Origin of the sequence: Leclercia sp. G3L (genome assembly GCF_021117075.1) — a bacterium.
Lineage (GTDB): Bacteria > Pseudomonadota > Gammaproteobacteria > Enterobacterales > Enterobacteriaceae > Enterobacter > Enterobacter adecarboxylatus_C.
In genome coordinates, this window is the sequence record NZ_CP088265.1 from 4,529,286 (window position 1) to 4,758,344 (window position 229,059).

213 protein-coding genes, 12 tRNA genes, 1 pseudogene and 1 riboswitch (1 of these 227 cut by a window edge) are annotated in these 229,059 nt (G+C 57.6%); of the genes and pseudogenes, 115 read left to right on the forward strand and 111 right to left on the reverse strand.

The window, feature by feature from the left end; translation table 11 throughout:
* A protein-coding gene (gene gsiA, locus LRS40_RS23205) for a glutathione ABC transporter ATP-binding protein GsiA (RefSeq protein WP_231312807.1) crosses the window boundary here: on the reverse strand, positions 1–872 show its beginning. It extends 1,000 nt beyond the left edge of the window; only the first 872 of its 1,872 coding nucleotides appear in the window; it begins with the start codon at positions 870–872; the stop codon falls past the left edge of the window.
* Positions 873–883: 11 nt separating this feature from the next.
* Entirely contained in the window at positions 884–1,822 is a 939-nt protein-coding gene (gene iaaA / locus LRS40_RS23210; RefSeq protein ID WP_231312808.1) for a beta-aspartyl-peptidase, read from the reverse strand.
* A gap of 189 nt (positions 1,823–2,011) precedes the next feature.
* Here iaaA and moeA point away from each other — a divergent pair, with 189 nt between their 5' ends.
* The gene (gene moeA, locus LRS40_RS23215) at positions 2,012–3,244 is read left to right on the forward strand and encodes a molybdopterin molybdotransferase MoeA (protein WP_231312809.1); all 1,233 of its coding nucleotides are present in this window, start codon (positions 2,012–2,014) and stop codon (positions 3,242–3,244) included.
* A 2-nt stretch (positions 3,245–3,246) separates the two neighbouring features.
* Positions 3,247–3,999 (forward strand): molybdopterin-synthase adenylyltransferase MoeB, encoded by a 753-nt coding sequence (gene moeB / locus LRS40_RS23220; protein ID WP_231312810.1) that lies wholly within the window; start codon positions 3,247–3,249, stop codon positions 3,997–3,999.
* Positions 4,000–4,073: 74 nt separating this feature from the next.
* Here the strand turns inward: moeB and fsa are convergent, their stop codons facing one another.
* Positions 4,074–4,736 carry a fructose-6-phosphate aldolase gene (gene fsa, locus LRS40_RS23225; RefSeq protein ID WP_156263261.1) on the reverse strand — a complete coding sequence of 221 codons (663 nt, stop codon included), beginning with the start codon at positions 4,734–4,736 and terminating at the stop codon, positions 4,074–4,076.
* 126 nt (positions 4,737–4,862) lie between these two features.
* Here fsa and LRS40_RS23230 point away from each other — a divergent pair, with 126 nt between their 5' ends.
* The 4 genes from LRS40_RS23230 to LRS40_RS23245 all read left to right on the forward strand — a co-directional run bounded on the left by LRS40_RS23230 (position 4,863) and on the right by LRS40_RS23245 (position 10,651).
* On the forward strand, positions 4,863–5,762 hold the full coding sequence (locus tag LRS40_RS23230; protein WP_231312811.1) for a glycyl-radical enzyme activating protein: 900 nt from the start codon (positions 4,863–4,865) through the stop codon (positions 5,760–5,762).
* A gap of 4 nt (positions 5,763–5,766) precedes the next feature.
* Positions 5,767–8,199, forward strand: coding sequence for a formate C-acetyltransferase/glycerol dehydratase family glycyl radical enzyme (locus tag LRS40_RS23235; protein WP_231312812.1), 2,433 nt, complete (start codon positions 5,767–5,769; stop codon positions 8,197–8,199).
* 223 nt (positions 8,200–8,422) lie between these two features.
* Entirely contained in the window at positions 8,423–9,238 is an 816-nt protein-coding gene (locus LRS40_RS23240; RefSeq protein ID WP_156263260.1) for a Cof-type HAD-IIB family hydrolase, read from the forward strand.
* 150 nt (positions 9,239–9,388) lie between these two features.
* Positions 9,389–10,651, forward strand: a complete 1,263-nt coding sequence (locus LRS40_RS23245; protein WP_231312813.1) for a DUF1479 domain-containing protein — start codon at positions 9,389–9,391, stop codon at positions 10,649–10,651.
* A 155-nt stretch (positions 10,652–10,806) separates the two neighbouring features.
* On the opposite strand, the gene LRS40_RS23250 is transcribed toward LRS40_RS23245, so the two are convergent.
* Positions 10,807–12,402 (reverse strand): ABC-F family ATPase, encoded by a 1,596-nt coding sequence (locus LRS40_RS23250; protein WP_142488798.1) that lies wholly within the window; start codon positions 12,400–12,402, stop codon positions 10,807–10,809.
* A gap of 219 nt (positions 12,403–12,621) precedes the next feature.
* On the opposite strand from LRS40_RS23250, the gene ldtB reads away from it, so the two are divergent.
* On the forward strand, positions 12,622–13,542 hold the full coding sequence (gene ldtB / locus LRS40_RS23255) for a L,D-transpeptidase (protein ID WP_142488797.1): 921 nt from the start codon (positions 12,622–12,624) through the stop codon (positions 13,540–13,542).
* A gap of 170 nt (positions 13,543–13,712) precedes the next feature.
* Here ldtB and LRS40_RS23260 read toward each other — a convergent pair whose 3' ends face one another.
* The 6 genes from LRS40_RS23260 to mntR form a co-directional block, all read right to left on the reverse strand.
* Positions 13,713–14,753, reverse strand: coding sequence for an aldo/keto reductase (locus tag LRS40_RS23260; RefSeq protein WP_231312814.1), 1,041 nt, complete (start codon positions 14,751–14,753; stop codon positions 13,713–13,715).
* Between the two features lie 98 nt (positions 14,754–14,851).
* A complete protein-coding gene (locus LRS40_RS23265; protein ID WP_231312815.1) occupies positions 14,852–16,375 on the reverse strand; it encodes an efflux transporter outer membrane subunit in 1,524 nt (507 codons plus the stop codon).
* On the reverse strand, positions 16,375–17,946 hold the full coding sequence (locus LRS40_RS23270) for a DHA2 family efflux MFS transporter permease subunit (RefSeq protein ID WP_231312816.1): 1,572 nt from the start codon (positions 17,944–17,946) through the stop codon (positions 16,375–16,377). Before LRS40_RS23270 ends, LRS40_RS23265 begins: the two co-directional genes overlap by 1 nt.
* A complete protein-coding gene (locus LRS40_RS23275; protein WP_142488793.1) occupies positions 17,943–19,034 on the reverse strand; it encodes an HlyD family secretion protein in 1,092 nt (363 codons plus the stop codon). Before LRS40_RS23275 ends, LRS40_RS23270 begins: the two co-directional genes overlap by 4 nt.
* A gap of 103 nt (positions 19,035–19,137) precedes the next feature.
* Complete coding sequence (locus LRS40_RS23280) at positions 19,138–20,247, reverse strand: anion transporter (RefSeq protein ID WP_231312817.1); 1,110 nt, start codon at positions 20,245–20,247, stop codon at positions 19,138–19,140.
* A complete protein-coding gene (mntR, locus tag LRS40_RS23285) occupies positions 20,244–20,717 on the reverse strand; it encodes a manganese-binding transcriptional regulator MntR (RefSeq protein WP_156263255.1) in 474 nt (157 codons plus the stop codon). Before mntR ends, LRS40_RS23280 begins: the two co-directional genes overlap by 4 nt.
* A 184-nt stretch (positions 20,718–20,901) precedes the next feature.
* Here mntR and mntS point away from each other — a divergent pair, with 184 nt between their 5' ends.
* Together mntS and LRS40_RS23295 are read left to right on the forward strand one after the other, a co-directional pair.
* On the forward strand, positions 20,902–21,027 hold the full coding sequence (gene mntS, locus LRS40_RS23290; RefSeq protein WP_231312818.1) for a manganase accumulation protein MntS: 126 nt from the start codon (positions 20,902–20,904) through the stop codon (positions 21,025–21,027).
* Between the two features lie 279 nt (positions 21,028–21,306).
* Positions 21,307–22,890, forward strand: coding sequence for a phosphoethanolamine transferase (locus LRS40_RS23295; RefSeq protein ID WP_142488791.1), 1,584 nt, complete (start codon positions 21,307–21,309; stop codon positions 22,888–22,890).
* An 89-nt stretch (positions 22,891–22,979) separates the two neighbouring features.
* Here LRS40_RS23295 and ompX read toward each other — a convergent pair whose 3' ends face one another.
* Positions 22,980–23,498, reverse strand: coding sequence for an outer membrane protein OmpX (gene ompX / locus LRS40_RS23300; RefSeq protein ID WP_142488790.1), 519 nt, complete (start codon positions 23,496–23,498; stop codon positions 22,980–22,982).
* Positions 23,499–23,853: 355 nt separating this feature from the next.
* Between ompX and rhtA the strand changes: the two genes are divergently transcribed.
* The 6 genes from rhtA to ybiO all read left to right on the forward strand — a co-directional run bounded on the left by rhtA (position 23,854) and on the right by ybiO (position 30,465).
* Entirely contained in the window at positions 23,854–24,741 is an 888-nt protein-coding gene (rhtA, locus tag LRS40_RS23305; protein WP_231312819.1) for a threonine/homoserine exporter RhtA, read from the forward strand.
* Between the two features lie 280 nt (positions 24,742–25,021).
* Positions 25,022–25,525 carry a DNA starvation/stationary phase protection protein Dps gene (gene dps, locus LRS40_RS23310; protein ID WP_142488788.1) on the forward strand — a complete coding sequence of 168 codons (504 nt, stop codon included), beginning with the start codon at positions 25,022–25,024 and terminating at the stop codon, positions 25,523–25,525.
* Between the two features lie 361 nt (positions 25,526–25,886).
* Entirely contained in the window at positions 25,887–26,633 is a 747-nt protein-coding gene (glnH, locus tag LRS40_RS23315) for a glutamine ABC transporter substrate-binding protein GlnH (RefSeq protein WP_142488786.1), read from the forward strand.
* A 117-nt stretch (positions 26,634–26,750) separates the two neighbouring features.
* Entirely contained in the window at positions 26,751–27,410 is a 660-nt protein-coding gene (glnP, locus tag LRS40_RS23320) for a glutamine ABC transporter permease GlnP (RefSeq protein ID WP_039029408.1), read from the forward strand.
* Positions 27,407–28,129, forward strand: a complete 723-nt coding sequence (gene glnQ, locus LRS40_RS23325; RefSeq protein WP_142488785.1) for a glutamine ABC transporter ATP-binding protein GlnQ — start codon at positions 27,407–27,409, stop codon at positions 28,127–28,129. Before glnP ends, glnQ begins: the two co-directional genes overlap by 4 nt.
* A gap of 125 nt (positions 28,130–28,254) precedes the next feature.
* Positions 28,255–30,465: a mechanosensitive channel protein gene (gene ybiO, locus LRS40_RS23330; protein ID WP_231312820.1), complete on the forward strand. Its 2,211-nt coding sequence runs from the start codon at positions 28,255–28,257 to the stop codon at positions 30,463–30,465.
* 36 nt (positions 30,466–30,501) lie between these two features.
* Here the strand turns inward: ybiO and rlmF are convergent, their stop codons facing one another.
* Complete coding sequence (rlmF, locus tag LRS40_RS23335; protein WP_231312821.1) at positions 30,502–31,416, reverse strand: 23S rRNA (adenine(1618)-N(6))-methyltransferase RlmF; 915 nt, start codon at positions 31,414–31,416, stop codon at positions 30,502–30,504.
* 241 nt (positions 31,417–31,657) lie between these two features.
* On the opposite strand from rlmF, the gene mcbA reads away from it, so the two are divergent.
* The 5 genes from mcbA (at position 31,658) to ybiJ (ending at position 36,082) form a co-directional block, all read left to right on the forward strand.
* Positions 31,658–31,918 (forward strand): DUF1471 family periplasmic protein McbA, encoded by a 261-nt coding sequence (gene mcbA / locus LRS40_RS23340; RefSeq protein WP_142488782.1) that lies wholly within the window; start codon positions 31,658–31,660, stop codon positions 31,916–31,918.
* Between the two features lie 273 nt (positions 31,919–32,191).
* The gene (locus LRS40_RS23345) at positions 32,192–34,477 is read left to right on the forward strand and encodes a catecholate siderophore receptor Fiu (protein WP_231312822.1); all 2,286 of its coding nucleotides are present in this window, start codon (positions 32,192–32,194) and stop codon (positions 34,475–34,477) included.
* 41 nt (positions 34,478–34,518) lie between these two features.
* Positions 34,519–35,196, forward strand: coding sequence for a PKHD-type hydroxylase YbiX (gene ybiX / locus LRS40_RS23350; RefSeq protein WP_231312823.1), 678 nt, complete (start codon positions 34,519–34,521; stop codon positions 35,194–35,196).
* A 73-nt stretch (positions 35,197–35,269) separates the two neighbouring features.
* Positions 35,270–35,536 carry a DksA/TraR family C4-type zinc finger protein gene (locus LRS40_RS23355; RefSeq protein ID WP_032617164.1) on the forward strand — a complete coding sequence of 89 codons (267 nt, stop codon included), beginning with the start codon at positions 35,270–35,272 and terminating at the stop codon, positions 35,534–35,536.
* Between the two features lie 285 nt (positions 35,537–35,821).
* Positions 35,822–36,082 (forward strand): DUF1471 family protein YbiJ, encoded by a 261-nt coding sequence (ybiJ, locus tag LRS40_RS23360; RefSeq protein ID WP_142488779.1) that lies wholly within the window; start codon positions 35,822–35,824, stop codon positions 36,080–36,082.
* Between the two features lie 112 nt (positions 36,083–36,194).
* On the opposite strand, the gene ybiB is transcribed toward ybiJ, so the two are convergent.
* Complete coding sequence (gene ybiB / locus LRS40_RS23365) at positions 36,195–37,160, reverse strand: DNA-binding protein YbiB (RefSeq protein WP_142488778.1); 966 nt, start codon at positions 37,158–37,160, stop codon at positions 36,195–36,197.
* A 296-nt stretch (positions 37,161–37,456) separates the two neighbouring features.
* On the opposite strand from ybiB, the gene LRS40_RS23370 reads away from it, so the two are divergent.
* Genes LRS40_RS23370 through LRS40_RS23390 form a run of 5 tightly spaced genes read left to right on the forward strand, consistent with a single transcriptional unit; the run spans position 37,457 to position 42,788 of the window.
* Positions 37,457–37,993, forward strand: coding sequence for a fimbrial protein (locus LRS40_RS23370; RefSeq protein WP_142488777.1), 537 nt, complete (start codon positions 37,457–37,459; stop codon positions 37,991–37,993).
* A 57-nt stretch (positions 37,994–38,050) separates the two neighbouring features.
* Positions 38,051–38,725, forward strand: a complete 675-nt coding sequence (locus tag LRS40_RS23375) for a molecular chaperone (protein WP_231312824.1) — start codon at positions 38,051–38,053, stop codon at positions 38,723–38,725.
* A gap of 13 nt (positions 38,726–38,738) precedes the next feature.
* Positions 38,739–41,279: a fimbria/pilus outer membrane usher protein gene (locus tag LRS40_RS23380; RefSeq protein ID WP_231312825.1), complete on the forward strand. Its 2,541-nt coding sequence runs from the start codon at positions 38,739–38,741 to the stop codon at positions 41,277–41,279.
* Positions 41,280–41,295: 16 nt separating this feature from the next.
* Positions 41,296–42,279, forward strand: a complete 984-nt coding sequence (locus LRS40_RS23385) for a fimbrial protein (protein WP_231312826.1) — start codon at positions 41,296–41,298, stop codon at positions 42,277–42,279.
* An 8-nt stretch (positions 42,280–42,287) separates the two neighbouring features.
* On the forward strand, positions 42,288–42,788 hold the full coding sequence (locus tag LRS40_RS23390) for a fimbrial protein (RefSeq protein WP_231312827.1): 501 nt from the start codon (positions 42,288–42,290) through the stop codon (positions 42,786–42,788).
* On the opposite strand, the gene dinG is transcribed toward LRS40_RS23390, so the two are convergent.
* Positions 42,775–44,952 carry an ATP-dependent DNA helicase DinG gene (gene dinG / locus LRS40_RS23395; protein ID WP_231312828.1) on the reverse strand — a complete coding sequence of 726 codons (2,178 nt, stop codon included), beginning with the start codon at positions 44,950–44,952 and terminating at the stop codon, positions 42,775–42,777. The two genes, LRS40_RS23390 and dinG, sit on opposite strands and share 14 nt — an antisense overlap.
* A 95-nt stretch (positions 44,953–45,047) precedes the next feature.
* A complete protein-coding gene (gene rhlE / locus LRS40_RS23400) occupies positions 45,048–46,391 on the reverse strand; it encodes an ATP-dependent RNA helicase RhlE (RefSeq protein WP_231312829.1) in 1,344 nt (447 codons plus the stop codon).
* A 270-nt stretch (positions 46,392–46,661) separates the two neighbouring features.
* Here rhlE and cecR point away from each other — a divergent pair, with 270 nt between their 5' ends.
* The 5 genes from cecR to LRS40_RS23425 all read left to right on the forward strand — a co-directional run bounded on the left by cecR (position 46,662) and on the right by LRS40_RS23425 (position 52,389).
* Entirely contained in the window at positions 46,662–47,339 is a 678-nt protein-coding gene (cecR, locus tag LRS40_RS23405; RefSeq protein ID WP_156263248.1) for a transcriptional regulator CecR, read from the forward strand.
* Positions 47,336–48,331: a secretion protein HlyD gene (gene hlyD / locus LRS40_RS23410; RefSeq protein ID WP_231312830.1), complete on the forward strand. Its 996-nt coding sequence runs from the start codon at positions 47,336–47,338 to the stop codon at positions 48,329–48,331. Before cecR ends, hlyD begins: the two co-directional genes overlap by 4 nt.
* On the forward strand, positions 48,324–50,060 hold the full coding sequence (locus tag LRS40_RS23415) for an ATP-binding cassette domain-containing protein (RefSeq protein WP_231312831.1): 1,737 nt from the start codon (positions 48,324–48,326) through the stop codon (positions 50,058–50,060). The genes hlyD and LRS40_RS23415 overlap by 8 nt, the downstream gene beginning before the upstream one ends.
* Positions 50,053–51,186: an ABC transporter permease gene (locus tag LRS40_RS23420; RefSeq protein WP_142488767.1), complete on the forward strand. Its 1,134-nt coding sequence runs from the start codon at positions 50,053–50,055 to the stop codon at positions 51,184–51,186. The genes LRS40_RS23415 and LRS40_RS23420 overlap by 8 nt, the downstream gene beginning before the upstream one ends.
* Before the next feature lie 96 nt (positions 51,187–51,282).
* Complete coding sequence (locus LRS40_RS23425; RefSeq protein ID WP_142488766.1) at positions 51,283–52,389, forward strand: ABC transporter permease; 1,107 nt, start codon at positions 51,283–51,285, stop codon at positions 52,387–52,389.
* Here the strand turns inward: LRS40_RS23425 and LRS40_RS23430 are convergent.
* Positions 52,351–52,761, reverse strand: a complete 411-nt coding sequence (locus tag LRS40_RS23430) for a YbhQ family protein (protein ID WP_231312832.1) — start codon at positions 52,759–52,761, stop codon at positions 52,351–52,353. The two genes, LRS40_RS23425 and LRS40_RS23430, sit on opposite strands and share 39 nt — an antisense overlap.
* Before the next feature lie 132 nt (positions 52,762–52,893).
* On the opposite strand from LRS40_RS23430, the gene LRS40_RS23435 reads away from it, so the two are divergent.
* Genes LRS40_RS23435 through LRS40_RS23445 form a run of 3 tightly spaced genes read left to right on the forward strand, consistent with a single transcriptional unit; the run spans position 52,894 to position 55,855 of the window.
* Positions 52,894–53,655: an endonuclease/exonuclease/phosphatase family protein gene (locus LRS40_RS23435; protein ID WP_231312833.1), complete on the forward strand. Its 762-nt coding sequence runs from the start codon at positions 52,894–52,896 to the stop codon at positions 53,653–53,655.
* The gene (gene clsB / locus LRS40_RS23440; protein ID WP_142488763.1) at positions 53,652–54,893 is read left to right on the forward strand and encodes a cardiolipin synthase ClsB; all 1,242 of its coding nucleotides are present in this window, start codon (positions 53,652–53,654) and stop codon (positions 54,891–54,893) included. Before LRS40_RS23435 ends, clsB begins: the two co-directional genes overlap by 4 nt.
* Entirely contained in the window at positions 54,893–55,855 is a 963-nt protein-coding gene (locus tag LRS40_RS23445) for a YbhN family protein (protein WP_142488762.1), read from the forward strand. The genes clsB and LRS40_RS23445 overlap by 1 nt, the downstream gene beginning before the upstream one ends.
* Before the next feature lie 122 nt (positions 55,856–55,977).
* Here LRS40_RS23445 and LRS40_RS23450 read toward each other — a convergent pair whose 3' ends face one another.
* The 6 genes from LRS40_RS23450 to moaA form a co-directional block, all read right to left on the reverse strand.
* Positions 55,978–56,682: a Bax inhibitor-1/YccA family protein gene (locus LRS40_RS23450; RefSeq protein ID WP_156263245.1), complete on the reverse strand. Its 705-nt coding sequence runs from the start codon at positions 56,680–56,682 to the stop codon at positions 55,978–55,980.
* 58 nt (positions 56,683–56,740) lie between these two features.
* Positions 56,741–57,193: a molybdopterin synthase catalytic subunit MoaE gene (gene moaE / locus LRS40_RS23455; protein WP_231312834.1), complete on the reverse strand. Its 453-nt coding sequence runs from the start codon at positions 57,191–57,193 to the stop codon at positions 56,741–56,743.
* Between the two features lies 1 nt (position 57,194).
* A complete protein-coding gene (gene moaD, locus LRS40_RS23460; RefSeq protein ID WP_142488756.1) occupies positions 57,195–57,440 on the reverse strand; it encodes a molybdopterin synthase sulfur carrier subunit in 246 nt (81 codons plus the stop codon).
* Positions 57,433–57,918 (reverse strand): cyclic pyranopterin monophosphate synthase MoaC, encoded by a 486-nt coding sequence (gene moaC / locus LRS40_RS23465; RefSeq protein WP_142488755.1) that lies wholly within the window; start codon positions 57,916–57,918, stop codon positions 57,433–57,435. The genes moaD and moaC overlap by 8 nt, the downstream gene beginning before the upstream one ends.
* A gap of 3 nt (positions 57,919–57,921) precedes the next feature.
* On the reverse strand, positions 57,922–58,434 hold the full coding sequence (gene moaB / locus LRS40_RS23470; protein WP_156263243.1) for a molybdenum cofactor biosynthesis protein B: 513 nt from the start codon (positions 58,432–58,434) through the stop codon (positions 57,922–57,924).
* Positions 58,435–58,453: 19 nt separating this feature from the next.
* Positions 58,454–59,443 carry a GTP 3',8-cyclase MoaA gene (gene moaA / locus LRS40_RS23475; RefSeq protein ID WP_156263242.1) on the reverse strand — a complete coding sequence of 330 codons (990 nt, stop codon included), beginning with the start codon at positions 59,441–59,443 and terminating at the stop codon, positions 58,454–58,456.
* A riboswitch (molybdenum cofactor riboswitch) is annotated at positions 59,431–59,565 on the reverse strand. (Overlaps the previous gene by 13 nt.)
* A 225-nt stretch (positions 59,566–59,790) precedes the next feature.
* On the opposite strand from moaA, the gene yvcK reads away from it, so the two are divergent.
* Positions 59,791–60,699, forward strand: a complete 909-nt coding sequence (gene yvcK, locus LRS40_RS23480; protein WP_231312835.1) for a uridine diphosphate-N-acetylglucosamine-binding protein YvcK — start codon at positions 59,791–59,793, stop codon at positions 60,697–60,699.
* A gap of 99 nt (positions 60,700–60,798) precedes the next feature.
* Here yvcK and uvrB read toward each other — a convergent pair whose 3' ends face one another.
* Entirely contained in the window at positions 60,799–62,814 is a 2,016-nt protein-coding gene (uvrB, locus tag LRS40_RS23485) for an excinuclease ABC subunit UvrB (protein WP_142488751.1), read from the reverse strand.
* Positions 62,815–63,560: 746 nt separating this feature from the next.
* Between uvrB and LRS40_RS23490 the strand changes: the two genes are divergently transcribed.
* Positions 63,561–64,256, forward strand: a complete 696-nt coding sequence (locus tag LRS40_RS23490; protein WP_231312836.1) for an ABC transporter ATP-binding protein — start codon at positions 63,561–63,563, stop codon at positions 64,254–64,256.
* On the opposite strand, the gene bioD is transcribed toward LRS40_RS23490, so the two are convergent.
* The 4 genes from bioD to bioB are packed head-to-tail and all read right to left on the reverse strand — an operon-like array spanning position 64,195 to position 67,846.
* On the reverse strand, positions 64,195–64,920 hold the full coding sequence (gene bioD / locus LRS40_RS23495; protein ID WP_231312837.1) for a dethiobiotin synthase: 726 nt from the start codon (positions 64,918–64,920) through the stop codon (positions 64,195–64,197). The genes LRS40_RS23490 and bioD overlap by 62 nt on opposite strands.
* Positions 64,913–65,668, reverse strand: a complete 756-nt coding sequence (bioC, locus tag LRS40_RS23500; protein ID WP_231312838.1) for a malonyl-ACP O-methyltransferase BioC — start codon at positions 65,666–65,668, stop codon at positions 64,913–64,915. The genes bioD and bioC overlap by 8 nt, the downstream gene beginning before the upstream one ends.
* On the reverse strand, positions 65,652–66,809 hold the full coding sequence (gene bioF / locus LRS40_RS23505) for an 8-amino-7-oxononanoate synthase (RefSeq protein WP_231312839.1): 1,158 nt from the start codon (positions 66,807–66,809) through the stop codon (positions 65,652–65,654). Before bioF ends, bioC begins: the two co-directional genes overlap by 17 nt.
* Positions 66,806–67,846 carry a biotin synthase BioB gene (gene bioB / locus LRS40_RS23510; RefSeq protein WP_142488746.1) on the reverse strand — a complete coding sequence of 347 codons (1,041 nt, stop codon included), beginning with the start codon at positions 67,844–67,846 and terminating at the stop codon, positions 66,806–66,808. The genes bioF and bioB overlap by 4 nt, the downstream gene beginning before the upstream one ends.
* Before the next feature lie 69 nt (positions 67,847–67,915).
* On the opposite strand from bioB, the gene bioA reads away from it, so the two are divergent.
* Together bioA and LRS40_RS23520 are read left to right on the forward strand one after the other, a co-directional pair.
* Entirely contained in the window at positions 67,916–69,223 is a 1,308-nt protein-coding gene (bioA, locus tag LRS40_RS23515; protein ID WP_231313931.1) for an adenosylmethionine--8-amino-7-oxononanoate transaminase, read from the forward strand.
* A gap of 44 nt (positions 69,224–69,267) precedes the next feature.
* Positions 69,268–69,744, forward strand: coding sequence for a kinase inhibitor (locus LRS40_RS23520; RefSeq protein ID WP_142488745.1), 477 nt, complete (start codon positions 69,268–69,270; stop codon positions 69,742–69,744).
* Between the two features lie 66 nt (positions 69,745–69,810).
* Here the strand turns inward: LRS40_RS23520 and hutH are convergent, their stop codons facing one another.
* From hutH to hutI, 5 genes are all read right to left on the reverse strand, one after another.
* On the reverse strand, positions 69,811–71,331 hold the full coding sequence (gene hutH / locus LRS40_RS23525) for a histidine ammonia-lyase (protein WP_231312840.1): 1,521 nt from the start codon (positions 71,329–71,331) through the stop codon (positions 69,811–69,813).
* A complete protein-coding gene (hutU, locus tag LRS40_RS23530) occupies positions 71,331–73,016 on the reverse strand; it encodes a urocanate hydratase (RefSeq protein WP_156263237.1) in 1,686 nt (561 codons plus the stop codon). Before hutU ends, hutH begins: the two co-directional genes overlap by 1 nt.
* 125 nt (positions 73,017–73,141) lie before the next feature.
* Positions 73,142–73,876, reverse strand: a complete 735-nt coding sequence (locus LRS40_RS23535; RefSeq protein ID WP_142488742.1) for a histidine utilization repressor — start codon at positions 73,874–73,876, stop codon at positions 73,142–73,144.
* A 44-nt stretch (positions 73,877–73,920) separates the two neighbouring features.
* Positions 73,921–74,859, reverse strand: coding sequence for a formimidoylglutamase (gene hutG / locus LRS40_RS23540; protein ID WP_231312841.1), 939 nt, complete (start codon positions 74,857–74,859; stop codon positions 73,921–73,923).
* Positions 74,856–76,079 (reverse strand): imidazolonepropionase, encoded by a 1,224-nt coding sequence (gene hutI / locus LRS40_RS23545; protein WP_231312842.1) that lies wholly within the window; start codon positions 76,077–76,079, stop codon positions 74,856–74,858. Before hutI ends, hutG begins: the two co-directional genes overlap by 4 nt.
* Positions 76,080–76,282: 203 nt before the next feature.
* On the opposite strand from hutI, the gene LRS40_RS23550 reads away from it, so the two are divergent.
* Positions 76,283–77,587: a putative acyl-CoA thioester hydrolase gene (locus LRS40_RS23550; RefSeq protein ID WP_370649937.1), complete on the forward strand. Its 1,305-nt coding sequence runs from the start codon at positions 76,283–76,285 to the stop codon at positions 77,585–77,587.
* A 53-nt stretch (positions 77,588–77,640) separates the two neighbouring features.
* On the opposite strand, the gene tisB is transcribed toward LRS40_RS23550, so the two are convergent.
* Together tisB and pgl are read right to left on the reverse strand one after the other, a co-directional pair.
* Positions 77,641–77,730 (reverse strand): type I toxin-antitoxin system toxin TisB, encoded by a 90-nt coding sequence (tisB, locus tag LRS40_RS23555; RefSeq protein WP_142488739.1) that lies wholly within the window; start codon positions 77,728–77,730, stop codon positions 77,641–77,643.
* A 432-nt stretch (positions 77,731–78,162) separates the two neighbouring features.
* Positions 78,163–79,158 (reverse strand): 6-phosphogluconolactonase, encoded by a 996-nt coding sequence (gene pgl, locus LRS40_RS23560; RefSeq protein WP_142488738.1) that lies wholly within the window; start codon positions 79,156–79,158, stop codon positions 78,163–78,165.
* 153 nt (positions 79,159–79,311) lie between these two features.
* Between pgl and LRS40_RS23565 the strand changes: the two genes are divergently transcribed.
* A complete protein-coding gene (locus LRS40_RS23565) occupies positions 79,312–80,130 on the forward strand; it encodes a pyridoxal phosphatase (protein ID WP_156263233.1) in 819 nt (272 codons plus the stop codon).
* On the opposite strand, the gene modC is transcribed toward LRS40_RS23565, so the two are convergent.
* From modC to LRS40_RS23585, 4 genes are all read right to left on the reverse strand, one after another.
* A complete protein-coding gene (modC, locus tag LRS40_RS23570; protein ID WP_231312843.1) occupies positions 80,131–81,189 on the reverse strand; it encodes a molybdenum ABC transporter ATP-binding protein ModC in 1,059 nt (352 codons plus the stop codon).
* 2 nt (positions 81,190–81,191) lie between these two features.
* A complete protein-coding gene (gene modB, locus LRS40_RS23575; RefSeq protein WP_231312844.1) occupies positions 81,192–81,881 on the reverse strand; it encodes a molybdate ABC transporter permease subunit in 690 nt (229 codons plus the stop codon).
* Positions 81,878–82,654 carry a molybdate ABC transporter substrate-binding protein gene (modA, locus tag LRS40_RS23580; RefSeq protein WP_156263231.1) on the reverse strand — a complete coding sequence of 259 codons (777 nt, stop codon included), beginning with the start codon at positions 82,652–82,654 and terminating at the stop codon, positions 81,878–81,880. The genes modB and modA overlap by 4 nt, the downstream gene beginning before the upstream one ends.
* Positions 82,655–82,833: 179 nt before the next feature.
* The gene (locus LRS40_RS23585) at positions 82,834–82,983 is read right to left on the reverse strand and encodes an AcrZ family multidrug efflux pump-associated protein (protein WP_039029358.1); all 150 of its coding nucleotides are present in this window, start codon (positions 82,981–82,983) and stop codon (positions 82,834–82,836) included.
* A gap of 127 nt (positions 82,984–83,110) precedes the next feature.
* Between LRS40_RS23585 and modE the strand changes: the two genes are divergently transcribed.
* The 7 genes from modE (at position 83,111) to gpmA (ending at position 90,864) form a co-directional block, all read left to right on the forward strand.
* Complete coding sequence (gene modE / locus LRS40_RS23590) at positions 83,111–83,899, forward strand: molybdenum-dependent transcriptional regulator (protein ID WP_142488733.1); 789 nt, start codon at positions 83,111–83,113, stop codon at positions 83,897–83,899.
* 67 nt (positions 83,900–83,966) lie between these two features.
* Positions 83,967–85,436: a molybdate ABC transporter ATP-binding protein ModF gene (gene modF / locus LRS40_RS23595; RefSeq protein ID WP_231312845.1), complete on the forward strand. Its 1,470-nt coding sequence runs from the start codon at positions 83,967–83,969 to the stop codon at positions 85,434–85,436.
* A gap of 205 nt (positions 85,437–85,641) precedes the next feature.
* Complete coding sequence (gene galE / locus LRS40_RS23600) at positions 85,642–86,658, forward strand: UDP-glucose 4-epimerase GalE (protein ID WP_142488731.1); 1,017 nt, start codon at positions 85,642–85,644, stop codon at positions 86,656–86,658.
* A gap of 9 nt (positions 86,659–86,667) precedes the next feature.
* Entirely contained in the window at positions 86,668–87,714 is a 1,047-nt protein-coding gene (gene galT, locus LRS40_RS23605) for a galactose-1-phosphate uridylyltransferase (protein WP_142488730.1), read from the forward strand.
* Positions 87,715–87,716: 2 nt separating this feature from the next.
* Entirely contained in the window at positions 87,717–88,865 is a 1,149-nt protein-coding gene (galK, locus tag LRS40_RS23610; protein WP_231312846.1) for a galactokinase, read from the forward strand.
* Entirely contained in the window at positions 88,859–89,899 is a 1,041-nt protein-coding gene (galM, locus tag LRS40_RS23615; RefSeq protein ID WP_231312847.1) for a galactose-1-epimerase, read from the forward strand. Before galK ends, galM begins: the two co-directional genes overlap by 7 nt.
* A gap of 212 nt (positions 89,900–90,111) precedes the next feature.
* Positions 90,112–90,864 carry a 2,3-diphosphoglycerate-dependent phosphoglycerate mutase gene (gene gpmA / locus LRS40_RS23620; RefSeq protein WP_032617105.1) on the forward strand — a complete coding sequence of 251 codons (753 nt, stop codon included), beginning with the start codon at positions 90,112–90,114 and terminating at the stop codon, positions 90,862–90,864.
* A gap of 67 nt (positions 90,865–90,931) precedes the next feature.
* Here gpmA and aroG read toward each other — a convergent pair whose 3' ends face one another.
* A complete protein-coding gene (gene aroG, locus LRS40_RS23625; RefSeq protein WP_142488727.1) occupies positions 90,932–91,984 on the reverse strand; it encodes a 3-deoxy-7-phosphoheptulonate synthase AroG in 1,053 nt (350 codons plus the stop codon).
* A gap of 321 nt (positions 91,985–92,305) precedes the next feature.
* Between aroG and LRS40_RS23630 the strand changes: the two genes are divergently transcribed.
* A complete protein-coding gene (locus tag LRS40_RS23630; RefSeq protein WP_142490076.1) occupies positions 92,306–92,800 on the forward strand; it encodes a protein YbgS in 495 nt (164 codons plus the stop codon).
* Positions 92,801–92,908: 108 nt separating this feature from the next.
* On the forward strand, positions 92,909–93,847 hold the full coding sequence (zitB, locus tag LRS40_RS23635) for a CDF family zinc transporter ZitB (RefSeq protein ID WP_231312848.1): 939 nt from the start codon (positions 92,909–92,911) through the stop codon (positions 93,845–93,847).
* Here the strand turns inward: zitB and pnuC are convergent.
* From pnuC to sdhC, 26 genes are all read right to left on the reverse strand, one after another.
* Positions 93,844–94,563: a nicotinamide riboside transporter PnuC gene (gene pnuC / locus LRS40_RS23640; RefSeq protein ID WP_231312849.1), complete on the reverse strand. Its 720-nt coding sequence runs from the start codon at positions 94,561–94,563 to the stop codon at positions 93,844–93,846. The two genes, zitB and pnuC, sit on opposite strands and share 4 nt — an antisense overlap.
* A 29-nt stretch (positions 94,564–94,592) precedes the next feature.
* Positions 94,593–95,636: a quinolinate synthase NadA gene (gene nadA / locus LRS40_RS23645; RefSeq protein ID WP_142488724.1), complete on the reverse strand. Its 1,044-nt coding sequence runs from the start codon at positions 95,634–95,636 to the stop codon at positions 94,593–94,595.
* Positions 95,637–95,977: 341 nt separating this feature from the next.
* Positions 95,978–96,053: transfer RNA gene (locus tag LRS40_RS23650), tRNA-Lys, on the reverse strand.
* Between the two features lie 31 nt (positions 96,054–96,084).
* Positions 96,085–96,160 (reverse strand) — tRNA-Lys (locus LRS40_RS23655).
* Between the two features lie 45 nt (positions 96,161–96,205).
* Positions 96,206–96,281, reverse strand: a tRNA-Lys gene (locus LRS40_RS23660).
* 3 nt (positions 96,282–96,284) lie between these two features.
* Positions 96,285–96,360 (reverse strand) — tRNA-Val (locus LRS40_RS23665).
* A 26-nt stretch (positions 96,361–96,386) separates the two neighbouring features.
* Positions 96,387–96,462 (reverse strand) — tRNA-Lys (locus tag LRS40_RS23670).
* A 162-nt stretch (positions 96,463–96,624) separates the two neighbouring features.
* Positions 96,625–97,419, reverse strand: coding sequence for a cell division protein CpoB (gene cpoB, locus LRS40_RS23675; RefSeq protein WP_231312850.1), 795 nt, complete (start codon positions 97,417–97,419; stop codon positions 96,625–96,627).
* A 9-nt stretch (positions 97,420–97,428) separates the two neighbouring features.
* Positions 97,429–97,950 (reverse strand): peptidoglycan-associated lipoprotein Pal, encoded by a 522-nt coding sequence (pal, locus tag LRS40_RS23680; RefSeq protein ID WP_032617096.1) that lies wholly within the window; start codon positions 97,948–97,950, stop codon positions 97,429–97,431.
* A 34-nt stretch (positions 97,951–97,984) separates the two neighbouring features.
* Positions 97,985–99,277 (reverse strand): Tol-Pal system beta propeller repeat protein TolB, encoded by a 1,293-nt coding sequence (gene tolB, locus LRS40_RS23685; protein ID WP_106992811.1) that lies wholly within the window; start codon positions 99,275–99,277, stop codon positions 97,985–97,987.
* Between the two features lie 128 nt (positions 99,278–99,405).
* The gene (gene tolA, locus LRS40_RS23690) at positions 99,406–100,785 is read right to left on the reverse strand and encodes a cell envelope integrity protein TolA (RefSeq protein ID WP_231312851.1); all 1,380 of its coding nucleotides are present in this window, start codon (positions 100,783–100,785) and stop codon (positions 99,406–99,408) included.
* Positions 100,786–100,822: 37 nt separating this feature from the next.
* A complete protein-coding gene (gene tolR, locus LRS40_RS23695; protein WP_032617094.1) occupies positions 100,823–101,251 on the reverse strand; it encodes a colicin uptake protein TolR in 429 nt (142 codons plus the stop codon).
* Between the two features lie 3 nt (positions 101,252–101,254).
* Entirely contained in the window at positions 101,255–101,947 is a 693-nt protein-coding gene (gene tolQ, locus LRS40_RS23700; protein ID WP_072036639.1) for a Tol-Pal system protein TolQ, read from the reverse strand.
* Positions 101,944–102,348: a tol-pal system-associated acyl-CoA thioesterase gene (ybgC, locus tag LRS40_RS23705; protein WP_006819080.1), complete on the reverse strand. Its 405-nt coding sequence runs from the start codon at positions 102,346–102,348 to the stop codon at positions 101,944–101,946. The genes tolQ and ybgC overlap by 4 nt, the downstream gene beginning before the upstream one ends.
* 148 nt (positions 102,349–102,496) lie before the next feature.
* The gene (gene ybgE / locus LRS40_RS23710) at positions 102,497–102,781 is read right to left on the reverse strand and encodes a cyd operon protein YbgE (protein ID WP_231312852.1); all 285 of its coding nucleotides are present in this window, start codon (positions 102,779–102,781) and stop codon (positions 102,497–102,499) included.
* Positions 102,781–102,894 carry a cytochrome bd-I oxidase subunit CydX gene (gene cydX, locus LRS40_RS23715; RefSeq protein ID WP_006177208.1) on the reverse strand — a complete coding sequence of 38 codons (114 nt, stop codon included), beginning with the start codon at positions 102,892–102,894 and terminating at the stop codon, positions 102,781–102,783. The genes ybgE and cydX overlap by 1 nt, the downstream gene beginning before the upstream one ends.
* Before the next feature lie 14 nt (positions 102,895–102,908).
* Positions 102,909–104,048 carry a cytochrome d ubiquinol oxidase subunit II gene (gene cydB, locus LRS40_RS23720; protein ID WP_142488720.1) on the reverse strand — a complete coding sequence of 380 codons (1,140 nt, stop codon included), beginning with the start codon at positions 104,046–104,048 and terminating at the stop codon, positions 102,909–102,911.
* 15 nt (positions 104,049–104,063) lie between these two features.
* Positions 104,064–105,665 carry a cytochrome ubiquinol oxidase subunit I gene (gene cydA, locus LRS40_RS23725; RefSeq protein WP_231312853.1) on the reverse strand — a complete coding sequence of 534 codons (1,602 nt, stop codon included), beginning with the start codon at positions 105,663–105,665 and terminating at the stop codon, positions 104,064–104,066.
* Between the two features lie 815 nt (positions 105,666–106,480).
* Entirely contained in the window at positions 106,481–107,350 is an 870-nt protein-coding gene (gene sucD, locus LRS40_RS23730; RefSeq protein WP_032617085.1) for a succinate--CoA ligase subunit alpha, read from the reverse strand.
* Positions 107,350–108,516, reverse strand: a complete 1,167-nt coding sequence (sucC, locus tag LRS40_RS23735; protein WP_142488718.1) for an ADP-forming succinate--CoA ligase subunit beta — start codon at positions 108,514–108,516, stop codon at positions 107,350–107,352. Before sucC ends, sucD begins: the two co-directional genes overlap by 1 nt.
* 87 nt (positions 108,517–108,603) lie before the next feature.
* Entirely contained in the window at positions 108,604–109,824 is a 1,221-nt protein-coding gene (odhB, locus tag LRS40_RS23740; protein ID WP_142488717.1) for a 2-oxoglutarate dehydrogenase complex dihydrolipoyllysine-residue succinyltransferase, read from the reverse strand.
* A 14-nt stretch (positions 109,825–109,838) separates the two neighbouring features.
* The gene (sucA, locus tag LRS40_RS23745) at positions 109,839–112,646 is read right to left on the reverse strand and encodes a 2-oxoglutarate dehydrogenase E1 component (protein ID WP_142488716.1); all 2,808 of its coding nucleotides are present in this window, start codon (positions 112,644–112,646) and stop codon (positions 109,839–109,841) included.
* Between the two features lie 238 nt (positions 112,647–112,884).
* Positions 112,885–113,601, reverse strand: coding sequence for a succinate dehydrogenase iron-sulfur subunit SdhB (sdhB, locus tag LRS40_RS23750; protein WP_103178719.1), 717 nt, complete (start codon positions 113,599–113,601; stop codon positions 112,885–112,887).
* A 15-nt stretch (positions 113,602–113,616) separates the two neighbouring features.
* Positions 113,617–115,383: a succinate dehydrogenase flavoprotein subunit gene (gene sdhA / locus LRS40_RS23755; protein WP_142488715.1), complete on the reverse strand. Its 1,767-nt coding sequence runs from the start codon at positions 115,381–115,383 to the stop codon at positions 113,617–113,619.
* Positions 115,383–115,730 (reverse strand): succinate dehydrogenase membrane anchor subunit, encoded by a 348-nt coding sequence (gene sdhD / locus LRS40_RS23760; protein WP_142488714.1) that lies wholly within the window; start codon positions 115,728–115,730, stop codon positions 115,383–115,385. Before sdhD ends, sdhA begins: the two co-directional genes overlap by 1 nt.
* Positions 115,724–116,128 carry a succinate dehydrogenase cytochrome b556 subunit gene (sdhC, locus tag LRS40_RS23765; protein ID WP_231313932.1) on the reverse strand — a complete coding sequence of 135 codons (405 nt, stop codon included), beginning with the start codon at positions 116,126–116,128 and terminating at the stop codon, positions 115,724–115,726. The genes sdhD and sdhC overlap by 7 nt, the downstream gene beginning before the upstream one ends.
* Before the next feature lie 640 nt (positions 116,129–116,768).
* On the opposite strand from sdhC, the gene LRS40_RS23770 reads away from it, so the two are divergent.
* Complete coding sequence (locus LRS40_RS23770; RefSeq protein ID WP_142488713.1) at positions 116,769–118,055, forward strand: citrate synthase; 1,287 nt, start codon at positions 116,769–116,771, stop codon at positions 118,053–118,055.
* An 82-nt stretch (positions 118,056–118,137) separates the two neighbouring features.
* On the opposite strand, the gene nei is transcribed toward LRS40_RS23770, so the two are convergent.
* From nei to LRS40_RS23820, 10 genes are all read right to left on the reverse strand, one after another.
* Positions 118,138–118,929: an endonuclease VIII gene (gene nei / locus LRS40_RS23775; protein ID WP_231312854.1), complete on the reverse strand. Its 792-nt coding sequence runs from the start codon at positions 118,927–118,929 to the stop codon at positions 118,138–118,140.
* Between the two features lie 13 nt (positions 118,930–118,942).
* A complete protein-coding gene (gene pcp, locus LRS40_RS23780) occupies positions 118,943–119,587 on the reverse strand; it encodes a pyroglutamyl-peptidase I (protein WP_231312855.1) in 645 nt (214 codons plus the stop codon).
* A gap of 9 nt (positions 119,588–119,596) precedes the next feature.
* A complete protein-coding gene (locus LRS40_RS23785; RefSeq protein WP_231312856.1) occupies positions 119,597–120,592 on the reverse strand; it encodes a DUF979 domain-containing protein in 996 nt (331 codons plus the stop codon).
* On the reverse strand, positions 120,589–121,299 hold the full coding sequence (locus LRS40_RS23790) for a DUF969 domain-containing protein (RefSeq protein WP_156263220.1): 711 nt from the start codon (positions 121,297–121,299) through the stop codon (positions 120,589–120,591). The genes LRS40_RS23785 and LRS40_RS23790 overlap by 4 nt, the downstream gene beginning before the upstream one ends.
* Before the next feature lie 40 nt (positions 121,300–121,339).
* Positions 121,340–122,074: a 5-oxoprolinase subunit PxpA gene (pxpA, locus tag LRS40_RS23795; RefSeq protein ID WP_231313933.1), complete on the reverse strand. Its 735-nt coding sequence runs from the start codon at positions 122,072–122,074 to the stop codon at positions 121,340–121,342.
* On the reverse strand, positions 122,064–122,996 hold the full coding sequence (gene pxpC / locus LRS40_RS23800) for a 5-oxoprolinase subunit PxpC (RefSeq protein WP_142488708.1): 933 nt from the start codon (positions 122,994–122,996) through the stop codon (positions 122,064–122,066). Before pxpC ends, pxpA begins: the two co-directional genes overlap by 11 nt.
* Positions 122,990–123,646 carry a 5-oxoprolinase subunit PxpB gene (gene pxpB, locus LRS40_RS23805; RefSeq protein WP_142488707.1) on the reverse strand — a complete coding sequence of 219 codons (657 nt, stop codon included), beginning with the start codon at positions 123,644–123,646 and terminating at the stop codon, positions 122,990–122,992. Before pxpB ends, pxpC begins: the two co-directional genes overlap by 7 nt.
* A gap of 14 nt (positions 123,647–123,660) precedes the next feature.
* Complete coding sequence (locus LRS40_RS23810) at positions 123,661–124,404, reverse strand: type 2 GTP cyclohydrolase I (protein ID WP_142488706.1); 744 nt, start codon at positions 124,402–124,404, stop codon at positions 123,661–123,663.
* A 10-nt stretch (positions 124,405–124,414) separates the two neighbouring features.
* A complete protein-coding gene (gene phrB / locus LRS40_RS23815) occupies positions 124,415–125,827 on the reverse strand; it encodes a deoxyribodipyrimidine photo-lyase (RefSeq protein ID WP_231312857.1) in 1,413 nt (470 codons plus the stop codon).
* A 592-nt stretch (positions 125,828–126,419) separates the two neighbouring features.
* The gene (locus LRS40_RS23820) at positions 126,420–126,626 is read right to left on the reverse strand and encodes a YbfA family protein (RefSeq protein WP_142490073.1); all 207 of its coding nucleotides are present in this window, start codon (positions 126,624–126,626) and stop codon (positions 126,420–126,422) included.
* 308 nt (positions 126,627–126,934) lie between these two features.
* On the opposite strand from LRS40_RS23820, the gene kdpF reads away from it, so the two are divergent.
* Genes kdpF through kdpE form a run of 6 tightly spaced genes read left to right on the forward strand, consistent with a single transcriptional unit; the run spans position 126,935 to position 134,707 of the window.
* Positions 126,935–127,024 carry a K(+)-transporting ATPase subunit F gene (gene kdpF, locus LRS40_RS23825; protein WP_071886481.1) on the forward strand — a complete coding sequence of 30 codons (90 nt, stop codon included), beginning with the start codon at positions 126,935–126,937 and terminating at the stop codon, positions 127,022–127,024.
* The gene (gene kdpA / locus LRS40_RS23830) at positions 127,024–128,703 is read left to right on the forward strand and encodes a potassium-transporting ATPase subunit KdpA (RefSeq protein ID WP_231312858.1); all 1,680 of its coding nucleotides are present in this window, start codon (positions 127,024–127,026) and stop codon (positions 128,701–128,703) included. Before kdpF ends, kdpA begins: the two co-directional genes overlap by 1 nt.
* A gap of 17 nt (positions 128,704–128,720) precedes the next feature.
* Positions 128,721–130,769, forward strand: coding sequence for a potassium-transporting ATPase subunit KdpB (gene kdpB, locus LRS40_RS23835; protein ID WP_231312859.1), 2,049 nt, complete (start codon positions 128,721–128,723; stop codon positions 130,767–130,769).
* 12 nt (positions 130,770–130,781) lie between these two features.
* Positions 130,782–131,357: a potassium-transporting ATPase subunit KdpC gene (gene kdpC, locus LRS40_RS23840; protein ID WP_231312860.1), complete on the forward strand. Its 576-nt coding sequence runs from the start codon at positions 130,782–130,784 to the stop codon at positions 131,355–131,357.
* A complete protein-coding gene (kdpD, locus tag LRS40_RS23845; protein WP_231312861.1) occupies positions 131,358–134,033 on the forward strand; it encodes a two-component system sensor histidine kinase KdpD in 2,676 nt (891 codons plus the stop codon). It begins immediately after the preceding gene.
* Positions 134,030–134,707, forward strand: coding sequence for a two-component system response regulator KdpE (kdpE, locus tag LRS40_RS23850; protein ID WP_231312862.1), 678 nt, complete (start codon positions 134,030–134,032; stop codon positions 134,705–134,707). The genes kdpD and kdpE overlap by 4 nt, the downstream gene beginning before the upstream one ends.
* An 81-nt stretch (positions 134,708–134,788) precedes the next feature.
* Here the strand turns inward: kdpE and pgm are convergent, their stop codons facing one another.
* Both pgm and seqA read right to left on the reverse strand, forming a co-directional pair.
* Positions 134,789–136,429: a phosphoglucomutase (alpha-D-glucose-1,6-bisphosphate-dependent) gene (pgm, locus tag LRS40_RS23855; protein ID WP_106992357.1), complete on the reverse strand. Its 1,641-nt coding sequence runs from the start codon at positions 136,427–136,429 to the stop codon at positions 134,789–134,791.
* A 24-nt stretch (positions 136,430–136,453) separates the two neighbouring features.
* Entirely contained in the window at positions 136,454–136,996 is a 543-nt protein-coding gene (seqA, locus tag LRS40_RS23860) for a replication initiation negative regulator SeqA (RefSeq protein ID WP_142488699.1), read from the reverse strand.
* A 183-nt stretch (positions 136,997–137,179) separates the two neighbouring features.
* Between seqA and ybfF the strand changes: the two genes are divergently transcribed.
* The 4 genes from ybfF to fur all read left to right on the forward strand — a co-directional run bounded on the left by ybfF (position 137,180) and on the right by fur (position 139,793).
* A complete protein-coding gene (gene ybfF, locus LRS40_RS23865; RefSeq protein WP_156263212.1) occupies positions 137,180–137,953 on the forward strand; it encodes an esterase in 774 nt (257 codons plus the stop codon).
* Positions 137,954–138,081: 128 nt separating this feature from the next.
* Positions 138,082–138,369 (forward strand): LexA regulated protein, encoded by a 288-nt coding sequence (gene ybfE / locus LRS40_RS23870; RefSeq protein WP_231312863.1) that lies wholly within the window; start codon positions 138,082–138,084, stop codon positions 138,367–138,369.
* Positions 138,370–138,524: 155 nt separating this feature from the next.
* On the forward strand, positions 138,525–139,055 hold the full coding sequence (gene fldA, locus LRS40_RS23875) for a flavodoxin FldA (RefSeq protein WP_032617056.1): 531 nt from the start codon (positions 138,525–138,527) through the stop codon (positions 139,053–139,055).
* Between the two features lie 291 nt (positions 139,056–139,346).
* Positions 139,347–139,793 (forward strand): ferric iron uptake transcriptional regulator, encoded by a 447-nt coding sequence (gene fur, locus LRS40_RS23880; protein WP_142488696.1) that lies wholly within the window; start codon positions 139,347–139,349, stop codon positions 139,791–139,793.
* A gap of 156 nt (positions 139,794–139,949) precedes the next feature.
* Here the strand turns inward: fur and chiQ are convergent, their stop codons facing one another.
* From chiQ to nagE, 4 genes are all read right to left on the reverse strand, one after another.
* Positions 139,950–140,282 (reverse strand): ChiQ/YbfN family lipoprotein, encoded by a 333-nt coding sequence (gene chiQ / locus LRS40_RS23885; RefSeq protein ID WP_185902341.1) that lies wholly within the window; start codon positions 140,280–140,282, stop codon positions 139,950–139,952.
* Between the two features lie 44 nt (positions 140,283–140,326).
* Positions 140,327–141,733: a chitoporin gene (chiP, locus tag LRS40_RS23890; protein ID WP_231312864.1), complete on the reverse strand. Its 1,407-nt coding sequence runs from the start codon at positions 141,731–141,733 to the stop codon at positions 140,327–140,329.
* Positions 141,734–142,168: 435 nt separating this feature from the next.
* The gene (gene glnS, locus LRS40_RS23895) at positions 142,169–143,836 is read right to left on the reverse strand and encodes a glutamine--tRNA ligase (protein WP_142488694.1); all 1,668 of its coding nucleotides are present in this window, start codon (positions 143,834–143,836) and stop codon (positions 142,169–142,171) included.
* A gap of 179 nt (positions 143,837–144,015) precedes the next feature.
* Positions 144,016–146,037, reverse strand: coding sequence for an N-acetylglucosamine-specific PTS transporter subunit IIBC (gene nagE, locus LRS40_RS23900; protein WP_231312865.1), 2,022 nt, complete (start codon positions 146,035–146,037; stop codon positions 144,016–144,018).
* 324 nt (positions 146,038–146,361) lie between these two features.
* On the opposite strand from nagE, the gene nagB reads away from it, so the two are divergent.
* From nagB to LRS40_RS23960, 12 genes are all read left to right on the forward strand, one after another.
* Positions 146,362–147,162 carry a glucosamine-6-phosphate deaminase gene (nagB, locus tag LRS40_RS23905; RefSeq protein WP_142488692.1) on the forward strand — a complete coding sequence of 267 codons (801 nt, stop codon included), beginning with the start codon at positions 146,362–146,364 and terminating at the stop codon, positions 147,160–147,162.
* A 56-nt stretch (positions 147,163–147,218) separates the two neighbouring features.
* A complete protein-coding gene (gene nagA / locus LRS40_RS23910) occupies positions 147,219–148,367 on the forward strand; it encodes an N-acetylglucosamine-6-phosphate deacetylase (RefSeq protein ID WP_156263208.1) in 1,149 nt (382 codons plus the stop codon).
* 8 nt (positions 148,368–148,375) lie between these two features.
* Positions 148,376–149,596, forward strand: coding sequence for an N-acetylglucosamine repressor (locus LRS40_RS23915; RefSeq protein WP_142488690.1), 1,221 nt, complete (start codon positions 148,376–148,378; stop codon positions 149,594–149,596).
* A 45-nt stretch (positions 149,597–149,641) separates the two neighbouring features.
* On the forward strand, positions 149,642–150,394 hold the full coding sequence (nagD, locus tag LRS40_RS23920) for a ribonucleotide monophosphatase NagD (protein WP_142488689.1): 753 nt from the start codon (positions 149,642–149,644) through the stop codon (positions 150,392–150,394).
* Positions 150,395–150,644: 250 nt separating this feature from the next.
* On the forward strand, positions 150,645–152,309 hold the full coding sequence (gene asnB / locus LRS40_RS23925) for an asparagine synthase B (RefSeq protein ID WP_032617046.1): 1,665 nt from the start codon (positions 150,645–150,647) through the stop codon (positions 152,307–152,309).
* 225 nt (positions 152,310–152,534) lie between these two features.
* Positions 152,535–152,611: transfer RNA gene (locus LRS40_RS23930), tRNA-Met, on the forward strand.
* An 8-nt stretch (positions 152,612–152,619) separates the two neighbouring features.
* Positions 152,620–152,704, forward strand: a tRNA-Leu gene (locus LRS40_RS23935).
* Between the two features lie 23 nt (positions 152,705–152,727).
* Positions 152,728–152,802 (forward strand) — tRNA-Gln (locus LRS40_RS23940).
* A gap of 33 nt (positions 152,803–152,835) precedes the next feature.
* A tRNA-Gln gene (locus LRS40_RS23945) sits at positions 152,836–152,910 on the forward strand.
* Between the two features lie 17 nt (positions 152,911–152,927).
* A tRNA-Met gene (locus LRS40_RS23950) sits at positions 152,928–153,004 on the forward strand.
* A 44-nt stretch (positions 153,005–153,048) separates the two neighbouring features.
* A tRNA-Gln gene (locus tag LRS40_RS23955) sits at positions 153,049–153,123 on the forward strand.
* A 38-nt stretch (positions 153,124–153,161) separates the two neighbouring features.
* Positions 153,162–153,236 (forward strand) — tRNA-Gln (locus LRS40_RS23960).
* A 95-nt stretch (positions 153,237–153,331) separates the two neighbouring features.
* Here the strand turns inward: LRS40_RS23960 and ubiF are convergent.
* Positions 153,332–154,507 (reverse strand): 3-demethoxyubiquinol 3-hydroxylase, encoded by a 1,176-nt coding sequence (gene ubiF / locus LRS40_RS23965; protein WP_231312866.1) that lies wholly within the window; start codon positions 154,505–154,507, stop codon positions 153,332–153,334.
* A 135-nt stretch (positions 154,508–154,642) separates the two neighbouring features.
* On the opposite strand from ubiF, the gene miaB reads away from it, so the two are divergent.
* The 12 genes and pseudogenes from miaB to LRS40_RS24025 all read left to right on the forward strand — a co-directional run bounded on the left by miaB (position 154,643) and on the right by LRS40_RS24025 (position 168,787).
* Complete coding sequence (gene miaB, locus LRS40_RS23970; protein ID WP_231312867.1) at positions 154,643–156,073, forward strand: tRNA (N6-isopentenyl adenosine(37)-C2)-methylthiotransferase MiaB; 1,431 nt, start codon at positions 154,643–154,645, stop codon at positions 156,071–156,073.
* A gap of 151 nt (positions 156,074–156,224) precedes the next feature.
* Complete coding sequence (locus LRS40_RS23975; protein WP_142488685.1) at positions 156,225–157,271, forward strand: PhoH family protein; 1,047 nt, start codon at positions 156,225–156,227, stop codon at positions 157,269–157,271.
* Positions 157,268–157,735, forward strand: coding sequence for an rRNA maturation RNase YbeY (gene ybeY, locus LRS40_RS23980; protein ID WP_142488684.1), 468 nt, complete (start codon positions 157,268–157,270; stop codon positions 157,733–157,735). The genes LRS40_RS23975 and ybeY overlap by 4 nt, the downstream gene beginning before the upstream one ends.
* A gap of 103 nt (positions 157,736–157,838) precedes the next feature.
* Complete coding sequence (gene corC, locus LRS40_RS23985; RefSeq protein WP_032617040.1) at positions 157,839–158,717, forward strand: CNNM family magnesium/cobalt transport protein CorC; 879 nt, start codon at positions 157,839–157,841, stop codon at positions 158,715–158,717.
* A 5-nt stretch (positions 158,718–158,722) separates the two neighbouring features.
* Positions 158,723–160,261 (forward strand): apolipoprotein N-acyltransferase, encoded by a 1,539-nt coding sequence (lnt, locus tag LRS40_RS23990; RefSeq protein WP_231312868.1) that lies wholly within the window; start codon positions 158,723–158,725, stop codon positions 160,259–160,261.
* Between the two features lie 393 nt (positions 160,262–160,654).
* Complete coding sequence (locus LRS40_RS23995) at positions 160,655–161,563, forward strand: amino acid ABC transporter substrate-binding protein (RefSeq protein ID WP_185902340.1); 909 nt, start codon at positions 160,655–160,657, stop codon at positions 161,561–161,563.
* A 158-nt stretch (positions 161,564–161,721) separates the two neighbouring features.
* Positions 161,722–162,462: a glutamate/aspartate ABC transporter permease GltJ gene (gene gltJ, locus LRS40_RS24000; protein WP_142488680.1), complete on the forward strand. Its 741-nt coding sequence runs from the start codon at positions 161,722–161,724 to the stop codon at positions 162,460–162,462.
* Positions 162,462–163,136 (forward strand): glutamate/aspartate ABC transporter permease GltK, encoded by a 675-nt coding sequence (gene gltK / locus LRS40_RS24005; RefSeq protein WP_142488679.1) that lies wholly within the window; start codon positions 162,462–162,464, stop codon positions 163,134–163,136. Before gltJ ends, gltK begins: the two co-directional genes overlap by 1 nt.
* Positions 163,136–163,861, forward strand: a complete 726-nt coding sequence (locus LRS40_RS24010; protein ID WP_103823591.1) for an amino acid ABC transporter ATP-binding protein — start codon at positions 163,136–163,138, stop codon at positions 163,859–163,861. The genes gltK and LRS40_RS24010 overlap by 1 nt, the downstream gene beginning before the upstream one ends.
* A 119-nt stretch (positions 163,862–163,980) precedes the next feature.
* Positions 163,981–164,916 carry a pyrimidine-specific ribonucleoside hydrolase RihA gene (gene rihA / locus LRS40_RS24015; protein ID WP_142488678.1) on the forward strand — a complete coding sequence of 312 codons (936 nt, stop codon included), beginning with the start codon at positions 163,981–163,983 and terminating at the stop codon, positions 164,914–164,916.
* A 340-nt stretch (positions 164,917–165,256) separates the two neighbouring features.
* Positions 165,257–166,932 (forward strand): annotated as a pseudogene (locus tag LRS40_RS24020) (ShlB/FhaC/HecB family hemolysin secretion/activation protein).
* Between the two features lie 67 nt (positions 166,933–166,999).
* Positions 167,000–168,787: a filamentous hemagglutinin N-terminal domain-containing protein gene (locus tag LRS40_RS24025; protein WP_231312869.1), complete on the forward strand. Its 1,788-nt coding sequence runs from the start codon at positions 167,000–167,002 to the stop codon at positions 168,785–168,787.
* Between the two features lie 76 nt (positions 168,788–168,863).
* Here LRS40_RS24025 and LRS40_RS24030 read toward each other — a convergent pair whose 3' ends face one another.
* Positions 168,864–169,346, reverse strand: coding sequence for a zinc ribbon-containing protein (locus LRS40_RS24030; protein ID WP_142488675.1), 483 nt, complete (start codon positions 169,344–169,346; stop codon positions 168,864–168,866).
* A gap of 213 nt (positions 169,347–169,559) precedes the next feature.
* Between LRS40_RS24030 and leuS the strand changes: the two genes are divergently transcribed.
* The 14 genes from leuS to lipA all read left to right on the forward strand — a co-directional run bounded on the left by leuS (position 169,560) and on the right by lipA (position 184,546).
* On the forward strand, positions 169,560–172,142 hold the full coding sequence (gene leuS, locus LRS40_RS24035) for a leucine--tRNA ligase (RefSeq protein WP_231312870.1): 2,583 nt from the start codon (positions 169,560–169,562) through the stop codon (positions 172,140–172,142).
* Between the two features lie 14 nt (positions 172,143–172,156).
* On the forward strand, positions 172,157–172,735 hold the full coding sequence (gene lptE / locus LRS40_RS24040; protein ID WP_156263201.1) for an LPS assembly lipoprotein LptE: 579 nt from the start codon (positions 172,157–172,159) through the stop codon (positions 172,733–172,735).
* Positions 172,735–173,766 carry a DNA polymerase III subunit delta gene (gene holA, locus LRS40_RS24045; RefSeq protein WP_156263200.1) on the forward strand — a complete coding sequence of 344 codons (1,032 nt, stop codon included), beginning with the start codon at positions 172,735–172,737 and terminating at the stop codon, positions 173,764–173,766. Before lptE ends, holA begins: the two co-directional genes overlap by 1 nt.
* A 3-nt stretch (positions 173,767–173,769) precedes the next feature.
* Entirely contained in the window at positions 173,770–174,423 is a 654-nt protein-coding gene (gene nadD / locus LRS40_RS24050; protein ID WP_231312871.1) for a nicotinate-nucleotide adenylyltransferase, read from the forward strand.
* Positions 174,424–174,693: 270 nt separating this feature from the next.
* Entirely contained in the window at positions 174,694–175,011 is a 318-nt protein-coding gene (gene rsfS, locus LRS40_RS24055) for a ribosome silencing factor (RefSeq protein ID WP_032617029.1), read from the forward strand.
* A 3-nt stretch (positions 175,012–175,014) separates the two neighbouring features.
* Positions 175,015–175,482, forward strand: coding sequence for a 23S rRNA (pseudouridine(1915)-N(3))-methyltransferase RlmH (gene rlmH / locus LRS40_RS24060; RefSeq protein ID WP_003858701.1), 468 nt, complete (start codon positions 175,015–175,017; stop codon positions 175,480–175,482).
* A gap of 30 nt (positions 175,483–175,512) precedes the next feature.
* Positions 175,513–177,414, forward strand: coding sequence for a peptidoglycan DD-transpeptidase MrdA (gene mrdA / locus LRS40_RS24065; protein WP_231312872.1), 1,902 nt, complete (start codon positions 175,513–175,515; stop codon positions 177,412–177,414).
* 2 nt (positions 177,415–177,416) lie between these two features.
* Positions 177,417–178,529, forward strand: a complete 1,113-nt coding sequence (mrdB, locus tag LRS40_RS24070; RefSeq protein ID WP_032617027.1) for a peptidoglycan glycosyltransferase MrdB — start codon at positions 177,417–177,419, stop codon at positions 178,527–178,529.
* A gap of 10 nt (positions 178,530–178,539) precedes the next feature.
* Positions 178,540–179,661, forward strand: coding sequence for an endolytic peptidoglycan transglycosylase RlpA (gene rlpA / locus LRS40_RS24075; protein WP_231312873.1), 1,122 nt, complete (start codon positions 178,540–178,542; stop codon positions 179,659–179,661).
* A 139-nt stretch (positions 179,662–179,800) separates the two neighbouring features.
* Positions 179,801–181,012 carry a D-alanyl-D-alanine carboxypeptidase DacA gene (gene dacA / locus LRS40_RS24080; RefSeq protein WP_231312874.1) on the forward strand — a complete coding sequence of 404 codons (1,212 nt, stop codon included), beginning with the start codon at positions 179,801–179,803 and terminating at the stop codon, positions 181,010–181,012.
* A gap of 107 nt (positions 181,013–181,119) precedes the next feature.
* Positions 181,120–181,383, forward strand: coding sequence for a DUF493 family protein YbeD (gene ybeD / locus LRS40_RS24085; RefSeq protein WP_003022706.1), 264 nt, complete (start codon positions 181,120–181,122; stop codon positions 181,381–181,383).
* Between the two features lie 92 nt (positions 181,384–181,475).
* The gene (gene lipB, locus LRS40_RS24090) at positions 181,476–182,117 is read left to right on the forward strand and encodes a lipoyl(octanoyl) transferase LipB (protein WP_142488667.1); all 642 of its coding nucleotides are present in this window, start codon (positions 181,476–181,478) and stop codon (positions 182,115–182,117) included.
* 302 nt (positions 182,118–182,419) lie between these two features.
* Positions 182,420–183,373: a YbeF family transcriptional regulator gene (locus tag LRS40_RS24095; protein ID WP_231312875.1), complete on the forward strand. Its 954-nt coding sequence runs from the start codon at positions 182,420–182,422 to the stop codon at positions 183,371–183,373.
* Positions 183,374–183,580: 207 nt separating this feature from the next.
* Positions 183,581–184,546 carry a lipoyl synthase gene (gene lipA / locus LRS40_RS24100; protein ID WP_156263194.1) on the forward strand — a complete coding sequence of 322 codons (966 nt, stop codon included), beginning with the start codon at positions 183,581–183,583 and terminating at the stop codon, positions 184,544–184,546.
* A gap of 85 nt (positions 184,547–184,631) precedes the next feature.
* On the opposite strand, the gene tatE is transcribed toward lipA, so the two are convergent.
* Positions 184,632–184,832: a twin-arginine translocase subunit TatE gene (tatE, locus tag LRS40_RS24105; RefSeq protein ID WP_142488664.1), complete on the reverse strand. Its 201-nt coding sequence runs from the start codon at positions 184,830–184,832 to the stop codon at positions 184,632–184,634.
* A gap of 126 nt (positions 184,833–184,958) precedes the next feature.
* Entirely contained in the window at positions 184,959–185,747 is a 789-nt protein-coding gene (locus tag LRS40_RS24110; RefSeq protein WP_142488663.1) for a deaminated glutathione amidase, read from the reverse strand.
* A gap of 66 nt (positions 185,748–185,813) precedes the next feature.
* Here LRS40_RS24110 and crcB point away from each other — a divergent pair, with 66 nt between their 5' ends.
* The gene (gene crcB / locus LRS40_RS24115) at positions 185,814–186,197 is read left to right on the forward strand and encodes a fluoride efflux transporter CrcB (protein WP_039031372.1); all 384 of its coding nucleotides are present in this window, start codon (positions 185,814–185,816) and stop codon (positions 186,195–186,197) included.
* Between the two features lie 220 nt (positions 186,198–186,417).
* Here the strand turns inward: crcB and cspE are convergent, their stop codons facing one another.
* From cspE to LRS40_RS24150, 7 genes are all read right to left on the reverse strand, one after another.
* On the reverse strand, positions 186,418–186,627 hold the full coding sequence (gene cspE, locus LRS40_RS24120; RefSeq protein ID WP_002439184.1) for a transcription antiterminator/RNA stability regulator CspE: 210 nt from the start codon (positions 186,625–186,627) through the stop codon (positions 186,418–186,420).
* Positions 186,628–186,817: 190 nt separating this feature from the next.
* On the reverse strand, positions 186,818–187,393 hold the full coding sequence (gene pagP / locus LRS40_RS24125; RefSeq protein WP_231312876.1) for a lipid IV(A) palmitoyltransferase PagP: 576 nt from the start codon (positions 187,391–187,393) through the stop codon (positions 186,818–186,820).
* A gap of 162 nt (positions 187,394–187,555) precedes the next feature.
* A complete protein-coding gene (locus LRS40_RS24130; RefSeq protein WP_231312877.1) occupies positions 187,556–190,672 on the reverse strand; it encodes an efflux RND transporter permease subunit in 3,117 nt (1,038 codons plus the stop codon).
* Entirely contained in the window at positions 190,669–191,868 is a 1,200-nt protein-coding gene (locus tag LRS40_RS24135; protein WP_231312878.1) for an efflux RND transporter periplasmic adaptor subunit, read from the reverse strand. Before LRS40_RS24135 ends, LRS40_RS24130 begins: the two co-directional genes overlap by 4 nt.
* Positions 191,865–193,121, reverse strand: a complete 1,257-nt coding sequence (locus tag LRS40_RS24140) for a TolC family protein (RefSeq protein WP_231312879.1) — start codon at positions 193,119–193,121, stop codon at positions 191,865–191,867. The genes LRS40_RS24135 and LRS40_RS24140 overlap by 4 nt, the downstream gene beginning before the upstream one ends.
* Positions 193,122–193,132: 11 nt before the next feature.
* Entirely contained in the window at positions 193,133–193,447 is a 315-nt protein-coding gene (locus tag LRS40_RS24145; protein ID WP_142488658.1) for a copper-binding protein, read from the reverse strand.
* 55 nt (positions 193,448–193,502) lie between these two features.
* Complete coding sequence (locus tag LRS40_RS24150) at positions 193,503–193,904, reverse strand: hypothetical protein (protein WP_231312880.1); 402 nt, start codon at positions 193,902–193,904, stop codon at positions 193,503–193,505.
* A 296-nt stretch (positions 193,905–194,200) separates the two neighbouring features.
* On the opposite strand from LRS40_RS24150, the gene dcuC reads away from it, so the two are divergent.
* Together dcuC and rna are read left to right on the forward strand one after the other, a co-directional pair.
* Positions 194,201–195,574 carry an anaerobic C4-dicarboxylate transporter DcuC gene (gene dcuC, locus LRS40_RS24155; protein ID WP_142488656.1) on the forward strand — a complete coding sequence of 458 codons (1,374 nt, stop codon included), beginning with the start codon at positions 194,201–194,203 and terminating at the stop codon, positions 195,572–195,574.
* 88 nt (positions 195,575–195,662) lie between these two features.
* Positions 195,663–196,472, forward strand: coding sequence for a ribonuclease I (gene rna / locus LRS40_RS24160; protein WP_231312881.1), 810 nt, complete (start codon positions 195,663–195,665; stop codon positions 196,470–196,472).
* A gap of 7 nt (positions 196,473–196,479) precedes the next feature.
* Here the strand turns inward: rna and LRS40_RS24165 are convergent, their stop codons facing one another.
* The gene (locus tag LRS40_RS24165; RefSeq protein WP_142488654.1) at positions 196,480–197,100 is read right to left on the reverse strand and encodes a flavin reductase family protein; all 621 of its coding nucleotides are present in this window, start codon (positions 197,098–197,100) and stop codon (positions 196,480–196,482) included.
* 410 nt (positions 197,101–197,510) lie between these two features.
* Here LRS40_RS24165 and rnk point away from each other — a divergent pair, with 410 nt between their 5' ends.
* Positions 197,511–197,921 carry a nucleoside diphosphate kinase regulator gene (gene rnk, locus LRS40_RS24170; protein ID WP_142488653.1) on the forward strand — a complete coding sequence of 137 codons (411 nt, stop codon included), beginning with the start codon at positions 197,511–197,513 and terminating at the stop codon, positions 197,919–197,921.
* Between the two features lie 70 nt (positions 197,922–197,991).
* On the opposite strand, the gene LRS40_RS24175 is transcribed toward rnk, so the two are convergent.
* On the reverse strand, positions 197,992–199,230 hold the full coding sequence (locus LRS40_RS24175; protein ID WP_156263186.1) for a zinc-dependent alcohol dehydrogenase: 1,239 nt from the start codon (positions 199,228–199,230) through the stop codon (positions 197,992–197,994).
* 225 nt (positions 199,231–199,455) lie between these two features.
* On the opposite strand from LRS40_RS24175, the gene uspG reads away from it, so the two are divergent.
* Positions 199,456–199,884: a universal stress protein UspG gene (uspG, locus tag LRS40_RS24180; RefSeq protein ID WP_231312882.1), complete on the forward strand. Its 429-nt coding sequence runs from the start codon at positions 199,456–199,458 to the stop codon at positions 199,882–199,884.
* 56 nt (positions 199,885–199,940) lie between these two features.
* Here uspG and ahpF read toward each other — a convergent pair whose 3' ends face one another.
* Positions 199,941–201,506: an alkyl hydroperoxide reductase subunit F gene (gene ahpF / locus LRS40_RS24185; RefSeq protein WP_231312883.1), complete on the reverse strand. Its 1,566-nt coding sequence runs from the start codon at positions 201,504–201,506 to the stop codon at positions 199,941–199,943.
* Positions 201,507–201,695: 189 nt separating this feature from the next.
* Positions 201,696–202,259: an alkyl hydroperoxide reductase subunit C gene (gene ahpC, locus LRS40_RS24190; RefSeq protein ID WP_106992308.1), complete on the reverse strand. Its 564-nt coding sequence runs from the start codon at positions 202,257–202,259 to the stop codon at positions 201,696–201,698.
* Positions 202,260–202,615: 356 nt separating this feature from the next.
* Here ahpC and dsbG point away from each other — a divergent pair, with 356 nt between their 5' ends.
* Both dsbG and LRS40_RS24200 read left to right on the forward strand, forming a co-directional pair.
* The gene (dsbG, locus tag LRS40_RS24195; protein WP_231312884.1) at positions 202,616–203,362 is read left to right on the forward strand and encodes a thiol:disulfide interchange protein DsbG; all 747 of its coding nucleotides are present in this window, start codon (positions 202,616–202,618) and stop codon (positions 203,360–203,362) included.
* 225 nt (positions 203,363–203,587) lie between these two features.
* Positions 203,588–204,502 carry a LysR family transcriptional regulator gene (locus tag LRS40_RS24200; protein ID WP_231312885.1) on the forward strand — a complete coding sequence of 305 codons (915 nt, stop codon included), beginning with the start codon at positions 203,588–203,590 and terminating at the stop codon, positions 204,500–204,502.
* A 110-nt stretch (positions 204,503–204,612) separates the two neighbouring features.
* On the opposite strand, the gene LRS40_RS24205 is transcribed toward LRS40_RS24200, so the two are convergent.
* Positions 204,613–205,773, reverse strand: a complete 1,161-nt coding sequence (locus LRS40_RS24205; RefSeq protein WP_231312886.1) for a pyridoxal phosphate-dependent aminotransferase — start codon at positions 205,771–205,773, stop codon at positions 204,613–204,615.
* Positions 205,774–205,893: 120 nt separating this feature from the next.
* Between LRS40_RS24205 and LRS40_RS24210 the strand changes: the two genes are divergently transcribed.
* Genes LRS40_RS24210 through LRS40_RS24220 form a run of 3 tightly spaced genes read left to right on the forward strand, consistent with a single transcriptional unit; the run spans position 205,894 to position 207,733 of the window.
* Entirely contained in the window at positions 205,894–206,508 is a 615-nt protein-coding gene (locus tag LRS40_RS24210) for a methylthioribulose 1-phosphate dehydratase (RefSeq protein WP_231312887.1), read from the forward strand.
* Positions 206,505–207,194, forward strand: a complete 690-nt coding sequence (gene mtnC, locus LRS40_RS24215) for an acireductone synthase (protein ID WP_231312888.1) — start codon at positions 206,505–206,507, stop codon at positions 207,192–207,194. Before LRS40_RS24210 ends, mtnC begins: the two co-directional genes overlap by 4 nt.
* Complete coding sequence (locus LRS40_RS24220; protein WP_231312889.1) at positions 207,191–207,733, forward strand: acireductone dioxygenase; 543 nt, start codon at positions 207,191–207,193, stop codon at positions 207,731–207,733. Before mtnC ends, LRS40_RS24220 begins: the two co-directional genes overlap by 4 nt.
* A 92-nt stretch (positions 207,734–207,825) precedes the next feature.
* Here the strand turns inward: LRS40_RS24220 and mtnA are convergent, their stop codons facing one another.
* Positions 207,826–208,854: an S-methyl-5-thioribose-1-phosphate isomerase gene (gene mtnA, locus LRS40_RS24225; RefSeq protein WP_231312890.1), complete on the reverse strand. Its 1,029-nt coding sequence runs from the start codon at positions 208,852–208,854 to the stop codon at positions 207,826–207,828.
* A 105-nt stretch (positions 208,855–208,959) separates the two neighbouring features.
* On the opposite strand from mtnA, the gene mtnK reads away from it, so the two are divergent.
* Entirely contained in the window at positions 208,960–210,159 is a 1,200-nt protein-coding gene (mtnK, locus tag LRS40_RS24230) for an S-methyl-5-thioribose kinase (RefSeq protein ID WP_231312891.1), read from the forward strand.
* 63 nt (positions 210,160–210,222) lie between these two features.
* On the opposite strand, the gene LRS40_RS24235 is transcribed toward mtnK, so the two are convergent.
* The 4 genes from LRS40_RS24235 to LRS40_RS24250 form a co-directional block, all read right to left on the reverse strand.
* The gene (locus LRS40_RS24235) at positions 210,223–211,467 is read right to left on the reverse strand and encodes an LVIVD repeat-containing protein (protein ID WP_231312892.1); all 1,245 of its coding nucleotides are present in this window, start codon (positions 211,465–211,467) and stop codon (positions 210,223–210,225) included.
* Positions 211,468–211,548: 81 nt separating this feature from the next.
* Positions 211,549–212,613 (reverse strand): sugar ABC transporter substrate-binding protein, encoded by a 1,065-nt coding sequence (locus LRS40_RS24240; protein WP_231312893.1) that lies wholly within the window; start codon positions 212,611–212,613, stop codon positions 211,549–211,551.
* 19 nt (positions 212,614–212,632) lie between these two features.
* Entirely contained in the window at positions 212,633–213,628 is a 996-nt protein-coding gene (locus LRS40_RS24245) for an ABC transporter permease (protein ID WP_032616998.1), read from the reverse strand.
* Positions 213,625–215,127 (reverse strand): sugar ABC transporter ATP-binding protein, encoded by a 1,503-nt coding sequence (locus LRS40_RS24250; protein ID WP_156263177.1) that lies wholly within the window; start codon positions 215,125–215,127, stop codon positions 213,625–213,627. The genes LRS40_RS24245 and LRS40_RS24250 overlap by 4 nt, the downstream gene beginning before the upstream one ends.
* 161 nt (positions 215,128–215,288) lie before the next feature.
* On the opposite strand from LRS40_RS24250, the gene LRS40_RS24255 reads away from it, so the two are divergent.
* The 4 genes from LRS40_RS24255 (at position 215,289) to LRS40_RS24270 (ending at position 218,063) form a co-directional block, all read left to right on the forward strand.
* Positions 215,289–216,386 (forward strand): oxidoreductase, encoded by a 1,098-nt coding sequence (locus tag LRS40_RS24255; RefSeq protein WP_142488628.1) that lies wholly within the window; start codon positions 215,289–215,291, stop codon positions 216,384–216,386.
* A 61-nt stretch (positions 216,387–216,447) separates the two neighbouring features.
* Positions 216,448–217,191, forward strand: coding sequence for an SDR family NAD(P)-dependent oxidoreductase (locus tag LRS40_RS24260; RefSeq protein WP_231312894.1), 744 nt, complete (start codon positions 216,448–216,450; stop codon positions 217,189–217,191).
* Between the two features lie 190 nt (positions 217,192–217,381).
* On the forward strand, positions 217,382–217,681 hold the full coding sequence (locus LRS40_RS24265) for a type II toxin-antitoxin system RelE/ParE family toxin (protein WP_142488624.1): 300 nt from the start codon (positions 217,382–217,384) through the stop codon (positions 217,679–217,681).
* Positions 217,659–218,063 (forward strand): helix-turn-helix domain-containing protein, encoded by a 405-nt coding sequence (locus LRS40_RS24270; RefSeq protein ID WP_142488622.1) that lies wholly within the window; start codon positions 217,659–217,661, stop codon positions 218,061–218,063. The genes LRS40_RS24265 and LRS40_RS24270 overlap by 23 nt, the downstream gene beginning before the upstream one ends.
* On the opposite strand, the gene LRS40_RS24275 is transcribed toward LRS40_RS24270, so the two are convergent.
* Positions 218,060–218,257 (reverse strand): YbdD/YjiX family protein, encoded by a 198-nt coding sequence (locus LRS40_RS24275; RefSeq protein WP_142488620.1) that lies wholly within the window; start codon positions 218,255–218,257, stop codon positions 218,060–218,062. The two genes, LRS40_RS24270 and LRS40_RS24275, sit on opposite strands and share 4 nt — an antisense overlap.
* A gap of 59 nt (positions 218,258–218,316) precedes the next feature.
* The gene (gene cstA, locus LRS40_RS24280; protein ID WP_156263174.1) at positions 218,317–220,422 is read right to left on the reverse strand and encodes a pyruvate/proton symporter CstA; all 2,106 of its coding nucleotides are present in this window, start codon (positions 220,420–220,422) and stop codon (positions 218,317–218,319) included.
* A 281-nt stretch (positions 220,423–220,703) separates the two neighbouring features.
* Between cstA and LRS40_RS24285 the strand changes: the two genes are divergently transcribed.
* The 3 genes from LRS40_RS24285 to LRS40_RS24295 are packed head-to-tail and all read left to right on the forward strand — an operon-like array spanning position 220,704 to position 223,010.
* Positions 220,704–221,420: a nucleoside recognition domain-containing protein gene (locus LRS40_RS24285; RefSeq protein WP_142488616.1), complete on the forward strand. Its 717-nt coding sequence runs from the start codon at positions 220,704–220,706 to the stop codon at positions 221,418–221,420.
* A complete protein-coding gene (locus LRS40_RS24290; protein WP_142488614.1) occupies positions 221,420–221,884 on the forward strand; it encodes a YjiG family protein in 465 nt (154 codons plus the stop codon). Before LRS40_RS24285 ends, LRS40_RS24290 begins: the two co-directional genes overlap by 1 nt.
* Positions 221,885–221,897: 13 nt before the next feature.
* Positions 221,898–223,010 carry a M20 family metallopeptidase gene (locus LRS40_RS24295; protein WP_231312895.1) on the forward strand — a complete coding sequence of 371 codons (1,113 nt, stop codon included), beginning with the start codon at positions 221,898–221,900 and terminating at the stop codon, positions 223,008–223,010.
* A gap of 97 nt (positions 223,011–223,107) precedes the next feature.
* On the opposite strand, the gene bamE is transcribed toward LRS40_RS24295, so the two are convergent.
* The 7 genes from bamE to entC all read right to left on the reverse strand — a co-directional run bounded on the left by bamE (position 223,108) and on the right by entC (position 228,955).
* The gene (gene bamE / locus LRS40_RS24300; RefSeq protein WP_231312896.1) at positions 223,108–223,488 is read right to left on the reverse strand and encodes an outer membrane protein assembly factor BamE; all 381 of its coding nucleotides are present in this window, start codon (positions 223,486–223,488) and stop codon (positions 223,108–223,110) included.
* Positions 223,466–223,996: a hypothetical protein gene (locus LRS40_RS24305; RefSeq protein WP_231312897.1), complete on the reverse strand. Its 531-nt coding sequence runs from the start codon at positions 223,994–223,996 to the stop codon at positions 223,466–223,468. The genes bamE and LRS40_RS24305 overlap by 23 nt, the downstream gene beginning before the upstream one ends.
* A 147-nt stretch (positions 223,997–224,143) precedes the next feature.
* Complete coding sequence (gene entH, locus LRS40_RS24310; RefSeq protein WP_231312898.1) at positions 224,144–224,557, reverse strand: proofreading thioesterase EntH; 414 nt, start codon at positions 224,555–224,557, stop codon at positions 224,144–224,146.
* Positions 224,558–225,304: a 2,3-dihydro-2,3-dihydroxybenzoate dehydrogenase EntA gene (gene entA / locus LRS40_RS24315; protein ID WP_231313934.1), complete on the reverse strand. Its 747-nt coding sequence runs from the start codon at positions 225,302–225,304 to the stop codon at positions 224,558–224,560. It lies immediately after the preceding gene.
* Positions 225,305–225,306: 2 nt separating this feature from the next.
* Positions 225,307–226,161, reverse strand: a complete 855-nt coding sequence (locus tag LRS40_RS24320; RefSeq protein WP_231312899.1) for an isochorismatase — start codon at positions 226,159–226,161, stop codon at positions 225,307–225,309.
* A 10-nt stretch (positions 226,162–226,171) separates the two neighbouring features.
* Complete coding sequence (gene entE / locus LRS40_RS24325) at positions 226,172–227,770, reverse strand: (2,3-dihydroxybenzoyl)adenylate synthase EntE (protein ID WP_231312900.1); 1,599 nt, start codon at positions 227,768–227,770, stop codon at positions 226,172–226,174.
* A gap of 9 nt (positions 227,771–227,779) precedes the next feature.
* Positions 227,780–228,955 (reverse strand): isochorismate synthase EntC, encoded by a 1,176-nt coding sequence (gene entC, locus LRS40_RS24330; RefSeq protein WP_231312901.1) that lies wholly within the window; start codon positions 228,953–228,955, stop codon positions 227,780–227,782.
* Between the last annotated feature and the right edge of the window lie 104 nt (positions 228,956–229,059).

A 229,059-nucleotide genomic window follows, 5' to 3' on the forward strand; every position in this document is an offset into this window, starting at 1 on the left:
GAGATCAGAGGAAAACGGCGCGGCAGGTCGCGGCCGTTCATCGCCCCCAGTCGCGGCACCGCAGCCAGCAGCGCCCGGGTATAAGGGTGCTCAGGGGCATGGAAAATCTGCTCCACCGGGCCGGTTTCAACCGCCTCGCCCTGGTACATCACCAGCACCCGGTCAGCGATATCCGCCACCACGCCCATATCGTGAGTGATAAAGATCACCCCCATCTCCATCTCCTCCTGCAGCACTTTAATCAGCTGCAGGATCTGCGCCTGGATGGTGACGTCCAGCGCGGTGGTCGGTTCATCGGCAATCAGCACCGCCGGACGGCAGGAGAGCGCCATGGCGATCATCACCCGCTGGCGCATCCCGCCGGAGAGCTGATGCGGATAGCGTCCCAGAATGGCGTCCGCCTCCGGGATCCGCACCTGCTCGAGCATGCGTTTAGCTTCGGCCAGCGCCTCTTCGCCGCTCAGCCCCTGGTGCAGACGGATCGACTCGGCGATCTGCTCCCCCACCGGGAAGACCGGGTTGAGGGAGGTCATCGGCTCCTGAAAAATCATGGCAATATCGGCGCCGCGCACGCTGCGCATCTGCGACGGATTGAGCCCGGTGAGATCGCTTACCTGGCCGTTGCGACGGCGCAGCAGCAGGCTGTCGCACGCCACCTGCCCGCCGGACTGTTCAATCAGGCGCATCAGCGACAGGGCGGTAACCGATTTACCGGAACCAGATTCCCCGACGATCGCCAGCGTTTCGCCACGTTTTAGCGAAAAAGAGAGGTTTTTTACTGCCGGGATCGTCTGGCGTTCGTCGGAAAAGGCGACGTTCAGGTTATGCACCGCCAGCACCTGCTGGCTGTCGAGTTCATCGCTGTGCGGCATCCCTTTCTCCCTTATTCACGGTAAATTCCGGTGCTCGGCGTGTCGCCGGCATAGCCCCAGGCGCGGTACATGCCTTCGCTGTTAAACGGTAGTGCCACGTTGCCTTCGCGATCGACGGCAATCAGCCCGCCGCTGCCTTCCAGCGCCGGGAGTTTTTCCATCACCACCCGCTCGCAGGCTTCGGCCAGGCTTAAGCCGCCGTAGTCCATCAGCGCGGCGATGTCATACGCCGCGAGAGTGCGAATAAACACCTCGCCGGTGCCGGTACAGGAGACCGCCACGCTGGCGTTATTGGCATAGCAGCCCGCGCCGGGTAAGGGGCTGTCGCCCACCCGGCCGGGCAGTTTATTAGTCATCCCGCCGGTAGAAGTCGCGGCGGCCAGGTTACCGGCCTTATCCAGCGCCACCGCGCCGACGGTACCCGTTTTCGTGGATTCATACAGCGGTGCGGAATGGTCGAGCCGGGTTTCACCCGCATCACGCGCCGCCAGCAGCTGTTGATAGCGTTCCGGGGTGGAGAAAATATCTGGCGAAACCGCCTCCATGCCGTGCGCGAAGGCAAATTTCTCGGCCCCCTCGCCCACCAGCAATACGTGCGGGCTCTGCTCCATCACCAGACGGGCAGCCAGCACCGGGTTGCGCAGATGGCTGACCCCGGCCACGGCACCCGCTTTCAGGGTGATGCCGTCCATCACGCAGGCGTCCAGCTCATGGGTTTCGTCACGGGTAAACACCGCGCCAATCCCGGCGTTAAACAGCGGGCACTCCTCCAGCAGGCGGACCGCTTCGGTGACCACATCCAACGCACTTTCTCCCGCCTCCAGCATCCGCTGGCCGGTTTCGACTATCGATGAAAGCGCCTCAATGTAGCGCCTCTCCTGTTCCTGACTGAGCTGCGCACGGGTAATTGCCCCTGCGCCGCCGTGGATCGCGATGACTGCATTCCCCATTTACTTCACCTTACCGGGCATATTTGCCGCTTTTTCTATAAATATCATTATCGTTGCCGGAACTTCAGATGATTTTTGAATATAGAAAGACCCAACTGTGATGTAAAGGCTAAGCCCATGGTGTCATACAGTTAAGGGCACTTTTCTGCCATAATGGCCGCCTTCGTTATTCTCTCGCTGGAGTGACCCATGGATTTTACCGCCGGACTGATGCCGCTTGAGACGGCACTCGCGCAGATGCTCGATCGACTTTCACCCCTGTCAGACCAGGAGACGCTGCCGCTGCTGCGTTGTTTTGGCCGCGTGACCGCCGCCGACATCGTTTCGCCCCTCAACGTACCGGGCTTTGATAACTCGGCGATGGACGGCTATGCCGTACGGCTGGCGGATCTGGCGGCGGGTGCCGCGCTGTCGGTGGCCGGTAAAGCCTTTGCCGGGCAGCCGTTCCAGGGTGAATGGCCTCAAGGCAGCTGTATCCGCATTATGACCGGTGCCCCGGTGCCAACGGGCTGCGACGCCGTGGTGATGCAGGAAGAGACCGAGCAGACCGACGACGGCGTGCGCTTTATCGCCAGCGTTAAGCCGGGTCAGAACATCCGTCGCAGCGGGGAAGACATTGCCCTGGGCGCAACCGTCTTCCCGGCGGGCACCCGGCTGACCGCGGCCGAACTGCCGGTGCTGGCCTCGCTGGGGATCCCGGAGATTGCCGTGGTGCGCAAGGTGCGGGTGGCGCTGTTCTCCACTGGCGACGAACTTCAGCTCCCGGGTCAGCCGCTGTCCGAGGGGCAGATCTACGACACCAACCGTCTGGCGGTGCACCTGATGCTGGAGCAGCTGGGCTGCGAGGTGATCAACCTTGGGATTATCCCGGACGATCCGGACAAGCTGCGCGAAGCCTTTATCGAAGCGGATCGCGTGGCCGACGTGGTGCTCAGCTCCGGCGGCGTGTCGGTGGGCGAAGCGGATTACACCAAAACCATTCTTGATGAGCTGGGCGAGATCGGCTTCTGGAAGCTGGCCATCAAGCCGGGCAAACCGTTCGCTTTCGGCAAGCTGCCGAATAGCTGGTTCTGCGGCCTGCCGGGGAACCCGGTCTCTGCGGCGCTGACGTTCTATCAGCTGGTGCAGCCGCTACTGGCGAAGCTCTCCGGCAACCGGGGGCACAGCCTGCCCGCCCGCCAGCGCGTGCGCGCCGCCACCCGCCTGAAAAAATCACCGGGTCGTCTCGACTTCCAGCGCGGCATTCTGGCGCGTAACGCCGACGGCGAGCTGGAGGTGAGCACCACCGGCCACCAGGGCTCGCATATTTTTAGCTCCTTCAGCCAGGGCAACTGCTTTATCGTGCTCGAGCGCGAGCGCGGCAACGTGGAAGCGGGTGAATGGGTTGAGGTTGAGCCGTTTAACGCGCTGTTTGGGGGCTAACCATGACGGTGGAACTGAGCGACCAGGAGATGCTGCGCTACAATCGCCAGATTGTGCTGCGCGGCTTTGATTTCGACGGGCAGGAAGCGTTGAAAGCGGCGAACGTGCTGGTGGTCGGCCTCGGCGGGCTGGGCTGCGCCGCGGCCCAGTATCTGGCCGCCGCCGGCGTGGGGCGCATGACGCTGCTCGATTTCGACACCGTGTCGCTCTCCAACCTGCAACGCCAGACCCTGCACAGCGATGCGACCCTCGGCGAGCCAAAAGTGGTGTCGGCCCATGCGTCGCTGACGCGCATCAACCCCAACGTACAGTTCACCCTGCTCAATGTCCTGCTGGATGACGCCTCGCTGTCGGCCCGGATTGCCCACCACGATCTGGTCCTCGACTGCACCGACAACGTCGCCATTCGCAATCAGCTCAATGCGGGCTGTTTTGCCCATAAGACACCGCTGGTCTCCGGTGCGGCGATCCGCATGGAGGGGCAGGTGAGCGTCTTTACTTACGCGGAGGGCGAGCCCTGCTACCGCTGCCTGAGCCGCCTGTTTGGCGAAAACGCCCTGACCTGTGTGGAGGCCGGCGTGATGGCCCCGCTGGTGGGGGTGATCGGTTCGATGCAGGCGATGGAGGCGATAAAAGTGCTGACCCGTTACGGCACGCCCGCGGCGGGGAAAATCGTGATGTACGACGCGATGACCTGCCAGTTCCGCGAGATGAAGCTGATGCGTAATCCGGGGTGCGAAGTGTGCGGGGAGTGAAACCGTTGCCGGGCGGCGCTGCGCTTGCCCGGCCTACAAAAGCACGAACCGTAGGCCGCCACCCGGCAATACCCTTAGATCGACGTCCGTCCAAAGGCGTTCTGCCAGTCCTGCTCGAACTTCGCAATCGCCGCGTCCACCGCCGGAGAGGTGATCAGCTGCTGGGCCACATCCAGCGGCAGGGTAATGGATTCACAGCCTGCCAGCAGGCAATCCAGCGCCTGACGCGGGGTTTTAAAGCTTGCCGCCAGCACCTTTGACTGCGGCACGTGCAGGGTCAGCAGCTGTTGCAGCTCGGCCACCGTCTGGATCCCGTCCCCGCCCTGCGCATCCACGCGGTTCACGTACGGCGCGACATACTCCGCGCCCGCCAGCGCCGCCATCATCCCCTGCGCCGCGCTGTAGACCGCCGTCCCCAGGGTCGGCACCCCTTGCGCTTTCAGCATCTTGATCGCCGCCAGCCCTTCCGCCGTAACCGGCACTTTAACCACCAGATCGGCGACGATACCCCGCAGCTTCAGCGCGTCTTCCACCATTCCTTCTGCGGTAGTCGCCATCACCTGAGCAAACAGACGGCCCTGACCGCCCATCGCCTCCTGCAGTTGAGGCAGTAAAACCTCGAGCGGCGTTTTGCCTGCGGCCACAATGCTTGGGTTTGTGGTTACGCCGGCCAGCGGAAATACGCGGGCCAGTTTTTTAACAGCGATAACGTCGGATGTGTCGAGATACAGTTCCATGATCGGGTCCTCAAAAATGACTATGCCGTAACCCTACACGGCAAAACCTGCGCCGGAGTTGATTTGCGTCAAGATAACTTTCATTCGAAAGTAATTTAATCTTCATACGCAACAAGAGGCGACATTATGATCTTCAACATTCAGCGTTACTCGACACACGACGGCCCCGGTATTCGTACCGTGGTCTTTATGAAAGGCTGCTCGCTGGGCTGCCGCTGGTGTCAGAACCCGGAGAGCCGCGCGCGGTCGCGGGACCTGCTGTTCGATGCCCGCCTGTGCCTGGAGGGGTGCAACCTCTGCCAGCAGGTGGCGCCCGCGGTCATCGACCGGACGCTGAATAGCCTGGTGATCCACCGCGAGAAACTCGACGATACGCATCTGGATGCCCTCACCCACTGCTGTCCGACCCAGGCCCTCACCGTCTGCGGCGAAGAGCAGCAGGTGGAGGAGATCATGACCACCGTCCTGCGCGATAAGCCTTTCTACGATCGCAGCGGCGGCGGGATCACCCTCTCCGGCGGCGAGCCCTTTATGAACCCGGACCTGGCGCGCCAGCTGTTCCAGGCCAGCCATGAGCAGGGCATTCATACCGCGGTCGAAACCTGCCTGCATGTGCCCTGGCACTATATCGAACCATCGTTACCCTGGATCGATCTGTTTCTCGCCGACCTGAAGCACGTCGACGGTGCGGTGTTTAAGCAGTGGACTGACGGCTCCGCCAGACGGGTGCTGGATAACCTTAAGCGCCTGGCCGCAGCCGGAAAACAGCTCACCATCCGCGTGCCGCTGATCCAGGGCTTTAACGCCTATGAGGCCTCCATTACCGCCATTACCAACTTTGCCGCCGACGAACTGAACGTCCACGACATCCATTTTCTGCCGTACCACACGCTGGGCATGAACAAATACACCCTGCTCGGCCAACCCTACTCTGCCCCAGATAAACCGCTCGATAACCCTGCTTTACTGGACTTTGCCCGGCAGTATGCCGCCCGGAAAGGGTTAACCGCGACCTTACGAGGATAATGTTATGACACAGCTGAATCTTTCTACCCTGAGCGATCGCATTAAGGCGCATAAAACTGCCCTGGTCCACATTGTTAAGCCCCCGGTCTGTACCGAGCGTGCGCAGCACTACACCGAAATGTACCAGCAGCATATGGATAAGCCGATCCCGGTACGTCGCGCGCTGGCGCTGGCGCACCACCTGGCGCAGCGCACCATCTGGATCAAACATGACGAGCTGATTATCGGCAACCAGGCAAGCGAAGTCCGCGCCGCGCCGATCTTCCCGGAATACACCGTCTCGTGGATTGAGAAAGAGATCGACGATCTCGCCGACCGCCCGGGCGCGGGCTTTGCGGTAAGCGAAGAGAACAAACGCGTCCTGCACGCGCTGTGCCCGTGGTGGCGCGGCCAGACGGTGCAGGATCGCTGCTACGGCATGTTCACCGATGAGCAGAAAGGCCTGCTGGAAACCGGCATTATCAAAGCCGAAGGCAACATGACCTCCGGCGATGCACACCTGGCGGTGAACTTCCCGCTGGTGCTGGAGAAAGGGCTCGACGGGATGCGTCATAAAGTGGACGAGCGCCGCTCCCGCATTAACCTCACCTGCCTGGAAGATCTGCACGGCGACCAGTTCCTGAAAGCGATTGATATCGTGCTGGAAGCAGTGAGCCTGCATATCGAACGCTTTGCCGATCTGGCCCGTGAGATGGCCGCCAGCGAAACCCGCGAAACCCGCCGGGACGAGCTGCTGGCGATGGCGGAGAACTGCGATGTGATCGCCCACGAACCGCCGAAAACCTTCTGGCAGGCGCTGCAGCTGTGCTACTTCATCCAGCTGATCCTGCAGATTGAATCCAACGGCCACTCGGTGTCGTTTGCCCGTATGGACCAGTATCTCTACCCCTACTACCGCCGCGACGTGGAGCTGAACCAGTCTCTGGATCGTGAGCACGCCATCGAGCTGCTGCACAGCTGCTGGCTGAAGCTGCTGGAAGTAAACAAGATCCGCTCCGGCTCGCACTCCAAAGCCTCAGCCGGGAGCCCGCTGTATCAGAACGTCACCATCGGCGGCCAGAAGCTGGTGAACGATGTGGCGATGGACGCGGTTAACCCGCTCTCTTATGCGATTCTGGAATCCTGCGGCCGTCTGCGCTCCACCCAGCCGAACCTGAGCGTGCGCTACCACGCGGGCATGAGCAACGACTTCCTCGACGCCTGCGTGCAGGTGATCCGCTGCGGCTTCGGGATGCCAGCCTTTAACAACGATGAAATCGTGATCCCCGAATTCATCAAGCTCGGCATCGAAAAAGCGGATGCTTACGACTACGCCGCCATCGGCTGTATCGAGACCGCCGTCGGCGGTAAATGGGGCTACCGCTGCACCGGGATGAGCTTTATCAACTTCGCCCGCGTAATGCTGGCGGCGATGGAAGGCGGCCGCGACGCCACCAGCGGCAAAGTATTCCTGCCGCAGGTCAAAGCGCTCTCTGAAGGTAACTTTAACAACTTCGACGAAGTGATGGCCGCCTGGGACCGCCAGATTAAGTACTACACCCGTAAATCCATCGAGATTGAGTACGTGGTGGATACCATGCTGGAAGAGAACGTGCATGACATTCTCTGCTCGGCGCTGGTGGATGACTGCATTGAGCGCGCGAAGAGCATCAAGCAGGGCGGTGCGAAGTACGACTGGGTCTCTGGCCTGCAGGTGGGGATCGCCAACCTTGGCAACAGCCTGGCGGCGGTGAAGAAGCTGGTCTTCGACCAGGGCACTATCGGTCAGCAGCAGCTGGCGGCGGCGCTGGCGGATGACTACGAGGGGCTGACCCACGAGCAGCTGCGCCAGCGTCTGATCAACGGCGCACCGAAGTACGGCAACGACGACGACAGCGTGGATCTGCTGCTGGCTCGCGCCTATCAGACCTACATCGAAGAGCTGAAGCAGTATCACAACCCGCGCTACGGCCGCGGCCCGATTGGCGGTAACTACTACGCCGGGACCTCGTCTATTTCCGCCAACGTCCCCTTTGGTGCGGCAACCATGGCGACCCCGGATGGACGTAAAGCGCATACCCCGCTGGCGGAAGGGGCAAGCCCGGCTTCCGGCACTGACCATCTGGGGCCGACCGCGGTAATTGGTTCTGTCGGGAAGCTGCCGACCGAAGCGATTCTGGGTGGCGTGCTGCTGAACCAGAAGCTCAACCCGGCGACGCTGGATAACGACAGCGACCGCCAGAAGCTGATGGTGCTGCTGCGCACCTTCTTCGAGGTGCACAAAGGCTGGCATATCCAGTACAACATCGTCTCCCGCGAAACGCTGCTGGAAGCGAAGAAACACCCGGACCAGTATCGGGATCTGGTGGTGCGCGTGGCGGGTTACTCGGCGTTCTTCACCGCCCTGTCACCGGATGCGCAGGACGATATTATCGCCCGTACTGAGCATACGCTGTAGCCTCGGCAATGTCCGGTGGCGCTACGCTTACCGGGCCTATAAGATCGTGCGGTCTTTCTCGCCGGGTGGCGGCTGCGCCTTACCCGGCCTACGGGTGCTAAAATGTAGGCCGGGTAAGCGTCAGCGCCACCCGGCTTTTTACTTTCATTCGAAATTAAATTTGTGCTCCACGTCACCTTGTTATTAGAATGTTTCATAACGCAGTGACTCAGGAGCGCAATGTATGACCGTTAAAGTTATCGTCACCGACATGGACGGAACTTTTCTTGATGACGCCAAGCAGTACGATCGTGACCGCTTTCAGGCGCAGTTCCAGCAACTTCAGGCCCGGAATATTGAGTTCGTTGTCGCCAGCGGCAACCAGTATTACCAGCTCATCTCCTTCTTCCCGGAGCTGAAATCGCAGATCTCCTTCGTGGCTGAAAACGGCGCGCTGGTGTTCGATCACGGCGAGCAGATTTTCCACGGTGAGCTGACGAAGCACGAATCGCAGATCGTCATTGGCGAGCTGCTGAAAGATAAATCCCTGAACTTCGTCGCCTGCGGTCTGGAAAGCGCGTACGTCAGCGACCAGGCGCCCGAGGCGTTCGTTGACCTGATGTCAAAACACTATCACCGCTTACAGCGCGTCAGCGACTATCGCGAGATTGACGACGTGCTGTTTAAGTTCTCGCTGAACCTGCCCGACAGCGATATCCCGAACCTGATTGATGCCCTGCACGTCTCCCTCGACGGCATCATGAAGCCGGTGACCAGCGGGTTTGGTTTTGTCGATCTGATCATCCCCGGCCTGCATAAAGCCAACGGCCTCAGCCGTCTGCTCAAGCGCTGGCATATCTCCCCGCAGGAGTGCGTGGCGATTGGCGACAGCGGTAACGACGCCGAAATGCTGAAGTTTGCCCACTACTCCTTCGCCATGGGTAACGCCGGCGAAAGCATTAAAGCCATCACCCGCTATCAGGCCGACGACAACAACCACCAGGGCGCGCTGAACGTGATTCAGGCCGTCCTCGATAACACCCCGCCTTTCAGCCACTGATCGCCCCGCCGGAGCCTTCTCCGGCGAACCCCCTTCTTTTTCCTCAGCCTGTGCACTTCATCAAGTTATTTAACTTGCTTTAACTTATTTTTAACCTAAAGTATCACTTGTAATTACTTTTACTTTCGAATGAAAGATAGCGAGGCTGTTATGACCTTAACCTTTACCAGTGAAACGTTACCTTCAGACCACAAAGCGGCGATCCGCCAGATGAAACGCGAACTGCGGGCGCAGATTGGTGACGTGCAGGCGGTGTTCAATCGCCTGAGCGATAAGATTGCCAGCCGGGTGGCAGAAATTAATGCCCTGAAGAGCAAAGGGGATCCCGTCTGGCCGGTGATCCCCTTTGCCGACGTGCAGAGCGGTAACATCAGCCCGGAACAGCGCGAGGCGGTTAAGCGTCGCGGCTGTGCGGTGATCAAAGGTCATTTCCCGCGTGAGCAGGCGCTGGCGTGGGATAACGCCATGCTCGACTATCTGGATCTCAACCGTTTTGACGAGGTCTACAAAGGCCCGGGGGATAACTTCTTCGGCAGCCTGAGCGCGTCACGCCCGGAGATCTACCCGATCTACTGGTCACACGCGCAGATGGAAGCCCGCCAGAGCGAACGGATGGCGCAGGTGCAGTCGTTCCTGAACCGTTTATGGACCTTTGAGAGCAACGGCAAACAGTGGTTCAACCCGGACGTGAGCGTGATCTACCCGGACCGCATTCGCCGCCGTCCACCGGGAACCACCTCGAAAGGCCTCGGGGCGCACACCGACTCCGGCGCGCTGGAGCGCTGGCTGCTCCCGGCCTATCAGCAGGTCTTCGCCCGGGTATTCGATGGCAATATCGATCAATACGATCCCTGGAATGCCGCGCACCGTACCGAAGTGGAAGAGTACACCGTGGATAACACCACCAAGTGCTCGGTGTTCCGCACCTTCCAGGGCTGGACCGCGCTCTCCGACATGATCCCGGATCAGGGTCTGCTGCACGTGGTGCCGATCCCGGAAGCGATGGCCTATATCCTGCTGCGTCCGCTGCTGGATGATGTGCCGGAAGATGAACTCTGCGGCGTGGCGCCGGGTCGCGTGCTGCCGATCTCCGAGAAGTGGCATCCGCTGTTGATTGAAGCCCTCACAAGCATTCCGGCGCTGGAAGCGGGTGATTCCGTGTGGTGGCACTGCGATGTGATCCACTCCGTGGCCCCCGTTGAGAACCAGCAGGGCTGGGGCAACGTGATGTACATTCCGGCGGCACCGATGTGCGAGAAAAACCTCGCCTACGCGAAGAAGGTGAAAGCGGCGCTGGAAACCGGGGCCTCTCCGGGCGATTTCCCGCGCGAGGATTATGAGGCTGACTGGCAGTCGCGCTTCACCACGGATGATTTAAACATCCACGGCAAGCGCGCGCTGGGCATGGCTTAAGGATATCCTGACCAACTGATGCGCCGGGTGGCGGCTTCGCCTTACCCGGCCTACAAAACCCACCCCATATCGTAGGCCGGGCAAGCGCATGCGCCGCCCGGCGTGACAGACCGCAGATTCGTAGGCCCGGTAAGCGTAGCGCCACCGGGCTTTTTTTAGTTATCGATACCTTTACTGCGCAGGTAATCTTCGTAGTTACCGCTGAAGTCCACCACGCGCTCCGGCGTAATTTCAATTACGCGGGTCGCCAGGGAGCTCACAAACTCACGGTCGTGAGAGACGAAGATCAGGGTGCCCTGATACATCTCCAGCGCCATGTTCAGCGATTCGATCGATTCCATGTCCAGGTGGTTGGTCGGTTCGTCCATCACCAGGATGTTCGGTTTCTGCATCATCAGCTTGCCGAAGAGCATACGGCCTTTCTCACCACCGGAGAGCACCTTCGCCGGCTTTTTGATGTCGTCCTGGCTGAACAGCAGACGGCCGAGGAAGCTGCGCACCACCTGCTCGTCATCGCCTTCTGATTTCCACTGGCTCATCCAGTCGAAAACGGTCAGATCGTTGTCGAAATCTTCGGCGTGATCCTGCGCGTAATAACCAATCTGCGCGTTCTCGGACCATTTTACGGTGCCGTTATCCGGGGCCAGTTCACCTACCAGGGTCTTCAGCATGGTGGATTTACCCACGCCGTTGGCACCCAGAATGGCGATCTTCTCGCCCACTTCCAGCAGCAGGTTGAAATTCTTAAACAGCGGACCGTTATCGAAACCTTTTGACAGCTCTTCGACGGCCAACGCATTACGGAACAGCTTCTTGTCCTGCTCGAAGCGGATGAACGGGTTCTGACGGCTGGAGGCTTTAACTTCATCCAGCTTGATTTTGTCGATCTGACGGGCACGCGAGGTGGCCTGACGCGATTTGGAGGCGTTGGCGCTGAAGCGGCTGACGAAGGATTGCAGATCCGCAATCTGCGCCTTTTTCTTGGCGTTGTCGGCCAGCAGACGCTCACGCGCCTGGGTCGCGGCGGTCATGTACTCGTCGTAGTTGCCTGCATAGACGCGCAGCTCGCCGTAGTCCAGATCCGCCATGTGGGTGCAGACCATGTTCAGGAAGTGACGGTCGTGCGAGATGATGATCATGGTGCTGTTACGCTCGTTCAGCGTCTGCTCCAGCCAGCGAATGGTATCGATGTCCAGGTTGTTCGTCGGTTCGTCGAGCAGCAGGATATCCGGGTTAGAGAACAGCGCCTGAGCCAGCAGAACACGCAGCTTCCAGCCTGGCGCGACTTCGCTCATCAGACCGTAGTGCTGTTCAACCGGAATGCCCACGCCCAGCAGCAGCTCACCGGCACGGGACTCGGCAGAGTAGCCGTCCATTTCGCCGTACTGCACTTCGAGGTCGGCCACTTTATAGCCGTCTTCTTCGCTCATTTCGGCAAGGGCATAGATGCGGTCGCGCTCCTGCTTCACTTCCCACAGCTCACCGTGGCCCATGATCACCGTGTCAAGAACGGTGAACGCTTCAAAGGCGAACTGATCCTGACGCAGCTTACCGATGCGCTCGTTCGGATCGAGAGAAACGTTGCCCAGCGTCGGCTCTAAATCGCCGCCGAGGATCTTCATGAAGGTGGATTTTCCGCTACCGTTGGCACCAATCAGGCCGTAACGGTTGCCGCCGCCAAATTTGACGGAAATGTTTTCGAACAGCGGCTTACTGCCAAACTGCATAGTGACGTTGCTGGTAACTAACACGGGAGATTCCTGCGAGAAGTGTGATAAACCCGGCATTATGCCACAATTCCGAAATGAGATCCCGTGTAACAACATAACGCTAAACTTTAACGAAACGGAAAAAAGTGTGATTTAGTACACATCCGAATTCCATGCGGTCAGGAATGCACATATAATGCGCTCCCTAAACCGTTCAGACTTTTAAACAACCTGCCAAGTGGCACAGATACCTCGCACACCATGAATATGAAATTAACTTCGCTTTTTGCGGCGGCGTTTGCCGTAGTAGGGTTTTGCAAGACCGCTTCTGCTGTCACCTATCCACTGCCAACCGACGGTAGCCGTCTGGTGGGTCAGAACCAGGTTGTGACCATTGAAGAAGGTAACACCCAGCCGCTGGAATATTTCGCAGCAGAATATCAGCTCGGCCTCTCCAACATGATGGAAGCCAACCCGGGTGTTGACCCTTATCTGCCGAAAGGCGGTACCGTGCTGAACATTCCTCAGCAGCTGATCCTGCCGGACACCGTGCATGAAGGCATCGTGATCAACAGTGCCGAAATGCGTCTGTACTACTACCCGAAAGGCACCAACACGGTGATCGTGCTGCCAATCGGTATCGGCCAGCTGGGGAAAGATACCCCGATGAACTGGACCACCAAGGTTGAGCGTAAGAAAGCCGGCCCAACCTGGACCCCAACCGCGAAAATGCACGCCGAGTACATTGCCGCAGGCGAGCCGCTGCCAGCCGTTGTGCCTGCCGGCCCGGATAACCCGATGGGTCTGTACGCGCTGTATATCGGTCGTCTGTATGCGATCCACGGCACCAACGCCAACTTCGGTATCGGCCTGCGCGTGAGCCACGGCTGTGTGCGTCTGCGTAACGACGACATCAAGTTCCTGTTCGAGAACGTGCCGGTTGGCACCCGCGTACAGTTCATCAACGAGCCGGTAAAAGCGACCACCGAGCCGGATGGCAGCCGTTACCTCGAAGTGCATAACCCGTTGTCCACCAGCGAAGAGCAGATCGACAATAACGTCACCGTGCCGGTCACCCTGACCAGCAACGTGCAGGCTATCACCGGCCAGCAGGACGTGGATGCGACCATCGTTGAGCAAGCGATCAACAACCGTTCCGGTATGCCGGTTCGTCTGAACTGATTGCAGAATGCGAAATAAAAAAAGCGGGCCTGATAGCCCGCTTTTTTATTGGCTGTTACTGCTGTTGCGTGCGGCAATGCCCGGCGGCGCTACGCTTGCCGGGCCTACGGGCCGTTTGTAGGCCGGGTAAGGCGCAGCCGCCACCCGGCTTCTCTGCAGCCTGAACAGGGTTACTGCTGCGCCAGCTGATTACGGCGATACTCCCCCTGCCGCTCCAGCATCCAGCCAGGATATTCACGTGGCAGCGCGCTCACCGCATCCAGCTGTTTCAGCTCGTCATCGCTGAGGTGAATCGCCGTCGCGGCGATATTGTCGTCCAGCTGATCCACCCGCTTCGCCCCCACAATCACGCTGCTGACCACCGGCTGATGGAGCAGCCAGGCGAGGGCAATCTGCGCGACCGAAACCCCTTTGCTGTCGGCAATGTTGCGCATCACGTCCACGCAGTCAAATGCCCGCGCTTTATCCACCGGCGGGAAGTCAAACTCCTGGCGGCGGCCACCGCCCTGCACCTGGCCGTCGCGGCCATATTTGCCGCTCAGCAGCCCGCCTGCCAGTGGGCTCCAGACCATTAACCCCACCTTCTCACTTTGCAACATCGGCACCAGCTCGCGTTCAAGATCGCGGCCCGCGATGGTGTAGTAAGCCTGCAGGGAGGCAAAACGGGCCAGCCCCAGCCGCTCGGAGATCCCCAGCGCTTTCACAATCTGCCAGGCCGCCCAGTTGGAAACGCCGATATAACGCACGTGGCCGTGCTGGACAAGGTTATCCAGGGCATAGAGCATTTCTTCGATGGGGGTGGCCGGGTCGAAACCGTGCAGCTGATAGAGATCGATGTGCTCCAGCTGCATGCGGCGCAGACTCTCCTTCACGCTGCTGATGATGTGATAGCGGGAACTGCCGCGGGAGTTCACCCCGGCGGTGCCCGTCTCGCCAAAGACTTTGGTCGCCACCACCACGTTTTCGCGCGGTATCTTCAGGTTCTTCAGCGCCTGGCCGGTGATTGCTTCCGAACGCCCTTCTGAATAGACGTTGGCGGTATCGATAAAATTGATCCCCGCGTCCAGCGCGCGCCCGATCAGCTGTTCGGCCTCCTGCTGCTGGAGTTGACCGATTTTGCCCCACATGCCGCCTTCGCCGCCGAAGGTCATGGTGCCGAGGCAGAGTTCAGAAACAAACAGGCCGGTATTACCCAGTTTTTGATATCGCATTTGACGCTCCTCGTGTGTTGAGTACCCGATAGTTATACCCGGCTCACGCCGATGGCGAATGTGCGGTTCCTGCCCGTTTCTTGCCCAATCCTCTGAACTTATCCGCGCGGGGCGTCGCCAAAGACGGCGTAGTCCGGCAGCTGAACCTGCTGATACGGCTCCCAGCCCCCGCCGAGAGCTTTATAGAGCGCCACCAGATCCAGCGCGCTCTGGACCCGGGCCTGATCCCGCTGCTGCTGCGCCTGAGCCAGCTGACGCTGGGCATCCAGCACGTCGATAAAGGTGGCGATCCCCTGACGATAGCTGCTGCTCGCCAGATCGAAGGCGTTTTGCAGCGCATCGATAGTTTTGCTTAATCCCGCCTCCCGCTTCTGGTCGGTGCGGTAGCTGACCAGCGCGTTTTCTACATCGCCCAGCGCGGTGAGCACCGTCTGACGATATTCCAGCACCGCGGCGCCCTGCTGCGCGCGGGCGACCTTCACGCTGGAGACCAGCCGGCCGCCCTGGAAGATGGGGATAGAAACCTGCGGCCCGACGCTGTAGAAGTGGCTGCTCCAGTCGGTGAGCCAGCTGGCTTCGCTGTTGCGCAGGCCAAACTGGCCGCTGAGCGAGACGCTGGGAAACAGCTGCGCCACCGACACGCCGATCTGCGCCGTGGCCGCATGCAGGTTTGCCTCGGCTTCACGCACGTCCGGACGTCGCCGCGCCAGGGTGGAGGGAATACCGGTGGGGACGATTTCCGGCAGCGCGGGCAGCGGTTTGCTGGCCTGTAGCTCGCCGTCCAGCGCCCCCGGCGGTTTGCCCAGCAGGATCGCCAGGCCGTTCATCGCCTGCCGCGCCTGGGCTTCATACTGCGGAAGCTGCGCCTCCAGGTTGCCGAGCTGGGCGCGGGCATTCTCCACGTCCATCTGCGGCGACAGGCCGCTGCGCTGGCGGCTGTCGGTCAGCTCCAGGGTCTGCTGCGCGCTCTCGATTTGCGTGTTAAGGGTCGCGATGCTGCTCTGGGCCCCGCGCAGCTGGAGCCAGCCGCGGGCGACTTCGGCCTCCAGCGATACCAGGGCGTCGTTACGCTGCTCAATGGCCGCCTGCTGTTGGGCATCGGCGGCTTCCACCTGACGCCGTACCTTGCCCCACAGATCCAGCTCCCACTGGGCGTCGAAGCTGCCCTGATAGAGATTAATCGGCTGGGTCAGCGGTCCCAGCGCCCCGCGCAGTTCGGGGTCCACCTCATCCAGCTGGTCGTATACGCCGTGGGATTTCAGTTCTCCCTCCAGCCCCAGCTGCTGCCGGGTGGCCTGCAGGTTACCGTTCACCGCCGGGAAGAAGGCCCCGCCCGCCTGGTTGATCTGCTCCCGCGCCCCGGCGATGCGCAGCACGGTTTGCTGTAGCGACAGGTTGCCGGCAATGGCCCGTTCAATCAGGCTATCCAACTGCGGATCGCCGAAGGTTTTCCACCAGCGCGGGTTGATGGCGGTGGACGCGGTTTGCGATTTCACGCCGCCGTCACCCGGATCGTTCCAGTGCATCGGGGTTTGCGGCGCGGGCTGCTGGTAGTCCGGCCCCACGGCACAGCCTGCCAGCAACAGCATTAACATCAGGGGGCTTAAACGTCTGCAAATCATCAGTGTGCTCCTGCACTCCCCTCGCTCTTAACCGGCGAGAGCAACAAACAAAACGGAATCAGTAAGAGGGCCACCACGCTCAGAAGGGTGAAGACGTCGATGTAGGCCAGGAAGCGCGACTGTTCGATCATCACCTGGTACATGCGCCCGGTAGCGATACCGGCGGGGTCGCCCACCTGGGTGGTAAAGTTCTGCACCGCCTGCGCCATCTCGCGGATGGTGTGCTGGAACGGCTCGTCGAACGCCGAGGTATGCGTGGCCAGATGGGCGCTGTGGGCCTGCGAGCGCTCGGTAATGGCCGCCGTCGAGAGCGAAATGCCGATCGACCCCGCCACGTTGCGGAACATGGTAAAGAGCGCCGCGGCGTCGGCGTTCAGCCGCCGGGGAATCGAGATAAAGGCGATGGTGGTCAGGGGCACAAACAGGAACCCCAGCCCGATTGACTGGGCGCTGCGGAACAGCACCAGGGTCTCGAAGTCGATATCCGGCGTGAGCGTCCGCGACCAGAAGAACGATACCGCCAGACAGGTAAAGCCGAAGGCGATGATCCAGCGCGTCTGCACAATCGGCATCAGCTTCAGCACCAGCGGGATAGTAAGGACGATAAGTATTGCCCCAGGCGACAACACCAGCCCGGACCAGGTGGCGGTATAGCCCAGATCCTGCTGCGCCAACTGCGGGATCACCACCGAGCTGCCGTACAGGATCATTGCCATCCCAGCCATCAGCAGGCTGGAGACGGCAAAGTTTTTATCCTTCATGCAGTGCAGATCCACCACCGGCTTTTTGGCATATAGCAGCCAGTAGATAGCACCGATAATGCCAGTCAGCGTCAGCACCGCGAAGGTGCGGGTAAAGTTCGAGTTAAACCAGTCTTCGTCCTCGCCCCGGTCGAGCATCACCTGCAGGCAGCCCAGACCCAGCGCGATCAGGCCGATGCCCGTCCAGTCGATAGGGATCTTCTCTTTCGATTTACTCTCCCAGGGCGGATCTTCCAGCAGCTGGTAGATCGCCAGCACCGTCACGATGCCCACCGGGATGTTAATAAAGAATACCCAGCGCCAGGAGTAGTTATCGGTGATCCAGCCCCCGAGCGTCGGCCCCAGCACCGGGGCGACGATAATGGCGATGGACGACAGACCGAAAGCCTTACCGCGATCTTCCGGCTTAAAGTAGTCGAGCAGCACCGACTGCTGGGTGGGCTGTAACCCGCCGCCGAAGAAGCCCTGCATGATGCGAAACAGGATGATCTGCCACAGCTCGGTGGCGATGCCGCACAGGAAGGAGCACACGGTGAACATCACAATGCAGATCAGGAAGAACTGCTTGCGGCCAAAGACCCGGCTCAGAAACGCCGAGATGGGCAGCACGATGCCGTTAGCCACCAGATAGCTGGTGAGCACCCAGGTGGATTCGTCGTAGCTGGCGGAGAGCGAGCCCGCCACGTGGGGCAGCGCCACGTTCACGATAGTGGTGTCGAGGATCTCCATAAACACCGCCAGGGTGACGACAATCGCCACCGCCCACGGGTTGCTGGCGGGCCGCCAGTTTTCGTGGCTGTGCTCACTCATTCTACGGTGACCTTAGGTTCAACCGAGAGGCCGAGCGGCAGCGGCTGGTTGGGATCCAGACCTTTATCGATAACGATTTTTACCGGCACGCGCTGGACGATCTTCACGAAGTTGCCGGTGGCGTTCTCCGACGGGAAGGCGGCGAAGCGCGAGCCGCTCCCCTGCTGGATAGAGTCGATATGCCCTTCCAGCTCCAGATCCGGCCAGGCGTCCACGCTCAGGGTCACCTTATTGCCGGGGCGCATTCGCTCCAGCTGCGACTCTTTAAAGTTGGCGACCACCCAGATATCGGTCGAGACCAGCGAGAAGAGCGCGGTGCCCGCCTGCACCAGGGTGCCGGTCTGGACGTTGCGTTTGGTGATGTAGCCATCAAAGGGGGCGCGGACCTGGGTATAAGAGAGGTTGAGCTCGGCGGTCTCCAGCTGGGCGCGGGCCTGCTCCACCTGACGCTCCCGGGCTTCGACGTTGGTCTCCTGCTGGCGAATTTGCAGCTGCACCTGCGAGGCCACCTCAAGCTGGGCTTTGGCGCTGGCAAGCTGGGCCTGGGCGCTGCGCAGCTGGGCGTTGGCCGCGTCGATGCTCTGTTGCGTGGTGGCGCGGGGATCGACCCCGCGCTGGCGGCGATATTCCGCCTGGGCATTGGCAAGATCCGCCTGAGCTTTGATCACCTGAGCGTTGGCTTCATCACGCTGGGCAGGATACTGCACCTTCGAGAGAGCCAGCTGCGCCTGGGCCTGATGAAGCTGGGCCTCGGCCAGGCCAAGCTGGGCTTTTGCCTGGTCGCGCTGGGCGCTGGTGTCCCGGGGATCGATAGTCACCAGCAGATCGCCCTTTTTCACCCGCTGGTTATCGCGCACCCGCAGCTCGGTGACATAGCCTGCGGTTTTCGGGGCGATGGTCACGGCGTCGCCTTCGGTGAAGGCGTCGTCGGTGGTCTCCTGGTTACGGGTCATAAACCACCAGACCAGCGCCACGATGACCATCACGATCACTACAATGCCGAGAATAATCAGCGGCTTTTTGCCGGGGCGTTTACGTTCAGTCTCTTTATTATCGGTGTTTTCTGAGGGTTGATTTTCTTCCGCCATAGAACAGCATCCATCCTGTTAGTGAACGGCATCACAATTTATGCCGCCCACTTAAGTTAGGACGTTGCTATACATTTGCCAGGAAAAACTGACAAATGTGGCACTATATGAGAAGGAATAATCCGAATCCGACGAGGCCGGCCCAGACCAGCATTGGCAAAGACCAGAGGTGGAAGCGCCACCAGATGCGGTGATCGTTTGCCATACGCAGGGCGATCAGGTTTGCGAGGGATCCTGGCAGCAGGCCAAAGCCCCCTACGTTCACCGCCCATGCCAGCAACGCCGTCGGCGGCACGTAGTTAAGCAGCAGGATGGTAGACGGCACGTTGCTGATAAACTGCGACAGCCCGATGGCCGTTAGCCAGAGGCCCGGCTGCGACAGATGGGTGACGTTTTGCAGCACGCCCTGTAAAGCCGGGACCTGAATCAGCAGATGCACGTCGATAAACATCGCCATAAAGACCAGCAGCAGCGTCCAGTCGACGCTTATCAGCACCCGGCGCGCCAGCAGCAGGAATCCTCCCGCCACCAGCAGCACGCCCCACAGCTCCTGCTTGAGATCGAGGGCCACCAGAAACACCAGATAGAACGCCAGACAGCTCCACGCCAGCCGCGGTTTCGACTGGGTCGCCGCATTGCCGCTGTGGTAGCGCAGCGGCGTTGCCGGAAAGGCGAAACAGCACAGGGCCATCAGGGTTGTCACCATCACCAGCGCCAGGGGCGCCATCTGCCAGGTGAAAGCGGCAAACGACAGCCCGGAGCGCCCCCACAGCAGGATGTTTTGCGGGTTGCCAATCGGGGTCAGCAGCGATCCGGCGTTGACCGCCAGCGCCTCAAAGATGATCAGCCGGTTGACCGGGATTTCGCACAGCTTGCGCAGCGTGAGGGTGAGCGGCACCACGATAAAGAGCGCCACATCGTTGGTAAGAAAGGTCGAGAGCAGCGCGGCAGAGAAGACCATAAACAGCGTCAGCCGTCGCTCGGTGGCGAAACGGCGCACCATCTTGCGCCCCAGAACGTCAAAAAAACCGCTCTGCTCGACCCCTTTGGTCAGCATCATCAACCCGGCGAGGGTAATGATGGTGTGCCAGTCGATGGCGTCAGGCCAGCGCTCAGGTGCGAAGGGCACCAGGAAACTGAGCCCTGCCCCAACCACCAGTAACAGATGAAAGAAACGATCGCGGGCCAGCGCCCGCAGGCCTGGCAGGGTCATTCCGCGGAAGATCCATATTTAAGGGTAAAGGCCTGGAACTGCTGCAGCGTCTCTTCGCTGACGTGATGTTCCATGCCCTCGGCGTCGCGGCGGGCAATGTCGGGACTGACGCCCAGCACCAGCAGGAAGTTTTCGACAATCTGATGGCGCTCGCGACTCGCCTGCGCCAGCTTCTCCCCTTCCGGGGTAAGAAAGACCCCGCGCCAGGGGATCATTTCGATCAGACCCACCGTTGCCAGACGCTTGAGCATTTTTGCCACCGTCGGCTGCGACACGCCAAGGCGTGCGGCCATATCCACCTGACGGGCCTCCCCCACCTCACGGATCAGATCGGAGATCAGCTCGACATAATCATCGATCAGCTCGCGACGATGCGCTTCGCGAACCTGGCGGAAGCCTTCGACATGCTCTTCGACGTTGACCAGTTGCGTCATTTTTTTTGTTGTTGGTTTACCTGCACGGCGGTTCATTGTGCTTCCTCAAGCGGGGGACACATCAAGCGTATCAATAGATAAGCGGCCATTGTAAACCATCACTCTATAAGCACAAAAAATTAACGTTATAGCCGTAGCCATATAACATAGCCTGTGCTATATCTGTATGTAATGCAGTCACCCTTCACGGATCGAAGGGATCAACCCGCAGGAGGTTACGATGAACGAATTCAAGAGGTGTATACGCGTGTTCAGCCACTCTCCCTTTAAAGTACGCTTAATGCTGCTGAATATGATTTGCGACATCATTAACGGCAGGCCACAGCAGAACAAACCTTCCCACTAGGCGGCGTCACGGTACGCCGCTTCATTTTTGTGTCATTTATCCCCTCTACACTGTTCGTCTCCACGCTATGCCCGGACCTTTTTTGCGGAAATGTAATCCTCTTCGCAAAACACCCCCTTTATAACTGTTGACCTTAACGGCCACTGGCTCTATCTTCTTGCAGCCCTGCACTATTTGCGGCTCGCAGATGCGGACCTCCTCTCCCCTTCTACGCATTCTCAGGCAGGTTTAGACCCTTGGCGCCAGGGTGAGCACATGGCGTTTTCACGATAGTGACCTATGAATTTAACCCTGAAAGACACGCTCATTACCCGCAGCCGGGCCTTAAGCCCGTGGACCGGATTCTACTTTTTACAGTCGCTGCTGATTAATATCGCCCTCGGCTATTCATTCAGCATCCTCTATACCGTCGCTTTCACCTGTATCCTGCATCTGCTCTGGCTGAGCGCGCCGCGCCTGCAAAAAGGGCTGCTCGGGATCTGCTCGCTGGTAGCGGCGATGTATTTCCCCTTTGGCCAGGCCTACGGCGCGCCCAACTTTAATACTCTACTGGCGATGCACTCCACCAACATGGAGGAGTCGACGGAGATCCTCACCATCTTCCCGTGGTACAGCTACGTCGTCGGCCTGTTTATCTTTGCCCTCGGCGTAATCGCCGTGCGCCGCAAGCCGCAGCCTAAAAAGGCGTGGGGCAAAATCGACAGCCTGTGTCTGGTCTTCAGCGTGGTGGCCTTTTTCGTCGCCCCGGTGCAAAACCTGGCCTGGGGCGGCGTCTTCAAGCTGAAAGATTCCGGCTATCCGGTGTTTCGCTTTGTCAAAGATGTGGTGGTGAACAACCAGGAAGTGGTTGAAGAGCAGGCCCGGATGGCCGAGCTGTCGCAGATGAAGGACACCTGGAACGTGCTGGCGGTGAAACCCAAGTATCACATCTATATGGTGGTGATTGGTGAAAGCGCCCGCCGCGACGCGCTGGGTGCCTTCGGTGGACACTGGAATAACACCCCGTTTGCCAGCAAAGTTAACGGCACCCTGTTTACCGACTACGTTGCCGCCAGCGGTTCAACGCAGAAGTCGCTCGGGCTGACGCTCAACCGGGTAGTGGACAACAAGCCGCAGTATCAGGATAACTTTGTGACCCTCGCCAACCGCGCGGGCTTCCAGAGCTGGTGGTTCTCGAACCAGGGGCAGATTGGTGAGTACGATACCGCCATCGCCAGCATTGCTAAACGGGCTGACGAAGTGCAATTCCTGAAAAGCGGTGATTTCGAGGCAGATAAAAACACCCGGGATGAGGCGTTGCTGAAGATGACCGAACAGGTCTTCAGCAGCCATCGCACCCAGCCACAGCTCATCGTTCTGCACCTGATGGGCTCCCATCCGCAGGCCTGCGACCGCACCCAGGGGAAATATGCAGAGTTCGTGCAGTCGAAAGAGACCTCGTGCTACCTCTACACCATGACCCAGACCGATGACCTGCTCAGCAAGCTCTATGCCCAGCTGCAAAATACCGGTGAGAGCTTCTCAATGGTCTATTTCTCCGATCACGGACTGGCGTTTAAAGAGCGCGGCAAAGAGGTGCAGTACCTGGCCCACGACGACAGCTTCCAGCAGAACTTCCAGGTGCCGTTTATGGTGCTGTCGAGCGATGACAAAGCGCATCGCATCGTCAAGGCGCGTCGTTCCGCGAATGATTTTTTAAGCTTCTTCTCGCAGTGGACGGGGATCGGCGCGAAAGAGATCGCCAGTAAGTACCGCTTCATGTCGAACGACAAAGCGCCGCCGGTGTATGTGACCAACTTTAAGCTACAGAAAGTGGATTACAACCATCTGGGGACGGACCTGTTTGAGACGAAAAGCCGGTAACGACCGCGCAGCCTGACCCTCTTATGAGGGGAAATGACAAAAACAAAAAACCCGCCGAAGCGGGTTTTTTTACTGGCTCACCGAAGTGATTAGAAGCGGTAACCTACGCCTGCGATCCAGGTGCCAACGTCAACGTTACGGATGCGGCTCTGCTCATAGGAGAAGTCCAGCGCAACGTTTTCGATTGGGTTGAACTGCATACCTGCGCCATAGGAGAAGCCATAGTCGCTGTTGGTAGCAGAGCGGTTGAAGCCCTGGTTTTCAGTCTGCTGGAATTTACCGTAGCCAACACCCACTACACCGTAGATGCTTGCCCAGTCGTTCAGACGGAAAGCCGGGCCAGCAGTGATGCCGTAGTACTGAGCTTTGTTGTAAGCGCCGTCTTCGGAACGGTCTTTCTCAGTGTAGGTGAAGGAACCGATGGCACCCAGCGGGTTGTTGTCCTGCTCGTAGCGATATTTCAGGTTGAAACCGTTGGTTTTGTTCATCACGCCCTGCATATCGCTCTGAGCGTAACCGCCAGTCACGGTAGAGGTCGCTGCGACAGCGGAACCTGCGGAAACAGCCAGAACAGCTGCCAGTGCTGAAAGACATGCAATTTTTTTCATAACCACCTCAAATGTGCTTCAAGTAAATCCGTAAGTTTTAAATATATCAAAAAAACTTGTGAAACTCTTTGTGATTCGTGATGTCTAACGCGGCTTTTCATGTAACTAAACATTTCCACCCGCAGCTATCTTGTTCAAAAAACACCGAATTTATGTTTCACAAACCTGATTTTGCGCGTCAGTCACAATACATTCATCCAGACGATTCCTAATCTGTTACAGAAATCACCCGGCGCTATGAGGCTATTTTACGGATTTGCGGCGACTTTTTTTCAACAAAGTCTCAACCGTGCGGCGTTATTTCCTTTACACTCCCCCTCTTTACTTCCTTTGACAGAAATTGACAGGAGAAAGGATGCCTGGGTTGTCTCGCAGGGCGCCAGTCTGGTTGCCCGTAATTGTCATTCTCATTGCCATGCTCTCGATTCAGAGCGGCGCCTCGCTGGCAAAATCGCTCTTCCCGATCGTGGGCGCCCCTGGCGTGACGGCGCTGCGTATTGCGCTCGGTACCCTGATCCTGGTCGTGATCTTTAAACCCTGGCGGCTGCGTTTTAAGAAAGAGCAACGCTTGCCCCTGCTGTTTTACGGGCTGTCGCTGGGGGCGATGAACTATCTCTTCTACCTGTCGATTCAGACAGTGCCGCTGGGGATCGCCGTGGCGCTGGAGTTCACCGGCCCGCTGGCGGTAGCCCTGTTCTCCTCCCGTCGTCCGGTGGACTTTGTCTGGGTGGTGCTGGCGGTGCTGGGGCTGTGGTTTCTGCTGCCGCTGGGTCAGGACGTCTCGCACGTTGACCTGACCGGCGCGGCCCTGGCGCTGGGCGCGGGGGCCTGCTGGGCGGTCTACATTCTTACCGGGCAGCGTGCCGGGGAAGAGCACGGCCCGGCCACCGTGGCGCTGGGGTCGCTGATCGCCGCCATCGTCTTTGTACCGCTGGGAATGGCGCAGGCCACCGAGTCGATCTGGCAGTGGTCGATCCTGCCGGTGGGCCTGGCGGTGGCGGTGCTCTCAACCGCACTTCCCTACTCGCTGGAGATGATTGCCCTGACGCGTCTGCCGACGCGCATCTTCGGCACCCTGATGAGCATGGAGCCCGCCGTGGCGGCCATGTCCGGGATGGTGTTCCTGGGCGAATCTCTGACCTTTACCCAGACGCTGGCGCTCTGCTCGATCATTGCCGCGTCGATGGGGTCGACGCTCACCCTGCGCCGGGAGAGTAAAGTCGAAGAGGTAGATATCCGCTAACCGATGTTATTTTGCCGAGGATCGGTTTCCCGGCGAAATATTCCCATTCGCAATAACCGTCATTATTTTGAAATATCCCCTTCGCCTCTCACCCGCCCGGTGAAAATAAGATAAATTTACCCTAAAATATAAATATCTTTTTATTATCAAATAGTTAACCATCACAACCCGCCCTTCTCTATTAAACCAATAGGCAGGACCCAATCGCGCCTCCTATAGCCGGTGCTATACTTGATTTCGGAAATTACTTTGGACGCCAACATCAAGAGGAAATGAGATTATGCCTACCGCTAAACTGGTAAAAACGAAAGCACCTAATCTGCTCTATACCCGTAACGATGTCTCTGACAGCGATAAGAAAGCGACGATTGAGTTGCTGAATCGCCAGGTGATCCAGTTTATTGACCTGTCGCTGATTACCAAACAGGCCCACTGGAATATGCGCGGCGCTAACTTTATTGCTGTCCACGAGATGCTGGATGGCTTCCGTACCGCACTGACTACCCATCTGGATACCATGGCGGAACGTGCCGTGCAGCTGGGCGGCGTGGCGCTGGGCACTACCCAGGTGATCAACAGCAAAACAGCGCTGAAAAGCTACCCGCTGGACATCCACAGCGTGCAGGATCACCTGAAAGAGCTGGCGGATCGTTACGCTGTCGTGGCTAACGACGTACGTAAAGCGATTGGTGAAGCTAAAGACGAAGATACCGCTGACATTCTGACCGCGGCCTCCCGCGACCTGGATCAGTTCCTGTGGTTCATCGAGTCTAACATTGAGTAATCCATAGCATTTTGCTCTTACACCCTCGCCTCCGGCGGGGGTTTTGCACTTTTATAGTGCACACATTTCACCTTTCCCGCCGCAAACGTAAAGCATTTGTAATAATCACCTCACACAATCGTTAACGAAAGATTGTTTTCTCATCAATATTTGCGCTTAATAGCATAACCGTTAGTGATGGCGTAGCGCTGCACCAAAACAGTGCTTCGTTATGGTGCAATCCGCCGACATTGCTACACTTTTTGTGCAATGAAATGCGTGCTGGCCTTTTAAAAACAACCTGTTGCAAAGTTGGCACGATTTTTTCATAGAGCCGTTCGTTCTCGCAGGGGATCGCCCCGTGGATATAAAAGGAAATGCTATGAAGTCTGTATTAAAAGTTTCACTGGCTGCACTTACCCTGGCTTTTGCGGTTTCTTCTCAGGCTGCTGATAAAAAACTGATTGTCGCCACCGACACCGCCTTCGTACCGTTTGAATTTAAGCAGGGCGATCAGTACGTTGGTTTTGACGTGGATCTGTGGGCGGCCGTCGCGAAAGAACTGAAACTGGACTACACCCTGAAGCCAATGGACTTCAGCGGCATCGTTCCGGCACTGCAAACCAAAAACGTTGACCTGGCGCTGGCCGGTATCACCATCACTGACGCACGTAAAAAAGCTATCGACTTCTCTGACGGCTACTACAAAAGCGGCCTGCTGGTCATGGTGAAAGCGGACAACAACGACGTGAAAAGCGCGAAAGATCTTGACGGCAAAGTGGTCGCGGTGAAGAGCGGCACCGGTTCTGTTGATTACGCTAAAGCCAACATCAAAACCAAAGACCTGCGCCAGTTCCCGAACATCGATAACGCGTACATGGAGCTGGGCACCAACCGTGCTGACGCCGTGCTGCACGACACGCCAAATATCCTGTACTTCATCAAAACCGCAGGCAACGGCAAGTTCAAAGCGGTAGGTGAATCTCTGGAAGCGCAGGAATACGGTATCGCCTTCCCGAAAGGCAGCGACGAGCTGCGTACCAAGGTGAACGGCGCGCTGAAAACCCTGAAAGAGAACGGCACCTACAACGAAATTTATAAAAAATGGTTCGGTACTGAACCTAAATAAAACAGCCTGTTAAACAGGAACTGTACCGCCCGGTGGCGCTTGCGCTTACCGGGCCTACAATTTTAGTCATCCCCCTGGCTAATTTTTTGTTTTCACCACGGTATACAGGAATACATCATGCAGTTTGACTGGAGCGCCATCTGGCCTGCCATTCCTCTCTTGCTTGAAGGCGCCAAAATGACCCTGTGGATTTCGGTCCTCGGTCTGGTTGGCGGGTTGATTATCGGCCTTGTTGCCGGTTTTGCCCGCACCTACGGCGGCTGGATAGCCAACCACGTAGCACTGGTTTTCATCGAAGTGATCCGCGGCACGCCGATTGTGGTGCAGGTGATGTTTATCTACTTCGCCCTGCCGATGGCCTTTACCGATCTGCGCATTGACCCGTTCAGCGCGGCGGTGGTCACCATCATGATCAACTCCGGTGCCTATATCGCTGAGATCACCCGCGGTGCGGTGCTGTCGATCCACAAGGGCTTTAGCGAGGCCGGTCTGGCGCTGGGTCTTTCCCGTCGCGAAACCATCCGCCACGTGATCCTCCCCCTGGCGCTGCGTCGTATGCTGCCGCCGCTGGGCAACCAGTGGATCATCAGCATTAAAGATACCTCACTGTTCATTGTTATCGGCGTCGCTGAACTGACCCGTCAGGGCCAGGAGATCATTGCCGGTAACTTCCGCGCCCTGGAGATCTGGAGCGCCGTTGCAGTGGTCTATCTCATTATTACCCTGGCACTGAGCTTCGTGCTGCGTCGTCTTGAAAGAAGGATGAAAATCCTGTGATTGAATTTAAAAACGTTTCCAAGCACTTCGGTCAGACCCAGGTGCTGCACAATATCGATCTCCAGATCCAGACCGGCGAAGTGGTGGTGATTATCGGGCCGTCCGGCTCCGGTAAATCGACCCTGCTGCGCTGCATCAACAAGCTGGAAGAGATCACCAGCGGCGATCTGATTGTCGACGGTCTGAAGGTCAACGACCCGAAGGTGGACGAGCGTCTGATCCGCCAGGAAGCCGGGATGGTGTTCCAGCAGTTCTATCTGTTCCCGCACCTGACGGCGCTGGAGAACGTGATGTTCGGCCCTCTGCGCGTGCGCGGTGCCAACAAAGCGGCCGCCGAGCAGCTTGCAAAAGAGCTGCTGGCGAAAGTCGGACTGGCGGAGCGCGGGCATCACTATCCGTCCGAGCTCTCCGGTGGTCAGCAGCAGCGCGTGGCGATTGCCCGTGCGCTGGCGGTCAAACCGAAGATGATGCTGTTCGATGAGCCGACCTCGGCCCTCGACCCGGAACTGCGCCACGAAGTACTGAAGGTTATGCAGGATCTGGCGGAAGAAGGGATGACGATGGTGATCGTGACCCACGAAATCGGCTTTGCCGAGAAAGTGGCCTCGCGCCTGATCTTCATCGACAAAGGCCGTATTGCCGAAGATGGCAATCCGCAGGCGTTGATTGAAAACCCACCGAGCCAGCGTTTGCAGGATTTCCTCCAGCACGTTTCGTAATTTAACGCCGGGCGGCGCTGACGCTTGCCCGGCCTACGATTCCTCCGGAATCTTCCCAAAAACCCCCCGCTTCCGTTCGCCTTCTATACTTATCACTTTGCACAATATTGTCACCGGAGGACATCGTGCCCTGGATCCTGCTGCTCCTGATAAGCCTGTTTTGCCTGCCTGCACAGGCCGTCAGCCTGCCGGGCGTTCCTGCTGCCACCCCAGGTGAAGCGACCACTCCGGCCGCCGAGCCGGACGTTGAGCAGAAGAAGGCCGCCTATTCCGCGCTGGCGGATGTTCTGGAAAATGACGCCTCGCGCCAGGAGCTGATCTCCCAGCTGCGCAGCGTGGCCGCGACGCCTCCCCAGGAGCCGGTGCCCAAAATCACCCCGCCGGAGATCGCCGAAGAGAAGACCGTGCTGGAGAACGTGACCGACATCAGCCGCCATTACGGCGATGCGCTCTCCACCCGCTTCGCCCAGCTCTACCGCAACCTGATCGGCTCCCCGCATAAGCCCTTTAACCCGCAGACTTTCGTCGTTGCCGCGCGGCAGTTTCTGCTCCTCGCCGGGTTAGTTTTTGCCTTCTACTGGCTGGTGAGGCTCTGCGCCTGGCCGCTGTACCGCAAAATGGGCAGCTGGGGACGCAGAAAGAACCGGGAGACCAGCAGTTGGGTCCACCTGCCGCTGACCATCGCCAGCGCCTTTATTATCGACCTGCTACTGCTGGCGCTGACCCTGTTTATCGGCCAGATCCTCAGCGAATATCTCAATACCGGCAATCCCACCATCGCCTTCCAGCAGACGCTATTCCTCAACGCCTTCGCGCTGATTGAGTTCTTCAAAGCGATCCTGCGTCTGATATTTTGCCCGCGGGTGCCCGACCTGCGCCCCTTTGCCATCAGCGATCGCGCCGCCCACTACTGGTCGCTCCGGCTGAGCATCCTGAGCGGGATGATCGGCTATGGCCTGCTGGTGGCGGTGCCCATTATCTCTAACCAGGTTAACGTGCAGATCGGCGCCCTGGCCAACGTGCTGATTATGCTCTGCATCACCGTCTGGGCGCTGTACCTGATTTTTCACAACAAACGCGCCATTACCGAGGGGCTACTGCACCTGGCCGACCGCTCCCTCGCTTTTTTCAGCTTGTTTATTCGCGCCTTCGCCCTGGTGTGGCACTGGCTGGCGAGCGCCTATTTTATCGTGCTGTGCTTCTTCTCCCTGTTCGACCCGGGAAACAGCCTCAAATTTATGATGGGAGCGACCTTCCGCAGCCTGGCGATCGTCGGCATCGCCGCCTTTGTGTCGGGGCTGCTGTCGCGCTGGCTGGCTAAAACCATCACCCTGTCGCCGCACGTGCAGCGCAGCTATCCGGAGCTGCAAAAGCGGCTGAACGGCTGGATCTCCGTGTCGCTGAAGGTGGCGCGGTTCCTGACGGTCTGTGTCGCCATTATGCTGCTGCTCAGCGCCTGGGGGCTGTTCGACTTCTGGAACTGGCTGCACAACGGTGCCGGTGAAAAGACGGTGGATATTCTGATCCGCATCGCGCTGATCCTCTTCTTCTCCGCCATTGGCTGGACGATTCTGGCGAGCCTGATCGAGAACCGGCTCTCCTCGGATATTCATGGCCGGCCGCTGCCCAGCGCCCGCGCCCGCACGCTGTTGACGCTGTTCCGCAACGCGCTGGCGGTGGTGATCAGCACCATTACCATCATGATTGTGCTGTCGGAAATTGGCGTGAATATCGCCCCGCTGCTGGCCGGTGCCGGGGCGCTGGGGCTGGCGATCTCCTTTGGTTCCCAGACGCTGGTGAAAGACATCATCACCGGCATCTTTATTCAGTTTGAAAACGGGATGAACACCGGGGATCTGGTGACCATCGGGCCGCTAACCGGCACGGTAGAGCGAATGTCGATTCGTTCGGTGGGGGTGCGGCAGGATACCGGGGCGTACCACATTATTCCCTGGTCATCGATCACCACCTTCGCCAACTTTGTCCGCGGCATCGGTTCGGTGGTGGCGAACTACGATGTGGACAGACATGAAGATGCCGAGAAAGCGAAGCAGGCGCTGAAAGCGGCGGTGGATGAACTGCTGGAGAGAGAGGATATTCGCGGCCTGATTATCGGCGAGCCGTCGTTTGCCGGGATTGTCGGGCTGACCAGCACCGCCTTTACGCTGCGCGTGTCGTTCACCACCCAGCCGCTGAAGCAGTGGACGGTGCGTTTCGCCCTCGACAGCATGGTGAAAAAACATTTCGATCTGGCAGAAGTGCGGATGCCGGTGCAGATGTATCAGCTGCTGCCGTCGCCGGGCTCAGCCCCACCGCCACAGGAACCCACGTTGTAGCCCCGGCAAGCGTAGCGCCACCGGGGGGAAGACCCGTTAGCGCTGGCGACGTTTGTCGTTATCCATAAAGGTCCAGGCGATAAAGCGGCTCTGCTTCTGACCCTGGGCCATCTCTTTTTTCACTACCTTAACCGCACCGACGTCCGTCAGGGCACGGTACAGCGGCGGCAGGTTTTCGCCGCGGGAGACCAGGGTAGTAAACCACTTCACCTGACGGGCAAACTGGGCGCTCTCGGCAATCATCTTCTTGATAAAGGCCACTTCGCCCCCTTCGCACCACAGCTCCTGCTGCTGGCCGCCAAAGTTCAGCGCGGCATCGGCCGCCTGGCCGAGGTTGCGGCGCTTACGCTCGCTGCCCGCCCGGGCTGATTCCGCCGAATCGTGGAACGGCGGGTTGCACAGAGTAGCATCGTACTGTTCGTTTTTATGGATCACCCCGGCAAAAATGGCGGAAGCCTCTTTCTGGCGGCGCAGACGAATGGCGCGGCTCATGCCGGGATTGCCATTAATGATGGCGGCGGCGTTGGCAAAGGCCTGCGGGTCCACTTCGCTGCCGGTGAAGCGCCAGCCATATTCATGCACGCCAATCAGGGGGTAGATCAGGTTGGAGCCGGTCCCGATGTCGAGGATCGTCGCCTGGGCAGGTACCGTGCCGTTATTCCCTTCCGCCAACAGATCGGCAAGATGGTGAATGTAGTCGGCGCGCCCCGGTACCGGCGGACAGAGGTAGCCGTCCGGAATATCCCACTGCGCCACACCGTAGAAATGCATCAGCAGTGCTTTGTTCAGCGTCTTCACCGCCTGCGGATCGGCAAAGTTCACCGTCGGCTCACCCGTCGGGGTTTCGGTGATAAATTCGCGCAGTGCCGGACAGCTCTCGCATAAGGCATTCATATCGTAACGGCTGCGGTGGCGGTTGCGTGGGTGCAACCCCGGCTTCTCGGGTGTCATGGCGTTCTCCTGTAAACAGCGGCGTAAGATACCCGTTGCGGGCGCAACGGTAAATATTTCTCTGCGCCGCAGAATAAAACACCAAAAATCAGCCACCTGTATGTCGCTGATTTGTCATGAAATTGTCAAAATATGTCGTTCAAAAAATAAGCAGATCATCATCAATTTTTTGCACTAAATCACACTCTGACCCGTTCTACACTTAGTGTGCACCACCCGTTGTCAATCAGAGGAAGTGATTATGAAAAAATACCTGGTAATGCTCGCTGCCGCTTCACTGGCAGGCGCGTCGTTTGCTGCATGGTCGATTGAATCACTCAGCAGCGGCGACACCAGTCAACTGAGGCCAGCCGGAACCGTGCAGGCTTCGGGCGCAAGAGACCTCGACGACCTGCAGGACAAACTGGCTGAAAAAGCGCGTGAAAAAGGTGCTAAAGGCTATGTTGTGAACTCTGCCAGCGGCGACAACAACATGTTTGGTACTGCCACCATCTACAAATAGTTCCCCGCTCTGCACTACACACTGCATCCTCTGGGGTGCAGTTCGTTTTTTATCCAAAATCCACTTTGTGAAGTTTTTTAGCAGGCAATGTAAATTTACGTATTTCATTTTGTTGGCGAGAGTGATAAAAAGTCACGCCAAATGATAATGTTTATCACAATTATTATCATTTGTAGGTTCATTACGGTTATTCACGTGGCACAGGAAAAGGCACAGACCTGCCTGACAACGTAATGGAAACTCGATTCTAAAAATTATAAGTCGCTAAACAATATGGATAAAAATCGCAACGTTCCGAACAGCTTCAGCTCGCTGACCTTTTTTGCGGGGCTGTGTATTGGCCTCTCCCCGGTAGCGAGTGCTATCGCGGCGGAGAATAACGATAAAAAGTCTGACGACACCCTGGTGGTAGAAGCGGCGCAACCTTCGCTTTATGCGCCGCAGAAGTCTGCCGACGCGAAGTTCAGCCGCCCGGTGGCAGATACCACCCGCACTATGACCGTTATTTCCGAACAGGTGCTGAAGGATCAGGGCACCACCAACCTGACCGACGCCCTGAAAAACGTCCCGGGCGTGGGGGCTTTCTTTGCCGGTGAAAACGGTAACTCCACTACCGGCGACGCGGTGTACATGCGCGGTGTGGACACCTCGAACAGCATTTACGTTGACGGGATCCGCGACATCAGCACCACTACGCGCGATACCTTTAACACCGAACAGGTCGAAGTGATTAAAGGGCCATCCGGCAGCGATTACGGCCGTAGCGCACCCAGCGGCTCCATCAATATGATCAGCAAACAGCCGCGTCTGGACTCGGGCATTGATGCCTCCGCCAGCATTGGCAGCGCGTACATGCGTCGCGGTACCCTCGATATTAACCAGGTGATGGGTGACACCTCGGCGTTTCGTCTGAACCTGATGGGTGAAAAAACCCACGACGAAGGACGCGATAACGTTAAGAACGAACGCTACGGCGTAGCCCCTTCCCTCGCCTTTGGTCTGGGAACGGAAAACCGTCTGTATCTGAACTACCTGCACGTGACTCAGCACAACACCCCGGACGGCGGCATCCCGACCATCGGGCTGCCGGGCTACTCTGCGCCATCGGCGGGCACTGCGGCGCTGAATCACTCCGGCAAAGTGGATACCAGCAACTTCTACGGCACCGATTCCGATTACGACGACTCCACCTCCGACACCGCCACGGTGCGCTTTGAGCACGACTTCAACGACAACACCACCGTGCGGAACACCACGCGCTGGTCGCGGGTGAAGCAGGATTATCTGATGACCGCCGTGATGGGTGGGGCCACCAACATCACCCAGCCCGATCGCAACAACGTGGACACCTGGACCTGGTCGCGTAACGCCAACACCAAAGATGTCAGCAACAAGATCCTGACCAACCAGACCAACCTGACGACCAAATTCTTTACCGGCAGCGTCGGCCACGATATCAGCACCGGGGTGGAGTTCACCCGCGAAACCCAGACCAACTATGGCGTGGATGCCATCACCCCGCCGCCGGTGAATATCTATCACCCGAACAGCAACGTCAGCCTGGGCGGTCTGAACAACAGCGGTGCCAACGCCAACGGTCGGACCGATACCTTCGGGATTTACGCCTTTGATACGCTCCAGGTCACCCGTGACTTCGAGCTGAACGGCGGAATTCGTCTCGATACGTATCACACCGAATATGACAGCGCCAGCATCTGCGGCGGCACGGGTCGCGGGGCGGTTGCCTGCCCGGCCGGCACGCCTAAAGGCTCGCCGGTCACTACGGTGGATACCGCCACCTCCGGTAACCTGGTCAACTGGAAAGCCGGGGCGCTCTACCATCTGACCGAGCACGGCAATATTTACGTCAATTACGCTATTTCCCAGCAGCCGCCGGGCGGCAATAACTTTGCCCTGGCCCAGGGCGGCACCGGCAGCAGCGCCAACCGCACGGACTTTAAACCGCAGAAGGCCAAGACCAGCGAGCTGGGCACCAAGTGGGAAGTGCTGGATAAACGTCTCCTGCTGACCGCGGCCGTCTTCCGCACCGACATCGAAAACGAAGTCGAGCAGAACGATGACGGTACCTATTCGCAGTACGGTAAAAAACGTATCGAAGGCTATGAGCTGTCTGCCGCAGGCAACATCACCCCGGCCTGGCAGGTCATCGGCGGTTATACTCAGCAGCGCGCCAGCGTGCGCACCGGCAGTGACGTGGCGCAGGATGGCACCTCTTCCCTGCCGTATACCCCGGAACATGCCTTCACCCTGTGGAGCCAGTACCAGGCCACGGATGCGATCTCCGTGGGTGCCGGCGCGCGCTACATCGGCAGCATGCATCGTGGCTCTGACGGCGCGGTGGGTACCCCGTCCTTCACCGAAGGCTACTGGGTGGCCGATGCCAAACTGGGCTATCGCGTCAACCGCAACCTCGATATGCAGCTCAACGTCTACAACCTGTTTGATGAAGATTATGTCGCCTCCATCAACAAGAGTGGCTACCGCTACCATCCGGGCGAGCCGCGCACCTTTATGTTAACGGCGAACATGCACTTCTGATCCCGCGTGGGGCTTCGGCCCCACCTTTCGGAGAACCTTTTATGATGTATCACATTCCGGGCGTGCTGAACGCCGATGAGGTGGCGCAGTTCCGCGCTCAGCTGGATCAGGCCCCGTGGATCGACGGCCGTGCCACCGTGGGCAACCAGGGTGCGCAGGTCAAAAATAACCAGCAGGTCGACACGCAAAGTCCGCTGTACGCCACCCTGCAGGCGGCGGTGTTGCAGGCGGTGAATCAGCACGCGCTCTTTTTTGCCGCCGCCCTGCCGCGCCAGATCTCCAGCCCGCTGTTTAACCGCTATCAGCAGCAGGAAACTTACGGCTTTCACGTCGACGGCGCCGTGCGCAGTCACCCGCAAAGCGGCTGGATGCGGACCGATCTCTCGGCCACCCTCTTTTTAAGCGAGCCTGACAGCTACGAGGGTGGCGAGCTGGTGGTTAACGACACCTACGGCCAGCACAGCGTCAAGCTCCCGGCAGGGGATCTGGTCCTCTATCCCTCCAGCAGCCTGCACTGCGTGACCCCGGTGACCGTGGGCGTGCGGGTAGCCTCCTTTATGTGGATCCAGTCGATGATCCGCGACGATAAAAAGCGCGCTATGCTGTTCGAGCTGGACCGCAATATCCAGACTCTGCGCGGCCGCCATGGCGAAAGTGACGAAGTGCTCTCCCTGCTCAACCTCTACCATAACCTGCTGCGTGAATGGTCTGAAATCTAGCCCTTCGCCTTGATTGTGCGTTTTTTAGCCCCATAGTTACTGGTACAGCGCAATATCCTGTCAGGAGGGGTTTATGGCTTCCGGTTGGGCGAATGATGACGCCGTTAATGAACAGATCAACAGTACCATTGAAGATGCGGTGGCGCGGGCGCGAGGCGAGATCCCGCAGGGTGAGAGCCTGAAAACCTGCGAAGAGTGCGGGGAGCCCATCCCCGAAGCGCGGCGTAAAGCGGTGCCCGGCGTCCGGCTGTGCATCGCCTGCCAGCAGGAGAAAGATTCACATAATGCATCGCATGCAGGATATAATCGCAGAGGATCGAAAGACAGCCAGTTACGATGACTGGCCTAGCGGCAGCAACGCCACGCAAGCGGTTTCTTTTTTGAGCACGATTTTTTGCGGTGCGTTTCGCAAAACGTGCCCTCACCCTTCCCTCTGTAAAGCGCAACGGCAAGAAAGGTAAATTCATTCACTGAATTTATTAATATTCAATAAGTTATTTGTCATTCAAATTTTTCGAATGATGTCGTCAATTCTCTTCGATTTTATCTCTCGTAAAAAAGCGTGATACTTATCACATCGACGGAACAACGTCCCCTTAACAGAATAACCTGCGAGATACTAACGATGAAAACCATTAAATATGCTGTTGCCGCTGTTGCCCTGACTACCCTCTCCTTCGGTGCTTTCGCTGCGGAATCTATCAGCGCCGCTCAGGCAAACAGCATGAACAAAATCGGTGTGGTGAGTGCTGAAGGCGCGACCACGCTGGACGGTCTGGAAGCACGCCTGGCAGCGAAAGCTGAAGCGGCTGGCGCGACCGGTTACACCATTACCTCCGCCAACACCAACAACAAACTGAGCGGTACTGCGGTTATCTACAAATAACCTGCCCCTTATCTCTGCTCTGCTCGCCAGTTCGCTGGCGAGATGCTCCAACCCTCATTGACCCTGTTGTTATTTTTTGGCCCGTCCATCGCTGGACGGGCCTTTTTTTTATTTAAAAACTCTGGTTAACCCGCGCCAGCCCGGCGTCGACCGTCTCAACCTGTCCGGTCGCCAGCAGGCAGCAGGCCATCTGTAGCTTCAGGGCGTGCGGCACCGCCTCTCGCCCGGCCAGGCAACTCTCTATCCAGCGGGCGGTCGTTTCAGGATCTTTGGCCTGCGGCAGGGAGACGTCGCTGTTCTCTTCTCCGCGCTCCAGCACCACCCGGGTTCCCGCCGTCGGGTCAATCAGGGTTTGCTGCGGGCAGCGCTGCGGGTTGGCATACACTTCCCCTTCGGTGCCGTGCATCAACAGCCCCCGACCGCCGATATCGGCAAAAAAGGTCGCCACGCGGGTGACGTACTCCGGGTGCGAGACGCTGGAGAGGCGCAGGGCGGCATCTTCCGCAAAGGGCGTCGCCAGCTTGGCGAGGGTATGGGCGCTGTTACGCACTCCCATGCGCCAGCGCATCGCCAGCTGTTTTTCCAGCGGCGGGCACAGGGTGCTCACCGGAATATAGACCGGATGATGCCCCTCGAGCTTCGCCTGCGCCTGGCCGCCGTGACGTGTCGGCTCGATGCCCAGCAGGGTAAAAATGGTTTCCGTCAGCACGCGGGTGGGATCTTCACTTATCCCGTGTACCACTACCGGAAACCCCAGCTTGTTCAGCAGAATAGCCAGCAGCGGGGTCAGGTTAGCCTGCTTGCGCGCGCCGTTATAGCTCGGGATCACCACCGGCATCGGCTTCGCCACCGGCGGCGTCAGGCGCAGGGTTTGCGCCTGCATCGCTTCGTAGAAACCGCGCATTTCGGCTTCGCCTTCGCCCTTAATACGCAGGGCAATCAGAATGCCGCCCATCTCCAGATCCGGTACCTCGCCGTTCAGCATCGCGGTATAGAGCGCCCGGGCGGTCTCCTGATCCAGGTCGCGGGCGTGGTTTTTCCCTCGCCCGACCTCTTTGATAATTTTGCGATAATCCACGTTCTTTCTCCTTGTGACATCTTGTTAACACTATAGCGTTGATAAGGCGCCATCGGACAGACATTTCTCTTATCGCTGCCGGGCGGTAATAACACCATCCCCTTGTAATTTCAGTAAAAATAAAAATTCAATCGTTATCGGAATCACTATTGACCCGACCAATAGTTATCCGAAATTAATTAATTAATTAATTAATTAATTACGTAAATTATCTACCCGGTAAAAAGTTGCCCCACTTTTTACCGCAGTTCATCACAACGGATGTTATTACCCCCGGAATTTATTCAGGAATTATTATGCGTAAAATTGTCTCCGGCACCTTTATTGCCACTGCATTATGTTGTTCTGTCTCTGCCTGGGCTGCAAATAGCGGCGAGGGACAGATTAATTTCACTGGCGAAATCATCGACTCCGCCTGTCAGGTGGTGAATGGCGTCAGCAGCCCGCTGGATGTTTCCCTCGGCAAAGTCTCACAAACGGCCTTTACCGGTTCAGGCTCGACCACGTCAACCACCCGTTTTGATATCCAGCTGAAAGACTGCCCGGAAACCATCACCAGCGCGGCGATCACCTTTGGTGGCTCCGCTGACGGTACCAACGCCAACGTGCTGGCGGTAACGCCAGGCACCGGTGCCGCCACCGGCGTCGGTATCCAGCTGCTGGATAAGACAGAAAATCCACTGAGCCTGTACACCGCCTCCACCAGCTATACGCTTCAGTCCGGCACCACCACCAACGATCTGGTGTTTGGCGCACGCTATATCCAGACCGGCAGCACCATCACCGCCGGCCCGGCGAATGCGGTCTCCACCTTTACCGTCATGTACAACTAATCCTGCGCTGCCTGGCCCTCTGCGGTCAGGCACCGCCTGCTTTATCAGAGTCCCGCCATGCGTAAATCTGTTTTCATCGCCGCCCTGTTATTCATTACCACCGCCGCTCACGCCGGGGTGATTATCGAAGGGACCCGTCTAATCTATCAGGGAGATAAAAAAGAAGCGTCGTTAGGGCTTTCCAACCCGGATAACCTCGACTATCTGGTGCAATCCTGGGTGGAGAGCGCCGATTCTGCGCGGAATAAAGCGCCGTTTCTTATCACCCCGCCGCTGTTTCGCCTCGATGGCAAACAGGACAACATCCTGCGCGTGGTGCGCACCGGGGGCACGTTGCCGACCGATCGCGAATCGCTCTACTGGCTGAATATCAAATCCATTCCGTCCACCTCCCGGGAAGAGAGCAGTAACACCCTGCAAATCGCCATTAAAACGCGAATCAAACTGATCTACCGCCCGAGCGGGATTAACGGCAAGCCGGACGAGGTGGCGGGTAAATTACGCTGGCATAAGCAGGGCAATAGCCTGGTGGTGAGCAACCCGACGCCCTTTTACATGAACTTCCAGACCATCACCGTCGGCGGTAAAAAAGCCGACAATGTGACCTGGGTGGCCCCCGACAGCGACGCGCACTTTGCCGTGCCGGGCGGCATCACCGGGAGCACGGTTTCCTGGAAAATCATCAACGACTACGGCGCGGTAAGCCACGCCTGGTCTGCGCCTTTGCACTAAGCCCGACGCCGCCATGCCCTGGGACTACTCCACCAAAGCCCCCCGTCACCCCGGGCGCGCCCTGCTGATTGCGCTGGGCTGCGCGATACTGAGCGTGGGCGTGCAGCAGGTGCTGGCGGAGGATTATTTCAACCCGGCCCTGCTGGATATCGATACCCCTGGTCAGGGCAAAACCGACCTCTCAGTGTATGAGAAGGGCCCCGGCATCGCGCCGGGGAGCTATCAGGTGGATGTCTACGTCAATAACAATAAAGTGGCCAACAGAAAGATCGCCTTTGGCCTACAACAGGCGGCCAGCGGGCCGGCCACCCTGCAACCCTGCCTCTCGGTGGAGACCCTTAAGAGCCTGGGTATCCGGAGCGATAAATTCAGCGGCACGAAGAATGACGGCTGTGTCGATCTCTCTGGGTTACCTGCCGCCAGCGCCACCTTCCGCCCCGGCCAGCAGCAGCTGCTGCTGAGTATCCCTCAGGCGGCCATCACCCCGATTCCCCACGGTTACGTGGCGCCGGAAGAGATGGACAACGGGATCAACGCCTTTCTGCTGAACTACAGCTACTCCGCCGGGGATAGCCGCAGCCGGGGTGAAGACAGCAGCCACCAGCGCAATGACTACCTGAACCTGCGTCCGGGGCTGAACCTCGGCGCCTGGCGCCTGCGTAACTACTCGACATGGAGCCAGACCCGGGACGATCGCACCACGCAGCGCGATTTTTCCTCCGTCTACAGCTATGCCCAGCGCAATATCCTGTCGCTGGGCAGCGTCGTCACCCTCGGGCAAAGCGCCACCCCCTCGGACGTGTTTGACAGCCTGTCGTTCACCGGAGCGCAGATCGCCTCGGACGACGACATGCTGCCGGACAGCCTGAAAGGCTTCGCCCCGCGCATTCGCGGCGTGGCGCACAGCAATGCCCAGGTGGTGGTGCGCCAGAACGGCTACGTGATCTATCAGAATTACGTCGCACCCGGCGCGTTCGAGATTCACGATCTCTACCCCACCGGCGGCAGCGGCGATCTGAACGTCACCGTCAAAGAGACCGACGGTAGCGAGCAGCACTTCGTGGTGCCTTACGCCTCAGTGCCGGTGTTGCAGCGTGAAGGCCGGTTCAAATACAGCCTGACCGGCGGGCGCTACCGCAGCTATGACCACAGCGTGGAGCAGACGCCATTCCTGCAGGGGACCGGGATCTACGGTCTGCCGTACGATATCACCGCCTATGGCGGCCTCCAGACCAGCCAGTATTACGATGCCCTGGCGCTCGGCACCGGGAAAAATATCGGTGACTGGGGGGCGTTTTCGGTGGATATAACCGCGGCGAAATCGCAGATGCAGGGGCAAAAAACCTCCCGCGGCCGCGCCTGGCGGGTGCGCTACAGCAAAGATTTCGTCACCACCGGCACCCACTTTACGGTGGCCGGGTATCGCTACAACAGCGCCGGATTTGCCACCCTGGCAGACGTGTTCGACTCCCACACCGCCAACGACGACTGGACGCCAGCCGACAGGCGACGCGACCGCCAGGAGGCGACCCTTGATCAGTCCATGGGCGGCTCTCTGGGGTCGATGACGTTAAGCCTGGTGAAAGAGAACTACTGGCACAGCGACCAGGGCATGACCTCGCTGAGCGTTGGCTATAACGGCAGCTGGCACGGCATCAGTTACGGTATCAACTACGGCCTGAGCAAAAACACGCAGGATGAGGACGACGATGACCAGCGGGAGAACGAGCAGACCTTCGGCTTTAACCTCTCCGTCCCGCTGGATCGATGGCTGAGCAATACCTGGGTCAATTACACCTTCAACAACAGCAAAGATGACACCAGCCAGAGCGTCGGCCTTAACGGCACCGCGCTGGCAGACAATAATCTCAGCTGGGGGGTGCAGCAGGGCCACAGCCACGCGTCCGGCTACAGCACCAGCCTGAACAGCGATTACAAAGCCACCTACGGCGAAATGACGGCGGGCTATTCCCGGGATAACCAGCAGCGCCAGCTCAACCTCGGCGTGCAGGGCAGCATGATTGTCCACGCCCACGGCGTCACCCTCGGCCAGCCGATGGGAGATACCGTGGCGCTGGTGGAGGCGCCGGGGGCCAGCGGAACCGGGATCGACAACCAGACCGGGGTAAAAACCGACTATCGCGGCTATGCCATCGTGCCTTACGTCACGCCGTACCATCACAACACCGTGGCGCTGAATACCGAAAGCCTGCCCGCCGGGGCCGACGTCGGCCAGGCGGCCAAAGTCATCACCCCAACCCGGGGGGCGATTGTACGTACTCACTTTGATACCCGCGTCGGCAGCCGGGTGCTGCTGACTCTCACCCGGGGTGACGGTCGTCCGGTGCCCTTTGGCGCCACGGCGGCGCCGGCCCATGACAGCGGCGAATTTATCGTTGGCGATGGCGGCCAGGTCTCCCTGACCGGGATGCACGCCCACGGCAATATCAACGTCAGCTGGGGCAAAGGCGCAGGCGCCCACTGCTCCGCCCACTATCAGCTGCCGTCCCGATCCGCTGACCCGGTGATTAGCGTCACCGCGCAGTGCACCTGACAACGTCGAGGAAAAGATGAAACCCTTCCGTTACGGCTGTGTTCTGGCCCTGTTTGCCGCCCTGTTTCTGTTTATGCCCCAGGCATTCGCGGCCTGCTCCACTGCGGATCTGCCCTGGACCGCGACGCCGGGGACGCTGACGGTACCCGCCACGCTGAGCGTTGGCAGCGTCATCCCCGGCTCCGCGCGCTCGCACAGGGTAGAAGGCCGCTGTGACGCCGCCGACAGCGGTAAGCCGATCACCGCCTGCCATCTGGGCCCAGGCGAGGAGATACCGGGGATGCCGAGCGTCTGGCGCAGCGGTATCGAAGGGATAGGTATTGAACTGCTGAACAGCGCCGGACAGCCGGTACGCGGCCGCGCCGCCCACTGTGACAGCAGAAGTACGCCGTTGGGGTACGTCAGCAGTGACGGCAGCTTCAACGTGACGCTGACGATGCAGCTGATCAAAACCGCAAGCACCACCGGAGAGCAGGCCTCAACGACGTTGCATAACGGCATCTGGTCGCTGGGCATCTACCCCGATCAAAAGCTGGGTCAGCTTAACGCCGTGCGCTACGGTGGCAATCTGGCGCTGAAGGCGACCACCTGCTCGGTGGATCCGAAAAGCCTGAACGTCTCTCTGGGGAATTTTGCCGTCAGCCAGTTTACCCATGTCGGCAGCACCAGCGACTGGAGAACCTTCAATCTGACCGCAACCTGCACCGACGCGGTGACGATGACCGCCCGTATCACCAGCCCGAACGGCGCCACCTCCATTAGCGACGGAAATGATGTACTGAATATTAACGCCGGCATCGACAGTGCCAGCGGCGTCGGCGTCAAAATGATGGTCGGCGGCGTTTTACTGCGCTACGACTACCCCATCCCCTTCGGGGACCAGACGGTGCCCAACCAGCCGTTCAACCTGCCCTTCCAGGTGCAGTACTACCAGACCGCCGAGGTCGTGACCGCCGGCAGAGCCAATACCCTTGCCACCATCGACATTGAATACCAGTGAGATCCCCGATGAAATACGTTGCCCTGCTACTGCTGCTGACCAGCGCGTCTGCCCCGGCCACCGACGTGATCCTCAGCATCAAAGGCAATATTTACGACACCGCCTGCGAGGTGGACAGCGCCAGCCAGAACAAGGTGGTCGATCTCGGCCAGGCCGTTGCCAGTGATTTTAAATCGGTGGGGGACACCGGGGTGTGGAAGAACTTTGATATTACCCTCTCGCATTGCCCGCAAAACCTGACCCTGGCGACGATCAACCTGGAGGGGCAGCGCGACACCCTCCACCCGTTTAAGTTTGCCAACACCGGCACGGCCAGAGGGCTGGCGCTGGAGCTGGCAGACCGCACCGACGCGATCATTCTGGCGCCGGAAGCGCGCTTCAATGCGGTGGTCGACCCGCTCACCCACACCGCCGATTTCTCGATGGCGGCACGCTATTACGCCTCGCATACCCCGGTCAGCGCGGGCGAGTTTTCAAGCGTGGTGCAGTTTACCTTCACTTACCAGTAGGACCGCGCCTCTTGGCATGGATGCTTTTTTTACGCCCGGCGGCAAGTTTAGCCGGGCGTTTTTTTACTTCGGGCACCTCGGGCTGCTCGATAGGAAACACCGGCAGGGCATTCAGCAGACGCTTGCCGTAGTTTTTGGTCAGCAGGCGTTTATCGTAGATCACCACCTCGCCCCAGCAGCTGTGGCTGCGGATCAGGCGCCCGACCTGCTGGATCAGGTTGAACGACGCCGCCGGCAGGCTCTGCACCTCAAACGGGAAGCGGTTGAGGCTTTTCAGCCATTCGCCCTCGGTCAGCACTACCGGGCTGTCGATGGGCGGGAAGGCAATCTTGTGGATGTGCACCTGGGTCAGGTAATCGCCCTTCAGATCCAGCCCCTCCGCGAACGACTGGAGCCCCACCAGCACGCTGCGCTCCCCGCTGTCTATCCGTTTACGGTGGAGTTCCACCAGCCGGTAGCGGGGCTGATCCCCCTGCACCAGCAGAAGCAGGCGCAGATCGGTGACGAAGGTTAAAAAGAGATTCATCGCCCGGGCGCTGGCGAACAGCACCAGCATGCCGGGGTATTTTTTGCTTTCCAGCTGTTCGCGGAAGTAGGCCGCCATCTCGGCAAGATGCTGCTCTTCGTTGTCGATCAGCGGCTCATACTGCATGCGCGGGATCACCAGCTTGCCCTGGTCGCAGTGGTTGAACGGCGAATCGAGGGCCACAAAACGATCGCCCGCTTTCTCCTTCAGGCCGCTCATCTCCTGCAACCGCGAGAAGCTGTTCAGCGAGCGCAGCGTGGCGGAGGTGACCACCACATGCGGGACGCTGCGCCAGAGCAGTTTTTCCAGCTGATCGCTGACGCGAATCCCCGCGCAGTGGAAGAAGAGATGCACCTGCCCCTCCCTGACTTCCCGCGTCGCCCACTTGGTGACCGGCGCGCCGGAGGCCTGGGCCATCGACGCCAGCCGCCACAGCTTGCTCTGCCCTTCGAACATGCCGAGCGCGCGGTTCATCTGCAACAGTACCCGGTGCACACGCACCACGTCATGGGTGCCGGTCTTTTCACTGAGATCGTTTAAAAACAGCTCCGCCAGCCCGCGCAGTTTTTCGATAAGCTGCGCCAGCTCGCGGCAAAGGGTCATGATCTCATCCGGCAGCTCGCCCATCTCAAAGCGGTGCTCCGCCTCCTGTCCGGGCGGGAGATAGAGATTGAGGATGTTATTCAGCGAGGCGATATGGGTGTAGATGGTTTCACAGTGCTCGCTGAGGCGCTCCGGGACCGCCAGCGGCGGGATGGTTTTCGGGCGGAACTGATCCATGCAGGTGGCAATCAGCTTGCAGAAGAGATCCAGCTGCAGGCGGAACCAGGGGGCGGTGATCTCGGCGCTCATCTCCAGCGCATCGCGGGCAACGTCCGGCAGATGATGGCCTTCATCCAGCACCAGCAGCAGATGTTTCGGGTCCGGCAGTACCGCTTCGCTCTCCATGGCCGCCATCACCAGGGCGTGGTTGGCGACCACCACTTCGGCCTCCTGAATTTCACGGCGGGCGACAAAGAACGGGCATTCGCGGTAGTAGTGGCAGTTGCGGTTCAGGCAGCTGGCTTTATCGGTGCTGAGCCTGCGCCAGAGGTCGTCGCTGATGGCCTGATCGGTGTGATCGCGCAGGCCGTCCCACTTGTAGCCGTCGAGATCGGTCTTCAGCTTTGCGCACTGCTCCTGCTCGGCCTTGTTGTTAGGGGTCAACTCGTCATCAAGAAACGCCAGCAGATCCTGCTGGGTCGGTTCGCTGCTGGCAAGGGCGGCCAGATTGCGCGGGCAAACGTAACGCCCGCGCCCGAAGGCGGCGGTAAAGCGCAGCTCGGGGATAATCTTGCGCAGCAGGGGCAGGTCTTTACTGTAGATCTGATCCTGCAGGGCTACGTTGGCGGTGCTCACCACCAGCGTCTTTTGTTCTTCCCGGGCGATAGCGATGCCGGGGATCAGGTAGGAGAGGGTTTTACCGACCCCGGTCGGGGCTTCAATTGCCAGATGTCGCCCCTCGTCACCGGCCAGCGTTTTTGCCACATCGGCAATCATCTGCCGTTGCGGTGCGCGGGGGATAAAGTCGGGGATCTGCTGTTGCAGCGCCTTATACCAGGCGGCAATTTGCGCTTTCAGCGCGGCGGTTAAAGCCATGATGGACCTGAAATACTGTATAAACAGCCACTATTGTGGCACTTTCTTAGGCGGGCCGCAAAAGAAAAGCCCGGCTTTACGACCGGGCTTCCAGATTACTGTGCGCTGGCAGGTTTGCGCGGACGGCGTCGGCGCTGGCCTTCCCCGGCCGGTTTCGCTTCACCATCGCGACGCGGTGGCTTGCTGGCCGCTTTCGGCGCGCCGCCTTCGCTACGGCGCGGCTGCTGCTGACCACGACCGCCGCCCTGACCGCGACCGCCACCCTGGCGACCGTTCTGGATCGGCTCAGCTTTGATCGACGGATCCACGTCATAACCCGCAAGGGCGATGCGCGGGATCTCTTTCTTCAGCAGGCGTTCGATATCGCGCAGCAGTTTAATTTCATCCACACAGACCAGCGACAGCGCTTCGCCGGTGGCCGCTGCACGACCGGTACGGCCGATACGGTGGACGTAATCTTCCGGGACGTTCGGCAGCTCGTAGTTGACCACGTGCGGCAGCTCTTCGATGTCCAGACCACGGGCGGCGATGTCGGTCGCCACCAGCACGCGGATATCGCCGGATTTAAAATCTGCCAGCGCGCGGGTACGTGCACCCTGGCTCTTGTTGCCGTGGATAGCCGCGCTGCGGATCCCGTCTTTGTTCAGCTGTTCTGCCAGATGGTTTGCGCCGTGCTTGGTGCGGGTGAAGACCAGCACCTGCTGCCAGTTGCCTTCGCCAATCATCTGCGACAGCAGCTCGCGCTTGCGCTTTTTGTCCACCATGTGCACATGCTGGGTCACCTGCTCGGAGGCGGTATTGCGGCGCGCCACTTCCACTTCCAGCGGGTTGTGCAGCAGTTTTTCCGCCAGGCCTTTGATCTCGTCAGAGAAGGTAGCGGAGAAGAGCAGGTTCTGGCGGCGGGTCGGCAGTTTTGCCAGCACGCGGCGAATATCGTGAATGAAGCCCATGTCGAGCATGCGGTCGGCTTCGTCGAGCACCAGGATTTCCACGCTGTCGAGCTTGACGGCGTTCTGGTGTTCCAGATCGAGCAGGCGGCCCGGGGTCGCGACCAGCACGTCCACGCCGCTGCGCAGTTTCATCATCTGCGGGTTAATGCTGACCCCACCGAACACCACCAGCGAGCGGATGTTGAGATAGCGGCTGTACTCACGCACGTTCTCACCCACCTGGGCGGCGAGTTCACGGGTCGGGGTCAGGATCAGGGCGCGCACCGGGCGACGGCCCTTGGCGTGCGGCTCTTTCTGAATCAGGCGTTGCAGCAGCGGCAGGGTAAAGCCGGCGGTTTTACCGGTCCCGGTCTGGGCGCTGGCCATCAGGTCGCGGCCGGCCAGCACGGCAGGAATGGCCTGCTGCTGAATAGGGGTAGGTTCGCGGTAGCCCTGCTCTTCTACAGCACGCAGGATTTCCGGGTTCAGGCCAAGGGTATCAAAAGACATAACAACTCCGAACCGCCCCGACCATTTCAGGTGTAGTTTTCAGGGAGATAATGACAAATAGAAGGACAAAAACCACGGTGTCGCGAAGCAGCGGAGTGTAGCAGCTTTTGTGACGTGGCGCATAAAATATCCCGCAAACAGATGCATCCACGCTATTACGTAGGCCGGGCAGACGCAGTGCCGCCCGGCGCAACATTGAACAAGCGGACTGGACAAGCTCAAAAAACAGTCATAATCTTAATCAATCGATTGATTAAGATTATATGCCCTATGAATCCGATCCCGACCACCACTAAAGGCGAACAGGCCAAAAGCCAGCTGATTGCCGCCGCGCTGGCGCAGTTTGGCGAATACGGGCTGCATGCCACCACCCGCGATATCGCTGCCCAGGCGGGGCAGAACATCGCCGCCATTACCTACTATTTTGGCTCGAAAGAGGATCTCTACCTCGCCTGCGCCCAGTGGATCGCCGACTTCATTGGCACTCACTTTCGCCCGCACGTGGAGACGGCCACTGCCCTGCTGGACGAGCCCGCGCCGGATCGCGCCGCCATTCGCGAACTGATTTTAACCGCCTGCAACAATATGATTCAGCTGCTGACCCATGACGATACGCTGAACCTGAGCAAGTTTATCTCACGGGAGCAGCTCTCGCCTTCCGCCGCTTACCAGCTGGTGCACGATCAGGTTATCGCCCCGATGCACACCCACCTGACCCGGCTGGTGGCTGCCTATACCGGTCGCGACGCCAGCGACACGCAGACCATCCTGCATACCCATGCCCTGCTGGGCGAAGTGCTCGCCTTTCGCCTCGGGCGGGAAACCATTTTGTTACGCACCGGCTGGACCGAATTTGATGAGGATAAAGCCCTGCAGATAAGCCAGGTCATCACCTGTCATGTCGATTTGATCCTGCAGGGGTTAACGCAAAGGAGCTTGGAGTCATGAAAAAACCGGTTGTCATTATTGTGGCAGCGATCGTGGTGCTGGCCGCCGGGATCGGCGGCTGGCTGTGGTATCAGAGTCAGCAGGATAAAACGCTGACTCTCTACGGCAACGTCGATATCCGCACCGTCAACATGAGCTTTCGCGTCGGCGGACGGCTGGCGTCATTAACCGTGGACGAAGGGGATACCATCGCCGCCGGGCAGACGCTGGGCGAGCTGGACAAAGCCCCGTACCAGAATGCCCTGATGCAGGCCCAGGCGGGCGTCTCCGTGGCTCAGGCGCAATACGATTTGATGCAGGCGGGCTACCGTGACGAAGAGGTGGCCCAGGCCGCTGCCGCCGTCAAACAGGCCCAGGCCGCCTATGACTATGCGCAGAACTTCTTTAACCGTCAGCAGGGGCTGTGGAAAAGCCGCACCGTGTCGGCTAACGATCTGGAGAATGCCCGCTCCTCACGCGACCAGGCGCTGGCAACCCTGAAATCTTCCCAGGATAAGTTGCGCCAGTACCGCTCCGGCAACCGCGAGCAGGATATCGCCCAGGCCAAAGCCAGCCTCGAACAGGCCCAGGCCCAGCTGGCGCAGGCGCAGCTGGATCTGCACGACACCACCCTGGTAGCCCCGGCTAACGGCACGCTGCTGACCCGCGCCGTCGAGCCCGGCAGCATGCTGAACGCGGGCAGCACGGTGCTGACCCTCTCCCTGACCCGCCCGGTGTGGGTGCGGGCCTACGTCAATGAAGCCAGTCTCGGGGAGGCTAAACCGGGGCGCGAAGTGCTGCTCTATACCGACGGCCGCCCCGACAAGCCTTATCACGGGAAAATCGGCTTTGTCTCCCCTACCGCCGAATTCACGCCGAAAACCGTGGAAACCCCGGACCTGCGCACCGATCTGGTCTATCGCCTGCGCATTATCGTCAACGATGCCGACGATTCCCTGCGCCAGGGGATGCCGGTAACGGTCAGCTTCGATAATGGGCAAGCCCATGAGTGACGCGGTGATCCAGCTCACCGGGCTGGTTAAACGCTTTGCCGGGATGGACAAGCCCGCCGTCGCGCCGCTCGACTGTACGCTGCAGAAAGGCTACGTCACCGGGCTGGTCGGCCCGGACGGCGCGGGCAAAACCACCCTGATGCGAATGCTGGCCGGGCTGCTGAAGCCCGACGAAGGGACAGCCAGCGTGCTGGGGCTGGATCCCATCCAGGACGATCGCGCCCTGCATGCGATGCTGGGCTACATGCCGCAGAAGTTCGGCCTGTACGAGGATCTGACGGTGATGGAGAACCTGACCCTGTACGCCGATCTGCGCAGCGTCACCGGCGAGACGCGGCAGAAGACCTTTCAGCGCCTGCTCGACTTTACCGCGCTGGGTCCCTTCACCGACCGGCTGGCGGGCAAACTTTCCGGCGGCATGAAGCAGAAGCTGGGGCTCGCCTGCACCCTGGTAGGCGAACCGAAGGTGTTGCTGCTGGACGAGCCCGGCGTTGGGGTGGATCCCATCTCCCGCCGCGAGCTGTGGCAGATGGTGCATGAGCTGGCGGGCGACGGGATGTTGATCCTCTGGAGCACCTCGTACCTCGACGAAGCAGAGCAGTGCCGGGACGTGCTGCTGATGAACGAAGGGGAGCTGCTCTATCAGGGCGATCCGACTAAGCTGACCCAAAGCATGACCGGGCGCAGCCTGTTACTGCACTCGCCCCATGAGAACAACCGCCGCCTGCTGCAGCGGGTGCTGAAGCTGCCCCAGGTGAGCGACGGGATGATTCAGGGGAAATCGGTGCGGGTGATCCTCACAAAAGAGGCCAGCGCCGACGATCTGCGCCAGAGTGCGGATCTGCCGGATCTGCACATCGAGGAGACCGCCCCACGCTTTGAAGATGCCTTTATCGATCTGCTCGGCGGCGCGGAGACCGCCGAATCCCCGCTCGGGGGGATCCTGCATACCGTGGAGGGCACCCCGGGCGAGACGGTGATAGAAGCCAAATCCCTGACCAAAAAATTCGGCGATTTTGCCGCCACCGACGACGTGAATTTCGCGGTGAAGCGCGGCGAAATCTTCGGCCTGCTGGGCCCCAACGGCGCGGGCAAATCCACCACCTTCAAAATGATGTGCGGCCTGCTGGTGCCCACCGCCGGAAAGGCGCTGGTGCTGGATATGGATTTGAAAGTCAGCTCCGGCAAGGCGCGCCAGCACCTGGGCTACATGGCGCAAAAATTCTCCCTGTACGGCAACCTGACGGTAGAGCAGAACCTGCGCTTCTTCTCCGGGGTCTACGGCCTGCGCGGACGGGCGCAGAGTGAGAAGATCGCCCGCATGAGCGAGGCTTTTGGTTTGAGCAACATCGCCAGCCACGCCACTGACGATCTGCCGCTCGGATTTAAGCAGCGGCTGGCGCTGGCCTGCTCCCTGATGCATGAGCCGGACATTCTGTTCCTCGATGAACCCACCTCCGGCGTCGACCCCCTCACCCGCCGCGAGTTCTGGCTGCATATCAACAGCATGGTGGAGAAAGGGGTTACCGTGATGGTCACCACCCACTTTATGGACGAGGCGGAGTACTGCGACCGCATCGGGCTGGTGTACCGCGGCAAGCTGATCGCCCACGGCACGCCTGACGATCTCAAAGCTCAGGTGGCGGACGAGCAACAGCCCGACCCCACCATGGAGCAGGCCTTTATTTCGCTGATTAACGACTGGGATAAGGAGCATGGCCATGTCTGATACCGCCCTCTCCTGGCGTCGGGTGCGCGCCCTGTGCATCAAAGAGACGCGGCAGATTGTGCGCGACCCGAGCAGCTGGCTGATTGCGGTGGTGATCCCCCTGCTGCTTTTGTTTATCTTTGGCTACGGCATTAACCTCGACTCCAGCAAGCTGCGGGTCGGGATCCTGCTGGAGCAGCGCAGCGAAGAGGCGCTCGACTTCACCCACGCCATGACCGGCTCGCCCTATATCGACGCCACCATCAGCGATGACCGCCAGCAGTTGATCCAGATGATGCAGGCCGGGCGCATTCGCGGGCTGATCGTCATTCCGGTGGATTTCGCGGCCCGCATGGCGCGCCCGGGCGATACCGCCCCGATCCAGGTGATCACCGACGGCAGCGAGCCGAACACCGCCAACTTTGTGCAGGGCTACAGCGAAGGGATCTGGCAGCTGTGGCAGATGCAGCGGGCGGAAGACCGCGGTGAAACGTTCGAGCCGCTGATTGACGTCCAGACCCGGTACTGGTTTAACCCGGCGGCCATCAGCCAGCACTTTATTATCCCCGGCGCGGTGACCATTATCATGACGGTTATCGGCGCGATCCTCACCTCGCTGGTGATCGCCCGCGAGTGGGAGCGCGGCACCATGGAGGCGCTGCTCTCCACCGAAGTGACGCGCACGGAACTGCTGCTGTGCAAGCTGATCCCCTACTACTTCCTCGGGATGCTGGCGATGCTGCTGTGCATGCTGGTGTCAGTGTTTATTCTCGGCGTGCCCTATCGCGGCTCGCTGCTGGTGCTGTTCCTCATCACCAGCCTGTTTTTACTCAGCACCCTGGGGATGGGGCTGTTGATCTCCACCGTCACCCGCAACCAGTTTAACGCCGCCCAGGTAGCGCTGAATGCCGCCTTCCTGCCGTCGATTATGCTGTCCGGGTTTATTTTCCAGATCGACAGTATGCCGGCGGCGATCCGTGCGGCAACCTACATTATCCCGGCGCGCTATTTCGTCAGCACCCTGCAAAGCCTGTTCCTGGCGGGCAATATTCCGGTGGTGCTGATTGTGAATCTGCTGTTTTTGATTGCGTCGGCGGTGATGTTTATCGGGCTGACGTGGATGAAAACCAAACGGCGATTAGATTAGGTTGCGCCCGGTGGCGCTGCGCTTACCGGGCATACGGGTCTCGTTGATTTTGTAGGTCGGGTAAGCGAAAGCGCCACCCGACAAGAGGACGACACTATGCTTTACCGTTTATGGACCTTGATCCGCAAAGAGCTACAGTCCCTGCTGCGCGAGCCGCAGACCCGGGCGATTTTGATTTTGCCGGTGCTGATCCAGGTGCTGCTGTTCCCGTGGGCGGCCACCCTGGAGGTGACCAACGCCACCATCGCCGTCTATAACGAAGATAACGGCAAACATTCGGTGGAGCTGACCCAGCGCTTCGCCCGCGCCAAAGCCTTTACCCACGTGCTGATCCTCAACAGCCCGCAGGAAATACAGCCGACCATCGACACGCAAAAGGCGCTCTTGCTGGTGCGCTTCCCGGCCGATTTTTCCCGCAACCTCGACACCCTGCAAACCGCGCCCATGCAGCTGATCCTTGACGGGCGTAACTCCAACAGCGCGCAGATCGCCGCAAACTACCTGCAGCAGGTGGTGAAGGAGTATCAGCAGGAGCTGATGGAGGGCAAACCGAAGCCGAACAACAGCGAGCTGGTGGTGCGCAACTGGTACAACCCGAACCTCGACTACAAATGGTTTGTGGTGCCGTCGCTGATCGCCATGATCACCACCATCGGGGTGATGATCGTGACGTCGCTGTCGGTGGCCCGCGAGCGCGAACAGGGCACGCTGGATCAGCTGCTGGTCTCTCCGCTGGCGACCTGGCAGATCTTCGTCGGCAAAGCGGTTCCGGCGCTGATTGTGGCCACTTTCCAGGCCAGTATCGTGCTAGCGATTGGCATCTGGGCCTATCACATCCCCTTCGCCGGTTCGCTTCTGCTGTTCTACTTCACGATGGTGATTTACGGGCTGTCGCTGGTGGGCTTTGGGCTGCTGATCTCGGCGCTCTGCTCGACTCAACAGCAGGCGTTTATCGGGGTGTTTGTCTTTATGATGCCGGCGATTTTGCTCTCCGGCTATGTCTCGCCGGTGGAGAATATGCCGGTCTGGCTGCAGAACTTAACCTGGGTAAACCCGATCCGCCACTTCACCGATATTACCAAGCAGATCTATCTCAAGGATGCGAGTCTGGACATTGTGTGGGGAAGTTTGTGGCCGCTACTGGTGATAGCGGCCGTGACGGGGTCAGTGGCGTACGCGATGTTTAGACGCAATATCGCGTAGCTTTTTGTCTTTGGTTAACAGTGAAACCACCGCTGGCCCGGCCAGGATCGCCAGGCCTGCAACGGCCAGTAAAAAGTTGTTTTGCAGCACGCGTGACAACAGCCACAGCACAATCACTGCCGCACCGAAATACCAGGTGGTGGTGAGCTCTTCGAGCACATCCGCCACTTCGCGCCAGCGTTCTTCATGATGACGCTGTAAAAAGAGCATCAGCAGTACGGTTACGCCGTACAGCATACATAAACCTAAGCCGACGCGCACCAGGGTGCCGCTCATCCAGGCCATCACCAGTACGGCCACCACCAATAAATGCAACATAATCTGCCAGCAACTCAGGCCGGTCGCGACGCGTATGCGTTGTTGCCACTTCATGGCACTCTCCTGAAGGATTTTACTCTGCTTGTTCAGACTATCGCACTTTACGGAAAATTCCGTAACACAGCACCTTTTTGTGACGACGACTACACTTTATTTTCATCAGGATAGTGACGCGGGAAGGAGTGTATGACCCAACAAACCCGGCATTTTTCGCTTAAAGTCTTAACGATCAACATTCATAAAGGATTCGCGGCGTTTAACCGCCGTTTCATTCTGCCCGAACTGCGCGACGCCGTACGTACCGTCAGCGCGGATATCGTCTGCTTGCAGGAAGTGATGGGGGCCCATGAAGTGCATCCGCTGCACGTAGAGAACTGGCCCGACACCAGCCACTACGAATTTCTCGCGGACACCATGTGGAGTGATTACGCCTACGGGCGCAACGCCGTCTATCCCGAAGGGCATCACGGCAATGCGATCCTCTCCCGCTATCCCATCGAACACTATGAAAACCACGATGTCTCGGTTGGCGAGAGTGAAAAACGCGGGCTACTCTACTGTCGGGTTGCCGTGCCGGAGCTGGCCATGCCGCTGCATGTGGCCTCGGTGCATCTGGGCCTGCGGGAAGCACACCGCCAGGCGCAGCTGCAGATGATGGCCGACTGGGTCAACGCCCTGCCCGAGGGCGATCCGGTCGTGGTGGCCGGGGACTTTAACGACTGGCGTCAGCGCGCCAGCCATCCGCTGAAAGCGGAGGCCGGGCTCGAAGAGGTGTTTACCCTCGCGCACGGCAGGCCTGCCCGCACCTTCCCGGTCAGGTTCCCGCTGCTGCGTCTCGATCGTATCTATGTCAAAAATGCCCATGCCAGCAGCCCTACCGCGCTGGCACTGAGTAACTGGCGTCACCTTTCCGACCATGCGCCGTTAAGTGCGGAGATTCATCTATGAAATGTTCATGGCAAAGCGGCAACCGGATTAAGCTGCTGGAAAATGGCGATCAATATTATCCGGCGGTATTTGCCGCCATCGATAAGGCCCAGAGTCGGGTGCTGCTTGAGACCTTCATCTGGTTTGATGACAGCGTAGGCCGCAAGCTGCATGCCGTTATCCTGCGCGCAGCCCAGCGCGGCGTGCATATCGAAGTGCTGCTGGACGGCTACGGATCCCCCGATCTCGATGACGACTTCGTCGGGGAACTCACCGCGGCAGGCGTGGTGTTCCGTTACTACGATCCACGCCCTCCTCTGTTCGGCATGCGTACCAACGTGTTCCGCCGCATGCACCGTAAAATTGTGGTGGTGGATGAGCAGGTGGCCTTCGTCGGCGGGATTAACTACTCCGCTGAACATATGTCGGACTACGGTCCGGAAGCCAAACAGGATTATGCCGTCCAGGTTGAAGGCCCGGTGGTGCAGGATATTTTGCAGTTTGTCGTGGAAAACCTGCCCGGCAAAGCCGCCGTGCGTCGCTGGTGGAAGCGGCGTCATCGCGCCGAAGAGAACAGGAAACCGGGCGAGGCCCAGGCACTGTTCGTCTGGCGCGATAACGAAGAGCACCGGGACGATATTGAGCGGCACTATCTTAAGATGCTCACCAACGCCCGGCGCGAAGTGATCATCGCCAACGCCTACTTCTTCCCCGGCTATCGCCTGCTGCACGCCATGCGTAACGCGGCGCGGCGCGGCGTGCGGGTGAAGCTGATTGTGCAGGGCGAGCCGGATATGCCGATCGTCACGGTGGGCGCGCGCTTGCTGTACAACTATCTGGTGAAAGGTGGGGTCGAGATTTACGAATACCGCCGCCGTCCGCTACACGGCAAGGTGGCGCTGATGGACGATCACTGGGTGACCGTCGGCTCCAGCAACCTCGATCCCCTCAGCCTGTCGCTGAATCTGGAGGCCAACCTGATTATTCACGATCGTGAGTTTAACCAGACCCTGCGCGACAATCTCTCCGCCATCATCGCCGAGGATTGCGTACGGGTTGATGAGACGATGGTACCGAAACGCACCTGGTGGAATCTGGGCAAAAGCGTGGTGGTGTTCCACTTCCTGCGCCATTTCCCGGCGCTGGTGGGTTGGTTGCCGGCCCATACGCCCAAGCTGGCGCAGGTGCCGCCCCCGGTACAGCCCGAAATGGAGACCCAGGATCGGGTCGAGGCAGGTAACACGGGAGTGAAACCCTGATGAGCAAAAAACATTCGCGCTGGCGTCTGGCTAAAAAGATCCTCACCTGGGTATTTTTTATTGCCGTTGCGGTGCTGCTGGTAGTTTACGCGAAAAAGGTCGACTGGACTGAAGTCTGGAAGGTTATCCGCGACTACGACCGTGTGTCGCTCCTGAGCGCGATTGCGCTGGTGGTGCTGAGCTATCTGCTGTATGGCTGTTACGACCTGCTCGGGCGTGTCTACTGCGGGCATAAGCTGGCCAAACGCCAGGTTATGCTGGTGTCGTTTATCTGCTATGCCTTTAACCTGACCCTGAGCACCTGGGTCGGGGGTATCGGGATGCGCTACCGGCTTTACTCCCGCCTCGGGCTGCCCAGCAGCACCATTACCCGCATCTTCTCCCTGAGTATCACCACCAACTGGCTGGGCTATATCCTGTTGGGCGGGGTGATCTTTACCGCCGGGGTCGTTCAACTGCCCGACCACTGGTACATAGACCAGACGACGCTGCGCATTCTCGGCGTGGTATTGCTGCTGGTGATTGCCGTTTATCTGTGGGCCTGCGCGTTTGCGAAGCGGCGCCATGTGACGATCAAAAAGCAAAAGCTGGTGCTCCCCTCCTGGCGTTTTGCAATGGCGCAGATGGGTATTTCAGCCGGTAACTGGATGGCGATGGGGGCGATTATCTGGCTGCTGATGGGCGAAGATGTGAATTACTTCTTCGTGCTGGGAGTGTTGCTGGTGAGCAGCATCGCCGGGGTGATTGTCCATATTCCGGCCGGCATCGGCGTGCTGGAGGCGGTATTTATCGCCCTGCTGGCCGGGGAGCATGTCTCTCATGGCACCATCATTGCCGCCCTGCTGGCCTACCGCATGCTCTATTACTTCCTGCCGCTGGCACTGGCGACGGTCTGTTATCTGGTGCTGGAGAGCCGGGCGAAGAAACTGCGGGCTAAAAACGAGCAGCAGATGGCGAAGTAATGATGGGAAATGCCGGGTTGCGCTGCGCTTACCCGGCCTACGGGTTTTGTAGGCCCGTGCAAGCGCAGCGCCGCCGGGCAGATTTGTAGGCCCGGCAAGCATCGCGCTGCCGGGCATCACCCTTAACGGCGGTTGCCGAAGATGCGCAGCAGCATCAGGAACAGGTTGATGAAGTCCAGATAGAGGGTCAGCGCCCCGAGAATCGAGTATTTACGCAGGTTTGAACTGTCACGCACGTCAATCTGCTCTCCGATATTTTTCAGCTTCTGCGTGTCGTAGGCCGTCAGGCCGACAAACACAATCACCCCGATATAGGTCACCGCCCACATCAGCGCTTCGCTCTTCAGCCAGAAGTTCACCAGCGAGGCCAGCACGATACCAATCAGCGCCATAAACAGCATGTTGCCAAAGCCGCTCAGGTCGCGTTTGGTGGTGTAGCCGTAGAGGCTCATCGCGCCAAACATCCCGCCCGCCACCACGAAGGTGCTGGCAATGGAGGAGTAGGTATAGACGATGAAGATGCTGGAGAGCGTCAGGCCGGTAAGCGCCGAATAGAGCATGAACAGCGTGGTCGCCATCCCGGCACTGAGCTTATGCACCAGCCCGGAGAGAACAAACACCAGCGCCAGCTGGGCGATAATCAGACCAAAGAAGGTAATTTTGCTGGAGAAAACGAACATCATTACGGCAGGCGTGTTTGCTGAAAACCAGGCGACAAACGCGGTAAGCAGCAGTCCGCAGGTCATCCAGCCATAGACCTGCGCCATATAGGTTTGCAGGCCGCTGCGGGTCTGCACGATGGAATCGGAACGGGGAAATCTGTCCATAACGCACTCCTTTTTAAGTGGACACACTGTTATAGACTAACACATCCCGCCAATCCGGCTACCAGCGGCTGGCAGCATCCTTGTCGCTGTCCCGGGACTCTACCCAGCGATCCCCTTCCGGCGTGGCTTCGCGCTTCCAGAACGGGGCGCGGGTTTTCAGATAATCCATAATAAACTCGCCTGCGGCAAAGGCGCTGCCGCGATGGGCGCTGGTGACGCCCACGAAGACGATCTCTTCCCCGGGCCACATCTCGCCGATGCGGTGGATCACCGTTACCCGGCCGAGCGGCCAGCGCTCGCGCGCCTGGTCGACGATCTCCGCCAGCGCCTTTTCGGTCATGCCCGGATAGTGCTCAAGGGTCAGGGCCTTCACGCTGTCGCCCAGATTATGGTTGCGCACTTTGCCGGTGAAGGTGACCACCGCCCCGTCTTCGTCGCGCTCCGCCAGCCAGCTGTACTCCGTGCCGACGTTGAAACGCGCCTGATCGACCACGATTTTGGTGTCAGTCATCTCAACCTCCGGTCACCGGTGGAAAGAAAGCCACCTCATCGCCCGGTTTGACCGGATGAGTGAACTCCACCAGCGTCTGGTTGACCGCCGCCAGCAGTTTGCCCGCGTCCAGCGCCAGCGCCCAGCGATCGCTCTGCGCCGCCAGATGCGCCCGCAGCGCCTCCACGGTATCGAACTCACTCTCCAGCGTCAGGCTGTCGGTGTTCACCAGCTCGCGCACCTGCGCAAAAAACAGCACTTTAATCATTATCTTGTACCCTGAAATCACCTGATTTACCGCCGCTTTTCGCCAGCAGGCGAACCGGGCCGATGACCATATCTTTCTGCACCGCTTTGCACATGTCGTAGATGGTCAATGCCGCCACGGAGGCAGCGGTTAAGGCTTCCATCTCCACCCCGGTTTTTCCCGTCAGGCGGCACAGTGATTCGATGCGCACCCGGTTATGCTCCGGCTCGGCCCGCAGGTTGACCTCGACCTTGCTCAGCATCAGGGGATGGCACAGCGGGATAAGATCCCAGGTGCGTTTCGCCGCCTGGATCCCGGCGATCCGCGCCGTGGCGAAGACGTCCCCTTTGTGGTGGCTGCCGTCAACGATCATTGCCAGCGTCTCGGGAAGCATGGTGACGAACGCTTCCGCGCGGGCTTCACGCACGGTCTCGGCTTTGGCGGAGACATCCACCATATGCGCTTCGCCAGCGGCGTTAATGTGGGTCAGTTGCGACATAGCTTACTTCTTTAGATGAGGATGGAAATTACACGGACGCGTACGGGCATCCAGCTGCGGAGCAATGATGTTTTCCCATGCGGTACGGCAGGCTTTAGTGGAGCCCGGCATGGCAAAAATCACCGTATTGTTGGCGATCCCAGCCACGGCGCGCGACTGCAACGTGGAGGTGCCAATCTCTTCGAACGAGAGCATGCGGAACACTTCCCCGAAGCCTTCAATCTCGCGATCGAACAGCGGCAGCAGCGCCTCGGGGGCCTGGTCGCCCGCGGTAAACCCGGTGCCGCCGGTGATCAGCACTACCTGAACGTTGTCGCTGGCGACCCAGCGCGACACTTCCGCGCGAATGGCGTAGCGGTTCTCTTTGACGATGCTCTTGTCGACGATCTGATGCCCCGCCTCATGGGCCGCATCGCGCAGCCAGTGGCCGGAGGTATCATCCTCTTCGCCGCGGCGTTCGGAAACGGTAAGGATAGCAATACGCGTCGGGATAAATTCAGCGCTTACCTGACTCATCTTCTGGTTCCTTTTGCGATTACCCGCCTATGTAGGACAGGTTCTGGGTGATCCCGGTGTTGCCCTGATGCAGGAAGTGGGTCTGTTTTTTGTGCATCAGCGCCTCAGAAATGCGCGCTTCCAGCGCCTGCTGCTGGGCGTCATCGGCCAGCAAATCGCGCAGGTCGACGCCGCCGTCGCCAAACAGGCACAGGTGCAGTTTACCCACCGACGAGACGCGCAGGCGGTTGCAGCTGGCGCAGAAGTCTTTTTCATACGGCATGATAAGACCGATCTCCCCTTCGTAGTCGGGGTGACAAAAGACCTGTGCCGGGCCGTCGCTGCGCTGGCGAAGCTGATGGATCCAGCCGCGTCTAAGCAGTTCATCGCGCAGCACCATGCCGGAGATGTGATGGCGGGAGAACAGGTCGCTGCCCTCGCCGGTTTCCATCAGCTCGATAAAGCGCAGTTGAATGCGGCGGGGCTTGATCCACGCCAGGAAGGTATCCAGCTGATGATGGTTCACATCGCGCATCAGCACGGTGTTGACCTTCACCTTGTCGAAGCCGGCCGCAAAGGCCGCATCGATGCCCTCCATCACCTGGTGGAATTTATCCTGGCCGGTGATGGCGTGAAACTGGCGGGCATCCAGACTGTCGACGCTGACGTTGATGGCCGTGAGCCCCGCATCGCGCCAGTCGGCGACATCGCGCGCCAGGCGATAACCGTTAGTGGTGACCGCAATCTGGCGGATGACGTCGTTTTCACGTACTGCGGCAATGATGTCGGTGAAGTCACGGCGCAGCGAGGGTTCGCCGCCGGTAAGACGGACCTTTTCTGTGCCCATGGCGGCAAACGCGCGCGTCACGCGGCGGACTTCGTCCACGGAGAGAAAGCCGTTATTGGTGATACCGCCGGGTTTGTAGCCGTCCGGCAGGCAGTAGGTGCAACGGAAATTGCACACATCGGTAATCGACAAACGCAGGTAAAAAAACTTACGCGCGAATGCATCGGTAAGTTGTGAAGCCATGTACACCTTTCCTGATACGGGAGGCACAGTCATTTCTTTCTGTACCCTGGTGGCGAAACCGCCACGGCCAGAGCACCATATCTGTCGACACAGGCGCAAAGGCTAGAGTGTATGTTTTCGATTAAGAAAACGTGGTTATGCCGATAGTAGCGTGTTAAAAGCAGTTTCGCTATTATCGTCTTTCGCTATATAAAGTTGTATATATCGACATGTTCGTGCCATTTCGATTCAGAATACGTCATTATAAAATTATTGCATTGATATATGTCATTTTGCCCCGGGCGGGACATCGTCATTTAGGGGTAGTTGAGTTACTGTTAAGGTGTTCGTCTTACTAAGGAATTTCTATGCGCAATCGCACTTTTGCGGATCTCGACCGCGTCGTCGCTCTCGGCGGAGGCCACGGACTGGGCCGGGTGATGTCCTCCTTGTCATCGCTCGGTTCACGGCTTACCGGGATCGTTACCACCACCGATAACGGCGGCTCAACCGGACGCATTCGTCGCGCCGAAGGGGGCATCGCCTGGGGTGATATGCGCAACTGTTTAAATCAACTTATCACCGAACCCAGCGTCGCTTCCGCGATGTTTGAGTATCGTTTTGGCGGTAATGGCGAACTTTCGGGGCATAACCTCGGAAATCTGATGTTAAAGGCGCTGGATCATCTCAGCGTGCGGCCTCTGGAGGCGATCAATTTAATCCGCAACCTGCTAAAAGTGGATGCGTTTTTGATTCCGATGTCCGAACTTCCGGTGGATTTGATGGCCATCGACAGTAACGACCATGAAGTCTATGGCGAAGTGAATATCGACCAGCTGCTTCTGCCGCCGAAAGAGCTGATGCTCTACCCCACGGTTCCGGCGACCCGTGAAGCAGTTGAGGCCATTGGTGAAGCAGATTTAATTTTGATTGGCCCGGGCAGTTTTTACACCAGCCTGATGCCGCTGCTGCTGAACAACGAGCTGGCCCAGGCGCTGCGCCGGACGCCTGCCCCCGTGGTTTACATCGGCAATCTGGGTCGCGAGCTCAGCCCTGCCGCCGCCGGGCTTTCGCTGCCCGCTAAGCTGGCCCTGATGGAGCAGTATGTCGGGAAAAAGATTATCGATGCGGTGGTGGTCGGGCCTTGTACTGATGTCTCAGGCATGGAAGGCCGGGTGGTAGTACAGGAACCACTTGAGGCGAGCGATATTAAGTACCGCCATGACCGGCATTTACTGCGCGTGGCGCTGGAGAAGGCGGTGCAGGCGTTGGGTTAAGACTGTGCGGCCTTTATCGCCCGGTGGCGCTAGCGCTTACCGGGCCTACAAGTTTAAGCCGTTCGTAGGCCCGGTAAGCGCAGCGCCACCGGGCACAAACTACGACGCGGCGATGAATAAATCCCGCAACTGATGCAGCTGGTCGCGGATCTGCGCGGCCTCTTCGAACTCCAGATTCTGCGCGTGCTGCATCATCTGCCCTTCCAGTTCGTGAATCTTCTGCTGCAGCGCTTTCGGCGTCAGGGCAACGGTATCGGCCTCCACCGGTGAGCGCGACTTGCCGCGGCCCTTCGCTTTGGTTTTGGCGATGTTCTGGCCGAGCGCCAGGATATCCACCACCTTCTTGTTCAGACCCTGCGGCGTAATGCCGTGCTCTTCGTTATAGCGCTGCTGCTTCTCGCGGCGGCGTTCGGTTTCGCCGATGGCTTTCGCCATTGACGGGGTGATCTTGTCGCCGTAAAGAATCGCTTTGCCGTTGACGTTTCGCGCCGCACGACCAATGGTCTGGATCAGCGAGCGCTCGGAGCGCAGGAAGCCCTCTTTATCGGCATCCAGAATCGCCACCAGCGACACTTCCGGCATATCCAGCCCTTCACGCAGCAGGTTGATCCCCACCAGCACGTCGAACTCGCCAAGGCGCAGGTCGCGGATGATCTCCATACGTTCCACGGTGTCGATATCCGAGTGCAGATAGCGCACCTTCTCGCCATGCTCCTCGAGGTATTCGGTCAGATCTTCCGCCATGCGTTTGGTCAGGGTGGTGACCAGCACGCGCTCGTTGATGGCCGCCCGGGCACGGATCTCCGACAGCAGATCGTCCACCTGGGTGCCAACCGGACGCACTTCGATAATCGGATCCAGCAGACCGGTCGGACGCACCACCTGATCCACCACTTCATCGCCCGATTTCTCCAGCTCGTAGTTGCCCGGCGTCGCGGAAACGTAGATGGTTTGCGGCGCCAGCGCCTCAAACTCTTCGAACTTCATCGGGCGGTTATCCAGCGCCGACGGCAGACGGAAGCCGTACTCCACCAGGGTCTCTTTACGCGCCCGGTCACCGCGGTACATGCCGCCAATCTGCGGAATGGTCACGTGGGATTCGTCCACCACCAGCAGGCCATCCGCCGGCAGGTAGTCAAACAGGGTCGGCGGCGCCTCGCCCGGCCCGCGGCCGGAGAGATAGCGCGAGTAGTTTTCAATACCGGAGCAGTAGCCCAGCTCGTTCATCATCTCGAGATCGAACTGGGTACGCTGGCTGATGCGCTGCTCTTCCAGCAGCTTGTTGTTGTCCAGCAGGGTCTTGCGGCGATCCGCCAGCTCTACCTTGATATCTTCCATCGCCTGCACGATGCGCTCGCGCGGGGTAACGTAGTGGGTTTTGGGGTAGACGGTGAAGCGCTGAATAATCGACTCCACGTGGCCGGTCAGCGGATCAAACAGGGACAGCCGCTCCACCTCTTCATCAAACAGCTCCACGCGCAGCGCGAAGTCGTCCGACTCCGCCGGGAAGATGTCGATGACCTCGCCGCGAACGCGGAAAGTACCGCGCTGGAACGCCTGATCGTTGCGGGTATATTGCAGCTCCGCCAGGCGCCGCAAGATGGCGCGCTGATCGATAATCATCCCCTGAGTCAGGTGCAGCATCATCTTCAGGTAGAGATCGGGGTCGCCGAGGCCGTAAATGGCTGACACCGAGGCTACCACCACCACGTCGCGGCGCTCGAGCAGGGCCTTGGTGGCGGACAGACGCATCTGCTCGATATGCTCGTTCACCGAGGCATCCTTTTCAATAAAGGTGTCGGAGCTCGGGACGTAGGCTTCCGGCTGGTAGTAGTCGTAGTAGGAGACGAAGTACTCCACCGCGTTTTCGGGGAAGAACTCTTTCATCTCGCCGTACAGCTGCGCAGCCAGGGTTTTGTTAGGTGCCAGCACCATGGTGGGCCGCTGAAGATCGGCGATCACGTTGGCGACGGTAAAGGTTTTACCCGAACCGGTCACCCCCAGCAGCGTCTGGTGTGCAAGCCCATCCTCCAGCCCCTCTTTCAGACGGCGAATCGCTTCAGGCTGATCGCCAGAAGGACGGAAAGCGGAATTCAGTTTGAACGGTTTACTCATGAACGGCGACCTGATGATGATTAATACGGCAAGTGTGTAATTTTACTCCTCATGGCTATTTTTGCCAGTAAATTATACTGGTTATAAACCCAGTAGCATCTGCGTGGTTTTGTGCCAGCAGCAGCGGGAATCAAGCAAAGCTGCGCAAAATTTCGGCTGTGACGGGATAAAATTCCATCAGGGGTCGGTTATCCCCAGAATTTTTTGTTTTTTAACATTTGTCAAGGCGAACCGCCGGACTTTAGCGCATCTGATTGACAGTTTGATGACAATGATTGCTTTTATTTAACGCCTTGATCTGCAATAAAGTTTTCAAAAAGACGCGTTTCGCAGCAATTCAGGCGCAGGCCGCGTATTCTCTCGCTTACCTTGTGTTTTCTAACTCTAATGCACATGGTTATCCACAGGAATAGTGGATAACTGTCTCCAGGCCATACGGAACGTGACTCGGCCCGTTCCCGGTTTTTCTCCCCAGCGCGACGGTAAAAAATTTTTATCACCCAATTATGGCGATCTTATGACAAAAATCAGCGAACGAACTGGTGAGGCATTGCTCACATTTTAATCAAAATAGTACCTGCACCAGGTGCATAAAACGGGGCACCGACGCAGTGCAGGTTCCTGTCATCGCAGCGCGCATTTTCGAACCTAATCCGAAAAAAGAAGGGTTAAGCGCCATTTTTTGGGCTGTGGCAAGAGTCTTGCAGAGCATCAGGTGTCACCGATGCCTGAAAAGGAGCAATACCATGTTAAGCCTGCGCGCTGTAAACCAGTATTACGGGGATCGCCACACCCTGTGGAACGTTGACCTCGATCTGCCTCCCGGCCTCTGCACCGGCGTCGTCGGGCTGCCCGGAATGGGGAAAACTACCCTCGTGAGCTGTATTGCCGGGCTGCTGCCCATCGCCAGCGGCACCATGGTCTGGCATGACGCCGGGCCAGAGACCCGTCCAGGAGAGGGGATCAGCTTTGTGTCACAGGACCGGCGGATCTTTTCGCAACTGACGGTAGAGGAGAATCTGCATGTCGCGCGGATGGCGAAAGGCGTCGCGGGCGGATCGGTAAGCCGCGACGTTTTTGAGTTCTTTCCGGAGCTGTACCCGCTGCGCCAGCATCGGGCCTCGGGTCTTAATGACGACCAGCAGTACCAGCTGGCACTGGCGAACGCGCTGGTGACCCGCCCTCGCCTGTTGATCCTCGACGAGCCCAGCCGCGGCACCGGCCAGCTGTTTACCCTCAAGCTGGCGCAGCTGCTGCTCAGGTTCAACCGGGAGCTGGGATTATCGGTGCTGCTGGCCGAACAACATCTTTCCCTGATCCGTCGGGTGGCGGATCGCTTTTGCCTGCTTTACCGGGGGCGAAACGTGGCTCAGGGTCGGGTCAGCGAGCTGGATGACCCGCTGATTGCCCACTGGATGGGGCCGACGGCGTCAGCGCAGTAAGAGACAGATACTGCCCGACTGCCGAGGTGTCAGCCGTATCGCCCAGCCACGGGATCTCGCCCAGCAGCGGAGCGGGCAGCACGCGCCGGAGCGTCGTCATGTATTCGGCATGGCGCTTGCCGGGGGACACTACTCCGTTCGCCACCCAGCCTGCAAAATGCAGTCCCGCCTGCTGAATCGCCTGCGCGGTCAGCATCGCGTGGTTGATACAGCCCAGCTTCACCCCCACCACCAGGATCACCGGCAGGCGTTCGGCCAGCACCCAGTCGGCGAAGGTCTGCTCCTGCGACAGCGGCGTGAACCAGCCGCCCGCCCCTTCCACCAGCACCCAGTCGGCACAGCTCTCCAGGGTGCGTAACCCGGCGGAGAGCGTGCTGAACAGGATCGGGCGCTGCTCGTCGGCGCTGATGATGTGCGGCGACGTCGGCTCCGCGAAGGTATAGGGGTTCACCGTCGGGTAGCTCAGCGCCACGCTGCTGTTGCGCTGTAACGCCAGCGCATCGCTGTTGCGCAGCCCTTGTGCGGTCATCTCACTGCCCGAGGCCACCGGTTTGTATCCGGCAGTGTTGCGGCCCAGCGCCCGTGCCGCCTGTAACAGGGCGGTGCTGGCGACGGTTTTACCGACCTCGGTGTCGGTGCCGGTGACAAAATAACGTTCAGTCACGTTCGATAATTCCATGAAAAAGTTGATAAGAGAGCGGGAATTTCCCCGCCTGCTGTGGCCAGGCCTGTGCCAGCCGCTGCAGCTGGCCGCGCGTTAAGGGCCTGTCGGCCCGCCCGGCGTGCAGATGGGTGGCGCCGATCCCCTTCAGGGACTGCATGGCGCTGAGCGCATCCTCAAACAGCAGGGTGACGGTCTGGACCGCACAGCGGTACTGCCAGCCGGACAGGGCATCGTTCACCTGCTGTCCGGTCAGAAAACGGTTGGCGTGCGGCTGGGTATCCACCGCCTGCCAGGCCTGATTCAGCTCCGGCAGCGAGCCGTTGAGCAGCGTGGTGAAGGCCACCTTGCCTCCCGGCTGCGCCACGCGATACAGCTCTGCCAGCGCCTGCGGCAGGCTGGCGCACCACTGCACCGCCAGATGGCTCCAGACCAGGCTGAACTGCCCCTCCGCCAGCGGAATGGCTTCGATATCGGCCTGCAGATAGCAGTCGGCCGCCTGGTTGCGGCGCGCTTCCTCCAGCATCGGGGCGCAGAGATCCATCGCCGTCACATGACTCCCGGCCTGGCGCCAGGCCAGGCTGTTGCTCCCCGGACCGCAGCCGGCGTCCAGCACGCTGGCAAACCTGTTTTCTGCCAGCAAAGCCCGCAGCCCGTCGGCACTTTGCCGCTGGAGACCATCGTGGCGCGCGTAGCTGTGCGCCGCCCGGCCAAAGGCGGCGGCAATCGCCTGTTTATTCACTTGCGACATGCAGCGCCTCCAGTAACGCGGTGATATCTTCCGGCTCATGCGCCGCCGTCAGGGTCAGGCGCAGGCGCGCCGTGCCCGCCGGCACGGTAGGCGGACGAATGGCGGTCACCCAGATCCCCTGCTCTCTGAGGACCTGCGCCAGGTGCAGGGCGCGCGCGTTTTCGCCGACGATCAGCGGTTGAATGGCGCTCTGCGAGGCGGTGATCGCCAGCGGCAAATCGCGCACGCCCGCGCGGAACTGGTCAATTAACGCAGCCAGCCGCTGCCGACGCGCGTCGCCTTCGTCGCTGCGAATCAGGTTAAAGGCCGCCAGCAGCGCCACCGCCTGGGCAGGCGGCATGCTGGTGCTGTAGATCAGATGGCGGGCGAACTGCAGCAGGTAGTCGGCGACGGATTCGCTGCACAGCACCGCCGCCCCGCTGACCCCAACGCCTTTACCGAAGGTCACCACCAGCAGCTCGGGTTTTACCCGCAGGCTGGCAGCGCTTCCCCGCCCCTCTGGCCCGGTGACGCCAATCCCGTGGGCATCGTCCACCAGCAGCCAGCTGCCCTGACGCTGGGCCGCCGCGTGGATGTCGCCCAGCGGGGCGCTGTCGCCGTCCATGCTGAAGATCCCCTCGGTCACTACCAGCTGTTGCCCGGCGCAGGGTTTATCCAGCAGCGAATCCAGCTGGGCGACATCATTGTGGGCGAAGCGCCTGAGCTGAGCCGGGCTGTGGCTGGCGGCTTCCAGCAGCGAGGCGTGGCTTAAGCGGTCGGCCACAATGCGATCCTCTTTGCCGGTCAGGGCGGCAATCAGCGCCTGATTAGCGGCAAAGCCGGAGATAAACAGCAGCGCCCGCGGGTAGCCGAGCCACCCGGCAAGGTGCTCCTCCAGCGCCTGATGCGCGTGGGTGTAGCCGCTGACGTGGCCGGAGCCGCCGCTGCCCACGCCGTACTGCTCCGCGCCCTGTTGCCAGGCGCGGATGATGTCGGGGTGCTGACTCAGGCCGAGATAGTCATTGCCGGAGAAGTTGCAGTACCGCCGCTGCTCGCGGGTGAGAAAGCGCCCGGCGCCGTTCTCCACCGGGGTGCGCACGCGCAGGGCGTCGGCCGCCCGACGAGCGTCGAGGGCAGCATCGATGCGTTGTTGCCAGGTCATACCGTCGCCGCGTTGTAGAACTGGTCGGTATCGGCATTGAAAAGCTGCTGTTCGAGCTGGTGCTGCTGCTCGTTATCGCCAGTCAGCACCGCGGTCTGCTGCGGGTTGAGCCCCAGCTTGCGGAACAGCTGCACGTCCTTGTCCTCTTCCGGGTTCGGGGTGGTAAGCAGCTTGCAGCCGTAGAAGATGGAGTTAGCCCCGGCCATAAAGCACATCGCCTGAGTCTGCTCGTTCATCTGCTCGCGACCCGCCGAGAGGCGTACGTACGAGGTCGGCATCATCACCCGCGCCACCGCAATGGTGCGGATAAAGTCAAAGGCGTCGACGTCGTCGTTGTCGGCCAGCGGGGTGCCTTTCACCTTCACCAGCATGTTGATCGGCACGCTCTCCGGCGGGGTCGGCAGGTTTGCCAGCTGCAACAGCAGCCCGGCGCGATCGGTGACCGTTTCGCCTAAGCCGACAATCCCGCCCGAGCAGACCTTGATGCCCGCATCGCGCACTTTGTCGAGTGTGTCCAGACGCTCCTGATAGGTCCGGGTGGTGATGATGTTGCCGTAGAACTCCGGGGAGGTGTCGAGGTTGTGGTTGTAGTAATCCAGCCCCGCCGAGGCCAGACGCTGGGCCTGATGATCATCCAGCGTGCCGAGGGTCATACAGGCTTCGAGGCCCATCGCCTTCACGCCCTGCACCATCTGCTCGAGATAAGGCATATCGCGCTCGTGCGGGTTTTTCCAGGCCGCGCCCATGCAGAAGCGGGTCGAGCCGGCGTTTTTCGCCTGACGCGCCGACTCCAGCACCTGCTCCACCTCCATCAGGCGTTCGGATTCGAGGCCGGTTTTGTAACGCGCGCTTTGCGGGCAGTATTTGCAGTCTTCCGGGCAGGCCCCGGTCTTGATCGACAGCAGGGTGCTGACCTGAACCTGCTGCGGATCGAAGTGCTGACGGTGAATTTGTTGCGCTTCAAACAGCAGTTCAAGCAGGGGTTTTTCAAATAATGCAGTGACTTGCGACAATGTCCAGCGAGCCTGGTGAGCCATGGGGCGTCTCCAAAGGGGTTTAGTTCAGGATGGGTTCGGGTTATGATTGTAAACCTAAATGTTTTCAAAATGGTTTACAAGTCGATTATGACAACGGACGATCTCGCCTTCGATCGGCAACATATCTGGCATCCCTACACCTCCATGACCCAGCCCCTGCCGGTATATCCGGTGACGGAAGCGCACGGCTGCGAGCTGACCCTGGCCAGCGGCGAACAGCTGGTGGACGGCATGTCCTCCTGGTGGGCAGCCATTCATGGCTACAATCACCCGCGGCTTAACGCGGCGATGAAAGCCCAGATTGACCGCATGTCGCACGTGATGTTCGGCGGCATCACCCATCAACCGGCGGTGGATCTCTGCCGTCGGCTGGTGGCGATGACCCCCGAAGCGCTGGAGTGCGTCTTCCTGGCCGATTCCGGCTCGGTAGCGGTGGAGGTGGCGATGAAAATGGCGCTGCAGTACTGGTACGCGAAGGGCGAAAGCCGTCAGCGGTTTATCACCTTCCGCAACGGCTATCACGGCGACACTTTCGGCGCGATGTCGGTATGCGATCCCGACAACTCGATGCACAGTCTGTGGAAGGGCTATCTGCCGGAAAACCTGTTTGCCCCGGCGCCGCAGAGCCGTTTCGACGGCGAGTGGGATGAAATGGACATGGTCGGCTTTGCCCGCCTGATGGCCGCCCACCGTCATGAAATTGCCGCCGTGATCCTCGAGCCCATCGTGCAGGGTGCGGGGGGAATGCGCATGTACCATCCCGAGTGGCTGAAGCGCATCCGCAGGATGTGTGACCGCGAAGGCATTCTGCTGATTGCCGATGAAATTGCCACCGGCTTCGGGCGCACCGGCAAGCTGTTTGCCTGCGAGCACGCGGGCATTACGCCGGACATTCTCTGCCTCGGCAAAGCCCTGACCGGGGGCACCATGACCCTCTCAGCCACCCTCACCACTCGCCAGGTGGCGGAAACCATCAGCAACGGCGAAGCAGGCTGCTTTATGCACGGCCCGACCTTTATGGGCAACCCGCTGGCCTGCGCGGTCGCCAGCGAGAGCCTGGCCCTGCTTGAGAGCGGTGAGTGGCAGATTCAGGTACCCGCCATCGAAGCCCAGCTGAAGAATGAACTGGCGGCGGCGCGGGATTCAGCCTTTGTCGCCGACGTGCGGGTGCTGGGGGCGATCGGCGTCGTTGAAACCACCCATCCGGTGAACATGTCGGCGCTGCAACGCTTCTTTGTGGCGCGCGGCGTCTGGGTGCGGCCGTTCGGCAAACTGATCTATCTGATGCCGCCCTATGTGATAAGCCGCGACCAGCTCAGCAAGCTGACCCGTGCGGTGGTGGATGCCGTTCAGGAGCCTGCGCACTTTACGCTTTAGTTTATGCGTTACACTTCTGGCAGGGCTTTTTACGGAGGAACAGTATGAAACTTATCAGTCAGGATCTGCGCGACGGCGATAAACTCCCGCTGCGCCACGTGTTTAACGGTATGGGATATGAGGGAGATAACATCTCTCCGCATCTGGCGTGGGACGAGGTGCCGTCGGGTACCAAAAGCTTTGTCGTGACCTGTTACGACCCGGACGCCCCAACCGGCTCCGGCTGGTGGCACTGGGTTGTCGCCAATATCCCCGCCGATACCCGCGTGCTGCCGCAGGGCTCCGGCTCTTCGCTGGTGGCGCTGCCGGAGGGTGCTGTGGAGACCCGCACCGATTTTGGCAAAGCGGGATACGGCGGCGCGGCCCCGCCAAAAGGCGAAACCCATCGTTATATCTTCACGGTACATGCGCTGAATGTGGAGAGAATCGAGGTCGATAAAGAGGCCAGCGGCGCAATGGTGGGCTTTAACGTCCATTTCCACACCCTGGGCAGCGCGTCGATTACGGCGATGTACAGTTAAATAAAAAACCGGCACATAGGCCGGTTTTTTGTAGGCCCGGTAAGCGCAGCGCCACCGGGCGTTTTTTTACAAGAACGCTGGCAGCAACCCGACCAGGCTCCTTTTGTTCAGCAACGCAATCGCCGCATCAATATCCGGGGCAAAGAAGCGGTCGTCATCATAGTGCGCCACCTGCTCCCGCATGATATGCCGCGCCTGCTCCAGCTGCGGGCTGGAGGTCAGACCGTCGCGCAGATCGCAGCCCTGACAGGCCGCTAACCACTCTACCGCCAGCACGCCGCGGGTGTTGCCCGCCATCTCCCACAAGCGGCGGCCTGCCGCCGGGGCCATCGAGACATGATCTTCCTGATTAGCTGACGTCGGCAGACTGTCCACGCTGTGCGGGTGCGACAGGGCCTTGTTCTCGCTCGCCAGCGCGGCGGCGGTCACCTGGGCAATCATAAACCCGGAGTTAACCCCGCCGTTGCGCACCAGGAACGGTGGCAGCTGGGACATGTGTTTATCCATCATCAGCGCGATACGACGCTCCGACAGCGCGCCAATTTCGGCAATCGCCAGGGCCAGATTATCCGCCGCCATCGCCACCGGTTCGGCGTGGAAGTTACCCCCGGAGACCACTTCGTTTTCCGCGGCGAACACCAGCGGGTTATCGGAAACGGCATTGGATTCCACCAGCAGTACCTCCGCCACCTGACGCATCTGGGTAAGACAGGCCCCCATTACCTGCGGCTGACAGCGCAGGGAGTACGGGTCCTGCACCTTGTCGCAGTTGTGGTGCGACTCGGCAATGGCGCTGGTGTCGGTCAGGACGTGGCGGAACAGCGCCGCGGCGTCGATCTGCCCGCGCTGACCGCGTACCTCATGAATGCGGGCGTCAAACGGACGACGGGAGCCAAGCACCGCTTCGGTAGTCAGCGCCCCACAGACCACCGCTGAGGCAAACAGATCTTCGGCTTCAAACAGGCCGCGCAGGGCAAAGGCGGTGGAGGCCTGGGTGCCGTTCAGCAGCGCCAGGCCCTCTTTCGCCGCCAGCGTCACCGGGGCCAGACCCGCTTTCTGCAGGGCGGTGGCGGCCGGTAACCATTCGCCCCGGTAGCGGGCTTTACCCTCACCGAGCAGGGTCAGGGACATGTGCGCCAGCGGGGCCAGGTCGCCGGACGCGCCGACCGAACCTTTGGCCGGGATCCAGGGGTAAACTTCGGCATTGACCATGGCAATCAGCGCCTGAATTACGCTCAGGCGGATGCCGGAGAAACCGCGCGCCAGGCTGTTGATTTTCAGCACCATCATCAGACGCACAATGTCGTCATCCAGCGGCTCGCCGACGCCCGCCGCGTGGGAGAGCACCAGCGAACGTTGCAGGTTTTCTAGATCGTGAGTGGCGATGCGCGTCTGCGCCAGCAGGCCAAAACCGGTGTTGATCCCGTAGGCGGTGCGCCCTTCGGCGACAATCGCTTCCACGCAGGCGACGCTGTCGTTGATGGCTTTATGGGCCGCGTCGTCGAGCGTCAGGTGCAGCGGCTGTTGCCAGACCTGGCGCAACTGGGCCAGGGTCAGGGAACCGGGAGTCAGGGTTAAAGCGTTCATCAGTGCTTTCCTTGTTGAGCGGCGATCATCGGCAGGTTCAGGCCCTGCTCTTTAGCGCAATCAATGGCAATGTCATACCCGGCATCGGCATGGCGCATCACGCCAGTCGCCGGATCGTTGTGCAGTACGCGGGCAATACGGGCCGCGGCTTCATCGGTGCCGTCGCAGACGATGACCATTCCGGCATGCTGGGAGAAGCCCATCCCGACGCCGCCGCCGTGGTGCAGCGAGACCCAGGTCGCGCCGCTGGCGGTGTTGAGCAGCGCATTCAGCAGCGGCCAGTCGGAGACCGCGTCGGAGCCGTCCTGCATCGCTTCGGTTTCACGGTTCGGGCTGGCAACCGAGCCCGAATCAAGATGGTCACGACCAATAACGATTGGCGCTGAGACTTCACCGCTGCGGACCATTTCGTTAAAAGCCAGGCCCAGCTTCTGGCGCCACTCCAGGCCTACCCAGCAGATACGCGCCGGCAGTCCCTGGAAGTTAATGCGCTCGCGGGCCATGTCCAGCCAGTGATGCAGGTGCTCATCATCGGCGACAATCTCTTTCACTTTGGCGTCGGTTTTGTAGATATCTTCCGGGTCGCCGGAGAGCGCCACCCAGCGGAACGGGCCGATCCCGCGGCAGAACAGCGGACGGATATAGGCAGGGACAAAGCCCGGGAAGTCAAAGGCGTTGGTAACGCCCATCTCTTTCGCCATCTGGCGGATATTATTGCCGTAATCGAAGGTCGGGACGCCCTGCTGGCTGAAGGCCAGCATCGCGTTGACGTGATCGGCCATCGAACGCTTCGCCGCCAGGACGGTGCCTTCCGGATCCTGCTGCGCTTTCTGCTGGTACTCTTCCCAGCTCCAGCCTTTTGGCAGGTAGCCGTGCAGCGGATCGTGGGCGCTGGTCTGGTCGGTGACCAGGTCCGGACGCACGCCGCGCGCCACCAGCTCCGGCACGATATCGGCCGCGTTACCGCACAGGGCAATCGAGACCGCTTTGCCTTGCTGGGTGTATTTGTTAATGCGCGCCAGGGCATCGTCCAGCGAATCGGCCTGCTCATCGACGTAGCGGGTACGCAGACGGAAATCGATGCGGCTCTGCTGGCACTCAATGTTAAGGGAGCAGGCTCCCGCCAGCGTCGCCGCCAACGGCTGTGCGCCGCCCATGCCGCCCAGGCCTGCGGTCAGTACCCAACGGCCTTTCAGGGAGCCGTTATAGTGCTGACGGCCCGCCTCGACAAAGGTTTCGTAGGTGCCCTGGACGATGCCCTGGCTGCCGATGTAGATCCAGCTGCCGGCGGTCATCTGGCCATACATCGCCAGCCCTTTCGCATCCAGCTCGTTAAAGTGTTCCCAGGTGGCCCAGTGCGGGACCAGGTTGGAGTTGGCGATCAGCACGCGCGGGGCGTTTTCGTGGGTTTTGAACACGCCGACCGGTTTGCCGGACTGCACCAGCAGGGTTTCGTCGTTTTCCAGTTCGGTGAGGGATTTGACAATGGCGTCATAGCACGCCCAGTTGCGCGCCGCGCGGCCAATTCCGCCATACACCACCAGCTCGTGAGGGTTTTCCGCCACGTCGGGATCGAGGTTGTTCATTAACATGCGCAGCGGGGCTTCGGTGAGCCAGCTTTTGGCGTTAAGCGTGGTGCCACGTGGGGCGCGGATCTCTTGCTGGCGATACTTACCTGACGACATTGTGTGCTCCTCATTGGGGACAGAATATACACTAAGATATACTTGTATAGACAAGTGCACACAAGGCCGGTTTTAACAATTACGATACATTTTTGTTATATTGCGTCAGCAATCACGCTTTTGGCTTATGACATGAAATGGCCCTGCAGCCGATAGCGGTTGCCCGGGAACAGCAGTCTGGCGTGGGAAACAATGTGCGAGGCTGACCAGGTACGGCGGTGGATCAGCAGGCAGGGATCGTGCTCTTTAATACGCAGCAGCTCGCACTCCTGCGGCGTGGCGCGCACCGCCTCGACGATATGCTCCCCTTCCGTCAGCGGCGCGACCAGCGACAGATAAGCATGGGGGGTGGTGGCGGTATAGTCCTGCTGCAGGTAATCCGGCACCAGCGCGGCATTGACGCTGCGATCCTCAATCTGCACCGGGATATCGTTTTCAAAGTGCAACATCAGGGAGTGGAAGATACGCGTTCCCTCTTTGACGTTCAACGCAGCGGCCTGCGCAGCGCTGGCCTGCGTCTCCTCAAGGAACAGCACCTCACAACGGTGCTGATGGTTGCGGGAGGCGATCTCATCGGCAATGCTGCGAATTTCAAACAGCGCGGACTGCCCTTTTGGCTCGGCCACAAAGGTGCCGACCCCCTGCAGACGCACCAGCAGCCCCTCATCGGTCAGCTCCCGCAGCGCGCGGTTGATGGTCATCCGGCTAAAGCCGAACTGGGCCACCAGCTCTGCCTCGGACGGGATGCGATCGTGAGGACGCCAGACGCCGGTGGCGATCTGATGGCTGATCGCCTGTTTTACCTTTTCATAGAAAGGGGCTGGCGTATTGGCCTGCTGCTGCGGGGCGCGAGAGAACATAGCAATTCCTTAAGCCGTTATAAAAATCCGAGTATATCCACAGATTACGCCCACCAGTGAGCAATTTGCCAGGCAAGACGCGCGGCGAGCTTCGCCCCCTGGCCGTCGCGATCGAAGCCAGGGCTGAACTCCACCAGATCCGCCGCCTGCAGTTTGCCGCTGCGACAGATCCGCGCGATGACCGGAAGCAGATCCCGGGCCGGAACCCCCAGCGCGGCGGGTGCCGACACGGCGGGCATCTCCCCGGCGGGCATCACGTCGAGGTCAATGGTGAGGTAGACCCGATCCGCATTGTTGAGGACGGTGTCCAGCACCGGCAGCGCCTGCTGCTGGAAATCGAGATCTTCCACCAGAGTGACGTTAAGACGAGCCGCTTCATCCCACAGCGCCTGCGTATTGGCCGCCCGGCTGACCCCGAGGCAGGCGTAGTGAAACTCACGCTGCTGTTCCGCGCAGTAGAGCGCCAGCTGGCGGAACGGGGTTCCGGAGGTCGCCTGACTGGCGTGACGCAGATCGAGGTGCGCATCGAGGTTGATAATCACCACCCGCTCGCCGGGAAAGGCATCCAGCACGCCGCGGCCATGGGCCCAGGCGGTTTCATGCCCGCCGCCGAACACCAGGGTGCGCATGCCGGCCTGCTGGCAGGCGGTGACCGTCTCGCTCAGCGCCTGCTGGGCGGTCTCCAGCGCCTCCCCCTCGATGCGGATGTTGCCCATATCGGTCAGCCGCTGGTGGCCCTGATGGCTGGCCATATTTCCCAGCGCGCGGCGTAACACATCCGGGGCCTGGGCCGCACCGGTCCGGCCCTGATTGCGTCTGACCCCTTCGTCGCAGGCATAGCCGATCAGGGCGATACCGTCCCCGGGGGGCGTTGGTGTGTCGCTACGTTGCACGGTCTGGAACAGGCGCAGCGCGTTGCTGGCCTCGCGGGTGTCGTCACGCCCCTGCCAGACGTCAGGTGAAACCGGCTGCCATACGCTCATTGTACTTTTCCTCTGAATACGCGCTGATAAAGCGGGTTACGACCCGGCTCATACACCATCTCCACCGGGCTTTTGGCATCCCAGATCGCCAGATCCGCGACAAACCCGGCCTTCAGCTGGCCGTGCGTTGCCCCGCGGCCCAGCGCCTGGGCGGCATGCCGGGTCACCCCTGCCCACGCCTCTTCCGGGGTTAAACCAAACTGCACGCAGGCCATATTCATCGCCAGATGCAGGCTGGCAAAGGGGCTGGTGCCGGGGTTGTAGTCGGTCGCGACGGCCATCGGCACCCCCTGCTGACGCAGCAGGTCAACCGGCGGGCGCTGGCGCTCCTGCAAAAAGTAGAACGCGCCGGGCAGCAGTACCGCCACGGTGCCGCTCTGCGCCATCGCGCTCACTCCGGCCTCATCAAGATACTCAATGTGATCGGCAGACAGCCCGTGGTAACGGCTCACCAGCGCGGTGCCGCCGAGGTTAGAGAGCTGCTCGACGTGGCCTTTAATCGGGATCCCCCGGGCCTGTGCCGCCTGGAACACCCGCTCGCTCTGTTCCGGGGTAAAGCCAACGTTCTCGCAGAAGACATCCACGGCTTCGAAAAGGCCTTTCTCCCACAGCTGCGGGAGCGTGTGCTGACACACGTGGGCGATGTACGCATCCGGATCCTGACGATACTCCTTCGGCACGGCATGGGCAGCCAGCAGCGTCGGGCTGATCTCAATGGGATGGGTGTGCGCCAGACGCTGGGCCACGCGCAGCATCTTCTCTTCCGCCTCGTCGTTCAGGCCGTAGCCGGATTTGATTTCGATAGTGGTAACGCCTTCGCGCATCAGCCGCTGTAAACGCTGCTGCGCCAGCTGCTCAAGCTGCTCAGGGGTGCTGTCCCGGGTCGCGCTCACCGTGGCATTAATTCCGCCGCCCTGGGCGCTGATGGTCTGATAGGAGACGCCGTTCAGCCGCTGCTCCCACTCGGCGGCGCGGTCGCCGCCAAACACCAGATGGGTGTGGCAGTCAATCAGGCCCGGCGTGACCAGCCGCCCCTGTAAATCGCGGGTGTTGGGCAGATCCTGCGGCAGGTCAGATTCCGGCACGATCGCCAGGATGGTCTCTCCACTTACAATTAAGGCCCGGTTCTCCAGCAGACCATAGGCTGTGCCGTAGCCAGGATCCATAGTCGCGAGGCGCAGGTTACGCCAGATAACGTCGTCGGGATGAAGTTGCAACATCGGGCTTCCGCTTGTCATGAGTTGTATAGACATTTATTTTCATTCCCGTCGCCCTGTCAATCGCCTTTACCGAAATTGTTATTTATTTGTGACAACTTTCCCGCTAAGCGCGGGAATAAAAAGTAACTTTTTGCCTTTTAATCTTCCCGTTTCGCTCAACTTAGTATAAAAAAGCAGGCTATTTCGGTTATCCCCCTATTGATATGCTTAGCAGGAGCTTTCCCTTGAACATTTCCAGGATTTCTCGTCTGGCGCTGGCCCTCGCATTTGGCGTGACGTTGTCCGCGTGCAGCTCTACTCCGCCGGATCAACTGCCTTCAGAGCAGGTCGCACCAGGCACGGCTTCCCGCCCGATCCTTTCCACTGATGAAGCGAAAAACTTCCAGCAGGCTCGCTACTTCACGGCCATGGATCCAAACGCGGCGCCGTGGAGTCCTTACGCCATTCGTCTGCCTGCGCAGCCGAACTTTGTGGTTGGCCCGGCGGGAACCCAGGGCGTTACGCATACCACCATTCAGGCGGCGGTTGATGCAGCCATTGCTAAGCACAGCAGCTCCCGTCAGTACATTGCCATTTTACCAGGCGAGTACGAAGGCACCGTGTATGTGCCTGCCGCGCCGGGTAGCGTGACCCTGTACGGTACGGGTGAAAAACCGATTGATGTGAAAATTGGTCTGGCGATCGACTCGGAGATGGATACCGCGACCTGGCGTCGTCTGGTCAATCCGGGCGGTAAATACATGCCTGGCAAACCGGCCTGGTACATGTTTGACCGTTGCCAGAGCAAGCACAGTGCCACCGTCGGGGTAATGTGTTCCGCCGTCTTCTGGTCGCAGAACACCGGCCTGCAGCTGCAGAACCTGACAATTGAAAACAATCTCGGCGACAGCGTCGATGCCGGTAATCACCAGGCGGTTGCCCTGCGCAGCGATGGCGACCAGGTGCAGATCGACAAGGTAAATATTCTGGGTCGTCAGAATACCTTCTTCGTTACCAACAGCGGCGTTGATAACACCCTGAAGAACAACCGCATCACCCGTACGCTGGTCACTAACAGCTACATTGAAGGGGATGTGGATATTGTCTCTGGTCGCGGTGCCGTGGTGTTTGATAACACCGATTTCCGGGTGATGAATACCCGTACCCAGCAGGAAGGCTATGTCTTCGCCCCGGCCACCCTGTCGAACATGTTCTACGGCTTCCTGGCAGTGAACAGCCGCTTTACCGCGATGGGTGACGGTGTGGCACAGCTGGGCCGCTCGCTGGACGTCGATTCTGCCTCCAACGGCCAGGTGGTGATTCGCGACAGCGTGATCAACGAAGGCTTTAACATGGCAAAACCGTGGGGCAACGCGGCGATCTCTCAGCGTCCGTATGCGGGTAATACCGGTGCGGTGGATGAGAAAGGCAACGTGCAGCGTAACCTCAACGACGCTAACTTCAACCGCATGTGGGAATACAACAACCGCGGCGTGGGCAGCAAAGTGGTAGCGGAACCGAAGCAGTAATCTGATTAGCAAAAAGGGGGAGTAACTCCCCCTTAATGCTGCGGCTGGGCACGTCAGGCACCGGTCTTAAGATACGCATCCAGCAGTTGCAATACTGCAACCATGAGTTGCAGGAACAGAATTACCCATCCCATACTGCTCATACGCCACTCCTTTGGTCAGGAGCACTTCCACTGACTTACCTTTCCGCTGCCTGTCACCAGTGGGCGTTGGTGTTACCGATGTGCTCCACAGTTAAGGCACTGACGGCACCACCCGCCAGCCAGGACTTAAAAGAAACCTGATTTGCGGAACTGCTCACATCGAACCAACGGCAACATTGTAATCTCTGATAACTGTATATAAAAACAGTTTCAAACAGATTAAGAATTTATTCAGATAAAGAAAAACATTATTATTTTTCAGTATGATAATTATTAACTCAGCGGCTCATCCCATTCTTTTGCCGTGGGTTAATTTTACATAGTGCCAGGCCGGGATTACTATATTGAGGTTGGTGTTTCCGATGTGCTCACCCGGCTACCACCGGGCATAAAAAAACCTCGCATGTGCGAGGTTTTTTTATTTCGTCCGCCTTAGTGCGCGTTAACCACCACCCACATTGGCCCCTGGCCGACGGCGTAACGCCCCTTCTCTTCCAGCAGCCCCTGCTCGCCCTGAATCTCATACAGCGCGATATGGTGCGATTTTTGCCCCGCTGCAATCAGGAACTTACCGCTATGATCGACGTTAAAGCCGCGCGGCTGGGTCTCGGTCGGCTGGAAGCCTTCGATGGCCAGCACGCTGCCATCTTCAGAAATGCTGAAAATGGTGATCAGGCTTGACGTACGATCGCAGGTATAGAGGTGGCGTCCATCAGGGGTGATGTGGATATCCGCCCCCCAGCGCGTATCGGTGAAGTCCGCCGGCATCATGTCCAGGGTCTGCACGCACTCGATGTTGCCGTGCGGATCGCGCAGGGCCCAGACGTCCACCGAGCAGTTCAGCTCATTCACCACATAGGCGTACTGCTGGTTCGGATGGAAGGCCATATGACGCGGGCCTGCGCCTTCAACGGTGGTCACTTCTGCTGGCGTTTGCGCGGCCAGCTTGCCGTCGTCGCCCAGGGTAAACAGGCAGATACGATCCTGTTTCAGCGCCGGCACCCACAGGGTGCGGTTATCCGGGGAGATGTTGGCCGAGTGACAACCTTCCAGCCCTTCAACCACCTCAACGGTCTCCGTTGGAATGCCGTCGTCCAGGCGGGTGACGCTGACGCAACCGGCGTTGTAAGAGCCGCTAAAGATAAAGCGCCCCTGCAGATCGGTTGAGATATGGGTCGGGCTCCCCGGCAGCGCAGCTTCGGCCGTAAAGGTCAGCGCGCCATCTTCAGGAGAGATACGGTACGCCAGCACACGGAACTCCGGGCGCACGCCCACATACAGGAAACGTTTATCCGGGCTGATCGCCATCGGCTGAACCTGGCCGGGAACATCGACGACCTGAACCAGGGTGAGCGTACCTTCGGGATTCAGACGCCAGACATGGATCTGCTGGCTTTCAGGACTGGCGGTATAAACGGTTTGTTTCATGAATGCTCCTTTCCTCACTGCGCGTAAAAGTAATGTACCAGGATAGTCTTTTTTAACGGTGAATGCTGAATTTTAACCAGGAATTTTGCAGCCTTAGTCACGCGGTGTACCATCTGCTCATTCTGCCATTTCAACATTAACCCGGAATATCAAATGACCTCGCGTGTGATTGCACTGGATTTAGACGGTACGCTGTTAACCCCGCAAAAAACCCTGCTCCCCTCTTCCCTCGACGCCCTGAAGCGTGCCCAGGAGGCGGGATACCAGCTCCTCATCGTGACGGGTCGTCATCATGTTGCGATTCATCCTTTTTATCAGGCGCTGGCGTTAGATACACCTGCAATTTGCTGTAACGGAACCTATTTGTATGATTATCAAGCAAAAAAGGTTCTGCAGGCCGATCCGCTGCCGGTTACCCAGGCGCTGCAACTGATTGATCTGCTCGATGAGCATGCCATTCACGGCCTGATGTATGTCGACGACGCGATGCTTTACGAACGCCCGACCGGGCATGTGATCCGCACCAGCAACTGGGCGCTGTCGCTGCCGGAAGCGCAGCGTCCGGTGTTCACTCAGGTGCCGTCGCTGGCGCAGGCGGCCCGGGACGTTAACGCTATCTGGAAATTTGCTCTGACCGATGAAGATACCAGCAAGCTGAATGCCTTCGCTAAACACGTGGAGCAGACGTTGGGCCTGGAGTGCGAATGGTCCTGGCACGATCAGGTGGATATTGCCCGCAAAGGCAACAGCAAGGGCAAGCGCCTGGCGCAGTATGTGGAATCCATCGGCGGATCAATGAAGGACGTCATTGCCTTTGGCGATAACTACAATGACATCAGCATGCTGGAAGCGGCCGGGACCGGGGTGGCAATGGGTAATGCGGACGACGCCGTCAAAGCGCGCGCCAACATCGTAATTGGCGACAACACCACCGACAGCATCGCCCAATTTATCTATACCCATCTGGTGTGATCAGGTGGTGATCGACACGCTCTTGATCTGTGCGTAGAGCCAGAGGCCAGGTTTGATCCCCAGCTCATCCCTGGCCCAGGGGCTGATACGCGCCCACAGCGTGCGGCTACCAATTTCCAGCTGCACCTCAACCTGACCGCTATCGTCGTAACACTGGGCCACTTTGGCGCGCAAAATGTTACGAATGCTGCTCTGGAGCGGCGGCTGCAGCACCAGCGAGACGTCCGACGCCTGAATGCGAATGCGCAGATTGGTTTGCAGCGGTTTATCCAGCTTGTTGACCCAGACATGCTGATCGCCAATGGCCAGCGCGGTCATCGCATAGTGCGGATGGTGCTCCAGCACGCTCACCTTCAGAATGCTGCTCTGCTGCTCCTGAGGCAACCACGGGTGCATCACGCTGCTGCCCCACACCTCTTCCAGATTGCCGAACGCCTTCACGCTACCGTTTTCCAGGACCAGCACCTTATCGGCCAGGTGCAGGATCTCGTCCAGCGAGTGGCTGACATAGAGCATCGGAATATTGATTTCACGCGCCAGGCGCTGCAGATAGGGCAGCAGCTCACGCTTGCGGGGGATATCCAGCGAGGCCAGCGGCTCGTCCAGCAGTAGCAACTCCGGGGCGGTGAGCAGCGCCCGGCCTATCGCCACGCGCTGCTTTTCCCCGCCCGAGAGCGACGAAGGTAGCCGGTCAAGCAGGTGTTCAATGCCCAGCAGAGCCACCAGCTTATCGAACTGCCCGGCCATGCTTTTCGCCATGCCATAACGCAGATTGCCCAGCACCTTGTAGTGCGGAAACAGTCGTGCATCCTGGAAGACATAGCCAACCCGGCGCTTTTCCGGTGCCAGATAAATGCGTTTTTCTACGTCGTTCAACACCCGATCGTTGAGCACGATCCGCCCTGACTGGGGCCGGGTCAGGCCACTTATGGCGTTGATCAGCGAGGTCTTCCCCGCGCCGGAGACGCCAAAAATGACGGTAATTCCGCTGGCAGGCAGGGTTTCGTTGAGGGTGAGGCAGTGCTCGCCCAGGGTCTGGGTGAAATTGAGTTCCAGCATGGTCAGTTCCCCATCCGTTCACGGCTCAGACGGGCCAGCCATTCCGATACCAGCAGCGACACCATCGCCAGCACAATGGAGATAATACAAAGACGCGCGGCGGCCCCTTCGCCACCGGGGGTCTGGATAAGGGTATACATCGCCGACGGGATAGTGCGCGTTTCACCCGAGATATTAGAAACAAAGGTGATGGTCGCGCCAAACTCGCCCAGCGAGCGGGCAAAGGCCAGCACGGTGCCGACAATAATGCCCGGCAGCGTCAGGGGAAGCGTGATGGTCAGAAATACGCGCCAGCGTCCGGCACCCAACGTGCGGGCCGCCTGTTCAAGCTTCATGTCGACCCCTTCCAGCGCCAGGCGGATCGCCCGCACCATCAGCGGGAACGACATCACCGCCGCTGCCAGCACCGCACCGCGCCAGCTGAAGGCAAAGCTGAGGCCAAACCACTCATACAGCCGCTCGCCGATAAACCCGCGTCGCCCCATGGCGATGAGGAGCAGGTAACCGACCACCACCGGCGGCAGCACCAGCGGCAAATGCAAAACACTGTCAAGGAGCGCTTTGCCGGGAAATTTACAGCGAACCAGTAGCCAGGCGAAGAAGATCCCAAAGGGCAAACTAAATGCAACCGCGAGGGAAGAGACTTTCAGGCTCAGCAGCACGGCCTGCCATTCGGGATCGGTCAATATCATTCGTGAGTCGTAAATCCGTAACGTTTAAAGATTGCTGACGCCTGCGGCCCCTTCAGATAATCGTAAAAGGCGCTGACGGTAGCGTTTTTATGTCCATCGACGATGGCAACAGGATATTCCACTTTCTTATGTGAGTCTTCCGGGAAGGTCCCCACCACTTTCACCCCTTTTCCGGCGACGGCATCAGAGCCGTAGACGATGCCCAACGGCGCTTCGTTGCGCTCCACCAGCGCCAGCGCGCCACGCACGTCTTCCGCCGGGGCCAGTTTCGGGGACAGCGTCTCCCAGGCCCCCAGTTTTTGCAGCGCCTCTTTGGCATAAATGCCCGCCGGAACGTGTTCCGGATCGCCCACCGCCAGACGCCCGTCTTTCAGCAGGCTGGTCCAGCGGGTCTCTTTGTTTATGGCGATCTCGCCCTGGGCACTCTCTTTCGGTGCCACCACCACCAGGCTATTGCCCAGCAGGGTTGCGCGGCTGGCGGTATCTATCGATTTTTTCTCGACCGCGTAATCCATCCACTTCTGATCGGCAGAGATGAACAGGTCCGCAGGCGCTCCCGCTTCGATCTGGCGCGCCAGCGTGGACGAAGACGCAAAGGACGACACCACCTCGACGTTTTTCTCTTTTTTATACTCCGCCGCAATATCCTGCATCGCGTTCGTCAGGGATGCTGCCGCGAAGACGGTAATTTTGCCCTCATCCGCCAGTGCATGTCCGGTCAGGGTGAGGGTCAGCGTTGCCCCTGCGAAAAGGCGTAACCATGTACGTGCCATCTTTAACTCCTGTGAGTATCGTTATATAAAAATAAATATAACGACAACCCTAAGGTTTTCCCAGCGTTAAATCGTACCGATTAATGAGTAAATGAAACTGATGCCGTAAGTAATATCGGCGCGGAAGGGGGAAACTTGAGAGCAAAACGCCCGGCGGAACCGGGCGTTTTTACAGGAAATTAATGCTGTTTTTTCGGCTGTTTTCTGTGGCCGATATTGGAAAAGATGTTAAACACCTCACCCAGGCCGTAGATGGCACCGAGAATGATAGCCATCACCACTGGCACCATGATCACGGCGAATACCAGACTTTTCAGCAACTCTAACATGGCTTTCTCCAGACAATGTGAATGCCTTATTCTAACCGGAAAAGCGAGAAATACATCCCCTTTTGTGCGGTACAGTTTGCGCATAAAACGAATTAGGTCACAATAACCCTTTTGCCAGGACATTGTTATGCAGGCCGAAATTCTCCTCACCCTCCGTCTTTCGCAAAAATTGTTTGCCGATCCCCGCCGCATCGCCCTGCTCAAACAGATTGCGCAAACCGGTTCCATCAGCCAGGGAGCCAGGAACGCCGGCATTAGCTATAAAAGCGCCTGGGATGCCATCAATGAGATGAACACCCTGAGCGAACAGACTCTGGTCGAACGCGCTACCGGCGGCAAAGGCGGCGGCGGTGCGATACTGACGCGCTACGGACAGCGGCTGATCCAGCTCTATGACCTGCTGGGGCAGATCCAACAGAAAGCCTTCGATGTCTTAAGCGACGACGACGCCCTGCCGCTGGACAGCCTGCTTGGCGCTATCTCGCGTTTCTCCTTGCAGACCAGCGCCCGCAACCAGTGGTTTGGTACGGTCACTGCCCGCGATGACGATCGCGTCCAGCAGCAGGTGGATATTTTACTCGCCGACGGCACTACCCGCCTGAAAGTGGCCATTACCGCCCAGAGCGGCGAGCGGCTGGGGCTGGATGAGGGCAAAGAGGTGCTGGTGCTGCTAAAGGCCCCCTGGGTCAGTATCACTCAGAACAGGGAAACGGCGAACCAGGCGGATAATCAATTGCAGGGGATCATTAACCATATCGATCGGGGCGATGAGCAGTGTGAAGTGCTGATGACCCTGCCCGACGGCCAGACGCTTTGCGCCACCGTGCCTGTGGCCCAGAGCCAGGGCTTAGAAGAAGGTACTGAGGTAACGGCATATTTTAATGCTGACCGGGTGATTATCGCCACGTTGTGCTAAGCGCATTGACATTCGCCCCGACACTGGGTATCCCTGATGCTTATTGCTGCATAAAATGGGATAAATCATGTCATCATTGCAAATTTCGCAAGGCACGTTTCGTCTTAGCGATACCCGTACGCTCACGCTCGCGGATTTTACGCTCAATGCTGGTGAAAGCTGGGCGTTCGTTGGCAGTAACGGCAGCGGCAAGTCTGCCCTCGCCCGGGCGCTGGCCGGGGAGCTGACGCTGCTGAAGGGCGAACGCCAGAGCACCTTTACGCGTCTGACCCGCCTCTCCTTTGAACAGCTGCAAAAACTGGTTAGTGACGAGTGGCAGCGCAACAACACCGATCTGCTCAGCCCCGGCGAAGAAGATACCGGCCGCACGGCATCTGAGATTATCCAGGACGAGATCAAAGACGACGCCCGCTGCCGCCAGCTGGCGGAACAGTTCGGCATCGCTCACCTGCTGGACCGACGCTTTAAATACCTCTCCACCGGCGAAACCCGCAAAACGCTGCTGTGCCAGGCCCTGATGGCCGCACCTGAACTGCTGATCCTCGATGAGCCTTTCGACGGCCTCGATGTGAAATCCCGCGGGCAGCTGGCGGATCTGCTGGCCTCGCTTAATCAGCAGGGTTACACCCTGGTGCTGGTCCTCAACCGTTTCGACGAGATCCCCGATTTTGTGAAGAACGCCGGGGTACTGGCCGACTGTACCCTGACGGCGGTAGGGGAAAAAGCGGCCCTGCTGAACCAGGCCCTGATTGCCCAGCTGGCGCACAGTGAAAAGCTGAACGGCGTCACCCTGCCCGAACCGGATGCCCCTTCGGCACGCCATGCCCTGCCGCAGGATCAACCGCGGATTGTGCTCAACAACGGCGTGGTGTCGTATAACGATCGCCCGATCCTTGACCATCTGAGCTGGACGGTAAATCCCGGCGAGCACTGGCAGATTGTCGGCCCCAACGGCGCCGGTAAATCGACCCTGCTGAGCCTGATTACCGGCGATCATCCCCAGGGCTACAGCAACGATCTCACCCTCTTTGGCCGCCGTCGCGGCAGCGGCGAAACCATCTGGGATATCAAAAAGCATATCGGCTATGTCAGCAGCAGCCTGCACCTCGATTACCGCGTCAGCACCACGGTGCGCAATGTCATTCTGTCGGGGTATTTCGACTCTATCGGAATTTATCAGGCGGTTTCCGACAGGCAGCACAAGCTGGCGCAGCAGTGGCTGGATATCCTCGGGATGGATAACCGGGTCGCGGATGCGCCGTTCAGCAGCCTGTCGTGGGGCCAGCAGCGGCTGGCGCTGATCGTGCGCGCGCTGGTGAAGCACCCGACCCTGCTGATCCTCGACGAGCCCTTGCAGGGGCTGGATCCGCTTAACCGCCAGCTGATCCGCCGATTTGTGGATGTGCTGATTAGCGAAGGGGAAACGCAGCTGCTGTTTGTCTCTCACCATGCGGAAGATGCTCCCGCCTGTATCACCCACCGCCTGGAGTTTGTCGCTGACGGCGACAGTTACCGCTACCGGACGGGCCCGGTCTGACATCCTGACGGGGGACGCCCCCCCGTTTTTTTCAGATAACCTGCAACATCCCATCCCGGGCACTTTGATTTACAATCCTTTTTTAGCCAGAAAGCGGTTGCGCTTCATCCAGTGTAAACGATTCCACTAATTTATCCCATGTCACACTTTCCTGCTCTCTGTTATGCTAGGGTTATCTCATACCCTAAGCCTAATGGAGCGAAATATGCGAGTTCTGGTAACAGGTGGTAGCGGTTACATAGGAAGTCATACCTGTGTGCAACTGCTGCAAAATGGCCACGACGTCATCATCCTTGATAACCTGTGCAACAGTAAACGCAGCGTGCTGCCGGTCATGGAACGCCTGGCCGGTAAACAGCCTGCCTTTGTCGAAGGCGATATTCGTAACGAAGCGCTGATGACCGAGATCCTCCACGATCACGCCATTGAGGCAGTGATCCACTTTGCCGGGCTGAAAGCCGTGGGCGAGTCGGTGTCAAAACCGCTGGAGTATTACGATAACAACGTCAACGGTACGCTGCGTCTGATCTCCGCCATGCGCGCCGCGGGCGTGAAAAACTTTATCTTTAGCTCCTCTGCCACCGTCTATGGCGACCAGCCGCAAATCCCTTATGCCGAAAGCTTCCCGACCGGGACGCCGCAAAGCCCGTACGGCAAAAGCAAGCTGATGGTGGAACAGATCCTGACCGACCTGCAAAAAGCCCAGCCTGACTGGAGTATCGCCCTGCTGCGCTATTTCAACCCGGTGGGCGCGCATCCGTCAGGGGATATGGGCGAAGATCCGCAGGGTATCCCCAATAACCTGATGCCGTACATTGCCCAGGTGGCAGTAGGCCGTCGTGATTCGCTGGCGGTGTTCGGCAACGACTACCCGACCCCGGACGGCACCGGCGTTCGCGACTACATTCATGTGATGGATCTCGCCGACGGTCACGTGGCGGCTATGCAGCAGCTGGCCGATAAACCGGGCGTCCATATTTACAACCTCGGCGCAGGCGTCGGCAGCAGCGTGCTGGACGTGGTGAACGCCTTCAGCGCCGCCTGCGGCAAACCGGTGAGCTATCACTTTGCCCCACGTCGCGACGGCGATCTGCCCGCCTACTGGGCGGATGCCACCAAGGCCGAGAAAGAGCTTAACTGGCGTGTTTCGCGCACGCTCGATGAAATGGCACAGGATACCTGGCGCTGGCAGTCTCGCCACCCGCAGGGCTATCCGGACTAAGGATCTGTCATGACCCAATTTAACCCCGTCGATCACCCACATCGTCGTTTCAATCCGTTAACCGGGCAGTGGATCCTGGTGTCACCGCATCGCGCCAAGCGTCCCTGGCAGGGCGCACAGGAGACGCCAGCTAAACAGACGCTGCCGCAGCACGATCCGGACTGTTTCCTCTGTCCGGGGAATACCCGCGTCACCGGGGATATTAACCCCGACTATACAGGCACCTTCGTTTTCACTAACGACTTTGCCGCCCTGATGACCGATACGCCGGACGCGCCGCAGAGTGACGATCCGCTGCTGCGCTGCGAAAGCGCACGCGGCACCAGCCGGGTGATCTGCTTCTCGCCGGATCACAGCAAAACCCTGCCGGAACTGAGCGTTGAGGCCCTGACCGAGGTCGTGAAAACCTGGCAGGAACAGACCGCCGAGCTGGGGCAGCGCTATCCCTGGGTGCAGGTCTTTGAGAACAAAGGCGCAGCCATGGGCTGCTCCAACCCCCATCCGCACGGCCAGGTGTGGGCCAACAGCTTTATGCCTAACGAAGTGGAGCGGGAAGATCGCCTGCAAAAGACCTATTTCGCTGAGCAGGAATCGCCGATGCTGTTGGACTATGTCCAGCGCGAGCTGGCCGACGGTAGCCGCACCGTGGTGGAAACCGAGCACTGGTTAGCCGTGGTACCGTACTGGGCGGCATGGCCGTTCGAAACCCTGCTGCTGCCGAAAGCCCACGTTCTGCGGATCACCGATTTGAGCGAAGCCCAACGCAGCGATCTGGCGCTGGCGCTGAAAAAGCTGACCAGCCGTTATGACAACCTGTTCCAGTGCTCTTTCCCGTATTCCATGGGCTGGCACGGCGCGCCCTTTAATGGCGAAGAGAATCAACACTGGCAGTTGCACGCCCACTTTTATCCGCCGCTGCTGCGCTCCGCGACCGTACGTAAATTTATGGTCGGCTACGAGATGCTGGCGGAAACCCAGCGTGATCTGACGGCGGAACAGGCCGCAGAACGCCTGCGTGCAGTGAGTGATGTCCATTTTCGCGAATCCGGAGAATAACAATGAGCCTGAAAGATAAAACCCACGCCCTGTTTGCTGAAAAATTCGGCTACCCTGCCACTCACGCGATTCAGGCCCCAGGCCGCGTTAACCTGATCGGCGAGCATACCGACTACAACGACGGTTTCGTCCTGCCCTGCGCCATTGATTACCAGACGGTAATCAGCTGCGCGAAACGCGACGACCGCAAGGTGCGCGTGCTGGCGGCCGATTACGTCAACCAGATCGACGAGTTCTCGCTGGATGCGCCTATTGTTGAGCACGACAGCCAGCAGTGGTCGAACTACGTTCGCGGCGTGGTAAAACACCTGCAGAAGCGCAACAAGAACTTTGGCGGTGCGGATCTGGTGATCAGCGGCAACGTACCTCAGGGCGCGGGCTTAAGCTCATCCGCCTCGCTGGAAGTGGCGGTCGGCACCGTGTTCCAGCAGCTCTATCATCTGCCGCTGGACGGCGCGCAGATCGCCCTTAACGGCCAGGAAGCAGAGAACCAGTTCGTCGGCTGCAACTGCGGCATTATGGATCAGCTGATCTCGGCGCTGGGCAAAAAAGGCCACGCGTTGCTGATCGACTGCCGCTCGCTGGGCACCAAAGCGGTCAGCCTGCCGAAAGGCGCGGCGGTTGTTATCATCAACAGTAATTTCAAACGCACCCTGGTCGGCAGCGAGTACAACACCCGCCGCGAGCAGTGTGAAACCGGGGCGCGCTTCTTCCAGCAGTCTGCGCTGCGTGACGTCTCACTCGCTGAGTTCAATAAAGTGGCCCACGAGCTGGATCCGGTAGTCGCCAAACGCGTTCGTCACGTCCTGACCGAAAACGCCCGTACCGTGGAAGCGGCGGCAGCGCTGGAGAAAGGCGATCTGCGTCGGATGGGCGAGCTGATGGCTGAGTCGCATGCCTCCATGCGCGATGATTTCGAAATCACCGTACCGCAGATCGACACCCTGGTGGAGATTGTCAAAGCGGCGATTGGCGAGCAGGGCGGCGTGCGTATGACCGGAGGCGGTTTCGGTGGCTGCATCGTGGCGCTGGTGCCGGAGGCGTTAGTCCCGGTTGTTCAGCAAGCCGTTGAGCAGCAGTATGAAGCCAAAACCGGTATCAAAGAGACCTTCTATGTTTGCAACGCCTCACAAGGAGCTGGCCAGTGCTAAACGAAACACCTGTTCTCGCCCCTGACGGCCTGCCGTACCGCCTGATCACTCTGCGCAACAGCGCGGGGATGGTGGTGACGCTGATGGACTGGGGCGCCACGCTGCTTTCCGCCCGCGTCCCGATGCGTGACGGCAGCGTGCGCGAAACCCTGCTCGGCTGTGCCTCACCTGAGCAATACGTTGAACAAACCGCGTTCCTTGGCGCTTCGGTGGGCCGTTATGCCAACCGTATCGCCAAAAGCAGTTTTAAGCTGGATGGCGTGCGCTATGCGCTGCTGCCAAGCCAGGGCGAAAACCAGCTGCACGGCGGCCCGGACGGCTTCGACAAGCGTCGCTGGCGCATTATCAAGCAGAACGATGGCGAAGCGCTGCTGACCCTCCACTCCCCGGATGGCGATCAGGGCTACCCGGGTAACTGTGAGACGAGCGTCCATTATCGCTTAACGGATGATAACCGGATCGCCATTGAATACCGCGCCACGGTGGACAAGCCCTGCCCGGTCAACCTGACCAACCACGCTTACTTCAACCTCGACGGCGACTGCAGCGACGTGCGTAACCACAGGCTGCAACTGCTGGCCCAGCGCTATCTGCCGGTCGATGAAATGGGGATCCCGCAGGAAGGGTTAAAAGCCGTGGCGGGCACCAGCTTTGATTTCCGCACCACCAAAGCTATCGCCCAGGATTTCCTGGCGGATGACCATCAGCGCAAGGTGAAAGGTTACGATCATGCGTTCCTGCTCGATGCCCAGGGTGACCTGAGCCAGCCTGCGGCGCACCTCTGGTCGGCCGATGAAAAGCTGCAGATGACGGTCTATACCACCGCCCCTGCCCTGCAATTCTATTCCGGTAACTTCCTCGACGGCACGCCGGCGCGGGAAGACGGTGAATATCGTGCCTGGCAAGGCCTGGCGCTGGAGAGCGAGTTTTTACCCGACAGCCCGAACCATGCGGAATGGCCGCAGCCCGACTGCATTCTGCGTCCGGGTGAAGAGTATATCAGCGTCACGGAATATCAGTTCATTACGCAATAAAAACCAGCCCTCCTGATAGAGGGCTTTTTTTTGCCCATCTTGCTGAAAATAGCGCCACTTACGGACAAAATCACAACCCCTCATTCACAAGCATCTTACACTGCGACACTATTTTCGCTATGGTTAGGGTTAAGCGTTGCCCGCGGCTCAGCCGCAGCAATATAATGAGAATTGTTATCATTCAAATAATGCTTGTTCTGGAGGAGTAAAATATGGCTGTAACTAAGCTGGTTCTGGTACGTCACGGCGAAAGCCAGTGGAACAACGAAAACCGTTTTACCGGTTGGTATGATGTTGACCTGTCCGAGAAAGGCGTTGGCGAAGCGAAAGCAGCGGGCAAACTGCTGAAAGACGAAGGCTTCAGCTTCGATTTTGCTTATACCTCCGTGCTGAAACGTGCCATCCACACCCTGTGGAACGTGCTGGACGAACTGGATCAGGCCTGGCTGCCGGTTGAGAAATCCTGGAAACTGAACGAGCGTCACTACGGTGCGCTGCAGGGTCTGAACAAAGCAGAAACCGCAGAAAAATACGGTGACGAGCAGGTTAAACAGTGGCGTCGCGGCTTCGCGGTAACCCCACCAGAGCTGACCAAAGATGACGAGCGCTACCCAGGTCACGACCCGCGTTACGCGAAACTGACCGATGCTGAGCTGCCACAGACTGAAAGCCTGGCGCTGACTATCGATCGCGTGGTGCCTTACTGGAACGAAACCATCCTGCCACGCCTGAAAAGCGGCGAGCGCGTGATCATCGCTGCTCACGGTAACTCCCTGCGTGCGCTGGTGAAATACCTGGACAACATGGGCGAAGACGAGATCCTCGAGCTGAACATCCCAACCGGCGTACCGCTGGTGTACGAGTTCGACGAAAACTTCAAACCAATCAAGCACTACTACCTGGGTAACGCTGACGAGATCGCGGCTAAAGCTGCGGCCGTTGCGAACCAGGGTAAAGCCAAGTAATAAAAAAGCCCGGTCGCGATGACCGGGCCTCAGATGCTGAATGCCGGATACTTATCCGGCATTTTTTTTAGCCGCGACGGGCTTTCACCGCGTTTGCCAGCTGGCGCAGTACCGTTTCGGTATCGTCCCAGCCGATGCAGGCATCGGTAACACTCTTACCGTAAACCAGCGGCTCGCTACCTTCCAGATTCTGATTGCCTTCCACCAGGTGGCTTTCAATCATCACCCCGATAATGGCCTTTTCACCGCCCGCAATCTGCTGGCAGACATCGGTGCCGACGTCCATCTGCTTTTTGAACTGCTTGCTGGAGTTGGCATGGCTGAAGTCGATCATCACCTGTGCAGGCAGACCCGCTTTGTCCAGGCCCGCCTTCACTTCCGCGACGTGCGCCGCGCTGTAGTTAGGCTCTTTGCCGCCGCGCAGAATAATATGACAGTCGCCGTTGCCGCTGGTGTTCACAATCGCAGAGTGACCCCATTTGGTCACGGAGAGGAAGCAGTGCGGCGCCCCGGCGGCGTTGATCGCGTCGATCGCCACTTTAATGGTGCCGTCGGTGCCGTTTTTAAAGCCCACCGGGCAGGAGAGCCCGGACGCAAGCTCGCGATGGACCTGAGACTCGGTGGTACGCGCGCCAATGGCGCCCCAGCTCATCAGGTCTGCCAGATATTGCGGGGTGATCATATCAAGGAACTCACCCGCCGCCGGCAGCCCGCTGTCGTTGATATCCAGCAGCAGCTTGCGGGCGATGCGCAGACCGTCGTTGATCTGGAAGCTGCCATCCATATGCGGATCGTTGATCAGCCCTTTCCAGCCCACGGTGGTACGCGGTTTTTCAAAGTAGACGCGCATGACGATTTCCAGCTCATCCTTCAGCGTCTCGCGCAGCGTCAGCAGGCGTGCTGCGTACTCTTTCGCCGCCGCAGGATCGTGAATGGAGCACGGGCCGATCACCACCAGCAGACGATCGTCATTACCTTTCAGGATCTTGTGGATCGCTTTACGGGCATGAGAAACGGTGTTGGCGGCATTTTCGGTGGCAGGAAATTTCTCAAGGAGTGCTACAGGGGGTAATAACTCATTGATCTCTTTAATACGTAAATCGTCATTCTGATAATTCATGTTCTTTCCAGCGTTGCCATATTTTTATAAACGAATGCAATCCCTTCAATCTATCTTGTCAGTCAGGAAGTGTAAACTGGCTTTTACACTTCGCACAGATAAATCCTGGAATTCGCTTAAAAAACCCCACAAAGTAGCGAAAAACGAGATACACCCTAAACTTTTTAACTGTATGCACTGCATTTATTACGTTTATCGCGATTTCATACTGACCTAAGTATGGATCATGGCATCTTTAACCACTGAGCAGTATATCGATTTCGCATATGCACTGTGGAAAGAAGTTATCCAGAACATAACGACCAGAACAGGAGCAGCATGATGAAAATGACTAAACTCGCAACCCTTTTCCTGACAGCTTCGCTCACGATGGCAAGCGGTGCAGCCCTGGCGGCTGACACTGGCTCAAGCAGCAACAACGGCCAGGCAAACGCCGCTGCGGATGCCGGAGCAGTAGCGCCTGATGCGCATCAGAATATTGCTCCAAATAATACCGGTAACAGCCAGATTAATACGGGTTCAGGCACAACTGGCACAACGGGTACTGGCACTGGCGGGACAATGCTAAACCCTGATGGCACTAACTCCACCAGCGGCACTGGCACGACTAACGGTACCGGCAACAGTTCGACTACCGGTGGCACCAACTCCGTCATGGGTAATGATGACCCAAGCAAGATGGACAGTAGCGGCATGACCAAGGACGACCAGCACAAGAACTCAATGTGTAAAGATGGCAAATGTCCGGATCAGTCCGGCAAAGTCGATACTGAAAGAACTCCGCAAGAACAAAAAACTGACGGCACTACCCAGTAATTAACGGTAATGCGGTTATGATGAAGGAGAGCTACGGCTCTCCTTTGTTTTTTGTGTAAGATGCTAAAAACGCTACGCTTACAATAATAATGAACCGGGACATCATTCATGGCGCACGCCCACTCTCACGCCCCTTCTTCGCAGGATGAAAATGCTAAACGCTTGATGCTGGCGTTCGGCGTAACCGCTATTTTTATGATCATCGAGGTGGTCGGCGGTCTGGTTTCTGGCTCGCTGGCGCTGCTGGCCGATGCCGGGCATATGTTGACGGACGCCGCAGCCCTGCTGTTTGCGCTGTTGGCGGTAGTGTTCGCTCGCCGCCCGCCGAGCCATGGCCGCACTTTTGGCTGGCTGCGTCTTACCACCCTTGCCGCATTCGTCAACGCCATTGCGCTGGTGTTAATCACGGTTTTAATTGTCTGGGAAGCCTTCCAGCGTTTCCGGCATCCTCAGCCTGTCGCTGGCGTCACCATGATGGTGGTGGCGGTTGCCGGGCTTATCGCCAATATACTGGCGTTCTGGATTTTGCATCGCGGCAGTGAAGAGAAAAACCTCAACGTGCGGGCAGCGGCGCTGCATGTGCTGGGGGATCTGCTGGGTTCGGTAGGGGCCATCGTCGCGGCGCTGGTGATCCTCTGGACGGGCTGGACGCCGATCGATCCGATACTGTCGATTTTAGTCTCGTGCCTGGTGTTACGCAGTGCCTGGCGGTTACTGCAGGAGAGCGTGAATGAGCTGCTGGAAGGGGCCCCGGCGTCGCTGGATATTCCGGCGCTGAAGCGCAACTTAACGCGATCCATTCCCGAAGTGCGCGATGTGCATCATGTTCACGTCTGGATGGTGGGAGAAAAACCGCTGATGACGCTGCATGTTCAGGTCATTCCTCCTCACGATCACGATGCTTTACTGGGGCGTATCCAGCATTTTCTGGAGCACCACTACGCCATTGCGCATAGCACCATCCAGATGGAGTACACCCCCTGTAACGGACCGGACTGCCATCTCAATGAGATCCAGTCCGACCACGCCCATCATCACCACCATTAACGTGCCAACGCGTGGGAACCCCGTTCACGCGCGCTGTTAATCCACATCCTGCTGCCGTTCAGGGCAATAAAGGTCAGGATCATATACTCCAGCGACATGGCATAGACGCCCTGCAGGGCGAAGATCACCACGCTTATGACATTAATGATCACCCACAGCAGCCAGTTTTCGACATATTTGCGGGTCATCAGGATCATAGCGGCAATCGACAGTACCATCATGCACGAATCCCAGAACGCGAAGGCATCAGGCTGTAGCTCCGGCATGGTAACGTTCAGGCCCAGGCTGCTCATCACCGACACCGCCACGCGGGTCAGGAAAGCGAACACCGGGTCGATATAGACCGTCATCAGGCCGATAGCCACTACGCAGGCCGCCAGCCAGCCGATGGCTTTCGGCAACGGCAGCCAGCGGATCTGCAGTTCCGCCTCCTGCTGGCTGTTCTGCCGCGACCAGGCATACCAGCCATAAATATTGGCTACGAAGAAGAACAGCTGCAACAGCAGGCTGGCATACAGCTGGATCTGGAAGAAGATAATGGCGAACAGCGTGACGTTCACCAGGCCAAACGCATAATTGACGATCTTCTCCAGGCTGGCGAGCCAGATACAGAGCAGACCTGCAATCGTCCCGACAGCTTCAATCCATGACAAGTCATAGCCGCCGGTGCCAATAGGTATATGTACCAGAATGTTTTGCGTGCTAAAAAAATCCATCTTTTTCCCTCAGCGTTACGTTACGTAGCTTAAGGACGTAGTGTAGCCGCAAAATCCAGCATCCGGTTAAGCGGAATTAACGCCCCTTCCCGCAGCGCCGCATCCACATGGATCTCATGCGCCGCGCCGCCCGACTCCAGCCCGTCTGCAATCGCCTTCAGTCCGTTCATTGCCATCCACGGACAGTGCGCGCAGCTGCGGCAGGTTGCCCCCTCGCCTGCGGTCGGCGCTTCCAGCAGCTCTTTCTCCGGCACCGCCTGCTGCATTTTGTAGAAGATGCCGCGATCGGTGGCGACGATAAGCTGGCGATGCGGCAGCGTTTTCGCGGCATTGATCAGCTGGCTGGTGGAACCGACGGCATCCGCCATGTTAACGATCGCCTGGGGTGACTCCGGGTGGACCAGCACAGCGGCTTCCGGATAGAGGCCTTTCATGCGCTCCAGCGCCTGGGTTTTAAACTCGTCATGAACGATACAGGCGCCCTGCCAGCACAGAATGTCTGCCCCGGTCTGTTTCTGGACGTAGTTACCCAGATGTTTGTCCGGCGCCCAGATAATTTTCTCGCCGAGACTGTCGAGATGCTCAATCAGTTCGACGGCGATGCTGGACGTTACCACCCAGTCGGCACGCGCTTTGACCGCGGCAGAGGTGTTGGCATAAACCACCACCGTTCTGTCAGGATGGGCATCGCAAAAAGCGGTGAATTCGTCGATCGGGCAGCCTAAATCCAGCGAGCACTCTGCATTGAGGGTCGGCATCAGGATGGTTTTTTCCGGGCTGAGGATTTTTGCCGTCTCGCCCATAAAACGCACCCCGGCCACCAGCAACGTTGAAGCGGGATGTTTTGCTCCGAAGCGCGCCATCTCCAGCGAGTCCGATATGCAGCCGCCGGTCTCTTCTGCCAGCTGCTGAATTTCCGGGTCAGTGTAGTAGTGCGCCACCATCACCGCATCGCGCTCTTTGAGCAAGCGCTTAATCTTTTCGCGGTAAAACTGCTTTTCGTCCACACTCAGCGGGACCGGCTTCGGCGGGAAGGGATAGATCGCGGCTTCAGGATCAAACATCACACTCATTTTGGCTTCTCGTTTTACTGGCTTAACAAGTTTGCCGTTATTTTTTGGTGGAAACCAAAGTAATGGCAATTGTGTTTTATATACTAAACAAGATAGCGAATTTGAGAGGGAAAGTCACACCAAAAGCGTGCGGGCAGCATTTGTCGGGTGGCGCTTCGCTTACCTGACCTACGTAAACCCTGGCATTTTTGATTCTGGAATAACAGATAGCAAAAAGGCGCCTTTAGGGCGCCTTTTTACATTGGTGGGTCGTGCAGGATGACTCGGCTTCGCCTCGCCCTACGGGCCGTTGCTGACGCAACGTTATCCTTCACGTTTAACATCTGAACACGATATTAAATTGGTGGGTCGTGCAGGATTCGAACCTGCGACCAATTGATTAAAAGTCAACTGCTCTACCAACTGAGCTAACGACCCCTTGCGGGATAATTTCTTATTCTATTCAGGCTGGTGGGTCGTGCAGGATTCGAACCTGCGACCAATTGATTAAAAGTCAACTGCTCTACCAACTGAGCTAACGACCCATTCGGGTGTCGCCTGAAATTTTTACTCGGTAACCAATATAAAATTGGTGGGTCGTGCAGGATTCGAACCTGCGACCAATTGATTAAAAGTCAACTGCTCTACCAACTGAGCTAACGACCCGAGTGGTGGGTGATGACGGGCTCGAACCGCCGACCCCCTCCGTGTAAAGGAGATGCTCTACCAACTGAGCTAATCACCCACTCTGTACTACCGGAACTGCTTTAGTGGTGGGTCGTGCAGGATTCGAACCTGCGACCAATTGATTAAAAGTCAACTGCTCTACCAACTGAGCTAACGACCCACTATTTTGGCTGCTTTTGGGCTGTTTGATATCCCTTGGCAACGGCGGCATATATTACTGATTTCAGAATTCTGCGCAACTAATATTTTGATGAATATCACTTAACTGCTTAGGAAGTATGCGGCAAGACCAGAAAAAACGCGATTTCTGGTCAACCGGCAATCATCCCATCGCAGCAAGACGTTTTTGCGCTTGTTTTGCACCTTCGGTGCCCGGGAACTTAGTGACCACCTGCTGGAAGACGGCCTTCGCTTTCGCGGTGTCGCCTTTGTCCTGCATGATCACCCCGACTTTGTACATCGCGTCTGGGGCTTTTGGTGATTTCGGGTAATTTTTTACCACGGAGGCAAAATAGAACGCCGCGTCGTCTTTTTTACCCTTGTTGTAATTCAGCTGTCCCAGCCAATAGTTCGCATTGGGCTGATAGGTTGAATCAGGGTATTTCTTCACGAAGTTCTGAAACGCCGCCATAGCTTCGTCCTGGCGCGAGTTATCCTGCACCAGGGCAATCGCCGCGTTGTAGTCAGTATTCGCGTCACCGCTCTGTACAGGCGCGCCTGTGGAGGCTGATGCATCAGCCTGAGGCGTTGCCGTCGCACCAGCTGCGCCACTTTGATCGCCTGCGGCTGATTGCGCTGCTGCGCCGCCATTATTCAGGCTATCCATCTGCAGCAGGATCTGCTTCTGACGCTCCACAACCTGATTGAGCTGATACTGGCTTTCCTGGATCTGTCCGCGCAGTGAATCAATATCGGTTTGGTTGTCAGAGAGCTGCTGCTGAAGTTGGGTTAAAAGCTGGCTGTGAGCATTAGAAATACGCTCGAGTTGGGTGACCCGGTCTTCTACCGGGCCTGAGCCGACACTACTGATTGGTGCCTGAGCAAAAGCGGCCCAGGGGGCCGCTATACCAACCAGTAACGACAGACTCAACAGATGATGTCTGAAGTTACTGCTCATGCAATTCTCTTAGTAAACCAGTACGGCACGACGGTTTTTGGAGTAAGCCGCTTCGTCGTGACCCAGTACTGCAGGTTTTTCTTTACCGTAAGAAACGATGGAGATCTGGTCAGCAGAAACGCCTTTACCCTGCAGGTACATTTTAACGGCGTTAGCACGACGCTCACCCAGGGAGATGTTGTACTCAGGAGTACCACGTTCGTCCGCGTGACCTTCTACGGTGACTTTGTAAGACGGGTTGCTACGCAGGAAGTTAGCGTGCGCATCCAGCATCGCAGCGAAGTCAGAACGGATGTCGAACTTGTCCAGATCGAAGTAAACAATGTTGTTCTGCTGCAGCTGTTGCATCTGAAGACGCGCCTGCTCTTCAGAAGACATATTGCCGTTGCCGTTTGCGTCCATACCAGTGCCGGCACCCATCATGCCTTCGCCGCTCTGGTCGTTGCTGGCGTTCTTGTTAGAAGAACACGCTGCGATTGCCATAACAGGCAGAGCGATCATCAGCCCTTTCAGCACTTTGTTCAGTTGCATTTCTATGATTCCTTTATTATTCAATTAATTATTATTACAGGTACGGCGACCAGGCAGGTGATTTTACCTGTCCATCAGTTGCCGGAATACGCGCTTTGAAACGCCCATCGGTAGAAACCAGATTCAGCACGGATCCCATCCCCTGAGAAGAGCTGTAGATAACCATAGTGCCGTTAGGTGCCAGACTTGGCGTTTCATCCAGGAAAGTTGACGACAGAACTTGTACGCCACCCCCACCCAGATCTTGTTTGGCAATGTGCTGCTGACCACCGGCCGAGCTAACCATTACCATAAACTTACCGTCAGCGCTCACGTCTGCGTCCTGGTTCTGTGAACCTTCCCAGGTGATACGCTGCGGTGCACCGCCGTTAACATTGACTTTATACACCTGTGGACGACCCGCCTGGTCAGAGGTAAAGGCCAGGTTCTGGCTGTCCGGGAACCAGGTTGGTTCGGTGTTGTTGCTACGACCGTCGGTGACCTGACGGATCTGGCCGGAGCCAATGTCCATCACGTACAGGTTCAGGCTACCGGTTTTAGAGAGGGCAAACGCCAGTTTAGAACCGTCCGGGGAGAATGCCGGTGCCCCGTTGTGACGTGGGAAAGAGGCAACCTGACGCACCGCGCCGTTAGACAGGGTCTGGATAACCAGCGCTGAGCGACCGCTTTCGAAGGTCACGTACGCCAGCTTAGAACCGTCCGGTGACCAGGCCGGTGACATCAGCGGCTGCGGTGAACGGTGAACGGTGAACTGGTTGTAACCGTCGTAGTCAGAGACACGCAGTTCATACGGGAACTGGCCGCCGTTGGTCTGCACGACATAAGCAATACGAGTGCGGAATGCGCCTTTGATGCTGGTCAGCTTCTCAAACACTTCATCACTCGCCGTGTGGCCTGCATAACGCAGCCACTGCTTGTTCACTTTATAGGTGTTCTGTGCCAGCACGGTACCCGGCGCGCCACCGGTGTCTACCAGCTGGTAAGCAACGGTATAACCGCCGTCCGGGTTAGGGGTAACCTGACCCACGACTACCGCATCAATACCCAGCGCGGACCATGCCGCCGGCTGCAGCTCAGCAGCAGTGCCTGGCTGCTGTGGCAGACGGGAACGGTCTAACGGGTTGAATTTACCGCTGTTGCGCAGGTCAGCGGCAACAATGCCGCCCACATCTTCCGGCGCAGCGCCTGGCCCCTTCCACTGGAATGGAACCACACCAATCGGACGTGCCGAGTCCACCCCCTGGGTGATCTCGATACGCACTTCTGCGTGCAGCACCGCTGCCCACAGCACTAAGAAACTCATTGCAACACGTAATGCCTGCTTCATCATATCTCCCATATCCGGGTAACCTTACCCGCGATAATTTAGCAGAATGTTAACAAACCCAAATAAACAAAACTACCAATCTACAGCCTCAAACTTAGACTGTTTTGCCAACTTTAGCGGGAAAATCGCTACAGTTTGAAGTCCAGTTTGGCATCTTTTACTTTTTCATAAACAGCCGTGCTAGGCGGTTTAGGAATTCTGGCCGTTTTCGCCGCCGTCAGAGCTGCCTGACATAATGCAGGATCGCCGCCCTCCTCCGTGACATCCAGCAGCAGACCGTCCGGCGCCAGCTTAATATGCAGCACACAGGACTTACCGGCATACAGGTCTGCACCGTATAAACGGCTCTGAATGGCATTACGAATTTGCGAAGCATACGCACTAATATCAGCGCCTGACGCGCCACCATTAGCACCACTTGTTCCGCTATCTTTTGCCGGTTGACCGTTACCTTTGGCCCCACCCGATTTCGGCGCATTCTTACCTGAGCTCAAATCGCCGAACAGGTCGTCAACGTCCGATGCGGCTGCTTTTTCCGCAGCGGCTTTTTTCGCTGCTGCGGCTTTCGCGGCGGCAGCTTTGTCAGCAGCAGCTTTATCGGCAGCAGCTTTCTTATCTGCAGCAGCTTTTTCGGCAGCGGCTTTTTTATCGGCGGCGGCTTTTTCTGCCGCAGCGGCTTTCTTCTCAGCAGCCGCTTTTTCTGCCGCAGCAGCTTTTTCCGCAGCGGCCTTTTCAGCGGCAGCAGCTTTTTCCGCAGCGGCCTTTTCAGCGGCAGCGGCTTTCTTAGCAGCTTCGGCGGCCGCTTTCTTCTCGGCTTCCTGGGCTGCTTGTTTGGCAGCTTCAGCTTCCGCTTTTTTCTGGGCCTCGGCGGCGGCTTTCTTCGCGGCTTCAGCTTCTACTTTCTTCTTCGCATCCGCAGCCGCTTTGGCTGCTTCGGCTTCGGCCTGTTTTTGCGCATCGGCAGCGGCTTTTTTCGCGGCTAATGCAGCAGCATCCGCGGCTTGTTTTGCCGCCTCAGCTGCCTGTTTCGCCTGAGCCTCGGCCTGCGCTTTGGCATCCGCTGCGGCTTTGGCTGCTGCCTCTTCCGCCTGCTTCTGTTTTTCCTGCGCTTGCTTCGCTGCGGCTTCAGCCTGTTTCTGCTGCTCCGCCTGCTCTTTCGCCGCTTCCTGCGCCTGCAAACGTTCTTTCTCAAGCTGCTTCAGACGTTCCTGCTCGGCGGCCTGCTTTTCACGTAGCTCTTCTGCCTGCTGTTGCGCCTGCTTTTCGCGTTGCTCTTCAGCACGTTTTGCACTCGCCTGCTGCTGTTGCTGACGATTATAGTTCTGTACTACCGCGCCGGGATCGACCATTACGGCATCGATGGATGAACCTCCCCCACCGCCGGCAGCGGTATCGAGATGCTCATCGAACGAACTCCAGATCAGTGCTGCAAAAAGAATGACATGCAGCACCGCCGAAATAATTATCGCCCGTTTAAGCTTATCGTTTTGTTCGGTTGCCTTTGACACTATGGGTTCCCAAAAACTCTGTTGTGTACGCAGATGATCAAATAGGCTGCGTCATCAAGCCGACTGACTTAACGCCCGCGCTATGCAACAGGTTCAGCGCCTTTATTATTTCATCGTAAGGCACGTCTTTCGCACCACCGATTAAGAAGACCGTTTTCGGATTTGACTGCAGACGTCGTTGCGCTTCGGCAATGACCTGCTCCGGCGGCAGCTGATCAAGACGATCTTTTTCAACCACCACGCTGTACTGCCCCACTCCGGATACCTCAATGATGACCGGTGGATCGTCATTGGTGCTTACAGCCTGAGATTCTGTCGCATCCGGCAGATCAACCTCCACGCTCTGGGTAATGATGGGTGCTGTGGCCATAAAGATCAGCAGCAGCACCAGCAGCACGTCCAGCAGCGGTACAATGTTGATTTCGGACTTCAGTTCGCGACGACCCCGTCCACGCTGTCTGGCCATGGTTTACCCCTTGTTGCTCTCGGTGCTGGTAAACGCCTGGCGGTGCAGAATCGCGGTGAACTCTTCCATAAAGTTGTCGTAGTTCAGTTCCAGTTTGTTCACGCGCTGATTCAGGCGGTTATACGCCATAACCGCAGGAATAGCGGCGAACAGACCGATAGCGGTCGCGATCAGCGCTTCTGCGATACCTGGTGCAACCATCTGCAGCGTCGCCTGTTTTACCGCGCCAAGGGCGATAAAGGCGTGCATGATCCCCCAGACCGTACCAAACAGACCGATATACGGGCTGATGGAACCGACGGTGCCAAGGAATGGGATGTGCGTTTCCAGCGTTTCCAGTTCACGGTTCATCGAGATACGCATCGCACGGGATGCCCCTTCAACGACCGCTTCCGGCGCATGGTTGTTAGCGCGGTGTAAGCGAGCGAACTCTTTGAAGCCGCTATAGAAAATTTGCTCGGAGCCGGAGAGGTTTTCACGACGCCCCTGGCTTTCCTGATACAAACGGGAAAGTTCGATACCTGACCAGAACTTATCTTCAAACGCTTCCGCTTCGCGGCCTGCTGCATTGAGGATACGGGTTCTCTGGATGATGATGGCCCAGGATGCGATTGAAAAACCAATCAAAATCAACATGATAAGTTTAACCAGAAGGCTTGCCTTCAGGAACAAATCAAGGATATTCATGTCAGTCACTGCTTAAACTCCGCGACAATAGACTTAGGAAGCGCACGAGGCTTCATGATGAGTGGATCAACACAGACAATCAGGACTTCAGCTTCGTTCAGTACCTGGTTTTCTGCATTGACGATCCGCTGCGTGAAAACCAGTGAGGTTCCGCGCATTGATGTTATTTCTGTTTGGACTTCGAGCATATCGTCGAGTCTGGCAGGCGCAAAATACTCCAGCGTCATCTTGCGTACCACGAAGGCAACTCGCTCCGCCAGCAGGACCTGCTGGCTAAAGTGATGATGGCGCAGCATCTCAGTGCGTGCTCGTTCATAAAAGGCAACGTAGCTGGCGTGGTAAACCACACCACCGGCGTCAGTGTCCTCGTAGTAGACACGAACCGGCCATCGAAACAGCGTTGTATTCACTTTACATCCCGGTAATACAAAAAGAGTTAGAGCTTTTAAACTTCGCTACTATACGCGCGGGAATGGTGGTTTGGAATGGGGGAAAGTAAACGGAGAGTAAATATTTATGGGCCAGGGTAAGCCCATAATATTAACGGATAGTTCTTATTCAGTTGAAAAAGAAAATCAGGCCGACAAGAAGGACCACATCAGCGATCAGCGGGCAGAAGATGCCCTGCCAGTGTACGGCTTTCGGCCGAAAGCCGACGCCGTGGATCATCCCGGCGCACACCGCCCACATGATGAGAAAACCGTGCCAAATTTCAAGCTCGCTGGTCTTCGCCGCAAAGCGCGACGGGTCCCAGAAGATGCAACCTGCCAGCAGCAAGGCCATCACTAAGGAAAGCGCCCGGAGCGGGCGCTTGTCCATGATCCCGTAGAGATACGCGATCATCAGTGTTTTTCTTCACCGGCTTTGGACGCTTCAACGTGCTCAAGCGCCAGGGCGGTAATCACACCAAATGCACAGGCAAGAAGCGTTCCTAAAATCCATGCGAAATACCACATATTCAGCTCCTTCCTTAATACATAGAGTGAGTATTGCTTTCGATATGTTCTTTCGTGATACGACCGTACATTTTCCAGTAACACCAGGTGGTGTAAGCCAGAATGAGCGGTACGAACACGGCAGCCACAAACGTCATCAGGTTCAGGGTCATCTGACTGGAAGTGGCATCCCACATCGTCAGGCTAGCATTCATCATGGTGCTGGATGGCATCACGAATGGGAACATCGCGATACCGGCCGTCAGAATGATGCACGCCAGCGTCAGTGAAGAGAAGACGAATGCCCATGCGCCTTTTTCCATACGGGAAGTCAGCAGGGTCAGCAGCGGCAGCACCACGCCCAGGGCCGGGATAGCCCACAGAACCGGCGTATTATTGAAGTTCACCAGCCAGGCGCCTGCCTGACGGGCGACTTCTTTGGTCAGCGGGTTAGACGGCGCGGTATGGTTAATCGCGGACGTCACCACATAACCGTCGATACCGAACATCACCCACACGCCTGCCAGCGCGAAGCCGACCAGGGTCACCAGGGCCGCAATCTGCGAGACGGCGCGGGAACGCAGGTGCAGTTCACCCACGGTACGCATCTGCAGGTAAGTTGCACCCTGAGTGAGGATCATCGCCACGCTGACCACACCCGCCAGCAGACCGAACGGGTTCAGCAGCTGGAAGAAGTTACCGGTGTAGTACAGGCGCATGTATTCATCGAGGTGGAACGGCACGCCCTGTAGCAGGTTGCCGAACGCCACGCCGATCACCAGCGGCGGCACGAAACTACCGATGAAGATGCCCCAGTCCCACATGTTGCGCCAGCGGGTGTCTTCAATCTTCGAGCGGTAGTCAAAACCGACCGGACGGAAGAACAACGATGCCAGCACCAGGATCATCGCCACATAGAAGCCGGAGAACGCAGCCGCGTAGACCATCGGCCAGGCAGCGAACAGCGCGCCGCCTGCGGTGATCAGCCACACCTGGTTACCGTCCCAGTGCGGGGCGATGGAGTTAATCATAATTCGACGCTCGGTATCATTACGACCGAGGAAGCGGGTGAGCATACCCACCCCCATGTCGAAACCGTCAGTGACCGCAAAACCAATCAGTAAGATCCCGACCAGCAGCCACCAGATAAAACGCAATACTTCATAATCGATCATTTGACGACTCCTGTCTTACCGTGCCGGCTGAGTAGTCACGGAGGACTGCTCGTAGTGGGACTGAGAAGCAACGGTTGACTGCTCATAGTGGTAGCGACCGGTTTTCAGGCTGCTTGGGCCAAGGCGCGCAAACTTGAACATCAGGAACAGTTCAGCCACCAGGAACAGGGTATACAGACCGCAAATCAGCAGCATGGAGAAAATCAGATCCCCGGCGGTCAGGGATGAGTTCGCTACCGCGGTTGGCAGCACCTCACCGATAGCCCACGGCTGACGGCCGTACTCCGCAACAAACCAGCCGGATTCGATGGCGATCCATGGCAGTGGCATGCCGTACAGCGCAGAACGCAGCAGCCATTTACGCTGACCGATACGGTTACGAATCACCGACCAGAAGGAGGCAGCAATGATCAACAGCATGATGATGCCGCAGCCCACCATGATACGGAACGCGAAGTACAGCGGCGCAACGCGTGGAATGGAGTCTTTGGTCGCCATCTGAATCTGCTCTTCCGTCGCGTCAGAGACGTTCGGGGTATAGCGTTTCAGCAGCAGGCCGTAACCGAGGTCTTTCTTCACGTTGTTGAACTGATCGCGAACGGACTGATCGGTAGAGCCGGAACGCAGCTGCTCCAGCAGGGAGTAAGCTTTCATCCCGTTACGGATACGCTCTTCATGCTGCACCAGCAGATCTTTCAGGCCGATAACCGGCGTATCCACAGAGCGGGTGGCAATGATGCCCAGCGCGTAAGGGATCTGAATAGCAAAGTGGTTTTCCTGTGCATCCTGATCGGGAATACCAAACAGGGTGAAAGCTGCCGGAGCCGGTTGGGTTTCCCACTCTGCTTCGATCGCCGCCAGTTTGGTTTTCTGCACGTCGCCCATCTCGTAACCGGATTCATCACCCAGCACGATAACGGAGAGGATAGCCGCCATACCGAAGCTCGCCGCGATGGCGAAGGAGCGCTTGGCAAAAGCGAAGTCACGACCACGCAGCATGTAGTAGGAGCTGATGCCCAGCACGAACATCGCGCCGCAGACATAGCCGGAAGCCACGGTGTGAACAAATTTCACCTGGGCAACCGGGTTCAGCACCAGCTCGGAGAAGCTGACCATCTCCATACGCATGGTTTCGAAGTTGAAATCAGATGCGATAGGGTTCTGCATCCAGCCGTTGGCTACCAGGATCCACAGCGCGGACAGGTTAGAGCCTAACGCCACCAGCCAGGTGACCGCCATATGCTGGACTTTGCCCAGACGGTCCCAACCGAAGAAGAACAGACCTACAAAGGTGGATTCGAGGAAGAAGGCCATCAGACCTTCAATGGCCAGCGGCGCACCGAAGATATCCCCGACATAGTGGGAGTAGTAAGACCAGTTTGTCCCGAACTGGAACTCCATGGTCAGACCGGTGGCCACGCCCAGCGCAAAGTTGATACCAAACAACTTGCCCCAGAACTTGGTCATATCTTTATAAATCTGTTTGCCGGAAAGGACGTAGACCGTCTCCATAATGGCCAGCAGGAACGCCATACCGAGCGTTAGTGGCACAAACAGGAAGTGGTACATCGCAGTCAAGGCAAACTGTAAGCGCGACAGTTCGACTATATCTAACATCATGACTCCTTGCTCATCGCATGAAGACTCCGGGAGTGGATCCCGTTAGAAAAGATCCACACACATGCCCCAATACAAAAAATTATCCGAATCCTTTCTTCGTTACTTAATCTTCACAGGAGGAAAAAGCCATGATGAAAGGTTACAGATACGTTAATAAAAACCCGAAATTGATCCCGCAAATATATTACGCTGCAAAACCCTTACAATAAACAGGTTTTTATTGAAAGCGCTTTACGTTTTACGACAGCGATCAATATATAGCGACTTTACCACTTTTCGACCAGATTGATCGGGAGCAATTTAACGCTTTTTGACGCCCTTTTCCAGGTATTAAATATTGATATAAATCAATATTGCGCAGACGTGTTAAGGGTGTTTCCATATGGTGAATTCAGTGAGCGCAATGTTAACGATATGTTTAAAGATGCTGGTGATAGTTATCAATGAAAGGAGGAAATATAAATAAAGGTGATTTAAATTAACGCGGCTAAGGGTTCAAATTTTTATTGATGCCGAACTATTAATGTTAGTCATTTCACAGTATTTTTTTATTGCGCTTATATCCGTGGTTTTTATTACAAATATTTTACTTTTAATAATCCATAAATTAACACTGCAATGTTAACGTTTTGTGTTTACCTGCCAAAAATAAGGATCGCACGCCGCCTGTTCGTTAATCTTTCAGCCGCCCTCCCGCTTCACACCTCTTTAGCACCCGTCCGCAGCAAAAAAAAGGCCATCTTACGATGGCCAACCATGTCGAAACGGACATTTATTATGTCAAAGCTCCCCGCACGGGGAGCAGAGAGGATTTACTTAATGATGGACTTCAGCGCTTCACCGATGTCAGCCAGGCTGCGCACGGTTTTCACGCCTGCTGCTTCCAGCGCTGCGAATTTCTCGTCCGCAGTACCTTTGCCGCCCGCGATGATAGCGCCTGCGTGGCCCATACGCTTGCCTTTAGGCGCAGTCACGCCCGCGATGTAACCTACAACCGGCTTGGTCACGTGATCTTTGATATAAGCAGCCGCTTCTTCTTCCGCGCTGCCGCCGATTTCACCGATCATGACGATCGCTTCAGTCTGCGGGTCTTCCTGGAACAGCTTCAGGATGTCGATGAAGTTAGAGCCCGGGATTGGGTCGCCGCCGATGCCCACACAGGTGGACTGGCCGAAACCATAGTCGGTGGTCTGCTTAACCGCTTCATAGGTCAGGGTACCGGAACGGGAGACGATGCCCACTTTGCCCGGCTTGTGAATGTGGCCCGGCATGATGCCGATTTTGCATTCGCCTGGGGTGATCACGCCCGGGCAGTTTGGCCCGATCATGCGCACGCCAGCTTCGTCCAGCTTCACTTTCACGGTCAGCATATCCAGCGTCGGGATACCTTCGGTGATGGTGATGATCAGTTTGATGCCTGCGTCGATCGCTTCCAGAATGGAGTCTTTGCAGAACGGGGCCGGAACGTAGATCACGGTGGCGGTCGCGCCAGTCGCTTCTACTGCTTCACGTACGGTGTTGAACACCGGCAGGCCCAGGTGGGTAGTGCCGCCTTTACCTGGCGTTACGCCGCCAACCATCTGCGTACCGTAGGCAATCGCCTGCTCAGAGTGGAATGAACCCTGGCTACCGGTGAAGCCCTGGCAGATGACTTTGGTATCTTTATTAATTAAAACGGACATTATTTCCCCTCCACTGCGGCAACTACCTGCTGAGCGGCATCCGTCAGACTTTTCGCTGCAATAATATTCAGGCCGCTGTCAGCCAGTTTTTTCGCGCCGAGTTCAGCGTTGTTCCCTTCCAGACGCACAACAACCGGGACGTTCACGCCCACTTCTTCTACCGCACCGATGATACCGTCAGCGATCAGGTCGCAACGTACGATGCCGCCGAAGATGTTCACCAGAACCGCTTTCACATTGTCGTCAGAGAGGATGATTTTGAAGGCTTCGGTCACGCGCTCTTTGGTCGCGCCGCCGCCCACGTCGAGGAAGTTTGCCGGCTCGCCGCCGTGCAGCTTAACGATGTCCATGGTGCCCATTGCCAGGCCCGCACCGTTAACCATGCAGCCGATGTTGCCATCAAGTGCCACGTAGTTCAGTTCCCACTGTGCAGCCTGCGCTTCACGTGGATCTTCCTGAGACTGGTCACGCATTTCGCGCAGATCGGCCTGGCGGAACAGCGCGTTGCCGTCAGCGCCCAGTTTGCCGTCGAGGCAGATCAGGTCGCCCTGCTTAGTGATCACCAGCGGGTTGATTTCGATCAGCGCCAGATCGCGCTCCAGGAAGATATTTGCCAGGCCCATGAAGATCTTGGTGAATTGCTGCACCAGTTTACCTTCCAGACCCAGTTTGAATGCCAGCTCGCGGCCCTGGTAAGGCATTGGGCCTGCCAGCGGATCGATGGCTACTTTGTGGATCAGGTGCGGGGTCTCTTCCGCCACTTTTTCGATTTCCACGCCGCCTTCGGTAGAGGCCATAAACACCACGCGACGGGAGCTGCGGTCTACCACGGCGCCGAGGTACAGTTCTTTTGCAATGTCGGTCGCTGCTTCAACCAGAATCTGGTTAACCGGCTGGCCGCTCGCGTCTGTCTGATAGGTCACCAGACGTTTGCCCAGCCAGTGCTCAGCAAATGCGCGGATCTCTTCTTTACTGTTAACAACTTTCACACCGCCCGCTTTGCCGCGGCCGCCAGCGTGAACCTGACATTTCACTACCCAAGGACCGGCGCCGATTTTAGATGCGGCTTCTTCTGCTTCACGAGGGGTATTGCAGGCATAACCCACCGGAGCCGGCAAGCCATACCGGGCAAACAACTGTTTTGCCTGATATTCATGTAAGTTCATGTGTTCTATCCATCCTTCAGGGTAATCGTTAGGTCATGCTTTTGTAGGCCCGGCAGGCAAAGCGCCGCCGGGCAGTACGGCTAAAAACTAAACGTCCAGCAGCAGACGGGTTGGATCTTCCAGCAGCTCTTTAATGGCGACCAGGAAGCCCACTGATTCGCGGCCGTCGATCAGGCGGTGATCGTAGGAGAGCGCCAGGTACATCATCGGCAGGATCTCGACTTTACCGTCAACCGCCATCGGACGATCTTTGATGGCGTGCATGCCCAGGATCGCACTCTGCGGTGGGTTGATGATCGGAGTAGACATCAGCGAGCCAAAAACGCCGCCGTTGGTAATGGTGAAGTTACCGCCGGTCAGATCGTCTACGGTCAGCTTGCCGTCACGGCCTTTCACTGCCAGTTCTTTGATGTTCTTTTCGATGTCAGCCATGCCCAGGGTGTCTACATCACGCAGAACCGGGGTCACCAGGCCGCGCGGGGTAGATACCGCCATGCTGACGTCGAAGTAGTTGTGATAAACCACATCATCGCCATCGATGGACGCGTTCACTTCCGGGTAGCGTTTCAGCGCTTCAACCACCGCCTTCACGTAGAAAGACATAAAGCCCAGACGGATACCGTGACGTTTTTCAAACGCATCACCGTACTGCTTACGCAGGTCCATGATTGGCTTCATGTTCACTTCGTTGAAGGTGGTCAGCATCGCGGTGGAGTTCTTCGCCTCCAGCAGACGCTCGGCCACGCGCTTACGCAGGCGGGTCATCGGCACGCGTTTTTCACTGCGAGCGCCCAGAGCAGGCTGAGCTGCTGGTGCGGCAGCCGGTGCTTTCGCTTCCGGTGCAGCTGGCGCTTTCGCCAGGTGTTTTTCCACATCTTCGCGGGTCAGACGACCGCCCACACCGGTGCCTTTAATGGCCGCAGCGTCGAGGTTGTGTTCAGCCAGCAGGCGACGGATCGCCGGGCTGAGCGCGTCGTTGCTTTGCTCTTCCAGAGAAGCCTGCTGGCGTTGGGCCGGCGTAGAGGCCTTCTCTTCAGATTTGGCGCTGGACTCTTTGCCCGCGCTGTTGCCTTCACGCAGGCGACCCAGGATCTGGCGAGAGGTCACGGTCGTGCCTTCATCTTCCAGGACTGCATCCAGAATGCCATCCGCCGATGCCGGTACTTCCAGTACCACTTTGTCAGTTTCGATTTCTACCAGCACTTCATCGCGCTTAACGCTATCGCCCGGTTTTTTGTGCCAGGTGGCGACGGTCGCATCTGCTACAGACTCAGGCAGGTCGGGAACAAGAATATCTACGCTACTCATTATGTATCCTTTAATTAATCGACGTTCAGCGCGTCATTGACCAGATCTTGTTGCTGCTTCTGGTGAACGGACATATACCCTACCGCCGGAGAGGCGGAGGCCGGGCGACCTGCGTAACGCAGGGCAGACCCAAATGGAATGACTTCACGGAAATGATGCTGGCTGCAGTACCATGCGCCCTGGTTGAGCGGCTCTTCCTGGCACCAGACAAAATCATGTACGTGAGCATATTGTTTCAGCACTTCCTGCATCGCCTGATGCGGGAATGGATAAAGCTGTTCGATACGCACGATGGCGACATCTTTCTGGTCGTTCTTACGGCGCTGTTCCAGCAGGTCGTAATAAACCTTACCAGAACACATCACCACGCGTTTCACCGCCTGTGGATCCAGCTCGTCAATCTCGCCAATCGCCGGCAGGAAGGTGCCGTTAGCCAGCTCATCCAGCGTGGAAACCGCCAGCGGGTGACGCAGCAGCGATTTCGGTGACATGACGACCAGCGGACGACGCATCCCGCGCAGCGCCTGACGACGCAGCATGTGGTAAACCTGTGCCGGGGTAGACGGAACACAAACCTGCATGTTCTGCTCGGCGCAGAGTTGCAGATAACGCTCCAGACGCGCGGAGGAGTGCTCCGGACCCTGCCCTTCATAGCCGTGCGGCAGCAGCATCACCAGGCCACACATACGGCCCCACTTCTGCTCTCCGGAAGAGATGAACTGGTCGATAACCACCTGCGCACCGTTGGCGAAGTCACCGAACTGCGCTTCCCAGATGGTCAGGGTGCGTGGTTCTGCAGTGGCGTAACCGTATTCGAACGCCAGGACCGCCTCTTCAGACAGCACGGAGTCCCAGACCTTGAACTGGCCCTGACCGTTATGCACATGCTGCAGCGGGGTGTAAGTTGAACCGTTGGTCTGGTTATGGATCACCGCATGGCGGTGGAAGAAGGTGCCACGGCCCGCATCTTCACCGGACAGACGAACCGGAATGCCTTCGTCAACCAGGGTCGCATAGGCCAGGTTTTCTGCGCCACCCCAGTCGAACAGCTTCTCGCCTGCCGCCATTGACTGACGGTCAGAATAGATTTTCTGCACGCGGGACTGCATCTCGATCGCTTCTGGCACGGTGCTGATGCGTTTCGCCAGCTCCTGCAGACGCTTCATCTCGACCTTGTTCGGGTAGCTCTCATCCCACTCGTGGTTGAGGTACGGCGACCAGGTAAAGGAGTGCATGTTCATTGGACGCAGCTCTTTCACCACGCACTCGCCGGCATCCAGCGCATCGCGGTACAGATTAACCATCTCGGTGGCATCTTCCAGCGTGACCACTTTGTCCGCTTCCAGCTTGTCAGCATAGATTTTGCGCGGAGTCGGATGCTTTTTGATTTTCTGGTACATCAGCGGCTGGGTTGCACTTGGCTCATCCGCTTCGTTGTGACCGTGACGACGGTAGCAGAACAGGTCGATCAGCACGTCACGCTTGAAGGTATTACGGAAGTCCAGCGCCAGACGGGTGACGAATGCCACGGCTTCTGGATCATCAGCGTTCACGTGGAAAATTGGCGCCTGAACCATCTTACCAATGTCGGTACAGTATGGCGTAGAACGCGCATCCAGCGGGTTAGAGGTAGTGAAGCCCACCTGGTTGTTGATCACGATGCGAACGGTACCGCCCACTTCGTAACCCCGCGCTTTGGACATGTTCAGGGTTTCCTGAACCACGCCCTGACCGGTGATCGCCGCATCGCCGTGAATGGTGATTGGCAGCACTTTGTTGCTGCTCGGCTCATCGAGACGATCCAGACGCGCACGCACGGAACCGATAACCACCGGGCTCACGATTTCGAGGTGTGACGGGTTAAACGCCAGCGCCATGTGGACCAGGCCGCCGTTGGTTTCGATATCCGATGAGAAGCCCATGTGGTACTTCACGTCACCGGTACCGAGGTGTTCTTTATGTTTGCCCGCGAATTCGTCGAACAGATCCTGCGGCTTTTTACCCAGCACGTTGATCAGTACGTTCAGACGACCACGGTGCGCCATGCCCAGTACCACTTCGCGGGTACCGCTGTTGCCCGCATGGCGGATCAGCTCTTTCAGCATTGGCACCAGCGCATCGCCGCCTTCCAGCGAGAAGCGTTTTGCCCCCGGGAATTTGGCACCGAGGTAGCGCTCCAGCCCTTCTGCTGCGGTCAGCTCGCTCAGGAAGCGTTTTTTCTCGTCAGCATTGAAGGTGGATTTACCGGCAACCGATTCGATGCGCTGCTGGATCCAGCGTTTCTCTTCAGTTGAGGTGATGTGCATATATTCCGCACCGATAGAGCCGCAGTAGGTCTGCTTCAGCGCAGTCAGCAGCTCGCCCAGCTTCATCGTGTCTTTGCCGATGGCGAAAGAACCCACGTTGAAGGTTTCCTGGAAATCAGCTTCGGTCAGATCGTGATAAGCCGGGTCGAGATCCGCCACGCGCTCCTGCTGCCACAGCCCCAGCGGATCCAGATTCGCATGCTGGTGGCCACGGAAACGGTAGGCGTTGATCAGCTGCAGGACTTTAACCTGTTTCGCATTGGTGTCAGGGTCGGAGATGGCGGAAGAGTAACGTGAGGCATCCTTCGCCAGACGACGGAAATAATCACGTGTTTTGGAATGAAATTGATCCGGTTTGACTCCTGTTCCAGGTAACTGCTGGAACATCGAACGCCAGTTAGCGTCCACTGAGTCAGGGTCGGTTAAGAAGTCTTCATAGAGCTGTTCAATCCAGCTTTGGTTTGCACCAGAGAGGAATGAAGAGTCCAGCCAGGCTTTCATTGCGCCGTTCTGCATCGTGATCCCTTAAGCATTTTTATGCTTACTTTCGCCGTAGAAACTACCACGCACACCACGTGTACGTGCCGGGGTTCACCTGCGAGCTCTTTTACTTTGGCCCGCGAAGGAACCTTTAGAAACTGTCTAAACTACAGGGCAGTTTTTAAAGGTTTCTGCAATTTTCCCGGTGGCGCCACGCTGACCGGGCCTACTGTGACGTAGGCCGGATAAGCGCAGCGCCATCCGGCGTTGTTACTTACGCACTGCGCTGCAACAACATCGACTTAATGTGGCCGATAGCGCGCGTCGGGTTCAGCCCCTTAGGACATACACTGACGCAGTTCATGATGCTGTGGCAGCGGAATACGCTGAAAGCATCACTCAGCCCTTCCAGGCGGTTGTCGGTTTCGGTATCGCGGCTGTCAATCAGGAAGCGGTACGCTGCCAGCAGGCCAGCCGGGCCGATAAACTTGTCCGGGTTCCACCAGAACGACGGGCAAGAGGTCGAACAACATGCACAGAGAATACACTCATACAGTCCATCGAGTTTTTCACGCTGCTCTGGCGACTGTAAATGCTCGCGAGCGGGTGGATTTTGCCCATTATTCAACAAGTAAGGCTTAATCTTCTCATATTGTGCATAGAATTGCCCCATGTCCACCACCAAATCGCGAACGACTGGCAGACCAGGCAGAGGACGGATCACAATTTTCTGTCCCGGACGGTTGAGCGCAGAGATCGGCGTGATACAGGCCAGACCGTTTTTGCCGTTCATGTTCAGGCCGTCGGAGCCACATACCCCTTCACGGCAGGAGCGACGGAATGACAGTGTCGGATCTTTTTCTTTCAGCTGCATTAAGGCATCAAGCAGCATCATGTCCCGGCCTTCTTCCGCTTCCAGGGTGTAATCCTGCATACGCGGAGCGTCATCAACATCCGGGTTATAACGATAAACTGAGAATTCGAGTTTCATTGTCCTGTCTCCGCATTAATAAGTACGAATCTTCGGCGGGAACGCCGGACGCAGTTTCGGTTCCATATTGACGCTACGACGTGTCATGGATTCCGACTCTGGCAGATACAGGGAATGGCACAGCCAGTTTTCGTCGTCACGATCCGGGAAGTCGAAGCGGCTATGCGCGCCACGGCTTTCGGTACGGAAGTTTGCAGAGACCGCGGTTGCGTAAGCGGTTTCCATCAGGTTATCCAGCTCCAGACACTCGACGCGCTGGGTGTTGAACTCGCTGGAAGTATCGTCCAGACGGGCATTTTTCAGACGCTCGCGGATCGCTTTCAGCTGCTCAAGCCCTTTCGCCATCGCATCGCCTTCGCGGAAGACCGAGAAGTTGTGCTGCATGCACTCCTGCAGCGCTTTACGGATTTCCACCGGATCTTCGCCGTTGCGGTTACCGTTCCAGCGGTTGAGACGTTCCAGAGAGGCGTCGATATTGGCTTCGGTCGCATCACGCAGCGGCCCCTGCTCGGCAATGGACTCCTGCAGATGCAGACCCACCGCACGACCAAACACCACCAGGTCGAGCAGGGAGTTACCGCCCAGACGGTTGGCGCCGTGTACGGATACGCAGGCAATTTCGCCTACCGCGAACAGGCCCGGGATCACCACGTCTTCGCCCTGCTCGTTCACGGTCAGCGCCTGGCCGGTCACTTTGGTCGGAATACCGCCCATCATGTAGTGGCAGGTTGGGATAACCGGGATTGGCTCTTTGACTGGATCGACGTGAGCAAAGGTACGGGACAGCTCAAGGATGCCCGGCAGGCGGGATTCCAGAACGTCTTTACCCAGATGGTCAAGCTTCAGCTTCGCGTGCGGGCCCCATGGACCATCGCAGCCACGACCTTCACGGATTTCGATCATGATGGAACGCGCCACCACGTCACGACCCGCCAGGTCTTTTGCATTCGGGGCATAACGCTCCATGAAGCGTTCGCCGTGTTTGTTCAGCAGATAGCCACCTTCACCACGGCAGCCTTCTGTCACCAGCACGCCCGCACCGGCGATACCGGTTGGGTGGAACTGCCACATCTCCATATCCTGCACCGGCACGCCAGCGCGGATCGCCATACCGACGCCGTCACCGGTGTTGATATGGGCGTTAGTGGTGGACTGGTAGATACGGCCTGCGCCGCCGGTCGCCAGCACGGTCGCGCGGGCTTTGAAGTAAACCACTTCACCGGTTTCGATGCACAGGGCGGTACAACCCACCACGGCGCCATCTTCGTTTTTCACCAGATCCAGCGCATACCACTCGGAGAAGATGGTGGTTTTGTTCTTGAGGTTCTGCTGATACAGGGTATGCAGCAGGGCGTGACCGGTACGGTCGGCCGCTGCCGCGGTACGTGCCGCCTGCTCGCCGCCAAAGTCTTTCGACTGGCCGCCAAACGGACGTTGATAGATGGTGCCGTTCTCCAGGCGGGAGAATGGCAGACCCATATGGTCCAGCTCCAGAATCGCTTCCGGGCCGGTTTTACACATATATTCAATGGCGTCCTGGTCACCGATATAGTCGGAGCCTTTCACCGTGTCGTACATATGCCATTCCCAGTTATCATCATGGGTATTACCGAGCGCAACGGTGATGCCACCCTGCGCAGATACGGTATGGGAACGGGTCGGGAAGACTTTAGAGAGCAGCGCACAGCTCTGGCCGCTCTGGGAAATTTGCAGCGCCGCGCGCATACCTGCGCCACCGGCACCAATCACTACAGCGTCAAATTCTCTGACTGGCAGTTTCATTACACACCCCACACCACAACGAATCCATAAATAACGTAAACCGCAAGAGCAACTACGATAGCCAGCTGCAGAACGAGACGAATCGCCACGGGTTTAACGTAATCGGTCAGTACCTGCCACATGCCAATCCACGCGTGGATCAGGATGGAGGCCAGCGCCAGCAGGGTGAAGACTTTGGTGAACGCCGAACCGAAGAAACCGGTCCAGATTTCCCACGTCAGGTCGCCGCTGGTGGCAAAGAAACCGATCATGTAGATGATGTAGAGGGTGAGAACGATAGCGGTAGCACGGACCAGAATGAAGTCATGTACGCCGTTGCGTCCCAATGCGGAGGCGTTGCTTACCATACGAGAACTCCTGCGAGAAGTGAAAGCACGACAGTGATGACAAATGAAATGTTAGCAGTACGTTTGCCGGCTTCGAAGGTCTCTTCCAGATAGCCGAAGTCCATCAGCATATGGCGGACACCGCCAACAACGTGATAGGCCAGCGCGGTCAGGATGCCCCACATGATAAATTTCACGAAGAAACCGTTCATGATGTCGGAGGCCTGCTGGAATCCTTCCGGAGACGAGAGGCTGGTACCCAGTAACCATAACAGGATACCCACCGCGACAAACGTGATCACACCGGATACACGATGAAGGATGGACGCTATTGCCGTTACGGGGAATCGGATCGTTTTGAGATCCAGATTGACAGGTCTTTGTTTTTTCAAATTTCTTATCATGAATAACGCCCACATGCTGTTCTTATAGTTTCCTTCCTCCGGACTGCGATGCGGGTCAGACAGCGTGCCTTTTATATAACTGTGCGTCATGCAAAACATTGCTTCCAGATGCTCAAATGACACGTTACAACGCTGGTTGGCTCGGGATTGCAGGGTTTTCCGGAGACCTGGCGGCAGTATAGGCCGTTCACAAAATCATTACAATTAACCTACATACAGTTTGTCTGGTTTTATGCGGAACAGTGATCAGGGTCACGATAACAACATCTTTTTAATTTTTAATCATCTGATTTGACAAATGTTAAACATTATTGTTACAAACATCACCAGAAAAGGCATATAATGCGCAAAAGTTATGAGGTCTCTCTTTCACCTGAGAATAAGTTATGTAACAGTGTGATGGTATTGACCGAAGTTATCAGGACAGTTATTAGTGGTATACAGGTTTGAATAATTCGGACTGCACAAACACTGATTTGCTGTTATTTCTCTGATTTCTCATTTGTTTACCTGCTAGCGCCATTGCTCTGTACCCTGGTTTCTCCTCGTGAGCTGAGCGGCGAGCCAAATAACAAACTGGTAACAATGATAAATCAGCTGAATGCAAATCCGGTTATGGGCAGTCTTAAGCAATAAGGCGCTAAGGAGACCGTAAATGGCTGATACTAAGGCAAAACTCACCCTGGGTGGTGACGATGCTATTGAACTGGATGTGCTAAAAGGCACGCTCGGTCAGGATGTTATTGATATCCGTACGTTGGGTTCAAAAGGTGTATTCACCTTCGACCCTGGTTTCACCTCCACCGCATCTTGCGAGTCCAAAATCACCTACATCGACGGTGACGAAGGCATCCTGCTGCACCGCGGTTTCCCCATCGATCAATTAGCCACTGAATCCAACTATCTGGAAGTGTGCTACATCCTGCTGAACGGCGAAAAGCCGACCCAGGAACAGTACGATGAGTTCAAAACCACCGTTACCCGCCACACCATGATTCATGAGCAGATCACCCGTCTGTTCCATGCGTTCCGTCGTGATTCGCATCCGATGGCGGTAATGTGTGGGATCACCGGTGCGCTGGCCGCGTTTTACCATGACTCCCTTGACGTGAATAACCAGCGTCATCGCGATATCGCCGCATTCCGTCTGCTGTCCAAAATGCCTACCATGGCCGCGATGTGTTACAAATACTCCATCGGACAGCCGTTTGTTTATCCACGCAACGACCTCTCCTACGCCGGTAACTTCCTGCGTATGATGTTCGCCACGCCGTGCGAAGAGTACGAAGTGAACCCGGTTCTGGAACGCGCTATGGATCGTATTCTGATCCTGCACGCTGACCACGAGCAGAACGCCTCCACCTCTACCGTGCGTACCGCAGGCTCCTCCGGTGCCAACCCGTTCGCCTGTATCGCAGCAGGTATTGCCTCCCTGTGGGGGCCGGCACACGGCGGCGCGAACGAAGCCGCACTGAAGATGCTGGAAGAGATCAGCTCCGTTGAGCACATTCCTGAATTCGTGCGTCGTGCGAAAGACAAGAATGACTCCTTCCGTCTGATGGGCTTCGGTCACCGTGTTTACAAAAACTACGATCCGCGCGCAACCGTCATGCGTGAAACCTGCCATGAAGTACTGAAAGAGCTGGGCACCAAAGATGACCTGCTGCAGGTGGCGATGGAGCTGGAGCACATCGCGCTGAACGACCCATACTTCATCGAGAAGAAACTCTACCCGAACGTCGACTTCTACTCCGGTATCATCCTGAAAGCGATGGGCATTCCGTCTTCCATGTTTACCGTGATCTTCGCGATGGCGCGTACCGTGGGCTGGATTGCACACTGGAACGAAATGCACACCGAGGGAATGAAAATTGCGCGTCCACGTCAGCTGTATACCGGCTACGAGCAGCGTAACTTCGAAAGCGACATCACCACACGCTAAAAGAAACGCCCGGCGGCGCTACGCTTGCCGGGCCTACAAAAGCGACGTAGGCCGGGTAAGCGTTAGCGCCACCCGGCTTTTTTTATGTCTGACAATGTGGGCACCAGTAAAACGGTCGGGAAGAAAGCGAGGTCTTCTCAATCACCCCACCGCACCGCTCACACTTTTTCCCGGCCCGATGAAACACCTTAAACCGGAACAACGCCCCGTGATGCTTCTTGTCATTCACCACCCCGCGGGTGTTGTACGACAGGCGCGGGACAGCCAGCAGCGCGTGCGCCAGCGCATCGAGCTGTTGTTCGGTCAGCTGTGATGCCTTGTGTTGTGGCGCCAGCCCCGCCTGCCACAGAATTTCGACCCGCAGATAGTTGCCTAAACCGGCCAGAAACGACTGGTCCAGCAGCAGCCCTGAAAACTGGCGATTGCGGAATTTTGCTGACAGCAACCGCGCTTTCACATCTTCTGCCGTCAGGCGTAAATCCAGCACATCCGGCCCCACCCGTTGCAGGAAGGGGTGGGTGGTGAGCTGCTCCGCCGTCAGCATCTCAATATCTGAGGCGCTGTAGAGCAAAATGGTTTTATCTGCGGTCTGTAATTTAACGCGCAGCACCCGCGTGGTCTGCGGCTCCTGACCGGTCTCGACCACCCGCCAGACGCCGTACAGCTGGTTATGGCTGTAGAGCGTCAGCTGGTTGGAGAAGTGCGTAAGCAGCGCTTTGCCGCGCGTCTCCAGATGGGTGACCTTCTCCCCGATAAGCCGGGACTCAAAGGATTTTAACTGAGGGAAAGCAAACCACACGTCGGTGAGCGGTTTGCCTTTTATCGCCGCCTCCAGGCTATCCGCCGCGCGGCGGATCTCCGGTCCTTCTGGCATTGTGGCTCCTTATTTAGTGCGTGGCACCGCCAACCACTTTGATGTCGTGCTCCTGACGCAGCGCCACCGCAATGGCAATCTCGAGCCCTTTCTTGAGGGTGTGCGTGGCCATGCTCGGCGCGCCAGGATGCGCCGCCGCCTGCTCAGGCAGGTAAGGGATATGGATAAACCCGCCTTTCACCTCCGGTCGATCGGCCAGCTTGTGCAGCACGCCATACATCACGTGGTTACAGACGAATGTGCCAGCTGTCTGCGAAACCGAAGCAGGAATACCGGCTTCGCGCAGGGCCTCGACCATCGCTTTGATCGGCAGCGTGCTGAACCAGGCCGCCGGGCCGTCCGGCACAATAGCGACGTCCACCGGCTGTTGCCCGCGGTTATCCGGGATGCGGGCGTCATCGACGTTAATCGCTACCCGCTCAACGGTCACATCCACGCGGCCTCCGGCCTGCCCTATCGCCAGCACGACGGAGGGCTGAAGCGCGTCAATGGCCGCATTCAGCACCTCTAACGACTCGCCGAACACGCAGGGCAGCTGCCGCGCCACTACGCGGCAGTTGTCAATAATCATCCCATCAAGCTGCTTCACCACTTCCCAGGACGGGTTAAGGGTTTCGCCGCCAAAGGGCTCAAATCCCGTGATTAATAGGGTTTGCATCATTTCTCCTTACAGGAACATCAGGAAGTAGAGCAGGAATACGTTGGCGATCAGCAGCAGCACCCCGGTTGGCACCTGCGCTTTGATGACCGCATTTTTATCGGGGAGCTCCAGCAGCGCGGCGGGCACGATGTTGAAGTTGGCCGCCATCGGCGTCATCAGGGTACCGCAGTAGCCGGAGAACATGCCAATCGCCGCCATTACCGCCGGGTTGCCGCCGTGTTGCAGCACCAGGATCGGAATGCCGATCCCCGCGGTGACAATCGGGAAGGCGGCAAAGGCGTTGCCCATCACCATGGTCAGTAGCGCCATGCCCACAGCATAGACCACCACCGCGATAAACCGGCTATCGACCGCCAGATACGTCTGGGTGAGGTATGAGATCCCCTCCCCCACCCCGGCGGCAGTAAACAGCAGGCCAAGGGTGGCGAGGATCTGCGGCAGAATAAAGGCCCAGCCGATGGAGTCGAGCAGACGGCGCGCCTCCTGCAGGGGCTGATGCACTTTTTCATGGGTCATTTTGATCGCCATCGCCAGACCAATCAGCGAGCCGACCGTCATCGAGAACAGCGTTACCAGCGTCGCGTGGTTGCCCGGGCCGAACAGCGTCTCCTGCAGGCCCGGAATATGGTTAAACATCAGCACGCCCACTACCGTCACCACCGGAATGGCCAGCGCCGGTAAGAACAGGCGATTGCCCAGGCGCTTGGCGCTGGTCTCGCGCTCTTCGGTCTTGCGCTGGTGATAGCTGCCCAGCCGTACGCCGCCAAAACCGGCGATCAGCGCCAGCCCGACTACCGCTAAGCCTACCGCGATATGGACGGTGCGCTTGTCACCCACCAGCTCGTAGGTCCAGTTGCCCAGCAGGAATAAAAGGCCGTAAATGCCCCAGAACAGGCCGGTAGTGATGCGCCGCGGGTTGGCCTTATCGCGAAACGACATCAGCGCCACGATCAGCAGGATCAGGCCCGCCAGCCAGTAGAGATAACTTTGCTGGAAATTCATTTCATCTCTCCCTGCATTTTGGCCAGCTCACGCTCCAGATGCTTATCCAGGCGGTACAGGCGGGCAGAATGGATCGCAAAGGCGCAGAGCGCGGTTGGGATCCCCCACAGGGCAATATGCAGCGGTTCGGTCTGGATCCCGCCGGATTCAAGCATGAAGTTATGCATAAAGATGATGGCGCCAAAGGCGACAAAGATATCTTCGCCAAAGAACAGCCCGACGTTATCGGTGGCCGCCGACATCGCCCGCAGGCGATAGCGCACCGCCCCCGGCAGTTCGCCATATTTCTTCTCTGCCGCCCCTTCTGCCATCGGTGCCAGCAGCGGGCGCACCATCTGCGGATGACCGCCGAGGCTGGTCAGCCCCATTGCTGCCGAGGCCTCGCGGACAAACAGGTAGACGATCAGCAGACGACCGGCGGTGGCGCTGTGGATCTTCGCGATCCACGCCTGGGCCCGCTCTTTCAGGCCGTGGCGCTCCAGCAGGCCGATAACCGCCAGCGGGATCAGCAGGATAAAGGGCAGGTTGCGGGTATTCAGGAACCCTTCTCCCAGTTTTTCCAGAATGGTGGCGATCGGCATATGCGCCGCAATGCCGGTGACGATCCCGGCGGCAATGACCACCAGCACCGGGTTAAAGCGTAATAGAAACCCGACCACAATCACCGCGATACCGATGAGTGGCCAGAGGGATAGCGTCTCTGCCATGTTAATGTTCCTTTGGTTGTGTTGTGTTTATGGCCGTGCGTTACGCACTGATTTTTATATTATTTGCTTCAAATTCTGTCCGCAGGCGACGGGCAAAGGCCAGCGCGTGTTCTCCGTCACCGTGGATGCACACCGTCTGCGCGTGCACGGTTGCCCATTCACCGGTAATGCTCTTCACCCGTCCGTGCTGGATCATCTCCAGCGTTTGCGCCAGGGACCGCTCTTCATCGGTGATCATGGCCCCGGCCTGGGTACGCGGCACCAGGCTGCCGTCAGCCTGATATCCCCGATCGGCAAAAACCTCTTCCCGGGTAATCAGACCATGGCGGGTCCCCGCGCGGATCAGCTCGCTCCCCGCCAGCCCCACCAGGATCAAATCCGGATCGATAGTAAAGATTGCCCGGGCAATGGCATCGGCGAGCTCGCAATCTTTTGCCGCCTGGTTATAGAGCATGCCGTGGGGCTTTACATGGCGCAGCTGCCCCCCTTCGGCGCGGACGATCGCCGCCAGGGCACCAATCTGGTACAGCATTTGTGCGTAGACCGTCTCCGGCGGCAGTGTCATGGCCGTGCGGCCAAAATTTTCCCGGTCCGGGAAGCTGGGGTGCGCCCCAATGGCGACCCCATTTTTCAGCGCCTCACGCACGCAGGCCAGCATGGTCTGGGCATCTCCGGCGTGAAAACCGCAGGCGATGTTGGCTGAGGATACCAGCTGCAACAGCGCGGCATCGCTGCCGCAGCCTTCGCCTAAATCTGCATTTAAATCAACCGCGATCATGCAACCTCCACGCCAGTTGTTCGATGTATTGCTTCTGGATGCGTCGCGCGTCGAGCGCTTCTTCCAGCGTACAGGGGACAAAGTGGATCGGCTGTCCAAGGGGGGCCTGTGCCAGGTGATACATGTCAGCCTCGATGATGCAGGCGATCCGCGGATAGCCCCCGGTGGTCTGGGCATCGTTCATCAGCACGATCGGCTGTCCGTTGTGCGGCACCTGGATTACGCCCGGCAGCAGACCGTGCGACAGCATTTCACGCTCGGTAGTGCGCACCAGCTTCTGCCCCTGCAGGCGATAGCCCATGCGGTTACTTTGCGGGCTGAGCTGCCACGGCAGACGCCAGAGCGCATCCTGCGAGGCCTTATCAAACTCGTGATACTCCGGCCCCGGCAAGGCGCGCACGCGGTTATCCCACAGCAGCTGCTTAACGCCCTGCGCTTCAAGGAAATCGCGCCCGCCAGGCCGAACGGCCAGTCGATCGCCATCTTTCAGCAGCCGCCCTTCGTGGCCACCGAGTCCCACCTTCAGGTCGGTGCTAAGGGAGTTCATCACCGACGGCACGTCGATGCCGCCCGCAATCGCCAGATAGCTACGCATTCCGCGCCGGGGGCGATTAAGGGTGAGCTGTTGCCCGGCCTTCACCGGCAGACGCCAGCCGGTCCAGACCGCCGCGCCGTCGAGCCGGGCGTCACAGCCCGCCCCGGTCAGGGCAAACCAGCCATCCTGTTCAAATTCAACGGTACACTGCCCAAGAGTGATCTCCAGCGCAGCATCGTCCGGATCGTTGCCCACCAGGATATTGCCAATCTGCAGGGCCGGTTTATCCAGCGCGCCACAGTAGCTGATCCCCGACTGGCGAAAACCGATACGCCCGCCGTCCTGCACCGAGGTGTAGAGCCCTGCGCGAACTATTTTTAGCATACCCCCTCCTTCTGCGGGATAAACCGCACGGTATCGCCCGGTCGCAGCAGCACCGGCTCGTCACGATGTGGATCGAACAGCGGCAACGGGGTGTGTCCGATCAGCTGCCAGCCGCCAGGGGTGGCTATCGGGTAAATGCCGGTTTGCGCCCCGCCAATCCCCACCGAGCCCGCCGGCACCTGCAGCCGGGGTTCATCCCGGCGCGGGGTCGCCAGCTGCTCGGGCAAGCCGCCCAGATAAGGAAAGCCCGGCTGAAAACCTAAGAACCAGACCACATAATCGATGGATGAGTGAAGCTCCACGACCTGTTTCTCGGTCAGCCCGGCGTGTCGGGCCACCTCGCCAAGATCGGGGCCCGCAGCGGTGCCATACACCACCGGGATTTCGATATAGCGGGACTCAGGCTCCAGCGCCTCGCTCTCTTCCCACCAGCGCTGCAGACGCTCAATCGCATCCAGCGCCAGCGAGTGGGGATTTCGCAATACCACGGTGATGTTATTCATCCCCGGAATGGCTTCCACCACCTCGGGGATTTCACCCAGTCGCTGGGTCAGGCGCCAGATCCGCTTTTGCGTCGCCAGGGTGACCGGCGGCTCGAGCTCCAGTACGACGGCGGTTTCGCCTAACAGATAACAACGTGCTCGCTGCACTTATACACCTCTCATCAGGCTGGATTAGGGATATCCACAAAGGTGACATCCAGGTCAGTGGTTTCCGTCAGCCATTCGCTGAGGGCGCGAATGCCGCCGCGTTCCGTGGCATGGTGTCCTGCCGCATAAAAATGCAGCCCCTGCTCCCGGGCAGAGTGAATGGTCTGCTCCGACACTTCGCCGGTAATAAAGGCATCGACGCCAAAACGCGCCGCGCTGTCGATAAAGCTCTGCCCGCCTCCGGTACACCAGGCAACGCGCTGTACCTGGTCCGGCCCGGTATCGCCGCTCCACAGCGGACGACGTCCCAGACGGGCTTCAATCCACGACGCCAGCTCCAGGCCCGGTACCGGCATGGAGAGCTCGCCCCAGGGCACCAGAGGCTCGATTTCACCCATGATGTTAATGCCGAGCAGCGCCGCCAGCTGGGCGTTGTTTCCCAGCTCCGGGTGAGCGTCCAGCGGCAGATGCCAGCCGTAGAGGTTGATGTCGTTTTCCAGCAGCGTTTTCAGACGATTGCGCTTCATGCCGCGGATCACCGGGGATTCGCCTTTCCAGAAATAGCCGTGGTGGACAATCACCGCATCGGCTTGCTGGCGTACCGCTTCGTCGATCAGCGCCTGGCTTGCGGTGACGCCGGTGACAATCTTCTGCACCTGCTCACGCCCTTCCACCTGCAGGCCGTTCGGCGCATAGTCGCTGAAGCTGCTGCTGTTCAGTTTGTCGTTAATCAGTTTTTCCAGTTCACTGTTTTTCATTATTGCTCCCTTACGCTTTACGGGCGGCTTCATACGCTGCCAGCGTGGCTATGCGTGCCTGTTTATGGTCGACAACCGGGCGCGGATAATCGAGGGCGATCCCCTGCTTATCCGCCCAGGTCCAGGGGTCATGGATGGCCTTGTCCGGCACGGTGGCCAGCTCCGGCAGCCAGCGGCGGATAAACACGCCGTCGTTATCAAACTTCTGCCCCTGGGTTGTCGGGTTAAAAATACGGAAATAGGGCGCGGCATCGGTTCCGGTTGACGCCGCCCACTGCCAGCCGCCGTTATTGGCGGCCAGGTCGCCATCGATAAGCTGAGAAATAAAGTAACGTTCCCCGGCTCGCCAGTCGATAAGCAGGTCTTTCACCAGAAAGCTGGCAGTGATCATCCGCAGGCGGTTGTGCATCCAGCCGGTTTCATTCAGCTGGCGCATGGCGGCATCGACGATCGGATAGCCGGTCTGTCCATATTGCCAGGCCTCTAGCTGGGCATCTTCAGACCGCCACTTCACGTTATCAGTCCAACGGATGAATGGCCGATATTTACATAAATCAGGGTGATACGTCATCAGATGACGATAAAACTCTCGCCAGATCAGCTCGTTTAGCCATACTGCACCCGGACCGCCCTCCAGCGCCTGGGGTTGTTCCGCCAGCAATCGGTGCAGGCACTGACGGGGGGAAAGTACCCCCAGCGCCAGGCAGGCGGAGAGACGGCTGGTACCTTCGATGGCCGGGAAATCACGCTGCGTTTCGTACTCTCCTGCCCCCTGCTGACAGAACGTCCGCAGCCGGGCAATCGCTTCTTTCTCGCTCGCCGGGAACAGGTCAGCATCGAACGCCTGCTGCGGGTAGTCGAAATCCAGTGCTACCGCATTGACCTTCTCCCCCTCGCGCACGGCAGGCGCCGCCGCACAATCGGGTAGCCCCTCTTTCAGACGCCGCAGCCAGGCGTTTTTAAAGGGCGTAAACACTTTGTACATCTCGTGATTGCCGGTCATGACGCTGCCGGGAGGCAGGATGACGCTGTCATCAAAGCCCTGACAGGTCACGTCCTCCAGCGCGCGCTCCAGCTGACGATCGCGCTGCTGCTCGTTCAGTTCGTACTGGTAGTTATAAAAGAGTTGGGTGACGTCATGCTCGGCGCAGAGCTGCGCCACTTTCTCAGCCTGCGCCGCAAAATCAGCGACCTGGGCATACAGCAGCGGAATGCCTTTATCGGCCAGTTGCTGCTGCAAGCCATTGAGATGGGCGTGAAGAAACGCGGCCTGGCGCGGCGCCATGGCATGCTGGTGCCACTGTTGCGGCGTAGCGATGAAAAGCGCCAGCACGCGGGCATGTTTGTTGCGGCAGGCGGCAGCAAGCGCCAGGTTGTCGTGGATGCGCAGATCGGCGCGAAACCAGACCAGATGGGTGGCCATAACACTCCAGTATTATCGTCTGTAACATCTACAAGTCACCGAGGATACTTTGCTTTAACAAGTGTAGCCATACTGGAATAAAAAAGGCCGCCCTGATGGCGGCCTTAACGCTACTTGTCCTGCGCGAGCGCGGTAAGCACAACAAGCATGGTTGGCTCGTCACTTCTCACCACGAATACGCTGGCGACAATGAACGCGATACACAGATAACGTTTCATTATGCGGTCCCTGCAAACTCACCGCTCTACCGTTCACCACCGGTGATAATCCGGCAGACACAAGTTCTGGTAGTACTTGTTTTACGGTTGTGATTACACCTTTCCCGGGACCGGTGCCCATGTGCGAGATGGCGGAAAGGGACGACACATCATAGTCAACATCCTGTGTCACCGGCAGACCGCAACAGGCCTTTCAGAATTCATTTAGACACTGCACATTTCGCCTGAAGGACGTTCAGGCTAAGATAGCTTTCTCTGGTAGTGCTTGTTTAACACCTCCCGACGGACCGCGAATCCCGAGGGATAAAAAAACCGCCACATTGCTGTGGCGGTTTTTTTATTGCTTCAGGTGCTGTGTGTAGTCTTTCTTAAATTTAATAAAAATCACAAGTGGCTTTTTCAGCCTGATCCATCCACACCGGTTTATCGCTGGTTTTAGCCCAGACGCGATGCAGATAGCTATAAAAACGAGCGCGTTCTTTCCAGAAAAGCATCACAGGTAACGCCAGAACACCCGCTATCACAGCGAAAGTGCGGCGAATAAAAACGATATGTGCCGGATACGCTTTGTAAAATTCCATCATTTTCTCCCCTTTCTCTGGCCGGAAACCCTCTCCGGAAAGTTAAAACTGGTTATCTGAGGAAAATAGTAACGCTTTGGCTGTAATTTTACTACTCATCCGACCACTTTTTTGCCCTTCTGAAGCGAACTTTACACTTCAAGCCGTAATTAAGTTACAGAAAAGTTAAATTTTTACTAACCATTAGTTAAATTAGGGTCTTAGCCCTCTTTATACTTTTTTTACATCTCCCTCTCTGATTTTTGCGAAATCTTTGCGACCGAAATTTTACCCTTTGCACCATTACTAACGTCACCCGGAGGTGAATTGTGAGTGCAGGTGTAATTGCCGGCATCGTGCTGGTGTTCCTGTTACTGGGGTATCTGATTTATGCCCTGTTGAACGCGGAGGCATTCTGATGGCCGCACAAGGATTTCTACTTATCGCCAGCTTTCTGCTGGTGCTGTTGGGGCTCGCCCGACCGCTGGGGATGTGGCTGGCGCGGATGATTAACGGCCTGCCGCTGCCCGGGGTGCAATCCCTTGACGCAGGACTACTGCGAATGCTCAGGATCGGCACCGCAGAAATGGGCTGGCGTCACTACCTGGGCGCGATCCTGCTGTTGAATGGGGTGGGTCTGGTCGCGCTGTTCGCCATGCTGATGCTGCAGGGTTATCTGCCGCTCAACCCGCAGCAGCTTCCGGGCCTCTCCTGGCATCTGGCGCTGAACACCGCCGTCAGCTTCGTCAGCAATACCAACTGGCAATCCTATGCCGGGGAGACCACCCTGAGCTATTTCAGCCAGATGGTGGGCCTGACGGTACAAAACTTCCTTTCGGCGGCCAGCGGCATCGCGGTCATCTTCGCCCTCACCCGCGCCTTTGCCCGCCAGAGTGTCAATACCCTGGGCAACGCCTGGGTCGATCTGACCCGCATCACCCTGTGGGTATTGCTGCCGCTGTCACTGGTTATCGCGTTGCTGTTTATCCAGCAGGGCGTGTTGCAAAACCTACTGCCCTATCAGCCATTCACCTCGCTGGAGGGGGCCAGACAGCTGCTGCCGATGGGACCGGTGGCCTCCCAGGAAGCGATCAAAATGCTCGGTACCAACGGGGGCGGCTTCTTTAATGCGAACTCTGCTCATCCGTTTGAGAACCCGACCGCGCTGACGAACGCCGTGCAGATGCTGGCGATCTTCCTGATCCCCGCCGCATTGTGCTTTGCCTTTGGCGATGCGGTCAGCGATCGCCGTCAGGGGCATGCGATCCTCTGGACCATGTCCATCATCTTTGCGATCTGCGCCGCGCTGGTAATGTGGGCGGAGTGGCAGGGCAACAGCCACTTCATGCTGCTGGGGGCGGACAGCAACAGCAATATGGAGGGCAAAGAGAGCCGCTTTGGCATTCTCGCCAGCAGCCTGTACGCCGTCGTCACCACCGCCGCCTCCTGCGGGGCGGTCAACGCCATGCACGACTCCTTCACCGCGCTGGGCGGGATGATCCCGCTGTGGCTGATGCAGATTGGTGAAGTGGTGTTTGGCGGGGTCGGTTCCGGCCTGTACGGCATGCTGCTGTTTGTGCTGCTGGCGGTGTTTATCGCCGGGCTGATGATTGGCCGTACCCCGGAATATCTGGGCAAGAAAATCGACGTGCGTGAGATGAAGCTGACCGCGCTGGCGATCCTCGTCACTCCGGCGCTGGTGCTGCTCGGTACCGCGCTGGCGCTGATGACCGACGCCGGGCGCAGCGGCATCTTCAACCCCGGGATCCACGGGTTTAGCGAGGTGCTGTACGCGGTTTCCTCGGCGGCCAACAACAACGGCAGCGCCTTTGCGGGCCTGAGCGCCAACTCGCCGTTCTGGAACTGCCTGCTGGCGTTCTGCATGTTAATCGGACGCTTTGGCGTGATTGTGCCGGTCATGGCCATCGCCGGATCGCTGGTGAGCAAGACCCGCCAGCCCGCTTCTGGCGGCACGCTACCCACCCACGGCGCGCTGTTCGTCGGCCTGCTGATCGGTACCGTCCTGCTGGTGGGCGCCCTCACCTTTATCCCCGCCCTCGCCTTAGGCCCGGTCGCGGAACATCTCTCTTTACGCTGATTTGCGGAGTATTGGTCATGAGTCGTAAGCAACTGGCCCTGCTCGAACCCTCTCTGGTTCGTCAGGCGCTGATGGATGCGGTAAAAAAAATCGACCCGCGCGTGCAATGGCGCAATCCGGTAATGTTTATCGTCTGGCTGGGCAGCCTGCTGACTACCCTGCTGGCCCTTGCTATGGCGGGCGGATGGCTGGCAGGAAGCGCCACCTTTACCGCGGCGATCGGCCTGTGGCTGTGGTTCACCGTGCTGTTTGCCAACGTCGCGGAGGCGCTGGCGGAAGGCCGCAGCAAAGCGCAGGCCAACAGCCTCAAAGGGGTGCAGAAGACGGCGTTCGCCCGCAAGCTGCGCGAAGCGAAATACGGTGCCGATACCGACAGGGTTCCGGCGGACACGCTGCGCAAGGGCGACATCGTGCTGGTAGAGGCCGGAGACATTATCCCCTGCGACGGGGAAGTTATCGAAGGGGGCGCCTCGGTGGATGAGAGCGCCATCACCGGGGAATCCGCGCCGGTGATCCGTGAGTCCGGCGGCGATTTTGCCTCGGTCACCGGCGGGACGCGCATTCTCTCCGACTGGCTGGTGATCCAGTGCAGCGTCAACCCGGGAGAGACCTTCCTCGACCGGATGATCGCCATGGTGGAAGGTGCCCAGCGGCGAAAAACCCCGAATGAAATTGCCCTGACCATTCTGCTGGTGGCGCTGACTATCGTCTTCCTGCTGGCGACAGCCACCCTGTGGCCCTTCTCATCGTATGGCGGTACGGCGGTAAGCGTCACCGTGCTGGTTGCCCTGCTGGTCTGCCTGATCCCAACCACTATCGGCGGCCTGCTGTCGGCTATCGGCGTGGCGGGCATGAGCCGAATGCTGGCGGCCAACGTCATCGCCACCAGCGGCCGGGCGGTGGAGGCGGCTGGCGACGTCGACGTGCTGCTACTGGATAAAACCGGCACCATCACCCTCGGCAATCGTCAGGCCTCCGGGTTCCTGCCCGCCCCGGGCGTGGACGAAAAAACGCTGGCCGATGCGGCTCAACTGGCCTCGCTGGCGGATGAAACCCCGGAAGGCCGCAGCATCGTGATCCTCGCCAAGCAGCGCTTTAACCTGCGCCAGCGCGACGTCCAGAGCCTGCATGCCACCTTCGTGCCCTTTACGGCGCAGACGCGGATGAGCGGGATTAACTTCCAGGAGCGGATGATTCGTAAGGGCTCGGTGGATGCCATTCGCCGTCACATTACCGCCAACAACAGCCACTTCCCGCCGCAGGTTGATACCCTGGTGGAGAACGTCGCCCGTCAGGGGGCCACGCCGCTGGTGGTGGTCGAAGGGGCTACCGTACTGGGGGTCATTGCCCTGAAGGACATCGTCAAAGGCGGCATCAAGGAGCGTTTTGCCCAGCTGCGCAAAATGGGCATCAAAACGGTGATGATCACCGGGGATAACCGCCTGACCGCCGCAGCCATTGCAGCGGAAGCCGGCGTGGATGATTTCCTCTCCGAGGCGACGCCGGAGGCCAAACTGGCGCTGATCCGCCAGTATCAGGCCGAAGGACGGCTGGTGGCGATGACCGGGGACGGCACCAACGACGCTCCGGCCCTCGCTCAGGCGGATGTGGCGGTGGCGATGAACTCCGGCACCCAGGCGGCAAAAGAGGCGGGAAACATGGTCGACCTCGACTCCAACCCGACCAAGCTGATTGAGGTGGTGCATATCGGCAAACAGATGCTGATGACCCGGGGCTCGCTTACCACCTTCAGTATCGCCAACGACGTGGCGAAATATTTCGCCATTATTCCGGCGGCGTTTGCGGCGACTTATCCGCAGCTGAACGCCCTGAACGTAATGCACCTGCACTCCCCCGCTTCGGCCATCCTCAGTGCGGTGATCTTCAACGCGCTGATCATTGTCTTTCTGATCCCGCTGGCGCTGAAAGGGGTGAGCTACAAACCGCTCACCGCCGCCGCCATGCTGCGTCGCAATCTGTGGATCTACGGTCTGGGTGGGCTGGTGGTGCCCTTTATCGGCATTAAAGCCATCGATCTGGTACTCACCCTGTTCGGGCTGGTTTAAGAGGAAAATCAAATGGCTATGTTACGTCCCGCTATACTGTTGTTTATTCTGCTGGCTCTGATGACCGGCGGCGTTTATCCGCTGGTAACTACCGCGCTGGGCCAGTGGTGGTTTGCCGACCAGGCTAACGGATCGCTTATCCACCAGCAGGGGAAGATCCGCGGTTCACGCCTGATTGGACAAGACTTTACCGCAGCAGGTTACTTTCACGGCCGTCCTTCCGCCACGGCGGAAAGCCCGTATAATCCGCTGGCGTCGGGGGGCAGCAACCTGGCGGGCAGCAACCCTGAGCTGGATAACGTTGTTCGCGCCCGCGTGGCCGCATTACGCGTCGCCAACCCGAATGCCAGCCAGGCGGTGCCGGTTGAGCTGGTGACCGCTTCGGCCAGCGGGCTGGACTACAGCCTGACGCCGCAGGCCGTCGCCTGGCAGATCCCGCGCGTGGCGCAGGCGCGTCAGCTCACGCCCGTGCAGCTTAGCCAGCTGATGGCGGAACATACGCAAAAACCGCTGTTCAGCGCGATGGGCGGCGCGGTGGTTAACATCGTTGAATTAAATCTGGCGCTGGACGCACTAAGGAAAAACTAAATGATCGACGAGCCTCAGCGCCCGGACCCGGACAAACTGCTGGAGCAGGCTGCCGCCCCCCATCGCGGCAAACTGAAAATCTTCTTCGGCGCCTGTGCGGGGGTCGGCAAGACTTTCGCCATGCTCAGTGAAGCGCAGCGTCTGCGCGCCCAGGGGCTCGATATTCTGATCGGCGTGGCGGAGACCCACGGTCGCCAGGAGACCGCCGCCCTGCTGGCCGGCCTGGCGACCCAGCCGCCCCGGCGCATTCATCATCGCGGGCGTCTGGTGACGGAGTTCGATCTCGATGCCGCCCTCGCTCGCCGTCCGGCGCTGATCCTGATGGACGAGCTGGCGCACAGCAACGCCTCAGGCTCACGCCACCCTAAACGCTGGCAGGACGTCGAAGAGCTGCTGGAGGCGGGCATCGATGTCTTTACCACCGTTAACGTGCAGCATCTGGAAAGTCTTAATGACGTGGTCAGCGGCGTCACCGGCATTCAGGTGCGGGAGACTGTCCCGGATCCGTTCTTCGACGCGGCAGACGAAGTGGTACTGGTGGATTTGCCCCCGGACGATCTGCGCCAGCGCCTGCATGAAGGCAAGGTTTACATTGCCGGACAGGCCGAGCGGGCAATCGAACACTTCTTCCGCAAAGGCAATTTGATCGCCCTGCGTGAGTTGGCCCTGCGCCGCACCGCCGACCGGGTGGACGATCAGATGCGGGCCTGGCGCGACCGGCAGGGTGAGGAGAAGGTGTGGCATACCCGCGACGCCATCCTGCTCTGCATCGGCCACGGCAGCGGCAACGAGAAGCTGGTGCGTACCGCCGCGCGGCTGGCAGCGAAGTTCGGCAGCGTCTGGCACGCCGTTTACGTCGAGACCCCGCAGCTGCACCGTCTGCCGGAGAACCAGCGCCGCGCCATTCTCAGCGCCCTGCGTCTGGCCCAGGAGCTGGGAGCCGAAACCGCCACCCTGGCCGAACAGGCGGAAGACAAAGCCATCCTGCGCTACGCCCGGGAGCACAATCTCGGCAAGATTGTCATCGGCAGACGTTCTCATCGCCGATGGTTCAACCGGGACACCTTTGCCGACAGGCTGGCGCAGCGTGCCCCCGATCTCGACCTGCTGATCGTCGCCCTCGACGACAAACCCGCGGCCCTGCCCGCCAGAACGCCGGATAACCGGACGTTCAGCGACAAATGGCGGATCCAGCTGCGCGGCTGTCTGGTGGCGGTGCTGCTTTGCGCCCTGATCACCTTTATTGCCAGTCAGTGGCTACCCGATTTTGATGCCGCCAACCTGGTGATGATCTACCTGCTTGGGGTGGTGATTGTGGCGCTGTTTTATGGCCGCTGGCCTTCGGTACTGGCGACGGTAATCAACGTGGTCAGCTTCGATCTCTTTTTCATCGCCCCGCGCGGCACCCTGGCGGTATCGGACGTACAGTACGTCCTCACCTTTGCGGTGATGCTGGCGGTGGGCTTGCTGATCGGTAACCTGACGGCGGGCGTGCGCTATCAGGCGCGGATCGCCCGCTATCGCGAGCAGCGCACCCGCCATCTGTATGAGATGTCGAAGGCGCTGGCGGTGGGCCGCACGCCACAGGATATCGCGCAGACCAGCCAGCAGTTCATCCACTCCACCTTTCACGCCCGCAGCCTGATCCTCCTTCCGGATCGGGAGGGCAAGCTCCGCCCGCTGACTCCGGCCTCGGGAATGACGCCCTGGGATGAAGCTATTGCCCGCTGGAGCTTTGACAAGGGCCAGCCCGCCGGGGCAGGCACCGATACCCTGCCCGGCGTGCCCTGGCTTATTCTGCCGCTGCAGAATCAGGGGGTGGCGATTGTCGAGCCGTCCAATCTGCGTCAGCTGATGATCCCCGAGCAGCAGCGCCTGCTGGAGACCTTTACTCTGCTGGTCGCCAGCGCCCTCGAGCGACTGGCGCTGACCGCCAGCGAAGAGCAGGCACGGTTAGCCAGCGAGCGGGAGAGCATTCGCAACTCGCTGCTGGCGGCCCTCTCCCACGATCTGCGCACGCCGCTGACGGTGCTGTTCGGCCAGTCGGAGATCCTGACCCTCGACCTGGCGGCAGAGGGTTCCCGCCACGCGCCACAGGCCAGCGAGATCCGCCAGCACGTGCTGAACACCACCAGGCTGGTGAATAATCTGCTGGATATGGCGCGGATCCAGTCCGGCGGCTTTAACCTGAAAAAAGAGTGGCTGACCCTGGAAGAGGTGATCGGTAGCGCCCTGAAAACGCTGGAGCCAGGGCTTGGTGGGCGGCATATCGCGCTCGATATGTCAGATCCGCTGGCGCTGATCCACGTGGATGGCCCACTGTTCGAGCGGGTGCTGATTAACCTGCTGGAGAACGCCGGCAAATACGCGGGGAGCCGAGCGCAAATTGGTATTGACGCCAGCGTCAACCCCGACCAGCTCCAGCTGGAGGTGTGGGATACCGGCCCCGGCATTCCGGCGGGGCAGGAACAGGCTATCTTTGATAAGTTCGCCCGCGGTAACAAAGAGTCTGCCATTCCCGGCGTCGGGCTGGGGCTCGCCATCTGCCAGGCGATTGTTGAGGTGCACGGTGGCACCATCACCGCCCATAACCGTCCCGAAGGGGGAGCCGGTTTTTGTGTTACACTGCCGCGCGATACGCCGCCCGAACTGAATGAATTTCCAGAGGATTTGTGATTAACGTTCTGATTGTTGAAGATGAACTCGCCATCAGCCGTTTTCTGCGCGTCGCGCTGGAAGGTGAAGGCCTGCGCGTACACGATGCCGGAACGCTACAGCGGGGCCTGATTGAAGCCGCGACCCGCAAGCCGGATCTGGTGATCCTCGATTTAGGTCTTCCGGACGGCGACGGCCTCGACTTTATCCGGGAAGTGCGCCAGTGGAGCCAGATGCCTATCATTGTGCTCTCGGCGCGTCTGGAGGAGACCGACAAAATTGCCGCGCTCGATGCCGGTGCCGACGACTATCTCAGCAAGCCGTTTGGCATTGGCGAACTGCAGGCGCGTCTGCGCGTTGCCCTGCGCCGCCACGCAACAACCTCCCCTGCCGACCCGGTGTATAGCTTCTCTGACATTCGCGTCGATCTGGCCTCGCGGCGCATTCAGCGGGGTGAGACGGAAATTCACCTGACCCCTATCGAGTTCCGCCTGCTGGCGGTCCTGCTCAACAATCACGGCAAGGTGCTCACCCAGCGCCAGCTGTTAAGCCAGGTCTGGGGACCGAATGCGGTGGAGCACAGTCACTATCTGCGGATTTATATGGGACACCTGCGGCAGAAGCTCGAGGCAGATCCCGCGCGCCCGCGCCATCTGTTAACTGAAACCGGGATCGGGTATCGATTTATGCTTTGAGCACAAAAAAGCCCGGTGGCGCTAGCGCTTACCGGGCCTACGAATACAACAAAACGGCAACCAGGTTGCCGTTTTTAATGATTATGCGTTTTTCAGCACTTCACTCACAATCTCCACCGCTTCTTTCTCGATCAGCTGACGGTGTTCGTCGCCGAGGAAGCTTTCACAGTAGATTTTGTACGCATCTTCGGTGCCGGATGGACGCGCTGCGAACCAGCCGTTCTCGGTCATCACCTTCAGGCCGCCGATCGACGCACCGTTACCCGGTGCTGCCGTCAGACGTGCAGTGATCGGATCGCCCGCCAGGGTGCTGGCGCTGACCATCTCTGGCGACAGCTTAGACAGCGCCGCTTTCTGGGCAGAAGTGGCAGAAGCCTGCAGACGATTGTAGCTCGGGGCCCCGAAACGGGCTGCCAGCTCGTTGTAGTGCTCCTGCGGGTTCTTACCGGTGACGGCAGTGATTTCCGCCGCCAGCAGGCACATGATGATGCCGTCTTTGTCGGTTGACCACGGCGTACCGTTGAAGCGCAGGAAGGAAGCCCCCGCGCTCTCTTCGCCGCCAAAGCCAAAGCTGCCGTCGAACAGACCGTCAACAAACCACTTGAAGCCAACAGGCACTTCCACCAGCTTGCGGCCCAGGTCGTTAACCACGCGGTCGATCATGGCGGAGGAGACCAGGGTTTTACCCACGGCAACCTCTGCGCCCCACTGTGGACGGTGCTGGAACAGGTAGTTGATCGCTACCGCCAGATAGTGGTTCGGGTTCATCAGGCCAGCCGGGGTGACGATGCCGTGACGGTCGTAATCCGGGTCGTTGGCGAAGGCGAGGTCAAACTTGTCGCGCAGCGCCAGCAGGCCGGCCATCGCACACTCGGAGGAGCAGTCCATACGGATCGCGCCGTCTTTATCGAGGTGCATAAAGCGGAAGGTCTGATCGACGTGATCGTTAACGATGGTCAGATCCAGCTTGTAGTGCTCGGCAATACGTTTCCAGTATTCGATACCGGAACCGCCGAGCGGGTCAACGCCCAGCTTCAGACCGGCTTTCTGGATCGCCGCCATGTCGACGATATCCGCCAGCCCTTCAACGAACGGCTGCACCAGATCCTGCTCTTTCACGTGGCCGGAGGCCATCGCCTCGTCCAGGGAAATGCGCTTCACGCCATTCAGGCCGTCGGCCAGCAGGGCGTTGGCACGATCTTCCACCACTTTGGTGACGTTGGTATCAGCCGGGCCGCCGTTCGGTGGATTGTATTTGATGCCGCCATCTTCCGGCGGGTTGTGGGATGGCGTGATCACAATACCATCCGCCTGCGCGCCGCCTTTCTGGTTATGCACCAGAATGGCGTTAGAGACCGCAGGGGTCGGCGTATAGCCATTGTTTTCCTGAATCACGACGTCCACGCCGTTGGCCGCCAGCACTTCCAGTACGGAAATAAAGGCAGGCTCTGACAGGGCGTGGGTATCTTTACCCACGTAGCACGGACCGGTGATGCCATTTTTGGCGCGCTCTTCCGCGATGGCCTGAGCAATGGCCAGAATATGCGGCTCGTTAAAGCTGTGGCGTACCGCACTGCCGCGGTGCCCGGATGTACCAAACTTCACTGCGTGTTCTGCGTTACCCACTTCCGGCTTCAGCACGTAGTACTGCGCGGTAAGCTGGGCGACGTTAATCAAATCGCTCTGTTGTGCAGGTTGACCCGCACGATTGTGATTTGCCATTGCCTGGTCCTTCTGATGCAAGGGTTAGATAGTGCCGCAAACCTTATCAGTCAATTCCGCCGGGAACTGCATGGATTGCATGATATGTTCGATCATGCTGCGCTTGCGTCCGGTATTGGTATTGGTGATCACCCAGTACGGTGTACCAGGCAGGTGCTTGGGCTTAGTTTGATTGCCATTCTGTAACAGCGTTTGCTCATCAGCCGCGAAATAGACGCGGGTGCGACCATGAAGTGACTCAGTCGCGTCGGCGAACGCGTTGTTATCCAGTGAATAGAGTGTAGTCAGCACCAGCATAAAGCGGTTAACTGCTTTCTTCTGCTCAGCGTATTCGTCAGAAAGCAGCAATTCGCGCATCGCACGCACTTTGTCTTTTACCGGCGACAGCGGCTTTTCCTGCGCGACAGCAGCTGGCTGGCGCGTCTCTTTGATGGCCGGAGCGGCAGACTGCGAGGCGGCGGCAATTTTCAGCATGCGCCGTAAAATGTCGGACGCGCTCTCACCAATGTGCCGCGTCTGGCTGGCGATATACTGATAAAGCTCGTCATCAACTTCGATTGTTTTCATCTTAATCCAGTGCGATATCTTATCTGAATACAAGTCGTTGGGAGTATAAGGTCAAAACCCAACAGCGGATAGCGTCAAGCCAGAATGGCGGCAAAAGTCAGATTTAACTGTTTCCTTGCAGCCGGGCGGCAGAATGGTCAACATGATACCCTAACCTGACATACGTAAAAAAAGAACTTTGCCATGAAATTGAATACCCGAGCGCAATCTGCACAATCGCCGCACAATAATTCTCCCATCGTCCTGGTGCATGGCCTGTTTGGCAGCCTGGATAACCTTGGCGTGCTGGCACGGGATCTGGTGACCGACCACGCGCTGCTGCAGGTGGATATGCGCAACCACGGTCTGTCGCCGCGCTCGCCGCAGATGACCTACGCCGATATGGCTCAGGATCTGCTGGATACGCTGGATGAACACAAGATTGAAAAGGCGATCCTGATTGGTCACTCAATGGGCGGCAAAGCGGTGATGGCGCTGACGGCAATTGCGCCAGAGCGAATTGCCGGCCTGGTAGCGATCGACGTCGCGCCTGTGGATTATGACGTCCGTCGCCACGATGAGATCTTCGCCGCCATTAACGCCGTCACGGACGCCGGCGTCAGCACCCGCCAGCAGGCCGCGGCGCTGATGCGTGAACATCTGGATGAAGAAGGCGTGGTGCAGTTCCTGCTGAAATCCTTCGTTGACGGCGAGTGGCGCTTCAACGTGCCCGTACTGTGGGATCAGTATGACCAGATCGTCGGCTGGCAGGCGGTCCCGGCGTGGCCGCACTCTACCCTGTTCATCACTGGCGGCAATTCCCCGTATGTCACCGAAGCGTACCGCGATGCGCTGCTGGCGCAATTCCCTCAGGCCAAAGCGCATGTCATTGCCGGAGCCGGACACTGGGTTCATGCTGAAAAACCTGACGCGGTGCTGCGCGCTATCCGCCGTTACCTCGCTGACATCAATAATTGATTAAAAAGAGAGCGACTGGTCGCCGGCAGGCCTCCAGTCGTTGGCGTGCCGTTTTCGGTGATGTATGATGGCGCGCTTATCGCCCGGGCATTAGCAGGGTGTCTTGTTTCCCCCGAAGTCTCAGAATCATGGCCAAAGAACACACGGACCGCACGACAATAGATCTGTTCGCGAATGAGCGTCGCCCGGGACGACCGAAAACCAATCCGCTTTCGCGTGATGAACAGCTGCGCATTAATAAGCGCAATCAGCTTAAACGCGATAAAAGTCGTGGGCTTAAACGCGTCGAGCTGAAACTGAATGCTGAAGCCGTCGATGCGCTGAATGAGCTGGCGAATGCTCGTGAGATCAGCCGCAGTGAGCTTATCGAAGAGATGCTGATTTCGCAGCTCGGGGAATGGCACGGCAAAGCGTAAGTCAGAAAACCCCCCTTCTTGTTGCTTTCATGTAGCACAGAGTGCAGTCCTGCGTGATAGCAGTTTCCGCAGGCTTCTCTGTTCTGCTATGATTGCCCTTATCCGTGGCTAAATTGCGCCACCATACCATTAAGTATCAAGAGGTTATTTTACTCATGGCAATCATCGGCATTTTTTTCGGCAGCGACACGGGTAACACCGAAAACATCGCAAAAAACATTCAAAAACAGTTAGGTAAAGACGTTGCCGATGTGCATGACATTGCGAAAAGCAGCAAAGAAGATATCGAAGGTTACGATATTCTGCTGCTGGGCATCCCGACCTGGTATTACGGTGAAGCGCAGTGTGACTGGGACGACTTCTTCCCGTCTCTGGAAGAGATCGACTTCAACGGCAAGCTGGTTGCCCTGTTCGGCTGCGGCGATCAGGAAGATTACGCAGAGTACTTCTGCGACGCCCTCGGCACCATTCGCGACATCATTGAGCCACGCGGCGCGGTGATTGTCGGTCACTGGCCAACCGCCGGTTACCACTTCGAAGCTTCTAAAGGTCTGGCCGACGACAACAACTTTGTCGGTCTCGCCATCGACGAAGATCGCCAGCCAGAACTGACCGCTGAACGCGTGGACAAATGGGTTAAACAGATCCGCGAAGAGCTGCACCTCGACGCCATCCTCAACGCCTGATGATGTCGCGGCGCAACGCTAAAGTTGCGCCGCATCGATAGGTAATTCCAATCAAAATAATTGCTACAAATTTTTAACTTTCGCTGCCATACCTGTACAATGATCCAGGAGTAAACGGGGAACCTTGTAACAACTTTGTTGGCGGTACCACGTTTTTATAAGCATACTTTACTTGAGACTTGCAGTTTTCATTACGTCATGGCAGTTCTATAATGAGACGCATTATCCCAGGTGCATTTTCTGTCACTTCTTCTTTAGAAGTGAATCGTTTAGCAACAGGACAGATTCCGCATGACTGACAACAACACCGCATTAAAGAAGGCCGGACTGAAAGTCACGCTTCCACGGTTAAAAATCCTGGAAGTACTTCAGGGTCCGGATAACCATCATGTCAGTGCGGAAGACTTATACAAGCGTCTGATCGACATGGGCGAAGAAATTGGTCTGGCTACCGTTTACCGTGTACTGAACCAGTTCGACGATGCAGGCATCGTTACGCGTCATAATTTCGAAGGCGGTAAATCCGTATTTGAACTGACGCAGCAGCACCACCACGATCACCTGATTTGCCTCGACTGCGGCAAAGTGATCGAATTCAGCGATGACTCCATCGAATTACGTCAGCGCGAAATTGCCGCACGTCATGGCATTCGTCTGACCAACCACAGTCTGTACCTGTATGGCCACTGTGCCGAAGGCGACTGCCGCGAAGATGACCACGCGCACGACGCGAAGTAATCTCTGCATAGACTCTGAGCCAACCTGACGGTTGGCTTTTTTTTGCCTGCCATCCTGTAAAAAAGCCCGGTGGCGCTGCGCTTACACGGGCCTACAAGGGTGAAATTACCCGTAGGCCCGGTAAGCATAGCGCCACCGGGCATGGCAAACAGCTGATTACTTCGCGTTATTACTGCGGATTTCCTGCCAGATTTTATCGCAGTTTTTGGTCACGTCCTGATTGTTACCCGTTTTACGCGCCTGGATACAGGCCTGGTAATCCGCCACCCGGACGGTTTCCTGGGCCGCAAACTGTTCGTGCGCCTTCTCCTGGCGCAGCACGTCCAGCACGCTTTGACAGGCTTCGATCTTTTCTGGCGAACCTTCAGCGGTATTGATGCACGCGCTGTAGGCCTCTTTCAGACGGGTATCTTCTTTCTGGGTCTGTGGTTGTGCGCAGGCGGCCAGTCCTGATGCCAGCACCGCGACCAGTACGATTTTTTTCAGCATAGAGGTCTCCAGTCAGGCGGGGAGCGCCCCCGCCCGGATTGTCATCAGAAGATGGTGAACGGGGCGATAACCATGAACTTCACGTCACGCTCATCCTGGAAGATGTTGCCGTAGCCGCCGCCGTAGCTTGGAATATCGGAGTGGTTGTCATACTGCGTGAAGTGCAGTTTGAACATGGTCCCTTTTGCGCGCCCATCCTGCAGGGTGTAGATCGCATCCAGGTTGTAGGCAGATTCCTTGATCTTGTTGGAGGCGATATCTTCACGCTGACCGGCGCTGTTGATTAACCAGTCTGCCGGTTTCGCATCCCAGGCGTAGACATAAGACGCGCCGACGCTCCAGCCCGCCAGGTTCAAGTTACTCAGGTCATACATGGCCCCGAAGAAGACCGCCTTTTCGCCGTTGGCGTTAAAGTCGGAGCGGTTATCCCACCATACGTCCAGACGACCGTTGGATGACGCGTAGGTTGGGGTCATACGCTGCAGGAAGTAGCCCTGCTGGCCTTCAGCCTTGACGTAAGTTCCTTCCAGACGTAAATCGACCTGACCGACCTTGTAGCCCAACGTTAGCGCCTGCAGCCAGGCCGTACCGTCGTAAATATCGTTTACGGTGCCGCTGTCGGCTTTATCACGCGTGCCGTAGAACTGATAGGTGGTAGAGAGCGGGCCGCCCACGATATCAAGCTTGTAGCTGGCTTTGGCAAAGTACTGATCGATGAAGCCTTCAGCCTGGCCAAATGCGGCTTCCAGAATCAGGTTATTTTTGAAATCGTACTTCGCGCCGAAGGAGTGGAGATAGTCGACGCGGGTTTTTCTGTCATTCTGATAGAACTTGTCCATCTCGAGGTGCCACGGCGCTTTATACTCGTTGGTCCACATGTAAGAGAAACTCAACGCACCGCTATCGCCGTAGTCAAAGTTGGCTCCGGCTTCGGCACCCTGATAGGTACCCGGCATAAAGCTCCAGTGCGGCGCTAGCAGGGTTTGACCGGTTGGCTGAAGCCAGCCACCGCGTGCCCAGGCCGGGCCGTATTTGAATTTTGCTGCCGCTTTGTACAGGCTGATCCCGCTCTTATCACCGGACCAGTCCTCTTTATAGGCTTTATTGCTGGAGGAGAAGGCAATTTCGTTCGGGTGGCCGCTGTCGCCGTTTTCCGCCATTTCGATAGCAGTGAACGCAGCCAGATCAAGACCAAACATATCGGCGGCATAGCCGGACTGGAAATCAAGGTTGGCGTTCCAGGTGGAGTGAGCCAGGTTGGTTTTATATTTGTCTGCATCGACATCTTTGCGGTCACGTTCACGCTGCCAGTAATAGACACCGCCCGTGAGGGTTGAATCATCGATGAATCCTTCGGCCTGGGCTTTCGGAGAAACCATCCAGCCTGACATTGCTGTAACACCGGCGATAGCCAGCGCAAGCGCACTACGTTTGCCACTAAACGTACGCATAATTAATCCTCTTTGACGTATTAAAAGCGCCTTAAACGGCGAAAAACAAAAAAGTAAAAAGTGGAGGCAACCGGAAATACCCGCTTACATCTCCTGTCCTTAGACTATTTTTCGCGACGCGAATTATCAATGCTTTTCAGCGATCAAAAGTCAGGATTATGACAAAGCGCACATATTTGGTTGCGGTTTGTAACAAAGCCAATGGGGAAGAATATTTATTTAAAATAATATTCAGAATGAGCGATTTATTTTTAATTAATAATAATTAAACAGCGCATCTGGTATCGATGACGGTTAATTTGCGAAAGGGAAGAGAAAGTAAACCGTTTTAAAAAATATAATTAATTCGCAACGCGAAGATTTAAAGGGTTAAGGGCATAATGGTCAGGCAAAAAAAACGCCGCATACGCGGCGTTTTTCAAAAGGAGAAAGGGATTACTCGCCCGCTTTAGCCCAAGTATCACGCAGACCGACGGTACGGTTAAATACCAGTTTGTCGGCAGTAGCATAGCGGCTGTCGAGGCAGAAGTAGCCTTCACGCTCGAACTGATACGCGTGACCAGCAACGGCAGCTTTCAGGGACGGCTCGGCAAAGCCCTGCTTGATCACCAGTGAATCCTGGTTAATCACTTCCAGGAAGTCCTCTGCGGCACCCGGGTTTGGCACGCTGAACAGACGATCGTACAGGCGGATTTCAACCGGCAGCGCATGTGCCGCGCTCACCCAGTGAATAACGCCCTTCACCTTGCGACCGTCGGCCGGATCCTTGCTCAGGGTCTCAGCATCGTAGGTGCAGAAGATGGTGGTGATATTGCCTTCAGCATCTTTCTCGACGCGTTCGGCTTTGATCACGTAGGCATTACGCAGACGCACCTCTTTGCCCATCACCAGACGTTTGTACTGCTTGTTGGCTTCTTCACGGAAGTCGGCGCGATCGATCCAGATCTCGGCGCTGAACGGCACATCACGGCTGCCCATCTCCGGTTTGCTCGGATGATTTGGCATGGTCACCAGCTCGCTTTCGCCCTGCGGATAGTTTTCGATAACCAGTTTAACCGGATCGATAACCGCCATGGCGCGCGGGGCATTTTCGTTCAGATCTTCGCGGATACAGGATTCCAGTGACGCCATCTCAATGGTGTTGTCCTGCTTGGTCACGCCAATGCGTTTGCAGAACTCACGGATGGAGGCGGCGGTATAGCCACGACGACGCAGACCGGAAATGGTCGGCATACGCGGGTCATCCCAGCCTTCAACGTGCTTGTCGGTCACCAGCAGGTTCAGCTTACGCTTGGACATCACGGTGTATTCCAGATTCAGACGAGAGAACTCGTACTGACGCGGATGCACCGGAATAGAGATGTTATCCAGCACCCAGTCATACAGGCGACGGTTATCCTGGAACTCCAGGGTACAGAGCGAGTGGGTAATGCCTTCCAGCGCATCGCTGATGCAGTGAGTGAAGTCATACATCGGGTAGATGCACCACTTGCTGCCGGTCTGGTGGTGATCGGCAAACTTAATGCGGTACAGCACCGGGTCGCGCATCACGATAAACGGCGAGGCCATATCGATTTTGGCACGCAGACAGGCTTTGCCCTCTTCGAAGCCACCGGCACGCATTTTTTCAAACAGCGCCAGGTTCTCTTCTACGCTGCGATCGCGGTATGGGCTGTTTTTGCCCGGCGCGGTCAGCGACCCGCGGTATTCGCGGATCTCGTCAGCGGAAAGCTCGTCAACGTAGGCCAGGCCTTTGTTGATCAGCTCAACGGCATAAGCGTACAGCTGATCAAAATAGTCAGAGGAGTAGCAGATGTCGCCAGACCAGTTGAAGCCCAACCATTGCACGTCGTTCTTAATGGACTCTACGTATTCGATATCTTCTTTCACCGGGTTGGTGTCATCGAAACGCAGGTTGCATTGACCCTGGTAGTCCTGCGCGATGCCGAAGTTCAGGCAGATCGATTTCGCATGACCAATGTGCAGGTAGCCGTTCGGCTCCGGCGGGAAACGGGTGTGAACGGTAGTGTGCTTACCGGTGGCCAGATCTTCATCAATGATCTGACGGATAAAGTTGCTCGGGCGGGCTTCAGCCTCACTCATCGTGGATTCCTCAAAGCGTAAACGACGTATAACGGCATATGATCTTATAAGCCGGGCGTAGTGACAACCTTTAGTTACGCAAAAAAAGGTCTCTGAAGAGAATAATCGGGGCAATTGCTGCAAAAAAAAGCGGCGGGGATATCCCCGCCGCTCAGGCATTAACGCTGACTCAGGAGCACTTATTTGCCTTTAATTTCATACAGTGGTGTCTGACCGGCAACAACCTGACCCTGCGCCTTGATCACAAGGCCGCTGAAGTCGTCGATATTGCTGCAGACCACCGGGCTGATCATGGAGCGGGCATTGGCGTTCAGGTAGTCGAGATCCATTTCCAGAACCGGCTGACCGGCAACCACTTCGGCACCCTCTTCAACCAGGCGTTTGAAGCCCTGGCCACCCAGCGCAACGGTATCGATACCCATATGGACAACGATCTCCGCGCCTTTCTCTGTTTCTAGGCAGAACGCGTGGTTGGTGTTAAAGATCTTGACGATAGTACCGGCTGCCGGAGAGACCACGGTTTTATCCGTTGGTTTCACCGCTACGCCATCGCCCACTGCTTTGCTGGCAAAGGCTTCATCAGGCACCTGCTCCAGAGCAACCACTTCCCCGGTCACTGGCGAAACCAGCGCAGCGATGGTGGTGGCATTGGCAACAGCCTGTGGCTTAACCGCAGCAGGCGCAGCGGCTGGCGCAAATGTCGCTTCAGCAGCGGCAACCGGACCGGTGGTTTTCATTGCGTTGGCGATTTTCTCGGCCACAAAGCCGACGATAATCTGAACGCTGGTTTTGTTCAGGCGGATCACGCCAGACGCACCCAGGCGTTTCGCCATTGCTTCGTTAACCAGAGAAGAGTCTTTCACGTTCAGACGCAGACGGGTGATGCAGGCATCAATACCGGTCAGGTTGTCTGAACCGCCGACTGCCGCGATGTACTGACGCGCCAGGCCGGAAACGTCTTCCGTCGCGGTGCCGCTCACGTTCACGTCCTGACCATCCCCTTCGCTACCGGCGACAGCCAGCTCGCGACCCGGAGTCATCAGGTTGAATTTGGTGATGGTGAAGCGGAATACCACGTAGTAGATCACGAAGAAGGCCAGACCCTGCAGGATCAGCATGTACCAGTGAACCGCCAGTGGGTTACGGGACGACAGTACCATATCCACCAGGCCCGCACTGAAGCCAAAGCCGGCAATCCACTGCATGCTTGCGGCGATGAACACGGAGATACCGGTCAGTACGGCGTGGATGACGTACAGTACCGGGGCAACGAACATGAAGGAGAATTCCAGCGGTTCGGTGATACCGGTGAAGAAGGCCGCGAATGCGCCCGCCATCATGATACCCAGCACTTTTGCTTTGTTCTCTGGACGCGCGCAGTGGTAGATAGCCAGCGCCGCACCCGGCAGACCGAACATCATAATCGGGAAGAAGCCCGCCTGATAACGACCGGTGATACCCACAACCGCTTTACCTGCTTCGATGGACTGTGCGCCGCCGAGGAAGTTAGGGATATCGTTAATGCCCGCAACGTCAAACCAGAACACGGAGTTCAGGGCGTGGTGCAGACCGACCGGGATCAGCAGACGGTTGAAGAACGCATACACGCCCGCACCGACGGAACCCAGCTTCTGGATGTGCTCACCGAAGTTCACCAGACCGTCGAAGATCACCGGCCAGATGTACATCAGGATGAAAGCGACAACAATCATAACAAAGGAGGTCAGAATCGGCACCAGACGACGACCGCTGAAGAAGGAGAGTGCTTTTGGCAACTCAACGCTACTGAAGCGGTTGTACAGTTCAGCGGAGATGATACCCACCAGGATACCCACGAACTGGTTGCTGATCTTACCGAAGGCTGCCGGAACCTGGTCCGCAGGGATCTTCTGGATCATGGAAACCGCAGCCGGGGAGCAGAGCGTGGTCAACACAAGGAAGCCCACAAAACCGGTCAGTGCCGCAGCACCGTCTTTATCTTTGGACATACCATAAGCCACACCAATGGCAAACAGTACGGACATGTTATCGATAATGGCAGAACCGGACTTAATGAAGAACGCGGCTAACGCGTTGTCCCCACCCCAACCCACAGGGTCAATCCAGTACCCGACACCCATCAGTATTGCTGCCGCTGGCAGCGTGGCGACCGGCACCATTAAGGCGCGGCCAACCTTTTGTAAGTAACCTAAAATGCTCAATTTGTTCCCCCTATGAGACCCCGTTAACGGTGTATTCTCAGCTGTGTTTTTATTGTGTCACTAACTTGTAAATACAGTTGATGATTCACTGGCTGACTGAGTGTGTGGAAAATTAATTCGTATCGCAAATTAAACGCGTACTTTTTGTGAGTTTTGTCACCAAATATTGTTTATCACCCTCCCCTGCACTGGCAAACTGCCAAAACTTATTTTATGATACGAAAAATCAAGACGAATTGCCCCCTCTCGGTGTGAACCAGGTTAGTCTTAATCATACCCGGACAAGCAATCCGCCATCTTTTATGAAATCTTTAGAGGTGAATAATGAGACTGATCCCCCTGGCAACTGCAGAACAAGTCGGTAAATGGGCTGCCCGCCATATTGTAAACCGTATCAATGCGTTTAAACCGACTGCCGATCGTCCTTTTGTGCTCGGCCTGCCAACCGGTGGCACACCTCTTACTGCCTATAAAGCATTGGTTGAGATGCATAAAGCGGGCCAGGTAAGTTTCGAACATGTTGTCACTTTCAACATGGATGAGTACGTTGGCCTGCCAAAAGATCATCCGGAAAGCTACCATAGCTTCATGCACCGTAATTTCTTTGATCACATTGATATTCAGCCGGGAAATATTAACCTGCTGGATGGTAATGCGCCGGATATCGATGCTGAATGCCGTCATTATGAAGAAAAAATTCGCGCTTACGGCAAAATTCACCTGTTCATGGGTGGCGTGGGCAACGACGGTCATATCGCATTTAACGAACCGGCCTCGTCTCTGGCGTCCCGTACCCGTATCAAAACCCTGACCCATGACACCCGTGTGGCAAACTCGCGTTTCTTTGATGGCGACGTGAACCAGGTGCCAAAATACGCCCTGACCGTTGGTGTGGGTACCCTGCTGGACGCGGAAGAAGTGATGATTCTGGTGCTGGGCGGCGTGAAAGCGCAGGCGCTGCAGGCGGCCGTTGAAGGCAACGTCAACCACATGTGGACCATCAGCTGCCTGCAGCTGCATCCGAAAGCGGTAGTGGTGTGCGATGAGCCGTCCACGATGGAACTGAAAGTGAAGACGTTGAAATATTTCAACGAATTAGAAGCAGAAAACATTAAAGGTCTGTAATGTAACGCCGCCTCTGTTTGCAGAGGCGGGATGCTATTTTTATACCGGGGGTCGTTATGTACGCTTTAACCCACGGTCGGATTTATACCGGCCATGAAATTCTGGATGACCATGCGATTGTGATCGCAAATGGCCTGATTGAACGTGTCTGCCCGCTGGCCGAACTGCCGACGGAAATAGAACAACGCTCGCTCAATGGGGCAATCCTCTCCCCCGGTTTTATCGACGTACAGCTTAACGGCTGTGGCGGCGTGCAGTTCAATGATACAGCGGATGCCGTCACGGTTGAGACGCTGGAGATTATGCAGCGCGCCAACGAAAGATCGGGCTGCACTAGCTATCTGCCAACGCTGATCACCACCAGCGACGATCTGATGAAACAGGGCATTCGCGTGATGCGTGAATACCTGGCGAAATACCCGCACCAGGCGCTGGGCCTGCACCTTGAAGGTCCGTGGCTGAATATCGTCAAGAAAGGCACCCATAACCCGAGCTTCGTGCGTAAACCTGACGGCGAGCTGGTCGATTTCCTCTGTGCCAACGCGGATGTGATCACCAAAGTGACCCTGGCGCCAGAAATGGTCGATCCAGAGGTCATCGGCAAGCTGGCGGGCGCAGGAATTGTGGTTTCAGCCGGGCACTCCAACGCCACGCTGAAAGAGGCCAAAGTTGGCTTCCGGGCCGGTATCACCTTTGCTACCCATCTTTATAACGCCATGCCGTACATCACCGGGCGTGAGCCGGGTCTGACCGGGGCGATCTTCGATGAGCCGGACGTCTATTGCGGCATCATTGCCGACGGGTTACACGTAGATTATGCCAACGTGCGTAACGCCAAACGCCTGAAAGGCGACAAGCTGTGTCTGGTCACAGATGCCACGGCACCGGCGGGGGCAAATATTGAACAGTTCATTTTTGCTGGTAAAACAATATACTACCGGAATGGACTGTGTGTGGATGAGAACGGAACCTTAAGCGGTTCGGCCCTGACCATGATCGAAGGCGTGCGCAATCTGGTGGAACATTGCAGCATTGCTCTGGATGAAGTGTTGCGTATGGCAACCCTCTACCCGGCACGTGCGATTGGCGTGGATAAGCAGCTGGGCAGTATTGCACCTGGCATGGTGGCTAACCTCACCGCATTCACACACGATTATAAAATCATCAAGACCATCGTTAATGGTAACGAGGTCGTCACAGAGTAAGTAAACGTATGACACCTGGCGGACAAGCTCAAATTGGTAACGTTGATCTGGTAAAGCAGCTGAACAGTGCGGCGGTATATCGACTGATTGACCAGCATGGACCCATCTCGCGGATCCAGATTGCAGAACAGAGCCAGCTTGCCCCCGCCAGCGTGACGAAAATTACCCGCCAGCTCATTGAGCGCGGGTTAATTAAAGAAGTGGATCAGCAGGCCTCCACCGGGGGCCGTCGCGCGATCTCCATTGTGACCGAAACCCGCCATTTTCACGCCATCGGCGTGCGCCTTGGACGTCATGATGCCACCCTGACGCTGTACGACCTGAGCAGCAAAGCGGTTGCAGAAGAGCACTACTCCCTGCCGGAACGCACGCAAGAGACCCTTGAGCATGCCCTGCTCAACGCCATCGAGCTGTTTATCGAGTCCTGCCAACGCAAAATCCGCGAGCTGATCGCCATTTCGGTGATCCTGCCCGGGCTTGTCGACCCCGAAAGCGGCGTGATCCGCTATATGCCGCATATTCAGGTTGAAAACTGGGGGCTGATCGACGCCCTGGAAAAACGCTTCGCCGTCACCTGCTTTGTGGGCCACGATATCCGTAGCCTGGCGCTGGCGGAGCACTACTTTGGTGCGAGCCAGGATTGTGAAGACTCTATTCTGGTGCGTGTTCACCGGGGGACGGGGGCCGGGATCATCTCCAACGGGCGCATTTTTATTGGCCGTAACGGTAACGTCGGCGAGATTGGCCACATTCAGGTTGATCCACTGGGTGAGCGCTGCCACTGCGGCAACTTTGGCTGTCTGGAAACGGTGGCTGCCAACGCCGCCATTGAGCAGCGCGTGCGTCATCTGCTGGAGCAGGGTTACCAGAGCCGCATTACGCTGGACGACTGTAAAATCAACGCTATCTGCAAGGCCGCCAACAAGGGCGACGCCCTGGCCAGCGAAGTCATCGAACAGGTCGGCCGTCACCTTGGCAAAACTATTGCCATTGCCATCAACCTGTTTAACCCGCAAAAAGTGGTGATTGCGGGCGAAATTACCGAAGCCGAAAAAGTGCTGCTGCCCGCCATTGAGGGGTGCATCAATACCCAGGCGCTGAAGGCGTTTCGCCAGAATCTGCCCGTGGTCCGCTCCGCGCTGAATGACCGTTCAGCGATTGGCGCCTTTGCGCTGGTAAAACGCGCCATGCTTAACGGTATCCTGTTGCAGCGTTTGCTGGAAAGCTGACAGCGTTTTATAGTGACGCCTTCTTTTTTTGATGTCGGGAAGTCCATGACCATTAAGAATGTTATTTGTGATATCGACGGCGTGCTGATGCACGACAACGTTGCCGTGCCGGGCGCAGCAGAATTTCTTAACCGCATCATGGAAAAAGGCATGCCGCTGGTTCTGCTCACCAACTTCCCGTCGCAGACCGGACAGGATTTGGCGAACCGCTTCGCTACTGCCGGTGTCGACGTGCCCGACAGCGTGTTCTACACCTCGGCGATGGCCACCGCAGATTTTCTGAAGCGTCAGGAAGGTAAAAAAGCCTATGTAGTGGGCGAAGGCGCGCTGATCCATGAGCTATACAAAGCAGGCTTCACCATCACCGATGTGAATCCCGATTTCGTGATCGTCGGCGAGACACGCTCCTATAACTGGGAGATGATGCATAAGGCAGCCTTCTTCGTCGCCAACGGTGCCCGATTTATCGCCACCAACCCGGATACCCACGGCCGCGGCTTCTACCCGGCCTGTGGCGCGCTCTGTGCCGGTATTGAGAAGATCTCCGGCCGTACGCCCTTTTATGTCGGTAAGCCAAGCCCGTGGATCATTCGCGCGGCGCTCAACAAAATGCAGGCCCACTCGGAAGATACGGTGATTGTAGGTGACAACCTGCGCACCGATATTCTGGCCGGTTTCCAGGCCGGGCTGGAGACCATTCTGGTGCTGTCAGGGGTATCGACCCTCGATGATATTGATTCGATGCCGTTCCGGCCGAGCTGGATTTACCCCTCGGTCGCGGAAATTGATGTTCTGTAATCTGAAACCACGTCACCGGACGTGGTTTTTTCATTTTGTCGCAGTAAAAACAGAGTCATATCTAAACAAAACCTTCATTCATTGAATAATCTTCAATAAACCAGCTCAAGTCATACGCTTTTTTCAACATTCAGCAATGACCATTGCACTTTTTCTCTTTTACCCGGCAAAACGCTTGCCGCTCCTCCCCTTTTGCGGCATTTTCATAAGCAAGCAACATCACACTGCAACAGGGTTAATGGAGAAGGTTATGTGTTCAATTTTCGGCGTACTGGATATTAAAACTGACGCAGGCGAACTGCGTAAAAAAGCACTGGAATTGTCCCGTCTGATGCGCCATCGCGGCCCGGACTGGTCCGGTGTCTACGCCAGCGATAAAGCGATTCTGGCCCATGAACGTCTGTCGATTGTCGACGTTAACGCCGGTGCTCAGCCGTTATATAACGAGAAAAAAACCCATGCCCTGGCGGTCAACGGTGAGATCTACAACCACCAGGCGCTGCGTGCGGAGTACGGCGATCGCTATGCCTTCCAGACCGGTTCTGACTGTGAAGTGATCCTGGCGCTGTATCAGGAGAAAGGCCCGGAATTCCTCGACGAGCTGCAGGGGATGTTCGCCTTCGCCCTGTACGACAGCGAAAAAGATGCGTATCTGATTGGCCGCGACCACATCGGGATCATCCCGCTGTACATGGGTCACGACGAATTCGGCAACTTCTATGTGGCATCAGAGATGAAAGCCCTGGTGCCGGTGTGCCGCACCATTAAAGAGTTCCCGGCAGGCAGTTTCCTGTGGAGTAAAGATGGCGAGATCCGCTCTTACTATCAACGCGACTGGTTTGATTACGATGCCGTTAAAGACAACGTTACCGACAAAGTCGAGCTGACCCAGGCGCTGGAAGAGGCGGTAAAAAGCCACCTGATGTCAGACGTGCCTTATGGCGTGCTGCTCTCCGGCGGTCTGGACTCCTCTGTGATTTCGGCTATCACCAAAAAATACGCCGCCCGCCGCGTGGAGGATCAGGAGCGCTCCGAAGCCTGGTGGCCGCAGCTGCACTCCTTCGCCGTTGGTCTGGAAGGATCTCCGGATCTGAAAGCCGCACAGGAAGTGGCTAACCATCTCGGCACCGTACACCATGAAATTCACTTTACGGTGCAGGAAGGGCTGGATGCGATCCGTGACGTTATCTATCACATTGAAACCTATGACGTGACCACCATCCGCGCCTCCACGCCGATGTACCTGATGTCGCGTAAAATCAAAGCCATGGGCATCAAAATGGTGCTGTCCGGCGAAGGGTCTGACGAAGTGTTCGGCGGTTACCTGTACTTCCATAAAGCGCCGAACGCTAAAGAGCTGCACGAAGAGACGGTACGTAAGCTGCAGGCGCTGCACATGTTTGACTGCGCCCGCGCCAACAAAGCGATGTCTGCCTGGGGCGTGGAAGCACGCGTGCCGTTCCTGGATAAGAAATTCCTCGACGTGGCCATGCGTATCAACCCGCAGGATAAGATGTGCGGCAACGGCAAGATGGAAAAACATATCCTGCGCGAATGTTTTGAATCTTACCTACCGGCAAGCGTGGCCTGGCGTCAGAAAGAGCAATTCTCTGACGGCGTAGGTTACAGCTGGATCGATACCCTGAAAGAGGTGGCCGCGAAGCAGATTTCCGATCAACAACTGGAAACCGCCAGCTTCCGCTTCCCGTACAACACGCCGGGTTCAAAAGAAGCCTATCTGTACCGTGAGATCTTCGAAGAGCTGTTCCCGCTGCCAAGCGCAGCAGAGTGTGTCCCGGGTGGCCCTTCCGTCGCCTGCTCCTCTGCGAAAGCCATTGAGTGGGATGAAGCGTTTAAAACCATGAACGATCCGTCAGGTCGTGCCGTAGGCGTGCACCAGTCTGCGTATAAATAAGCAATAAAATTTGCCATGAGGCCCTTCGGGGCCTCTTTTTTGCCTCGCGTTTTGCTGGACAAAATCGATTAATAACCAATAATTGCCGAATATTCGGCCACGCTGTTCGCAACCTAACCAAACAGTCACATTCCAGACATTTTCGATGAAAAAGGTGTTGACGCTGCAAGGGTCTATACGCATAATGCGCCCCGCAACGCCGATAAGGTAACGCGAAAAAAAGATGGCTACGTAGCTCAGTTGGTTAGAGCACATCACTCATAATGATGGGGTCACAGGTTCGAATCCCGTCGTAGCCACCATCTTTTTTGCGGGAGTGGCGAAATTGGTAGACGCACCAGATTTAGGTTCTGGCGCCGCAAGGTGTGCGAGTTCAAGTCTCGCCTCCCGCACCATTCCCATAAAAGCGTTGCACGGATGGGGTATCGCCAAGCGGTAAGGCACCGGTTTTTGATACCGGCATTCCCTGGTTCGAATCCAGGTACCCCAGCCATATTTCTTCGATTTTGCGGTTCTCCGCGGTTATTGGGGTATCGCCAAGCGGTAAGGCACCGGTTTTTGATACCGGCATTCCCTGGTTCGAATCCAGGTACCCCAGCCATCGAAGAAAGCAGTACTGGCTACGTAGCTCAGTTGGTTAGAGCACATCACTCATAATGATGGGGTCACAGGTTCGAATCCCGTCGTAGCCACCATATTAGTGATTTATCGATTCTGTCGGTAAACTAAAAAAAATTGTTGGGGTATCGCCAAGCGGTAAGGCTCTGGTTTCTGATACCAGCATTCCGAGGTTCGAATCCTCGTACCCCAGCCAATTTAAAAAGTCGTTAGATGTTCATTGTTTAACGCCATTGGGGTGTCGCCAAGCGGTAAGGCACTGGTTTCTGATACCAGCATTCCGGGGTTCGAATCCCTGCACCCCAGCCACACTAAAAAAGCTCGCTTCGGCGAGCTTTTTGCTTTTCTGCGTTTCTAAAAGTCATGCCGGGTGGCGGCTTCGCCTTACCCGGCCTACAAGAGTTTTAAAGCCCTAAGGCGTATTTCAGCGCCTGACGTTTCAGCCCGCCCGCCCGCTGCGCCGCCATCAACCCCACATTACGCAGGACGCGCAACGGTCCCAGATCGTTGCTGAACCCGGCGTAAAACAGATCCATTCCGGACTGCATAATGAAGTTGTCCGCCATCCGTCGGGTCTGATAACGCTTAAGCACCTGATGGCTGGCCCAGGCTTCGCCGTGATTGCGGGCATTGCTGAGTACATCTATCAGCGCGTCGACGTCACGATAGCCGAGGTTAACGCCCTGCCCCGCCAGCGGATGAATGGTGTGCGCAGCATCGCCGACCAGCGCCAGCCCTTCCTGCGCGTACTGCAGGGCGTGACGACGCGTTAGCGGGAAGGCCCCCGCGGCGACAGGCGTTACCTTACCCAGCCGTGCCGGGAAATGGTGAGCGATTTCGCGCTGCAACTGTTCCATCGACAGCCCCTGTAGCTGGCGAATACGCGCCGGGGTGTCGTACCACACCAGGGAGGCCCAGCGATCGAACAGCGGTAAAAAGGCGTGCGGACCGTTCGGGGTAAAGTGCTGCCAGGTGCTGTCGCCCGGCTCGTTCTCACAGGCGACGGTAATCAGCATGCAGGATTGTTGGTATTGCCAGGCGTGAATGCCGATCCCCGCCAGCTCCCGCACCCGGGAATTCGCCCCGTCGGCGCCCACCAGCAGTTTTACCGCCAGCTGCTCACCGCTATCCAGCTCAATCAGATGTTGATCGTTGTGGCGATGCAGATGCTTCACCGACGCGGGGACGCGCAGCGTGACCCTGGGATGCGCCTCCAGCGCCTGCCAGAGCGCCTGCTGCAGAACGGTATTTTCAACCATATACCCCAGCAGGGGGAGTTTGAGCTCCGCGGCGTCAAAAATCACATGGGCATTTTCCCACTCCCAGGTCTCCAGGCGGCGATACGGGTGCGCGCGCATCGCCAGGATCGCGTCCCACACGTCCAGTCCGCGAAGCAGATCGACCGACGCGGCGCTGATAGCGGAGATGCGAACATCAGGCTGCTGAGAAGCGTCAAAGGCAGGCGGTGGCGCCTGTTCGATAACCGTTACGTCGAAACCCTGTTGCGCCAGCCCCAGCGCCAGCGCCCCGCCGACCATACCGCCGCCGACAACGGCGATCCCGGTTTGTTGGATAGTCATGGTCATTTGTCCTTATTTGAGAATCCCTTAAGTTTACCGGATTTTTTCGCCCTGAGTCCGGGAACCTTCATACTGGTCACAACCGCACCAAAGCATTACAATACGCGCCCTGCAATCCTGAGCACGAGCAAGTCGATGACAAAAAAACTCCATATAAAAACCTGGGGCTGTCAGATGAACGAGTACGATTCATCAAAGATGGCCGATCTGCTGGATGCCACCCATGGGTATCAACTCACCGACGTGGCGGAAGAAGCAGACGTGTTGCTGCTGAACACCTGCTCGATCCGTGAGAAGGCGCAGGAGAAAGTCTTTCATCAGTTAGGTCGCTGGAAGCTGATCAAACAAAAAAGACCAGACGTGATCATCGGCGTCGGCGGCTGTGTCGCCTCGCAGGAAGGCAAGCTGATCCGCCAGCGCGCCCACTACGTCGATATTATTTTTGGCCCGCAGACCCTGCACCGTCTGCCGGAGATGATCAACTCCGTGCGCGGAATCGGCCAGCGCAAAGCGATCATCGACGTCAGCTTCCCGGAAATCGAAAAATTTGACCGTCTGCCGGAACCGCGTGCGGATGGCCCAACCGCCTTCGTCTCCATTATGGAAGGCTGCAACAAATACTGTACCTACTGCGTGGTGCCTTACACCCGCGGTGAGGAAGTCAGCCGCCCTTGCGACGACATTCTCTTTGAAATTGCTCAGCTCGCGGCGCAGGGCGTACGTGAAGTGAACCTGCTCGGCCAGAACGTAAACGCCTGGCGCGGCGAGAACTATGACGGCAGCACCGGCTCCTTTGCCGAACTGCTGCGTCTGGTGGCGGCCATTGACGGCATCGACCGCATTCGCTTCACCACCAGCCACCCGATTGAATTCACCGATGACATCATTGATGTCTACCGGGATACGCCGGAGCTGGTGAGCTTCCTGCACCTGCCGATCCAGTGTGGCTCTGACCGCGTGCTGAACCTGATGGGCCGCACCCACACCGCGCTGGAATATAAGGCGATTATCCGCAAGCTGCGTGAAGCGCGCCCGGACATTCAGATCAGCTCCGACTTTATCGTCGGCTTCCCGGGTGAAACGGACGACGATTTTGAACGCACCATGAAGGTTATTGGTGATGTGAACTTCGACGTGAGCTACAGCTTCATCTTCTCGGCCCGTCCGGGTACGCCTGCTGCCGATATGGTGGACGACGTGCCGGATGAGGTGAAAAAGCAGCGTCTGTATATTCTGCAGGATCGCATCAACCAGCAGGCTAACGCCTGGAGCCGTCGGATGCTTGGCACCGTGCAGCGCGTGCTGGTGGAAGGCACTTCACGTAAGAGCATCATGCAGCTCTCTGGCCGAACGGAGAACAACCGCGTGGTGAACTTCGAAGGTACGCCGGACCTGGTGGGCAAGTTCGTTGATATTGAAATTCTTGAGGTGTTGACCAACTCCCTGCGTGGAAAACTGGTGCGCACCGAAGATGAAATGGGCCTGCGCGTCGTCGAATCTCCGGAGTCGGTGATTGCCCGTACCCGTAAAGAAAGCGATCTGGGTGTCGGCGTTTATCAGCCATAACCCTTCTGGCCTGTCATTTCTGGCAGGCCTTGTTTTCCCCTCTTCTCTCCCCCATATCCTTCGCAATGCTTGCGCCTTTATTCTGTGGCGTGAATACTTTCTTAAGACAGACCCACTGCCTTATGGCATCCAGGACATTAAGAGGAACGGTTTGAATATAGATACACGTGAAATTACCCTTGAGCCAGCAGATAACGCTCGCCTGCTGAGCCTGTGCGGGCCGTTTGATGACAACATCAAACAACTGGAGCGACGTCTGGGTATCGAGATTAATCGTCGCGATAACCAGTTCAAACTCACCGGACGCGCAATTTGCGTCAATGCCGCTGCGGATATCCTCCGTAGCCTGTACGTTGATACCGCCCCGATGCGCGGTGAAATTCAGGATATTGAGCCGGAACAGATCCATCTGGCGATCAAAGAAACGCGGGTGCTGGAGCAGAGCGCGGAGAGCGTGCCGGACTTCGGCAAAGCTATCCATATCCAGACCAAGCGTGGCGTCATTAAGCCGCGCACGCCAAACCAGGCGCAGTACATCGCCAATATTCTCGATCATGACATCACCTTTGGCGTCGGCCCGGCGGGTACCGGTAAAACCTACCTTGCGGTGGCGGCCGCCGTGGATGCCCTGGAGCGCCAGGAGATCCGCCGTATTCTGCTCACCCGTCCGGCCGTTGAAGCGGGCGAGAAGCTGGGCTTCCTGCCTGGCGACCTGAGCCAGAAGGTCGATCCTTACCTGCGCCCGCTGTACGATGCGCTGTTTGAGATGCTCGGCTTCGAGAAGGTCGAAAAACTGATTGAACGTAACGTCATCGAAGTGGCTCCGCTGGCCTATATGCGCGGTCGTACCCTGAACGATGCGTTCATCATTCTGGATGAGAGCCAGAACACCACCATCGAACAGATGAAGATGTTCCTGACCCGTATTGGTTTTAACTCCAAAGCGGTGATCACCGGGGATATCACCCAGGTCGACCTGCCGCGCAGCACCAAATCAGGTCTGCGTCACGCCATTGAAGTATTGTCCGAAGTGGACGAAATCAGCTTTAACTTCTTCCACAGCGAAGACGTGGTGCGCCACCCGGTGGTTGCCCGCATCGTCACGGCATATGAAGCGTGGGAAGCAGCAGATCAAAAACGTAAAGCAGAACAGGCAGCGGAACGCAAACGCGAAGCCCAGGAGCAAGAGCAGAAATGAGTCAGGTGATCCTCGATTTACAGCTGGCCTGTGAAGATAACGCCGGCCTGCCGGAAGAGAGCCAGTTCCAGGCGTGGCTGAATGCCGTCATCCCTCAGTTTCAGGAAGAGTCTGAAGTCACGATTCGCCTGGTGGATGAAGCAGAAAGCCATGACCTGAACCTGACCTATCGTGGGAAAGATAAGCCGACCAACGTGCTCTCTTTCCCGTTTGAAGCGCCGCCGGGCATCGAACTGCCGCTGCTGGGTGATTTGATCATCTGCCGGCAGGTGGTTGAGCAGGAAGCGAAAGAGCAGCAGAAACCGCTTGAGGCCCACTGGGCGCACATGGTGGTGCACGGAAGCCTGCATCTGCTAGGCTACGATCATATTGAAGATGATGAAGCTGAAGAGATGGAGTCCCTCGAGACAGAGATAATGCTTGCTCTGGGCTATGAGGATCCGTACATTGCCGAGAAAGAGTAGTCTGTTCGGCGCTTTTACGCCGGACTGACATAATGTGCCGTCGCGTCAGACCCAGGTCCGCGACGGCAGTTTTAAATCAACATGAGAACCCTTAACAAACGCCATGAGCGACGACAATTCACACAGTAGCGACACTCCAACCAGCAAAAAGGGATTTTTCTCCCTCATTCTGAGCCAGCTGTTCCACGGCGAACCTAAAAACCGTGACGAACTTCTGGAGCTGATCCGTGACTCCGGGCAGAACGACCTTATCGACGAAGATACGCGCGAAATGCTCGAAGGGGTAATGGACATCGCAGACCAACGCGTTCGCGATATCATGATCCCCCGCTCGCAGATGATCACCCTGAAACGCAACCAGACCCTGGATGAGTGCCTCGACGTTATCATCGAGTCTGCCCATTCACGTTTCCCGGTCATCAGCGAAGATAAAGATCACATCGAAGGGATTTTGATGGCCAAGGATCTGCTGCCGTTTATGCGCAGCGATGCCGAAGCCTTCAGCATGGAAAAAGTGTTACGTCCGGCGGTGGTTGTTCCGGAAAGCAAGCGGGTAGACCGCATGCTGAAAGAGTTTCGTTCTCAACGTTACCACATGGCGATTGTTATCGATGAATTTGGCGGCGTTTCGGGCCTGGTCACCATCGAAGATATTCTTGAACTGATCGTGGGTGAAATCGAAGACGAGTATGACGAAGAAGAGGATATCGACTTCCGTCAGCTGAGCCGCCACACCTGGACCGTGCGTGCGCTGGCGCCAATCGAAGACTTCAATGACACCTTTGGCACCCACTTCAGCGATGAAGAAGTGGATACCATCGGCGGGCTGGTGATGCAGGCCTTTGGGCATCTTCCGGCACGCGGTGAAACCGTGGAAATAGACGGTTACCAGTTCAAGGTCGCGATGGCCGACAGTCGACGTATTATTCAGGTTCATGTAAGAATGCCGGACGACGCTCCGCAACCCACACTGGATGATTGATTTAAATGGCATTTGCCCCACTGCTTGAACGCCAGCGCGTACGTCTGCTGCTGGCGCTGATCCTCGGAGCCAGCGGTACGCTGGCTTTTTCCCCTTATGACTTCTGGCCTGCGGCCCTGCTCTCCCTGATGGGACTTCAGGGGCTGACCCTGAACCGACGTCCTGTACAGGCGGCGGCGATTGGCTATTTCTGGGGACTGGGCCTGTTTGGCTCCGGTATTAACTGGGTTTACGTCAGTATCGCGCAATTTGGCGGCATGCCGGGACCGGTGAATATCTTCCTCGTGGTGCTGCTGGCGGCGTACCTCTCGCTCTATACCGGTCTGTTTGCCGGTATTCTGTCGCGCCTGTGGCCGAAAACCAGCTGGCTGCGGGTGGCTATTGCCGCCCCGGTAGTCTGGCAGTGCAGCGAATTCCTGCGCGGCTGGGTGCTGACCGGCTTCCCCTGGCTGCAGTTTGGCTACAGCCAGATCGACGGGCCGCTGAAAGGGCTGGCGCCGGTAATGGGCGTCGAGGCGATCACCTTCCTGCTGATGGTGGTGAGCGGCCTGCTGGTGCTGGCGCTGGTACAGCGCAACTGGCGTCCGCTGGCGGCGGCGCTGATCCTCTTTGCCCTGCCTTTCCCACTGCGTTATATCCAGTGGTTTACCCTTGAGCCGGAACGCGCCACCCAGGTGTCGATGGTGCAGGGCAATATTCCCCAGTCGCTGAAATGGGATGAAGGTCAGCTGATCAACACCCTGAAAATTTATCTGGATGCCACCCAGAAAGAGATGGGTAAATCCCAGTTGATTATCTGGCCGGAGTCGGCGATCCCGGATCTGGAGATCAACCAGCAGCGTTTTCTCGCCATGATGGACGATCTGCTGCGCGCCCGTGACACCACCCTGATCACCGGTATTGTGGATGCGCGTCTGAACAAGCAAAACCGTTACGACACCTACAACACCATCATCACGCTGGGAAAAGACAACCCGTACAGCTACGAGTCGACCAACCGCTACAATAAAAATCACCTGGTGCCCTTTGGTGAGTTTGTGCCGCTGGAGTCGATTCTGCGTCCGCTGGCGCCGTTCTTCGATTTGCCGATGTCCTCGTTTAGCCGGGGCTCCTACGTTCAGCCTCAGCTGAGCGCCCACGGCTTCCTGCTGACCGCCGCCATATGCTACGAAATCATCCTCGGTGAGCAGGTGCGGGATAATTTCCGTCCCAATACCGACTATCTCCTGACCATCTCTAACGATGCCTGGTTCGGTAAGTCGATCGGCCCGTGGCAGCACTTCCAGATGGCGCGCATGCGCTCCCTGGAGCTGGCGCGTCCGCTGCTGCGCAGTACCAACAATGGCATTACGGCGGTGATTGGCCCGCAGGGTGAAATTCAGGCCATGCTGCCGCAGTTTACCCGCGACGTGCTGACTGCGAAGGTCACGCCAACGACCGGGCTGACGCCTTACGCTCGTACCGGCAACTGGCCCCTATGGATCCTGACCGCGCTGTTCGGCTTTGGCGCCGTGCTGATGAGCCTTCGTCAGCGTCGTAAGTAACATTTCCCCTCTGTTGCCGGGTGGCGGCTTCGCCTTACCCGGCCTACGTTTGTAGGCCCGGCAAGCAAAGCGCCGCCGGGCAATTCCCCACTCTCCCCAACTCTGGCACGCCTATTGCTTTGTTTATTCACGCAAACGCGATTTGGCTTAACGTGCAACCCGGTCGCACCAGCATTGTTCACCGGTAGCACCGAAACGGTGCAACGGCAGATTTATGCCTCTGAATGGTGCGGCGCGCTTCGCAAAAATAAACAATAACGCAGCAAAATCTTTACATTAAGCCAAACTAAATGTTAACAAACACGTATAACACTGCACTCGTATCGCGCGAGTTATAACAACATCACACCGAATATCAATGCGCACCTGACGTTGATAAAAAAGGAGTTGGATATGCAATTACGTAAACTGGCCACAGCAATGCTGGTGATGGGATTGTCCGCGGGCGTCGTGCACGCCGAAGATGCTGCCCCGGCAGCGGGCGGTACGCTGGAAAAAATCGCCAAAAACGGCGTGATTGTGGTCGGCCACCGTGAATCCTCTGTTCCGTTCTCATACTACGACAACACGCAAAAAGTCGTGGGTTACTCTCAGGCTTACTCCAACGCGATCGTTGACGCGGTGAAGAAAAAGCTTAATAAACCGGACCTGGAAGTGAAGCTGATCCCAATCACTTCACAAAACCGTATCCCGCTGCTGCAAAACGGCACCTTCGATTTTGAGTGCGGCTCCACCACCAACAACCTTGAGCGTCAGAAACAGGCGGCCTTCTCCGATACCATCTTCGTGGTCGGCACCCGTCTGCTGACCAAAAAAGGCGGCGAGATTAAAGACTTCGCAGACCTGAAAGGCAAAGCGGTAGTCGTGACCTCCGGTACCACCTCTGAAGTGCTGCTGCACAAGCTGAACGAAGAGAAGAAAATGGACATGCGCATCATCAGCGCCAAAGACCACGGCGACTCTTTCCGCACCCTGGAAAGCGGCCGCGCCGTTGCGTTTATGATGGATGATGCCCTGCTGGCCGGTGAGCGTGCGAAAGCGAAGAAACCGGACAACTGGGAAATCGTCGGCACCGCGCAATCCAAAGAAGCCTATGGCTGCATGATGCGTAAAGACGACGCGGAATTTAAGAAACTGGTCGATGACACCATCGCTCAGGTTCAGACCTCCGGCGACGCGGAAAAATGGTTCGATAAGTGGTTCAAGAACCCAATCCCACCAAAAAATCTGAACATGAACTTTGAGCTGTCTGATGACATGAAGGCTCTGTTTAAAGAACCGAATGACAAAGCACTTAACTAATTAGAACCATTAAGGGGCGGGACCTCCTGCCCTCTCGATTGTCGGGAAGCGCGGACAGACTAAACGTTGAGTGGTCGTTCCCCACTCAGCGCGAACATTAAAGCTTCTCACCAATCTTCGAGGGTAGCGCTGCTACCCTTTTTTTTCTGGAGTTTATTATGTCAATCGACTGGAACTGGGGCATTTTCCTGCAGCAAGCCCCGTTCGGCAACACCACCTATCTTGGCTGGCTGTGGAGCGGTTTTCAGGTCACGGTCGCACTGTCGATCACCGCCTGGATCATCGCCTTCCTCGTCGGCTCGCTGTTCGGTATTTTACGTACCGTGCCTAACCGTTTTCTCTCCTCGCTGGGAACCTGCTACGTCGAACTGTTCCGTAACGTTCCGTTAATCGTGCAGTTCTTTACCTGGTATCTGGTTATCCCGGAACTGCTGCCGGAAGATATTGGCATGTGGTTCAAATCTGAACTGGATCCTAACGTTCAGTTCTTTGTCTCTTCCATGCTATGCCTGGGTCTGTTCACTGCCGCCCGCGTGTGCGAGCAGGTGCGCGCCGCGATCCAGTCCCTGCCCCGCGGACAGAAAAATGCTGCCCTGGCGATGGGTCTGACCTTACCCCAGGCCTACCGCTATGTGCTGCTGCCGAATGCCTATCGCGTGATTGTGCCGCCGATGACCTCGGAGATGATGAACCTGGTGAAAAACTCGGCCATCGCCTCCACCATCGGTCTGGTTGATATGGCCGCGCAGGCGGGCAAACTGCTGGATTACTCCGCCCACGCGTGGGAATCCTTCACCGCCATTACCCTGGCCTACGTGCTGATTAACGCTGTGATTATGCTGGTGATGAACCTGGTCGAACGTAAAGTTCGCCTGCCGGGCAATCTGGGGGGCAAATAATGTACGAATTTGACTGGAGTTCCATTGTTCCTTCCCTGCCCTACCTGATTGATGGTCTGATCATCACCCTGAAGATCACCCTGACGGCGGTCATTATCGGGATAGTCTGGGGCACCCTGCTGGCGGTGATGCGCCTGTCGAGTTTTAAGCCTGTCGCCTGGTTTGCTACTGCCTACGTCAACGTGTTTCGCTCCATCCCGCTGGTAATGGTGCTGCTGTGGTTCTACCTGATCGTACCGGGCCTGCTGCAGGATGTGCTTGGTCTGTCGCCGAAGTCCGATATCCGCCTGATCTCGGCGATGGTGGCCTTCTCGATGTTTGAGGCGGCGTACTATTCAGAGATTATCCGCGCCGGGATCCAGAGTATCTCCCGCGGGCAGTCCAGCGCTGCCCTGGCGTTAGGCATGACCCACTGGCAGTCGATGAAGCTTATCATTCTGCCGCAGGCGTTCCGCGCCATGGTTCCGCTGCTGCTGACCCAGGGTATCGTGCTGTTCCAGGATACCTCTCTGGTTTATGTGTTGAGCCTGGCAGACTTCTTCCGCACCGCCTCCACCATCGGCGAGCGCGATGGGACTCAGGTTGAGATGATCCTCTTCGCAGGTGCGGTCTATTTTGCAATTAGTTTAAGCGCGTCGCTGTTGGTCAGCTGGCTGAAGAAAAGGACAGTGTAATGATTTCCCTGAAAAATGTTTCTAAATGGTATGGGCACTTTCAGGTGCTGACCGACTGCTCTACGGAAGTGAAAAAAGGTGAGGTAGTGGTAGTTTGCGGGCCGTCCGGCTCGGGAAAATCCACGCTTATCAAAACCGTGAACGGCCTCGAGCCAGTGCAGCAGGGCGAGATTATCGTCAACGGCACCAAAGTAAATGACAAGAAAACCAACCTGGCGAAGCTGCGTTCTAACGTCGGGATGGTGTTCCAGCATTTCGAACTCTTTCCGCATCTGTCAATCATTGAGAACCTGACCCTGGCGCAGGTGAAGGTCCTCAAGCGCGATAAGGCGGCCGCACGCGAGAAGGGGCTGAAACTGCTGGAGCGCGTGGGCCTCTCCGCCCATGCCGATAAGTTCCCGGCGCAGCTCTCCGGTGGTCAGCAGCAGCGTGTGGCGATTGCCCGTGCGCTCTGTATGGACCCGGTAGCGATGCTTTTTGATGAGCCAACCTCCGCACTTGACCCGGAGATGATCAATGAAGTGCTGGATGTTATGGTTCAACTGGCGCAGGAAGGTATGACCATGATGGTGGTCACTCACGAAATGGGCTTTGCGCGTAAAGTCGCAAACCGCGTGATCTTTATGGATGAGGGTAAAATCGTGGAGGACTCTGCAAAAGAAGAGTTCTTTAATAACCCGCAATCCGAACGCGCCAAAGACTTCCTCGCCAAAATCCTGCATTAATCTCCCCGGTGCGCAATCGCTCAGATTGCGCACCTGTTCACGTTTCACACCCCTTCTTCTCGTCGATTAGCAATGACAGCGTTAACCTTGTCACACATATGCTGTGAACGGAGAACGCTATGGCACTACCGATTATTCTTGATTGCGACCCGGGTCATGATGACGCGATCGCACTCGTCCTGGCCCTTGCCTCACCCGAACTGGAACTCAGAGCGGTAACCTCTTCTGCCGGAAACCAGACCCCGGACAAAACCCTGCGCAACACGCTGCGGATGCTGACCCTGCTGAAACGCAGCGATATTCCGGTGGCTGGCGGGGCAATTAAGCCCCTGATGCGCGACCTGATTATTGCCGATAACGTCCACGGGGAAAGCGGCCTTGACGGCCCCGCCCTGCCCGAGCCGGGCTTTGCCCCGCTGGATTGCACTGCCGTAGAGCTGATGGCAAAAGTACTGCGCGAAAGCCCCGAAGCGGTAACGCTGGTGGCTACCGGCCCACAAACTAACGTCGCCCTGCTGCTGAATAGCCACCCGGAGCTGCATGCTAAAATCGCCCGGATTGTGATCATGGGCGGTGCCATGGGGCTGGGTAACTGGACACCCGCGGCTGAATTCAACATCTTTGTCGATCCTGAAGCGGCTGAAATCGTCTTCCAGTCCGGCATTCCGGTGGTGATGGCCGGTCTGGACGTGACCCATCGGGCGCAAATTATGGCGGAAGATATCGAGCGTTTTCGGCGGATCGGCAACCCGGTGGCGGCCACGGTCGCGGAGCTGCTTGACTTCTTTATGGAGTACCACAAAACCGAGAAGTGGGGCTTCCAGGGCGCGCCGCTGCACGATCCCTGCACCATCGCCTGGCTGCTGAAACCGGCGATCTTCACCACGGTGGATCGCTGGGTCGGCATTGAGACGCAGGGAAAATATACCCAGGGAATGACGGTGGTCGATTATTATTTCCTGACCGGCAATACGCCGAATACGACGGTCATGACGGATATCGATCGTGAAGCCTTTGTTGATTTACTGGCTGAGCGATTGAAATTTTACAGCTAGCCCCCACGCCCCTGAATGCAGGGGCGTGTTCCAACTGAAGAAAAACGCATCGGTCAAAGTCAGATATCCACGAATTGAGATACAAATTCATCTTTAAATGAGAATATGAGCCTGGCTTAAGAAACTGCTTTTCGTTAACCTTTCACCCTATCCCCCCTGGTTCTTCTCCGTCAAGTTTGCCCGGGCTATTTACTTATTCTTAAGATAGTTTTTATTGTTCAAATTAACGCTGTCGCGTTAATGTGGCGGCGCTGCATCTGTTTACATTTTGAGAAGGATATTCATATGTTCAGAAGCAGAGATGATAACCTGCCCAATGAAACAAAATGGATATTGCTTCATGTCAATCAGTAACAGCGGCTTGATTGCCGGTTGTATTATTTTTATTACGCTTTGTCATAATGCTAATGCCAGCACGGCGCATCCTGTTAGCAACCAGGCTGAACAGGATCGGGCTCGTGAAGCCTCGCTTACTCCCCAGCAACAACAATATCAGCCCTCTCAGATTAATTCCGCAGAGGAGAAAATAATTTTTCCCGAAGAGAATAACTGTAAATTCATCAACGAAATTAACGTTGAGTCAGAGAATAATGAACTGACTCAGCGGCTGCTGAAAAAATAATCTTTCAGGCGAAATCAAAATGTCTTGGGATTGAAGGGATCCGTTTACTGGCCCGCACGATGCAAAATGAATTAATTGCCAAAGGGTATATTACCTCGCTCATTGATGTTCCCTCTCAGTCCCTGGATAATGGCATATTACGGCTGACCCTGACCTATGGAAAAATTGGTCACATCGCCTATTCCGCCGATGAACCGGTGACAAGAACCACATTGTGGAATTCGCTGCCCTTTTCCCGCGACGATATTCTGCGCCTGCCCGACCTCGAACAGGGAATGGCAAACCTGCAACGTCTCCCGGGATCCTCTGCCCATATGCAACTGGTACCCGGGCAAAACTTCAGCGAAACAGACATCCGTCTGACCCGAAAAATGGGAAAGCCCTGGCAGGTTAGCGCATGGCTGAATGATGCGGGCAGCCGGTCCAGTGGGCGTTATCTGGGCGGCGGTGCGCTCTACCTGTATGACATGGCGTCGCTCAATGACATTCTGTACGTTGCGGGCGGCGGCGACGTTGAGTTCAACCAGCACAATGAAGGTAATAAAAATAGCAGTATTTATTACTCCATCCCCTTTGGCTACTGGAATCTGAGCCTGTACGCTGCGCAGAGCGAGTATCTTCAGCAGTTTCGGGGACGGTGGTCTACAACGGATTATGAGAGTAAAAATCGCTACTACAGCGCGACCGTGACGCGCCTGCTTTCACACACCCGCACGCAGAAAACCAGCCTCGATGCGAAAATTTTCAAAAATCGTTCACGTTACTATTTTGGCGGCAGCGAACTTCGCGTTATGCGCAAGCAAAACCCGGCCTGGGATGTCACGCTTCGCCACCAGCGCTACTTTGCCAATAAAGTCGTTGAGGCCTCGGTGGGCATGCAAAACAGATTGCCCTGGCTAAGCTCCTCAGCCACTCCAGAAGAAAAAGCGGGCTTGTATGATAAGCAAGCGCGTGTGCTGCATGCCGAACTCCAGGCTTATATGAAATTTGCGGCGACGGGTGATTCATTTACCTATGCTCCACAAATCAGTGCGCAGTTCAGTCCGGACCTGTTATCTACGGATAATAAAATGAATATTGGCAACCGCTGGACCATACGTGGCTTCGATGGCGAAAGGACATTGTCCGGTAACCAGGGCTGGTACTGGCGTAACGATTTCATCTGGGATATTCCGTCGACCAGTCAACAATTTTATACCGGTCTGGACATTGGCAGGCTGACGGGAAGTGAACAATATAATCAGGGAAAAGTATTATCCGGGGCCGTTGCAGGATTGCGTGGAGAAAAATTCTCAACGCAATATGATATTTTCATCGGTACACCAGTAATAAAACCAGATGCGTTTCATTCGCAGGCATTCAATATGGGCTTTTCATTGCAGTGGAGGTATTAACACTAATCAAATCATTCAACTTCTTTCAATACCGTTACAGATTCGTATTATTTAAAGGACTAAATTAATGTTTAAATTCAAACTTTCTTATGTTGCATTTGCAACCGCGTTAACGTCTTCATTTGTCTATGCCGATCCCACGATTTATACTCACCAGACGGGTACGCAAATTATCGATATTGAGGCGCCAAACGCTGCCGGGGTATCGCATAATATGTATCGCGAATTTAATGTTGGCAGCAAGGGGATGATACTCAACAACAATGGCAGTAATTATACCCATAATACGTTGGGCAATATCGCTAAAAATAACAACCTGACCAACGGCAGTGCGTCAGTGATCTTAAATGAAGTCATCTCCAACAAATCCAGTTCATTGCAGGGCTTTATTGAAGTCGGTGGGCAAAAAGCCGATGTGGTTATCGCTAACCCAAACGGTATCACCTGCTCAGGCTGCAGCTTCATCAACACCAACAAAGCCGTTCTGACGACCGGCAAAGTGAACTTTAGCGATACCGGCGCCATCAGCAGCTATGACGTGACTGGCGGCAACATTACCATCGGTAAGGATGGAATGGACGCGGCGAATAACTATGCGGTGATTCTGGCCGATGCCATCAATATCAACGGTACCATCACTGCCGCCAACGCCATTATTGGCGGGGGTAATTTTACTTTTGACAACAGCACAGGAAAACTGACCTCTCACCAAAAATCGGCCAGCCTGAAGCACCTTCTGATGCCGGAGTACAGCATCGATATCAGCATGCTGGGTGGAGTGAAAGCAAACAGCATCACCATGATCGGCAATAATCTGGGCTTTGGCGTACGCAATAAAGGTGCGATTATCGCCAATTCTACCCTCGCGATGAGCAGCAATGGCTCCCTGATTAACGAAGGCCAAATCGTTGGCAAAGGTTTCGTTACCCAGATGGTTTCCGCTGGGGAACTGAATAATTCAGGCACCATTTCCACCAAAAACATCGCCATGCTCAATACCCTGAGCAATCTTGTTAACACTGGCGAGATCAGCAACACCGGGTCAATGGCCGTTTCTGCCTCCGGTAACATGGAAAATAAAGGGACAATCCATGCAGCCCAGTCCCTGGCAGTGAACACCGGCGGCAATCTGACTACCGCTTATGGCTCGTGGTTAGGTTCGGATAACCAGGCCTCGGTCAACGTACTTGGCAATGTCGACCACGGCGGTTCTCTGCGTGCGCAAAATACGTCCGTCAGTTTCGGCGGCGACACGCTTAAAGTCACCGGCGATATTTATGGTTACACCACAGCACAAGTTCAGGCGGCGAAAAATGGCAGTCTGACGTCAGGTGAAATTACTAACGCCGGTATCATCTCTGGTAACGATATCGCACTGGCCACCAACGGCAGCCTGATTACAGACTATGGAAGCATGCTGGAAGTGGGTAAGTCCTTAACCGCTCATAGCCACTGGCTGAGCAATGGTGGCAGCATTCGTGGAAATAGTGCCGACATGAACTTCGATAACTATGTCACCACCAATACCGGTAATATCATCGGCGGAACGTTGAATATTCTGACCCAGAAAGACCTGCTCAACACCGGGCTGCTTGAATCAAAGGGCGACCTGACCATCAACACGCAAAACCAGGGCAAGATTACTAACCAGGGCACCATGAAAGCGGCCCAGACGATGACGCTGGACGCGACGCAGGTAGTAAATGGAGGTTACAAATGTGGTTTCCTCAACTTAAAAACCTGTGGAGCTGGCAGCCTGTCCGCCAATAAGTTGGTTCTGAACTCTAAGCAGAAATACGCCAACAATATGGGCGGCTCACAGGCCTTTAAAGCGACTGAAATTAATACTAAATAGCGCGCAGCAGAAACCGGCCCAGCGCATTCACCGTGCCGGTTCAGATAACGCTGGCGGCAGTTACGCCAGCGTTATTTCAGGGCTCAAAGGGGCGACGCTGGAACTGATCGTGCCCGCACTTCGGGCAGGCCGGCAGGACATCCGGCGTATAGATCGCCAGATGAAAATGGCAATTCTCGCAAACCAGATTACCCAGCCCAACCACTTCTCCACTGTGATACACCCCATGATGATTGAGATCCTGGAATACCTCGCGCCACTCCAGCTGCGTTTTATCGGTGATATCCGCCAGCTCCTGCCACAGACTCTCTTTAATCACCCGCATAAAGACGCTGTCGGCGACCTCATCCTGACTCTCTTCGTAGCTGCGGGCGAACTCTTCCAGATCGCGGCGCACCGCCCGGGTCACCTCTTCCACTTCAGTACGTGTTAACTCACCCGTCTGCGTCACCCTCAGGCGCGCCTGCTCGACGAGCGCATCAATATCACGCTCACCATTACGCAGACGTTCGGTTAATGTGGCGACCAGTTCACGGTAAAATTGAGCAACCTTGTTCATCATTTGCCTCCTGGGTAAGTAACTCTCTCTAATGATAGACCTTATTTGCGCCCCGCTTTGTCAGGTCATCCACACTCTGCGTAAATTCCTGCAAGGCGCTTTTGAGGTAAAGGCTGTTTTGACGCGGGCGTTTGGGCTATGCTATGCGGATCTGAATTACCACATCCATTGGCTACGTTTGTAGCTGTATTGAACACAGGACCACTGGCTGCCATGCAAGAGCAATACCGCCCGGAAGAGATAGAATCGAAAGTCCAGCAACACTGGGACGAGAAGCGCACTTTTGAAGTCACCGAAGACGAGAGCAAAGAGAAGTATTACTGCCTGTCGATGCTTCCCTATCCTTCTGGCCGACTACACATGGGCCACGTGCGTAACTACACCATCGGTGATGTGATCGCCCGCTATCAGCGCATGCTGGGTAAAAACGTCCTGCAGCCGATCGGCTGGGATGCGTTCGGCCTGCCAGCTGAAGGCGCTGCGGTAAAAAACAACACCGCACCGGCGCCATGGACCTACGACAACATCGCCTACATGAAAAACCAGCTCAAGATGCTGGGCTTTGGCTATGACTGGAGCCGCGAGCTGGCGACCTGCACCCCGGAATACTACCGCTGGGAGCAGAAGTTCTTCACCGAACTGTACAAAAAAGGGCTGGTCTACAAGAAGACCTCCGCCGTTAACTGGTGCCCGAACGATCAGACCGTTCTCGCGAACGAACAGGTTATCGACGGCTGCTGCTGGCGCTGCGACACCAAGGTTGAGCGTAAAGAGATCCCGCAGTGGTTTATCAAAATCACCGCTTACGCTGACGAACTGCTGAACGATCTGGATAATCTGGATCACTGGCCAGATACCGTGAAAACTATGCAGCGCAACTGGATCGGCCGTTCTGAAGGGGTGGAAATCACCTTCAACGTTGAGAACTACGATCAGAAACTGACCGTTTACACCACCCGCCCGGACACCTTTATGGGTGCGACCTATCTGGCCGTGGCCGCAGGTCACCCGCTGGCGCAGAAAGCGGCAGAGAACAATCCGGAACTGGCTGCCTTCATCGACGAATGCCGCAACACCAAAGTGGCCGAAGCCGATATGGCGACCATGGAGAAGAAAGGCGTTGCTACCGGTTTCTACGCCACGCACCCGCTGACCGGCGAAGCGATCCCGGTCTGGGCAGCCAACTTCGTACTGATGGAGTACGGTACGGGCGCTGTGATGGCCGTTCCGGGTCACGATCAGCGCGACTACGAATTTGCCACCAAATACAGCCTGGCGATCAAACCGGTTATCCTCGCGGCAGACGGCTCTGAGCCGGACCTGTCCGAACAGGCGCTGACCGAAAAAGGCACCCTGTTCAACTCTGGCGAATTCAGCGGCCTGAGCTTCGAAGCGGGCTTTAACGCTATTGCTGACAAACTGGCCGCACTGGGCGTTGGCGAGCGTAAAGTTAACTACCGTCTGCGCGACTGGGGTGTTTCCCGTCAGCGTTACTGGGGCGCGCCAATCCCGATGGTCACCCTGGAAGATGGCACCGTCCTGCCAACCCCGGAAGATCAGCTCCCGGTGATCCTGCCGGAAGACGTGGTTATGGACGGCATCACCAGCCCGATCAAAGCCGATCCTGAGTGGGCGAAGACCACCGTGAACGGCATGCCTGCGCTGCGTGAAACCGACACCTTCGACACCTTTATGGAGTCCTCCTGGTACTACGCGCGCTATACCTGTCCGCAGTATCAGGAAGGCATGCTGGATTCCGATGCAGCAAACTACTGGCTGCCGGTCGACATCTACATCGGCGGGATCGAACACGCCATCATGCACCTGCTCTACTTCCGCTTCTTCCACAAGCTGATGCGCGATGCGGGCCTGGTGAACTCTGACGAGCCAGCCAAACAGCTGCTGTGTCAGGGTATGGTGCTGGCGGATGCGTTCTACTACGTGGGCGTGAACGGCGAGCGTAACTGGGTCTCCCCGGTTGATGCCATCGTTGAGCGCGACGAGAAAGGCCGTATCGTTAAGGCGAAAGATGCCGCGGGTCACGAGCTGGTGTATACCGGCATGAGCAAAATGTCGAAGTCCAAAAACAACGGCATTGACCCGCAGGTGATGGTTGAGCGTTACGGTGCCGATACCGTGCGTCTGTTCATGATGTTTGCCTCCCCGGCAGACATGACTCTCGAGTGGCAGGAGTCCGGCGTTGAGGGCGCTAACCGCTTCCTGAAGCGTGTCTGGAAGCTGGTTTACGAGCACACTTCTCAGGGCGAAGCACCGGCACTGGATACCGCAGCACTGACTGAAGATCAGCAGGCGCTACGCCGTGATGTTCATAAAACTATTGCTAAAGTGACCGATGATATTGGTCGCCGTCAGACCTTCAATACCGCAATTGCGGCTATTATGGAATTGATGAACAAGCTGGCGAAAGCCCCGCAGGAAGGCGAGCAGGATCGTGCCTTAATGCGTGAAGCGCTGCTGGCGGTTGTCCGTATGCTGAACCCGTTCACCCCTCACGCCAGCTTTACCCTGTGGCAGGAGCTGAATGGCGAAGGCGATATCGACAATGCACCGTGGCCGGTGGCGGATGAATCCGCAATGGTGGAAAACACCACCCTGGTCGTCGTTCAGGTCAACGGCAAAGTTCGCGGTAAAATCACTGTTCCGGTTGATGCAACCGAAGAGCAGGTCCGCGAGCGTGCTGGCCAGGAACATCTGGTGGCGAAGTATCTCGATGGCGTTACCGTACGTAAAGTGATCTACGTGCCCGGTAAACTGCTGAACCTGGTCGTTGGCTAAGCGCGGGAGGAAGCGTGCGACAACTGGCAACATTACTGTTATCGCTGGCGGTGTTGGTCACCGCCGGCTGTGGCTGGCACCTGCGCAATACCACACAGGTGCCGGAACAGATGAAAACGATGATTTTCGATTCGGGCGATCCAAATGGTCCGCTGAGCCGTGCCATTCGTAACCAGCTGCGTCTTAACGGCGTTGACCTGATCGAAAAAGGAACGCTGCGCCAGGATATACCGTCATTCCGCGTATTAAGCTCGACCCTGAGCCAGGATACCGCCTCCATCTTCCAGGATGGTCGTACTGCGGAATACCAGATGGTGATGGAAGTCCACGCCGCGGTTCTGATCCCGGGTAGCGATATTTACCCTATCAGCACCAAGGTCTACCGTTCGTTCTTCGATAACCCGCAGACTGCGCTGGCGAAAGATGCTGAGCAGAGCATTATCATTAACGAAATGTATGACAAGGCAGCGGAGCAGCTGATCCGTAAGCTGCCGAGCGTCCATACCGCTGAAAAAGAGAATGACCTTAAAGCTCAGCCTGGTGCTCAGCCAACGGCATCCTCACCTCGCGTCTCCACGACGCTGGGTCAGTAATGCTCAGGTTGTACCCTGAACAACTCCGCGCGCAGCTCAATGAAGGGCTGCGCGCGGCGTATCTGCTTCTCGGAAACGATCCGCTGCTATTGCAGGAAAGCCAGGACGCCGTACGTCAGCTTGCGGCAACCCAGGGCTTTGACGAGCACCACAGTTTCACTCTGGATAACAGCACCGACTGGCAGGAGATTTTCTCCCTCTGCCAGGCAATGAGTCTGTTTGCCGCCCGGCAAACCCTGCTTATTCAGTTACCTGAAAACGGCCCCAATGCCGCTATCAACGAACAGCTGGCCACGCTGGTGAGCCTGCTGCACGGCGATCTTCTGCTGATTGTTCGCGGCAACAAGCTGACCAAAGCCCAGGAGAATGCCGCCTGGTTTACGGCGCTGGCAAACCATTCGGTGCTGGTGACCTGTCAGACCCCGGAACAAGCGCACCTGCCCAAATGGGTCGCGGCCCGGGCTAAACAGCGCAATCTGGAGCTGGATGATGCTGCCAACCAGCTGCTCTGTTACTGCTACGAAGGTAATCTGCTGGCCCTTGCCCAGGCCCTTGAGCGTCTGTCTCTGCTCTGGCCGGATGGCAAACTGACCCTGCCGCGCGTCGAGCAGGCGGTTAACGACGCGGCCCACTTCACCCCTTTCCACTGGGTCGATGCCCTACTTTCTGCGAAGAGCAAGCGCGCCCTGCATATTCTGCAACAGCTGCGTCTTGAAGGCAGTGAGCCGGTGATCCTCCTGAGAACCCTGCAGCGTGAACTGCTGCTGCTGCTGACCCTGAAACGTCAGTCAGCGCATACTCCTCTGCGTGCGCTGTTTGATAAACACCGGGTCTGGCAGAACCGTCGCGGTATGACCACCGAGGCCCTGAATCGCCTGAGTCCGGAACAGCTGCGCCAGGCCGTTCAGCTGCTGACGCGTACCGAGCTGACCCTGAAGCAGGATTACGGTCAGTCGATCTGGTCAGAGCTGGAAAGTCTTTCGCTGTTGCTGTGCCACAAGGCGCTGGCCGATATTTTTATAGAGGGGTAAAAGATGCACTCTCTACAAGCCCTGTTTGGCGGCACCTTTGACCCGATCCACTACGGGCATCTAAAACCGGTCGAGATTCTGGCGAACCAGATTGGCCTGCAATGCGTCACTATTATGCCGAACAACGTGCCGCCGCACCGCCCGCAGCCCGAGGCCAGCCCTGCACAGCGTAAAGAGATGCTGGCATTGGCGATTGCCGATAAGCCGCTGTTTCGCCTTGATGAACGCGAGCTGCGCCGGGACACCCCGTCGTATACCGCCGAAACGCTGCAGGCGTGGCGCGCCGAACAGGGGCCGGAGACCCCCCTGACATTTATCATCGGCCAGGACTCGCTGCTTAACTTCCCGGGCTGGTATCAATATCAGACGATCCTCGATAACAGCCATCTGATCGTCTGTCGTCGCCCGGGCTATTCCCTCACGATGAAAGAGGAGCAGCATCAGCAGTGGCTGGAGCAGCACCTGACGCACCAGGTTGAGGATCTGCATAGCCTGCCGGGCGGTAAAATTTACCTGGCGGAAACGCCGTGGTTTGATATTTCGGCCACGCTGATCCGCCAGCGTCTGCAGCAGGGGCTCCCCTGCGATGAGATGTTGCCCGCTGCGGTGCTGCGTTACATTCAACAGCAAGGTCTGTATCAGAAAAGCAGCAACTGACCGGGCGGCGGGAGAAAAAGCGCGCCATTCGCGCTCTCGCCATTGACACCCCCGTCCAGGCTGATATCCTCCGCTGCCAGACTTCCCGCCAGCACTGTTTTACAAAAACTGTTTTACAAAAATGGCGATGCAATCTCCGGCATAGGGTGGGATGATACCCGCCTTCGCAGGCCCGTCCGGTGACATTTGTCCCGACACTGCGGCCAGTTCAGGTATACTGTCTGGCTACGAATTTACAGTTATTCAATCTCACTCTCCCAGGGGGAAAACTTGCAGGGTAAAGCACTCCAGGATTTTGTTATCGACAAAATTGATGACCTGAAAGGTCAGGACATCATCGCCATCGACGTTCAGGGCAAATCAAGTATCACCGATTGCATGATTATCTGCACCGGTACCTCCACTCGCCACGTTGCGTCCATCGCTGACCATGTGGTTCAGGAATCCCGCGCTGCCGGTATGCTGCCGCTGGGCGTAGAAGGCGAAGCGACCGCTGACTGGGTCGTCGTTGACCTTGGCGATGTGATTGTCCACGTCATGCAGGAAGAGAGCCGTCGCCTGTATGAGCTGGAAAAACTCTGGGGTTAATGCGTGAAGCTGCAACTGGTAGCCGTCGGCACAAAAATGCCTGACTGGGTACAAACGGGGTTTACTGAATATCTGCGTCGTTTTCCGAAAGACATGCCGTTTGAGCTGGTGGAGATCCCCGCCGGTAAACGCGGCAAAAACGCAGATATCAAACGCATTCTCGATAAAGAGGGTGAACTGATGCTGGCTGCCGCAGGCAAAAACCGCATCGTCACGCTCGATATTCCGGGCAAGCCCTGGGATACACCGCAGCTGGCGCATGAACTGGAGCGCTGGAAGCAGGACGGTCGCGACGTCAGCCTGTTAATCGGCGGTCCGGAGGGGTTATCTCCCGCCTGCAAAGCGGCAGCAGAACAGAGTTGGTCTCTCTCCGCGCTGACGCTCCCCCACCCGCTGGTTCGGGTGTTGGTTGCTGAAAGTCTCTATCGCGCGTGGAGCATCACGACTAACCATCCTTATCACCGTGAGTAATGATGACGTCCTGGATAAATTAAGCAGCGGATGAAACTACAGAATTCTTTTCGCGACTATACGGCTGAGTCCGCGCTGTTTGTGCGCCGGGCGCTCGTCGCCTTTTTGGGGATTTTGCTGCTGACTAGCGTACTGATCGCCAACCTCTATAATCTGCAGATTGTCCGTTTTACCGATTACCAGACCCGCTCCAACGAAAACCGCATCAAACTCGTCCCCATCGCCCCAAGCCGCGGCATTATCTACGATCGCAACGGTACGCCACTGGCGCTGAACCGCACGATCTATCAGATTGAAATGATGCCGGAAAAGGTCGATAACGTGCAGGATACGCTCGAAGCGCTACGCAGCGTGGTCGATCTGAATGACGACGATATTGCCACCTTCAAAAAAGAGCGCTCCCGCTCGCATCGCTTTACGTCGATCCCGGTTAAAACCAACCTCACCGAAGTACAGGTGGCCCGTTTCGCCGTAAACCAGTACCGCTTTCCCGGTGTGGAAGTCAAAGGCTACAAGCGCCGCTTCTACCCGTACGGCTCTGCCCTGACGCACGTCATCGGCTACGTCTCAAAAATCAACGATAAAGACGTCGACAGGCTGGACAAAGACGGCAAGCTCGCCAACTACGCGGCGACGCATGATATTGGCAAGCTGGGCATTGAGCGCTATTACGAAGATATACTCCACGGTCAGACCGGGTACGAAGAGGTTGAAGTTAACAACCGCGGCCGGGTTATCCGTCAGCTGAAAGAGGTGCCGCCGCAGGCCGGGCATGACATCTATCTGACCCTGGATCTCAAACTCCAGCAGTATGTTGAAACCCTGCTGGCAGGCAGCCGTGCGGCGGTGATTGTGACCGACCCACGCACCGGCAGCATTCTGGCGCTGGTCTCCACCCCGAGCTACGACCCGAACCTGTTCGTGGATGGCATCTCCAGCAAAGATTATTCGGGCCTGCTCAACGACCCCAACACGCCGCTGATCAACCGCGCAACCCAGGGCGTCTATCCGCCGGCATCGACGGTTAAGCCTTATGTGGCAGTCTCCGCGCTGAGCGCCGGGGTGATCACCCGCAATACCGGTCTCTTCGATCCGGGCTGGTGGCAGTTGCCTGGCTCTGAAAAACGCTACCGCGACTGGAAGAAGTGGGGTCACGGCCATCTGAACGTCACTAAATCGCTGGAGGAGTCGGCGGATACCTTCTTCTACCAGGTCGCCTATGACATGGGTATCGACCGTCTGTCCGAGTGGATGGGCAAATTTGGTTATGGTCACTATACCGGTATCGACCTGTCAGAAGAGCGTTCCGGCAACATGCCCACCCGCGAATGGAAGCTGAAACGCTTTAAGAAGCCCTGGTACCAGGGTGACACCATTCCGGTGGGGATCGGCCAGGGCTACTGGACCGCAACGCCGATTCAGATGAGCAAAGCGCTGATGATCCTTATCAACGATGGGGTGGTAAAAGTGCCGCACCTGCTGATGAGCACCGTCGAAGACGGTAAAAAAGTGCCGTGGTCGCAGCCGCACGAGCCGCCGGTGGGCGATATCCACTCCGGTTACTGGGAAATTGCCAAAGACGGGATGTACGGCGTAGCCAACCGCGCAAACGGTACGGCGCATAAATACTTTGCTGGCGCACCCTATAAAATTGCGGCGAAATCCGGTACCGCGCAGGTCTTTGGCCTGAAAGCGAACGAAACCTATAACGCGCATAAAATTGCTGAACGTCTGCGTGACCATAAGCTGATGATTGCGTTTGCTCCATACGATAACCCGCAGGTCGCCGTGTCGATTATTCTGGAAAACGGCGGTGCAGGCCCGGCGGTCGGTACCATCATGCGCCAGATCCTTGACCACATCATGCTGGGTGATAACAACACTGACTTGCCGAGTGAAAGCCCGGCTGCCGCCGGCGCGGAGGACCAATAATCGTGACGGATAATCCGAATAAAAAATCGCTGTGGGACAAGATCCACATCGACCCGGCCATGCTGCTGATCCTGCTGGCGCTGCTGGTCTATAGTGCCCTGGTCATCTGGAGCGCCAGCGGCCAGGATCTCGGCATGACGGAACGCAAAATCGGCCAGATCACCATGGGTCTGGTGGTGATGGTAGTGATGGCGCAGATCCCTCCACGGGTCTACGAGGGCTGGGCGCCCTATCTCTATATTTTTTGTATTATTCTGCTGGTGGCGGTGGATGCGTTTGGCGCTATCTCAAAAGGCGCGCAGCGCTGGCTGGACCTCGGTATCGTGCGTTTTCAGCCCTCAGAGATTGCGAAAATCGCCGTTCCCCTGATGGTGGCTCGCTTCATAAACCGTGACGTTTGCCCACCGTCGTTGAAAAACACCGCTATCGCGCTGGTGCTGATCTTCCTGCCTACGCTGCTTGTCGCCGCGCAGCCGGATCTCGGCACCTCAATTCTGATCGCCCTCTCCGGCCTGTTTGTTCTGTTCCTCTCCGGGCTGAGCTGGCGGCTTATCGGCATTGCGGTGGTACTGGTTGCCGCCTTTATCCCGATCCTGTGGTTCTTCCTGATGCACGATTATCAGCGCCAGCGCGTGATGATGTTGCTCGATCCGGAGAGCGACCCGCTCGGGGCAGGCTATCATATTATACAGTCGAAGATTGCGATCGGCTCTGGTGGCCTGCGCGGCAAGGGCTGGCTGCACGGCACCCAGTCGCAGCTTGAGTTTCTGCCCGAACGCCACACCGACTTTATCTTCGCGGTTCTGGCGGAAGAGTTAGGGCTGGTCGGGATATTGATCCTGCTTGCGCTGTACCTGCTGTTAATCATGCGCGGGTTGTGGATAGCCGCCCGGGCGCAAACCACCTTTGGCCGGGTGATGGCCGGTGGCTTGATGTTGATTTTATTCGTTTATGTTTTCGTAAATATTGGTATGGTGAGCGGTATTCTGCCGGTGGTAGGCGTACCGCTTCCGCTGGTGAGTTACGGAGGCTCGGCCCTGATCGTTCTGATGGCCGGGTTCGGGATCGTGATGTCGATCCACACACACAGAAAAATGTTGTCAAAAAGCGTATAAGGGGCACGCAATGCGTAAGCAGTGGTCTGGGATCTGCATCGCAGTGAGTTTACTGGCAGCCTGTACAAGTGACGACGGTCAGCAGCAAGCTGCCGTCGCACCGGCACAGCCGGCAGTATGTAATGGTCCGGTGGTTGAGATCAGCGGAGCCGATCCGCGTTTTGAACCGCTGAGCGCCACCGCTAATCAGGATTACGAACGCGACGGTAAAAGCTACAAAATCGTTCAGGATCTCTCCCGATTCAGTCAGGCAGGCTTGGCGGCTATTTATGATGCCGAACCGGGAAGCAACCTGACCGCCAGCGGCGAAGCGTTCGACCCGATGCAGCTCACCGCTGCGCACCCGACTCTGCCGATCCCGAGCTACGCGCGTATCACCAACCTGGCGAATGGCCGGATGATCGTGGTGCGTATCAACGATCGTGGCCCTTACGGCAACGATCGCGCGATCTCGCTGTCGCGCGCCGCGGCCGACCGCCTGAATACCTCCAATAACACCAAAGTGCGCATCGACCCGATTATTGTTGCTCAGGACGGTTCGCTCTCGGGTCCAGGTATGGCCTGTACCACCGTGGCAAAACAGACTTACGCCCTGCCCACGCGTCCCGATCTGAGCAGCGGTATGGGTGGTGCATCGTCCGTTTCCGAACCTGCGCCGCAGGGTGACGTGCGTCCCATCAGTAACGACACGCTGAAAAGCGAAGACAGCATGGGCGCGCCGGTCAGCAGCAGCGGCTTCCTTGGCGCACCGACCACGCTCGCCTCTGGGGTGCTGGAAGGCAGCGAACCGCCTGCACCTCAGCCGGTTGTCACTGCGCCAGTGAACCAGACGGCGCCGGTCACAGCCCCTGTTTCGGCCCCAACTCAGGCACCGGTGACGGCGCCCGTTTCTGCACCAGCCCAGGCCGGCGGCTACGTCGTGCAGGTTGGCGCGGTCAGCGATCGGGCTCGTGCCCAGCAGTATCAGCAACGCCTCGGTCAACAGTTCGGCGTGCCGGGCCGCGTTGAGCAAAATGGCGCGGTATGGCGTATTCAGCTAGGTCCGTTTGCCAGCAAATCTGAAGCAGCAGCGCTGCAGCAGCGTCTGCAGAATGAGGCGCAGTTACAGTCATTTATCGCCGTTGCGAAATGATTAATCAGCGGTATCCGAATTGTCAGTATTTGTCATGTTGATTCACACTCTCATGCTGAAAGTCGGATGCCTGCCTGTATAGCATTTGCTATAGTAAGGCACTTTTTTTAATTCCATCACGGATGTCGTTGTTCTGACCATGAAGACCACTTTCTCCGCTCGTTTTATGCAGCGCATGGCGCTCACTACGGCGCTTTGCGCAGCCACGCTCTCCGTGGCTCACGCCGATGACCTGAATATCAAGACCATGATCCCGGGCGTTCCGCAGATCGACGCGGAATCCTACATCCTGATCGACTACAACTCCGGCAAAGTATTGGCTGAACAGAACGCTGATGCACGACGCGACCCGGCCAGCCTGACCAAAATGATGACCAGCTACGTCATCGGTCAGGCCATGAAAGCAGGTAAATTCAAAGAAACCGACCTGGTGACCATCGGTAACGATGCATGGGCTACCGGCAACCCGGTGTTTAAGGGCTCCTCGTTGATGTTCCTGAAACCAGGTATGCAGGTTCCCGTATCCCAGCTGATCCGTGGTATTAACCTGCAGTCCGGTAACGACGCCTGCGTGGCGATGGCTGATTTTGCTGCGGGCAGCCAGGATGCCTTCGTCGGCCTGATGAACAGCTACGTTTCCGCGCTGGGCCTGAAAAACAGCCACTTCCAGACCGTTCACGGCCTGGATGCTGATGGTCAGTACAGCTCTGCACGCGATATGGCCCTGATTGGCCAGGCGCTGATCCGCGACGTGCCAAACGAATACACCATCTATAAAGAGAAAGAGTTTACCTTTAACGGTATTCGTCAGACCAACCGCAACGGCCTGCTGTGGGATAACAGCCTGAACGTTGACGGCATCAAAACGGGTCACACCGATAAAGCCGGTTACAACCTGGTAGCCTCTGCCACCGAAGGTCAGATGCGTCTGATCTCAGCGGTTATGGGCGGTCGTACCTTCAAAGGGCGTGAAACCGAGAGCAAGAAGCTGCTGACCTGGGGCTTCCGCTTCTTCGAAACTGTGAACCCACTGAAAGCGGGTAAAGAGTTCGCCTCTGAGCCGGTATGGTTTGGGGCTAACGATCGCGCCTCCCTGGGTGTCGATAAAGATCTCTACCTGACTATCCCACGCGGCCGCATGAAAGATCTGAAGGCCAGCTATGTGCTGAACGCCAGCGAGCTGCACGCCCCGCTGCAGAAAAACCAGGTCGTAGGCACCATCAACTTCCAGCTTGATGGCAAAACTATCGATCTGCGCCCACTGGTGGTGCTGGATGAAATCCCGGAAGGCAATTTCTTCGGCAAAATCATTGATTACATTAAATTGATGTTCCATCACTGGTTTGGTTAAGAATTGAACACTTGAAAGTGTGATTTCCGTCCCCATATACTATGTAACCTGATAACTCCCACCCAACGTGGGAGTTATTCTTTTTTTGACGTACTGCCGGAGCTCACATGAAAACCAAACTTAACGAACTGCTTGAATTCCCTACTCCTTTTACTTACAAAGTAATGGGGCAGGCGTTGCCTGAGCTGGTTGATCAGGTGGTTGAAGTGGTACAGCGCCACGCGCCAGGCGACTACTCTCCGACGGTGAAACCAAGCAGCAAAGGCAACTACCACTCCGTGTCTATCACCATCACGGCGACGCATATTGAACAAGTCGAGACGCTGTACGAAGAGCTCGGTAATATCGATATCGTACGTATGGTGCTGTAACGCCTTTCGGTTACCCGCATGGCCGGGTAACCTGTTTCCCCTCTGTGATATACTCCCCGCTACAGTTTGTCCCTTCGTTCGGAGATATCGTTTTGTATCAGGATACTATTCTCGTCCGCCAGCTTGGGCTCCAGCCCTATGAACCTGTCTCCCAGGCTATGCATGAATTCACCGACACGCGCGACGAGAACACGCTGGATGAGATCTGGCTGGTAGAACATCCCCCGGTGTTTACCCAGGGCCAGGCCGGAAAAGCAGAGCATCTGCTGATGCCTGGCGATATCCCGGTGATCCAGAGCGATCGTGGCGGGCAAATCACCTACCACGGCCCGGGCCAACAGGTGATGTATGTCCTGCTCAACCTGAAGCGCAGAAAGCTCGGCGTACGCGAGCTGGTAACGCTGCTTGAACAGACGGTAGTCAATACGCTGGCCGAATTTGATATTGATGCGCACCCGCGCGCGGATGCGCCCGGCGTCTATGTTGGCGAAATGAAAATATGCTCTCTCGGTCTGCGTATTCGCAAAGGGTGCTCTTTTCACGGTCTTGCTTTAAATATCAATATGGATCTTTCGCCTTTCCAGCGCATCAATCCTTGCGGTTATGCCGGGATGGAAATGGCACAAATGCGTCAGTGGGTAGAGAACATTACCCCGGAAATTGCATGCCCTCATTTGGTTAATGCTTTTTTAGCCCTGCTAAACAATCCACCCCATAAATATATTCCTGCTTAATTACTGCCTCCCGTTGGCTCATTATTTGATGGGCCATTCTTATTTGAAGGCTTTTACGCTTTACATCAATGCCTGGTTTCTATATTTTCAAAAAGACCGTAACGCGCCTGCGTATAAGCATTTATCTATTGTCTGCTCCGGCATGGCCAACCGACTGGCACGGATCACGCCTGCGCAAATATTAGACAACCCAATGATTTTACTTAAAAAGATTAATCCTCGAAAGCAGTTTATCCATAACAATAAGCACATTATTTAAATTCAACTATTATTTATATTGTGAATGAAAAGGGAGGAATAGCGTGGATAATAATAATTCTTCAGAAAAGCGCTTGAGTGAACCAGGCATTGAAGCAAAACCACAAATTTTTCGGACTTTACGCAATATTGATCTCAACTTATTGACGATTTTTGAGGCGGTGTATGTTCACAAAGGGATCGTTAATGCTGCGAAAATTCTTAATCTCACTCCCTCGGCAATAAGCCAGTCCATACAAAAATTACGGACAATTTTCCCCGACCCGTTATTCATTCGCAAAGGCCAGGGCGTGACGCCTACCGCCTACGCCACGCATCTGCACGAATACATCAGCCAGGGCCTGGAGTCGATTCTCGGGGCGCTGGATTTAACCGGCAGCTACGATAAGCAGCGCACTATCACTATTGGTACCACCCCGACCGTGGGCGCGCTGGTTCTGCCGCCGATCTACCAGGCCGTAAAGACGCATGCGCCACACCTGATGCTGCGTAATATTTCGGTCAATGACGCCGAGACGCAGCTGGGTCAGTTCCAGACCGACCTGATTGTCGACAGTAACGCCCTTAATGCCCGCGCCCTGAGCCACAACGTACTCTTCGCTGACAGGCTACTGTTGATCTGCCGAAAACACCATCCAGCCCTGAGCCAGGCCGCCACGGTTGAAAATCTGCAGCACTACGAGCAAACGTTGCTGATGCTGGAAGGACAAAACCTGAATGGCCTGCGGCAACGCATTAACGATATTTTCCCGGAAAAGCAGGTCACCTTCAGCAGTTACAATCTTTTTACGATTGCCGCCCTGATCGGCAGCAGCGATCTGATTGGTATCATCCCGGAGCGCCTGTTTAACCTGGTACGCCACTGCTGGCCGCTGGAGCAGATCCCCTTCGCCCCACTCAATGCAGAATGCGTTGAAATCTCGCTGTATTACAACAAGCTGAGCCTGCGTGACCCTGTGCTGGAAAACCTGATCAACGTTATCCGCCAGGCCTTCTGAAAAGGGGTTATCCCCTGCAAAGCCGTGCTGCTCCACACAAAAGGCACTAAACAACAACTATTTTACAATTTGGCGACCGGGCAGGCTGCTTTATCGTCCGTATCAATGATATACTGCCTGTCGTTCGTTCAAAAATAGTTGATAAATACAACATTCCCTTGAATTGAAACGCTTTCCTTCGATTTTCGCAACTGGAAGACGCACGCTATGAGTAAACCCATTGTGATGGAACGTGGTGTTAAATACCGCGATGCCGATAAAATGGCCCTAATCCCGGTTAAAAACGTGGCTACGGAGCGCGAAGCGCTGTTAAGAAAACCGGCCTGGATGAAGATCAAACTTCCGGCGGACTCTTCGCGTATTCAGGGAATCAAAGCAGCGATGCGCAAAAACGGCCTTCACTCCGTTTGTGAAGAGGCCTCCTGCCCGAACCTTGCTGAATGTTTTAACCACGGCACCGCGACCTTCATGATCCTCGGCGCGATTTGTACCCGCCGCTGCCCGTTCTGTGACGTTGCCCACGGTCGTCCTGTTACCCCTGACGCTAATGAGCCACAGAAACTGGCACAGACCATTGCTGACATGGCGCTGCGCTATGTGGTTATCACCTCCGTTGACCGCGACGATCTGCGCGACGGCGGTGCACAGCACTTTGCCGACTGTATCTCTGCCATTCGGGAAAAAAGCCCGTCCATTAAAATTGAGACGCTGGTTCCTGACTTCCGTGGCCGTATGGATCGTGCGCTGGATATCCTCAACGCCACCCCGCCGGACGTGTTTAACCACAACCTGGAAAACGTGCCGCGTCTCTATCGTCAGGTTCGTCCGGGTGCCGATTACAACTGGTCGCTGAAACTGCTGGAGCGTTTTAAAGAAGCGCATCCGGAGATCCCAACCAAATCCGGTCTGATGGTCGGTCTGGGTGAAACCAACGAAGAGATCGTTGAAGTGATGCGCGACCTGCGTCGTCACGGCGTCACCATGCTGACGCTGGGCCAGTATCTGCAGCCAAGCCGCCACCACCTGCCGGTCCAGCGCTACGTGAGCCCGGAAGAGTTTGATGAAATGAAAGCCGAAGCGATGGCAATGGGCTTCACCCATGCTGCCTGCGGTCCGTTCGTTCGTTCGTCCTACCATGCCGATATGCAGGCGAAAGGCGAAGAAGTGAAGTAAGCCCCGTCACAAACGTTTACAGTTCACCCATAAAAAAACCGGCCTGAGCCGGTTTTTTTCTATCGCAAGCCATGAGGCGTGGCCGTTACTCTTTGTGCGAGAGTTTCTCAGTGGCGATATCCGCATCGGCTTTCTTCGCCGTGGCGTCATCGTCGTTCATAGCCTTCTTAAAGCCTTTGATGGCAGCACCCAGGTCTCCGCCCAGCGTACGTAATTTCTTGGTACCAAACAGCAGGACAACCAGTGCGGCTACCACCAGCAGTTTGGTAATACTAATCTCACCCATAGATACCTTCTTGACGTAAACAGGCTGCGTTTCGCGCCTAAAAAACCCGACGTTATTAACGGTCATTTGACGCCCGCACACAATAGCAATCTGTAACAAGGTGAATCAAGCGTTGTTTAAAAAACGTCATAATAATTGCGGAGGCGCGAAGCGTCGGTTGCGCAGGACCGGCAGCTGCTGACGCGCCAGGGTAACGCGTTCCCGGCTAATCTCCGCTAACAGCAGCGCCGGCCCCTCAGCTGCAGCCGCAATGGTCACGCCCAGGGGATCGATAATGCGGCTCTGACCAATATTTTTGTTACCGCACTCCCCTGCTGCCACCACATAGCAGGTGGTGTCCAGCGCCCGGGCCGCCAGCAGCGTTGCCCAGTGGTGCTCCTTGAGCGGCCCTCTGACCCACGCCGCTGGCAGGACCAACACGTCCGCCCCCGCCAGCGCCAGGTTCAACGCCATCTCCGGGAAGCGCAAATCGTAGCAGGTCATCAACCCCAGACGAATCCCGTCGATTTCGATTAGCGGCGGCACACGCGTTCCCGCATCGACCAGCCGGGATTCCCGGATACTGAACGCATCGTAAAGATGCAGCTTGGCGTACTGCTCAACTATCCTGCCGTCACGCAGAGCGACGAGGGTGTTTATCGCCCTTCCTGCGGTTGACGGGACATGCACGGTCAGCACCGTGGTCATCTGGTTCCGGGCACTCTCTGCCATCAGCATCGTTAAAAAGCCGCCGTCCAGCGGCTGGGCCGACTTCACGGACAGGTCGGGATCGTTATCATCGCGGGCCAGTAGCGCTTCAGGCAGTACCAGCAGCGAAGCCCCCTGCGCTGCTGCCTGCGCCATCAGGGACACGCAGGTTTCGGCATTTTTTTGCCAGTTTGCCGTTACTGCAAATTGTCCAACCGCAACGTGCATATTTTCCCCTTACCTCAAACGGCGTTACACTCAGAGTCCTTACACATCAGATAGCAGGTATTGTTCGTGTTTCAACTTCTTTTAGCTGTTTTTATCGGTGGGGGCACAGGAAGCGTGGCGCGCTGGCTGTTGAGCATGCGGTTTAACCCTCTGCACCAGCAGATCCCGTTCGGCACCCTTACGGCCAATCTTCTCGGCGCTTTTATCATTGGGCTGGGTCTGGCGTGGTTCAACCGAATGACCCATATCGATCCTGTCTGGAAAGTCCTTATCACCACCGGCTTTTGCGGCGGGCTGACTACCTTTTCAACGTTCTCCGCAGAGGTGGTGTTTCTGTTGCAGGATGGACGTGCGGCCTGGGCGCTCCTGAACATTGCGGTCAATCTGCTGGGTTCGCTAATGATGACCGCGCTCGCATTTTGGTTAATTTCTGCGGTGAATGCTCACTAAAAGACGCGGGCCTTAATGTTGGCTTAATTTTTCTCAGGCAACCTGTCACCACATACACTGAGGGTGACGCAATGAAAGAGAAAATAACAAATGCGGGGATGTTCGTACTGAGCGTAGCGATTCTTGCCAGCTTTTTGAGACTGTACTTGTTCAGCTGAGCCAAAACGAAAAAAACCCGCTCAGGGAGCGGGTTTTGAAATTCTTGCTGGTCTCGTCTGAATTACAGAGCGATGACGTTAGCAGCAGAAGGGCCTTTGGCACCGTTAGTGATTTCAAACTCAACGCGCTGACCTTCAGCCAGGGTTTTGAAACCATTGCTCTGGATTGCAGAGAAGTGTACGAACACGTCTTTGCTGCCATCTTCCGGAGTAATGAAACCGAATCCTTTGGATTCATTAAACCACTTAACGTTACCTTTAATCTTAGACATCAAAATTACCTTTACATGAAAATTGGACACAAATGCTGTGTCGGGTATCAGTACAACAATTGTGAGCGGTTTTGTCCAGCGCCTTTTTGAAGAAAAGTGACAAAAGTCGCGTTAATTTTTGCCCCCCAATTTTTATCCTTTACGATTCAACAAGTGGCTATTAAATCACCGCTACGTAAAGTTTTTTCAGTTAAAACTGGAAGCGCATCCAGGCGAAGTAGACGTTGCCGTTGTTATAGGTGCCCGGGATATAGGTCATCTGGAAAGTGGCCGGGCCGTACCCTACCGAGGCCAGCGGCAAGACCAGCGGAACGGGGATGTAATTCCAGTTATCGCGCGCCGTGACGGCGGCGGTAAAGCCAAGGCCCAGATGGAAATTATCATCGGCCAGCGGTCGCCAGGTTTTCTCCCAGCCGTAGCCCGCAATAGGCTCCCATTTATTGTAAGAGTCTTTAAACGCCATCGCGTAAAGGCCATGCCAGTTACCTTTTTCATCCCAGCGTGACTGACCAAAGCCCGCGCCCCACGGCCGCTCATTGTAGCGATCGGTCTTCTCCTTGTCGTACGCGAAGCGGGCATGCCAGGTAATCGCTGGCACGTAGAGATCGTAATGTTGAGGTTCTTCCCAGGTTTCAATCATATCGTTATGGATAGTTTTGACCCAGGCTCTGAGAGGAGGAACGTCTTTAGCCATTGCCACAGTTGAAAAAGTCAACTGAGCAAAAATAAAAGAAAAAACGAGGAAAGACTTATTAACAACTGTCACGATCTTATTACCATTTTCATATTCGCTGCGTGTTCTCGCATAGAATAGTTGAATGGGATCCAGACGGCATTGGTCATTATCTCAATTGTTCACTTAATTTAATCAGAATACTCCCAGGAAAAAGAGAGCGCCTTAATATAGTTAAGGCGCAATTTAGAAAAATTAACGTTGATGCAATAACTTATACAGCGCAGGAATAATCAACATTGATAACAGCGGCGCGCTCACCATGCCGCCTATCATCGGTGCAGCAATGCGCTGCATCACCTCTGCCCCACTGCCTCCACCCCACATCACCGGCAGCAGACCGGCCATGATGGTAGCAACGGTCATCACCTTGGGGCGCACGCGCAAAACGGCGCCTTCGTGAATAGCCTGAATTAATAATGTATTTTCCTCATCATCATCGCGCGTCCGATATTTATTTAACGCCTGATTAAGATAGAGCACCATAATAACGCCAAACTCTGCCGACACGCCTGCCAGAGCAATAAAGCCGACAGCACCTGCCACCGACAGGTTATATTCCAGAAGCCATAATAACCAGACGCCACCGATAAGAGAAAAAGGTAATGTTCCCATGATGATAAGGACATCTGAAATACGCTTAAAGGTCAGCCAGAGCAGGATAAATATAATCCCAAGGGTGACCGGCAGCACTATTTTTAGCTTCGCGGTGGCCCGCTCGAGATATTCAAACTGCCCGGACCAGGCGAGCGAGACCCCCTGCGGCAATATAACCTCCTGGTTTACCCGCTGCTGCATCTCTTCCACTGCCGATTTAAGATCGCGCCCGCGCAGATCCACGTAGATCCAGTTCGAGAGTCGGGCATTTTCACTTTTCAGCATCGGTGGCCCCTCGGTTATCAGGATCTCCGCCAGGTCGCCCAGCGCAATCTGGTTGCCGTTGGCCGTCACCACCGGCAATGCCCGCAGCTTATCGACAGAATCCCGGCTGTCGCGGGGATAGCGCAGATTGATGGGATAACGTTCACGGCCAAGGATCACCTCACCCACCTTATCGCCCCCCACCAGCGTGGCGACCATACCCTGCAATTCCTCCACCGAGACGCCATAGCGCGCTGCCTTCTGGCGATCGATACGGATATCAACGTAACGCCCGCCCGCCAGCCGCTCCGCCAGCGCCGAGGTCACGCCCGGCACCTGCTTCACCACCTGCTCAATCTGCTGCGCAACACGTTCAATATCTGCAAGATTATTGCCGTTGACCTTGATCCCTACCGGGCTTTTGATCCCGGTCGCCAGCATGTCGAGCCGGTTGCGGATCGGCGGCACCCAGACGTTGGCAATGCCCGGCAGCTGAACGGTGCGATCCAGCTCTTCAACCAGCTTCTCCGGCGTCATGCCCGGTCGCCACTGGTCGCGCGGCTTAAAGTGAATGGTCGTCTCCAGCATGGTTAGCGGTGCCGGATCGGTTGCCGTCTCCCCCCGCCCGGCCTTGCCGAATACCGTCGCCACCTCCGGCACGCTTTTAATCAGCCGGTCCGTCTGTTGCAGCAGCCGGGCCGCTTCCCGGGCCGAGATCCCCGGCAGGGTTGATGGCATATACAGCAGATCCCCCTCGTTGAGTGGAGGCATAAACTCGCTGCCCAGCCGGCTCAGCGGCCAGAGCGTGACCAGCAGCAGGAGCGCCGCCAGCGCCAGCGCCATCTTCGGAAAGCGCAGCACCCTGTCCAGCAACGGCTCATACAGGCGTATCAGCGTCCGGTTGATGGGGTTTGCTTTCTCATCCGGGATGCGCCCGCGAATGAAATACCCCATCAGCACCGGCACCAGCGTGATCCCCAGCCCCGCCGCCACCGCCATCGCCCATGTCTTGGTGAACGCCAGCGGCGCGAACAGCCGCCCTTCCTGCGCCTCCAGCGAAAAGACCGGTATAAATGACAGGGTGATGATCAGCAGACTGCAAAACAGCGCCGGGCCCACGTCGATAGCCGCGCGCTCCGTCAGCCGCCAGTATTCGGCTGAGGTCGGCTCCTGACCCGGGTTGTCGTGACGCCACTGCTCCAGCACCTTGTGCATATTCTCGATCATCACAATTGCCGCATCGACCATCGCGCCAATGGCAATGGCGATCCCCCCGAGTGACATAATGTTGGCGTTGATCCCCTGATAGTGCATCACCACGAACGCGCCCAGAATGCCCAGCGGCAGCGAGACCACTGCCACCAGCGCCGAACGGAAATGGAACAGGAACAGGGCGCAGACCAGCACCACTACCACAAACTCTTCGAGCAGCTTGTGGGTGAGCGTTTTGACGGCGTCCTCAATGAGCGTCGAGCGATCGTAAACCGGGACGATCTCCACCCCTGCGGGCAGCGTTTTTTGCAGCTCAGCCAGCTTCGCTTTGACCGCATGCAGCGTCTCCAGCGCGTTCTGGCCGTAGCGCATCACCACCACGCCACCCGCCACTTCGCCTTCGCCATTCAGCTCGGCCACGCCCCGGCGGATCTCGGGGCCATAGCCGACGCTCGCCACATCCCCCAGCAGAATAGGCACCCCGTCACGGGAGGCAATCACCACGTGGCGAAAATCCTCCAGGCTTTGCAGATAGCCGGTGGTGCGCACCATGTACTCCGCCTCGCCCTTCTCAAGCAGGGCTCCCCCGCTCTCTTTGTTGGCCGCCTGCAACGCCGTTACGATTTGCGCGTGGGTGATGTTCAGGGCCCGCATTTTTTCCGGATCGGCAACCACCTGATACTGACGCACCATGCCGCCGATGCTGGCCACCTCCGACACATTCACCACGCTTTTGAGCTCAAACTTCAGGGTCCAGTCCTGAATGGCACGCAGATCGGCCAGGCTGTGTTTGCCGCTGCGGTCGATCAGGGCATATTCGTAGATCCAGCCCACCCCGGTCGCATCCGGGCCCAGGGCGACGTTCACCCCGGCCGGCAGCTGCGACTGGACCTGGCTTAAATACTCCAGCACCCGCGATCGCGCCCAATAGAGATCGGTTCCGTCCTCAAACAGCACGTAGACATACGCATCGCCAAACATCGAGAACCCGCGCACCGTTTTCGCGCCGGGTACGGAGAGCATCGAGGTCGTCAGGGGCCAGGTCACCTGATCTTCAATCACCTGCGGCGCTTTGCCCGGGAAACTGGCGCGGACAATCACCTGCACGTCCGACAGATCCGGCAGCGCATCCAGCGGCGCCCGCTGCACCGCCCAGATCCCCCACCCCGCCATGACCAGGGCCCCGAGGATCACCAGTAGCCGGTTACGCAGAGAGGCTTTAATTACCGCCGCAATCATTGCGTCACCTCCGGCAGCACGCTGCGCAGGCTGGCTTCGGAGTCGATCAGGAACTGTCCGGAGGTGACGACCTCGTCCCCCTCCTGCACGCCGGAGCGGATTTCGGTCCACCCCTGTGCGGTCAGCCCGGTTTCCACGTTCACCGGCTGAAAATAGCCGTTGCCGCTGGCAAGCAGCAGGCGTTTACTGTTCCCGGTATCGATAACCGCCTCTTCCGGCACGGCCAGCACCGGTTCCCCCGCCGCCGACTGCGCCCGGGAGACCGTCAGGAACATACCCGGCTTCAGCTGCTGCTGCGGATTGTCCACCAGTATTCGCGCCTTCAGGGTGCGGGTGGCGATATCCATCTGCGGCAGCAGCTCGCTGACCCGCCCGTGAAAACGCATCCCGGGGAAGCTCTCAGAGGTCGCCACCATCTCGCTGCCGACGCTCAGGGCCTGCGCCTGCGACTGGGGATAATCCACCACCAGCCAGACCGGATCGAGACGCGCCATTTCGAACAACGCGGTCATTGCCGCCACCTGCGCGCCTTCGCGCACGTCCAGTTTTGCCACATAGCCGGCCTGCTGCGCCCTGAGGAGCAGCGAGGCCTGCGGTTTTCCGCTGCGCTCCAGCGCGCGGATCGCCTCCTCGGGCATAAACTGCAGCTTCAGGCGCTCCCGGGCGGCAGCGCTTAACGCCGCATCGCCCAGCGCGCGCACGGCCAGATACTCCTGCTGCGCCTGCGTCCACTGGGGGATCCATAGCTGCGCCAGCGTCTCACCGGCTTTTACCTGCTGGAGCGGCGCCCGGACATACAGCTTCGTCACCACGCCTGCGGCAGGAGCAGAGAGCACCGTGACGCTGCGTTCATCAGCGGCGATGGTCGCAAAGGCGGTGAAGGGTTGGGCCAGCTGACGCCGCGCTACGTGAGCGGTCTTCATGCCCAGATTTTGCTGTTGGGCGGCGCTGATCCCCACGCCTACTGGCGCATCTTCCTCATCGGCATAGCGCGGCACGAGATCCATATCCATAAACGGCGAACGCCCCGGCTTATCAAAACGCTGGCCCGGCACCATGGGATCGTACCAGTAGAGCACCTTGCGTTCGGCAGGCGCCGACGCTACCTCGTGTGAAGCGTGACGCTGCCCGGCGTAATAGCCGCCAGCAGCCAGCAGCAATGCCAAAGGCACGGCGACCCGGAATGTGATTTTCATTGTGCCAACTCCTGGGGGATTAACCATTGGATCGCAGCCCAGGTGCGCGCCATCTCGCGCTCGGCCTGATTGGCTGCCAGTTCGCTGTCCAGCACGCTGCGGCGTGCCTCGAGCAGGGCGGGCAGCGCTGACTGACCCGAACGATATTGCGCATTCAGCACCGCCAGGCGCTGATGCTGTAACGGCAGCACCTCTTCGCACTGGCGCTGCCACAGCGTCTGCGCGGCCTGGTACTGGGCTACCAGCGACTGTACCTGGGCGATGTGCTCACGCTTTATCAGTGTCAGTTCATCCACCGCCTGCAGGGAGCGGGAGACCTCCGCGGCGTAGTCCTTGTCCTGGCGTCGCGACTGGAACAGGGGCAGATCGACCGTGAACATCACCCCGGCCATATCGTCATAGCCTTCGGCACGATGGGCGTAGAACACCTCGACATCCACATCCGGGATCGCCGCTACCGCCGACTGCGCCGAGCGGGCTTTGGCAGTCTCAGCCTCTCGCTGTGCGGCCTCCACTTCCGGGTGATGGGCGATGGCCTCTTCGAGTTGGATAACGTCGGCAGGCAGACGCTGATAGCGCGGCAGCGGCCCCTGCACGTCCTCGACCTGCTGGCCGGTGAGCTGCAGCAACCGGCTTTGCGCCAGCCGAACGTCACGTCCTGCCAGGGTGGCTTTGTCGCGCATGGCGCTGAGGGTCATGCGCAGGGCCAGCACGCTGTCGGGGCTGGCGCTCCCGGCCCCGACGCTGGCCTTCTGCACGTTCATCTGCCGCACCGTCTCATCGACCAGCCGATCTGCCATGTTCAGCCCCTGCTGCGCCAGGGCCAGCTCCAGCCAGGCCTGGGCGGTATCCCGCTGGAGGGCGGCGCGCACCGCGTCCGCTTTCGCCAGCACGCCCCGGGCCTGAGCCTGCAGGGTTTGCGCCTTTCGCTCCCGCTTTTCATGGCTAACGTAGCTCTGCATGATACCGACCCGCTGCATGGTCATCCCTTCCCGGGTGAAGCGGCGATCGTTGCTGCCCTGCACCGGCACGTTTTCAATGCCGAACTTCAGTTTCGGATCGGGTAGCTGGGTAGCGGAATCCGCCATCGCATCCAGCGCCCGGGCCTCATTACGGCTGGCGGACAGGGCCGCAGAGTAGCGTTGGGCTTCGGCCAGGGTTTGATCGAGCGTCCAGGGTGCGGCCTGCCCGGCCGCACTGATGAGCCCGAGCATCACCCCACCGAGCCAGGTGCTCAGTGTTGCTGTTTTCATGGGATCCTCGCTTAGCGCAGCGGCGTGAGCGAGATTATCTGAAAGCCGTCACCGGCCCGCACCAGCGTAAATGTCACCGGCTCGCCCGGTTTCACGGCGCTGAGGTCAACATCGGCTGAAAAGGCAAACGGCATGGTCATCGCGGGCCACTTCAGGGCCGGGATCGCGTCATGCTGGATAACCAACGTCTTCGCGTCGATCGCCCGGACAACGCCCTGTCCCTGCCACTGCGGGGTCACTGGGGAGGGACTCTCCGTCGCCTGAACGGAAAATGAAGAAAGGGTAATGCACGCGCCAAGCAGCGCGGAAAAGAGTAAAGCACGCATGGTAAAGCTCCTGTTAAACGTAATTAAAAGTAAATCAACGAATTAACAGGTCTGTTTATTCCCGAAACCGGCAAAAACGGATCGTTGCCGGCGGCCCCACGGCGGGCGGAGTGACGACGCGGGACGACGACGCCACAGCGACGCAGTCCGGTTCATTGAGGGTCACGGTCATGGCCGCAGGCAGCGCCACCAGCTGTGAATGCCCTGTGTCTTTTTGCACCTGCTCCGGCACGCAGTGCTTATCACACAGCCCCGACGGCGCAGGCGCGGCGTGATGCTGCGGCATCGCCATCATGTCCAGATGCTGAATAGAGGCCGTCTCGCCCTGCACATTGATGGTGCAGTCGTGTGAGGCCACCGCCACCTGACTCTGGATCAACAGCCAGCCGAAAGCGAACATCAGCATCAGCAGATGTTTTTTCAGATAGCGCAGTCGAAAGATCCAGCTGGCAGACATAACAGCGTCTTGAGGTTGTAAAAAGAGACCCGAGTATACGCAGGGATATTGCTGAGATAAAAGCCGTTTTAAATTTATTTACTTTTTGTGCGGTTATTACAATCCTGGACCCAGGACAGGACCAACACGCCCCCATTAGCGCTACAACAGCAGCAAAATCGGCCTGGATACCTCTTTAGTAGTCGTTTTATTGATTTTGGTCAGCGAGGCCGGTCCATTATTTCGGCACATTTTGTCACCTTAATTTCATTGCTAATTTCTCCTTTCGCTCTGGGGCGTCGGGAACTGAGGGATCCATGCTAACGTTTATCGAGCTCCTGATCGGGGTGGTTGTCATTGTCGGCGTCGCGCGCTACATCATCAAAGGCTACTCCGCCACCGGCGTGCTGTTTGTCGGCGGCCTTGTCCTGCTGATCGTCAGTGCCCTGATGGGCCATAAGGTGCTGCCGTCCAGCGCCACCAGTACCGGCTACACCGCAACCGACATCGTCGAATACATCAAAATCCTGCTGATGAGCCGCGGTGGCGATCTGGGGATGATGATCATGATGCTCTGTGGGTTTGCCGCCTACATGACCCACATCGGTGCCAACGATATGGTGGTCAAGCTGGCCTCGAAGCCGCTGAGCTATATCAACTCCCCTTACCTGCTGATGATCGCCGCCTATTTCGTCGCCTGTCTGATGTCGCTGGCCGTGTCGTCAGCAACGGGCCTGGGCGTGCTGTTGATGGCGACCCTGTTCCCGGTAATGGTCAACGTGGGGATCAGCCGCGGCGCGGCGGCGGCAATCTGTGCCTCCCCGGCAGCGATTATTCTCTCCCCGACCTCCGGTGACGTGGTGCTGGCCGCCAAAGCCGCCGAGATGCCGCTGATCGACTTCGCGTTTAAAACCACCCTGCCGATCTCCATTGCCGCCATCATCGGCATGGCGATTGCGCACTTCTTCTGGCAGCGCTACCTCGATAAAAAAGAGAACATCTCTCACGAAAGACTCGACGTCAGCGAAATCACCACCACGGCTCCGTCGTTCTACGCCATCCTGCCGTTTACGCCGATCGTCGGCGTGCTGATTTTTGACGGTAAATGGGGGCCAGAGCTGCATATCATCACCATTCTGGTGATCTGCATGCTGCTGGCGGCAGTACTGGAATTTGTGCGCGGCTTCAATACTCAGAAGGTGTTTAGCGGTCTGGAAGTGGCGTATCGCGGCATGGCGGATGCCTTCGCCGGCGTGGTGATGCTGCTGGTGGCGGCCGGGGTCTTTGCCCAGGGGCTGAGCACCATCGGCTTTATCCAGAGCCTAATCTCCATCGCCACGTCGTTCGGCTCGGCGAGCATTATCCTGATGATGGTGCTGGTGGTGCTGACCATGCTGGCGGCGATGACCACCGGTTCCGGTAACGCCCCCTTCTATGCCTTCGTGGAGATGATCCCGAAACTGGCGCACTCTTCCGGGATTAACCCGGCATACCTCACCATCCCGATGCTGCAGGCCTCCAACCTGGGCCGTACTATCTCCCCGGTCTCCGGCGTGGTAGTGGCCGTCGCCGGGATGGCGAAAATCTCGCCATTCGAAGTGGTAAAACGGACCTCTGTTCCGGTCCTCGTCGGGCTGGTCATTGTGATTATCGCCACGGAAGTGCTGGTGCCTGGCACCGCCGTCGGTTAATACCCCTCACAGCATAAAGCGCCTGCGGGCGCTTTTTGTGCTTTAATCATTCCCAGCAACGCCCTGCTTCCAACCACCAGGAATTGACATGTTCAGAAAGGATTTCGTTTTCGCTATCAGCGCAACCGCTGCAGTACTGTGCGCTCTTCCGGCGCGGGCAGCCCCGCTTCAGGCGACACAATACGCGGACTTTGATCGCTACGTGCTGGCGCTCTCCTGGCAATCCGGCTTTTGCCAGAGCCTGCATGACCGCAATCGCGCCGCGCCCGACGAGTGTCGCCTGCAAAAAGAGCGTGACGATAAAACAACGATCCTCACCGTTCATGGCCTGTGGCCGGGCTTACCTAAATCTATCGCCGCACGCGGGGTCGACGATCGCCGCTGGATGCGCTATGGCTGCGCCACTCGCCCGATCCCCAATATGCCGGAGGCTAAAGCTAGCCGTAAATGTGACGCCGCCGAAACCGGATTATCGCTGACGGGGGCCGCAAAGCTGAATGAGGTAATGCCTGGCGCAGGCGGTAACTCCTGTCTGGAGCGTTACGAATATGCCAAACACGGCGTCTGCTTCGGCTTCGATCCCGATGCGTATTTCGGCACCATGGTGCGCATGAATCAGGAAGTGAAGGCCAGCCCGCTTGGGCAGTTCCTGGCGGCAAACTACGGTAAAACCGTCACCCGCAGCGCCTTTGACGCCGCGGTCGCCAGAAGCTGGGGTCCGGAGACGGTCAAAGCCGTCAAGCTTAGCTGCAGCGGCAACCCGGCCTGGCTCACCGAAGTGCAGCTCACGCTTACCGCCGCCAGCATCAACGCTCCACTGACAACCCGCTCATTTATCGCCCAACCGCACCCGGGTAACTGCGGCAAGCAGTTTGAAATCGACAAGATCGGCTACTGAGAGTGTCTCAGGCTTTTCGCGCATCCGGGCGTACCAGATCAAAACGCTGATCCTCACCGATGGCGAAGTACGCCGTCGGGCCACCCGCGCGCAGTACCGGCTGCGCTTTTGCCGTCTGATAGATGCCGTCATGCAGCAGGCTTTCATCAATGTGGATCCCGACCACCTCCCCCAGCACCAGCCAGGTGTCGATCTCCGCACCGTTCGCCGCCGTCAGCTGGATGCACTGCGACAGGCGGCATTCAAAGTTGACCGGGCTTTGCGCGACGCGCGGTACCTTCACCACCCGACTTTCGGCTTTGGTGAGGCCGGCACGTAAAAACTCATCTTCGCCGTGCGGCAGGCTGGCGGAGGTTTCATTCATGGCGCTGGCCAGCTCGCGGGTGGTGAGATTCCAGACAAATTCCCCGGTCTCAACAATATTGCGCACGCTGTCTTTCCAGCCGGTGCTGGCGAAGCCGATAATCGGCGGATGGTAGTTAAAGCAGTTAAAGAAGCTGTACGGCGCCAGATTCGGGCGTCCTTCGGCATCGCAGGAGGCAATCCAGCCAATCGGGCGGGGTCCAACAATAGCGTTTAACGGGTCGTGCGGCAGGCCGTGTCCCTGGGAAGGTTGATAAAAGTACATAGTGCTCTCTGGGAAATTCGGGAATAAAGACCGGCAGGCACGGATTACGCTTCGCTCATCCCCCTGCCCCAAGGGGATCAGCGTAACGCAATCCGTAGAAAAGTAAGACTGAATTTAGTGCTACAGTCTTCGTTGTTCTGCTGTTATGGGTGTGTCACGCTACATAACCTGCGCCTTAGAAGGATAATCCAAATTGGCGAAGGATCACCTTTTTTGGCTAAATTTCATACTAACGACCCAGTTGACGCTTCCGGACTACATCCACACCATGAATGTGACAAGCATCACTTCAAACCGGGGCACAGACTCAGTATTATCAGACAGAGTTAAACCCTCGCTACCGGATGGCGAGGGTTTTCTTTTGGCATCTCTTCTGCGGTTGTCGCAGCATGAACGACATGGAGTAAATAATGTCCAGACCCACAATCATCATTAACGAACTCGATGCTGAGCGTATCGACCGCCTGCTGGAGCAACCGGCTTTTGCCTCGCTGCCCGTCGCCAGTGCTTTGAACGACGAACTGGATCGCGCGCAGATGTGCGCTCCGCAGGACATGCCCGCTGACGTGGTGACCATGAACAGTCAGGTGAAGTTTCGCGATCTGGCTACCGGGGAAGTCCGCACCCGCACGCTGGTCTATCCGGCGCAGATGACCGACAGCAGCACGCAACTGTCGGTCCTGGCCCCGGTGGGCGCAGCACTCATCGGCCTGCGTACCGGCGATACCATCCACTGGGAACTGCCAGGCGGTACCGCCACGCATCTGGAGGTGCTGGAACTTATCTGGCAGCCTGAAGCCGCGGGCGAATACCTGCGCTGATCCCATCTGAACAAGCGTTAACCCGCTTTGCCCAGAGGATGCCAGGGCATCCTCTTTCCGCCCCTCGCTATCAGATAACGCCGCCCGGCATAGGGTTGACCAGCCCGGTAACCCGCTCTTTTGCCACTTCCGCACTTTGTGCCCCGGGCACCAGAATGATCTTCCGGCAATCTTCCTGACGTTTATCAAAGATCTCGTAGCCGCGGGCCGCCTCTTCAAACGGCATATAGTGAGTAACGATCTCTTCCGGCGTGATCAGCCCCTGCTCGATCAGCGGCAACAGTTCCCCCAGCCAGGCGTGAACGTTGGTCTGCCCCATTTTAAAGGTGAGCCCTTTGTCGAAAGCGTCGCCAAACAGGAAACCGTGAATAAAGCCGGCATAGACGCCCGGCACGCTGACGATCCCCCCACGCCGTACCGCGGCGATACACTGCCGCAACGCTTTACCGCTGCTGCCTTCAAGCTTGAGGTTGGTCAGCACGGTTTCGGTGGTGCTCCCTTTGGCCTCAAAGCCGACCGCATCAATGACCGCATCCACCCCGCGCTGGCCCCGGGTCTGCTCGATGATTTTTTCTGCGGCATCGTCGTCGCGGTCAAAGTTAATGGGGATCGCGCCGTAGCGATCCTGAGCAAATCGCAGCCGGTAGTCGTGATGATCGACAATAAAAATCTGCTCGGCGCCGAGGTAACGCGCGCAGGCGACGGTCAGGAGCCCCACCGGCCCGGCCCCGAACACCGCGACGCTGCTGCCCTGAGTAATCTGGGCATTTTTGGCGGCCTGCCAGGCGGTGGGCAGGATGTCCGAGAGGAACAGGGCCTTATCATCCGACAGCAGCGGCGGCACCTTAAAGGGTCCGACGTTGCCTTTTGGCACGCGAACGTATTCCGCCTGGCCGCCGGGTACACCGCCATAGAGATGGCTGTAGCCGAAGAGCGCCGCCGGAGGCGGGATCTGCTTTTTGTTCAGCGCTGCGCCCTGGCCGCTGTTGCTATTTTCACAGGCGGCGTACTGCTGCATACGGCAGAAAAAGCAATCGCCGCAGGCAATGACAAAGGGGATCACCACCCGATCGCCCTTGGTGAGATTTTTCACGTCTCGCCCGGTCTCCACCACTTCACCCATAAACTCATGACCGAAGATATCGCCATGTTCTACCTTAGGTATCTTCCCGTGGTAGAGATGCAAATCAGAACCGCAGATCGCGGTGGCGGTGATGCGCAGAATGATATCGTCAGCTTGTTCAATGGCCGGATCGGGTACCGTTTCAACCTTAACGTTATGTGGTCCGTGATACGTCAATGCTTTCATTCGACCTCCGGATTCAGAGAAAAAATGCGGGTTTACCTTAAAAGGGTAGCCATCAGCGGGGATATACCGGGAAATTGCACGGCTTTGGGATTAATCCTGGCATCAAAGCGGCACGGCAAAACGCCAACAAGCGGGGCGATATTAAAAAGTGTCAGCGAGCTATCAGAATCTGATTATATTTTGTGTTTGAATGGATTAAGCGTAAATAAACAGGGAGAAACGGTTATGTACCAGACGATTATTATGCCGGTGGATGTTTTTGAGATGGAGTTGAGCGACAAGGCGATTCGCCACGCTGAATTCCTGGCGCAGCAGGATGGCATTATTCACTTACTGCACGTTTTACCAGGCTCGTCCACTTTTGGGCTGCATCGCTTCGCCGCAGATATGCGCCGCTTCGAGGAGCATATCGAACAGGAGGCGCACAACCGCCTGAAGACGATGGTCAGCCATTTCAGCATCGACCCGTCGCGGATCAGAACCCATGTCTGCTTTGGTAATGTGCGCGACGTGGTGAACGAGGTGGCCAGCGAGCTGAAAGCCGATATCGTGGTGATCGGGTCGCGCAACCCGTCGATCTCCACCCACCTGCTGGGCTCGAACGCCTCCAGTGTGGTAGGTCACGCCAATATACCGGTGCTGGTGGTAAGGTAAAAAAAAGAGGCTACCGTCAGGTAGCCTCTTTACTTTGCAGGTGTAGTCTTACTTTCTTATGCTGTTTTGGTACGAATCAGATGATCAAAGGCGCTCAGGGAGGCCTTCGCCCCTTCGCCGGTCGCGATGATGATCTGTTTGTACGGCACGGTGGTGCAGTCGCCCGCCGCAAATACGCCCTTCACGCTGGTTTCACATTTGGCGTCGATGATAATCTCGCCCATGCGGTTGCGCTCAATCGCGCCTTCCAGCCAGGTGGTGTTGGGCAGCAGACCAATCTGCACGAAGATCCCCGCCAGCGGCACGCTGTGCACATCCCCGCTCACGCGGTCGCGGTACTCAAGACCGGTCACTTTGCTGCCGTCGCCTTTCACTTCGGTCGTCTGCGCGTTCAGAATGATGTCGACGTTTTTCAGGCTGCGTACTTTATCCTGCAGAACCTGGTCGGCCTTCATCTCTGGTGCGAACTCCAGCAGCGTCACATGCTCAACGATACCGGCCAGATCGATTGCCGCTTCGACACCGGAGTTACCCCCGCCAATTACCGCTACGCGCTTGCCTTTAAACAGCGGGCCGTCGCAGTGCGGGCAGTAGGTCACCCCTTTGGTACGATACTGATCTTCGCCCGGCACGTTCATGTTGCGCCATTTGGCACCGGTAGCAATGATGATGCTGCGTGCTTTCAGCACCGCTCCAGACGCCGTTTCAATCTGATGGAAGCCGCCTTCCTGCGCCGCAGGCACCAGTTTGCTGGCGCTCTGGCTGTCGATCACATCCACTTCATAGTCGCTGACGTGCGCTTTCAGGGCGCCAGCCAGTTTCTGACCTTCGGTTTTCGGCACGGAGATATAGTTTTCGATATCCACGGTATCCAGCACCTGGCCGCCAAAACGTTCGCCCATCAGACCGGTACGAATGCCTTTACGGGCAGAGTAGACCGCAGCCGCCGCACCCGCCGGGCCGGAGCCGACAATCAGCACATCGTAGGCGTCGCGCTTGTTCAGCGCTTCCGCGGCACGTTTTTCAGCGCCGGTATCCACTTTGGCGACGATCTCTGTCAGCGTCATACGACCCTGACCAAACTCTTTCCCATTCACAAACACCGCCGGAACGCCCATCACGTTGCGATCGGTGATTTCGTTCTGGAACACGCCGCCGTCAATCGCGGTGTGTTTGATGCGCGGGTTCAGCACCGCCATCAGGTTCAGGGCCTGGACCACATCCGGGCAGTTGTGGCACGAGAGCGAATAGTAAGTTTCAAATTCAAAATCACCGTCGATATCGCGGATCTGTTCAAGCAGAGCCTGCGCCTCTTTAGACGGATGACCACCGGTCCACAGCAGCGCCAGCACCAGTGAGGTGAATTCGTGTCCCAGCGGGGAACCGGCAAAGCGCGGGCCCTGGGTGGAGCCTGGGTTAGCGATCAGGAAGGACGGCTTGCGCACCGGCAGGCTGTTGTCTTCCCTAAAGGTCACTTTAGCAGACAGTTCGGCAATTTCAGCCAGCAGTTCCTTGATTTCTGCCGATTTAGCGCTGTCGTCCAGCGTGGCAATCAGCTCAACAGGTTTGGTCAGTTTCTCAAGGTAGGCCTTGAGCTGGGTTTTCATGTTGGTGTCGAGCATTGTTCATCTCCTGCTTAAAAAACATCATCATGCAAGCGGCCTTATCCGGGCTGCCTGAATGCAACTTGCATCATGGTGTTGGAATGAAATGGGCGCAGATGCGCCCATTGATTGCCGGGTGGCACTTCGTTTACCCGGCCTACGGTGTTGTAGGCCCGTGCAAGCGCAGCGCCGCCGGGCATTGTGGGCTTAAATTTTACCAACCAGGTCCAGAGATGGAGCCAGAGTCGCGTCGCCTTCTTTCCATTTCGCCGGGCACACTTCGCCTGGGTGAGAAGCAACATACTGTGCCGCTTTGATTTTGCGCAGCAGGTCGGATGCGTCACGGCCAATACCTTCAGCGGTAACTTCGATGGCCTGGATGATGCCCTGCGGGTCAACGATAAAGGTGCCGCGGTCGGCCAGACCTTCGTCTTCACGCATGTTTTCAAAGTTACGGGTCAGGGCGCCAGTCGGGTCACCGATCATCGCGTATTTGATTTTAGCGATGGTTTCAGAGCTGCTGTGCCACGCTTTGTGGGTGAAGTGGGTGTCGGTAGAGACAGAGTAAACGTCTACGCCCAGCTTCTGCAGTTCGTCGTAGTGATCTGCAACGTCACCCAGTTCGGTCGGGCAGACAAAAGTAAAGTCAGCCGGGTAGAAGAAGAACACGCTCCAGCGGCCTTCGGTATCTTTCTCGGTGATCTCTACGAAGTCGCCGTTTTTGAACGCCTGGTTTTTGAAAGGTTTGATTTTGGTGTTAATTAAAGACATCTGTACTTCCTCCGTGTTTTCGTTGAGAGCTAAGGTAACCAACTTTGCCCGAACGGGCTAATGCGTTTGCTTTATCAAATCAATCAGCAATACCTAACAACCCGGTTGGATGCTGCAAAGTAAAAAGGCCGCCTTGACGGCGGCCCTGATACCTGAGCTACCCGAGGGTAACATCAGTGCCAGCCGAAGCTGGCGATGTGTTGCGCTCTACATTACCTTTAGCAAGGTCGTAACAGCGAAGTGGATTACACCACCCACCCACAGAAAGGGCAATTGGCTGACAGGGTAAAAATACCTATGATTGCGATAGGTTTTACCGAACCCGTTCTTTGGTATTGATTTTTTAAGGATTAATCATGTTAAGACCCACCCTGCTCCTCGCGTTATTCCCCTTCGTCGTCCATGCCGAAGCGTTACCGGCCCCGGTAAAAGCCGTTGAAAAACAAGGTATCACCATTATCAAATCCTTTGAGGCGCCCGGCGGCATGAAGGGCTGGCTGGGCAAGTATCAGGACATGGGGGTCACCATCTATCTGACGCCGGATGGCAAACATGCCATTTCCGGGTACATGTACGATGAGCAAGGCAAAAACCTGAGCGAGCAGGTGATCCAGCAAGAGCTGTACGCGCCTGCCGGACGCGAACTCTGGCAGCGTATGGAGAAGGCCCACTGGCTGCTTGAGGGGAACAAAGACGCCCCGCGGGTGATCTATGTTTTCGCCGATCCTTACTGCCCTTACTGCCTGCAATTCTGGCAGCAGGCGCGTCCGTGGGTCGAGTCAGGCAAGGTGCAGCTACGTACGTTGCTGGTAGGGGTTATCAAGCCTGAAAGCACCGGCGCGGCAGCGGCCATTCTCGCCGCAAAGGATCCGGCGAAAAGCTGGCATGACTACGAACAATCTGGCGGAAAAATGGCGCTTAAGGTGCCGCAGACCCCGTCTCCTGCCCTAATTAAAACGTTGAAAGATAATCAGTCGATCATGGACGATCTTGGCGCAGCGGCCACCCCCGCGTTGTATTACATGAATAACCAGAATGAATTACAGCAGGTTGTCGGATTACCGGATAAAGAACAACTTAATATGATGATGGGAACGCCGTAATACCTGAACGGCGGCGGAATAGCAATAATTCCGCCCGCCTTTTTAAGGACAAAATTATTTCAATAATTGCTGGGCTTTTATTTCATTAATCTACAGCCATGATATATTAAGTTGAAATTTAAAATCAGTTAAGTTATCCGATCAAATGGATGGTGAATGGCTAACTTACTTCTATAGTTATCCTGTATGTGATAACACTATTCAGACAGCTAATCAGGACGAATCATGGCTAATCTCTACGATCTGAAAAAATTTGACCTTAATCTGCTGGTAATTTTTGAGTGCATTTATCAGCATCTCAGTATCAGCAAGGCAGCGGAGACGCTCTTTATTACCCCTTCTGCGGTAAGCCAGTCTCTGCAACGGCTGCGTAATCAGCTGAACGATCCGCTGTTTATCCGCTCCGGTAAAGGCATCTCCCCGACCACGGTAGGCGTCAATTTACATAAACATCTTGAACAGAACCTGAACCAGATCGAGCAGACGATTAACATCATGCACGGCTCGGCGCTGAAGAAGAACTTTGTTATCTACTGCCCGCAGGTTCTGACGCAAAACCGGATGATCGGCTCGATGAAGCTGTTGATGCGGGAGCATAATTATGAGGTCGAATTTCATGACATGCTGCTGTCTGTCGACTCGGCAGAAGATCTGTTAGCCTACCGTAAAGCCGATCTGGTCTTCTCATTCGCTTCCGTCTCCAACCGCTCTATTGTCTGCTCCCACTTTATCAACTTGCCGATGGTGATTGTGTGTCGTGAAGCTCATCCCCGAATCGGTGCGGTTGCTACCCTGGAGGAGCTGAACAATGAAAAATATACTCAATTTATGAGCGAAGAGCCGGGCATTAAAGCCTTTCAGGCACAGGCAGAAAATGCGTTTCCCGAGAGAAAAATTGCCTTTCGCTGCGACTCATTTTTCTCGCTAATTACAATGATCAGTTCCTCTAACTTATTGGGTATCGTTCCTGAAGTCGTATACGAAAAGTATTGTGATGCCTTTAAGTTGAAAAAAATTGATGCTCCCGTTACGTTACCCGCCGCGGATGTCTACATGATGTATAACCGCACTGCATTAACTAGCACAGTATTTTCGAATTTCATTGAGCAAATCAGCAATGAAGATTTTCAATATGAATAAGAAAGCCCGACGGAGAAATATAATTATTTTTTAATATCCCCGTCAAATAAATACGCAGACGTTATTTAATAAATCTGCGTATTAAATTATGTCGGTTTCAACATATTTCGTTATAGTTTTTTCAGCCGTTCCGCCGCCGCCAGCAGCGTGGTTTCCTGTTTGGCAAAGCAGAGTCGAATAAGCTTGTGCGGGAACGCGTCGGCACAGAATACCGATAGCGGGATGGCCGCCACCCCCACCTCTTTGGTTAACCACTGGCAAAAACTGACGTCATCGAGATCGGAAATGGCGCTGTAGTCAGCCAGCAGGAAATAGGTCCCTTCGCAGGGTAAAATCTCCAGCCGGCTGGCGCTCAGGGCCTCGATAAACAGATCCCGGCGGGCGCGATAAAAGCCAGGCAGTTCACGGTAATGTTCCGGCTGATTGCGCAGCATATCGGCAATCGCCAGCTGGGCCGGGGTATTGACCGCAAAGGTGAGGAACTGATGCACCTTACGCAGCTCGGCGCTGATGGCCGCAGGTGCCACGCAGTAGCCCACTTTCCAGCCGGTCATGTGGAAGGTTTTCCCGAACGAGGAGACGGCAATCGCCCGCTCGCGCAGCTGCGGATGGGCCAGCACGCTGGCATGCCCCGCCTCAGCAAAGCAGATGTGCTCGTACACCTCATCGCTCAGAACATAAATCTCACGTTCGGCAATGGCCTGCCAGAGCGCGGCGAAATCTGCCTGCTGCCATACCGTCGCCGACGGGTTATGCGGGGTATTCAAAATGACCAGCCGGGTTTTCTCGCTCAGCAATGCCGCAAAGGCCTGCCAGTCCGGGCGGAAATGCGGCGGCTGGAGCGCCACACGCTTGACTACGCCACCCGACAATTCAATTGCCGGGGCATAGCTGTCGTAGCTCGGATCAAAGCAGATCACCTCATCGCCGGTCCGTACCAGGGCGGTGATCGCCGCGTACAGCGCTTCGGTCGCCCCTGCGGTCACGGTGATCTCACTGTTTGCATCCGGTTGATAGCCATACAGTTCGGCGGTTTTATCGGCAATCGCCTCGCGCAGCGGCTGGGCCCCGGTCATAGGCGCGTACTGGTTAGCGCCGTTCGCCACATGGTGAGCCAGCCGCTGATGCAGATAGTCCGGACCATCGAAATCAGGGAAACCCTGCGACAGGTTAATCGCCTTGTGCTGCTGCGCCAGGGCACTCATCTGCGTAAAGATGGTGGTGCCGAGACCTGGAAATTTACTCTCTGGAATCAAGGGTTTATTACTCATTTCGACGGGCCTGTATGTAATACATATGTTGCTGCCACTATAACACGATGTTAGTATTTGGCAATCAAGACGCTTAGACGTCTAAACCATAATGATATTCCTGCCGAAGAGGTAAGAAGGATGACAGACAACCTGCAACTCACATCCCTGGTCGAGGCCTGTCACTGGATCGGCGCGAAGGGCTGGGCCCCCGCCACCGGCGGCAACATGTCCGTGCGTCAGGACGCCAGCTGGTGCTGGCTCAGCGAATCCGGCAAAGACAAAGGCAGCCTGACCCCCGATGACTTCCTGCAGGTTGAGATTGCCACCAACCGCGCCCCCTCCGGGCGGAAACCTTCGGCGGAAACCGGCCTGCATACCCTGGTCTATCGCCTCTTCCCGGAGGCCAACGCGGTGCTGCATGTCCACACCGTCAACGCCACGGTGCTGTCGCGACAGGTCAAAGCGCCGGAGCTACATATCAGCGGCTTTGAGATGCAGAAATCCCTCAGCGGGCAGACCAGCCATCTTGATACCGTGCCGATCGCCGTATTCGACAACGACCAGGACATCGACGCCCTGGCCTCCCGCATTGCCCATTACGCTCAGGAACGTCCGCTTAATTATGGTTTTCTTCTGCGCGGTCATGGCTTAACCTGCTGGGGACGCAACGTGGCAGAGGCCCGGCGTCACCTTGAAGGCCTCGAATTTTTGTTCGAGTGCGAGATGCGTTTACGACAACTGGAGAGAGTATGATTCGCGCGATTGTGACGGATATTGAAGGCACCACCAGCGATATTCGTTTTGTCCATAATGTCCTGTTCCCCTACGCGCGCGAGCGGCTGGCGGCCTTTGTCACCGCCCAGCAGTATGCTGAACCGGTCAACACCATTCTGGACAATCTGCGTGAAGAGATTGCCGAGCCGCAGGCCAGCACCCACGATCTGATCGACACCCTGTTCGCCTTTATGGACGAAGACCGCAAATCGACAGCCCTGAAAGCGCTGCAGGGGATCATCTGGCAGGATGGCTACGTCAACGGCGACTTTACCGGTCATCTCTACCCTGACGTTCTCCCTTCGCTGGAAAAATGGAAGTCGCAGGGCATTGATTTGTATGTTTATTCATCGGGGTCCGTGGCAGCGCAAAAACTGTTATTTGGCTACAGCGACGAAGGTGATATTACTCATCTGTTCAGCGGCTATTTCGATACCCACATCGGCGCCAAGCGCGATGTGCAGTCGTATCAGACTATTGCGGCACAGATTAACCTTGCGCCCTCGCAGATCCTGTTCCTGTCGGATATCCATCAGGAGCTGGACGCCGCGGAACAGGCAGGTTTTCGCACCCTGCAATTGATTCGCGGCGATGACGACGGCGCCAGCCATCATCATCAGGTGCACCAGTTCGACGACATTAATCCGGAGCAGATCCCTTCATGAGCGCATTGACCATTTTTTCAGATAAAGAAGCCCGCGAGCCGCAGTGGCACAGCACCGACCCTGAGGCGATCCAGCAGCAGCTGAATGCCCGTGGCGTCCGCTTTGAACGCTGGGAAGCCGACCGCGATTTTGGCCGCGATCCGACTGCTGACGCAGTGATTAATGCCTATCAGCACGCCATCGACAGGCTGGTAGCGGAAAAGGGCTACCAGAGCTGGGACGTGATTAGCCTGCGGGCGGACAACCCGCAAAAAGAGGCCCTGCGCGCGAAGTTTCTCAATGAACATACCCACGGTGAAGATGAAGTGCGTTTCTTTGTCGAAGGTGCCGGGCTGTTCTGCCTGCACATTGAAGACCAGGTGTATCAGGTGCTGTGCGAGAAAAACGATCTGATCTCGGTGCCCGCCGGCACGCCGCACTGGTTTGATATGGGTTCCGAGCCGAACTTTACCGCCATTCGCATTTTCGATAACCCGGAAGGCTGGGTGGCGCAGTTTACCGGCGATGCGATTGCGGATGCGTATCCACGATTGCCGTAGGCACCCTGCCCTGCCCGGCGGCGCTGCGCTTGCACGGGCCGACAAACCAGGTGTTGTAGGCCGGGTAAGGCGAAGCCGCCACCCGGCATTACTCAGACCGCACCGCTGCGAAAAATCCCCGCTTCCACATCTTCCGGCAGCACCACCCCGCTATCCAGCACCCAGCCGCTAATCAGCGCCGCAGGCGTGACGTCGAACGCCGGGTTATAGACCCGCGCATCAAGCGGCGCCCACTGCACCGCGCCAAAGCTCCCTGCCACGCCGGTCACTTCCCGGGCATCGCGCTGCTCAATCGGGATAGCGTCACCGTTCGGGCACGCTGGATCGAGGGTGGTTTGCGGGGCCGCCACATAAAACGGAATACCGTGGAATTTCGCCAGCACCGCCAGGGAATAGGTGCCGATTTTGTTCGCCACATCGCCGTTGGCGGCAATCCTGTCTGCCCCGACCCATACCGCGTCCACCTGGCCTTTGGCCATCAGGCTGGCGGCCATCGAATCGGTGATCAACTGATAGGGCACACCCAGCTCGCCCAGCTCCCAGGCGGTTAATCTGCCGCCCTGCAACAGCGGACGGGTTTCATCCACCCAGACGTTGCTGACGTTGCCCTGCTGATACGCAAGAGCAATCACTCCCAGCGCGGTACCGACACCCGCCGTCGCCAGCCCGCCGGTATTGCAGTGGGTCAGCAGGCGGCTACCCGGCTTCACCAGCTGGCTTCCCGCCTGCGCGATAGCGTCGCAGAGCCGCTTGTCTTCGTCGATCAGACGCAGCGCCTCGGCCACCAGCGCCGGGACATAATCTTCCTGCCACAGCGCCTGCTTCATACGGTCGAGATTGTTCATCAGGTTTACCGCCGTCGGGCGCGAGGCCCGCAACGTTTCCAGCGCCGCCGCCAGCCGATCCCGGCTGTGGCCGTTTTCCGCCAGCAGCGCTAACAGCAGGCTGGCAGAGAGACCAATCAGCGGCGCGCCCCGCACGCGCAGGGCGTGAATATGCCCCACCAGCGCGTCAACCGTGGACGCATCCAGCCAGCGTTTCTCCTGCGGAAGCGCCTGTTGGTCGAGAATAAATAGCTGATTTTCCGTCACCCGCAGGCTGGTCGTCTGTAATCTCTGCATGTCGTTAATTCTCTGTTGCGTTGTTGTAGCACATTGTGTCAGGATAAAATTCAGATGTATAGACGTCTAAATGTCTTTATTACCGGAACAGATGAGGAACTGGCAATGTCGCAATACCGTACCTTTACCGCTCAGGACGCCGTGGCCTATGCCCAACAGTTTGGCGGCCTCGAAAACCCATCGTCACTGGTGGAGGCGCAGGAGGTGGGCGACGGCAACCTCAATCTGGTATTCAAAATTTTCGACAGCGAAGGCGTAAGCCGCATTATCGTTAAGCAGGCCCTGCCCTACGTGCGCTGCGTGGGAGAGTCCTGGCCGCTGACGCTGGACCGCGCCCGTCTCGAAGCACAAACCCTGGTGGAGCACTATCAGCACAGCCCGCAGCACACGGTGAAAATTCACCACTTTGACCCGGCGCTTGCGGTGATGGTGATGGAAGATCTCTCCAGCCATAAGATCTGGCGCGGCGAGCTGATCAATAACGTTTATTATCCCCAGGCGGCACGCCAGCTGGGGGAATACCTGGCCCATACCCTGTTCCACACCAGCGATTTTTACCTCCATCCGCACGCCAAAAAGGCGCAGGTAGCGCAGTTCATCAACCCGGAGATGTGCGAGATCACCGAGGATCTGTTCTTCAACGACCCTTACCAGATCCACGAGCGCAATAACTACCCGGCGGCGCTGGAAAACGATGTCGCCGCTCTGCGCAATGACGATCAGCTTAAGATTGCCGTCGCCGCCCTGAAACACCGCTTCTTCTCCCAGGCCGAAGCGCTGCTGCACGGCGACATCCACAGCGGCTCAATTTTTGTCGCCGACGGCAGCCTGAAGGCGATTGACGCGGAGTTCGGTTATTTCGGCCCGATTGGGTTTGATATCGGCACGGCGATCGGCAACCTGCTGCTTAACTTCTGCGGCCTGCCGGGCCACCTCGGCATCCGCGACGCGGCGGCCGGTCGCGAGCAGCGCCTGATCGATATCCAGCAGCTGTGGACCACCTTCGCGGAACGTTTCCAGGCCCTGGCCGCGGAAAAATCCCGCGATGCGGCGCTCGGCGTGCCGGGCTATGCCAGCGCGTTTCTGAAGAAGGTCTGGCAGGACGCGATTGGCTTCTGCGGCACCGAACTGATCCGCCGCAGCGTGGGCCTGTCGCACGTGGCGGATATCGATACCATTCGCGATGAAGAGATGCGCCACGAATGCCTGCGCCACGCCATCACTCTCGGGAAGGCGTTGATCGTCATTGCCGACCGTATCGACAGCGTGGATGAGCTGGTGGCGCGGGTGCGTCAGTACAGTTAAGTTGCGTGCGACCTGTTTGCCGGGTGGCGGCTTCGCCTTACCCGGCCTACAAAACCGGTCCCCTCACCCCAAATACTCAATCACCGACAACCCGCCGTTATAATCCGTGCTGTAAATAATCCCCTGCGCATCCACAAACACATCGCAGGACTGGATCACCTGCGGGCGATTGGGCCGGGTATCCATCATCTTCTCCGGTGCGGCGGGCACCAGCGCGGCGGTCTCTACCGGGCGATACGGGTTCGAAATGTCGTACGCGCGCACCCCCGCATTCTGATACGTGGCAAAAATCAACGTTGAGCTGACAAAGCTGCCCGGGCGGTTTTCGTGCAGGTTGTGCGGCCCGAAGTGTGCCCCTTTCGCCACGTAATCCCGCTCCTGCGGCTGTGGGAAGGTGGCAATACTCACCGGGTTCGACGGCTCGCGAATATCAAACAGCCAGATCAGCTTCTCGCCGTCCTCCTGATTGTCGAGCACCGCTTCGTCCAGCACCACCAGCAGGTCCCGGGCCGGCAGCGGCAGCGCGGTGTGGGTGCCGCCGCCAAACGGCGGGCTCCAGTTGCGATGGGCGATCAGTTTCGGCTGGCTGCGATCCTTTACGTCCAGCAGGGTCAGGCCGCCGTCGCGCCAGCTACCGTAGGCGGTATCCCCATTGATAATCGCGTGATGCAGGGCATAGCGTTTGCCCTCCGGCCACTCGGGCGTTTCTCCTGCCGCCTGGTTCATCCCCGGCAGCCACCAGCGCCCGGCGACTTCCGGCTTACGCGGATCCGCCAGATCGATGGTCAGGAAGATGTAATCGGTAAAGCCGTCGATCAGCGCCGAGACATAGGCCCAGCGGCCGCCCACGTACCAGATGCGGTGAATGCCGATACCACTCAGCGACAGGAAGCTGATTTCCCGCGGTTTATCCGGGGTGGAGATATCAAAGACGCGCAGCCCGGCGCTCCAGCCTCTGTCCTGCACGTCGCTGACCGTCTCCCCCACCTGACGGGTGTAGTAGACCTTTTCGTCAGCAAAGCGGACATCGGCAAACAGATCCCGGGCGTTGATCACCAGCAGCAGGTCGTCGTGGGCCTGGAGATGCACGTTCCAGGTGCCCGGCGGCGCAGGCACATAGCCCGCAGCCCTCGGGTTTTTCGGGTCGCGCACGTCGACGATCGAAAAGCCCTGGGACACCATATGGCCGATATAGGCAAAGCCGCGATGCACCATCAGCTGCACGCCGTCCGGGCGTCCGCCCTGGTCGCTGTGGCCAATTAAGCGCATATTGCGGCTGTATTCGGGGGTGGGTAGTTGAGAAGTCATATCGAGCCTTTCGCCGGGTGGCGGCTGCGCCTTACCCGGCCTACAAAACCGTAGGCCCGGTAAGCGCAGCGCCACCGGGCATTATTTTGCCTTCGCTTCTAACGTCGCGAACCACGGGGCGATAAAGTCTTCGGTCTGGCCCCAGCCCGGGATGATTTTCCCTAATGATGCCACGTTCACCGCGCCCGGCTGGGCCGACAGCAGCGCCTGCGGAATAGCGGCCGCCTTAAAGTCATAGGTTGCAGGCGTTGCTTCACCGGCAATCTTGTTGGCAATGAGACGCACGTTGGTGGCGCCAATCAGCTTCGGATCCACCGCCACGCTCACCACCCACGGGCTGCCCGCTTCACGCATCAGCTGTAGATCCTGGTTGGAGATGTCGATGCTGTAGAGTTTGATCTCGGTGCGGCCGTTCTCTTTCAACGCTTTAAAGGCGCCCTGGCTGAAGGCGTCCCAGGTGCCCCAGATAGCGTCGATCTTGCCTTTCGGGTATTTCGCCAGCACCGCGCCCACTTTGTTGGCAGTATCGCCCTGTACGTCTGAGGAGACCGCGCCGATGGACTCCAGCTCCTTGATGCCCGGGTTCTGCTTCAGCAGTTCCTGGTAGGCGGTCTGACGACGCTCCATCGGCGGGAAGCCGGCGACCCACAGCTTGATGATGTTGGCCTTACCGTTGAAATCTTTCACCAGCTGGCCAAACGAGAGGTTGGTCAGGGAGGCGTCATCCTGCTGGGTCACGGTTACGCCGGGGATCTCCCCGTTCACTGCGGTATCGAACACCGCCACCTTGATCCCGGCATCGACGGCTTTTTTCACCAGCGCGGTGGAGTACGGATCGCGTCCCTGGGAGAGGATAATGCCGTCATATTTCTGGGTGATCGCCTGGTTAACGAAGTCCTGGAATTTGGCGTCGTCGCCGTTGCTTAAAAAGGTGCTGACCTTAAAGCCGAGCTTTTTGCCTTCCTGAATCGCACCGGCAACAAACTGGGTAGTGTTGTCGTCCGAGCCGAGGTTGCGGATCACCGCGATGCGGATCTGCCCGTCATGGTTGGCAATGGCCGCCGGAACCGGCGCAGGCGTCGCCGCATAGCCCGGCAGGGAACTCAGTAATCCCAGGGTCAGCAAAGAGAGTGCAACTTTTTTCATTTTTTATCCCGTCGTGTTGTTAACGTTTTTGTACGTAGGTGATGGCCAGCGCAATCGCCAGCACCAGCCCTTTTATAATGTCCATTGCGTAATAGGGCACCGAGAGCATCACCAGCCCGTTGGAGAGCACCCCAAGGATCACCGCCCCCACCAGGGTGCCCAGCGCGTTCGGTTTGCCGGAGCCGGCGAGCGAGAAGCCGATCCACGCCGCCGCCACCGCATCCATCAGATAACCGCCGCCGGCATTCACCTGCGAGGAGCCAATGCGCGAGGCCAGCAGAATGCCGCCAAGGCCCGCCAGCAGCGAAGCAATCACGTAGGCCGCCACTTTATAGCGGGTGGTGCGAATGCCGGACAGGCGAGCCGCTTCCGGGTTGCCGCCAATGGCGTACATACGGCGACCGTGGGTGGTCAGGGATAGCCCCAGCTGCGCCAGCAGCGTCACCGCCAGCATGATAATGACGATGGTCGGCACCTGCCCCAGCGCGCCAAACGCTGCCGGGATGGTCCCTTCCGCCATGTCGCCGCTCGGCAGCACCATGTTTTCGGTGATCGACCCGCCGTAGCTGTAAGTCATCGCCACGCCCTGGATCACAAACAGGCTGGCGAGGGTGGCGAGCATGTCGGGAATACGCAGGATGACGATCAGGAAGGCGTTAAACAGCCCCACCAGGGTGCAGAGCGCCAGGGTGATCAGAATGGATTCGGTGGTGCCGAAGCCGTGCCAGACAAACAGCGAGATCACCAGGGCATTTGCCAGCGACGCGGTAGAGCCGACAGAGAGGTCAAACCCGCCAATGGTCAGCGAGATGGAGACGCCGATGGCAATTACCGTCACGATGGCGATAGAGCGCAGAATGTTGATGATGTTGTTGGGATCGAGGAAGTTCTCTGACGCCACGCCGAAAATGGCCACCAGCGCGACCACCGTCAGCAACATGCCCCACTTATAAAGAAAATCGAAAATTTGCTGACGGCCAGACGCCGCCGCAGTCACTGAAAGGGCCTTGCTCACGACGCCGTTCCTCCGGTTGAATAATAAAGTAATGTCTCTTCGCGGGCGGTTGCCCCCTCGAGCTCCGCCACGATGCGCCCGTCCCACAGCACGCAGATGCGGTCGCACAGGCCCACCAGCTCGGCAAATTCCCCCGAGGCATAAATCACCCCTTTGCCTTCCCGCGCCAGGCCGTCAATCAGCTGGAACAGATCGGTTTTGGCCTTCACGTCCACGCCTTTGGTGGGCTCGTCGAAGATCAGCACCTGGGCGTTGCCGCGCAGCCATTTGCCAATCGCCACCTTCTGCTGGTTACCACCCGACAGACGGCGCAGTACCTGCCCCGGCCCGCGGGTGCGCACACCCACCCGGGCGATCACCTCTTCAGCCCAGCGCCACGCCTGGCGATGACCGAACAGGCTCCAGCGCGAAAAGCTGTTATCCGCTGACACCGCCAGGTTCATGCTCACCGGCTCATCGATAAAGATGCCCTCTTTGCGCCGCTCTTCCGGCACCAGCGCCAGCCCACGCAGGACCGAATCCGCCGGGTCGCGCGGTTTCCAGGGCTTTTGGTTCAGTTCGCCTTTTGCCACCTGGCTTTTACTGGCGCCAAACAGCGCCTTGCAGAGTTCGGTTTTCCCGGCTCCCGCCAGCCCGGCGATGCCCAGAATTTCGCCCTTGCGCAGGTGCAGGGAGATATCCTTCAGCAGCCCTTCGTCATGCAATCCCTCCACGCGCAGCAGGGTTTCGCCGCTGTGAGGAGGACGCGCAGGGGGGTAGATATCGCTCAGCTCGTGGCCGAGCATCTTCTCGACGATCGCTTCGCCGCTGAGATCCGCCATCGGGCCGGACTCGATCAGCTTGCCGTCGCGCAGCACCGTTAAGGTGTCGCAGATCGCCTTCAGCTCGTGGATGCGGTGGGAGATAAACACCACTCCGATCCCCTGCTGCTGCAGGCGTCGTACCACGGCAAACAGCCGCTCGCTCTCGTGGGCGTCCAGCGGCGCGGTGGGTTCATCCAGAATTAAAAACCGGCAGTGATGAGAGAGCGCCCGCGCCAGCAGGATCTGCTGCTTTTCCGCCAGGGTGCAGCTGTCGATAGCGCGCCGCACGTCGAGGGAGACGTCCAGCTGCGCCAGCGCCTGCCGGGCCTGCTCGCGCAGTTTCCCCCAGTGGAAGCGGTGTCCCGGCTGCGCCAGATGATCGAGCATGATGTTTTCCGCAATGCTCAGGCCGGGGATCAGCGCTACGTCCACCTCCTGCTGCACCAGATGGATGCCCAGCCGTTTGGCATCCACCGGCTCGCGAATAGTGACAAGCTGGTGATTGATGCTGATTTCGCCTTCATAGCGCGCGTGCGTGCCGCACAGCACCGCCATCAGGGTCGATTTACCGGCGCCGTTCGCGCCCGTGAGCGCGTGTACCGATCCGCCCGTCAGTGTGAAATCGACGCGCGACAATGCCTGAAAGCCAGAAAAAGCCAGGCTGATGCCGCGCATCTCGAGGCGACTGGTTGACATTCGCTGCGATCCCTTATCATTAATCTTTTGATTTATGGAATTTTTCACAGCCGGGACTGGCTGGCAACGAAGGAAAAAGCATAAGATAAAGCAAAATAGTATTAGCCATCTGGATGTCTAGCCATAACATCGGGTTAGCGCTTCGTAAAAAGGACACCATCATGAGCAACACCGATATCCGCGTCGTTCCCGGCCCGGCCAACTACTACTCCCACCGCGGGGCCCTTGCCCGCCTGAACGCATTTTTCACCCCGGAGCAACTCTCCCGGGCGGTATGGATCTACGGCGAACGCGCCCTTGCCGGTGCGCGCCCGTTCCTGCCCGAAAGTTTCAATACAAAGGGAGCCAAACATCTGCTGTTTAAAGGCCACTGCAGCGAACACGATGTGAACCAGCTCGTGCAGGATGCTGGCGATAACCGCAGCGTAGTGATTGGCGTCGGCGGCGGCGCGCTGCTGGATACCGCCAAAGCGGTGGCCCGTCGTCTGGGCCTGCCGGTGGTTGCCATTCCAACCATCGCCGCCACCTGCGCCGCCTGGACTCCGCTGTCGGTGTGGTACAACGATGCCGGGCAGGCGCTGCACTTTGAGATCTTTGACGATGCCAACTATCTGGTGCTGGTCGAGCCGGAGATCGTGCTTAACGCCCCGGCGGAGTACCTGCTGGCGGGGATCGGCGATACCCTGGCAAAATGGTATGAAGCGGTGGTGCTGGCCCCGCAGCCCGAGCAGCTACCGCTGACGGTCAGGCTCGGGATCAACGGCGCGCTGGCGATCCGCGACGTGCTGCTGGAACACAGCGAGCAGGCGCTGGCCGACCAGACGCGCCGCGAGGTCACCCGTGAATTTCATGACGTGGTGGATGCCATTATCGCCGGCGGCGGCATGGTGGGCGGGCTGGGGGAACGCTACACCCGCGTGGCGGCGGCGCATGCGGTGCATAACGGCTTAACGGTGCTGCCGCAGACCGCGCAGTTCCTCCACGGCACCAAGGTGGCCTACGGCATTCTGGTGCAGAGCGCCCTGCTCGGCCAGGACGCCGTGCTGCGCGAACTGGTCGCAGCGTACCAGCGCTTTAACCTGCCCACCACGCTGCGCGAGCTGGAGGTGGATATCCACAACCGCGACGAGCTGGACAAGGTTATTGCCCATACCCTGCGCCCGGTGGAGTCGATCCATGCCCTGCCGATCGCCCTGACGCCAGCGATCCTGCGCGCCGCGTTTGAGAAAGTGGAAAACCTCAGCCGCCCGGCGGATTGACGCCGGACACACGCCTTCTATACATAAGGATGGTTCTCATCACTCTTGAGTTGAGGTCATCATGCAGATCGATTTAACAGGTAAGAAGGCGCTGGTTACCGGCGCCAGCCGGGGTTTGGGCCGTGCCATTGCGCTGTCGCTGGCCCGGGCGGGTGCCGATGTGGTTATCACCTATGAGAAATCCGCCGATAAGGCCCAGGCCGTTGCCGATGAAATTACGGCGATGGGACGCCTCAGCGAGGCGGTTCAGGCCGACAGCGCCAGCGCCGAGGCCATTCAGAATGCCGTCACCCATGCGGCGCGCACCCTGGGCGGGCTCGATATTCTGGTCAATAACGCCGGGATTGCGCGCGGCGGTGAACTGGAGTCCATGACCCTGGCGGACATTGATGCCCTGATTAACGTCAATATTCGCGGGGTGGTGATCGCTATCCAGGCCGCGCTGGTGCATATGTCCGACGGCGGACGGATCATCAACATCGGCAGCTGTCTGGCCAACCGCGTCGCCCAGCCGGGTATCGCGGTCTATTCAATGACCAAATCGGCGCTCAACTCCCTGACCCGTGGGCTGGCACGTGACCTCGGGCCGCGCGGCATCACCGTCAATCTGGTCCACCCCGGTCCCACCAATAGCGATATGAATCCGGAGGATGGCGTGCAGGCCGCATCGCAGCGTCAGCTTATTGCCACCGGGCACTACGGCCAGCCGGAAGATATCGCCGCCGCGGTCACCTTCCTTGCCAGCCCTGCAGCCGGGCAGATCTCCAGCACCGGGCTGGACGTGGACGGTGGGCTGAACGCCTGACACCCGCTCGCAGATCTTATGTACGCCTCTGCCGCCTGGCAGAGGCGTTTTCGACCCGCCTCGACAATCCGTTTTTTGCCGCTTTTTCCGCCCCGATCCCCGTCCTACAGTACCTCATAAGTAATTCGGAATTTATCTAATAGTCTTATTATTTCCTTATATTTCGTGTGGGCGTACAGTGGAGGTACGGATGAAGATTGTGTGGTCAAGAACCGCTAAACGCGATCTGGCAAAGATAGATAAGCGCTACCAGACGCGAATTGAAGAGAAAATGGCGGCAATCAATGACAGAAATGCGCCGCGTCCTGATATTAAAAAACTCGATATGGGTGAGGATTATTATCGCTTACGGACTGGAGATTACCGGGTGATCTTCATTTTCCAGGGAGAGTCGCGGGATGTTTGCTACATCGTGGCCGTCAAGCGAAGAACGTCCACCACTTATCTGCATGAGGAGAACACTCTCTATGGCTGTACAAATGATCAATGATGACGAAGGTAAGCCGCAATATGTCGTTATTCCTTACGATGAGTACTTCCGTATGCAACTGCAACTGGCGGAATATGATGATGAAAATGAAGAAGAATGGGAGAAAATCGATAGCGAAACCGACATCTATGATCATGTTGGTTTACCCGAAGATGTCTGCCGCATTATGACTTATGAACAGGTCAGCCTGCAGGCCGCCTGGCGCATCCTGCGCGGCTTATCGCAACAGGAGGTAGCCGACAAGCTGGGCATCAGCCAGTCCGCCGTGTCACAGCTGGAAGCCGTCGACTCCCGCCCGCAAAAACGCACCCGTGAAAAACTGGCGGCCATTTACGGCTGCACGCAGGAGCAGATCAGCCTGTACCTGCCGAAAGAGGGTTAACAGCACTTCGCTCCGCCTTTGGCGCCGTAGCGGGCGTCCTGGCGATCGCGGAAGAATTCTTCGTAGGTCATCGGGGTCTGGTCAGGATGGTTGACGCGCATATGCTCAACGTAGTTGTCGTAGTCCGGCACGCCGATCATCATTTTTGCCGCCTGGCCTAAGTACTTACCTGCTTTAGATAGGGTGTCGAACATATCGCTCATCTCACTGGAAATGTAGGCCGGGTAAGCGCTAGCGCCACCCGGCATTGCCTTTAATGGGCACTTTTCGCCTGGGTCACAATCTCTTCATAGTTGGCAGGCATCGGCTGATACGGCGTCTCTTTCGCCGTTGGCTTGTCCTGTTTCAGGGCGGCCAGGGCGGTCTTCAGAGAATACAGCGCCAGCACCACAACCACCACCATAAAGAAGATGGTCAACCCGGCATCGAGACGGTTGTTAAACACCAGCTGTGACAGCTGCGACTCGGTGTACTGCGCCGGGATCTTACCGCTGTCGATCATCGCCTGGAACTTGTTGGCGATGGCGAGGAAGCCCACTTTCGCATCCGGGCTGAAGGCTTTCTGCCAGCCGGCGGTCAGGGTACAGATCAGCAGCCACGCCGTTGGCACCAGGGCCACCCAGGCGTAACGCTGACGTTTCATCTTGAACAGCACCACCGCGCAGAGCATCAGCGCCATACCGGCCAGCATCTGGTTAGCGATACCGAACAGCGGCCACAGGGTGTTGATGCCCCCCAGCGGATCCACCACCCCCTGATGCAGGAAGTAACCCCACGCCAGCACGCACAGCGCGGTCGCCAGCAGGTTGGCCGGCAGCGACTCGGTGCGCTTCAGCCCCGGAGAAATCACCCCCAGCAGATCCTGCAGCATAAAGCGCGCCGCACGGGTTCCCGCATCCACCGCCGTCAGGATAAACAGGGCTTCAAACAGGATCGCAAAGTGATACCAGAACGATACATCCATCAGGCCGCCCAGCGCGCCGTGCAAAATGTAGGCCATCCCCACAGCCAGGGTCGGCGCACCGCCCGCACGGGAGATAATCGACTGCTCGCCCACTTCGTTGGCGATCTGGGTCAGGGTATCCGGAGTAATGGCAAAGCCCCAGCCGCTCACCACCTGGGCCGCAGAGGCCACCACGTCTGCCGTACCGGCCGGTGCCAGCACCGCAATCGGGCTGTTCATCGCGAAGTAAACGCCGGGATCGATAATACAGGCTGACACCAGCGCCATGATGGCAACAAAGGACTCCATCAGCATGCCGCCATAGCCGATAAAGCAGGCCTGATTTTCATTAGCCAGCATCTTCGGCGTGGTGCCGGAGGCGATCAGGGCATGGAAGCCAGAGACCGCGCCACAGGCGATGGTGATAAACAGGAACGGGAACATGTTGCCGGACCAGACCGGACCGGTGCCGTCGATAAACTTAGTTACCGCAGGCATGGTCAGGGTCGGGCGCATAATCAGAATGCCAATCGCCAGCCCGACGATGGTGCCGATTTTCAGGAAGGTGGAGAGGTAGTCGCGCGGGGCCAGCAGCAGCCACACCGGGAGTACCGCAGCCACAAAGCCATAGCCCACCAGCATCCAGGTCAGCTGCACGCCGGTATAGTCAAAGTACGGGGCCCAGGTTGGGCTCTCGGCCACCCAGCCGCCGGAGATAATGGCGAACACCAGGAAGAACAGGCCAATCACCGACACTTCACCAATGCGGCCCGGGCGCAGATAGCGAATGTAGATCCCCATGAAGATCGCCAGCGGAATGGTAAAGGCCACGGTGTAAGTCCCCCACGGGCTGTGGGTCAGGGCTTTCACCACAATCATCGCCAGCACCGCAAGGATAATCACCATGATCATAAAGCAGGCCACCAGGGCAATTACCCCGGCGGTAGGGCCCATCTCCTCTTTCACCAGCTCGCCGAGCGAGCGCCCGTCGCGGCGGGTGGAGACGAACAGCACCATAAAGTCCTGCACTGCCCCGGCCAGCACCACCCCGGCGAGGATCCAGATCATCCCCGGGAGATAGCCCATCTGCGCGGCCAGCACTGGCCCCACCAGCGGTCCGGCTCCGGCAATCGCCGCAAAGTGGTGGCCAAACAGCACCTTTTTGTCGGTCGGGACATAGTCCAGACCATCGTTATGCCGCACCGCCGGCGTCATGCGCGTCGGGTCGACGGAGAGCACGTTGCGAGCGATAAATTTACCGTAAAAACGGTAGGCAATCAGATAGATACAGACCGCTGCGACCACAATCCACAGCGCATTGATCTGTTCACCGCGGTTGAGGGCGATATAGCCCAGCGCAAAGGCGCCCACCACGGAGAGCCCTGCCCAGATGAGGTATTTCCCTGAGTTGTTCATGATATGGTTTCCATCATCGCAGAAGAGAGATGTTACATTTTGTATCTATAACACTCGCTTAAGATTTAACAACTCAACTACACGTAAAAACAGACATCCAACCAGTCATTTACATAACATTGTTAAGCCGATCACTTTCACCCGCTTTCCGTGCCTTATCCAGTTCACAATTCAGGCAATTTTTCCCGTATCTGCGTTTACAGGATGATTTACATCAGTTTTTTTATGGGTTTTATCACCAGAATAGCCTTGCAGGACACTATTTTAACAAGGAAAAGGATATGAAAAGTTTACACCCTGAGGAGTATAAGGTGGGCCCCGGCGCGTATTTCGCACTGGCGTTTGCAGCAGTATTTTTCTCCGGCCTGTTAGGCGGTAAAGAGTGGTACGGCGTGTTTGATTTCACCACGCTGAACGGCGCGTTTGGCAAGGTGGTCAGTAAAGCGAGTCTTAACGAGGGCACCTTAACCACCGCCACCAGCGCCTTTCGCGGCACCGGTGGCAGCGGCGCGATGGATGGTTTTCTGTTTGCCCTCGGGCTGATCCCGGCGGTGATGTTTGCCCTCGGCATGATCAACGTGCTGGAGCATTACGGCGCCCTGCGTGCCGCGCGCAAGCTGCTAACCCCGCTACTGCGGCCGCTGCTGGGCATCCCGGGCACCACCGGCCTGGCGCTGATCGGCAGCCTGCAAAGCACCGATGTGGGCGCGTCCCTGACCCGCAACCTCGCCGACGAGGGGCAGATCAGCGAGAACGAAAAAGATGTCTTCGCCATGTTTCAGTTCTCGGCCGGGGCGATGATCACCAACTTCTTCTCCTCCGGCGCGATCCTCTTCACCCTGGTGGCTATCGACGGCACGGCGGCAGTGCCGACCTCCATCGGAGCCTGCATCGCGGTGATGTTCATCATGAAAATTGTCGGTGCCAATATGATGCGCCTGGTTGTCAGATTCCAGAATAAAGCCCCTGTCACCGCCCCGGCAAAAGGAGAAGCCTGATGAGCGCCCCGAACGCAAATCCTGTTATTACCGACGTCTTTGTCGAAGGCGCCCGCAAGGGCTGGGGCATTGCCACCAGCAGCACCCTACCAAACGTGGTGATGGCCTTTATCATCATCAAAGCGCTGGAGATAACCGGCGCGTTAAAAGGACTGGGAATGATATTCGCCCCGCTGATGGGGCTGTTTGGCCTGCCGGGAGAAGCCGCCGCGGTGCTGATCGGCGGCTGGATGTCGATGGGCGGCGGTATTGGCGTCGCCATCGGCCTGTTTGATAAAGGCATTCTTACCGGCGAGCACCTGGCGATCCTCGCTCCGGCCATCTACCTGATGGGCTCCCAGGTGCAGTACCTCGGGCGCATCCTCGGGGTGATTGGCACCCGTGCCACCCGCATTCCGCTGATGATCGCCATCTCGGTTATCAACGCCTTCTTAGCCATGCTGCTGATGCGCATTATTCTCTGAAAAAGGATCTCTGATGAATCTTGAACACTACATTGAAGAGCTAAAAACCCTGGTCAACGTCGACTGCGGAACCAAAACCCTCAACGGCGTGGCGACGGTGGCGGGCATTATGCAGCGCCTGTGGCAGGCCGAAGGCTGGCATACTGAGCAGGTCGATCTGGGCAGGCAGGTGGGCCCCGGCGTGTTTGTCACCAACAAACCGCAGGCGGAAAAATTTGACGTGCTGCTTGTCGGCCATCTCGACACGGTGTTTGCCCCGGGCACGGTGGCATCGCGTCCGCTGAGTCAGGATGATACCCGGCTTTACGGCCCAGGCGTCTCCGACATGAAGAGCGGCCTGCTCAATATCCTGTGGGCGATGCGCGAGCTTGATGATTCCGATAAACAGCGGCTGTCGATTGCGGTGGCGATGAACCCGGACGAAGAGACCGGTTCCGTTTACTCACACGAATGGATCGGCGAGCTGGCAAAACGGTCCCGCTGCGTGCTGGTGTGCGAAGCCGCCCGCGCCGACGGGTCGCTGGTGAAAGCGCGTAAAGGGATGGCCGGTTATCAGCTGCACTTCAGCGGCGTGGCGGCCCATGCGGGTAACGATCCGGAGAAAGGCCGTTCGGCGATCGTGGCGCTGGCCCACAGCATTCTGGCGATTAATGGGCTGACCGACCTGACGCGCGGCACCACGCTGAACGTCGGGGTGATCCAGGGCGGCAGCGCGGGAAACGTGGTGGCCGACATCGCCGACGCCGAGCTGGACGTGCGCTTCTGGGAAAACGACGAATACGACCGGGTGCATCAGGCGCTGGAGGCATTATGTGCGAAAGGTTTTCTCGACGGGGTGACCACCACTCTCACCCGCATCAACCACAAACCGGCTATGGCCACCAGCGATGAGACGCGTGCGTTGATGGCACGGGTTGAGCAAGCCGGACGCGAAGAGGAGATCGCCATTACCTGGCAGGCGGTCGGCGGCGGCAGCGATGCGAACCATACCGCGGCCTTGGGTATCCCGACCCTCGACGGTTTTGGCCCGATCGGCGCCGGTTTCCACAGCCCGGCGGAGTGGCTGGATAAGGCGTCGATTGAACCGCGGATCAGGTTGTTAAAGCGGGTGGTGTCGATGTTGTAACCATTGTGCAGTTGTGCGCCCGGTGGCGGCTTCGCCTTACCGGGCCTACAAAACCCACGTTTGCGGGTGGATACCCAGTTAAAGCAAAGGGATATAATTACGCCTTTTTATATTCCCGGTGGGTAAGTATTTTATTTTCATTAAAAGTTAGTACCAGCGTTACGGACTCATCATAAAACACAGGAACGACCACATACAGCGCGCGTCCTTTAACCTTCGAATGATATAACCACGTATTCTGATGGTTGTAATCCTGCGGAATATCGGGTCGCCCTAACAGCAGTAACACATCCTTTTTGGTTGTTTTACCCGTCACCAGCTTTTTATCCAGGTCGCTTTCCTGGAGTTTACTGACGGTTCCCTGTTGCGTACGATCGACATTCCTTATACAACCGCTGAGCATAGCCATATAAAATAAGCCCAACAAAATAAGCCCCGGTATTTTCACACCGAGACTATTTACTTGTGTAACCTTCATATTTTTCGACCTTTTCGTCCAGGTAGATTTGGTTTTCACTGTCGTATTTTAAATGGGTCGCATACAGCACGCAGTAACCACTCTTATCCGAAACTGAAAGGCGAAACTCATAGGTTTCACCTTTTTGCGGCACAAAGGTATAGCTCACAAAGTTACAGCCATAGAGGAACCTGAACCCCACCCGGGTCGGCGTTCCGGCATACACTTTCGCGTCGTAATAGGTTTCTTTATAGCGATCCGGGTCATTGCTGGCTTTCGGGAACCCCAGATCGTGGGTAGGCCGTAACACCACGACGCTGGTAAAATCAACCGCACCATCTTTTTTGCCGTGCTGACTGATCGTAAATCCAGGCGGGTTACCGATCATGCGAACATTTGCCGTGTTTTGCTCGGAATCCGGCGGCGGCGTATAAGGTACTTTTCCCCAGTAGGTGGCGCATCCTGATAATAATAATGATGCAGCGAGCGCTCCCGTAATATATCGCATTTTTTCCATTGTCAGTTCCATTATATTCATCCCGCCGGGCAGCATAACGAAAAACCGTAACAGCGACCATCCTGCCGCAATTAAAAGGAGAATTTTAAGAAAATAGTGATGCTAATTTCGTTAAGATAAAAATAAATGACGCAGGGCGAGAATAATCTCGCCCTGATATTAGCCCAACACCATGGTACTCAACCTACAGGTACAGCACCGCCGCCCTTGCTCGTCATACACCACGATCTCCCAGCTCTGGCTGGTGCGCCCGAGATGCAGAGGCTGACACACCCCACGCACCTTCCCCTGCGACACCGCACGATGATGAGTGGCATTGAGCTCCGTGCCTACCACGCTCTGCCCATCGCGGGTCATCAGAAAACCGGCCATTGACCCCAGCGTCTCCGCCAGCGCCGCCGACGCGCCGCCGTGCAGCAGGCCAAACGGCTGATGGGTGCGGGCATCCACCGGCATCTCGGCCTCGAGGGTGTCATCACCGATCCGGGTATGGACGATCCCCAGATGCGCCACCATCGTGTTCAGGCTGGAGTCGTTCAGCGCCTCCAGGGACAAATGTCGTTTCCAGATCATTCAGGCCCCCAGCGTCGAGCCGCCGTCCACCACGATATCCTGCAAGGTGATGTGGCTGGCGTGGTCAGAAGCGAGGAACAGCACGGTGCTGGCAATCTCTTCAGGACGGGCTATTTTACCCAGCGGAATGCCGAGCTTGAACTGCTCGCCAAAGCCGCGAATACGCTGCTGCTCGGCGTCATCGCTCACCCACAGGGTGCGCTGCATATCGGTATCGGTAGAGCCCGGCGACACCAGATTACAGCGCACGCCACTGCCCGCCAGCTCGAGGCCGACGGTCAGGGCGAGGCTTTTCAGCGCCGCTTTCGAAGCACCGTAGGCGCTCATGCCGATGCGCGGGGTGTGCGCCGCGTCGGACGCCACGGTGACAATCGCCCCGCCCTGCTGACGACGGAACTGGCCCATCGTCTGCTGGAACAGGTTGAAGGCCCCGCCCACGTTGACCGCAAAGGTCTCCTGCCAGTGGTCCTGCGAGAGCTGATCGGTCGCCCCCATCCGCAGGATCCCGGCAGCATTGACCAGCACATCCAGACGCTCAACCGTCGCCAGTAAACGTCCGCAGACCGCGTGCACCTGTACCGCGTCAGCCACGTTCAGCACTTCGGTGGCAAAGGGATAGCTCGACTGCGGGAAGGCGACGTCAAAGCCTGTCACCTTTGCGCCCGCCTCAGCAAACGCCCGCGCGGTGGCGTAACCGATGCCTTTTCCGGCCCCGGTCACCCAGACGGTTTTTCCCGTGAAATCCAGCATTATTTCACCTCGCGGGAGAGCAGCGCCCACCAGGCATCCAGGGTCGGGTTTTTCGCCAGTATCACGAAGTCGATATCCCCATGCACTTTGCGCCAGCGCGCCGCCAGGGCCATCATCCGCACTGAATCCAGACCGTAGTCGATCAGGTTTTCGTCATCCATCGGCTCGTCGGACTCGTCCAGCAGCGGCAGGATAAGCTCGCGCAGCGCCGCTTTCGAGGCAGGAAGGGACGGCAGCAGTTCGTCGGTGGTCACCACGCGACCGGAACGACCGGCCACGTACTTGAGCGACATCAGGTGCTCATCCCGGGTGAAGTCCGCCAGCGCATCGGCGACGAAGAACGGCTGGATGTCACGCATAAAGGCGTCGGTGGCGGTGGTCATGCAGCCGATATGGGCGTACACCCCGGTGATGATCAGCTGATCGCGGCCGCTCTCTTTGAGCATCTGCTCCAGCGGCGAGCGGTGAAACGCGCTGTAGCGCCACTTCACCAGCACGGTGTCCGCGTCATCCGGGGTCAGCTCCGCGACAATGCGCTGCTGCTCCGGTGAGCGGGTCAGGCCCGGTCCCCACATATCGTTCAGCAGGGCGCGATCTTCATCGCTCTGCTCTTTCGGCTGGGCGGTGTAGTAGACCGGGATCCCCTGCTGTTTGCAGTAGTCGCGCAGGCGGGCAATGTTCGCCACTACCTGGGCCATCATCGGGCAGTTATCGCCCCAAAAGTTCAGGAAGTATTCCTGCATATCGTGGATCAGCAGCGCGGCGCGCGCGGGCTCCATCGTCCAGCTGACTTTGTTGGTCGGCAGATCTGCTGCCCCTGGCAGCGCATAACCGGTTAATTTTGGAATTGCCATCTTCTGCTCCTCAGCCCTGCGCCCGTTCGGCCAGCCACAGGCGTAATTGTTTTTTATCGACTTTGCCTACCGGCGTCAGCGGCAGTGCCTCCAGGCACTCCACGCGATCCGGCAGTTTGAATTCTGCAACCCCCTGCTCGCGCAGGAAGCGGCGCACCTCGACCGCGCGCAGGGGCTGTTTCACCACCAGATATGCACAGCTCTTCTCGCCCAGCAGGCTGTCCTCCATGCTGACCAGCGCGGCGTGGATCACCGCCTCGTGGCGCAGGAGCAGGTTTTCCACCTCTTCGGCGGCGATCTTCTCCCCGCCGCGGTTGATCTGATCTTTTTCGCGCCCCTGCACGGTGATATAGCCCTGCTCGTCAATGGCGATCAGATCCCCCGAGCAGTAAAAGCCGTTCGCATCAAAGGCGCTGGCGTTGTGTTCCGGGCTCTTGTAATAGCCGCGGAAGGTGTAGGGCCCGCGGGTCATCAGACGCCCCACCTCGCCGCGCGGCAGCGGATTGCCGTGCTCATCGGCTACCCACACTTCGTCATCCGGGCACATCGGGCGGCCCTGGGTATTCATGATGCGTTCCGGGGCATCATCCAGCGCGGTGTAGTTCACCAGCCCTTCGGCCATGCCGAACACCTGCTGGAGCTGGCAGCCCATCTCCGCCGGAATACGGGCAGCCAGGGTGGCGGAGAGTCGCGCTCCGCCCACCTGCAACAGCTGCAGCGAGGCCAGCTGGGCATTACCAGCCCCTTCTGCAATAGCCTGTAGCCACAGGCTGACCGCCGGCGGCACCAGCGAGGTGACGGTGATCTGATGCTGTTCGATCAGTGGGAAGCAGAGCGTGGCGCTCGGATCGTTGGCAAGCACCACGCAGCCCCCGGCCATAAAGATCCCCAGCGTGCCCGGAGAGCTCATCGCAAAGTTGTGCGCCGCCGGGAGGGCGTTCAGGTAACGGGTTTGCGCGCTAATACCGCAGATCTCGTTGCTGCGACGAATGCTGTAGTAGTAGTCGTTGTGGGTGCGCGGGATCAGCTTCGGCGTGCCGGTACTGCCGCCGGAGAGCTGGAAGAACGCCACCTCATCGGCCGGGGTCGGGCTGGCGATAAAGTTCTCCGCCGGACGGGCAATGGCCGTCTCCAGCCCTTCGCCGCGCAGCAGCACCACGCGCACGGAGCGGTGCTGCTCCACAAAGGTGTTGAGGAAGTCGTCGCCGGCAAACAGCCCGTGGGCGCGGTCGGCAATCAGCAGCGCGGGCTCAATCTGGCTGGCGTAGGCGTTCAGCTCGCTGCGCTGATGGCTGAAGAGAGCATTGACCGGAGCCACGCCCACCTGCAACAGCGCGAAGAAGGTGATATAGAACTCGGCGACGTTCCCCAGTTGCACCAGAGCGGTTTCGCCCCGCTGGATCCCCTGCGCCTGCAGCGCGGCTGCGAGGTTATTGACGTACTGCTGGAACTGGCGATACGTAATGCGGCGTTCGCCGTCGATAATCGCCAGCGCATCGCTGTCGGCGTGGCGGGTCAGAATCTCTGTCAGAGGCAGATCCTGCCAGTAACCTTTTTCACGATAGCGGCGGGCGAATTCATCGGGCCAGCGGGTAAAGGGAAGGGTCATGATTAATCCTTAATGCAAACCAAAAACGTTCAGCATGGTGGTCAGTTTGACGCCGGTTTCGCGCCACTCGGCGACCGGTGAGGAGGCAGGCACAATCCCGGCACCGGCAAACAGGCGCACGCTGTTGGCGTGAAGTCGCGCGCAGCGGATGGTCACCACCCACTCGCCGTTGCCTTCGCTGTCGCACCAGCCGACGATGCCGCCGAACAGGTCGCGGTCGAACGGCTCCAGCTCGGCAATCAGTTCTTTCGCCGCCTGGTGCGGGAAGCCGCTCAGGGCCGGGGTCGGGTGCAGCAGGCAGGCCAGGGTCAGGGCGTTCTCATCTTCACGCGCTTCGCCTTCCACCGGGGTGGCGAGGTGCCACAGGGTCGGGGTAGTCACCAGCTGCGGCGAGGCAGGCATGGTCAGCTGATGGCTGCGCGGGGTCAGGACCGCCTTCATCGCCTGGGTAACCAGCTCATGTTCGTGACGATCTTTTGCCGAGGCCAGCAGCTTGTTGCCCGCCTCGCGATCGAGCATGTCGTCCGGCTGACGACGGGCGGAACCGGCCAGCGGCAGGGAGCTGAAATGGGCCCCCTCTTTACGCAGCAGCAGCTCCGGGCTGGCGCCGAGCAGTACCCCGCCATCTTCCAGCGGGACGTGGAAGTTAAAGCTGGCCGGGTTCTGGGCAATCAGTTTTTCCAGCAGCGCACCGCTGTCGAGGTTCTCTTCGGTTGCGATATCGATCAGGCGCGACAGCACCACTTTATTCACGCGCGGGGTGGCGGTCAGGGCGGCGGCGCGGGCCACCATCTCTTCGAAGGCTAACTGCGCCGGGATCTCGGTGCGGGATTTGACCGTCAAGGGTGCGGTCCGGGCGGCATAGCGGGCAGACTGCTGGCGCGCCGGGCGGGCAAAAGGTTGCCACGCTTGCGGAATGAACAGCGACGAGGGCTGGCGGGTATCAAAGGGGATCGCCCCTACCATCACCGGGTTAGCAATTCCGGCGGCTTTGGCATCGGCAAAGGCCTGGGTCAGCTGCTGCTGAAACGCGCTGGCCGGATCGTCGCCGCCGACGGCTGGAGTGGAAAAACGGGCAAAGCAGCCAGACGTGGTAAAGCTGCGATAGGGCGACATAAAGAAGAAGCTGTCTTTGTGCAGCGTGGTCGCGGTGTGCTGAACGTCCTCAGCCAGTGACGTATCCATATCATCCTCCTGAAATGATAAAAGCAGTAAGAATTATTATCATTTATATTTTCGCTCGCTAACCTAATCCCAGAGCGCGATGGTGTCAACCGCCTACAGCGCAA

Excerpts from the sequence above, each read along its gene's own strand:
- iaaA (WP_231312808.1), bottom strand. The coding sequence starts at position 1,822 with ATGGGGAATGCAGTCATCGCGATCCACGGCGGCGCAGGGGCAATTACC.
- moeA (WP_231312809.1), top strand. The coding sequence starts at position 2,012 with ATGGATTTTACCGCCGGACTGATGCCGCTTGAGACGGCACTCGCGCAG.
- moeB (WP_231312810.1), top strand. The coding sequence starts at position 3,247 with ATGACGGTGGAACTGAGCGACCAGGAGATGCTGCGCTACAATCGCCAG.
- fsa (WP_156263261.1), bottom strand. The coding sequence starts at position 4,736 with ATGGAACTGTATCTCGACACATCCGACGTTATCGCTGTTAAAAAACTG.
- LRS40_RS23230 (WP_231312811.1), top strand. The coding sequence starts at position 4,863 with ATGATCTTCAACATTCAGCGTTACTCGACACACGACGGCCCCGGTATT.
- LRS40_RS23235 (WP_231312812.1), top strand. The coding sequence starts at position 5,767 with ATGACACAGCTGAATCTTTCTACCCTGAGCGATCGCATTAAGGCGCAT.
- LRS40_RS23240 (WP_156263260.1), top strand. The coding sequence starts at position 8,423 with ATGACCGTTAAAGTTATCGTCACCGACATGGACGGAACTTTTCTTGAT.
- LRS40_RS23245 (WP_231312813.1), top strand. The coding sequence starts at position 9,389 with ATGACCTTAACCTTTACCAGTGAAACGTTACCTTCAGACCACAAAGCG.
- ldtB (WP_142488797.1), top strand. The coding sequence starts at position 12,622 with ATGAATATGAAATTAACTTCGCTTTTTGCGGCGGCGTTTGCCGTAGTA.
- LRS40_RS23260 (WP_231312814.1), bottom strand. The coding sequence starts at position 14,753 with ATGCGATATCAAAAACTGGGTAATACCGGCCTGTTTGTTTCTGAACTC.
- LRS40_RS23265 (WP_231312815.1), bottom strand. The coding sequence starts at position 16,375 with ATGATTTGCAGACGTTTAAGCCCCCTGATGTTAATGCTGTTGCTGGCA.
- LRS40_RS23270 (WP_231312816.1), bottom strand. The coding sequence starts at position 17,946 with ATGAGTGAGCACAGCCACGAAAACTGGCGGCCCGCCAGCAACCCGTGG.
- LRS40_RS23275 (WP_142488793.1), bottom strand. The coding sequence starts at position 19,034 with ATGGCGGAAGAAAATCAACCCTCAGAAAACACCGATAATAAAGAGACT.
- LRS40_RS23280 (WP_231312817.1), bottom strand. The coding sequence starts at position 20,247 with ATGACCCTGCCAGGCCTGCGGGCGCTGGCCCGCGATCGTTTCTTTCAT.
- mntR (WP_156263255.1), bottom strand. The coding sequence starts at position 20,717 with ATGAACCGCCGTGCAGGTAAACCAACAACAAAAAAAATGACGCAACTG.
- mntS (WP_231312818.1), top strand. The coding sequence starts at position 20,902 with ATGAACGAATTCAAGAGGTGTATACGCGTGTTCAGCCACTCTCCCTTT.
- LRS40_RS23295 (WP_142488791.1), top strand. The coding sequence starts at position 21,307 with ATGAATTTAACCCTGAAAGACACGCTCATTACCCGCAGCCGGGCCTTA.
- ompX (WP_142488790.1), bottom strand. The coding sequence starts at position 23,498 with ATGAAAAAAATTGCATGTCTTTCAGCACTGGCAGCTGTTCTGGCTGTT.
- rhtA (WP_231312819.1), top strand. The coding sequence starts at position 23,854 with ATGCCTGGGTTGTCTCGCAGGGCGCCAGTCTGGTTGCCCGTAATTGTC.
- dps (WP_142488788.1), top strand. The coding sequence starts at position 25,022 with ATGCCTACCGCTAAACTGGTAAAAACGAAAGCACCTAATCTGCTCTAT.
- glnH (WP_142488786.1), top strand. The coding sequence starts at position 25,887 with ATGAAGTCTGTATTAAAAGTTTCACTGGCTGCACTTACCCTGGCTTTT.
- glnP (WP_039029408.1), top strand. The coding sequence starts at position 26,751 with ATGCAGTTTGACTGGAGCGCCATCTGGCCTGCCATTCCTCTCTTGCTT.
- rlmF (WP_231312821.1), bottom strand. The coding sequence starts at position 31,416 with ATGACACCCGAGAAGCCGGGGTTGCACCCACGCAACCGCCACCGCAGC.
- mcbA (WP_142488782.1), top strand. The coding sequence starts at position 31,658 with ATGAAAAAATACCTGGTAATGCTCGCTGCCGCTTCACTGGCAGGCGCG.
- LRS40_RS23345 (WP_231312822.1), top strand. The coding sequence starts at position 32,192 with ATGGATAAAAATCGCAACGTTCCGAACAGCTTCAGCTCGCTGACCTTT.
- ybiX (WP_231312823.1), top strand. The coding sequence starts at position 34,519 with ATGATGTATCACATTCCGGGCGTGCTGAACGCCGATGAGGTGGCGCAG.
- LRS40_RS23355 (WP_032617164.1), top strand. The coding sequence starts at position 35,270 with ATGGCTTCCGGTTGGGCGAATGATGACGCCGTTAATGAACAGATCAAC.
- ybiJ (WP_142488779.1), top strand. The coding sequence starts at position 35,822 with ATGAAAACCATTAAATATGCTGTTGCCGCTGTTGCCCTGACTACCCTC.
- LRS40_RS23370 (WP_142488777.1), top strand. The coding sequence starts at position 37,457 with ATGCGTAAAATTGTCTCCGGCACCTTTATTGCCACTGCATTATGTTGT.
- LRS40_RS23375 (WP_231312824.1), top strand. The coding sequence starts at position 38,051 with ATGCGTAAATCTGTTTTCATCGCCGCCCTGTTATTCATTACCACCGCC.
- LRS40_RS23380 (WP_231312825.1), top strand. The coding sequence starts at position 38,739 with ATGCCCTGGGACTACTCCACCAAAGCCCCCCGTCACCCCGGGCGCGCC.
- LRS40_RS23385 (WP_231312826.1), top strand. The coding sequence starts at position 41,296 with ATGAAACCCTTCCGTTACGGCTGTGTTCTGGCCCTGTTTGCCGCCCTG.
- LRS40_RS23390 (WP_231312827.1), top strand. The coding sequence starts at position 42,288 with ATGAAATACGTTGCCCTGCTACTGCTGCTGACCAGCGCGTCTGCCCCG.
- dinG (WP_231312828.1), bottom strand. The coding sequence starts at position 44,952 with ATGGCTTTAACCGCCGCGCTGAAAGCGCAAATTGCCGCCTGGTATAAG.
- rhlE (WP_231312829.1), bottom strand. The coding sequence starts at position 46,391 with ATGTCTTTTGATACCCTTGGCCTGAACCCGGAAATCCTGCGTGCTGTA.
- cecR (WP_156263248.1), top strand. The coding sequence starts at position 46,662 with ATGAATCCGATCCCGACCACCACTAAAGGCGAACAGGCCAAAAGCCAG.
- hlyD (WP_231312830.1), top strand. The coding sequence starts at position 47,336 with ATGAAAAAACCGGTTGTCATTATTGTGGCAGCGATCGTGGTGCTGGCC.
- LRS40_RS23415 (WP_231312831.1), top strand. The coding sequence starts at position 48,324 with ATGAGTGACGCGGTGATCCAGCTCACCGGGCTGGTTAAACGCTTTGCC.
- LRS40_RS23420 (WP_142488767.1), top strand. The coding sequence starts at position 50,053 with ATGTCTGATACCGCCCTCTCCTGGCGTCGGGTGCGCGCCCTGTGCATC.
- LRS40_RS23425 (WP_142488766.1), top strand. The coding sequence starts at position 51,283 with ATGCTTTACCGTTTATGGACCTTGATCCGCAAAGAGCTACAGTCCCTG.
- LRS40_RS23430 (WP_231312832.1), bottom strand. The coding sequence starts at position 52,761 with ATGAAGTGGCAACAACGCATACGCGTCGCGACCGGCCTGAGTTGCTGG.
- LRS40_RS23435 (WP_231312833.1), top strand. The coding sequence starts at position 52,894 with ATGACCCAACAAACCCGGCATTTTTCGCTTAAAGTCTTAACGATCAAC.
- clsB (WP_142488763.1), top strand. The coding sequence starts at position 53,652 with ATGAAATGTTCATGGCAAAGCGGCAACCGGATTAAGCTGCTGGAAAAT.
- LRS40_RS23445 (WP_142488762.1), top strand. The coding sequence starts at position 54,893 with ATGAGCAAAAAACATTCGCGCTGGCGTCTGGCTAAAAAGATCCTCACC.
- LRS40_RS23450 (WP_156263245.1), bottom strand. The coding sequence starts at position 56,682 with ATGGACAGATTTCCCCGTTCCGATTCCATCGTGCAGACCCGCAGCGGC.
- moaE (WP_231312834.1), bottom strand. The coding sequence starts at position 57,193 with ATGACTGACACCAAAATCGTGGTCGATCAGGCGCGTTTCAACGTCGGC.
- moaD (WP_142488756.1), bottom strand. The coding sequence starts at position 57,440 with ATGATTAAAGTGCTGTTTTTTGCGCAGGTGCGCGAGCTGGTGAACACC.
- moaC (WP_142488755.1), bottom strand. The coding sequence starts at position 57,918 with ATGTCGCAACTGACCCACATTAACGCCGCTGGCGAAGCGCATATGGTG.
- moaB (WP_156263243.1), bottom strand. The coding sequence starts at position 58,434 with ATGAGTCAGGTAAGCGCTGAATTTATCCCGACGCGTATTGCTATCCTT.
- moaA (WP_156263242.1), bottom strand. The coding sequence starts at position 59,443 with ATGGCTTCACAACTTACCGATGCATTCGCGCGTAAGTTTTTTTACCTG.
- yvcK (WP_231312835.1), top strand. The coding sequence starts at position 59,791 with ATGCGCAATCGCACTTTTGCGGATCTCGACCGCGTCGTCGCTCTCGGC.
- uvrB (WP_142488751.1), bottom strand. The coding sequence starts at position 62,814 with ATGAGTAAACCGTTCAAACTGAATTCCGCTTTCCGTCCTTCTGGCGAT.
- LRS40_RS23490 (WP_231312836.1), top strand. The coding sequence starts at position 63,561 with ATGTTAAGCCTGCGCGCTGTAAACCAGTATTACGGGGATCGCCACACC.
- bioC (WP_231312838.1), bottom strand. The coding sequence starts at position 65,668 with ATGTCGCAAGTGAATAAACAGGCGATTGCCGCCGCCTTTGGCCGGGCG.
- bioF (WP_231312839.1), bottom strand. The coding sequence starts at position 66,809 with ATGACCTGGCAACAACGCATCGATGCTGCCCTCGACGCTCGTCGGGCG.
- bioB (WP_142488746.1), bottom strand. The coding sequence starts at position 67,846 with ATGGCTCACCAGGCTCGCTGGACATTGTCGCAAGTCACTGCATTATTT.
- bioA (WP_231313931.1), top strand. The coding sequence starts at position 67,916 with ATGGTTTACAAGTCGATTATGACAACGGACGATCTCGCCTTCGATCGG.
- LRS40_RS23520 (WP_142488745.1), top strand. The coding sequence starts at position 69,268 with ATGAAACTTATCAGTCAGGATCTGCGCGACGGCGATAAACTCCCGCTG.
- hutH (WP_231312840.1), bottom strand. The coding sequence starts at position 71,331 with ATGAACGCTTTAACCCTGACTCCCGGTTCCCTGACCCTGGCCCAGTTG.
- hutU (WP_156263237.1), bottom strand. The coding sequence starts at position 73,016 with ATGTCGTCAGGTAAGTATCGCCAGCAAGAGATCCGCGCCCCACGTGGC.
- LRS40_RS23535 (WP_142488742.1), bottom strand. The coding sequence starts at position 73,876 with ATGTTCTCTCGCGCCCCGCAGCAGCAGGCCAATACGCCAGCCCCTTTC.
- hutG (WP_231312841.1), bottom strand. The coding sequence starts at position 74,859 with ATGAGCGTATGGCAGCCGGTTTCACCTGACGTCTGGCAGGGGCGTGAC.
- hutI (WP_231312842.1), bottom strand. The coding sequence starts at position 76,079 with ATGTTGCAACTTCATCCCGACGACGTTATCTGGCGTAACCTGCGCCTC.
- LRS40_RS23550 (WP_370649937.1), top strand. The coding sequence starts at position 76,283 with ATGCTTAGCAGGAGCTTTCCCTTGAACATTTCCAGGATTTCTCGTCTG.
- tisB (WP_142488739.1), bottom strand. The coding sequence starts at position 77,730 with ATGAGCAGTATGGGATGGGTAATTCTGTTCCTGCAACTCATGGTTGCA.
- pgl (WP_142488738.1), bottom strand. The coding sequence starts at position 79,158 with ATGAAACAAACCGTTTATACCGCCAGTCCTGAAAGCCAGCAGATCCAT.
- LRS40_RS23565 (WP_156263233.1), top strand. The coding sequence starts at position 79,312 with ATGACCTCGCGTGTGATTGCACTGGATTTAGACGGTACGCTGTTAACC.
- modC (WP_231312843.1), bottom strand. The coding sequence starts at position 81,189 with ATGCTGGAACTCAATTTCACCCAGACCCTGGGCGAGCACTGCCTCACC.
- modB (WP_231312844.1), bottom strand. The coding sequence starts at position 81,881 with ATGATATTGACCGATCCCGAATGGCAGGCCGTGCTGCTGAGCCTGAAA.
- modA (WP_156263231.1), bottom strand. The coding sequence starts at position 82,654 with ATGGCACGTACATGGTTACGCCTTTTCGCAGGGGCAACGCTGACCCTC.
- LRS40_RS23585 (WP_039029358.1), bottom strand. The coding sequence starts at position 82,983 with ATGTTAGAGTTGCTGAAAAGTCTGGTATTCGCCGTGATCATGGTGCCA.
- modE (WP_142488733.1), top strand. The coding sequence starts at position 83,111 with ATGCAGGCCGAAATTCTCCTCACCCTCCGTCTTTCGCAAAAATTGTTT.
- modF (WP_231312845.1), top strand. The coding sequence starts at position 83,967 with ATGTCATCATTGCAAATTTCGCAAGGCACGTTTCGTCTTAGCGATACC.
- galE (WP_142488731.1), top strand. The coding sequence starts at position 85,642 with ATGCGAGTTCTGGTAACAGGTGGTAGCGGTTACATAGGAAGTCATACC.
- galT (WP_142488730.1), top strand. The coding sequence starts at position 86,668 with ATGACCCAATTTAACCCCGTCGATCACCCACATCGTCGTTTCAATCCG.
- galK (WP_231312846.1), top strand. The coding sequence starts at position 87,717 with ATGAGCCTGAAAGATAAAACCCACGCCCTGTTTGCTGAAAAATTCGGC.
- gpmA (WP_032617105.1), top strand. The coding sequence starts at position 90,112 with ATGGCTGTAACTAAGCTGGTTCTGGTACGTCACGGCGAAAGCCAGTGG.
- aroG (WP_142488727.1), bottom strand. The coding sequence starts at position 91,984 with ATGAATTATCAGAATGACGATTTACGTATTAAAGAGATCAATGAGTTA.
- LRS40_RS23630 (WP_142490076.1), top strand. The coding sequence starts at position 92,306 with ATGAAAATGACTAAACTCGCAACCCTTTTCCTGACAGCTTCGCTCACG.
- zitB (WP_231312848.1), top strand. The coding sequence starts at position 92,909 with ATGGCGCACGCCCACTCTCACGCCCCTTCTTCGCAGGATGAAAATGCT.
- pnuC (WP_231312849.1), bottom strand. The coding sequence starts at position 94,563 with ATGGATTTTTTTAGCACGCAAAACATTCTGGTACATATACCTATTGGC.
- nadA (WP_142488724.1), bottom strand. The coding sequence starts at position 95,636 with ATGAGTGTGATGTTTGATCCTGAAGCCGCGATCTATCCCTTCCCGCCG.
- cpoB (WP_231312850.1), bottom strand. The coding sequence starts at position 97,419 with ATGAGCAGTAACTTCAGACATCATCTGTTGAGTCTGTCGTTACTGGTT.
- pal (WP_032617096.1), bottom strand. The coding sequence starts at position 97,950 with ATGCAACTGAACAAAGTGCTGAAAGGGCTGATGATCGCTCTGCCTGTT.
- tolB (WP_106992811.1), bottom strand. The coding sequence starts at position 99,277 with ATGAAGCAGGCATTACGTGTTGCAATGAGTTTCTTAGTGCTGTGGGCA.
- tolR (WP_032617094.1), bottom strand. The coding sequence starts at position 101,251 with ATGGCCAGACAGCGTGGACGGGGTCGTCGCGAACTGAAGTCCGAAATC.
- ybgE (WP_231312852.1), bottom strand. The coding sequence starts at position 102,781 with ATGATCGCGTATCTCTACGGGATCATGGACAAGCGCCCGCTCCGGGCG.
- cydX (WP_006177208.1), bottom strand. The coding sequence starts at position 102,894 with ATGTGGTATTTCGCATGGATTTTAGGAACGCTTCTTGCCTGTGCATTT.
- cydB (WP_142488720.1), bottom strand. The coding sequence starts at position 104,048 with ATGATCGATTATGAAGTATTGCGTTTTATCTGGTGGCTGCTGGTCGGG.
- cydA (WP_231312853.1), bottom strand. The coding sequence starts at position 105,665 with ATGTTAGATATAGTCGAACTGTCGCGCTTACAGTTTGCCTTGACTGCG.
- sucD (WP_032617085.1), bottom strand. The coding sequence starts at position 107,350 with ATGTCCGTTTTAATTAATAAAGATACCAAAGTCATCTGCCAGGGCTTC.
- sucC (WP_142488718.1), bottom strand. The coding sequence starts at position 108,516 with ATGAACTTACATGAATATCAGGCAAAACAGTTGTTTGCCCGGTATGGC.
- odhB (WP_142488717.1), bottom strand. The coding sequence starts at position 109,824 with ATGAGTAGCGTAGATATTCTTGTTCCCGACCTGCCTGAGTCTGTAGCA.
- sucA (WP_142488716.1), bottom strand. The coding sequence starts at position 112,646 with ATGCAGAACGGCGCAATGAAAGCCTGGCTGGACTCTTCATTCCTCTCT.
- sdhB (WP_103178719.1), bottom strand. The coding sequence starts at position 113,601 with ATGAAACTCGAATTCTCAGTTTATCGTTATAACCCGGATGTTGATGAC.
- sdhA (WP_142488715.1), bottom strand. The coding sequence starts at position 115,383 with ATGAAACTGCCAGTCAGAGAATTTGACGCTGTAGTGATTGGTGCCGGT.
- sdhD (WP_142488714.1), bottom strand. The coding sequence starts at position 115,730 with ATGGTAAGCAACGCCTCCGCATTGGGACGCAACGGCGTACATGACTTC.
- sdhC (WP_231313932.1), bottom strand. The coding sequence starts at position 116,128 with ATGTGGGCGTTATTCATGATAAGAAATTTGAAAAAACAAAGACCTGTC.
- LRS40_RS23770 (WP_142488713.1), top strand. The coding sequence starts at position 116,769 with ATGGCTGATACTAAGGCAAAACTCACCCTGGGTGGTGACGATGCTATT.
- nei (WP_231312854.1), bottom strand. The coding sequence starts at position 118,929 with ATGCCAGAAGGACCGGAGATCCGCCGCGCGGCGGATAGCCTGGAGGCG.
- pcp (WP_231312855.1), bottom strand. The coding sequence starts at position 119,587 with ATGCAAACCCTATTAATCACGGGATTTGAGCCCTTTGGCGGCGAAACC.
- LRS40_RS23785 (WP_231312856.1), bottom strand. The coding sequence starts at position 120,592 with ATGAATTTCCAGCAAAGTTATCTCTACTGGCTGGCGGGCCTGATCCTG.
- LRS40_RS23790 (WP_156263220.1), bottom strand. The coding sequence starts at position 121,299 with ATGGCAGAGACGCTATCCCTCTGGCCACTCATCGGTATCGCGGTGATT.
- pxpC (WP_142488708.1), bottom strand. The coding sequence starts at position 122,996 with ATGCTAAAAATAGTTCGCGCAGGGCTCTACACCTCGGTGCAGGACGGC.
- LRS40_RS23810 (WP_142488706.1), bottom strand. The coding sequence starts at position 124,404 with ATGAAAAACAGTGAACTGGAAAAACTGATTAACGACAAACTGAACAGC.
- phrB (WP_231312857.1), bottom strand. The coding sequence starts at position 125,827 with ATGGCCACCCATCTGGTCTGGTTTCGCGCCGATCTGCGCATCCACGAC.
- LRS40_RS23820 (WP_142490073.1), bottom strand. The coding sequence starts at position 126,626 with ATGGAATTTTACAAAGCGTATCCGGCACATATCGTTTTTATTCGCCGC.
- kdpA (WP_231312858.1), top strand. The coding sequence starts at position 127,024 with ATGGCCGCACAAGGATTTCTACTTATCGCCAGCTTTCTGCTGGTGCTG.
- kdpB (WP_231312859.1), top strand. The coding sequence starts at position 128,721 with ATGAGTCGTAAGCAACTGGCCCTGCTCGAACCCTCTCTGGTTCGTCAG.
- kdpC (WP_231312860.1), top strand. The coding sequence starts at position 130,782 with ATGGCTATGTTACGTCCCGCTATACTGTTGTTTATTCTGCTGGCTCTG.
- kdpD (WP_231312861.1), top strand. The coding sequence starts at position 131,358 with ATGATCGACGAGCCTCAGCGCCCGGACCCGGACAAACTGCTGGAGCAG.
- pgm (WP_106992357.1), bottom strand. The coding sequence starts at position 136,429 with ATGGCAAATCACAATCGTGCGGGTCAACCTGCACAACAGAGCGATTTG.
- seqA (WP_142488699.1), bottom strand. The coding sequence starts at position 136,996 with ATGAAAACAATCGAAGTTGATGACGAGCTTTATCAGTATATCGCCAGC.
- ybfF (WP_156263212.1), top strand. The coding sequence starts at position 137,180 with ATGAAATTGAATACCCGAGCGCAATCTGCACAATCGCCGCACAATAAT.
- ybfE (WP_231312863.1), top strand. The coding sequence starts at position 138,082 with ATGGCCAAAGAACACACGGACCGCACGACAATAGATCTGTTCGCGAAT.
- fldA (WP_032617056.1), top strand. The coding sequence starts at position 138,525 with ATGGCAATCATCGGCATTTTTTTCGGCAGCGACACGGGTAACACCGAA.
- fur (WP_142488696.1), top strand. The coding sequence starts at position 139,347 with ATGACTGACAACAACACCGCATTAAAGAAGGCCGGACTGAAAGTCACG.
- chiQ (WP_185902341.1), bottom strand. The coding sequence starts at position 140,282 with ATGCTGAAAAAAATCGTACTGGTCGCGGTGCTGGCATCAGGACTGGCC.
- chiP (WP_231312864.1), bottom strand. The coding sequence starts at position 141,733 with ATGCGTACGTTTAGTGGCAAACGTAGTGCGCTTGCGCTGGCTATCGCC.
- glnS (WP_142488694.1), bottom strand. The coding sequence starts at position 143,836 with ATGAGTGAGGCTGAAGCCCGCCCGAGCAACTTTATCCGTCAGATCATT.
- nagB (WP_142488692.1), top strand. The coding sequence starts at position 146,362 with ATGAGACTGATCCCCCTGGCAACTGCAGAACAAGTCGGTAAATGGGCT.
- nagA (WP_156263208.1), top strand. The coding sequence starts at position 147,219 with ATGTACGCTTTAACCCACGGTCGGATTTATACCGGCCATGAAATTCTG.
- LRS40_RS23915 (WP_142488690.1), top strand. The coding sequence starts at position 148,376 with ATGACACCTGGCGGACAAGCTCAAATTGGTAACGTTGATCTGGTAAAG.
- nagD (WP_142488689.1), top strand. The coding sequence starts at position 149,642 with ATGACCATTAAGAATGTTATTTGTGATATCGACGGCGTGCTGATGCAC.
- asnB (WP_032617046.1), top strand. The coding sequence starts at position 150,645 with ATGTGTTCAATTTTCGGCGTACTGGATATTAAAACTGACGCAGGCGAA.
- ubiF (WP_231312866.1), bottom strand. The coding sequence starts at position 154,507 with ATGACTATCCAACAAACCGGGATCGCCGTTGTCGGCGGCGGTATGGTC.
- miaB (WP_231312867.1), top strand. The coding sequence starts at position 154,643 with ATGACAAAAAAACTCCATATAAAAACCTGGGGCTGTCAGATGAACGAG.
- ybeY (WP_142488684.1), top strand. The coding sequence starts at position 157,268 with ATGAGTCAGGTGATCCTCGATTTACAGCTGGCCTGTGAAGATAACGCC.
- corC (WP_032617040.1), top strand. The coding sequence starts at position 157,839 with ATGAGCGACGACAATTCACACAGTAGCGACACTCCAACCAGCAAAAAG.
- lnt (WP_231312868.1), top strand. The coding sequence starts at position 158,723 with ATGGCATTTGCCCCACTGCTTGAACGCCAGCGCGTACGTCTGCTGCTG.
- LRS40_RS23995 (WP_185902340.1), top strand. The coding sequence starts at position 160,655 with ATGCAATTACGTAAACTGGCCACAGCAATGCTGGTGATGGGATTGTCC.
- gltJ (WP_142488680.1), top strand. The coding sequence starts at position 161,722 with ATGTCAATCGACTGGAACTGGGGCATTTTCCTGCAGCAAGCCCCGTTC.
- gltK (WP_142488679.1), top strand. The coding sequence starts at position 162,462 with ATGTACGAATTTGACTGGAGTTCCATTGTTCCTTCCCTGCCCTACCTG.
- LRS40_RS24010 (WP_103823591.1), top strand. The coding sequence starts at position 163,136 with ATGATTTCCCTGAAAAATGTTTCTAAATGGTATGGGCACTTTCAGGTG.
- rihA (WP_142488678.1), top strand. The coding sequence starts at position 163,981 with ATGGCACTACCGATTATTCTTGATTGCGACCCGGGTCATGATGACGCG.
- LRS40_RS24025 (WP_231312869.1), top strand. The coding sequence starts at position 167,000 with ATGTTTAAATTCAAACTTTCTTATGTTGCATTTGCAACCGCGTTAACG.
- LRS40_RS24030 (WP_142488675.1), bottom strand. The coding sequence starts at position 169,346 with ATGAACAAGGTTGCTCAATTTTACCGTGAACTGGTCGCCACATTAACC.
- leuS (WP_231312870.1), top strand. The coding sequence starts at position 169,560 with ATGCAAGAGCAATACCGCCCGGAAGAGATAGAATCGAAAGTCCAGCAA.
- holA (WP_156263200.1), top strand. The coding sequence starts at position 172,735 with ATGCTCAGGTTGTACCCTGAACAACTCCGCGCGCAGCTCAATGAAGGG.
- nadD (WP_231312871.1), top strand. The coding sequence starts at position 173,770 with ATGCACTCTCTACAAGCCCTGTTTGGCGGCACCTTTGACCCGATCCAC.
- mrdA (WP_231312872.1), top strand. The coding sequence starts at position 175,513 with ATGAAACTACAGAATTCTTTTCGCGACTATACGGCTGAGTCCGCGCTG.
- rlpA (WP_231312873.1), top strand. The coding sequence starts at position 178,540 with ATGCGTAAGCAGTGGTCTGGGATCTGCATCGCAGTGAGTTTACTGGCA.
- dacA (WP_231312874.1), top strand. The coding sequence starts at position 179,801 with ATGAAGACCACTTTCTCCGCTCGTTTTATGCAGCGCATGGCGCTCACT.
- ybeD (WP_003022706.1), top strand. The coding sequence starts at position 181,120 with ATGAAAACCAAACTTAACGAACTGCTTGAATTCCCTACTCCTTTTACT.
- lipA (WP_156263194.1), top strand. The coding sequence starts at position 183,581 with ATGAGTAAACCCATTGTGATGGAACGTGGTGTTAAATACCGCGATGCC.
- tatE (WP_142488664.1), bottom strand. The coding sequence starts at position 184,832 with ATGGGTGAGATTAGTATTACCAAACTGCTGGTGGTAGCCGCACTGGTT.
- LRS40_RS24110 (WP_142488663.1), bottom strand. The coding sequence starts at position 185,747 with ATGCACGTTGCGGTTGGACAATTTGCAGTAACGGCAAACTGGCAAAAA.
- cspE (WP_002439184.1), bottom strand. The coding sequence starts at position 186,627 with ATGTCTAAGATTAAAGGTAACGTTAAGTGGTTTAATGAATCCAAAGGA.
- LRS40_RS24130 (WP_231312877.1), bottom strand. The coding sequence starts at position 190,672 with ATGATTGCGGCGGTAATTAAAGCCTCTCTGCGTAACCGGCTACTGGTG.
- LRS40_RS24135 (WP_231312878.1), bottom strand. The coding sequence starts at position 191,868 with ATGAAAATCACATTCCGGGTCGCCGTGCCTTTGGCATTGCTGCTGGCT.
- LRS40_RS24140 (WP_231312879.1), bottom strand. The coding sequence starts at position 193,121 with ATGAAAACAGCAACACTGAGCACCTGGCTCGGTGGGGTGATGCTCGGG.
- LRS40_RS24145 (WP_142488658.1), bottom strand. The coding sequence starts at position 193,447 with ATGCGTGCTTTACTCTTTTCCGCGCTGCTTGGCGCGTGCATTACCCTT.
- LRS40_RS24150 (WP_231312880.1), bottom strand. The coding sequence starts at position 193,904 with ATGTCTGCCAGCTGGATCTTTCGACTGCGCTATCTGAAAAAACATCTG.
- dcuC (WP_142488656.1), top strand. The coding sequence starts at position 194,201 with ATGCTAACGTTTATCGAGCTCCTGATCGGGGTGGTTGTCATTGTCGGC.
- rna (WP_231312881.1), top strand. The coding sequence starts at position 195,663 with ATGTTCAGAAAGGATTTCGTTTTCGCTATCAGCGCAACCGCTGCAGTA.
- LRS40_RS24165 (WP_142488654.1), bottom strand. The coding sequence starts at position 197,100 with ATGTACTTTTATCAACCTTCCCAGGGACACGGCCTGCCGCACGACCCG.
- rnk (WP_142488653.1), top strand. The coding sequence starts at position 197,511 with ATGTCCAGACCCACAATCATCATTAACGAACTCGATGCTGAGCGTATC.
- LRS40_RS24175 (WP_156263186.1), bottom strand. The coding sequence starts at position 199,230 with ATGAAAGCATTGACGTATCACGGACCACATAACGTTAAGGTTGAAACG.
- uspG (WP_231312882.1), top strand. The coding sequence starts at position 199,456 with ATGTACCAGACGATTATTATGCCGGTGGATGTTTTTGAGATGGAGTTG.
- ahpF (WP_231312883.1), bottom strand. The coding sequence starts at position 201,506 with ATGCTCGACACCAACATGAAAACCCAGCTCAAGGCCTACCTTGAGAAA.
- ahpC (WP_106992308.1), bottom strand. The coding sequence starts at position 202,259 with ATGTCTTTAATTAACACCAAAATCAAACCTTTCAAAAACCAGGCGTTC.
- dsbG (WP_231312884.1), top strand. The coding sequence starts at position 202,616 with ATGTTAAGACCCACCCTGCTCCTCGCGTTATTCCCCTTCGTCGTCCAT.
- LRS40_RS24200 (WP_231312885.1), top strand. The coding sequence starts at position 203,588 with ATGGCTAATCTCTACGATCTGAAAAAATTTGACCTTAATCTGCTGGTA.
- LRS40_RS24205 (WP_231312886.1), bottom strand. The coding sequence starts at position 205,773 with ATGAGTAATAAACCCTTGATTCCAGAGAGTAAATTTCCAGGTCTCGGC.
- LRS40_RS24210 (WP_231312887.1), top strand. The coding sequence starts at position 205,894 with ATGACAGACAACCTGCAACTCACATCCCTGGTCGAGGCCTGTCACTGG.
- mtnC (WP_231312888.1), top strand. The coding sequence starts at position 206,505 with ATGATTCGCGCGATTGTGACGGATATTGAAGGCACCACCAGCGATATT.
- LRS40_RS24220 (WP_231312889.1), top strand. The coding sequence starts at position 207,191 with ATGAGCGCATTGACCATTTTTTCAGATAAAGAAGCCCGCGAGCCGCAG.
- mtnA (WP_231312890.1), bottom strand. The coding sequence starts at position 208,854 with ATGCAGAGATTACAGACGACCAGCCTGCGGGTGACGGAAAATCAGCTA.
- mtnK (WP_231312891.1), top strand. The coding sequence starts at position 208,960 with ATGTCGCAATACCGTACCTTTACCGCTCAGGACGCCGTGGCCTATGCC.
- LRS40_RS24235 (WP_231312892.1), bottom strand. The coding sequence starts at position 211,467 with ATGACTTCTCAACTACCCACCCCCGAATACAGCCGCAATATGCGCTTA.
- LRS40_RS24240 (WP_231312893.1), bottom strand. The coding sequence starts at position 212,613 with ATGAAAAAAGTTGCACTCTCTTTGCTGACCCTGGGATTACTGAGTTCC.
- LRS40_RS24250 (WP_156263177.1), bottom strand. The coding sequence starts at position 215,127 with ATGTCAACCAGTCGCCTCGAGATGCGCGGCATCAGCCTGGCTTTTTCT.
- LRS40_RS24255 (WP_142488628.1), top strand. The coding sequence starts at position 215,289 with ATGAGCAACACCGATATCCGCGTCGTTCCCGGCCCGGCCAACTACTAC.
- LRS40_RS24260 (WP_231312894.1), top strand. The coding sequence starts at position 216,448 with ATGCAGATCGATTTAACAGGTAAGAAGGCGCTGGTTACCGGCGCCAGC.
- LRS40_RS24265 (WP_142488624.1), top strand. The coding sequence starts at position 217,382 with ATGAAGATTGTGTGGTCAAGAACCGCTAAACGCGATCTGGCAAAGATA.
- LRS40_RS24270 (WP_142488622.1), top strand. The coding sequence starts at position 217,659 with ATGGCTGTACAAATGATCAATGATGACGAAGGTAAGCCGCAATATGTC.
- LRS40_RS24275 (WP_142488620.1), bottom strand. The coding sequence starts at position 218,257 with ATGTTCGACACCCTATCTAAAGCAGGTAAGTACTTAGGCCAGGCGGCA.
- cstA (WP_156263174.1), bottom strand. The coding sequence starts at position 220,422 with ATGAACAACTCAGGGAAATACCTCATCTGGGCAGGGCTCTCCGTGGTG.
- LRS40_RS24285 (WP_142488616.1), top strand. The coding sequence starts at position 220,704 with ATGAAAAGTTTACACCCTGAGGAGTATAAGGTGGGCCCCGGCGCGTAT.
- LRS40_RS24290 (WP_142488614.1), top strand. The coding sequence starts at position 221,420 with ATGAGCGCCCCGAACGCAAATCCTGTTATTACCGACGTCTTTGTCGAA.
- LRS40_RS24295 (WP_231312895.1), top strand. The coding sequence starts at position 221,898 with ATGAATCTTGAACACTACATTGAAGAGCTAAAAACCCTGGTCAACGTC.
- bamE (WP_231312896.1), bottom strand. The coding sequence starts at position 223,488 with ATGAAGGTTACACAAGTAAATAGTCTCGGTGTGAAAATACCGGGGCTT.
- LRS40_RS24305 (WP_231312897.1), bottom strand. The coding sequence starts at position 223,996 with ATGGAACTGACAATGGAAAAAATGCGATATATTACGGGAGCGCTCGCT.
- entH (WP_231312898.1), bottom strand. The coding sequence starts at position 224,557 with ATGATCTGGAAACGACATTTGTCCCTGGAGGCGCTGAACGACTCCAGC.
- LRS40_RS24320 (WP_231312899.1), bottom strand. The coding sequence starts at position 226,161 with ATGGCAATTCCAAAATTAACCGGTTATGCGCTGCCAGGGGCAGCAGAT.
- entE (WP_231312900.1), bottom strand. The coding sequence starts at position 227,770 with ATGACCCTTCCCTTTACCCGCTGGCCCGATGAATTCGCCCGCCGCTAT.
- entC (WP_231312901.1), bottom strand. The coding sequence starts at position 228,955 with ATGGATACGTCACTGGCTGAGGACGTTCAGCACACCGCGACCACGCTG.